General features: G+C 67.2%; 197 protein-coding genes, 2 tRNA genes, 1 other RNA gene, 2 pseudogenes and 1 riboswitch (1 of these 203 cut by a window edge). Of the genes and pseudogenes, 101 read left to right on the top strand and 101 right to left on the bottom strand.

The genetic code is table 11. From position 1 onward, the window contains the following. Positions 1-1023: 1023 nt before the first annotated feature. The 5 genes from NQV17_RS16390 to NQV17_RS16370 all read right to left on the bottom strand — a co-directional run bounded on the left by NQV17_RS16390 (position 1024) and on the right by NQV17_RS16370 (position 6294). On the bottom strand, positions 1024-2040 hold the full coding sequence (locus NQV17_RS16390) for a HoxN/HupN/NixA family nickel/cobalt transporter (protein WP_257773018.1): 1017 nt from the start codon (positions 2038-2040) through the stop codon (positions 1024-1026). A gap of 177 nt (positions 2041-2217) precedes the next feature. Beyond that, positions 2218-4329 (bottom strand): elongation factor G, encoded by a 2112-nt coding sequence (gene fusA, locus NQV17_RS16385; protein WP_044845578.1) that lies wholly within the window; start codon positions 4327-4329, stop codon positions 2218-2220. Positions 4330-4552: 223 nt separating this feature from the next. Further along, the gene (locus NQV17_RS16380) at positions 4553-5053 is read right to left on the bottom strand and encodes a DUF192 domain-containing protein (protein WP_257773017.1); all 501 of its coding nucleotides are present in this window, start codon (positions 5051-5053) and stop codon (positions 4553-4555) included. A 160-nt stretch (positions 5054-5213) separates the two neighbouring features. Continuing rightward, positions 5214-5426 carry a hypothetical protein gene (locus NQV17_RS16375; RefSeq protein ID WP_072465376.1) on the bottom strand — a complete coding sequence of 71 codons (213 nt, stop codon included), beginning with the start codon at positions 5424-5426 and terminating at the stop codon, positions 5214-5216. 289 nt (positions 5427-5715) lie between these two features. After that, the gene (locus NQV17_RS16370) at positions 5716-6294 is read right to left on the bottom strand and encodes a pseudouridine synthase (RefSeq protein WP_257773016.1); all 579 of its coding nucleotides are present in this window, start codon (positions 6292-6294) and stop codon (positions 5716-5718) included. A 275-nt stretch (positions 6295-6569) separates the two neighbouring features. Here NQV17_RS16370 and icd point away from each other — a divergent pair, with 275 nt between their 5' ends. Next, positions 6570-7826: an NADP-dependent isocitrate dehydrogenase gene (gene icd / locus NQV17_RS16365; RefSeq protein WP_044845581.1), complete on the top strand. Its 1257-nt coding sequence runs from the start codon at positions 6570-6572 to the stop codon at positions 7824-7826. A 279-nt stretch (positions 7827-8105) separates the two neighbouring features. Next, on the top strand, positions 8106-10334 hold the full coding sequence (locus tag NQV17_RS16360) for an NADP-dependent isocitrate dehydrogenase (RefSeq protein WP_257773015.1): 2229 nt from the start codon (positions 8106-8108) through the stop codon (positions 10332-10334). Between the two features lie 129 nt (positions 10335-10463). Here NQV17_RS16360 and NQV17_RS16355 read toward each other — a convergent pair whose 3' ends face one another. Beyond that, the gene (locus tag NQV17_RS16355; RefSeq protein WP_121859550.1) at positions 10464-10688 is read right to left on the bottom strand and encodes a hypothetical protein; all 225 of its coding nucleotides are present in this window, start codon (positions 10686-10688) and stop codon (positions 10464-10466) included. 523 nt (positions 10689-11211) lie between these two features. Between NQV17_RS16355 and NQV17_RS16350 the strand changes: the two genes are divergently transcribed. Continuing rightward, positions 11212-12810, top strand: coding sequence for a multicopper oxidase family protein (locus NQV17_RS16350; RefSeq protein WP_257773014.1), 1599 nt, complete (start codon positions 11212-11214; stop codon positions 12808-12810). Between the two features lie 177 nt (positions 12811-12987). On the opposite strand, the gene NQV17_RS16345 is transcribed toward NQV17_RS16350, so the two are convergent. Both NQV17_RS16345 and NQV17_RS16340 read right to left on the bottom strand, forming a co-directional pair. Beyond that, positions 12988-13191, bottom strand: coding sequence for a cold-shock protein (locus NQV17_RS16345; protein WP_004196460.1), 204 nt, complete (start codon positions 13189-13191; stop codon positions 12988-12990). 56 nt (positions 13192-13247) lie between these two features. After that, positions 13248-13448 (bottom strand): hypothetical protein, encoded by a 201-nt coding sequence (locus NQV17_RS16340; protein ID WP_185641051.1) that lies wholly within the window; start codon positions 13446-13448, stop codon positions 13248-13250. 289 nt (positions 13449-13737) lie between these two features. Between NQV17_RS16340 and clpS the strand changes: the two genes are divergently transcribed. The 4 genes from clpS to NQV17_RS16320 all read left to right on the top strand — a co-directional run bounded on the left by clpS (position 13738) and on the right by NQV17_RS16320 (position 18755). Further along, on the top strand, positions 13738-14052 hold the full coding sequence (gene clpS / locus NQV17_RS16335; RefSeq protein WP_006398529.1) for an ATP-dependent Clp protease adapter ClpS: 315 nt from the start codon (positions 13738-13740) through the stop codon (positions 14050-14052). Next, on the top strand, positions 14049-16349 hold the full coding sequence (gene clpA / locus NQV17_RS16330) for an ATP-dependent Clp protease ATP-binding subunit ClpA (RefSeq protein WP_044845584.1): 2301 nt from the start codon (positions 14049-14051) through the stop codon (positions 16347-16349). Before clpS ends, clpA begins: the two co-directional genes overlap by 4 nt. Before the next feature lie 103 nt (positions 16350-16452). After that, positions 16453-17832, top strand: coding sequence for an amino acid permease (locus NQV17_RS16325; protein WP_257773013.1), 1380 nt, complete (start codon positions 16453-16455; stop codon positions 17830-17832). A gap of 152 nt (positions 17833-17984) precedes the next feature. Continuing rightward, positions 17985-18755, top strand: coding sequence for a membrane protein (locus NQV17_RS16320; protein WP_044845586.1), 771 nt, complete (start codon positions 17985-17987; stop codon positions 18753-18755). A gap of 63 nt (positions 18756-18818) precedes the next feature. Here the strand turns inward: NQV17_RS16320 and dut are convergent, their stop codons facing one another. From dut to NQV17_RS16295, 5 genes are all read right to left on the bottom strand, one after another. Further along, complete coding sequence (gene dut, locus NQV17_RS16315) at positions 18819-19265, bottom strand: dUTP diphosphatase (RefSeq protein ID WP_257773012.1); 447 nt, start codon at positions 19263-19265, stop codon at positions 18819-18821. 55 nt (positions 19266-19320) lie between these two features. Beyond that, positions 19321-20532 carry a bifunctional phosphopantothenoylcysteine decarboxylase/phosphopantothenate--cysteine ligase CoaBC gene (gene coaBC / locus NQV17_RS16310; protein ID WP_257773011.1) on the bottom strand — a complete coding sequence of 404 codons (1212 nt, stop codon included), beginning with the start codon at positions 20530-20532 and terminating at the stop codon, positions 19321-19323. Between the two features lie 67 nt (positions 20533-20599). After that, the gene (gene lspA, locus NQV17_RS16305; protein ID WP_257773010.1) at positions 20600-21100 is read right to left on the bottom strand and encodes a signal peptidase II; all 501 of its coding nucleotides are present in this window, start codon (positions 21098-21100) and stop codon (positions 20600-20602) included. A gap of 2 nt (positions 21101-21102) precedes the next feature. Then, positions 21103-23940, bottom strand: a complete 2838-nt coding sequence (ileS, locus tag NQV17_RS16300; protein ID WP_257773008.1) for an isoleucine--tRNA ligase — start codon at positions 23938-23940, stop codon at positions 21103-21105. A gap of 102 nt (positions 23941-24042) precedes the next feature. Continuing rightward, positions 24043-25035, bottom strand: coding sequence for a bifunctional riboflavin kinase/FAD synthetase (locus NQV17_RS16295; protein ID WP_257773007.1), 993 nt, complete (start codon positions 25033-25035; stop codon positions 24043-24045). Between the two features lie 122 nt (positions 25036-25157). Here NQV17_RS16295 and purN point away from each other — a divergent pair, with 122 nt between their 5' ends. The 6 genes from purN (at position 25158) to nadC (ending at position 32283) form a co-directional block, all read left to right on the top strand. Next, entirely contained in the window at positions 25158-25820 is a 663-nt protein-coding gene (purN, locus tag NQV17_RS16290; protein WP_257773006.1) for a phosphoribosylglycinamide formyltransferase, read from the top strand. Beyond that, positions 25817-27082, top strand: a complete 1266-nt coding sequence (locus NQV17_RS16285; protein ID WP_044845593.1) for an RsmB/NOP family class I SAM-dependent RNA methyltransferase — start codon at positions 25817-25819, stop codon at positions 27080-27082. The genes purN and NQV17_RS16285 overlap by 4 nt, the downstream gene beginning before the upstream one ends. 18 nt (positions 27083-27100) lie before the next feature. Next, positions 27101-28483 (top strand): mechanosensitive ion channel family protein, encoded by a 1383-nt coding sequence (locus NQV17_RS16280; protein ID WP_374692718.1) that lies wholly within the window; start codon positions 27101-27103, stop codon positions 28481-28483. A 234-nt stretch (positions 28484-28717) separates the two neighbouring features. Further along, positions 28718-29914 (top strand): acyl-CoA desaturase, encoded by a 1197-nt coding sequence (locus NQV17_RS16275; RefSeq protein WP_257773005.1) that lies wholly within the window; start codon positions 28718-28720, stop codon positions 29912-29914. 354 nt (positions 29915-30268) lie between these two features. Next, positions 30269-31405: a quinolinate synthase NadA gene (gene nadA / locus NQV17_RS16270; protein WP_044845643.1), complete on the top strand. Its 1137-nt coding sequence runs from the start codon at positions 30269-30271 to the stop codon at positions 31403-31405. After that, positions 31402-32283 (top strand): carboxylating nicotinate-nucleotide diphosphorylase, encoded by an 882-nt coding sequence (gene nadC / locus NQV17_RS16265; protein WP_257773004.1) that lies wholly within the window; start codon positions 31402-31404, stop codon positions 32281-32283. The genes nadA and nadC overlap by 4 nt, the downstream gene beginning before the upstream one ends. Positions 32284-32375: 92 nt before the next feature. On the opposite strand, the gene nadB is transcribed toward nadC, so the two are convergent. From nadB to radC, 4 genes are all read right to left on the bottom strand, one after another. After that, complete coding sequence (gene nadB, locus NQV17_RS16260; RefSeq protein WP_257773003.1) at positions 32376-33962, bottom strand: L-aspartate oxidase; 1587 nt, start codon at positions 33960-33962, stop codon at positions 32376-32378. A gap of 177 nt (positions 33963-34139) precedes the next feature. Continuing rightward, positions 34140-34307: a 50S ribosomal protein L33 gene (gene rpmG / locus NQV17_RS16255; RefSeq protein ID WP_006478046.1), complete on the bottom strand. Its 168-nt coding sequence runs from the start codon at positions 34305-34307 to the stop codon at positions 34140-34142. Positions 34308-34324: 17 nt separating this feature from the next. Next, positions 34325-34558, bottom strand: coding sequence for a 50S ribosomal protein L28 (gene rpmB, locus NQV17_RS16250; protein WP_004186391.1), 234 nt, complete (start codon positions 34556-34558; stop codon positions 34325-34327). A 238-nt stretch (positions 34559-34796) separates the two neighbouring features. Further along, the gene (gene radC / locus NQV17_RS16245) at positions 34797-35570 is read right to left on the bottom strand and encodes a DNA repair protein RadC (RefSeq protein ID WP_257773002.1); all 774 of its coding nucleotides are present in this window, start codon (positions 35568-35570) and stop codon (positions 34797-34799) included. A 135-nt stretch (positions 35571-35705) separates the two neighbouring features. On the opposite strand from radC, the gene NQV17_RS16240 reads away from it, so the two are divergent. The 8 genes and pseudogenes from NQV17_RS16240 (at position 35706) to NQV17_RS16205 (ending at position 43071) form a co-directional block, all read left to right on the top strand. Further along, complete coding sequence (locus NQV17_RS16240; protein ID WP_121859565.1) at positions 35706-36161, top strand: peptidylprolyl isomerase; 456 nt, start codon at positions 35706-35708, stop codon at positions 36159-36161. Between the two features lie 2 nt (positions 36162-36163). Then, positions 36164-37144, top strand: a complete 981-nt coding sequence (gene ispH, locus NQV17_RS16235) for a 4-hydroxy-3-methylbut-2-enyl diphosphate reductase (protein WP_257773001.1) — start codon at positions 36164-36166, stop codon at positions 37142-37144. Between the two features lie 270 nt (positions 37145-37414). Continuing rightward, positions 37415-38247: pseudogene (locus NQV17_RS16230) on the top strand (branched-chain amino acid ABC transporter). A gap of 211 nt (positions 38248-38458) precedes the next feature. Beyond that, a complete protein-coding gene (locus tag NQV17_RS16225) occupies positions 38459-39409 on the top strand; it encodes a branched-chain amino acid ABC transporter permease (RefSeq protein WP_257773000.1) in 951 nt (316 codons plus the stop codon). Between the two features lie 19 nt (positions 39410-39428). Next, entirely contained in the window at positions 39429-40598 is a 1170-nt protein-coding gene (locus NQV17_RS16220; RefSeq protein ID WP_257772999.1) for an ABC transporter ATP-binding protein, read from the top strand. Between the two features lie 23 nt (positions 40599-40621). Next, a complete protein-coding gene (locus NQV17_RS16215; protein WP_044845603.1) occupies positions 40622-41398 on the top strand; it encodes an ABC transporter ATP-binding protein in 777 nt (258 codons plus the stop codon). Next, positions 41398-42114 (top strand): ABC transporter ATP-binding protein, encoded by a 717-nt coding sequence (locus tag NQV17_RS16210; RefSeq protein ID WP_006750046.1) that lies wholly within the window; start codon positions 41398-41400, stop codon positions 42112-42114. The genes NQV17_RS16215 and NQV17_RS16210 overlap by 1 nt, the downstream gene beginning before the upstream one ends. Positions 42115-42399: 285 nt before the next feature. Further along, positions 42400-43071, top strand: coding sequence for a DUF2278 family protein (locus tag NQV17_RS16205; protein WP_124521516.1), 672 nt, complete (start codon positions 42400-42402; stop codon positions 43069-43071). Positions 43072-43092: 21 nt separating this feature from the next. On the opposite strand, the gene NQV17_RS16200 is transcribed toward NQV17_RS16205, so the two are convergent. The 3 genes from NQV17_RS16200 to NQV17_RS16190 all read right to left on the bottom strand — a co-directional run bounded on the left by NQV17_RS16200 (position 43093) and on the right by NQV17_RS16190 (position 46074). Further along, the gene (locus NQV17_RS16200) at positions 43093-43548 is read right to left on the bottom strand and encodes a GNAT family acetyltransferase (protein WP_257772998.1); all 456 of its coding nucleotides are present in this window, start codon (positions 43546-43548) and stop codon (positions 43093-43095) included. Between the two features lie 13 nt (positions 43549-43561). Further along, a complete protein-coding gene (locus tag NQV17_RS16195) occupies positions 43562-44746 on the bottom strand; it encodes an acetylornithine transaminase (protein ID WP_257772997.1) in 1185 nt (394 codons plus the stop codon). 296 nt (positions 44747-45042) lie between these two features. Further along, positions 45043-46074: a CDP-6-deoxy-delta-3,4-glucoseen reductase gene (locus NQV17_RS16190; RefSeq protein WP_257772996.1), complete on the bottom strand. Its 1032-nt coding sequence runs from the start codon at positions 46072-46074 to the stop codon at positions 45043-45045. Between the two features lie 106 nt (positions 46075-46180). On the opposite strand from NQV17_RS16190, the gene NQV17_RS16185 reads away from it, so the two are divergent. Continuing rightward, a complete protein-coding gene (locus NQV17_RS16185) occupies positions 46181-47218 on the top strand; it encodes an NAD-dependent epimerase/dehydratase family protein (RefSeq protein ID WP_257772995.1) in 1038 nt (345 codons plus the stop codon). On the opposite strand, the gene NQV17_RS16180 is transcribed toward NQV17_RS16185, so the two are convergent. Continuing rightward, positions 47201-47389 (bottom strand): hypothetical protein, encoded by a 189-nt coding sequence (locus tag NQV17_RS16180; RefSeq protein ID WP_257772994.1) that lies wholly within the window; start codon positions 47387-47389, stop codon positions 47201-47203. The two genes, NQV17_RS16185 and NQV17_RS16180, sit on opposite strands and share 18 nt — an antisense overlap. Before the next feature lie 105 nt (positions 47390-47494). Next, positions 47495-48211 carry a pseudouridine synthase gene (locus NQV17_RS16175; RefSeq protein ID WP_257772993.1) on the bottom strand — a complete coding sequence of 239 codons (717 nt, stop codon included), beginning with the start codon at positions 48209-48211 and terminating at the stop codon, positions 47495-47497. A gap of 209 nt (positions 48212-48420) precedes the next feature. On the opposite strand from NQV17_RS16175, the gene NQV17_RS16170 reads away from it, so the two are divergent. The 3 genes from NQV17_RS16170 (at position 48421) to NQV17_RS16160 (ending at position 51006) form a co-directional block, all read left to right on the top strand. After that, positions 48421-48921 carry a DinB family protein gene (locus NQV17_RS16170; RefSeq protein WP_257772992.1) on the top strand — a complete coding sequence of 167 codons (501 nt, stop codon included), beginning with the start codon at positions 48421-48423 and terminating at the stop codon, positions 48919-48921. A 192-nt stretch (positions 48922-49113) separates the two neighbouring features. Continuing rightward, a complete protein-coding gene (locus NQV17_RS16165) occupies positions 49114-49887 on the top strand; it encodes an SDR family oxidoreductase (protein ID WP_257772991.1) in 774 nt (257 codons plus the stop codon). A 189-nt stretch (positions 49888-50076) separates the two neighbouring features. Then, positions 50077-51006 (top strand): LysR family transcriptional regulator, encoded by a 930-nt coding sequence (locus NQV17_RS16160; RefSeq protein WP_257772989.1) that lies wholly within the window; start codon positions 50077-50079, stop codon positions 51004-51006. A gap of 125 nt (positions 51007-51131) precedes the next feature. On the opposite strand, the gene NQV17_RS16155 is transcribed toward NQV17_RS16160, so the two are convergent. Further along, entirely contained in the window at positions 51132-52019 is an 888-nt protein-coding gene (locus NQV17_RS16155; protein WP_257772988.1) for a LysR family transcriptional regulator, read from the bottom strand. A gap of 105 nt (positions 52020-52124) precedes the next feature. Here NQV17_RS16155 and NQV17_RS16150 point away from each other — a divergent pair, with 105 nt between their 5' ends. Next, positions 52125-53015 carry an alpha/beta fold hydrolase gene (locus NQV17_RS16150; RefSeq protein ID WP_257772987.1) on the top strand — a complete coding sequence of 297 codons (891 nt, stop codon included), beginning with the start codon at positions 52125-52127 and terminating at the stop codon, positions 53013-53015. A gap of 51 nt (positions 53016-53066) precedes the next feature. Here NQV17_RS16150 and NQV17_RS16145 read toward each other — a convergent pair whose 3' ends face one another. Both NQV17_RS16145 and NQV17_RS16140 read right to left on the bottom strand, forming a co-directional pair. Further along, positions 53067-53966: an SDR family oxidoreductase gene (locus tag NQV17_RS16145; RefSeq protein WP_257772986.1), complete on the bottom strand. Its 900-nt coding sequence runs from the start codon at positions 53964-53966 to the stop codon at positions 53067-53069. Between the two features lie 43 nt (positions 53967-54009). Beyond that, the gene (locus NQV17_RS16140) at positions 54010-54747 is read right to left on the bottom strand and encodes an SDR family oxidoreductase (RefSeq protein WP_257772985.1); all 738 of its coding nucleotides are present in this window, start codon (positions 54745-54747) and stop codon (positions 54010-54012) included. A 119-nt stretch (positions 54748-54866) separates the two neighbouring features. Between NQV17_RS16140 and NQV17_RS16135 the strand changes: the two genes are divergently transcribed. Next, positions 54867-55769, top strand: coding sequence for a LysR family transcriptional regulator (locus NQV17_RS16135; protein ID WP_257772984.1), 903 nt, complete (start codon positions 54867-54869; stop codon positions 55767-55769). Positions 55770-55797: 28 nt separating this feature from the next. Here the strand turns inward: NQV17_RS16135 and NQV17_RS16130 are convergent, their stop codons facing one another. Further along, positions 55798-55968 (bottom strand): hypothetical protein, encoded by a 171-nt coding sequence (locus NQV17_RS16130; RefSeq protein ID WP_257772983.1) that lies wholly within the window; start codon positions 55966-55968, stop codon positions 55798-55800. A 345-nt stretch (positions 55969-56313) separates the two neighbouring features. On the opposite strand from NQV17_RS16130, the gene NQV17_RS16125 reads away from it, so the two are divergent. The 10 genes from NQV17_RS16125 (at position 56314) to NQV17_RS16080 (ending at position 66175) form a co-directional block, all read left to right on the top strand. Beyond that, positions 56314-57276 (top strand): DUF2806 domain-containing protein, encoded by a 963-nt coding sequence (locus NQV17_RS16125; RefSeq protein WP_257772982.1) that lies wholly within the window; start codon positions 56314-56316, stop codon positions 57274-57276. Between the two features lie 933 nt (positions 57277-58209). Then, entirely contained in the window at positions 58210-58794 is a 585-nt protein-coding gene (locus NQV17_RS16120; RefSeq protein WP_257772981.1) for a recombinase family protein, read from the top strand. A gap of 200 nt (positions 58795-58994) precedes the next feature. After that, a complete protein-coding gene (locus NQV17_RS16115; protein WP_257772980.1) occupies positions 58995-59219 on the top strand; it encodes a transcriptional regulator in 225 nt (74 codons plus the stop codon). 77 nt (positions 59220-59296) lie between these two features. Beyond that, a complete protein-coding gene (locus NQV17_RS16110) occupies positions 59297-59512 on the top strand; it encodes a hypothetical protein (RefSeq protein ID WP_257772979.1) in 216 nt (71 codons plus the stop codon). A gap of 559 nt (positions 59513-60071) precedes the next feature. Then, entirely contained in the window at positions 60072-60449 is a 378-nt protein-coding gene (locus NQV17_RS16105; RefSeq protein ID WP_257772978.1) for a hypothetical protein, read from the top strand. A gap of 46 nt (positions 60450-60495) precedes the next feature. Then, positions 60496-61023: a hypothetical protein gene (locus NQV17_RS16100; protein ID WP_257772977.1), complete on the top strand. Its 528-nt coding sequence runs from the start codon at positions 60496-60498 to the stop codon at positions 61021-61023. A gap of 18 nt (positions 61024-61041) precedes the next feature. Further along, a complete protein-coding gene (locus NQV17_RS16095) occupies positions 61042-64008 on the top strand; it encodes a hypothetical protein (RefSeq protein ID WP_257772976.1) in 2967 nt (988 codons plus the stop codon). A gap of 78 nt (positions 64009-64086) precedes the next feature. Continuing rightward, complete coding sequence (locus NQV17_RS16090) at positions 64087-64491, top strand: hypothetical protein (protein WP_257772975.1); 405 nt, start codon at positions 64087-64089, stop codon at positions 64489-64491. Next, positions 64488-65141 (top strand): hypothetical protein, encoded by a 654-nt coding sequence (locus tag NQV17_RS16085; RefSeq protein WP_257772974.1) that lies wholly within the window; start codon positions 64488-64490, stop codon positions 65139-65141. Before NQV17_RS16090 ends, NQV17_RS16085 begins: the two co-directional genes overlap by 4 nt. Positions 65142-65551: 410 nt before the next feature. Then, entirely contained in the window at positions 65552-66175 is a 624-nt protein-coding gene (locus NQV17_RS16080; protein WP_257772973.1) for a hypothetical protein, read from the top strand. Positions 66176-66255: 80 nt separating this feature from the next. Here the strand turns inward: NQV17_RS16080 and NQV17_RS16075 are convergent, their stop codons facing one another. From NQV17_RS16075 to NQV17_RS16055, 5 genes are all read right to left on the bottom strand, one after another. Further along, positions 66256-67287, bottom strand: coding sequence for a site-specific integrase (locus NQV17_RS16075; RefSeq protein WP_257772972.1), 1032 nt, complete (start codon positions 67285-67287; stop codon positions 66256-66258). A gap of 105 nt (positions 67288-67392) precedes the next feature. Continuing rightward, a complete protein-coding gene (locus NQV17_RS16070) occupies positions 67393-68793 on the bottom strand; it encodes a DUF6538 domain-containing protein (protein WP_257772971.1) in 1401 nt (466 codons plus the stop codon). An 84-nt stretch (positions 68794-68877) separates the two neighbouring features. Then, positions 68878-68962, bottom strand: a tRNA-Leu gene (locus tag NQV17_RS16065). Positions 68963-69067: 105 nt separating this feature from the next. Further along, positions 69068-70225, bottom strand: a complete 1158-nt coding sequence (locus NQV17_RS16060) for an ABC transporter substrate-binding protein (RefSeq protein ID WP_124666010.1) — start codon at positions 70223-70225, stop codon at positions 69068-69070. 64 nt (positions 70226-70289) lie between these two features. Next, the gene (locus NQV17_RS16055; RefSeq protein ID WP_009689198.1) at positions 70290-71231 is read right to left on the bottom strand and encodes a CysB family HTH-type transcriptional regulator; all 942 of its coding nucleotides are present in this window, start codon (positions 71229-71231) and stop codon (positions 70290-70292) included. 217 nt (positions 71232-71448) lie between these two features. Between NQV17_RS16055 and NQV17_RS16050 the strand changes: the two genes are divergently transcribed. The 6 genes from NQV17_RS16050 to cobA all read left to right on the top strand — a co-directional run bounded on the left by NQV17_RS16050 (position 71449) and on the right by cobA (position 77651). Beyond that, positions 71449-73128, top strand: a complete 1680-nt coding sequence (locus NQV17_RS16050; RefSeq protein WP_257772970.1) for a nitrite/sulfite reductase — start codon at positions 71449-71451, stop codon at positions 73126-73128. 25 nt (positions 73129-73153) lie between these two features. Further along, complete coding sequence (locus tag NQV17_RS16045) at positions 73154-73696, top strand: DUF934 domain-containing protein (RefSeq protein WP_044845618.1); 543 nt, start codon at positions 73154-73156, stop codon at positions 73694-73696. Continuing rightward, the gene (locus NQV17_RS16040; protein WP_124572198.1) at positions 73693-74436 is read left to right on the top strand and encodes a phosphoadenylyl-sulfate reductase; all 744 of its coding nucleotides are present in this window, start codon (positions 73693-73695) and stop codon (positions 74434-74436) included. Before NQV17_RS16045 ends, NQV17_RS16040 begins: the two co-directional genes overlap by 4 nt. A gap of 75 nt (positions 74437-74511) precedes the next feature. Then, positions 74512-75474 carry a sulfate adenylyltransferase subunit CysD gene (gene cysD, locus NQV17_RS16035; protein WP_044845620.1) on the top strand — a complete coding sequence of 321 codons (963 nt, stop codon included), beginning with the start codon at positions 74512-74514 and terminating at the stop codon, positions 75472-75474. A 22-nt stretch (positions 75475-75496) separates the two neighbouring features. Beyond that, positions 75497-76813 (top strand): sulfate adenylyltransferase subunit 1, encoded by a 1317-nt coding sequence (locus NQV17_RS16030; protein WP_257772969.1) that lies wholly within the window; start codon positions 75497-75499, stop codon positions 76811-76813. Between the two features lie 88 nt (positions 76814-76901). Then, a complete protein-coding gene (cobA, locus tag NQV17_RS16025; protein ID WP_257772968.1) occupies positions 76902-77651 on the top strand; it encodes a uroporphyrinogen-III C-methyltransferase in 750 nt (249 codons plus the stop codon). A 90-nt stretch (positions 77652-77741) separates the two neighbouring features. Here cobA and NQV17_RS16020 read toward each other — a convergent pair whose 3' ends face one another. From NQV17_RS16020 to lptF, 3 genes are read right to left on the bottom strand one after another with little or no spacing between them, the layout of a single operon-like run. Next, entirely contained in the window at positions 77742-78125 is a 384-nt protein-coding gene (locus tag NQV17_RS16020; protein ID WP_044845623.1) for a sirohydrochlorin chelatase, read from the bottom strand. A 25-nt stretch (positions 78126-78150) separates the two neighbouring features. Continuing rightward, positions 78151-79299 (bottom strand): LPS export ABC transporter permease LptG, encoded by a 1149-nt coding sequence (gene lptG / locus NQV17_RS16015; protein ID WP_044845624.1) that lies wholly within the window; start codon positions 79297-79299, stop codon positions 78151-78153. Between the two features lie 3 nt (positions 79300-79302). Next, positions 79303-80394 carry an LPS export ABC transporter permease LptF gene (gene lptF, locus NQV17_RS16010; protein ID WP_257772967.1) on the bottom strand — a complete coding sequence of 364 codons (1092 nt, stop codon included), beginning with the start codon at positions 80392-80394 and terminating at the stop codon, positions 79303-79305. Positions 80395-80516: 122 nt separating this feature from the next. On the opposite strand from lptF, the gene NQV17_RS16005 reads away from it, so the two are divergent. From NQV17_RS16005 to NQV17_RS15995, 3 genes are read left to right on the top strand one after another with little or no spacing between them, the layout of a single operon-like run. Then, entirely contained in the window at positions 80517-82028 is a 1512-nt protein-coding gene (locus tag NQV17_RS16005) for a leucyl aminopeptidase (RefSeq protein WP_124521534.1), read from the top strand. A gap of 34 nt (positions 82029-82062) precedes the next feature. Then, positions 82063-82479, top strand: a complete 417-nt coding sequence (locus tag NQV17_RS16000) for a DNA polymerase III subunit chi (protein WP_006757287.1) — start codon at positions 82063-82065, stop codon at positions 82477-82479. A 25-nt stretch (positions 82480-82504) separates the two neighbouring features. Further along, positions 82505-83254, top strand: coding sequence for a DUF2486 family protein (locus NQV17_RS15995; protein WP_257772966.1), 750 nt, complete (start codon positions 82505-82507; stop codon positions 83252-83254). 143 nt (positions 83255-83397) lie between these two features. Here the strand turns inward: NQV17_RS15995 and NQV17_RS15990 are convergent, their stop codons facing one another. Then, positions 83398-83727, bottom strand: coding sequence for a c-type cytochrome (locus NQV17_RS15990; protein WP_257772965.1), 330 nt, complete (start codon positions 83725-83727; stop codon positions 83398-83400). Positions 83728-83847: 120 nt separating this feature from the next. After that, positions 83848-85521 (bottom strand): dihydroxy-acid dehydratase, encoded by a 1674-nt coding sequence (gene ilvD, locus NQV17_RS15985; RefSeq protein WP_044845630.1) that lies wholly within the window; start codon positions 85519-85521, stop codon positions 83848-83850. Positions 85522-85656: 135 nt separating this feature from the next. Here ilvD and NQV17_RS15980 point away from each other — a divergent pair, with 135 nt between their 5' ends. Further along, positions 85657-86574 carry a LysR substrate-binding domain-containing protein gene (locus NQV17_RS15980; RefSeq protein WP_044845631.1) on the top strand — a complete coding sequence of 306 codons (918 nt, stop codon included), beginning with the start codon at positions 85657-85659 and terminating at the stop codon, positions 86572-86574. An 89-nt stretch (positions 86575-86663) separates the two neighbouring features. After that, on the top strand, positions 86664-87554 hold the full coding sequence (lgt, locus tag NQV17_RS15975; RefSeq protein WP_044845632.1) for a prolipoprotein diacylglyceryl transferase: 891 nt from the start codon (positions 86664-86666) through the stop codon (positions 87552-87554). Positions 87555-87735: 181 nt separating this feature from the next. On the opposite strand, the gene NQV17_RS15970 is transcribed toward lgt, so the two are convergent. The 5 genes from NQV17_RS15970 to NQV17_RS15950 form a co-directional block, all read right to left on the bottom strand. Continuing rightward, positions 87736-88476, bottom strand: a complete 741-nt coding sequence (locus NQV17_RS15970) for an SIMPL domain-containing protein (RefSeq protein WP_044845633.1) — start codon at positions 88474-88476, stop codon at positions 87736-87738. A gap of 205 nt (positions 88477-88681) precedes the next feature. Continuing rightward, complete coding sequence (locus NQV17_RS15965) at positions 88682-89143, bottom strand: EVE domain-containing protein (RefSeq protein WP_257772964.1); 462 nt, start codon at positions 89141-89143, stop codon at positions 88682-88684. Positions 89144-89212: 69 nt separating this feature from the next. After that, positions 89213-89394: non-coding RNA, 6S RNA (gene ssrS, locus NQV17_RS15960), on the bottom strand. 80 nt (positions 89395-89474) lie between these two features. Next, positions 89475-89789 carry a cell division protein ZapA gene (locus NQV17_RS15955; RefSeq protein WP_011885730.1) on the bottom strand — a complete coding sequence of 105 codons (315 nt, stop codon included), beginning with the start codon at positions 89787-89789 and terminating at the stop codon, positions 89475-89477. Beyond that, positions 89786-90136: an ATPase gene (locus tag NQV17_RS15950; RefSeq protein WP_257772963.1), complete on the bottom strand. Its 351-nt coding sequence runs from the start codon at positions 90134-90136 to the stop codon at positions 89786-89788. The genes NQV17_RS15955 and NQV17_RS15950 overlap by 4 nt, the downstream gene beginning before the upstream one ends. Before the next feature lie 165 nt (positions 90137-90301). Further along, positions 90302-90555, top strand: a riboswitch (cobalamin riboswitch). 688 nt (positions 90556-91243) lie between these two features. On the opposite strand from NQV17_RS15950, the gene NQV17_RS15945 reads away from it, so the two are divergent. From NQV17_RS15945 to cobC, 5 genes are read left to right on the top strand one after another with little or no spacing between them, the layout of a single operon-like run. After that, positions 91244-92242: an iron ABC transporter permease gene (locus NQV17_RS15945; RefSeq protein ID WP_257772962.1), complete on the top strand. Its 999-nt coding sequence runs from the start codon at positions 91244-91246 to the stop codon at positions 92240-92242. Continuing rightward, the gene (locus tag NQV17_RS15940) at positions 92239-93051 is read left to right on the top strand and encodes an ABC transporter ATP-binding protein (protein ID WP_257772961.1); all 813 of its coding nucleotides are present in this window, start codon (positions 92239-92241) and stop codon (positions 93049-93051) included. Before NQV17_RS15945 ends, NQV17_RS15940 begins: the two co-directional genes overlap by 4 nt. A 52-nt stretch (positions 93052-93103) precedes the next feature. After that, positions 93104-94159: a nicotinate-nucleotide--dimethylbenzimidazole phosphoribosyltransferase gene (cobT, locus tag NQV17_RS15935; protein ID WP_257772960.1), complete on the top strand. Its 1056-nt coding sequence runs from the start codon at positions 93104-93106 to the stop codon at positions 94157-94159. Further along, positions 94149-94925 (top strand): adenosylcobinamide-GDP ribazoletransferase, encoded by a 777-nt coding sequence (locus tag NQV17_RS15930; RefSeq protein ID WP_257772959.1) that lies wholly within the window; start codon positions 94149-94151, stop codon positions 94923-94925. The genes cobT and NQV17_RS15930 overlap by 11 nt, the downstream gene beginning before the upstream one ends. Further along, on the top strand, positions 94910-95494 hold the full coding sequence (gene cobC / locus NQV17_RS15925) for an alpha-ribazole phosphatase (protein WP_257772958.1): 585 nt from the start codon (positions 94910-94912) through the stop codon (positions 95492-95494). Before NQV17_RS15930 ends, cobC begins: the two co-directional genes overlap by 16 nt. A 47-nt stretch (positions 95495-95541) precedes the next feature. On the opposite strand, the gene NQV17_RS15920 is transcribed toward cobC, so the two are convergent. The 4 genes from NQV17_RS15920 to cobU are packed head-to-tail and all read right to left on the bottom strand — an operon-like array spanning position 95542 to position 98960. Further along, entirely contained in the window at positions 95542-96453 is a 912-nt protein-coding gene (locus NQV17_RS15920) for a cobalamin-binding protein (RefSeq protein ID WP_257772957.1), read from the bottom strand. Further along, positions 96450-97469: a threonine-phosphate decarboxylase CobD gene (gene cobD, locus NQV17_RS15915; protein WP_257772956.1), complete on the bottom strand. Its 1020-nt coding sequence runs from the start codon at positions 97467-97469 to the stop codon at positions 96450-96452. Before cobD ends, NQV17_RS15920 begins: the two co-directional genes overlap by 4 nt. Then, positions 97462-98406: an adenosylcobinamide-phosphate synthase CbiB gene (gene cbiB, locus NQV17_RS15910; protein ID WP_257772955.1), complete on the bottom strand. Its 945-nt coding sequence runs from the start codon at positions 98404-98406 to the stop codon at positions 97462-97464. The genes cobD and cbiB overlap by 8 nt, the downstream gene beginning before the upstream one ends. Then, positions 98400-98960 carry a bifunctional adenosylcobinamide kinase/adenosylcobinamide-phosphate guanylyltransferase gene (gene cobU, locus NQV17_RS15905; protein ID WP_257772954.1) on the bottom strand — a complete coding sequence of 187 codons (561 nt, stop codon included), beginning with the start codon at positions 98958-98960 and terminating at the stop codon, positions 98400-98402. The genes cbiB and cobU overlap by 7 nt, the downstream gene beginning before the upstream one ends. A gap of 74 nt (positions 98961-99034) precedes the next feature. Here cobU and NQV17_RS15900 point away from each other — a divergent pair, with 74 nt between their 5' ends. The 4 genes from NQV17_RS15900 (at position 99035) to NQV17_RS15885 (ending at position 102124) form a co-directional block, all read left to right on the top strand. Then, a complete protein-coding gene (locus tag NQV17_RS15900; protein ID WP_257772953.1) occupies positions 99035-100537 on the top strand; it encodes a cobyric acid synthase in 1503 nt (500 codons plus the stop codon). 81 nt (positions 100538-100618) lie between these two features. Then, positions 100619-100759 carry a hypothetical protein gene (locus NQV17_RS15895; RefSeq protein WP_185640879.1) on the top strand — a complete coding sequence of 47 codons (141 nt, stop codon included), beginning with the start codon at positions 100619-100621 and terminating at the stop codon, positions 100757-100759. A gap of 164 nt (positions 100760-100923) precedes the next feature. Then, positions 100924-101337: a DoxX family protein gene (locus NQV17_RS15890; RefSeq protein ID WP_257772952.1), complete on the top strand. Its 414-nt coding sequence runs from the start codon at positions 100924-100926 to the stop codon at positions 101335-101337. Positions 101338-101464: 127 nt separating this feature from the next. Then, a complete protein-coding gene (locus tag NQV17_RS15885; protein WP_044849222.1) occupies positions 101465-102124 on the top strand; it encodes a ParA family protein in 660 nt (219 codons plus the stop codon). Between the two features lie 186 nt (positions 102125-102310). On the opposite strand, the gene panD is transcribed toward NQV17_RS15885, so the two are convergent. From panD to NQV17_RS15865, 4 genes are all read right to left on the bottom strand, one after another. Continuing rightward, entirely contained in the window at positions 102311-102697 is a 387-nt protein-coding gene (gene panD, locus NQV17_RS15880; RefSeq protein ID WP_006484038.1) for an aspartate 1-decarboxylase, read from the bottom strand. A 41-nt stretch (positions 102698-102738) separates the two neighbouring features. Continuing rightward, complete coding sequence (gene panC / locus NQV17_RS15875) at positions 102739-103578, bottom strand: pantoate--beta-alanine ligase (protein ID WP_257772951.1); 840 nt, start codon at positions 103576-103578, stop codon at positions 102739-102741. Positions 103579-103857: 279 nt separating this feature from the next. Then, entirely contained in the window at positions 103858-104730 is an 873-nt protein-coding gene (locus tag NQV17_RS15870) for a ScpA family protein (protein ID WP_257772950.1), read from the bottom strand. Between the two features lie 4 nt (positions 104731-104734). Continuing rightward, on the bottom strand, positions 104735-104923 hold the full coding sequence (locus NQV17_RS15865; protein ID WP_044849219.1) for a DUF3460 family protein: 189 nt from the start codon (positions 104921-104923) through the stop codon (positions 104735-104737). A 254-nt stretch (positions 104924-105177) separates the two neighbouring features. Between NQV17_RS15865 and NQV17_RS15860 the strand changes: the two genes are divergently transcribed. Together NQV17_RS15860 and NQV17_RS15855 are read left to right on the top strand one after the other, a co-directional pair. Then, entirely contained in the window at positions 105178-107004 is a 1827-nt protein-coding gene (locus NQV17_RS15860) for an autotransporter assembly complex family protein (RefSeq protein WP_257773026.1), read from the top strand. A 28-nt stretch (positions 107005-107032) separates the two neighbouring features. Continuing rightward, positions 107033-111118, top strand: coding sequence for a translocation/assembly module TamB domain-containing protein (locus NQV17_RS15855; protein WP_257772949.1), 4086 nt, complete (start codon positions 107033-107035; stop codon positions 111116-111118). A 195-nt stretch (positions 111119-111313) separates the two neighbouring features. Here NQV17_RS15855 and metG read toward each other — a convergent pair whose 3' ends face one another. Both metG and NQV17_RS15845 read right to left on the bottom strand, forming a co-directional pair. Further along, positions 111314-113473, bottom strand: a complete 2160-nt coding sequence (gene metG / locus NQV17_RS15850) for a methionine--tRNA ligase (protein ID WP_257772948.1) — start codon at positions 113471-113473, stop codon at positions 111314-111316. 376 nt (positions 113474-113849) lie between these two features. Next, a complete protein-coding gene (locus NQV17_RS15845; protein ID WP_044847722.1) occupies positions 113850-114491 on the bottom strand; it encodes an OmpA family protein in 642 nt (213 codons plus the stop codon). 351 nt (positions 114492-114842) lie between these two features. Here NQV17_RS15845 and apbC point away from each other — a divergent pair, with 351 nt between their 5' ends. The 5 genes from apbC (at position 114843) to NQV17_RS15820 (ending at position 120570) form a co-directional block, all read left to right on the top strand. Then, positions 114843-115934, top strand: coding sequence for an iron-sulfur cluster carrier protein ApbC (gene apbC, locus NQV17_RS15840; RefSeq protein WP_257772947.1), 1092 nt, complete (start codon positions 114843-114845; stop codon positions 115932-115934). A gap of 133 nt (positions 115935-116067) precedes the next feature. Further along, entirely contained in the window at positions 116068-116604 is a 537-nt protein-coding gene (gene sodC / locus NQV17_RS15835; RefSeq protein WP_044847724.1) for a superoxide dismutase [Cu-Zn], read from the top strand. A gap of 193 nt (positions 116605-116797) precedes the next feature. Continuing rightward, entirely contained in the window at positions 116798-117367 is a 570-nt protein-coding gene (gene dcd, locus NQV17_RS15830) for a dCTP deaminase (RefSeq protein WP_006398615.1), read from the top strand. A gap of 81 nt (positions 117368-117448) precedes the next feature. Then, a complete protein-coding gene (locus tag NQV17_RS15825) occupies positions 117449-119728 on the top strand; it encodes an arginine/lysine/ornithine decarboxylase (RefSeq protein ID WP_044847725.1) in 2280 nt (759 codons plus the stop codon). Continuing rightward, positions 119728-120570: a lysozyme inhibitor LprI family protein gene (locus NQV17_RS15820; protein ID WP_257772946.1), complete on the top strand. Its 843-nt coding sequence runs from the start codon at positions 119728-119730 to the stop codon at positions 120568-120570. The genes NQV17_RS15825 and NQV17_RS15820 overlap by 1 nt, the downstream gene beginning before the upstream one ends. Positions 120571-120657: 87 nt before the next feature. Here the strand turns inward: NQV17_RS15820 and NQV17_RS15815 are convergent, their stop codons facing one another. The 3 genes from NQV17_RS15815 to NQV17_RS15805 all read right to left on the bottom strand — a co-directional run bounded on the left by NQV17_RS15815 (position 120658) and on the right by NQV17_RS15805 (position 123777). Further along, positions 120658-121341 (bottom strand): HAD family phosphatase, encoded by a 684-nt coding sequence (locus NQV17_RS15815; RefSeq protein WP_257772945.1) that lies wholly within the window; start codon positions 121339-121341, stop codon positions 120658-120660. A gap of 110 nt (positions 121342-121451) precedes the next feature. After that, the gene (argH, locus tag NQV17_RS15810) at positions 121452-122861 is read right to left on the bottom strand and encodes an argininosuccinate lyase (RefSeq protein WP_044847728.1); all 1410 of its coding nucleotides are present in this window, start codon (positions 122859-122861) and stop codon (positions 121452-121454) included. 106 nt (positions 122862-122967) lie between these two features. Beyond that, complete coding sequence (locus NQV17_RS15805) at positions 122968-123777, bottom strand: helix-turn-helix transcriptional regulator (protein WP_011657642.1); 810 nt, start codon at positions 123775-123777, stop codon at positions 122968-122970. A 200-nt stretch (positions 123778-123977) separates the two neighbouring features. Between NQV17_RS15805 and NQV17_RS15800 the strand changes: the two genes are divergently transcribed. Continuing rightward, positions 123978-124730: a class I SAM-dependent methyltransferase gene (locus NQV17_RS15800; protein WP_257772944.1), complete on the top strand. Its 753-nt coding sequence runs from the start codon at positions 123978-123980 to the stop codon at positions 124728-124730. 147 nt (positions 124731-124877) lie between these two features. On the opposite strand, the gene ppc is transcribed toward NQV17_RS15800, so the two are convergent. Beyond that, the gene (gene ppc, locus NQV17_RS15795) at positions 124878-127883 is read right to left on the bottom strand and encodes a phosphoenolpyruvate carboxylase (RefSeq protein ID WP_124488446.1); all 3006 of its coding nucleotides are present in this window, start codon (positions 127881-127883) and stop codon (positions 124878-124880) included. A gap of 217 nt (positions 127884-128100) precedes the next feature. Between ppc and hemC the strand changes: the two genes are divergently transcribed. From hemC to NQV17_RS15780, 3 genes are read left to right on the top strand one after another with little or no spacing between them, the layout of a single operon-like run. Then, entirely contained in the window at positions 128101-129087 is a 987-nt protein-coding gene (hemC, locus tag NQV17_RS15790; protein WP_044847732.1) for a hydroxymethylbilane synthase, read from the top strand. Further along, positions 129087-131057 carry a fused uroporphyrinogen-III synthase HemD/membrane protein HemX gene (gene hemDX, locus NQV17_RS15785; RefSeq protein ID WP_257772943.1) on the top strand — a complete coding sequence of 657 codons (1971 nt, stop codon included), beginning with the start codon at positions 129087-129089 and terminating at the stop codon, positions 131055-131057. Before hemC ends, hemDX begins: the two co-directional genes overlap by 1 nt. A 2-nt stretch (positions 131058-131059) precedes the next feature. Next, complete coding sequence (locus NQV17_RS15780; RefSeq protein ID WP_257772942.1) at positions 131060-132247, top strand: heme biosynthesis protein HemY; 1188 nt, start codon at positions 131060-131062, stop codon at positions 132245-132247. Between the two features lie 172 nt (positions 132248-132419). Here the strand turns inward: NQV17_RS15780 and NQV17_RS15775 are convergent, their stop codons facing one another. The 3 genes from NQV17_RS15775 to NQV17_RS15765 form a co-directional block, all read right to left on the bottom strand. Further along, on the bottom strand, positions 132420-133724 hold the full coding sequence (locus NQV17_RS15775) for an MFS transporter (protein WP_124521568.1): 1305 nt from the start codon (positions 133722-133724) through the stop codon (positions 132420-132422). A 134-nt stretch (positions 133725-133858) separates the two neighbouring features. Next, positions 133859-134617, bottom strand: coding sequence for an SDR family oxidoreductase (locus tag NQV17_RS15770; protein WP_044847736.1), 759 nt, complete (start codon positions 134615-134617; stop codon positions 133859-133861). 76 nt (positions 134618-134693) lie between these two features. Next, a complete protein-coding gene (locus tag NQV17_RS15765; protein ID WP_257772941.1) occupies positions 134694-136133 on the bottom strand; it encodes an aldehyde dehydrogenase family protein in 1440 nt (479 codons plus the stop codon). A 371-nt stretch (positions 136134-136504) separates the two neighbouring features. Between NQV17_RS15765 and ppa the strand changes: the two genes are divergently transcribed. Beyond that, positions 136505-137032, top strand: a complete 528-nt coding sequence (gene ppa / locus NQV17_RS15760; RefSeq protein ID WP_011885693.1) for an inorganic diphosphatase — start codon at positions 136505-136507, stop codon at positions 137030-137032. Between the two features lie 56 nt (positions 137033-137088). Here ppa and NQV17_RS15755 read toward each other — a convergent pair whose 3' ends face one another. Both NQV17_RS15755 and NQV17_RS15750 read right to left on the bottom strand, forming a co-directional pair. Next, entirely contained in the window at positions 137089-137997 is a 909-nt protein-coding gene (locus NQV17_RS15755) for a GIY-YIG nuclease family protein (RefSeq protein ID WP_257772940.1), read from the bottom strand. An 80-nt stretch (positions 137998-138077) separates the two neighbouring features. Beyond that, entirely contained in the window at positions 138078-139256 is a 1179-nt protein-coding gene (locus NQV17_RS15750; RefSeq protein ID WP_257772939.1) for a GNAT family N-acetyltransferase, read from the bottom strand. A gap of 109 nt (positions 139257-139365) precedes the next feature. Between NQV17_RS15750 and NQV17_RS15745 the strand changes: the two genes are divergently transcribed. After that, positions 139366-141087 carry an NAD+ synthase gene (locus NQV17_RS15745; RefSeq protein WP_257772938.1) on the top strand — a complete coding sequence of 574 codons (1722 nt, stop codon included), beginning with the start codon at positions 139366-139368 and terminating at the stop codon, positions 141085-141087. Between the two features lie 103 nt (positions 141088-141190). After that, positions 141191-141529 carry a P-II family nitrogen regulator gene (locus NQV17_RS15740; protein WP_006398637.1) on the top strand — a complete coding sequence of 113 codons (339 nt, stop codon included), beginning with the start codon at positions 141191-141193 and terminating at the stop codon, positions 141527-141529. A gap of 168 nt (positions 141530-141697) precedes the next feature. Here NQV17_RS15740 and NQV17_RS15735 read toward each other — a convergent pair whose 3' ends face one another. Next, positions 141698-142783: a porin gene (locus NQV17_RS15735; RefSeq protein ID WP_257772937.1), complete on the bottom strand. Its 1086-nt coding sequence runs from the start codon at positions 142781-142783 to the stop codon at positions 141698-141700. A 572-nt stretch (positions 142784-143355) separates the two neighbouring features. Continuing rightward, on the bottom strand, positions 143356-144282 hold the full coding sequence (locus NQV17_RS15730) for a LysR family transcriptional regulator (RefSeq protein WP_257772936.1): 927 nt from the start codon (positions 144280-144282) through the stop codon (positions 143356-143358). Positions 144283-144421: 139 nt separating this feature from the next. Here NQV17_RS15730 and NQV17_RS15725 point away from each other — a divergent pair, with 139 nt between their 5' ends. Beyond that, a complete protein-coding gene (locus NQV17_RS15725) occupies positions 144422-144919 on the top strand; it encodes a GNAT family N-acetyltransferase (RefSeq protein ID WP_044847740.1) in 498 nt (165 codons plus the stop codon). Between the two features lie 58 nt (positions 144920-144977). On the opposite strand, the gene NQV17_RS15720 is transcribed toward NQV17_RS15725, so the two are convergent. The 4 genes from NQV17_RS15720 to NQV17_RS15705 form a co-directional block, all read right to left on the bottom strand. After that, the gene (locus NQV17_RS15720) at positions 144978-145757 is read right to left on the bottom strand and encodes an ABC transporter ATP-binding protein (protein WP_044847741.1); all 780 of its coding nucleotides are present in this window, start codon (positions 145755-145757) and stop codon (positions 144978-144980) included. Positions 145758-145775: 18 nt separating this feature from the next. Then, complete coding sequence (locus tag NQV17_RS15715; RefSeq protein WP_044847742.1) at positions 145776-146489, bottom strand: ABC transporter permease; 714 nt, start codon at positions 146487-146489, stop codon at positions 145776-145778. Then, on the bottom strand, positions 146486-147175 hold the full coding sequence (locus tag NQV17_RS15710; protein ID WP_044847743.1) for an ABC transporter permease: 690 nt from the start codon (positions 147173-147175) through the stop codon (positions 146486-146488). Before NQV17_RS15710 ends, NQV17_RS15715 begins: the two co-directional genes overlap by 4 nt. Before the next feature lie 228 nt (positions 147176-147403). Next, positions 147404-148180 (bottom strand): ABC transporter substrate-binding protein, encoded by a 777-nt coding sequence (locus NQV17_RS15705; RefSeq protein WP_257772935.1) that lies wholly within the window; start codon positions 148178-148180, stop codon positions 147404-147406. 368 nt (positions 148181-148548) lie between these two features. On the opposite strand from NQV17_RS15705, the gene NQV17_RS15700 reads away from it, so the two are divergent. Then, positions 148549-149247: a pirin family protein gene (locus NQV17_RS15700; protein WP_257773025.1), complete on the top strand. Its 699-nt coding sequence runs from the start codon at positions 148549-148551 to the stop codon at positions 149245-149247. A 70-nt stretch (positions 149248-149317) separates the two neighbouring features. On the opposite strand, the gene NQV17_RS15695 is transcribed toward NQV17_RS15700, so the two are convergent. Beyond that, positions 149318-149869 (bottom strand): periplasmic heavy metal sensor, encoded by a 552-nt coding sequence (locus NQV17_RS15695; RefSeq protein ID WP_257772934.1) that lies wholly within the window; start codon positions 149867-149869, stop codon positions 149318-149320. A 223-nt stretch (positions 149870-150092) separates the two neighbouring features. Between NQV17_RS15695 and NQV17_RS15690 the strand changes: the two genes are divergently transcribed. Beyond that, positions 150093-150818 (top strand): response regulator, encoded by a 726-nt coding sequence (locus NQV17_RS15690; protein ID WP_006755678.1) that lies wholly within the window; start codon positions 150093-150095, stop codon positions 150816-150818. Next, positions 150802-152118 carry an ATP-binding protein gene (locus NQV17_RS15685; protein ID WP_124488435.1) on the top strand — a complete coding sequence of 439 codons (1317 nt, stop codon included), beginning with the start codon at positions 150802-150804 and terminating at the stop codon, positions 152116-152118. The genes NQV17_RS15690 and NQV17_RS15685 overlap by 17 nt, the downstream gene beginning before the upstream one ends. 40 nt (positions 152119-152158) lie before the next feature. On the opposite strand, the gene NQV17_RS15680 is transcribed toward NQV17_RS15685, so the two are convergent. After that, positions 152159-152425, bottom strand: coding sequence for a hypothetical protein (locus tag NQV17_RS15680; RefSeq protein ID WP_027786765.1), 267 nt, complete (start codon positions 152423-152425; stop codon positions 152159-152161). A gap of 495 nt (positions 152426-152920) precedes the next feature. Here NQV17_RS15680 and NQV17_RS15675 point away from each other — a divergent pair, with 495 nt between their 5' ends. Continuing rightward, on the top strand, positions 152921-154678 hold the full coding sequence (locus NQV17_RS15675; RefSeq protein WP_257772933.1) for an ABC transporter permease subunit: 1758 nt from the start codon (positions 152921-152923) through the stop codon (positions 154676-154678). A 22-nt stretch (positions 154679-154700) separates the two neighbouring features. Next, on the top strand, positions 154701-156038 hold the full coding sequence (locus NQV17_RS15670; RefSeq protein ID WP_044846385.1) for an AAA-associated domain-containing protein: 1338 nt from the start codon (positions 154701-154703) through the stop codon (positions 156036-156038). Between the two features lie 73 nt (positions 156039-156111). Here NQV17_RS15670 and NQV17_RS15665 read toward each other — a convergent pair whose 3' ends face one another. Next, positions 156112-156606, bottom strand: coding sequence for a hypothetical protein (locus NQV17_RS15665; protein ID WP_044846386.1), 495 nt, complete (start codon positions 156604-156606; stop codon positions 156112-156114). Then, complete coding sequence (locus NQV17_RS15660) at positions 156603-157154, bottom strand: hypothetical protein (RefSeq protein WP_257772932.1); 552 nt, start codon at positions 157152-157154, stop codon at positions 156603-156605. Before NQV17_RS15660 ends, NQV17_RS15665 begins: the two co-directional genes overlap by 4 nt. Before the next feature lie 288 nt (positions 157155-157442). On the opposite strand from NQV17_RS15660, the gene NQV17_RS15655 reads away from it, so the two are divergent. From NQV17_RS15655 to NQV17_RS15645, 3 genes are all read left to right on the top strand, one after another. Then, entirely contained in the window at positions 157443-157628 is a 186-nt protein-coding gene (locus NQV17_RS15655; protein WP_059527452.1) for a hypothetical protein, read from the top strand. Positions 157629-157778: 150 nt separating this feature from the next. Beyond that, positions 157779-159200, top strand: coding sequence for an alpha,alpha-trehalose-phosphate synthase (UDP-forming) (gene otsA, locus NQV17_RS15650; RefSeq protein WP_257772931.1), 1422 nt, complete (start codon positions 157779-157781; stop codon positions 159198-159200). Positions 159201-159216: 16 nt separating this feature from the next. After that, the gene (locus NQV17_RS15645) at positions 159217-159798 is read left to right on the top strand and encodes an AAA family ATPase (RefSeq protein WP_257773024.1); all 582 of its coding nucleotides are present in this window, start codon (positions 159217-159219) and stop codon (positions 159796-159798) included. Positions 159799-159849: 51 nt separating this feature from the next. Here NQV17_RS15645 and NQV17_RS15640 read toward each other — a convergent pair whose 3' ends face one another. Next, on the bottom strand, positions 159850-161217 hold the full coding sequence (locus NQV17_RS15640; protein ID WP_257772930.1) for an MFS transporter: 1368 nt from the start codon (positions 161215-161217) through the stop codon (positions 159850-159852). A 181-nt stretch (positions 161218-161398) separates the two neighbouring features. Beyond that, positions 161399-161779, bottom strand: coding sequence for a DUF5594 family protein (locus NQV17_RS15635; protein WP_257772929.1), 381 nt, complete (start codon positions 161777-161779; stop codon positions 161399-161401). A 117-nt stretch (positions 161780-161896) separates the two neighbouring features. On the opposite strand from NQV17_RS15635, the gene NQV17_RS15630 reads away from it, so the two are divergent. After that, on the top strand, positions 161897-162298 hold the full coding sequence (locus tag NQV17_RS15630) for a hypothetical protein (protein WP_044846393.1): 402 nt from the start codon (positions 161897-161899) through the stop codon (positions 162296-162298). Between the two features lie 183 nt (positions 162299-162481). Here NQV17_RS15630 and NQV17_RS15625 read toward each other — a convergent pair whose 3' ends face one another. Continuing rightward, positions 162482-162856, bottom strand: coding sequence for a hypothetical protein (locus tag NQV17_RS15625; protein ID WP_044846394.1), 375 nt, complete (start codon positions 162854-162856; stop codon positions 162482-162484). A gap of 143 nt (positions 162857-162999) precedes the next feature. Between NQV17_RS15625 and eco the strand changes: the two genes are divergently transcribed. Further along, positions 163000-163500 carry a serine protease inhibitor ecotin gene (gene eco, locus NQV17_RS15620; RefSeq protein ID WP_044846395.1) on the top strand — a complete coding sequence of 167 codons (501 nt, stop codon included), beginning with the start codon at positions 163000-163002 and terminating at the stop codon, positions 163498-163500. Positions 163501-163585: 85 nt separating this feature from the next. Here eco and NQV17_RS15615 read toward each other — a convergent pair. Further along, positions 163586-163852, bottom strand: a pseudogene (locus NQV17_RS15615) (TetR/AcrR family transcriptional regulator); the annotation flags it as partial. Between the two features lie 195 nt (positions 163853-164047). Then, positions 164048-164278 carry a hypothetical protein gene (locus NQV17_RS15610; protein ID WP_257773027.1) on the bottom strand — a complete coding sequence of 77 codons (231 nt, stop codon included), beginning with the start codon at positions 164276-164278 and terminating at the stop codon, positions 164048-164050. Here NQV17_RS15610 and NQV17_RS15605 point away from each other — a divergent pair. Beyond that, positions 164259-165416: a right-handed parallel beta-helix repeat-containing protein gene (locus tag NQV17_RS15605; RefSeq protein WP_257773023.1), complete on the top strand. Its 1158-nt coding sequence runs from the start codon at positions 164259-164261 to the stop codon at positions 165414-165416. The genes NQV17_RS15610 and NQV17_RS15605 overlap by 20 nt on opposite strands. A gap of 164 nt (positions 165417-165580) precedes the next feature. Here NQV17_RS15605 and NQV17_RS15600 read toward each other — a convergent pair. Both NQV17_RS15600 and NQV17_RS15595 read right to left on the bottom strand, forming a co-directional pair. After that, a tRNA-Arg gene (locus tag NQV17_RS15600) sits at positions 165581-165655 on the bottom strand. Positions 165656-165803: 148 nt separating this feature from the next. Continuing rightward, entirely contained in the window at positions 165804-165986 is a 183-nt protein-coding gene (locus NQV17_RS15595) for a rubredoxin (protein WP_006478164.1), read from the bottom strand. A 198-nt stretch (positions 165987-166184) separates the two neighbouring features. Here NQV17_RS15595 and NQV17_RS15590 point away from each other — a divergent pair, with 198 nt between their 5' ends. The 5 genes from NQV17_RS15590 (at position 166185) to NQV17_RS15570 (ending at position 174130) form a co-directional block, all read left to right on the top strand. After that, positions 166185-166592, top strand: coding sequence for a DUF4399 domain-containing protein (locus NQV17_RS15590; protein WP_257772928.1), 408 nt, complete (start codon positions 166185-166187; stop codon positions 166590-166592). A gap of 227 nt (positions 166593-166819) precedes the next feature. Next, positions 166820-168805, top strand: a complete 1986-nt coding sequence (locus NQV17_RS15585) for an ATP-binding cassette domain-containing protein (RefSeq protein WP_257772927.1) — start codon at positions 166820-166822, stop codon at positions 168803-168805. A gap of 252 nt (positions 168806-169057) precedes the next feature. Then, positions 169058-171040 carry a DNA topoisomerase IV subunit B gene (locus NQV17_RS15580; protein WP_124487170.1) on the top strand — a complete coding sequence of 661 codons (1983 nt, stop codon included), beginning with the start codon at positions 169058-169060 and terminating at the stop codon, positions 171038-171040. Positions 171041-171102: 62 nt separating this feature from the next. After that, on the top strand, positions 171103-173424 hold the full coding sequence (parC, locus tag NQV17_RS15575; protein ID WP_044846423.1) for a DNA topoisomerase IV subunit A: 2322 nt from the start codon (positions 171103-171105) through the stop codon (positions 173422-173424). Between the two features lie 247 nt (positions 173425-173671). Further along, positions 173672-174130, top strand: coding sequence for a CopD family protein (locus NQV17_RS15570; protein WP_006752878.1), 459 nt, complete (start codon positions 173672-173674; stop codon positions 174128-174130). Between the two features lie 67 nt (positions 174131-174197). Here NQV17_RS15570 and NQV17_RS15565 read toward each other — a convergent pair whose 3' ends face one another. Continuing rightward, the gene (locus NQV17_RS15565) at positions 174198-175082 is read right to left on the bottom strand and encodes a LysR family transcriptional regulator (protein WP_257772926.1); all 885 of its coding nucleotides are present in this window, start codon (positions 175080-175082) and stop codon (positions 174198-174200) included. Positions 175083-175195: 113 nt separating this feature from the next. Here NQV17_RS15565 and NQV17_RS15560 point away from each other — a divergent pair, with 113 nt between their 5' ends. Next, a complete protein-coding gene (locus NQV17_RS15560) occupies positions 175196-175642 on the top strand; it encodes a multidrug/biocide efflux PACE transporter (protein WP_257772925.1) in 447 nt (148 codons plus the stop codon). A 43-nt stretch (positions 175643-175685) separates the two neighbouring features. Here the strand turns inward: NQV17_RS15560 and NQV17_RS15555 are convergent, their stop codons facing one another. From NQV17_RS15555 to NQV17_RS15525, 7 genes are all read right to left on the bottom strand, one after another. Further along, positions 175686-176894 carry a chromate transporter gene (locus NQV17_RS15555; protein ID WP_257772924.1) on the bottom strand — a complete coding sequence of 403 codons (1209 nt, stop codon included), beginning with the start codon at positions 176892-176894 and terminating at the stop codon, positions 175686-175688. Between the two features lie 200 nt (positions 176895-177094). Then, positions 177095-179434, bottom strand: coding sequence for an EAL domain-containing protein (locus tag NQV17_RS15550; RefSeq protein ID WP_257772923.1), 2340 nt, complete (start codon positions 179432-179434; stop codon positions 177095-177097). Positions 179435-179653: 219 nt separating this feature from the next. Beyond that, positions 179654-180535: a PhzF family phenazine biosynthesis protein gene (locus NQV17_RS15545; RefSeq protein WP_257772922.1), complete on the bottom strand. Its 882-nt coding sequence runs from the start codon at positions 180533-180535 to the stop codon at positions 179654-179656. Positions 180536-180548: 13 nt separating this feature from the next. Beyond that, the gene (locus NQV17_RS15540; RefSeq protein ID WP_034190720.1) at positions 180549-181007 is read right to left on the bottom strand and encodes a RidA family protein; all 459 of its coding nucleotides are present in this window, start codon (positions 181005-181007) and stop codon (positions 180549-180551) included. A gap of 50 nt (positions 181008-181057) precedes the next feature. Next, positions 181058-182239 carry a PLP-dependent aminotransferase family protein gene (locus tag NQV17_RS15535; RefSeq protein ID WP_257772921.1) on the bottom strand — a complete coding sequence of 394 codons (1182 nt, stop codon included), beginning with the start codon at positions 182237-182239 and terminating at the stop codon, positions 181058-181060. Between the two features lie 152 nt (positions 182240-182391). Next, positions 182392-183300: a DMT family transporter gene (locus NQV17_RS15530; RefSeq protein ID WP_059703450.1), complete on the bottom strand. Its 909-nt coding sequence runs from the start codon at positions 183298-183300 to the stop codon at positions 182392-182394. Positions 183301-183355: 55 nt separating this feature from the next. Beyond that, complete coding sequence (locus tag NQV17_RS15525) at positions 183356-184048, bottom strand: VOC family protein (RefSeq protein ID WP_257772920.1); 693 nt, start codon at positions 184046-184048, stop codon at positions 183356-183358. Between the two features lie 228 nt (positions 184049-184276). Here NQV17_RS15525 and NQV17_RS15520 point away from each other — a divergent pair, with 228 nt between their 5' ends. The 4 genes from NQV17_RS15520 to NQV17_RS15505 all read left to right on the top strand — a co-directional run bounded on the left by NQV17_RS15520 (position 184277) and on the right by NQV17_RS15505 (position 188877). Then, positions 184277-185737: a PLP-dependent aminotransferase family protein gene (locus NQV17_RS15520; RefSeq protein ID WP_257772919.1), complete on the top strand. Its 1461-nt coding sequence runs from the start codon at positions 184277-184279 to the stop codon at positions 185735-185737. A 157-nt stretch (positions 185738-185894) separates the two neighbouring features. Further along, complete coding sequence (htpG, locus tag NQV17_RS15515; RefSeq protein ID WP_257772918.1) at positions 185895-187793, top strand: molecular chaperone HtpG; 1899 nt, start codon at positions 185895-185897, stop codon at positions 187791-187793. Between the two features lie 8 nt (positions 187794-187801). Further along, positions 187802-188401 carry a chorismate lyase gene (locus tag NQV17_RS15510; RefSeq protein ID WP_257772917.1) on the top strand — a complete coding sequence of 200 codons (600 nt, stop codon included), beginning with the start codon at positions 187802-187804 and terminating at the stop codon, positions 188399-188401. Beyond that, positions 188401-188877: a DNA-deoxyinosine glycosylase gene (locus tag NQV17_RS15505; RefSeq protein ID WP_257772916.1), complete on the top strand. Its 477-nt coding sequence runs from the start codon at positions 188401-188403 to the stop codon at positions 188875-188877. The genes NQV17_RS15510 and NQV17_RS15505 overlap by 1 nt, the downstream gene beginning before the upstream one ends. A 35-nt stretch (positions 188878-188912) precedes the next feature. Here the strand turns inward: NQV17_RS15505 and NQV17_RS15500 are convergent, their stop codons facing one another. The 5 genes from NQV17_RS15500 to NQV17_RS15480 all read right to left on the bottom strand — a co-directional run bounded on the left by NQV17_RS15500 (position 188913) and on the right by NQV17_RS15480 (position 193272). After that, positions 188913-189716 (bottom strand): hypothetical protein, encoded by an 804-nt coding sequence (locus tag NQV17_RS15500; protein WP_257772915.1) that lies wholly within the window; start codon positions 189714-189716, stop codon positions 188913-188915. A gap of 75 nt (positions 189717-189791) precedes the next feature. Then, the gene (locus NQV17_RS15495; RefSeq protein WP_039319584.1) at positions 189792-190487 is read right to left on the bottom strand and encodes a mobilization protein; all 696 of its coding nucleotides are present in this window, start codon (positions 190485-190487) and stop codon (positions 189792-189794) included. A 189-nt stretch (positions 190488-190676) separates the two neighbouring features. Beyond that, complete coding sequence (locus NQV17_RS15490) at positions 190677-192479, bottom strand: alkaline phosphatase (protein WP_257772914.1); 1803 nt, start codon at positions 192477-192479, stop codon at positions 190677-190679. Positions 192480-192589: 110 nt separating this feature from the next. Beyond that, a complete protein-coding gene (locus NQV17_RS15485) occupies positions 192590-192913 on the bottom strand; it encodes a helix-turn-helix domain-containing protein (protein WP_039319579.1) in 324 nt (107 codons plus the stop codon). Then, positions 192910-193272, bottom strand: coding sequence for a type II toxin-antitoxin system RelE/ParE family toxin (locus NQV17_RS15480; RefSeq protein WP_257772913.1), 363 nt, complete (start codon positions 193270-193272; stop codon positions 192910-192912). Before NQV17_RS15480 ends, NQV17_RS15485 begins: the two co-directional genes overlap by 4 nt. A gap of 478 nt (positions 193273-193750) precedes the next feature. Between NQV17_RS15480 and NQV17_RS15475 the strand changes: the two genes are divergently transcribed. From NQV17_RS15475 to mctP, 3 genes are all read left to right on the top strand, one after another. Continuing rightward, on the top strand, positions 193751-194668 hold the full coding sequence (locus tag NQV17_RS15475) for a spermidine synthase (protein ID WP_124487185.1): 918 nt from the start codon (positions 193751-193753) through the stop codon (positions 194666-194668). Positions 194669-194866: 198 nt separating this feature from the next. Beyond that, on the top strand, positions 194867-195109 hold the full coding sequence (locus tag NQV17_RS15470) for a DUF3311 domain-containing protein (RefSeq protein ID WP_011657556.1): 243 nt from the start codon (positions 194867-194869) through the stop codon (positions 195107-195109). Continuing rightward, entirely contained in the window at positions 195106-196656 is a 1551-nt protein-coding gene (mctP, locus tag NQV17_RS15465; RefSeq protein ID WP_257772912.1) for a monocarboxylate uptake permease MctP, read from the top strand. The genes NQV17_RS15470 and mctP overlap by 4 nt, the downstream gene beginning before the upstream one ends. A 90-nt stretch (positions 196657-196746) precedes the next feature. On the opposite strand, the gene NQV17_RS15460 is transcribed toward mctP, so the two are convergent. The 5 genes from NQV17_RS15460 to NQV17_RS15440 form a co-directional block, all read right to left on the bottom strand. Then, positions 196747-197199 carry a VOC family protein gene (locus NQV17_RS15460; RefSeq protein WP_257772911.1) on the bottom strand — a complete coding sequence of 151 codons (453 nt, stop codon included), beginning with the start codon at positions 197197-197199 and terminating at the stop codon, positions 196747-196749. A 251-nt stretch (positions 197200-197450) separates the two neighbouring features. Continuing rightward, complete coding sequence (tal, locus tag NQV17_RS15455) at positions 197451-198404, bottom strand: transaldolase (protein ID WP_257772910.1); 954 nt, start codon at positions 198402-198404, stop codon at positions 197451-197453. Positions 198405-198572: 168 nt separating this feature from the next. Next, positions 198573-199784 (bottom strand): benzoate/H(+) symporter BenE family transporter, encoded by a 1212-nt coding sequence (locus NQV17_RS15450; RefSeq protein ID WP_044846441.1) that lies wholly within the window; start codon positions 199782-199784, stop codon positions 198573-198575. 56 nt (positions 199785-199840) lie between these two features. After that, positions 199841-201016, bottom strand: a complete 1176-nt coding sequence (locus NQV17_RS15445; protein ID WP_257772909.1) for a VWA domain-containing protein — start codon at positions 201014-201016, stop codon at positions 199841-199843. A gap of 21 nt (positions 201017-201037) precedes the next feature. Continuing rightward, positions 201038-201880, bottom strand: coding sequence for a MoxR family ATPase (locus tag NQV17_RS15440; RefSeq protein ID WP_044846443.1), 843 nt, complete (start codon positions 201878-201880; stop codon positions 201038-201040). A 244-nt stretch (positions 201881-202124) separates the two neighbouring features. Between NQV17_RS15440 and NQV17_RS15435 the strand changes: the two genes are divergently transcribed. Together NQV17_RS15435 and NQV17_RS15430 are read left to right on the top strand one after the other, a co-directional pair. Continuing rightward, positions 202125-202484 (top strand): cytochrome c, encoded by a 360-nt coding sequence (locus NQV17_RS15435; RefSeq protein WP_257772908.1) that lies wholly within the window; start codon positions 202125-202127, stop codon positions 202482-202484. Positions 202485-202524: 40 nt separating this feature from the next. Then, on the top strand, positions 202525-202884 hold the full coding sequence (locus tag NQV17_RS15430; protein WP_011885615.1) for a cytochrome c: 360 nt from the start codon (positions 202525-202527) through the stop codon (positions 202882-202884). A gap of 71 nt (positions 202885-202955) precedes the next feature. Here NQV17_RS15430 and NQV17_RS15425 read toward each other — a convergent pair whose 3' ends face one another. Beyond that, positions 202956-203423 (bottom strand): DUF1841 family protein, encoded by a 468-nt coding sequence (locus tag NQV17_RS15425; RefSeq protein ID WP_374692714.1) that lies wholly within the window; start codon positions 203421-203423, stop codon positions 202956-202958. A gap of 241 nt (positions 203424-203664) precedes the next feature. On the opposite strand from NQV17_RS15425, the gene NQV17_RS15420 reads away from it, so the two are divergent. Further along, on the top strand, positions 203665-204594 hold the full coding sequence (locus NQV17_RS15420; protein ID WP_044846446.1) for a DMT family transporter: 930 nt from the start codon (positions 203665-203667) through the stop codon (positions 204592-204594). A 114-nt stretch (positions 204595-204708) separates the two neighbouring features. On the opposite strand, the gene nth is transcribed toward NQV17_RS15420, so the two are convergent. Both nth and rsxB read right to left on the bottom strand, forming a co-directional pair. Continuing rightward, positions 204709-205353 carry an endonuclease III gene (gene nth / locus NQV17_RS15415; RefSeq protein ID WP_257772907.1) on the bottom strand — a complete coding sequence of 215 codons (645 nt, stop codon included), beginning with the start codon at positions 205351-205353 and terminating at the stop codon, positions 204709-204711. After that, on the bottom strand, positions 205350-206345 hold the full coding sequence (gene rsxB, locus NQV17_RS15410) for an electron transport complex subunit RsxB (protein ID WP_257772906.1): 996 nt from the start codon (positions 206343-206345) through the stop codon (positions 205350-205352). Before rsxB ends, nth begins: the two co-directional genes overlap by 4 nt. A 162-nt stretch (positions 206346-206507) precedes the next feature. On the opposite strand from rsxB, the gene NQV17_RS15405 reads away from it, so the two are divergent. Then, positions 206508-207140: a TetR family transcriptional regulator gene (locus NQV17_RS15405; RefSeq protein ID WP_040144743.1), complete on the top strand. Its 633-nt coding sequence runs from the start codon at positions 206508-206510 to the stop codon at positions 207138-207140. 156 nt (positions 207141-207296) lie between these two features. Here NQV17_RS15405 and NQV17_RS15400 read toward each other — a convergent pair whose 3' ends face one another. Further along, positions 207297-208784 carry a polyhydroxyalkanoate depolymerase gene (locus tag NQV17_RS15400; RefSeq protein WP_257772905.1) on the bottom strand — a complete coding sequence of 496 codons (1488 nt, stop codon included), beginning with the start codon at positions 208782-208784 and terminating at the stop codon, positions 207297-207299. Positions 208785-208995: 211 nt separating this feature from the next. After that, entirely contained in the window at positions 208996-210825 is a 1830-nt protein-coding gene (locus tag NQV17_RS15395) for a glycoside hydrolase family 15 protein (RefSeq protein WP_257772904.1), read from the bottom strand. A 166-nt stretch (positions 210826-210991) separates the two neighbouring features. On the opposite strand from NQV17_RS15395, the gene NQV17_RS15390 reads away from it, so the two are divergent. Continuing rightward, the gene (locus tag NQV17_RS15390) at positions 210992-212239 is read left to right on the top strand and encodes a lactonase family protein (RefSeq protein ID WP_257772903.1); all 1248 of its coding nucleotides are present in this window, start codon (positions 210992-210994) and stop codon (positions 212237-212239) included. Positions 212240-212349: 110 nt separating this feature from the next. On the opposite strand, the gene NQV17_RS15385 is transcribed toward NQV17_RS15390, so the two are convergent. After that, positions 212350-214083 carry the end of a DNA translocase FtsK gene (locus NQV17_RS15385; protein WP_257772902.1) on the bottom strand. 3216 nt of this gene lie beyond the right edge of the window, so only the last 1734 of its 4950 coding nucleotides appear in the window; its start codon lies beyond the right edge, outside the window — the gene reads right to left on this strand; it ends in the stop codon at positions 212350-212352.

Raw genomic sequence — 214083 nt, 5'->3', positions numbered from 1 at the left:
CCCCACCCCCCCCCCCCCCCCCCCCCGCCCCCCCCCCCCCCCCCGCCCCCCCCCCCGCCCCCCCCCCCCCCACCGCCACCGCCACCACCATGGCCGCCACTGCCATGACCGCCACCAGAAGTACCGCCACCGGAAGTACCACCACCGGAAGTACCACCACCGGAAGTACCACCACCCGACGTGCCACCACCGGAAGTACCCCCACCAGACGTTCCACCGCCCGAAGTACCACCGCCCGAGCCCCCGCTGCCGGAAGCATTGCCGCTGCGGCCGGTGCCGCCCGAGCCAACCGAGCCGTTCGTCCCGCCCGTTGTCCCGCCGACGCCTGCGGGGCCGACAGCGCCACTGCCGTTGTTTCCGCCGCTACCCGGGCCGCCGCTCCCGCTTCCGGTCGTTCCGCCGCTGCCGATGCCGCTGTTGCCGCCATCGCCTCCGCCGGCATACACGCGCACCGCGCAAGCAGCCGGGTTGGCCGCACATGACGCCGCGTTTTCGGCCAACATCATCACGGTATCTGCGCCAGTGTCCGCGCTGGCCGTGGCGTCAGGCGCCGCGTTCTGCTCGATCTGGGCGGTTGGGGAAGTCGAAGTGCCGTCACCCGGCAGCACGGTCACGGGAACGACGGTTGTCGTGTCCTGCGCGACGGCATACGAGCAGCAGCACGCAATCGCGGCTGCGGCCAGCAGGGTCATGCGACAGCACCGTCCCGTCGCGCGGGACAGTTGTTTCGTTCTGCTCATCATTGGTCTCCCGATGCGCGCGATGCCTCGACACGCGCATTCATCAACGTGTGGAGCAGGGGACCAGCAACGATGCAGTGTCGTTTCGGCGGCCGATGAGTGTCCGGCCGGCGCCAGAGGCCAGCCGCGAACACGAATCGGCACGCGGGCCCGCCGTGCGGATCCCTAACTGCGAGATTCGTGCCACCGGCCGGTTATGCGCGCGGCGCAAGGCGCGTCCGTAGCGCACAACAACGTGCGATACGTCGTCGTGAGCTTTTTGTTTCCGAACTGAAACGTCTGACTACGTGTGGCGTGCCGTCGTGTCGGCAGCACGCGGCCAGCGATGGCAGAGGATCGACGCGATCCAGGCGACGAGAAAGAGTGCGACGATGCCGTAACCGATCGCGCCGAAGCGTTCCCCGAGTGCGTCGAGCGCATCGCGTACGGGGCCCGTCAACGACAGCTTGTCGGCGAGCAGCCCGGCGGCCTCGATCCCGCCGATGGCCAGCGCGACGGCCGCCGACAGCAGCGTGATGCTCGCGTTGTAGAGCAGCTTGCGCCGCGGGTCGTCCATCGCCCATCCGTACGCATGAATCATCAGGACATTGTCGGTCGAGTCGATCAGCGTCATGCCGGCGGCGAACAGCGCGGGAAACAGCATGACCGTATAGAGCGGCAGCGCGTGGCTCGCTTGTGCGGCCGCGATCGCGAGCAGCGCGATTTCGGTTGCAGTATCGAAACCCAGGCCGAACAGCACCCCGGCCGGATACATGTGCCAGCTCCTCGACACGAAGCGGAACAGCGGACGCAGCAGCCGACCGACGAGGCCGGCCGGAGGATGTGCATGCGCGGCGTCGTGCGCGTGATCGGGCGCGCCGCGATAGCGCCGCCACACGTCGCGCAGGATCACCAGGTTCATGGATGCGAGCACGAGCAGGAAGGTGGCCGACACGGCCGTGCCGATCGTGCCGCCGATCTCGCGCAATACGTCGAAGCGGTCGCGCAGCGCGAACGCGCTCAGCGCGATGCCGAGCGTCGCGGCGATCACGATCGTCGAGTGGCCGAGCGAGAAGAACAGGCCGACCGTCACCGGACGCTGGCCGTCCTGCATCAGCTTGCGCGTCGCGACGTCGATCGCGGCGATGTGATCGGCGTCGACCGCATGACGCAGGCCGAGCCCGTACGCGATCGCCGCGGTGCCGAGCAGCAGCGGATGGTCGCGCAGCACCGCGAGTGCCCACAGCCAGACGGCGACGTTCGCGGCGATCAGGCCGGCATACAGCATCAGCAGGCGGCGCAGGGCAGGTGTGCGTGGCATCGGCAGGGTTCCGTCGGACGAATCGCGATGCATTGTGGCATGCGAAAAAAATGCCTGGCGTGCCGATCGAAGACGTCGCCGGCCGGTCGCATCGCTGCGTTCGACGGACGAAAAAAAGCCCGTCCGGAACCGGACGGGCTCGTGCTTGCCGCGCAGCAGTGCGCAGGTGCGCCGCGCTTACTTCACTTTCGCGTTGATCACGGCTTCCGACACGTTCGCCGGCGTTTCCGCGTAGTGCTTGAACTCCATCGTGTACGTCGCACGGCCTTGCGTCGCCGAGCGCAGCGACGTCGAATAGCCGAACATTTCCGCGAGCGGCACCTCGGCGCGCACCAGCTTGCCGCCGCCGCCCGCGATGTCTTCCATCCCCTGCACGATGCCGCGCCGGCTCGACAGGTCGCCCATCACGTTGCCCATGAAGTCCTCGGGCGTCTCGACCTCGACGGCCATCATCGGCTCGAGCAGCACCGGCTTGGCCTTGCGCATCGCTTCCTTGAACGCCATCGAGCCGGCCATCCGGAACGCGTTTTCGTTCGAGTCGACGTCGTGGTACGAGCCGAACGTCAGGTGCACCTTCACGTCGACCACCGGGTAGCCCGCGAGCACGCCGCTCTTCAGCGTCTCGGTGATGCCCTTGTCGACGGCCGGGATGAATTCGCGCGGAATCACGCCGCCCTTGATCTCGTCGAGGAACTCGTAGCCCTTGCCGGGGTTCGGCTCCAGCGTGATCACCGCGTGCCCGTACTGGCCGCGCCCGCCCGACTGCTTGACGAACTTGCCCTCGACATCGGATGCCGTCGTGCGCACCGTTTCGCGATACGCGACCTGCGGCTTGCCGACCGTCGCCTCGACGCCGAACTCGCGCTTCATCCGGTCGACCAGGATTTCGAGGTGCAGCTCGCCCATCCCCGAAATGATCGTCTGGCCGGATTCCTCGTCGGTCTGCACGCGGAACGACGGATCTTCCTGCGCGAGACGGTTCAGCGCGAGGCCCATCTTCTCCTGGTCGGCCTTCGTCTTCGGCTCGACGGCCTGCGAGATCACCGGCTCCGGGAATTCCATCTTCTCGAGGATGATCGGCTTGGCCGGATCGCACAGCGTGTCGCCCGTCGTCGCTTCCTTCAGGCCCACGGCCGCCGCGATGTCGCCCGCGCGCACTTCCTTGATTTCCTTGCGCTCGTTCGCGTGCATCTGCAGGATCCGGCCGAGCCGCTCCTTCTTGTCCTTCGTCGCGTTCAGCACCGTGTCGCCCGATTCGACGACGCCCGAATACACGCGGAAGAAGATCAGCTGGCCGACGAACGGATCGGTCATGATCTTGAACGCGAGCGACGAGAACGGCTCGTCGTCGCTCGGGTGACGTTCGGCCGGCTTCTCCGGATCGTGGAAGTCGTGACCGAGGATGGCCGGCACGTCGACCGGCGACGGCAGGTAGTCGATCACCGCGTCGAGCATCGCCTGCACGCCCTTGTTCTTGAACGCGCTGCCGCACAGCATCGGCACGATCTCGTTGGCGATCGTGCGCTGGCGCAGCGCGGCCTTGATCTCGTCCTCGGTCAGCGATTCATGGTCGTGCAGGTACTTCTCGAGCAGTTCCTCGCTGGCTTCCGCGGCGGCCTCGACCATCTTCTCGCGCCATTCGTGCGCGAGCTCGACGAGATTCGCGGGGATGTCTTCGTACGTGAACTTCACGCCCTGGCTTTCGTCGTCCCAGACGATCGCCTTCATCTTCACGAGATCGACGACGCCCTGGAAATGATCTTCCGCGCCGATCGGAATCTGGATCGGCACGGCGACGCCCTTCAGGCGCTCGCCGATCTGGCGCTGCACGCGGAAGAAGTCCGCGCCGATGCGGTCCATCTTGTTGACGAACGCGATGCGCGGCACCTTGTACTTGTTCGCCTGGCGCCATACGGTTTCGGACTGCGGCTGCACGCCGCCGACCGAGTCGTAGACCATGCACGCGCCGTCGAGCACGCGCATCGAGCGCTCGACCTCGATCGTGAAGTCGACGTGCCCGGGGGTGTCGATGATGTTGATCCGGTGTTCGGGGTAGTTGCCGGCCATGCCTTTCCAGAAGGCCGTGGTCGCAGCCGACGTGATCGTGATGCCGCGTTCCTGCTCCTGCTCCATCCAGTCCATCGTGGCCGCGCCGTCGTGCACTTCACCGATCTTGTGGCTCACGCCGGTGTAAAACAGGATGCGCTCGGTCGTCGTGGTCTTGCCGGCATCGATGTGAGCGCTGATCCCGATATTGCGATAGCGCTCGATGGGGGTTTTGCGGGGCACGTGAACCTCCTGGTGGTTCGGATCGTAAGCGGGACGGCGGCGCCGGCCCGGGCTGAAACAAGCGAGATTTAAAGCATAGCGCTTGTCCGTGGCTTTTGCAGATGCGGGCAAGGTGCGCCGTATCAAGGCGGCCGCGGCCGCCGGCCGGCGAAAAAAAAGCCGGCGCCCAACAAGCAGGGCGGCCGGCTGCGGTCGATGCGCGGCGGCGCCGCGGCGATGGCGATTACTGGGCCTTGGGCAGCCCGTCGAGCTTCATGCCCGGCTTGATGCCTTTCGCCGCGAACCAGCCCTTGCTCATTTCGAGCGCATAGACACCGTTGTTGCGCGGGCAGTGGTTGTCGGTCGTCTCGGCCTTCATCTCGTCGATGTCGGTAATCGTGCCGTCCGCGCGAATAAACGCGATCGACAGCGGGATCAGCGTGTTCTTCATCCAGAAGCAGTGCACGGCGTTCTCGTTGAACACGAACAGCATGCCTTCGTTCGGCGCGAGCTGCGACCGGTACATCAGCCCCTGTTCGCGATCGGCGTCGTTCGCGGCGACGGCCGCGTCGATCACGTACATGCCGGCGCGCAGCTTCACGCGCGGGAACTCGCCCGGCTGCTTGGCGCCGGGCGGCATCTGGGCGTGGGCGGTCTGCATGCCGAGTGCGAGGACGGCGAGCGCGGCGGGAAACACGGCGGCGCGCGCAAGGCGGCCGAGCGACGAGCGCAGGGAGAATCGCACAGCAGGGCTCCTATCGGGAAAACGAGACCCGCATGGTACGCGATGCGCGCCGGCGGGCACAAAAAAGAAAAAGGCAGATCGCCTCGCGGTGATCTGCCTTTCAACGCCGTAAGAACGGCAAGACTGCGTGTTCTTGACTGCGTTATTACAAACAGCTTGCTTAGTTCGAAGCAGCTGCCGGTGCTTCGGCTTCGCTAGCTGCCTTCTTAGCTGCGTGGTGCTTCTTCTTTGCGTGGTGCTTCTTGGCAGCGTGCTTTGCCGGTGCCGAAGCAGCTGCCGGAGCAGCAGCCGAAGCAGCTTCCGGAGCCGAAGCTTGTGCGAATGCTGCCGTTGCGAAGAGGCCAGCGACCAGAGCGGCGATCAGTTTGTTCATGTTGTGTTCCTCAGCTTTAGTTAATTAACCAAATGACCCGGCAATAGGAGTCATGTCGTCTAACGGTGCCATCCACCTTTCGGTTGACAGACGCTTTGAGAAATTTCTCTTTGCGCTGCGGGCGCCGAATCGTATTCGAAGAAAACGTCGCTTTCGTGACGCAAACACGGAAATACCGGTTCGGCTGCCAATGCCGGATAGCTAAGGGTGGCATCTGCGTGGTTTAACGCACGATGTTCGCCGGCGGTTGACGAAAAAGATGACGAAAAATTCGCACGTCCCGAATTCGTCATTCGGCGCGTGCGAAACCGTCCCACGGGGCGCGCGGCGGCAGCACGATTGTTTCGCCCGGCGCAATGCCGAGCGCGAATATGTCGAGCGCGCCAACGCCGACCCGCACGAGACGCAAGGTCGGGAAGCCGATCGCGGCCGTCATCCGGCGCACCTGCCGGTTCTTGCCTTCGGTGATCGCGAGTTCGATCCACGTGGTCGGGATCGCGGCGCGATAGCGGATCGGCGGGTTGCGCGGCCACAGCGCGTCGGGCGGTTCGATGAATTCGGCGCGGCACGGGCGCGTCACGTAGTCGCCGAGATCGACGCCGCGCGCGAGTGCCTTCAGGTCGGCCGGCCCCGGCGCGCCGTCGACCTGCGCCCAGTAGCGCTTGACGAGCTTGTGGCGCGGCTCGGCGATGTGCGCCTGCAGCGCGCCGTCGTCGGTGAGCAGCAGCAGGCCCTCGCTGTCCGCGTCGAGCCGGCCGGCCGGGTAGACGCCGGGCGTGGTTACCCAGTCGCCGAGCGACGGCCGCGTCTCGTGCGCGGAAAACTGGCAAATCGTGCCGAACGGCTTGTTGAGGGCGATCAGGGTCATGGCGAGGCGCCCGCCCGGCGTGCCGCGGGGAAGCGGGACGGGCGGTCTATGGCAAATGGCGGAATCTTAATGCATAATACGGAACGGCAAGTCCTCTGTCTTATATAAGACATAAGGGAAGACTTGATACGCAGCGTCGCGCTTCGTGCCGCCGGCCCCGGTTGGGGCGCTAGAATAGCGGCTCGCTGTTGCCGTCACGAAGGTGGCAAGGCCACCTCGCCGCGCGCGCAGTTTCGACCAGCATCACCTGCTCAGCCACGTCACTGGAGTCGATCATGCCGTATCAGCACATCAAGGTTCCGGAAGGCGGTGACAAGATCACCGTCAACAAGGACTTCTCGCTCAACGTTTCCGATCAGCCGATCATTCCCTACATCGAAGGCGACGGTACGGGCTTCGATATCACGCCGGTCATGATCAAGGTCGTCGACGCGGCGGTCGCGCATGCCTACAAGGGCAAGCGCAAGATCCACTGGATGGAGATCTTCGCGGGCGAGAAGGCGACGAAGGTGTACGGTCCGGACGTGTGGCTGCCGGACGAGACGCTGCAGGTGCTGAAGGAATACGTGGTGTCGATCAAGGGGCCGCTCACGACCCCGGTCGGCGGCGGCATCCGTTCGCTGAACGTCGCGCTGCGCCAGGAACTCGACCTCTACGTCTGCCTGCGCCCGGTCCAGTATTTCAAGGGTGTGCCGTCGCCGGTGCGCGAGCCGCAAAAGATCGACATGGTGATCTTCCGCGAGAACTCGGAAGACATCTACGCGGGCATCGAATGGGCCGCGGGCTCCGAGCAGGCGAAGAAGGTCATCAAGTTCCTGCAGGAAGAGATGGGCGTGAAGAAGATCCGCTTCCCGGAAACCTCGGGGATCGGCGTCAAGCCCGTGTCGACCGAAGGCACCGAGCGTCTCGTGCGCAAGGCGATCCAGTACGCGATCGACAACGATCGCAAGTCGGTCACGCTGGTGCACAAGGGCAACATCATGAAGTTCACGGAAGGCCTGTTCCGTGACGCCGGCTATGCGCTCGCGCAGAAGGAGTTCGGCGGCGAGCTGATCGACGGCGGCCCGTGGATGCGCGTGAAGAACCCGAAGACGGGTAACGAGATCGTCATCAAGGATTCGATCGCCGACGCGTTCCTGCAGCAGATCCTGCTGCGTCCGGCCGAGTACGACGTGATCGCGACGCTGAACCTGAACGGCGACTACATCTCCGACGCACTGGCCGCGCAGGTCGGCGGCATCGGGATCGCGCCGGGCGCGAACCTGTCGGATTCGGTCGCGATGTTCGAGGCGACCCACGGCACGGCGCCGAAGTACGCGGGCAAGGATTACGTGAACCCCGGTTCCGAGATCCTGTCGGCGGAAATGATGCTGCGCCACCTCGGCTGGACGGAAGCGGCCGACACGATCATCGCCGCGATGGAGAAGTCGATCCTGCAGAAGCGCGTCACGTACGACTTCGCGCGCCTCATGGAAGGCGCGACGCAGGTGTCGTGCTCCGGCTTCGGCGAAGTGCTGATCGAGAACATGTAAGTCCCTTCCGGGGCAGGCCGGCGGACCGCCGGCCGCCCCGGCGCCCACTGCCGGCGCCGGGGCGTTTCATGAACGGCAGGTTTGTTGGCAGGGCGGTCCGGCATGCGGGCCGCGGCGCCGCGATGCGGCCCGGGTGCCCTGCAAGGTAGAACATGACGGCCCTCGCAACACCACCGCCCGGCTAGCCGGCACACCCCTTTCGCGATCGACCCGGTCGCTCCCCGCCGGTTACCGCCGGCGCTCCTCAGTCCCAAATTTTCACGTAGCAACGCATCGACCATGTCCACTTCGCCCAAGATCATCTACACCCTCACCGACGAAGCGCCCGCGCTCGCGACCTATTCGCTGCTGCCGATCGTCAAGGCCTTCACGCGCTCGTCGGGCGTCGCCGTCGAAACGCGCGACATCTCGCTCGCCGGCCGCATCATCGCGGCATTCGCCGACGTCCTGCCGCCGGAGCAGAAGGGTTCCGACGATCTGGCCGAACTGGGCCAGCTCACGCTGAAGCCGGAAGCGAACATCATCAAGCTGCCGAACATCAGCGCATCGGTGCCGCAGCTCAAGGCCGCGATCGCCGAACTGCAGGCGCAGGGCTACAGGCTGCCGGCCTACCCGGAAGAGCCGTCGAGCGACGAAGAGAAGGCCGTCAAGGCCCGCTACGACAAGATCAAGGGCAGCGCGGTGAACCCGGTGCTGCGCGAAGGCAACTCCGACCGTCGCGCGCCGCTGTCGGTCAAGAACTACGCACGCAAGCACCCGCACAAGATGGGCGCATGGAAGGCCACGTCGAAGGCGCACGTCGCGCACATGACCGAAGGCGACTTCTACGGCAGCGAGAAGTCGGCGCTGATCGCCGAGGCCGGCAGCGTGAAGATCGAACTCACGACGGCCGACGGCGTGAAGAAGGTGCTGAAGGAAAAGACGGCCGTGAAGGCCGGTGAAGTCATCGACGCGTCGGTGATGAGCCGCAAGGCGCTGCGCAGCTTCATCGAAGCGCAGATCGCCGACGCGAAGGCGCAGGACGTGCTGTTCTCGGTGCACCTGAAGGCGACCATGATGAAGGTCTCGGACCCGATCCTGTTCGGTCACTTCGTGTCGGTGTTCTACCGCGACGCGCTCGCGAAGCACGCGGACGTGCTGGCGCAGGCCGGCTTCAACCCGAACAACGGGATCGGCGACCTGTACGCGCGCCTGAAGGACCTGCCGGCCGACACGCGCGAAGCGATCGAAGCCGACGTCAAGGCCGAGTACGCGGTGCGTCCGCGCCTCGCGATGGTCAACTCGGACAAGGGCATCACGAACCTGCACGTGCCGAGCGACGTGATCGTCGACGCATCGATGCCGGCGATGATCCGCGAGTCGGGCTGCATGTGGGGCCCGGACGGTGAACTGTACGACGCGAAGGCCGTGATTCCGGACCGCTGCTACGCGGGCGTCTACCAGGCCGTGATCGAGGACTGCAAGCAGCACGGCGCATTCGACCCGGTCACGATGGGCAGCGTGCCGAACGTCGGCCTGATGGCGCAGGCGGCCGAGGAATACGGTTCGCACGACAAGACGTTCCTGATCCCGGCGGACGGCGTCGTGCGCGTCACCGACGAAGCCGGCAACGTGCTGCTCGAGCACGCGGTCGAGTCGGGCGACGTCTGGCGCATGTGCCAGACGAAGGACGCACCGGTGCAGGACTGGGTCAAGCTCGCGGTGAACCGCGCCCGCGCGACCGGCGCGCCGGCCGTGTTCTGGCTCGATCCGGCACGTGCGCACGACGCGCAGATCATCGCGAAGGTCGAACGCTACCTGAAGGATCACGATACGAACGGCCTCGACATCCGCATCATGACGCCGGTGGACGCGACGCGTTTCTCGCTCGAGCGCATCCGCGCGGGCAAGGACACGATCTCGGTCACGGGCAACGTGCTGCGCGACTACCTGACCGACCTGTTCCCGATCATGGAACTCGGCACCAGCGCGAAGATGCTGTCGATCGTGCCGCTGATGGCCGGCGGCGGGATGTTCGAGACGGGCGCGGGCGGCTCGGCACCGAAGCACGTGCAGCAGTTCGTCGAGGAAGGCTTCCTGCGCTGGGATTCGCTCGGCGAATTCCTCGCGCTGGCCGCGTCGCTCGAACACCTCGGCAACGCGTACCAGAACCCGAAGGCGCTCGTGCTCGCGAAGACGCTCGACCAGGCGACCGGCAAGTTCCTGGACGAGAACAAGTCGCCGGCGCGCAAGGTCGGCGGCCTCGACAACCGCGGCAGCCACTTCTACCTGTGCCTGTACTGGGCGCAGGCGCTGGCCGAGCAGACCGAGGACGCCGCGCTGAAGGCGCAGTTCGAAGGCGTCGCGAAGTCGCTGTCCGACAGCGAAGCGCGCATCCTGGAAGAACTGTCGGCCGCGCAGGGCAAGGCACAGGCGATCGGCGGCTACTACCGTCCGAGCGTCGAGCTGACGAGCCAGGCGATGCGCCCGAGCGCAACGCTGAACGGCATCGTCGACGCAGTCGCCTGACGCCGGCCGCGCCACCGCGCGCGCCACGTCAACGGCAGCAGCCGACATGGCGGGCCAGACGGCTCGCCGTTGCGCCGAACATGAAAACGCCCCGGTCGCCCGGGGCGTTTTTCGTTGCCGGCATGTCATTCAGACGTGAACGATTTCCCATTCTGCGATTTCGTCCGGCACTTCGAGCGTGGCCGTATCCAGTTCGGATGGCTGTTCGCAGTCGCCGCGGGAGATGCGGTCGGCTGCCACTTCCGGGCACGAGAACGCGCCGAGCGAGGCGTTGCCGAACGTCGCTTCCCAGCCGCCGTTTGCCGGCAGGATGTAGAACGACCCGAGCGCTGAACCAAAGCGAAATCCCTTCATTTCCGTTCTCCCTTTCTGATTACAAGCGATTCTGGTGTGCCGCCCGCCCGTGCGTCCGGCTGTGGCCCGACTGGCTGCTTGCGCCGGGTTCCGTATCGAACGTCGTGGCGAAGCGTCAGTGCATGGAACAAAGTCTACGTCCGCGAGCGCGCTCGATGGTGCGCGTAGAATGCATTCTCGAAACAAAAATTCTCCTTTTAAAACAATTGGATATTTCGCGTGTTTTGTATTGCGGAATGATTTTTGGCATCGCGAAACAACGAATTTGTGCCGTGCACCACGAATTTTTATAAAGCAGAGACTTGTTCCACATCGTGAAAAATTGAGGGGTTTCAGGCAAAGGGGGCCATGCGGCGTATCGACGCTCGCGCGATGTCGCGGCGTTTCGACCGAGTGCTGCAGTTATGATGACGCGGGCATCGGATTGCGCGTCGCACGGGCGCTTCCCCGTGCCGGCACGCGTGCAGGTCGCGACGGGCGCGCGACGGCCGCACGATGCCGCACGAATAACGAGGAACGATTGATGATACGGAGAACCTTCCTGTCGCACGCCATCGGTGTCGCGGCCGCATCGCTGTTTGCGCGCGCCGCATCGGCGCAGCATGCCGGTCACGCGGGCATGGCCGGCATGGATCGGATGGACGACATGCCGGGCATGTCGGGAATGGCGGACCACGCGCAGCACGCGAAGCCGGCGCCGGCCGCGCTCGCCGCGGCCGACGCGCTGCCGGCCGGCACGCCGCTCGCGTCGCTGCGCACCCTGGCAAACGAAAGCCGCGAACCCGGCAGGTTCCGCGCGACGCTGGTCGCGCAGCCGGTCGCGCGTCCGATGCTGCACGGTGCGCGTCCGACGACGTTCTGGCAGTTCGGTGCGGGCACGCAAGGGCCTGTCGTCGGCCCGCTGATCGACGTGCGCGAGGGCGACACGGTCGAGATCCGCTTCGTGAACAAGCTGCCGCAACCGTCGACGATCCACTGGCACGGGCTGCCGGTGCCGCCCGACCAGGACGGCAATCCGTCCGATCCGGTCGCGCCGGGCGCGTCGCATGTGTACCGCTTCACGCTGCCGAAGGGCAGCGCCGGCACCTACTGGTATCACCCCCATCCGCACATGATGACGGCCGAACAGGTATTCCGCGGGCTTGCGGGGCCCTTCATCGTGCGCGCCGCCGACGACCCGCTCGCCGGCTGGCCCGAGCGCAACCTGTTCGTATCCGACCTGAAGCTCGCGCGCGACGGCACGATTCCGCCGAACGACATGATGGACTGGATGAACGGCCGCGAAGGCCAGTTCGTGCTGGTCAACGGGGCGCGCCGGCCGCGGATCGACGTCGCGGGCGACGAGCGCTGGCGCGTGTGGAACGCATGCAGCGCGCGCTACCTGCGCGTCGCGTTCGACGACGGCCGCGCGTTCGAGCAGGTCGGCACCGACGGCGGGTTGTTCGACGCGCCGCGACGCGTGACGTCGCTGCTGCTCGCGCCGGGCGAGCGTGCGGAACTGCTGGTGCGCGCCGGCGACCGCGCGTCACGCGCGGTGCTGCAGGCGGCCGAATACGACCGCCGCAAGATGGCAATGTCGCACGACGGCGGCCACGGCAGCCTGCCGCCGGATCCGGCGCTGGCGCTCGCCGATGTCGCGTTCGCGCCTGCAGCGGCGCGCGCGCTGCCCGCGACGCTGCGCCAGGTGCCCGCGCTCGGCGAGCCGGTCGCGCAGAAGACGATCGAGTTCGGCGAAAAGATGGACATGGACGCGATGATGAAAGGGCCGGCACACGGCCGCCCGGCGGGCATGCGCTTCATGATCAACGGTGCGACCTACGCGCCGCATCGCGCGACGCTGACCAGCCGCCGCGGCGACGTCGAGCGCTGGACCCTGCGCAACGCCACCGACATGGATCATCCGTTCCACCTGCATGGCACGCAATTCCAGGTGATCGAGCGCGCGTCGGACGGCACGCGCACGAGCGAACCGTTCCGCGCATGGCGCGATACCGTGAACGTGCGCAGCGGCGAGACCGTGACGCTACTCGTCACACAAGACATGCCCGGCGAGCGCATGTTTCATTGCCACATTCTCGAACACGAGGATCTCGGCATGATGGGCACGCTGAAGGTCGTGTAACGGATATCGAATATGTTTCACGCGCATGACGGCATTCGATCTGCGCGTGCGACAAGACAATATGTGTTCGATTATCGGGATTGAACGAAAAGGCCGGCCAATCGAATTAACGAGTGGCCGGCCTGAAAAAAAGAAACCCGGCGCAATGCCGGGTTTCTTCGTCTGATATCCGGTGCCTTACGCGGCCTGGATGTTCGACGCTTGCTTGCCCTTCGGCCCTTGAACGACCTCGAAGCTTACCTTCTGGCCTTCCTTCAGGGTCTTGAAGCCCTGCATGTTGATGGCCGAGAAGTGCGCAAACAGATCTTCACCGCCCTCGTCGGGAGTGATGAAACCGAAGCCCTTCGCGTCGTTGAACCACTTAACGATACCAGTTGCCATTTCCTACTTCCCCTGTCACACAGTCGCTGCTACTTACCACGAGCACGCTCGAAAAGCTAAACGACCGGAAAATACAGCCGTTCCCCCCTCACAAGCTCACCTTCGGCCTCTTTCATTTCGCCAACCGGCGAGTTGAAAAAAGTGCCAGCTTGATTGTTGGCGCTCTTTATTTGAGTGTCAAGGGGAATTTTTAGACGTTTAGAGGGACGTTGTAAAGAACCCATTTTCAGGGTTTTTCCGGCTTTGCTTTGCAGCATCCCGTCGAGCGCGCGGACTTGAAAAGACGCATAATCGGCTCATATACCAGGCTCGAGTGACACGCGATCGAGTCGTCCCGGCTTGTGGGATACTGGACGCGGATGCGACGTCCGGTGCAGTTTCCCCCTGACGGTTCGTGTTCCGCGCCACGCGTGAAAGCCGGCACCGCAGCCGGCTTTCGTATGGTGCGAAGACGATCGCGGGTCGTCGGGAACCAGGGAGGGCACCGGCCGGTCGGTCGGGTAACGGCAGGATTGCGGGCCTGTCCGAGTTGTTTAGAATGGGTGTATGGCGATTATCCCGGACAAGCAGGACAGCACCGTCCTGGAACGCAAGCAGCAGAAGCTCAAGCCGCCTTCGATGTACAAGGTGGTGCTGCTGAACGACGACTTCACGCCGATGGAGTTCGTCGTGATGGTCGTACAGGAGTATTTCAAGAAGGATCGCGAGACGGCCACGCAGATCATGCTGAAGGTCCATCGCGAAGGGCGAGGGGTTTGTGGGGTCTATACGCGGGACATCGCGTCGACCAAGGTTGAGCAAGTCGTTACCCATGCGCGGCAGGCCGGGCATCCGCTGCAGTGCGTGATGGAGGAAGCATGATTGCCCAGGAATTGGAAGTCAGCCTGCACATGGCGTTCATGGAAGCACGCCAGGCGCGCCATGAGTTCATTACGGTCGAGCATCTGCTGCTGGCCCTGCTGGATAATCCGACGGCAGCCGAGGTGTTGCGCGCGTGTGCGGCCAACATCGAGGACTTGCGTCAGAACCTGCGCAATTTCATCCACGACAACACACCTACCGTCCCGGGCACCGACGATGTCGATACCCAGCCGACGCTCGGTTTCCAGCGCGTGATCCAGCGCGCGATCATGCACGTCCAGTCGACGTCGAACGGCAAGAAGGAAGTGACCGGCGCGAACGTGCTGGTCGCGATCTTCGGCGAGAAGGATTCGCACGCGGTCTACTACCTGCAGCAGCAGGGCGTCACGCGCCTGGACGTCGTGAACTTCATTTCGCACGGCATCGCGAAGACGAACGGCGGCGAAGCCGCGAAGTCGTCCGACGCGAACGCGGAAAGCGAAGACGCGAATGCGCAGAAGGAAACCCCGCTCGCGCAGTTCACGCAGAACCTGAACCAGATGGCGAAGGACGGCCGCATCGATCCGCTGATCGGCCGCGAGCCGGAAGTCGAGCGCGTCGTGCAGGTGCTGTGCCGCCGCCGCAAGAACAATCCGCTGCTCGTCGGCGAGGCCGGCGTCGGCAAGACCGCGATCGCGGAAGGGCTCGCCTATCGCATCACGCGCGGCGAAGTGCCGGACATCCTCGCGAACGCGCAGGTGTATTCGCTCGACATGGGCGCGCTGCTGGCGGGCACCAAGTATCGCGGCGACTTCGAGCAGCGTCTGAAGACGGTGCTGAAGGAACTGAAGGAACGGCCGCACGCGATCCTGTTCATCGACGAAATCCACACGCTGATCGGCGCGGGCGCCGCATCGGGCGGCACGCTCGACGCGTCGAACCTGCTGAAGCCGGCGCTGTCGTCGGGCACGCTCAAGTGCATCGGCGCGACCACGTTCACCGAGTATCGCGGCATCTTCGAGAAGGACGCGGCGCTGTCGCGGCGCTTCCAGAAGGTCGACGTGACGGAGCCGACCGTCGAGCAGACGGTCGCGATCCTGCGCGGGCTGAAGTCGCGCTTCGAGGAGCATCACGGCGTCAAGTATTCGTCGGGCGCGCTGTCGGCCGCGGCCGAACTGTCGGCGCGCTTCATCACCGACCGTCACCTGCCGGACAAGGCGATCGACGTGATCGACGAAGCGGGCGCCGCGCAGCGCATCCTGCCGAAGTCGAAGCAGAAGAAGACGATCGGCAAGAGCGAGATCGAGGAAATCATCTCGAAGATCGCGCGCGTGCCGGCGCAGAGCGTGTCGCAGGACGATCGCAGCAAGCTGCAGACGCTCGATCGCGACCTGAAGAGCGTTGTGTTCGGGCAGGATCCGGCGATCGACGCGCTCGCCGCGTCGATCAAGATGGCGCGCGCGGGCCTCGGCAAGATGGACAAGCCGATCGGCGCGTTCCTGTTCTCCGGCCCGACCGGCGTCGGCAAGACCGAAGTCGCGCGCCAGCTCGCGTTCACGCTCGGCATCGAGCTGATCCGCTTCGACATGTCGGAATACATGGAGCGTCACGCGGTGAGCCGGCTGATCGGCGCGCCGCCGGGCTACGTCGGGTTCGACCAGGGTGGCTTGCTGACCGAAGCCGTCACGAAGAAGCCGCATTGCGTGCTGCTGCTCGACGAGATCGAGAAGGCGCATCCGGACATCTTCAACGTGCTGCTGCAGGTGATGGACCACGGCACGCTGACGGACAACAACGGCCGCAAGGCGGATTTCCGCAACGTCATCATCATCATGACGACGAACGCGGGCGCCGAGTCGATGCAGAAGGCGACGATCGGCTTCACGACGCGCCGCGAAACGGGCGACGAGATGACCGACATCAAGCGCCTGTTCACGCCGGAGTTCCGCAACCGTCTGGACGCGATCATCAGCTTCCGCTCGCTCGATGAGGAAATCATCATGCGCGTGGTCGACAAGTTCCTGATCCAGCTCGAGGAGCAGCTGCACGAGAAGAAGGTCGACGCGCTCTTCACCGACGCGTTGCGCAAGCATCTCGCGAAGCACGGCTTCGACCCGCTGATGGGCGCGCGGCCGATGCAGCGGCTGATCCAGGACACGATCCGTCGCGCGCTGGCCGACGAACTGCTGTTCGGCAAGCTCGTCAATGGCGGCCACGTGACGGTCGACGTGGACGAAAACGACAAGGTGCAGTTGTCGTTCGACAAGCTGGCGAATCCGCCGCACAAGCCGAACGAAGAGGCGGTCGAAGTCGAGTAAGCGATAATTCGTGGTTCATGCGAGCGGCGCGGGAAGTTCTCCGCGCCGTTTCGTTTTATCTGGCGCCGGTGGCGCGATGGCGGTGCAGGGGAGTGGTAACGCAGTGACACAACAACAACGATCGTTCGACAACATCGTCGCGCGCGAACAAGGCTTGCGCCATGCGCTGACGTCCGGGCAGATGGCGATGATCGCGATCGGCGGCGCGATCGGCACGGGGCTGTTCCTCGGCAGCGGGTTCGCGATCGGGCTCGCCGGCCCGAGCGTGCTGGTTTCGTACGCGATCGGCGCGCTGATCGCGCTGCTGCTGATGGGCGCGCTCGCGGAAATGACGGTCGCGCATCCGACGGCCGGCTCGTTCGGCGCGTATGCCGAGCACTACGTCGGCCCGCTCGCGGGCTTTCTCGTGCGCTATGCGTACTGGTTCGCGGTGGTGTTCGCGATCGGCACCGAGATCAGCGCGATCGCCGTCTTCATGAAGTACTGGTTTCCGGCCGTGCCCGGCTGGTATTGGGTGATCGGCTTCTCCGCGCTGCTGATCGCGGTGAACCTGGCGAGCGTCACGCTGTACGGCTCGGTCGAATACGCATTCTCGCTGCTGAAGATCGCGGCGATCGTCGTGTTCATCGTGCTCGGCGCGTATCTCGTGTGGTCGGCGCCGGCGGCTTCCGGCATCGGCTTCGCGAACTACACCGCGCATGGCGGCTTCATGCCGAAAGGGCCGTGGGGCACCTGGGTCGCGGTGATCGTCGCGATCTTCAGCTACATGAGCATCGAGGCGGTCGCGATCGCGGCCGGCGAGGCGCGCGATCCGCAGCACGCGGTCACGCGCGCGTTCCGTTCGACGGTGTTCCGGCTCGTGCTGTTCTACCTGCTGACGCTGTCGCTGATGCTCGCGATCGTGCCGTGGACCCAGGCCGGCACCGACGAAAGCCCGTTCGTGAAGGTGATGGCCGCGACGCACGTGCCGTACGCGGCCGGCGTGATCAACTTCGTGCTGCTGATCGCGGCGCTGTCGGCGATGAACAGCCAGCTCTACGTGACGACGCGGATGATGTTCAGCCTGTCGCGCGCGCGGCTCGCGCCGGCGGTGTTCGGCCGGCTCGGCAGCAACGGCGTGCCGCGCGCGGCGCTGTGGATCTCGACCAGCGGCGTCGCGGTCGCGGCGGTACTGGTCGCCCTGTCGCCGGACACTGCGTTCACCGTGATGATGGCGATCGCGATGTTCGGCGCGCTGTTCACGTGGATGATGATCTTCGTCACGCATCTGCGCTTTCGCGCGCGGTACAGCGGCCCGGCGCTCGCGTTCCGGATGTGGGGGCACCCGTTCGGCAGCCTGCTCGGTGCCGGGCTCGTCGGCGCGATCCTGCTGACGACCGCGTTCACGCGCGAATTCCGGATGACGATGGTGGTCGGCGTCGTGTTCGTCGTGCTGCTGACGCTCGCGTACGCGCTGCACTATCGGCACCAGCACGCGCGCTGACGCGTGCGTTCCCGCCGCGGGGCTGCAGCCTGCGCGGCGTCGCAACGCCCGCCGCACTAAGGTTCCGTTAAGCCGGCGGCGAGTACATTCGAACCTGTCCGCGATCCGGGCCGGCGCACGCCCGCCCGTCGCCATCTGTAAAAGGGGTTCGAATGAACAAACTTCCCGAAATCACGCTCGCGTTCTGGATCATGAAGATCTGCGCGACGACGCTCGGCGAAACCGGCGGCGACCTGCTCTCGATGACGCTGAACGTCGGCTATGCGGTGAGCTCGATCCTGCTGTTCGGTTTCTTTCTCGTCACGCTCGGCGCGCAGCTCAGGACGACGCAATATCGCCCGGCGATCTACTGGGCCGTGATCGTCGCGACGAGCACGGCGGGCACGACGATGTCCGACTTCATGGACCGCACGCTCGGCCTCGGCTACGCGGCCGGCTCGTCGATCCTCGTCGCGATCCTGCTGGCGATCTTCACGGTGTGGCGCCTGAGCGGCGAATCGCTGTCGGTCGACCTGATCCGCACGCGCAAGGTCGAGCTGCTGTACTGGATCGCGATCCTGTTCTCGAACACGCTCGGCACCGCGCTCGGCGATTTCCTCGCGGACAGCTCGGGCCTCGGCTTCGGCGGCGGCGCGCTGCTGATCGGCGGGCTGCTCGCGGCGATCGTGCTCGCGCACTACTTCACGCGCATTTCCGGCGTGCTGCTGTTCTGGGCGGCGTTCGTGCTCACGCGTCCGTTCGGGGCGACGGTCGGCGACCTGCTGACGAAACCGGTCGCCAAGGGCGGACTCGCGCTCGGCACGGTCGGCTCGTCGGCGGTGCTGCTCGGCGTGCTGGTCGCGCTGGTGATCTACGCGAGCATCGCGCAGGCGCGGCGCCGCGAACTCGTACCCGCGCGGATCGCGCAGACGGCCGAGCGGTGAGCTTAGTCACACTGAATCGGAAAAAGAAAAGGGGCCGCGAGGCCCCTTTTTGCGTTGCGCCGTTCAGTGACGGCCGGTGCTGCCGAAGCCGCTTTCGCCGCGATCGCTTTGCGCGAAGTCGTCGACGATGTTGAACTGCGCCTGCACGACCGGCACGATCACGAGCTGCGCGAGCCGCTCGAACGGGTTCAGCACGAACTCGGTCTGGCCGCGGTTCCACGTCGACACCATCAGCTGGCCCTGGTAGTCGGAATCAATCAGGCCGACGAGGTTGCCGAGCACGATCCCGTGCTTGTGGCCGAGGCCCGAGCGCGGCAGGATCAGCGCTGCGTAGCCGGGGTCTTCGAGATGGATCGCGAGGCCCGTCGGCACCAGCGTCGTTTCGCCCGGCTGCAGCGTGACGGGCGCGTCGAGACACGCGCGCAGGTCGAGGCCCGCGCTGCCGGTGGTCGCGTAGGCGGGCAGGTAGTCGCGCATGCGCGCGTCGAGAATCTTCAGGTCGAGTTTCATGCGGTCGTCGAATCGGTCGGGAAGGGCGCGGCGGCGCGGGCCGCCGCGCGGGTAATCAGATCAGGCGGTTGTCCGGCAGGCGCTTCGCGATTTCCGCGACGAGCACGTGCGCGAGTTCGTCCTTCGGCGCGCGCGGCAGGCGCGTGAGGCCGGCTGCCTCGAACAGCACGACTTCGTTGTCGTCGCGGCCGAACGTCAGCGGGCCGAGGTTGCCGACCAGGAGCGGCACGTTCTTGCGCTTGCGCTTCTCGTCGCCGTGCACGTCGAGGTCGCCGCTTTCGGCCGCGAAGCCGACGCAATACGGCGGATCGGGCAGCGCCGCGACCGATGCGAGGATGTCGGGGTTCTCGACGAACGCGAGCGCCGGCATCTTGCGGTCGGCCGTCTTCTTCATCTTGTGCTCGGCCGGCTGATCGACGCGCCAGTCGGCGACCGCGGCCACCGCGATGAAGATGTCGGCGTCGGACACCGCCTGCATCACCGCGTCGTACATCTGCTGCGCGGTCTGCACGTCCTGGCGGTACACGCCCCACGGCGTGTCGAGCGCGACCGGCCCCGCGACGAGATGCACGTCGGCGCCGGCCTGCTGCGCGGCGCGCGCGAGCGCGAAGCCCATCTTGCCGCTCGAGCGGTTCGTGAGGCCGCGCACCGGATCGAGCGGCTCGAACGTCGGGCCGGCCGTGATCAGCACGCGGCGGTGCGCGAGCACCTTCGGCGCGAAGTGCGCGACGATTGCCTCGTAGATCGCCTCGGGCTCGAGCATGCGGCCGTCGCCGACTTCGCCGCACGCCTGCGCGCCCGAATCGGGGCCGAGCACCGACACGCCGTCGGCGCGCAGTTGCGCGGCATTGCGTTGCGTGGCCGGGTTCTGCCACATCTGGCGGTTCATCGCGGGCACGACGAGCAGCGGACAGTCGCGCGCGACGCATAGCGTCGACAGCAGGTCGTCCGCGAATCCGTGCGCGAGCTTCGCGAGGAAATCCGTCGACGCGGGCGCGATCACGATCGCGTCGGCTTCGCGCGACAGGTCGATGTGCGCCATGTTGTTGCCGATGCGCGCGTCCCACTGGCTCATGTAGACGGGCCGGCCGGACAGCGCCTGCATCGTGACGGGCGTGATGAACTGCGTGGCGGCTTCGGTCATCGCGACCTGTACGGTCGCGCCTGCCTTCGTCAGCAGCCGGGTGAGCTCGGCGATCTTGTAGCAGGCGATGCCGCCCGTCAGGCCGAGAACGAGGTGTTTTCCTGCGAGTTCTGCGTGTGCCAACTCAGGCCTCCAAGGGTCAAACGGAACGACCGGCACGAAGCCGGCCGTCGACACCGAGTATGCGCGCTCAGCGCGAGCCGCGCACGCGACGCAGTTCGTCGTAGATCAGCAGCACCGCGCCGATCGTGATCGCGGAATCGGCGAGGTTGAACGCCGGGAAGTGCCAGTCGCCGAGGTGGAAATCGAGAAAGTCGATCACGTGGCCGTAGATCAACCGGTCGATCACGTTGCCGAGCGCGCCGCCGAGGATCAGCGCGAGCGACACGCTGAACAGCCGCTGGTGGCCGTGGCGCTTCAGCAGGAAGCAGATCACGAGCGTTGCGCCGACGCCGAGCGCGGTGAACGCCCAGCGCTGCCAGCCGCTCGCGGTCGACAGGAAGCCGAACGCGGCGCCGCGGTTGTACACCAGCACGAGGTTGAAGAACGACGTCAGCACATGCTGCGCGCCGTACGCGAACGTTTTCAGGATCGCGATCTTCGACAGCTGGTCGAACAGGATCACGATCAGCGAAATGCCGAGCCAGGGCGCGAGCGCGCCGCTGGTCGGTTTCGACAGGGTTTTCGCCATATTTACGCAGCGCTCCGGATTTCGCCGTTTTCAAACAGGTTCGAGAAGCAGCGGCCGCACAGCGTCGGATGATCGGCGTGCGCGCCGACGTCCTCGCGGTAGTGCCAGCAGCGTTCGCACTTCTGGTACTTCGACGCGGCCACGTCGACGCTTTCCTGCGCTTCGTCCTCGACCTTGACGACCGTCGCGGCCGACGTGATCAGCACGAACTTGAGATCATCGCCGAGGCTCGTGAGCGCGTTGTAACGCGCGCCGCTCGCATGCACGGTGACTTCGGCCTGCAGCGACGAACCGATGCGGTTCGCGGTGCGCGCCTCCTCGAGCGCCTTCGTCACGTTGCCGCGCACATCGCGCAGCAGTGCCCACTTCTCGATCAGCGCGGTCGAGCCGGCGACTTCCGGATACGCATAGTAGGTTTCCGTGAAGATCGTGTCGCTGGCCGGCTGGAACACCTTCCACGCTTCTTCCGCCGTGAACGACAGGAACGGCGCGAGCACGCGCAGCAGGCCGTGCGTCAGGTGGTACAGCGCGGTCTGTGCGGAGCGGCGGGCGCGCGAATCGGCCGCGCTCGTGTACAGGCGGTCCTTCAGCACGTCGAGGTAGAAGCCGCCGAGATCTTCCGAGCAGTACGTCTGCAGCTTCGCGACGACCGGGTGGAATTCGTACTTCTCGTAGTGGCCGAGCAGTTCCGTCTGCAGCTGCTGCGAGAACGCGACCGCATAACGATCGATCTCGAGCCATTCCTCCACCGGCACTGCATGCTGCGCGAAGTCGAAGTCCGACAGGTTCGCGAGCAGGAAGCGCAGCGTGTTGCGGATGCGGCGATAGCCTTCGGTCACGCGCTTCAGGATTTCCTCGGAGATCGCCAGTTCGCCCGAATAGTCGGTCGACGCGATCCACAGGCGGATGATTTCCGCGCCGAGACGGTTCGCGACTTCATGCGGATCGACGCCGTTGCCGAGCGACTTGCTCATCTTGCGGCCTTCGCCGTCGACCGTGAAGCCGTGCGTGAGCAGGCCCTTGTACGGCGCGCGGCCGTCGATCATCGATGCGGTCAGCAGCGACGAATGGAACCAGCCGCGGTGCTGGTCCGAGCCTTCGAGGTACAGGTCGGCCGGGAACTGCAGCTGATCCTTGTGCGAGCCGCGCAGCACGTGCCAGTGCGTCGTGCCCGAGTCGAACCACACGTCGAGCGTGTCGCGGTTCTTTTCGTACAGGTTCGCGTCGTCGCCGATCAGCTCGCGCGGATCGAGCGTCTGCCACGCCTCGATGCCCGACTGCTCGACGCGTTTCGCGACTTCCTCGAGCAGCTCGAGCGTGCGCGGGTGCAGCTCGCCGGTTTCCTTGTGCACGAAGAACGCCATCGGCACGCCCCACTGGCGCTGGCGCGACAGCGTCCAGTCGGGCCGGTTCGCGATCATGCTGAACAGGCGCTGCTTGCCCCACGACGGGTAGAAGGCGGTCGCCTCGACGCCTTCGAGCGCGGTTTCGCGCAGCGTCTTGCCGTCGTCGTTCGGCGTCACGTCCATGCCGGCGAACCACTGCGACGTCGCGCGGTAGATGATCGGCGTCTTGTGGCGCCAGCAGTGCATGTAGCTGTGCGTGTACTTCTCGCTGCGCAGCAGCGAGCCGGCCGCGTTCAGCGCCTCGACGATCTTCGGGTTCGCGTCCCAGATCGACAGGCCGCCGAACAGCGGCAGCGATTCGATGTAGCGGCCGTCGCCCATCACCGGGTTGATGAAGTCCGAATCGGTCATCCCGTGTGCCTTGCACGACTGGAAGTCCTCGATGCCGTATGCGGGCGACGAGTGCACGACGCCGGTACCGGTGTCGGTCGTCACGTAGTCGCCGAGGTAGACGGGCGCGGTGCGCTTGTAGCCGGGGTGGGCCGATGCGAGCGGGTGGTGGAAGCGCAGGTTCGCGAGCTTCACGCCCGGCGTGGTCGCGACGACGCGGCCGGTCAGCTTGAAGTCGGCCATGCAGGCTTCGACGCGTTCTTCAGCGATGATCAGCAGCCCGCGCTCGGTGTCGACCAGCGCGTAGACGATTTCCGGATGGAGGTTCAGCGCCTGGTTGGCGGGAATCGTCCACGGCGTGGTGGTCCAGATCACGATGCCGCCCTCGGCGCGCGGCAGTGCCGGCAGGCCGAACGCCTGCGCGGTCTTTTCCGGTTCCGCGAACGCGAACATCACGTCGATCGTCGGGTCGGTGCGATCCTTGTACTCGACTTCCGCCTCGGCGAGTGCCGAGCCGCAGTCGAAGCACCAGTTCACCGGCTTCAGCCCGCGATACACGTAGCCCTTCTCGATGATCTTGCCGAGCGCGCGGATCTCTTCCGCTTCGTTGACGAAGTTCATCGTCTTGTACGGGTTCGCCCAGTCGCCGAGCACGCCGAGACGCTTGAAGCCGACCTTCTGCTTCTCGATCTGCTCGGTCGCGTACGCGCGCGCCTTGCTCATCACTTCGGCCGCCGGCAGCGACTTGCCGAACTGCTTCTCGATCTGGATCTCGATCGGCATCCCGTGGCAATCCCAGCCCGGCACGTACGGCGCGTCGAAGCCGGCCATGTTGCGCGACTTGACGACGATGTCCTTCAGGATCTTGTTGACCGCGTGACCGAGGTGGATGTCGCCGTTCGCATACGGCGGGCCGTCGTGCAGGATGAACTTCGGCCGGCCCTGGCTGGCCGCGCGGATCTTCTCGTAGATGCCGCGCTCTTCCCATTCCTTGACCCACTGCGGCTCGCGCTTGGGCAGGTCGCCGCGCATCGGGAACGGCGTGTCGAGCAGGTTGACCGGATACTTGGCCTGCGGTTTCGAATCGGCTTTCTTGTTGCTCATGATGGGATCGCTATCTAAATCGGGGGACGCTCGTGCGTCGTGAATCGGGGATGCGCGCGGGTCGGCGGCGCGAGGATGCGGCGCGGGGCGCCGCCGGCCGGATCAGCTAATTCGGTCGGTCGCCGAGGTCGAGAAGCCGGTCGCGCGGCTGCCCGGCGCACGGTCGCGCTCGACGAAGTACGCGCGCGCATTCGCGACGTCCAGCGCGATCGCGCGCGACAGCGCCTCGAGATCGTCGAACTTCGCCTCGTCGCGCAGCTTCTTCAGGAATTCGACGCGGATCAGCTTGCCGTACGCGTCGCCGTGCCAGTCGAGCAGGTGGACTTCGAGCAGCACGCGGCCGGAATCGTCGACGGTCGGGCGCAGCCCGAGGCTCGCGACGCCCGGCAGCGGGGCGGGGCCCAGGCCGTGCACCTGCACGACGAAGATGCCCGCGAGCGCCGGCCGCTTGTGCGCGATCGGCAGGTTCAGGGTCGGGAAGCCGAGGTCGCGGCCGAGCTTCAGCCCGTGCGCGACGTGGCCGCTGATCGCGTAGCCGTGGCCGAGCGCCTGCGCGGCCGCGTCGAGATCGCCCGCCGCGAGCGCGGTGCGCACGCCCGAGCTGGAGATGCGCGTGCCGTCGCTGCCGGCGACCGTGCCCATCTGCTCGACCTCGAAGCCGTACTGCTCGCCGGCCGCCTTCAGCGTGTCGAAGGTGCCCGCGCGCTTCGCGCCGTAGCAGAAATCGTCGCCGACCATCATCCAGCGCGTGTGCAGCCCGTTCACCAGCGTGCGCTCGACGAACGCCTGCGGCGACTGGCTTGCGAACGTATGGTTGAAGTGTTCGACGACGACACGGTCGACGCCGTGGTCGCGCAGCGCTTCCAGCTTGTCGCGCAGCATCGCGATGCGCGGCGGCGCGCCGGCCGGGTTGAAGAATTCCCGCGGGTGCGGCTCGAAGGTCATCACGCACACGGGCAGGCCGCGCGCGTCCGCTGCCGCGCGCACGCGCGCGAGCAGGGCCTGGTGGCCGCGATGGACACCGTCGAAGTTGCCGATCGTCAGCGCGCACGGCGCGCGGCTCTCGGCGTTGGGCAGGCCGCGGAAGACTTTCACGATAGCGGATGCAGCGTCGGGGAATGGGTGGTGGGATGCCGCAAAGCAGAAGATTATAAACGTTCGGGCGGCCCGGCGGCCGAGAAGGGGGGAAACGCGGGGGCGAATGGTAAAATTCGCGGATGAAAAAACTCGTGATCCTGATTTCCGGTCGCGGCAGCAACATGGAGGCCATCGTCCGCGCGTGCGCGCAGGAACGCTGGCCGGCCGAGGTCGCCGCCGTGATCGCCAACCGGCCCGACGCGGCCGGCCTGGCTTTTGCCGCGTCGCACGGGGTGGCGACCGCGGTGGTCGACCATCGTTCGTTCGACGGCCGCGACAGCTTCGACGCGGCGCTCGCCGCCGAGATCGACCGCTTCGCGCCCGATCTCGTCGTACTTGCCGGCTTCATGCGCATCCTCACGCCCGATTTCGTCAGACGATACGAAGGCCGGCTGCTGAACATCCACCCGTCGCTGCTGCCGAGCTTCAAGGGCATCCACACGCACCAGCAGGCGCTGGATGCCGGCGTCGCGCTGCATGGCGCGAGCGTGCATTTCGTGATTCCCGAACTCGACAGCGGTGCGATCGTCGCGCAGGGCGCGGTGCCCGTGCGCGCGGGCGACGACGCGGCCGCGCTCGCGCGGCGCGTGCTGGCGGTCGAGCACGTGCTGTATCCGCGTGCGGTCCGCTGGTTCGTCGAGGGGCGCCTGCGCCTCGAGAACGGCAGGGCAGTGGTCGCGCCGGAAGAGGCGCGCTGGATTTTCGCGGATCAACCGCATACCGAAACGAGCGAGGGCGTATGAAGCTGCACGGATTCCTGATTGGCCAGACCGAGACCTTGCTGGCCGAGGTGCTGAAGTTCACCGGCCCCGCCGACGCGACGACGAGCCGGTTCTTCCGCGCGCACCCGAAGCTCGGCCACGCCGAGCGCGGCGTGATCGCCGAGGCGGTGTTCGCGGTGCTGCGCCGGAAGATGGAGTTCTCGCACCTCGCCGAGAGCGGCACGGGCAGCCCCGCGCGGCGCCTGACGCTGCTCGGCCTGATGCAGACGCTCGGCCGCAATGCGCTGAAGCCGTTCGTGTCCGACACCGAGGCCGCGTGGCTCGAGCACGTGTCGAAGATCGATCCGGCGAGCCTGCCGGTGCGCGTGCGCACCAACCTGCCCGACTGGATCTACCAGGCGCTGTCCGCCCGTTTCGACGCAGAGGAACTCGCGCAGCTCGCCGCCGCGCTGAACTACCCGGCACCGCTCGACCTGCGCGCCAACGCGCAGAAGGCGACGCGCGACCAGGTGATCGACGCGCTGCGTGCGAACGGCATCGACGCGGGCGAGACGCCGTTCGCGCCGCAAGGCGTGCGCGTCGTCGGCAAGCCGGCGCTCACGCGTCTGAAGCTGTTCGAGGAAGGCCAGATCGAGGTGCAGGACGAAGGCAGCCAGCTGCTGTGCTCGCTGGTCGCGCCGCGCCGCGGCGAGATGGTCGTCGATTTCTGCGCGGGCGCCGGCGGCAAGACGCTCGCGCTCGGCGCGATGATGCGCTCGACCGGGCGCCTTTATGCGTTCGACGTGTCGGAAAAGCGCCTCACGAAGCTGAAGCCGCGCCTCGCGCGCAGCGGGCTGTCGAACGTGAACCCGGTGCTGATCGACAGCGAGCACGACGCGAAGATCAAGCGGCTCGCGGGCAAGATCGACCGCGTGCTGGTCGATGCGCCGTGCAGCGGCCTCGGCACGCTGCGCCGCAACCCCGACCTCAAGTGGCGCCAGACGCGCACGTCGATCGAGGAGCTCACGCCGAAGCAGGCGTCGATTCTCGCGAGCGCCGCGCGTCTCGTGAAGAAGGGCGGCCGGCTCGTGTACGCGACCTGCAGCGTGCTCGACGCGGAGAACGAGGCGATCGTCGAGCAGTTCCTCGCCGACCATCCGGACTTCGTGCTGGTGCCCGCACAGAAGGTGCTGGCCGACCAGCGCATCGAACTCGAGACCGGCGACTACCTGTCGCTGTGGCCGCACCGCCATGCGACCGACGGCTTCTTCGCCGCGGTGCTGGAACGGCGCGCCGCGCAGTAACGGCAGGGCGCACGGACGATGGAGAATCTGCAGAGCCGCCTGCTGTCGCACCGGCTGGCATCGGTGATCCGGGATTTCCACCAGCCGGTCATGATCTGGCAGGCGGCGATCCTCGTCGGCGCGCTGTGCTTCGCGTGGGTTGCAGCGCGCTTCGTCCATGGGCGCATCGATGCGCACCGCCGGGCGGCCGGGCGCGCGCCCGGCGCGGGTGCGCAAAGCCTGAAGCGCGCGTTGTTTCCGCTGTTCGGCGGCGTCTTCGTGGGGATCTCGCAGCTCGCGTTCGATCCGTTCATGTCGACGTCGCTGCTGTCGCTCGCGCTCGTGCCGCTGTTCGGCATCGGGCTGATCTACGTGCTGTTCTTCTTTGCGCGGCGCGTATTCGCGCGCGACGGGCGCACGCATGCGTGGCTATCGATCGTCGAGAAGATCGTGTCGACCGTCGTGTGGGCGGCGATGGTGCTGACCGTGCTCGGGATCCAGCGCGACGTGCTCGGCTGGCTCGACAGCGTGCAGTTCCGCGTCGCGAATGCGCACCTCACGCTGCTGTCGGTGATCTCCGGCGCGCTGTGGGTGTGCGTGACGCTGATGGTCGCGATGTGGCTGGGCTCGGTGCTCGAGGAGCGCCTCGCGCGCGCCACCACGCTCGACGCGAACCTGAAGGTCGTGATGTCGCGGGTCGGCCGCGCGCTGCTCGTGTTCGCGGCGATCCTGATCGGGCTGTCGCTCGTCGGCATCGACGTGACGGTGCTCGGCGTGTTCGGCGGCGCGGTCGGTGTCGGCCTCGGCTTCGGGCTGCAGAAGATCGCCAGCAACTACGTGTCGGGCTTCATCATCCTGCTCGACCGTTCGCTGCGGCTCGGCGACGCGATCAGCGTCGGCGGGCTCCAGGGCGTCGTCACGCAGATCCGTACGCGCTATACGGTCGTGCGCGGTCTCGACGGCAACGAGACGCTGATCCCGAACGAGAAACTGATCACCGACGTCGTGCAGAACCAGTCGTCGTACCTGACACGCGGCTACGCGAAGGTCGCCGTGCAGGTTGCTTATACCAGCGACGTCGAGCAGGCGCTCGCGGTGCTCGCGGAAGCCGCGAAGGACGTGCCGCGCGTGCTCGCGGACCCGGCGCCGACGCCGTATCTGGTCAGCTTCGGCGCGGACGGGATCGACCTGGAGCTCGGCTTCTGGATCGAGGACGCGGCGAAGGGCACGTCGGGCGTGCGTTCGTCCGTGAACCGCAACATCTGGCGGCTGTTCGGCGAGCACGGGATCTCGATTCCGTTCCCGCAGCGCGAAGTGCGCGTGGTCGGTTTGCCGGAGGGGTTCGCCGCGACGGGCGTGGTCGCCGAGGGCGTGCCCGTGGCCGATGGCCGGTCGATGGACGGGCGGGCGTCGGCCGCGTAGATGGGGCGCGCCGGCGCGAATCGGGCGCGAATCGAGCGGGGCCCGCGGCCAGAACCGGATCGCGTGGCTTTCCCGGTCCGCCGATGGACTGTTCGCGTTGCGTCAAGACAAGAGAATATTCATTTTTTACAAAGACTTGGAACGGTTGAAGTAAAATTCCGGTCTACACGCGGTATGCTTTCATTTTTCTGACGTCGGCCTGCGCCGGCATCGCTCTCACCACAGGTAACTGCCTTGTTGAATTCCCTGCTCGATTTTCTTTCCCACGGGCTCCTGCGCTTCTCGTGGTGGCAGGTCGCACTGTTCGCGCTTGCCGTCACGCACGTCACGATCATCGGCGTGACGGTCTACCTGCACCGCTGCCAGGCGCACCGCGCGCTGGAGCTGCACCCGATCGCGAGTCACTTCTTCCGCGTCTGGCTGTGGATGACGACCGGCATGCTGACGGGCCAGTGGGCCGCGATCCATCGCAAGCACCACGCGAAGTGCGAAACCGAGGAAGATCCGCACAGCCCGCAGACGCGCGGCATCTGGAAGGTGTTCCTCGAAGGCGCCGAGCTGTATCGCGCGGAAGCGAAGAACGAAGAAACGATGCGCAAGTTCAGCCACGGCACGCCGAATGACTGGATCGAGCGCAATGTGTACTCGAAGTACCCGATCCTCGGCGTGAGCCTGATGATGGTGATCGACGTCGCGCTGTTCGGCGTGCTCGGCCTGACCGTGTGGGCCGTGCAGATGGTCTGGATTCCGTTCTGGGCCGCGGGTGTCGTGAACGGCTTCGGCCACTTCTGGGGCTACCGCAACTTCAACTCGGCCGATGCGAGCACGAACCTGTTCCCGTGGGGCATCGTGATCGGCGGCGAAGAGCTGCACAACAACCACCACACGTTCGCGACGTCGGCGAAGCTGTCGAACAAGTGGTACGAGTTCGACATCGGCTGGATGTACATCCGCATCATGTCGGCATTCGGTCTCGCGAAGGTGAAGAAGGTTGCACCGACGCCGCGCCTGAACAAGCCGAAGACGGTGCTCGACCAGGAAACGCTGCAGGCCGTGCTGTCGAACCGCTACGAAGTGATGGCGCGCTACGGCAAGGCCGTGAAGCGTGCCTATCGCCAGGAGCTCGCGCACCTGAAGGAACTCGGTTCGAGCGAGAAGTACCAGCTGATGCGCGGTGCGCGCAAGTGGTTCCACAAGGACGCCGACGGCCTCGACGAGCCGCAGAAGAAGCTGCTGCCGGAGATCTTTGCGAACAGCCAGAAGCTGCACACGTACTTCCAGCTGCGCCAGGATCTGGCCGCGATCTGGGATCGCTCGACCGCGTCGCGCGAACAGCTGCTCGCGCAATTGCAGGATTGGTGCCATCGCGCGGAACAAAGCGGCATCAAGGCGCTGCAGGAATTCGCGACGCGCCTGCGTCGCTACGCCTGATTCGAAATCGATTAGAATCTCAGGACGTCACAAACCCCGCGTTGGCGGGGTTTTTTCATTTGGGCGGCCGGTTTTCGAAGGGCGACCGGAAGCGCCGGAATTCGTATGAGGCTCGGGGCAGCGCTGACGTGGCGCCCCGGGGCGAGCGTAGGGATGGGGCTGGAGCAAGCGCTAGGGCGCCAACTCTGGCCGACCGCGAAGCATGGGACCAGAGTAAGCGCTAAAGCGCCAACTCTGGCCAACCGCGAAGCATGGGGCTGGAGCAAGCGCTAAAGCGCTAACTCGGGCCGACCGCGAAGCATGGGGCCCGAGTAAGTGCTAAAGCGCTAACTCGGGCCGACAGGAGATATGGAGATGCAATCGACGATCAAACCCGTCGAGTACGACCGGCCGGTCTCGGCAGGAACCGTCTGTGGCGTCGGGCAAGCGTGGGCCAAAGTGCCCGAGGCGCCGTCCGCCGAAGAGCGCGCCGCGCTGAAGGCGCGCATCAAGGCGCTGCTCGCACGTGAAAAGGCCGTGCTCGTCGCTCACTACTACGTGGATGCCGAGCTGCAGGAACTGGCGGACGAAACCGGCGGCTGCGTCGCCGATTCGCTCGAAATGGCCCGTTTCGGCCGCGACCACGACGCGCAGACGCTCGTCGTCGCCGGCGTACGTTTCATGGGCGAAACCGCGAAGATCCTGAGCCCCGGCAAACGCGTACTGATGCCCGATCTCGACGCGACCTGCTCGCTCGATCTCGGTTGCCCGGTCGACGAATTCTCCGCGTTCTGCGATGCGCATCCCGACCGCACCGTCGTCGTCTACGCGAACACCAGCGCCGCCGTGAAGGCCCGCGCGGACTGGATGGTCACGTCGTCGATCGGCCTCGAAATCGTCGCGGACCTGCACGCGCGGGGCGAGAAGATCATCTGGGCACCCGATCGCCATCTTGGCAGCTACATCCAGAAGAAAACCGGCGCGGACATGCTGCTGTGGCAGGGTTCGTGCCTCGTCCACGACGAATTCAAGGGCATCGAGCTCGACCTGCTGCGTGCCGAATATCCGGACGCGAAGGTGCTCGTGCATCCGGAGTCGCCGGAAAACGTCGTCGCGCAGGCGGACGTCGTCGGCTCGACGACGCAGCTGATCGATGCCGCCGTGAAGCTCGACGCGACGCACTTCATCGTCGCGACCGACCTCGGCATCCTGCACAAGATGCAGCTCGCGGCGCCCGGCAAGACCTTCATCGCCGCGCCGACGGCCGGCAACAGCGCGACCTGTAAGAGCTGCGCGCATTGCCCGTGGATGGCGATGAACGGCCTCGCGAACCTCGCCGATGTACTCGAGCGCGGTCACAACGAGATCTTCGTCGATCCTGCGATCGGCGCGCGCGCGCGTCTCCCGATCGACCGGATGCTCGATTTCGCCGCGGCGCACAAGAAGCGCGTGCAAGCGAGCGGCGATCTGCAGCGCGATCAGCAACTGTTCGCGAACGTGGGGGCTGCATGACCGGCGCAGTCTCTCCGCTGTTCGAAGCGGTCCGCGCACAATACGGCGCGGCGTTCGACGAGGCGATCGCACGCAACGTCGCCGATGCGATCGCCGAAGACGTCGGCACTGGCGACCAGACCGGGCGGCTCGTGCCGGCCGGCGAGCGGCGCCGTGCACGCATCATCGTGCGCGAGGAAGCCGTGTTGTGCGGCGTGCCGTGGTTCGAGGCCGTCATCGCGCGAATCGATCCGTCGATCGTCGTGCAGTGGCACTATCGCGAAGGCGACCGGATGACGCCGGATTCGACCGTCTGCGAAATCGAAGGGCCGGCGCGCGCACTGTTGACGGCCGAGCGCAACGGACTGAACTTCCTGCAGCTGCTGTCGGGCGTCGCGAGCGCGACGCGTCGTTACGTCGATCGCGTCGAAGGCACGCGCGCGCAGATCCTCGATACGCGCAAGACGCTGCCGGGCCTGCGGCTCGCGCAGAAGTACGCGGTGCGGGTCGGCGGCGGCGAGAACCAGCGTCTTGCGCTGTACGACGGCATCCTGATCAAGGAAAACCACATCGCGGCTGCCGGCGGTGTCGGCGAAGCGCTCGATGCGGCGTTCGCGCTCGAATCAGGCGTGCCGGTGCAGGTCGAAGTCGAGACGCTCGCGCAGCTCGACACGGCGCTCGCGCATGGCGCGCAGTCGGTGCTGCTCGACAACTTCACGCTCGACATGATGCGCGAGGCAGTGCGTATCGCGTCCGGCAAGGCCGTGCTCGAAGTGTCGGGCGGCGTCAATTTCGATACGGTGCGCACGTTCGCGGAGACGGGCGTCGACCGCATCTCGATCGGCGCGCTGACGAAGGACGTGCGCGCGACCGACTACTCGATGCGGATCGTCGACTGACCGCACGACATACCGTCTGACGAAAAAAGCCGCTGGCGCGCATGACGCCAGCGGCTTTTTTTGTGCGGCTGCAGCCGGGAAGGGCGTACCGGTCAGCGGCGCGAGCGGGGCGTGAGCACGCTCGGCAGCGCCTTCGGCAGCGTGTGCGGCCAGTCGCGGCTGTAATGCAGCCCGCGGCTTTCGCGGCGCGAGTACGCGCTCTTCACGATCAGCGTCGCGACGTCGACGAGATTGCGCAGTTCGAGCAGGTCGCGCGTCACGCGGAAGTTCGCGTAGTACTCGTGGATCTCGTCGCGCAGCAGCGACAACCGGTGCTTCGCACGTTCGAGACGCTTGTCGGTGCGCACGATGCCGACATAGTTCCACATCAGCCGGCGCAGTTCGTCCCAGTTGTGCGCGACGACGACTTCCTCGTCCGCATCCGACACGCGGCTTTCGTCCCATGCGGGCAGCGTGGCCGGCGTGTCGGCGTCGAAGCCGGCCGCTTCGATCGCCTCGGCCGCCGCGCGGCCGATCACGAGGCATTCGAGCAGCGAATTGCTCGCGAGCCGGTTCGCGCCGTGCAGCCCCGTGTACGACGTCTCGCCGACCGCATACAGGCCCGCGAGATCGGTGCGCCCCGCGAGGTCGGTGACGACGCCGCCGCACGTGTAGTGCGCGGCCGGCACGACCGGAATCGGCTGCTTCGCGATGTCGATGCCGAATTCGAGGCAGCGCGCATGGATCGTCGGGAAGTGTTCGCGCAGGAACGCTTCCGGCTGGTGGCTGATGTCGAGATACACGCAGTCGATCCCGCGCTTCTTGATCTCGAAGTCGATCGCGCGCGCGACGATGTCTCGCGGCGCGAGTTCCGCGCGCGGATCGTGGGCGGGCATGAAGCGCGTGCCGTCCGGCAGCTTGAGCAGGCCGCCTTCGCCGCGCACGGCTTCCGAAATCAGGAACGACTTCGCATACGGATGGAACAGGCAGGTCGGGTGGAACTGGATGAATTCCATGTTCGACACGCGGCAGCCCGCGCGCCACGCCATCGCGATGCCGTCGCCGGTCGCGGTGTCGGGGTTCGTCGTGTACAGGTAGACCTTGCCGGCGCCGCCGGTCGCGAGCACCGTGTGCGGCGCCTCGATCGTGATCGTGCGGTCGTTGTCGACGTCGAGCGCATACAGCCCGTGACAGCGGCGGCCGGGCAGCCCAAGCCGGTCCGACGTGATCAGGTCGATCGCATGGTGGTTTTCGAAGAACGTGATGTTCGGATGCTGGCGTGCGCGGTCGGACAGCGTCGCGAGCACCGCATGGCCGGTCGCGTCGGCCGCGTGGATGATCCGGCGGTGGCTGTGGCCGCCTTCGCGCGTCAGGTGGAAACCGAGTTCGGCCGCATCGTCCTTCGTGAACGGCACGCCCTGCGAGATCAGCCATTCGATCGCTTCGCGGCCGTGCTCGACGATGTAGCGCGTCGCGCCTTCGTCGCACAGCCCGCCGCCGGCGACCAGCGTGTCGTCGACGTGGTTCTCGATGCTGTCCGCCGAATCGAGGACGGCCGCGATGCCGCCTTGCGCGTTATCGCTTGCCCCCTCCATCATCGAACGTTTCGCGATCAGCGCGACACGTCGCGTGCTGGCCAGGTTGAGTGCGACCGACAGCCCTGCCAGGCCGCTGCCGACGATCGCCACGTCGAATTTCATGCTGCATCTCCATCGTTACGCTTTAGAGCTTTAGATCTTTGCGTTCCGTCGGCCTTGGCCGCGGAAAGGGGAGAGCATACCGCGTCGGGCCCGAGCGTGCGCGCGAAACCGCGCAAAACAAAAAGCCCCGCATGTGCGGGGCTTTTCGGTCGCCGTCAGGCTGGCAGAAACCGGAGATTACTTGATCTTGGTTTCTTTGTATTCCACATGCTTGCGGACGACGGGATCGAACTTCTTGATCGCCATCTTTTCCGGCATGTTGCGCTTGTTCTTCGTGGTCGTGTAGAAATGACCCGTACCAGCGGTCGACTCAAGCTTGATCTTGTCGCGTGCGCCTTTTGCCATGATTGTGCTCCTTGGGCTTAGGCTTCGCCGCGTGCGCGCAGGTCAGCGAGCACGGAATCGATGCCGTTCTTGTCGATCAGGCGCAGGCCGGCGTTCGAGACGCGCAGGCGCACCCAGCGGTTTTCGCTCTCAACCCAGAACCGGCGGTTTTGCAGGTTCGGGAGGAAGCGGCGCTTCGTCTTGTTGTTGGCGTGGGAAACGTTGTTGCCGCTCATCGGCGCTTTCCCAGTTACTTGGCATACGCGTGCCATGAGAGCACTCCTAATACGCTAAATTCGGGGTTCGATCGCCGATGAAGGTTCCATCGTACCGCCACGTGATCCATGGCTGCACTCAGAACGCCGAAGCCTGTACAGACAAGGCCCTTCGATGGCTAGAACTGGTTGGAAAAAAGACAGACGATGATTCTAGCAGAAAAAGTTCAGAAAAATCAAACCCAATTTCGCATCGTCGTTGCGGCGGCCCCGGGGCGGGTCGCCGGGCCACAGTCTACAGCCAACCGGCGCGCGCGAACGAAAATGTATCGCTGGTGCCGACGACGACGTGATCGAGCAGCCGCACGTCGACGAGTTCGAGCGCGTCTTTCAGCACGCGCGTCAGGCGGCGGTCCTCCGCGCTCGGCTGGACCGCGCCCGACGGATGATTGTGCGCGACGATCAGCGCCGCGGCGTTCTGCTGCAGTGCGCGGCGCACGACCTCGCGCGGATAGACGGCCATGCGCGTCAGCGAGCCGCGCGTGATTTCCTCCATGTCGATCAGGCCGTTGCGGGCGTCGAGGTACACCGCAATGAATACTTCGTGCGGGCGCGAGCCGATCTTCAGCCGCAGGCAATCCTCGACGGCGCCGGGCGAATCGATCTGCAGGCGCGCTTGCGCCTTCTCCTCCAGCATGCGCCGCGCGATCTCGGTGACCGCGACGAGCCGTGCGGAGCGCGCGGGACCGATGCCGGGGTGCATCTCGAAGTCGCCGGTGGTCGCCTCGAGCAGACCGCGCAACGTGCCGAACTGCCTGACCAGCGCGCGGGCGGTGACGAACACATCGTGCCCGGGCTTGCCCGTGCCGAGCAGCAGCGCGATCAGCTCGTCGTCGGTCAGTGCGGCGGGCCCGCGCTCCAGCAGCCGTTCGCGCGGCCGCTCGGGGCGCCAGTCGGCCGGGCGGCGCTTGCGCAGGTGGATCGGGACGACGCGGCCCGGCGCAGCGGCCGGTGTGTCGGCGGTGTCGCGGCATTCGGCCGGCGCGACGGCGAGAGAGGATGACGGCATGATCGAAACTCCATTGGCGGCGGCCGTGTGCGCGACGTCGTCGCACTTTCAGCCTTGCGCGCTCAGGTGACTTACAATATTGGCTTTGCGCCGGGCCTTTCGGCCAGTTCGGGCGCCGACGAACACGAGTCATTCATGAGCATCATCGATCTATCCGAAGTGAAGCCCGGTTCCCACGTGACGCTGCATTACCGGCTGGCACTGGCCGACGGCGCCGACATCGTCAACACCTTCTCCGACAAGCCCGCCACGCTGCTGCTCGGCGCCGGGCAACTGGCGCCCTCGCTGGAACAGATTCTGCTCGGGCTCAGGGTCGGTGACCATTCGACTTTTCAGCTAACGCCCGAGCAGGCGTTCGGTCCCCGCAATCCCGACATGCTCCAGCGCGTGACGCTGTCGACGCTGCGCGAGAACGGGATGGTCGGCGACGATTTCACGCCGGGCGAACTGATCGAATTCAACGCGCCGGACGGCGGCCGCTATGCAGGGGTGCTGAAGGAAGTCAGCGAAACCTCGGCGCTGTTCGACTTCAATCATCCGCTCGCGGGCCAAGCGCTCACGTTCGAAGTGAAAATCATCGGAATCCTGTAATCATGAGCACCACCGATACGCTGTCCGGGCAGACCGTCGCCGCCGATGCCGAAATCCTGCTGGCCCAGCCGCGCGGCTTCTGCGCAGGGGTCGATCGCGCAATCGAGATCGTCGAGCGCGCGATCGCGATGCACGGTGCGCCGATCTACGTCCGTCACGAGATCGTCCACAACAAGTACGTGGTCGAGGATCTGAAGAAGAAGGGCGCGATCTTCGTCGAGGAGCTCGAGGAAGTGCCGGCCGGCAACACTGTGATCTTCAGCGCGCACGGCGTGTCGAAGGCCGTGCGCGACGAGGCGGACGTGCGCGGATTGCGCATTTACGACGCCACCTGTCCGCTCGTCACGAAGGTGCACGTTGAAGTGGCGAAGATGCGCCAGGATGGCGTCGACATCGTGATGATCGGCCACAAGGGTCACCCGGAAGTCGAAGGCACGATGGGGCAGGTCGAGCGCGGCATGCATCTCGTCGAAAGCGTCGAGGACGTGCAGAAGCTCGCACTCGCCGATCCCGAGCGCATCGCGCTCGTCACGCAGACGACGCTGTCCGTCGACGACGCGGCCGAGATCATCGGTGCGCTGAAGGCGAAGTATCCGATGATCCGCGAGCCGAAGAAGCAGGACATCTGCTACGCGACGCAGAACCGCCAGGATGCGGTGAAATTCATGGCGCCGCAGTGCGATGTCGTGATCGTCGTCGGCAGCCCGAACAGCTCGAATTCGAGCCGCCTGCGCGAAGTGGCGGAGAAGCGCGGCGTGGCCGCGTACATGGTCGATGCACCCGACCAGATCGATCCGGCCTGGGTCGCAGGCAAGCGCCGGATCGGCGTGACGGCTGGCGCATCGGCGCCGGAAGTGCTCGCCCAGGCGGTGATCGCGCGGCTGCGCGAACTCGGCGTGCGCAATGTGCGTGCGCTTGACGGCATCGAGGAAAACGTGTCGTTTCCGCTGCCGCGCGGGCTCAACCTGCCGCCCGCCGCCTGATTGCCGCATCGCACCCTGCGATACCCCGAAGCGCGCCTCCCGGCGCGCTTTTTTTTGCGTCGCGAAAACGCGACGCAACCATTGTTCGCATCAATGGTGCAACCCGGTTGCTATCGCTGCGCTTAGCCGCGTCTAAAAATTGGTTGCAATGCAGGAAAACCCCATCGAATCAGGATTATTGGCGGCCTATAAATGGAGTTACAATGCGCCCGTTTTCAGGCCGGAATGGCTTTGGAATCGGGTTTTGGCAAGGCGCGGGAGACCTACTCGATGCATGTGAAGTTGGCTGACGCCATGTCCGTCGCCGCACCGGTTGCAATGCTTGCCGGCTGTAGCAAAAAGAGCGACGACGAGGCGGGCAGGGAGACTGCGGGACCCGCAGTACCGGCGGCCAGCCACGTGCGCGCTGCCGGACCCGGTCGTGCGGCGCGGTCGGTGTGCCGCATTGCGCAATCGAACAGTGACAAGGACAACGGGGCACGTTTGGCGATCGAGGAATTCAACGCGCAGGGCCCGAAGATCGGCATGCATTCGGCACGGCGGGCAGCACGCGCCGGCGGCGCTGCCATCGACCGGGCGACGGGCAAGCTGATTGCCCGACAACGAGCCGCCGGCCGTGATGCGGCAGCAGCAGGGCGCGCCGCACGGCGGGCGCCCGGGTTTCGGGGCAACGCAGGCGACGTGCAGATGTCACTGATTCCCTTTCATTTCGATTCGACGAAGCAGCGTGTCGCCGCGACCCATCGCGTCGCGGCGGGCGGTCTGCTTCGTTTCACGGATTCCGACACAGTCCTGACGAAAGTCGGGCGCCACCTTCGCGATGCCGGTTCGGGCGCCGCGCGGGCGGCGGACGGCCGGCTTGCACTGCAGGCGACGGCGTCCGGCATCGGAGCGCAAACCCTTGGCGACATCGGCATGTGCGCCGTCAAGGTGGTCGAGCCCGCGGGCGACGCGGCGCGGAACCTGATCTGCCCGGACGCGGGGTTCGCCCCGGCCCGGACGGAAAAAAGCATGGCGTTCGGGCAACCGGACACCGTTGCGGCACGCTGCCCTACGACTTCAAGGAGGCCAAGTACACCGTCCTCGATGTCGTGACGATTTAGCGACGGGACTCATGATGGCACCGGAACAGTGCGGTGCCGTTTCTGTATCCGCTCCGGCGGCAGGTCCGGCTGTACAGGCCGGGCGGCGCGCGCCGGGACGATCCACCCTTACCGGTATCGACTAGTACCCGCAGTGTCGCCGAGAAGGCGCGATTCCTCGCTTACCCGCGGGGCGCAACGTCCTCCGGCAGCATGGGCCAAGGAGCTTTAAATGGATATTTTCGTCCAGCAGATCCTCAACGGGCTGGTGCTCGGCAGTGTGTACGCCATCATCGCGTTGGGTTACACGATGGTGTACGGCATTCTCGGCATCATCAACTTCGCGCACGGCGACGTGCTGATGATCGGCGCGATGGTCGCCCTGTCGGCGATCACCGTGCTGCAGAACCACTTTCCCGGACTCGGCAACGTCGCGACGCTGACGATCGGCCTTGGCATCGCCGCGATCGTCTGCGCGTGCGTGGGCTACACGATCGAGCGGGTCGCGTACCGGCCGCTGCGCCGCGCACCGCGTCTCGCGCCGCTGATCACCGCGATCGGCGTGTCGATCCTGCTGCAGACGGCCGCGATGATCATCTGGTCGCGCAACCCGCTGCCGTTCCCGCAATTGCTGCCGACCGATCCGATCAACGTGATCAAGGCGACCGACACGACGCCCGGCGCCGTGATCTCGGTCACCGAAATCGTGATCATCGCGGTGGCGTTCATCGTGATGGCGGGCCTCTTGCTGCTCGTGCACAAGACCAAGCTCGGCCGTGCGATGCGCGCGATCGCCGAAAGCCCGAACACCGCGAGCCTGATGGGCGTGAACCCGAACTTCGTGATCTCCGCGACGTTCATGATCGGCTCCGCGCTCGCCGCGCTGGCCGGCGTGATGATCGCGTCCGAATACGGCAACGTGCACTTCTACATGGGCTTCATCCCCGGCATGAAGGCGTTCACCGCGGCGGTGCTCGGCGGGATCGGCAACCTCGGCGGCGCGATGGTCGGCGGCGTGGTGCTCGGCCTGATCGAGCAGCTCGGCGCGGGCTACATCGGCAACCTCACGGGTGGCGTGTTCGGCAGTAACTACCAGGACGTGTTCGCATTCATCGTGCTGATCATCGTGCTGGTGTTCCGTCCGTCGGGCCTGCTGGGTGAACGTGTCGCGGACCGCGCGTAACGGAAGGGGAGCAAACAACATGACATCCATTCAACCGATCGAATCCTCGACGTCGCTCGTCGAAGAACGCAACACGACGAAGACCGTCGTCATCGGCATCCTGACCGCGGCCTTCGTGATCGCGGCGCCGATCATCATCGGCTCGGCAGGCGGCAACTACTGGGTCCGCGTGCTCGACTTCGCGATGCTGTACGTGATGCTCGCGCTGGGGCTGAACGTGGTGGTCGGCTTCGCCGGCCTGCTCGACCTCGGCTACATCGCGTTCTACGCGGTGGGCGCGTACACGGCGGCACTGCTGAGTTCGCCGCACCTGAGCTCGCAGTTCGAGTGGATCGCGGCGCTCGCGCCGAACGGCCTGCACATCCCGTTCCTGGTCATCGTGCCGATCGCGATGGCGCTGGCGGCGACCTTCGGGATCCTGCTCGGTGCGCCGACGCTGCGCCTGCGCGGCGACTACCTGGCGATCGTGACGCTCGGCTTCGGTGAAATCGTCCGGATCTTCATGAACAACCTCGACCGTCCGGTGAACATCACCAACGGCCCGAAGGGGATCACGGGCATCGATCCGGTGCACGTCGGCGGCTTCAACCTGTCGCAGACGCACTCGCTGTTCGGCTTCCAGCTGCCGTCGGTCTACATGTACTACTACCTGTTCGTGCTGTGCTCGCTGCTGGTGATCTGGACGTGTACGCGCCTGCAGCACTCGCGTATCGGCCGTGCCTGGGCCGCCATCCGCGAGGACGAAATCGCCGCGAAGGCGATGGGCATCAACACCCGTAACGTGAAGCTGCTCGCGTTCGCGATGGGCGCGTCGTTCGGCGGCCTGTCGGGCGCGATGTTCGGTTCGTTCCAGGGCTTCGTGTCGCCGGAATCGTTCACGTTCTGGGAATCGATCGTGGTGCTGGCGTGCGTGGTGCTCGGCGGCATGGGCCACATCCCGGGCGTGATCCTGGGTGCGGTGCTGCTCGCAATCTTCCCGGAATTCCTGCGCTCGACGATGAGCCCGCTGCAGCATGCGCTGTTCGGCCATGACATCGTCGATACGGAAGTGATCCGTCAGGCGCTGTACGGCCTCGCGATGGTGATCATCATGCTGTACCGCTCGGAAGGCCTGTGGCCCGCGCCGAAGCATGAGGACAAGATCGCGAAACTGGCGAAGCGCGCCGGCAAGAAGCCGGTGCGCGCTTAACCGACGGACAAGGGGATAAACACATGAGCGACAAGCAAATCCGACTGTCCGTCTCGGGCGTGAACAAACGCTTCGGCGGGCTGCAGGCACTGTCCGACGTCGGCCTGCAGATCAAGGAAGGCGAGATCTACGGCCTGATCGGCCCGAACGGCGCGGGCAAGACCACGTTCTTCAACGTGATCACGGGCCTGTACACGCCGGACTCCGGCGAGTTCAAGCTGGACGGCACGGAATACAAGCCGACCGCGGTGCACCAGGTCGCGAAGACGGGCATCGCGCGCACGTTCCAGAACATTCGCCTGTTCGGCGGGATGACGGCACTGGAGAACGTGATGGTGGGCCGCCACGTGCGGACCAAGCACGGCCTGTTGGGCGCGGTGTTCCAGACGCCGGCCGAGCGCCAGGAAGAGCGCGAGATCAAGGAACGCGCGATCGAGCTGCTCGAGTACGTCGGCGTGCTGCAGTATGCGGACTACACGTCGCGCAACCTGTCGTACGGCCACCAGCGCCGGCTGGAAATCGCACGCGCGTTGGCAACCGACCCGAAGCTGCTCGCGCTCGACGAACCGGCGGCCGGGATGAACGCGACCGAGAAGGTCGAACTCACGCGCCTGCTCGACAAGATCCGCTCGGACGGCCGCACGATCCTGTTGATCGAGCACGACGTGAAGCTCGTGATGGGATTGTGCAACCGGATGACGGTGCTCGATTACGGCAAGGTGATCGCCGAGGGTCTGCCGCAGGACGTGCAGAAGAATCCGAAGGTGATTGAGGCATATCTCGGCGCAGGGGTGCATTGATGGCAGCGGCAATGTTGAAAATCAAGGGCTTGCAGGTCAACTACGGCGGCATCCAGGCCGTCAAGGGCGTTGACATGGAAGTCCGCCAGGGCGAGCTGGTGACGCTGATCGGCGCGAACGGCGCGGGCAAGACCACGACGATGAAGGCGATCACGGGTCTGAAGCCGTATTCGGCGGGCGACATCGAGTACGACGGCAAGTCGATCAAGGGCGTGCCGTCGCACGAGCTGCTCAAGCGCGGCCTTGCGATGGTGCCGGAAGGCCGCGGGATCTTCGCGCGGATGTCGATCATCGAGAACATGCAGATGGGCGCGTACCTGCGCAACGACAACGAGCAGATCAAGAAGGACGTCGACCGGATGTTCGGCTTCTTCCCGCGGCTGAAGGAGCGTGCGACGCAGCTCGCGGGCACGCTGTCGGGCGGCGAGCAGCAGATGCTGGCGATGTCGCGCGCGATCCTGTCGAAGCCGAAGCTGCTGCTGCTCGACGAGCCGTCGATGGGCTTGTCGCCGATCATGGTCGAGAAGATCTTCGAAGTGGTGCGCGAGATCTCGAAGGAGGGCATCACGGTGCTGCTGGTCGAGCAGAACGCGCGCCTCGCGCTGCAGGCAGCCGACCGTGGCTACGTGATGGACTCGGGCACGGTCACGATGGAAGGCGACGCGAAGCAGATGCTCGACGATCCGAAGGTGCGGGCTGCGTATCTGGGTGAGTGAATGAGCGGGCCCGGTGCGGCGCGACGGCGGATGCCGGCGTGCCGCCCAAGGGCTTTCGAAAGGCTGTCACGGGATACCGTGACAGCTTTTTTTTTCGTGCGGCGCGCCCGGCGGCGAACCGCGCGCGCGGATGCGACTCCATTCATTCGACAGTGACGCCGACCATGCGGCGCGGGACACGGTAGCGCGAAGGCCGTCCGCTACCGGCCGTCCGCTACCGGCCGTCCACCAACCGTCACGCAGGCTGCGTAGCATGGTCGGTCCATCGGGACACGGAGAGCACCCATGAGTCTGGACTACGGTTTCGTGAAGGCGAAGGTGACGTCGGTGGCGCAGCTGAAGGGCTCGCCGCACGGCAGCGAGATCCAGTATCACATCCACCTGACGCTCGCGTTGCCGAGCGGCGACTGGGACGTCGCGATCAATGTCGGCACCAACGACGCGGACGACCTGCTGAACTACAAGCTCGTCTACGATTTCCATCATCCGGTCACGGCGACGCTCGCGGCCGCGGCCGAGGGCTATACCGATCTCACCGGGCAAACCGCGCTGCCGGCGCTCGACTATCTGCGCAGCGACATCCTGAACGAGACGGGCGCATGGCGCGCCAGCGCGGTGATGGACGGCACCGAGAACGCGGAGCCGATCCCGTCGCTGCTGCGGCTCGTCAATGCCGCGCAGTCGCAGGGGCTCGACGTCGTCGTGTTCGGCCGCACGTATAGGGAGGGCAACGGCATCCACGACACGCACATGAACCAGGGTTCGACAGGCGCGAACTACCTGCATCGCGCGGGCAACGACCACAACGATCACAACGACGTGTGGCAGGACGGCGCGTTGATCGTGCGCGTGAGCGAGTCGCAGTGGGCCGCGTATTTCGCGGCGTTCGAGCAGCAGGCCGTGCCGACCGACGCGCTCGGCAATCCGCTGCCGGACGCGGGGCCGATCACGCGCTGAACGTGGCGGCTGCCGACGGCGTCACGCGGCCGGCAGCGTCTTGCCGAACGAGATGCGTTCCTCGACGCGATAGCCGAGCGCCGCATAGAAGCGGCACGCATCGTCGTTGCCGGGCAGCACCTGCAGGTTGATCTTCAGGCAGCCGCGCGCGGCGAGCGCGCGTTCCGCATGCGCGATCAGCGCGCGGCCGATGCCGAGCCGCCGCGCGTCGTTCGACACGCCGAACGAGTAGAGCCAGCCGCGATGTCCGTCGAAACCCGCCATCAGCGTGCCGACGACCCGCGCGCCGCACGTCGCGACGAAGAACAGCTCCGGCTGCGTCGCGAGCTTCAGCTCGATCGATCGCAGCGGATCACGGTGCGGCGGCGCGCCGGCTTCGTCGTACTGCGGGAACGCGTCGTGCCATACCGCGAGCACGGCATCGGTGTCGGCGCGTTCGAACGGGCGGATCGCGACAGCATCGGCGGCGGCATCCATCGCGGCGGTTTCCTTAGAGCGTGTCGAGGATCGACCGCAGCATCGCCATCATCTGGTCGATTTCCTCGGTCGTGACGTTCAGCGCGGGCATGAAGCGCAGCAGGTTCGGGCGTGCCGCGTTCAGCAGCAGGCCGTCGGGCTGCATGTCGCGCGCCTTCTCGACGATCTGCGGGCCGATGTCCTTACCGAGCAGCAGCGCGCGCAGCAGGCCTTCGCCGCGTTCGCCCTCGAAGCCGCGCTCCTCCGACAGCTCGAGCAGCCTGCGCTTCAGGTATTCGCTGCGCGCACGCACGCCTTCGAGGAAGCCGGGCGCGACGAGCTGCGAGATGACCGAGTAGCCGACCGCCGTCATCAGCGGGTTGCCGTTGTACGTACCGCCCTGGTCGCCGGCCTCGAACACCGCGACCTCGGCCTTCGACAGCAGCGCGCCGAGCGGTGCGCCACCGCCGATGCCCTTCGCGAGCGTCATGACGTCCGGCTCGATGCCGGACAGTTCGTACGCGAACAGCGTGCCCGCGCGGCCGCAGCCGCTTTGCACCTCGTCGACGATCAGCAGCAGGTTGTGCTGCTTCGTCAGCGCGCGCAGCGCCTGCATGAATTCACGCGTTGCCGGAATCACGCCGCCTTCGCCCTGGATCGGCTCGAGCATCACCGCGACGGTCTTGTCGGTGATCAGCTTCTCGACGGAGTTGATGTCGTTCAGCTCGGCCTTCGGGAAGCCCGGCACCTGCGGTGCGTAGATCGTGTCCCAGCCCGGCTTGCCGCTGGCCGACATCGTCGCGAGCGTGCGGCCGTGGAAGCTGTGGTCGAACGTGATGATCTCGTACGCGCCGTTCTTGAACTTGCGGCCCCATTTGCGCGCGAGCTTGATCGCGCCTTCGTTCGCTTCCGCGCCGCTGTTCGTGAAGAACACCTTGTCGAACACGCTGTGCTGCGTGAGCAGGCCTGCGAGCTTCGCCATCGGTTCGTTGTAGAACGCGGGCGACGGATTCAGCAGCTTCTCGGCCTGCGTCTTCAGCGCTTCGACGATGCCGTCGTTGCAGTGGCCGAGGCTGTTGACGGCCCAGCCCTGAATGAAGTCCAGATAGCGCTTGCCCGTGTGATCGTAGAGCCACGAACCCTTGCCGTGCGTAAACACGATGTCGGGGCGGTTCGTGATGTACATCAGCGAGTCGATCGGGTAATCGTTCAGGGGCATGGCAGCAGACTCCAGCGGACGTTGAAAGGAAAACGGGCAATAAAAAAGCCACGGAAGGCCGTGGCTGGTGGGTCGAACAGCTTGTGCGTAACCGGTGAAGCGGAGGAGGGGGTTACGCGCGAGTCCGTGACGAGCCGGCGGCATCCGGGCGGAGCGGCGAGCGGCGACGTCGAAGTGCGGACAGGAAGCGGTTCATGTGCGCAAGCATAAGGCATCCCGCGCCCCACTGTAAACCGCCGCGATGCCACGGATGTGACACGGCGGCGCGCAGCGGGGCGCGCGGGCGCGCCCGGTGCTCAGACCGGATGCGCGAGATCGGCGGCGCTCGTGAACGAGTCCGCGTAGAACTCGTCGGCCGGCAGTGCGTGGTGCTGCGTGAAGTCGCGCTGGGCGGATTCGACCATCACCGGCGCGCCGCATGCGTACACCTGGTGGCCCGACAGATCGGGCAGGTCCTCGATCACCGCGCGATGGACGAAGCCGGTGCGGCCGGTCCACTGGTCGGCGTCGTCCGGCTCGGACAGCACCGGCACGTACTTGAAGTTCGGGATCTCGCGCGCCCATTGCTCGGCGAGCTCGCCGAGGTAGATGTCCTTCTTGCGGCGTGCGCCCCAGTAGAGCGTCATCGGGCGCGTGATGCCCGAATGCCGGACGTGCTCGACGATCGCCTTGATCGGCGCGAAGCCGGTGCCCGATGCGAGCAGCACGATCGGCTTGTCGGAGTCCTCGCGCAGGAAGAACGTGCCGAGCGGGCCTTCGAAGCGCAGGATGTCGCGCTCCTTCATCGCGCCGAACACGTGGTCGGTGAACTTGCCGCCCGGCATGTGGCGGATGTGCAGCTCGATCGGGCCTTCCTCGTGCGGCGCGTTCGCCATCGAGTAGCTGCGGCGCGAGCCGTCCTTCAGGATGAATTCGACGTACTGGCCCGCGAGGTATTGCAGGCGCTCGTTGGCCGGCAGCTGCAGCTTCACGACCATCACGTCGTCGGCGCGGCGCTCGAGCGCGGCGATCCGGCACGGCAGCTTCTTCACCTGCACGCCGTCGACGCCGGCGATTTCACGCACGTCGATCTCGAGGTCGCATTGCGCCTTCGAGCAGCACAGCAGCGCGAGGCCGCGCGTGCGTTCGTCGTTGGACAATGCCGATGCGGCGTGCGGGCCCTGTTCGATCTGGCCCGACACGATCTGGCCCTTGCAGGAGCCGCACGCGCCGTTCTTGCACCCGTACGGCAGGTGGACGTTCTGGCGCAGCGCCGCCGCCAGCACGGTTTCGTCCGACTCGACCTGGAACTGCCGGCCGCTTTGCTTGAGAGTAACGTTGAATGCCATAGAACCAAATAGAACAAAATGTGGGGACCGTGCATCTCGCGCACGGCAGCTACAATGCAAACCCGTTGCGCGCCGCGCAACGGTGGCTACTGATTTCGCAACCAACATGATCGCGACTCGAATCCTGCGCCGGCCGCGCGCCCTGATCGTCGGCTGCGGCGACGTCGGCTTGCGCTGCGTCGCGCAATGGCGCGACGCGCGCCCCGACCTGCGCATCGTCGCGCTGACGAGCCATCCGGGCCGCCGCGACGAACTGCGCACGGCAGGCGCGACGCCGCTCGTCGGCGACCTCGATCGCCGGGCGACGCTCGGACGTATCGCGGGCCTCGCCCGCACGATCCTGCATCTCGCGCCGCCGCAATCCGACGGCCGCGACGATCGCCGCACCCGCGCGCTGATCGCCGCATTGTCCGTGCCTGCACGGCGGCCGTCCGCACCGGCGGTGTCGTCGGTCGGCCGGCTCCGCACGCTGCGCGCCGCGACCCGACAGGCCGGCGTGCCGGCGCGGGCAGCGCGTATTGTACCCGACGCCCTTCGCGTGCCGACGCTCGTCTACGCCAGTACGACGGGCGTATACGGCGATTGCGGCGGGGCGCGAATCGACGAAACGCAGCCGCTGCGCCCCGCGAATCCGCGCGCGTTCCGGCGCGTCTCGGCCGAGCGTCAGCTGCGGGCGGCGACGGTGCGCGGCGTGCTGTCCGCGCGCATCGTGCGCATTCCCGGCATCTACGCGGCGAACCGGCTGCCGCTCGCGCGGCTCGAGCGCGGCACGCCGGCACTCGACGCGGCCGACGACGTCTACACGAACCACATCCACGCGGACGATCTCGCGGCGATCCTGCGTCGCGCGGCCGTGCGCGGCAAGCCGGCGCGCGCCGTGCACGCGTCGGACGACAGCGAACTGCGGATGGGAGAGTATTTCGACCGGGTCGCACAGGTGTTCGGCCTGCCGCCGCCGCCGCGGATCAGCCGCGCGGACGCCGAGCAGCAACTCGAGCCGGCGCTCCTGTCGTTCATGCGCGAGTCGCGGCGCCTGTCCAATGCGCGGCTCAAGGCCGAATTGTGCGTGACGTTGCGCTATCCGACCGTAGACGAATTCCTTCAAACGCTCGCGCCGCGCGGCGCGTCAGGTCAGCGCCGGTAACGCCTCGATCAGCAGGAAGCACAACAGCGCGCCGATCAGCGCGCCGATCAGGTTCGGATGGTATTTGTGCTTCATGTGCATCGCGGCCAGCAGCCCGCCGATCACGATGGCGCCCACGACCGCGAACGCGATCGTCACGTACGACAGTTCGAAAGAATGGTTGAAGTTCATGATGTCTCCCCTGCATCGCTGCTCGTACAGCTTGTGATTTCAGTATAGCGGGGGATCGTGCGGCCGCGACGCGGCCGGACATCGAACGATCGTGCGGATTTTCCCTTACAGGGTTTTGACGGGATTGCGCAGGGCTGAAAGGTCGTCTTCCTCGAGCCAGCGCCACGCGCCCGGCGCCAGGTCGTCCGGCAGCGTGAACCCGCCGATGCTTTCGCGGTGCAGCGCCTCGACGCGGTTGCTGGCCGCCGCGACCATGCGTTTCACCTGATGATATTTGCCTTCGAGGACGGTCAGCGCGAGCGCGTGCGTGTCGCGCGCGTCGGCGGCGACCGCCGCGATCGGCTTCGGCTCGCCGTGGAGCTGCACGCCGGCGCGCAGCGCGTCCAGCTGGGCGTCGTCGAGCGGGTGGCGCACGGTGGCGACGTAGGTCTTCGGCACCTTGCGCTTCGGCGACGTGTACGCGTGCACGAACTGGCCGTCGTCGGACAGCAGCAGCAGGCCCGTCGTGTCCTGGTCGAGGCGGCCGACGCATTGCACGCCGCGTGCGACGAGCGGCGCGGGCAGCAGGCTGAACACGCTCGCGTGGTGTTGCGGCTCGCGCGAACACTCGTAGCCGGCCGGCTTGTTGAGCGCGAGATATGCGCGGGCGTGGAACGGCCACGCGGTGTCGTCGACCGTGAACACGAGGCCGTCGGTGTCGAACGACGCGTCGGGGTCGGTCGCGCTCGCGCCCGCGACGGTGACGCGGCCCGTTTCGATCAGGCCGCGGCACTGGCGGCGCGAGCCGAAGCCCTGCGTGTAGAGAATGCTTTCGAGATCCATAGCGCGCGCATTCTATCAAGCCACGCGCCGGCGCCGGCACGAACCCGCCCGCGCTGGTAAGCTGCGGAGCGCCGCGCCGCACGTTCCCTCTTCACGGAAGGTGGACTTCGCATGCAAGGAGCGTACGGCTTCAGCGTGAAGTCGCGCCACGACGGCGGCAGGCCCGTACCCGGGCTATTGCCGTCTCCATCCGACACGGAGTTTGCCGCATGAATCCGACGACGCTCGATGCACTCGCCGATTTCCCCCGTCAGCTCGAAGCCCATTTCGCCGCCGTGCCGGACGGCTACGCGCGCTGGACCCCCGACGACTGGAGCGGGATCCCGAGCGAGCATTTCTCGCCGCTCGGGCAGCTCTGCCACGTGCGCGACATCGAAATCGACGGCTACCACGTGCGGCTGCGGCGGATGCTCGACGAAGATCACCCGCTGCTCGTGTCGGTCGACGGCGATGCGCTCGCGATCGAGCGCCGCTACGACGCCGCGTACGCGTCCGACGTGCTCGCGGCGATTCGCGACGCGCGGCGCGAGACGCTCGACCTCGTGTCGCGCCTCACGCCGGAGCAGTTCGCGCGCACCGGCGAGTTCGACGGCTACGGCGTGCTCACCGTGCGCGGCCTGCTCCATTACCTCTGCAGCCACGACCAGCAGCATCTGGCCGGCATGCAGTGGCTGCTCGGCAAGATCGACGCGGCGCTGTACACGCGCTGAACCGCACGGCCCGGCGGCCGTGCATCGTGTCGCGTCGAGCGGATTTCGTCGCGTTCGTCGGCGGGGCAGCCCACCATTCCGGATGCCTGATTGGATCGTTTTTCTAGATAATCCATCCAGCCGTGCCCGGCTGACCGGCACGTCGCGCGTGCCTACACTCCTAGCTTCATTCAACGCAAACAGGAGTCAACCGTGGCTACTCATACGCTCGCAGACAAGGTCGTCCTGATCGCAGGCGGCGCCAAGAATCTCGGCGGGCTGATCGCCCGGGACCTGGCCGGCCACGGTGCGAAGGCGGTGGCGATTCACTACAACAGCGCGGCATCGCAGGCGCAGGCCGAAGAGACGGCCGCCGCCGTGCGCGCGGCCGGCGCGGAAGCCGCGACGTTCCAGGCAGACCTGACGACGGCCGCCGCGGTCGAGAAGCTGTTCGGCGACGCGAAGCAGCGCTTCGGCAAGATCGACATCGCGATCAACACCGTCGGCAAGGTGCTGAAGAAGCCGTTCACCGAAATCACCGAGACCGAGTACGACGAGATGTTCGCGGTGAACAGCAAGTCGGCGTTCTTCTTCATCAAGGAAGCGGGGCGGCACCTCGAGGATCACGGCAAGCTCGTCACGCTCGTGACGTCGCTGCTCGGCGCGTTCACGCCGTTCTATGCGGCCTACGAAGGATCGAAGGCGCCGGTCGAGCACTTCACGCGCGCGGCGTCGAAGGAGTACGGCGCGCGCGGCATCTCGGTGACGGCGGTCGGGCCCGGCCCGATGGATACGCCGTTCTTCTACCCGGCCGAAGGCGCCGACGCGGTCGCGTATCACAAGACGGCCGCCGCGCTGTCGCCGTTCAGCAAGACGGGCCTCACCGACATCGAGGACGTCGTGCCGTTCATCCGTCATCTCGTGACCGACGGCTGGTGGATCACCGGGCAGACGATCCTGATCAACGGCGGCTATACGACCAAGTAATCGACCCGGTAACGGGCCGTGCCGGGGGGCGTCGTGTGCGCGGCGACCCGCAATGGACCGTTTGCATGGACAATGGACGGGCGCGCGGCCACAACGCCGCGCGCCCGTTTCATCTGTGCCGCCGGGATCGGCCGCGACGCGCGGCGCTTGCCGGCCACGGTCGCCCGAACCCACGTTCTCCGCCTGCCGATGGACAAGCTGGATCAGGTCAGAATCTTCCTTCAGGTTGCCGAGATGGGCAGCTTCATCAAGGCCGCGCACGCGCTCGACGTGCCGCGCGCGACCGTGTCGGCCGCCGTCCAGCAGCTCGAGACCGCGCTCGGCACGCGCCTGTTGCACCGTACGACGCGACAGGTCCAGCTGACTGCCGACGGCGCGCTGCTGCTGGAGCGTGGCCGGCGCCTGCTCGCGGAAGCCGACGATCTCGACCGGCTGTTCCGGCGTCGCGATCGCGACGTGATCGGGCGGCTCAACGTCGATGCGCCGAGCCGGATCGCGCGCCGCGTGATCGCCCCCGCGCTGCCGTCGCTGTTTCGCCGCTACCCGAAGCTGCAGCTGTCGCTCGGCTCGACCGACCGCTCGATCGATCTCGTGCAGGAGGGTGTCGACTGCGCGATCCGGGTCGGGCGGCTGGCGGACAGCAGCCTCGTCGTGCGGCCGCTCGGGCAGTTCGCGCTGATCAACTGCGCGAGCCCCGACTACCTGCGCGAATGCGGCGTGCCCGAGCATCCCGATGCGCTTGCGCACGGGCACTGGGCGATCGGCTATGCGTCGCCGACGACCGGCCGCGAGCTTGGCTGGGAATACTGCGCGGACGGCGGGCGGCACACGCTGACGCTGCCGAGCCGCGTGATCGTCAACAACGCTGAAACCTATATCGCGAGTTGCATCGCCGGCATGGGGCTGATCCAGATTCCGCGCTTCGACGTGGTGCATCTGCTCGACAGCGGGGCGCTCGTCGAGGTGATGCCCGGTCATCGGGCCGCGCCGATGGACGTGTCGGCCGTCTATCCGCATCGGCGGCATCGGTCGAGGCGGCTCAATGCGTTCGTCGAGTGGTTCGGCGAGCTGATGGCGGATGCATTGAACGACGCGGGCGCGGCCGGCAGCGGCGACTGAAAGCGGCGGCGTGGCCGCACCCGCGGGCCGTCGGCCATTCGCCGGCCGGTGACGCCGATCGATCGGCGTCGGTGCGGCGCGGCATGCGCGGTACGGCCGGCACGTGCGGCCATCGCGTCGCGCACTCAGGCGGCGAACTGCCGCGTGCGCCCGGTGGCCCGCACCGCGTCGATCAGCGCGGCGCAGGCGCCGTCGGGCTTCGACGCGAACGCGTAAAAGCGCGCGGCCGGCAACGCCGGCAGGCCGTCATTCGCCCCGCATGCGCGCAGGCCGTCGCGCAGCTGGCTGCGCGCGAGCGCCGTGACCGCGAAGCCGGCCAGCGCGGCCGATATGCAGCCGGCCATGCTGGCGCTTTCGAACAGCACGCGAAACGGCCGCAGCGCGGCGGCGAGCGAGGACACCGCGGCTTCCCGGTACACGCACGGCTCCGGAAACAGCGCGAGCGGCACTTCGCCTTCGGCGTCGATTGCCATATCCGACGCGAACGCCCATACCAGTGGTTCTTCCCACATCAGTTCGCCCGGCGCGTCGACCTGCCTGCATTGCTTGCCGAACACGACGTCGAGCCGGCCCAGCGTCTGCTCGCGCAGCAGTGCCGCAGTGATCCCGACCTTCAGTTCGATCGATGTGCGCGGACGACTGTCGCGAAACGTGCGCAGCACCTGCGGCAACCATGCGCCCGCGAAATCCTCCGACGCGCCGACCCGCAGCCGGCCATGCGCCGGCGCGCCGCGCAGCCTCGCGCGCACTTCGCGCTCCAGGTCGACGATGTTGCGCGCGTACGCGTACAGCGTGTCGCCGGCCGGCGTGAGCGCGATGCGGCGCGTCGTGCGCGCGAGCAGCACCGTGCCGGCCGCCTGCTCGAGCCGCTTGATGTGGCCGCTGACCGCGGACGGCGTCAGCGCGAGGCGCTCCGCGGCCGGCGCGAAGCCGCGGCTGTCGACGACTTCGAGGAAGGTGCGCAACAGCGCGATGTCGAGCGCGGTCGACGCGGGATCGGTCAGCGGTTCCATCGGTTGATTCACCACGATATTTGAAGAATGAGTCATGATACGCCGCGAATCGTGATGAGAGACGGGCCTACCATCGGGCATTCAGGCTGACCAACCGGAGTGCACATGACCGCTTACCGCTATGCGACGACCGCGTCGCTCGAACTCGCCTATCTCGAATGGAACCCGCGCGGCGAACGCGTGGCCGTGCTGCTGCACGGCTGGCCGGACAGCCCGGTCGGCTGGGAGGCCGTGGCTCGAACGCTGGCCGCGCGCGGCTACCGCGTGCTCGCGCCCGCGCTGCGCGGTTTCGCGCCGACCCGCTTTCGCGATTCCGCGACGCCGCGCAGCGGCCGGCTCGCGGCGCTTGGCCGCGACCTGCTCGAATTCATCGACGCGCTCGGCATCGAGCGGCCCGTGCTGGTCGGGCACGACTGGGGTGCGCGCGCGGTGGCGAACGCGTGCGGGTTGCGCGACGGCGCGGCCTCGCATCTGGTGATGCTGTCGGTGGGATACGGCACGAACGACCCGGCCCAGCCGTTGTCGCTGCCGCAGGCGCGCAACTACTGGTACCACTGGTTCCTGGCGACGCCGCGCGGCGAGCAGGCGCTGCGCGACGATCGCCGGGCGTTCGCGCGCCTGATGTGGGACACGTGGTCGCCGGCCGGCTGGTACGATGCACGCGACTTCGACACGGCGGCCACCGCGTTCGACGGGCCGGACTGGATCGACGTGGTGCTGCACTCGTACCGTTATCGCTGGGGGTTCGTCGACGGCGGTGCCGCATACGCGGAAGACGAGGCACAGCTGACGCCCGCGCCGGTGTTGTCGGTGCCGACGCTCGTGCTGCACGGCGGCGCGGACGCCTGCAACGGGCCCGAGACTTCGGCCGGGCGCGAGCGGTTCTTCACCGGCCGCTACGAGCGTACCGTGCTCGACGGCGTCGGGCATTTTCCGCAGCGCGAGGCGCCGGCGGTCGTCGCCGACGCGATTCTGCGGTTCTGCGAGTGCGGTTGACGCACCGGCTGGCGCGGCGCGCAAACGGCCCTCAACGTCGCTCGACCTTGCTCAACCGCCGACCCGGGGCGCGAGCAGATCGGCGAGCCCGATATTCCTGAACATTTCGCGGCGGATTCGATCGCCGATGCGGAACACTTCCTCCGCGCCGTCCTGCGACGGATCGACGAATACGCGGTAGGGGCGCTTGCCGGCCGGCGCCGCGACGAGCTCGGCAATCGCCGTCGCGACGGCGCCGGCGTCGGCGTCCGCCGGTTCGAGCGCGGCGAGGCCGCTCAACGCCTGATCGGCGACGCCCGCGTACGGCCCGCTGTCGTAGGCAGCCTGCACGGCGGTATCGGCCGGCTTGCCTGCATGGAGGAAGTGATTCGTGCCGCGGGTGAAAGCGCCCGGCACGACGATCGATGTTTCGATGCCCCAGCGGGCGAGTTCGGCGGCGTAGGACACCGCGAGCGAGTCCATCGCGGCTTTCGCGGCGAAGTAAGGGGCAAGGAACGGCGGGGTGCCGCCGCGCGCCGACGACGACGAAACCCACACGAGCAGACCGCGGCCCTGACGGCGCAGGTGCGGCAGCGCCGCGCGGTTGACGCGCTGGGTCGACACGACGTTGACGTCGTAGAGCTGCGTGAGCTGCTCGGGCGTGAATGCTTCGGCCGGCCCGAACGCCATGTGGCCGGCGTTGTGAATGACGACGTCCAGACGATCGTGGTCGGCGACCACGCGGTCGATTGCTGCGCCGACCGATGCGTCGTCGCTGACGTCGAGTTCGAGGCTGCGCAGGTCGACGCCGTGTTCCTGCGCATAGGCCGCGATGGCGGCGACGCGCGGCGCGTTGCGCCCGGCGCTCTCGCGCATTGATGCGTAGACCGTGTGACCGGCGCGGGCGAGCGCCTGGGCCGTCAGCAAGCCGAAGCCGCTGGACGCGCCGGTGACGAGGACAACTTGCTGCATGAGCGATCTCCTGGAGGAAAGTGAGGCGGCTGCGAGCGGTCCGTCAGCACATCCCGCCGTTGGCGCGGAGGATCTGGCCGTTGATCCACGCGCCGTCCGGGCCGGCGAGGAACGCGACGACGCGCGCGATGTCGTCGGGCTGGCCCAGCCGCTCGAGCGGGTTCAGCTTCGCGAGCCGATCGACCAGCTCGGGGCTCTTGCCCTGCAGGAACAGTTCGGTGGCGACCGGACCCGGCGCGACGGCGTTCACGCGGACACCGCGGCCGCGCATTTCCTGCGCGAGCACCTGCGTGAGGCTTTCGACCGCCGCCTTGCTTGCCACGTACACGCCGTAAGTCGGCATGCGCATGCCGATCACGCTGGTCGACAGGTTGATGATGCGTCCGCCGTCGCGCACGCGCCTTGCCGCTTCGCGGCATACGTTGAACACGCCTTTCACGTTGATGGCGATGGTTTCGTCGAAGAGCGCATCGTCGCAGTCGGCGATCGCCGCCAGCTTCATCACGCCCGCGGAATTGACCACCACATCCAGGCCGCCGAATGCATCGTGGGCGGCGTCGAACAGCGCGGCCACGGCCGCCGGGTCGGCGACGTTCGCCTGCACGGCGACGGCATGGCCGCCGTCGGCGACGATCGCATCGACGACTTCGCGGGCCGGGCCGGCGCTGCCGGCATAGTTGACGACGACCCGGAAGCCGTCCCGCGCGAGCTGGCGGGCGATTTCCGCACCGATGCCGCGCGAGGAGCCCGTGACGAGGGCGACCTGTTCCGATGTGCTCATTTCCTGCTCCTGACGAGGGTTGAATGCCGTTCGATCCGGCGACAGGACTAATGTAGGCTTCTTCGGTCGATAAAAATAATGAATAATGGTCAGTCAATGAATGACTGGAAGTATGTCTTATGGGATTCGACAGCAGGCTGCTCAGCGGTATCGGCGTGCTCTCCGCGGTGATCGAGGCCGGCACCTTCGCGCGGGCCGGCGAGGCGATGGGACTGACTCAGCCGGCGGTGAGCCGCGCCGTCGCGCGACTGGAACAACGCGTCGGCATCCGCATCTTCAACCGGACGGCGCGTGCGATCACGTTGACCGACGAAGGGCGACGCTTTTACGAGGCGGTCGCGCCGCTGCTGGCCGGTATCGAGGAGGCGGCGCTCGACGCCGGCCAGTCGAAGGCGCGCGTGAGGGGGCGGCTGCGCGTGAACGTGGACGGCACGTTCGGCCACTACGTGCTCGCGCCGCGGATGGCGGAATTCCTCGACCGCTTTCCCGACCTGTCGGTCGAGATCAGCGCGCGGGATCGAATGGGCGACCTCGTCGCCGATGGATTCGATGTGGCAGTGCGCTTCGGCGTCCCGGAGCCGTCGTCATATCGTGCGCGACTGCTGCTCGAGACGCGCGTGCTGACCTGCGCGTCGGCCGCGTACGTCGCGCGTCATGGCGAACCGCGACACCCGCGGGATCTCGTGGACGGTCACCGGTGCGTGCTGATTCGCGATCCGGTCACGGGGCGACCGTACGAATGGGAATTTCATCGCGGCAAGGAAGTCGTGCCGGTCGACGTCGCCGGCAGACTGACGGTGAATGACACCGGCGGGTTGCTCGGCGCGTGCGTTGGCGGCGTCGGCATTGCGCAGCTGCTGGAACTCTACGCCCGCGACGTGCTGGCCGAAGGGCGGTTGATCCAGCTGCTGCCGGAATGGGCGGATGAGACGTTCCCGCTTTATGCGTATCACCATGCGTCGAACCTCGTTGCCGCGAAAGTGCGGGTGTTTCTGGATTTCGTCCGCGAGTTGATGGCCTGAGTGCGTCGGGCGGCGGGGCGCCATCGGTTCACTCGGTGCGGTGCGGAATGTTGTCCGGGAACGGGTAGGGCGCGTGCGGCCCCGGCCAGTCGGGCACGGGCGGCTCGCGCAGCAGGTCGCATCCGCCCAGCATGATCGGCAACAGCGCGGCAAGCACGCAGCGGCGGATCGGGCTCGAAAAGAAGACGCGCGTGGACATGAGCGGCCTCCGTGCTTGCGTGTCCTGATGCTTGGACCGCCGGGGACATGCACGCGTTGCGGTGTGCGTTGCGTGTGCCATGCACGCGAGAAAAACAAAAAACCCGCGAAGCGGCAAGCTTGCGCGGGTTTCGAGAGACGCAGCGCATCGACGCTGCGAAATACTGGTGCCCAGGGCCGGACTCTAGGAATCGAACCGTGGGACTCAAAGCCTTATGCCCTAGGCGTGTTGCCGTGGTGGGTTTAAGGAGTTACCACGGAGATTACCACGCCCCCGCAACCCCTTCCGGGGCCGCGAGCTCTTCCGTTAATATGGTGACCGACTGAATTCGGGGAAGAGACCGCCATGTATTTGCCAGATGAGAATCTTGTAATAAAAATGTGGGATTCACTCATTGACAAGGGGATTGGTTCGCTTCTTAAACCGTGGCAGTCGCGCCGCGTTGCGCGCGCAGACCTCGCTAATAGGACGGAAGAGATACTGCTACTGGCTCAAGCTGAGCGTGATGCCACGGACATCCAAGCTGGGACAAAACGGGCCCATCTGGAGGGCGGCAGGGTTCTGTTGCTTGAACAGAATGTAGAGGTCGTGGATGGGCGCGCTGAGCCGCAGTTAAACATACCTCAACTAATTGCGGCTGCGGCTCAGGCACGGGGCGCGCAGGCTGTATTGGATGAAGTGAACGTTGCGAAATCGGTCCTGCACGCTGAGAGGATTCTGATAGGCGACAATACGCCTGTTATAGATAGGCCCCTTGATGGAGACTGGCTAAAGCGCTGGCGTGATAGCGCCGCAAGCATATCGTCCGATGAGCTACAGTCTTTGTGGGGAAAGGTCCTGGCCGAAGAGGTAAAGGCACCAGGAACCTATTCTTTGCGGACGTTGGACTTTCTAAAGAACTTGTCCAGAGATGAAGCGGAGAAAATCCAAGCCATCCGCCCGTACATTGTCAATGGGGTTTTTGTAGCTGGATATGGTCCCATGAGGCCGGCCGGCGGCAGCTACTCCCGTTTTATTGACCTATCCGCAAACCTAGGGCTAATCAGCGAATCCACGCGAATAGGCGTTGTGAAGGTTGTACTGGGGACTCAACGCAGCGACCGATTTCATGCAGAATTGAGAACGAATGGTCAGGTCTTAACCGTGCAAAGCCCCGACGCCGCGAAGGAGTTATGGATACACGCGTATCAACTATCAGCGATGGGTAAGGAGGTATTCACCTTATGCCCGGTATTGCCTGACGCGGAATACCTTGACGCACTGACTAGGCACATTCAAGAACTCGGGTTTGTCGTGTCTGCTGCGTGATGGTGGGATGCGGCCGAAATGTTGCCGACGAAAGCTTCAGCGCCCATCTGATTAGATCGGAAGGTGCAATTTCCCCCCGGTACCCCCTCCGTTTCCATGCGTAGGTCATTTTGGTTGAGGTACCCCGCCGTATTCGATGTTGCATCCCATACGGCGACTCGTAATTTAACGTCGGAGGTAGGGCGGTGAGTACAGGAATCGAGTTGGACAGATGCAAGGGGATGGTGATAACCGGAGCTAGGATTGAAGGCGCTGACTGCGGAATCAAACTTTCGCACTGCACTGAACCGAGCATCGAAGGCTCGGTATTTGTTGATGTAGGTACGGGAATTCAGGCTAATGGCGTCCGAAAGCTCACGGCCCGGAACAATAGCCAGGTGAGCACTACACCGACCATTAAGGCGGGAACGCCCCGAGGTTCTCTCGCATCGAATCTGATTCAGGCATATATAAGCAAGATGTCGCGTAAGGACGGGGCTTAATGGCGATGTTCGATATTAAGGACTCTGAGGGGGTGAACCTTGAGTCAAATTCGACTGACGGGGAGCAGCTGCTCAAGGCTAGGCGGGTTGGATCAGTCACGGCCAAAGGTAACAACGCCGGGAAGCATGTTTACACGGCTCCCCGTCTTTCGTTTCTGAAACGGGTTCATATGTGGGTTGTTGCCAATATCATCGCGATTGCCGTGGGGACTGTCGCAGGGTGTGCTGGAACGCTCTTAGCGCAGTTCCTTACTGCGAAATATGGCCTTCCACATTGAACCCGTGAGGTGCTGAGGAAACGAGACAAAAATGTCAGCTTTAGGTGTACCCCAGCCTGACTGTCAGGCGGTCAGCATAGAGCCGTCAGGATAGGGTAGTTTTCGTTATTTCTTGACATTCCGTCTCCGAGGTCATAGATTCCAACCTGACACATTGACCGCCGGGGAGAGTCATGAGCAAAGGCAAGCACATCGGTTACATCCGAGTCAGCACGGTAGACCAGAGCACGGAGCGCCAGCTTGAGGGCGTGGACCTGGACAAGGTATTCACGGACAAGGCGAGCGGGAAGGACACTGAGCGTCCCCAGCTCCAGGCAGCGCTGGATTACTTGCGCGATGGGGACACGCTGACGGTGCATAGCATGGATCGCCTAGCGCGCAACACTGAGGACCTGCTTAGGATGGTCCGTGAGCTCACCGAGCGGGGCGTTACGGTCCAGTTCGTGAAGGACTCGATGACCTTCTCAGCCGACAAGCGGAACCCTCAGCAAGAGCTCATGATGACCATGCTGGCCGCGTTTGCTCAGTTCGAGCGGTCATTGATCCGCGAGCGTCAGCGCGAGGGCATCGCCATTGCCAAGGCTAACGGGGTGTACAAGGGCCGTAAGCCGTCCCTCAGCCCTGAGCAGGTCTCTACGCTACGCCAGCGGGCAGCGAGCGGGGAGGCTAAGGCAGCCATCGCGAGGGACTTGGGGATTAGCCGTGAGACGCTGTATCAGTACCTCAGGCAGGAACAGCCGAGCGACGCGGCAGCGTAACGCCGGGGATTCAACGAGAGAGGCCGGGGAGCGATTCCCGGCCTTTTTGCTTGGCGGTTGAATAGGCTCCGGAATCGGGAGGGAAAAGGGGCCTCGCTTTCTGAGTACCCTACAGATGCTGATTCATAGCGGTATTCCGTGACACCGGTTTACCCCGGCGCGTAAACTTTCGGTTCCACATCACGAACCGGAAAAACGCCATGACAGACATTACGCAGCCCACCCCGGAGCAAATCTCCAACCTCATCAAGAAACACGGACTCAGCAGACAGGAGGCCGCTGACCTGCTGCACGTATCCAAATTCACCTGGAATGGCTGGGTCTCGCCGGCAGACAACAAGATGTCGCGGGCTATGCCGCTCGCTGCTTGGGAGCTGTTGCTAATCAAGCTGGGTGAACATGGGGTGTTCGGAAGGCTTCCGTGATGCATGCAATGCATGTATAGTTGTCTCCGTGAGCAACGCACCCTGCGGTTAGCCACTTCACCTGACAAGGTCTAAACATGTTCCATATCACCATCAGCCCCCGTCGTTTCTCCCTCAGCATCGACCAGCACGCCGCGTCCATCCGCATCGGCTCCCGTGAATTCCTGCTGCTCCGTGACTACGTTGAGCGCAGCCGTAAGCCCCGCCTGTTGGAAACCTCCCGCGACACTGAAGCCCGTAGCTGGGAGGCGCTGGTGATGCGTCGCTGGTTGGTCTCCAGTTCCCCGGCCTGAGCACCCTGAGCACGGCTGATAGGTCAGCCAGCAGTGCCCCTAGAAGCGCCTCCCGGAAACGGCTGGCGCTTTTTTGTTTCCACTTGGCTGAATCGTAAGCCGGGTAAGGGCTTCAGGGCGGCGCATCCGTCTATCCCCTGACTCTCGCTCTATGCGCCTCTCTAGCCCTTGCCTGATGGGGAAGTGCGGGGATTCGCAGGCTTAAACCCACCTCTAGAAGTTAGACGCGCCTAAACCACCACTCTCGCCTTACTGGCTGGAGGCGGTAGGGCATATCGCCCAGTTAAAAACTCACTCTCGCGAGTAGCCCATCTGATGGCTTCAGCGTGTGGCTGAGCACACCTGTTTTTTGAACTTCCATCCCCTTCGCTTCCATGCCCACCGGGCAGGGCTGGTCGCGTCCATCCTCCGCCCACCATAAGGACCATCTATGACTCCCTCCACGCCTCCATCCGGCTGGCCTCCGGTTTCCCCGTCCGGCCGCATCACGTACCGCCCAGCGACTCCCGAAGATGCCACCGAGCTGGCCCCTAAGCTACGCAAGTCGGACATCGCTGAGATGGCCCTGACCTGGGCCGGTTCGCCAGAGGCCCGCCTTGCGGAGTCCATCCGGGTATCGGCTGAGTCCTGGGCGCTGCTGATCGATGGCCAGATTGAGGCCCTGTTTGGTCTCGTTCGCTATCCGATGGCCAACGTGCCGTGGATGCGCTGTTCCGCTGCTGTTGCGGGTCACACCCGCGAGCTTCTGTCACATGCGCGCGCTTGGCTCGATAGCGTTCGTGCGGCTGATGTGCCGCTGGCCAACACCGTGGCTTCAAACAACGCGGAGGCAATGACGATGCTGGAACACCTGGGCTTTGTCATTGGCGATGTCGCACCTGACCAAGGGCCTCCGGGCAGCTTCCGTTTCTTCTATGAGGTGCCGCGCCGTGTGTGAGCCGACAAGCCTCAGCCTCACCACCATGACCATCGCGAGCATGGCCATGAGTGCCGCTACTGCGGCAGCCAGCTACGTGAGCCAGAGCCAAGCAGCGAAGCGCCAGAGCGACGCCGCTCAAGCCGCCTACGATGCTCAAGTTACTGAGACGAAGAATCAAATGACCCAGCAGAACCAGGCAGCAGCCGAGCAGATGTCAGAGCGGGCTCGCCAAGCGATGATCGAAACGGGTCATCTCCAAGCGCTGGCTGTTGACTCAGGGACCAACGGCGGGGGAAGTAACGACCGCGTAGGTAACGAAGCCAACTTCAACGCTGGCCAGGACATCGCAGCTATGCAGGCCAACTCGTCTTCGCAGCAGCGGCAGATGGTCTCAGCACTTCGCGGCGATTACGCGCAAGCAGCTTCGCGGGTCGCAAGCATCCAACAGCCGAGTCTCATTGGGACTGGTCTCCAGATTGCCGGTGGCGCACTCAACGCATACACCTCCCAAGAATCCATCAAGAACCGCGTTACGGGCGGAATCCCCGGCTCAAACGCATACGGTTTCAAGATGCCTGGGTCATCGACCTAACGACCTCCACACACCACCATGTCTCAATCTCCAAATTCCCCGCAGTCCATCACCAGCCGCCCTGAGGTTCCCGTTACGGGCCGTCAGGTGTTCTCCCAGCCTCAAGAGCGGCCTGTCGATACCTACGCAGCGCCGCAGCAGGATGCCACGCTCAATGGCCTTATCGACGGCCTCAGGGCGTTCAACCCGGCTCTGGATCACTACGTCAACCTGGAGAACCAGAAGGACGCCACGCAGGCCTTCAAACAGGGCACCGCTCAGGGTCAGCTCAGTGACGCTGGACTCATCGATGCGCAAACCGGGGGCATCAAGGTTCCGCCTCCGTCTGCGGACTCCCGCGTGGACCCTGCGTTCAACGATACGTTCGCTCAGGGCTATCGCAACGCGGTGGGCCTGAAGATTGGCAATCAGGTTCAGTCGGACATCCTGAGCGCCTACCAGGAGCATAAGAACCAGGACGGGTTCGACCCGGAGAAGTTCCTCCACGAGCAGGTAGCTCAGCATACGGCTGGCCTCACGGACCCGGCGATTGTCGACCAGGTATCCAAGAGCGTTGCTACGACGGCCGATAGTGTCCGAAAGGACTACGCTCAGGTGCAGTTCCAGCGCCTGAAGGAAACCGCATTCGGCAACTTCTCTGCGGTCGCTGATGGTGTCCTGGACCCGACCAAGAGCCTCCAGCAGATGTGGGATGGGGTTCAGCAGACGCTGGAGCCGATGCGCGGTCAGATGGGCATGATGACCCGCCCGGAGATGGCTGACATGCTCCTGGACAAGATCAACAATCTTTCCTCGCAAGCTGGCGGTCGGCCGGAGCTGTTCGACCTGTTCACGCAGTTCAAGGACCCGCACACGGGCCTGACGCTCCAGCAGATGAACCCGAAGATTCAATCGGAGGCCACCCGCCTCCAGCATCGGGCACTCGAAGAGCAGAACCAACGCATCGAGCAGGCGCAGCAAACGGACTTCTTCAAGAGGACCGTAGCGGATGAAGAGGCAGCGAGTCAGGGAAAACAACCTGACATCAATGACTTCGTGAACCGCATCGGGCCGCTCAATCAGTTCAAGAGCGCCGGGGCCGCTCTCGCGGAGTACAGGCGTATCCAGGGCATCGCAGATAGCGCGCTACAGACCCGACAGGCGATGTATTTGGTCAGTAGCGGGACGGCTTGGGCGCTCGGTAAGAAGGAGGCCCAGACTGCGCTGGATGCCATTCAAGAGCCCGCAGTACAGGCAATGATGGGCGCTGCCAGTGGCATGCAGTCCGGGGATTACTCCCGACACCCAACTGTGCAGCAGGCCTTAGCTGCGATTGTCCAGTCAACAGCTCAGTCTGGGCGCAGCGACCTGGCTAACACCAAGTTGAAGGGGCTGATTGATGGGGCTGTAAACGCTGCACCTGCGAAGGATGGCCAGCCATCCAGTCAGTTCCGTCTCGCAGCAATGCTGTTCAAGAACCTCCCTGATCAAATCCAGTCCCTCTACTTTGATGAGAAGGCCACTGACCTGTTCCGGACGTACACGAAGCAGGTAGACACTGGAATCTCTGATGGAATCGCATATGAGACGGCGTATCGGGCAATTTCGCCTGAGGCACAGAAGCTTGCACAAAAGCTAACCAGTGACCCGCAGTGGCAGGCGAAGGTGACCAAGGAGGTCTCCGGGCTCACCACGAGCTGGTATCAGCGAGTCCCTGTAGTTGGCCGGCTGTTTGGCGGCTCTCCGCAGAATGAAGATGCTGCCAGCACCTGGGCACAGCTTGAGCTACGTGACTATTACTTGCGCAATCCGAATGCTACCCCCGACCAAGCGAAGACCTGGATTCAGCAGCAGGTACAGTCCAATTTCGTGTATGACCCGGTGAACAAGATTGATGTACGGGTGCCCCCGAACAGAGCAAGTGAGCAAGCCCAGGAGGCAATCCAGAACTACTTGGAGAAGGCGCGCGCGAAGTATGGCGAAGAAGTTAGCCCCGGCCTTGTCTACAGCAAGAACGGTCAATACCAGCTAACCGCGTTCATCAATGGCAACCCTGTCCACGGCTTGGGCTATGTGACGTTCGATCAAATTATGCAGGAGACCGCAGACACGAAACTCCTGACAAAGGATGAACGCGCGGCGATGTTTGGCCTGCATCAGAAACTTGTGTCCAAAACGGCCACTACTCAGGACCTCATTGATAACGCGGAGGTGCTCGCCAAGGCGTACAACCTTAATCAGATCAACGACACCATGCGCGGCCAGATTGATAAGGTACGTGAAGGGGCGTTCGCTGGGGCACTGAGCAACGTTTTCAGCATGCCCAGCACGCCGGCCACATTTGCAGGCCTTTCGGGCTCCCGACTCACCGGCAGGGGCTCGAAGCTTCAGGTCAGCCAAGCTAAGAACTTCCTCACGAGCGCCAACCTCACTGAGCCTATCAGTTCCACCGGTTTGGCCGCGTCGCTCACGGCGATGGGCGAAGGTCTAGTGCTCAAGGCCACGCCCGACCCGAACCCGAAGGCTGGGAACAACATCGGCTACGGCTACAACCTGAACGCCAACGCCGGGACCATCGAAGAGGATTTCCGGCGCGCTGGCATTCCCTCCAAGTCCATCGATGGAATCAAGAGCGGCTCCGTGCAGATCACTCCTGAGCAAGCCGCTCGTCTCCTTGAGGTGTCGTTACCCCGTTACGAGGCGCGCGCAAAGCAGGCCGTGGAGGTGGCGAGTCCCGGATTGTGGCGGAGGATCAGCGCGGGTCAACGAGCAGTGTTCACGGACGTGGCTTACCAAGTGGGCGACGTTGGCCAGTTCCATAAAGCCATCGGCGCGCTCGCTCGGAAGGACATCGCGGGTTTCAACGATGCACTGAAGGTGACCTACCTGGACAAGGGCGGGAACCGTAGGGAGGACGTTCGCCGCAACAACCTCCGTTCTCTCATGATTAACGGTGTCTCAGCTTGGTCACAGGGACTCACGGAAGCGAACCGTACCGCGCAGTAGTCCCGCCCATCCGCTTCAACCCATGCCGCCCGCCAGTGATGGTGAGGGCGGCTTTTCTTTTTCTATCTCAGGAAACCTATGAACCAACGTAACGAAACCCTCATGGCTCTCGATGGAGCCCTTGCGCCGCTGCTGGCGGTAGTCGCTACGGCCACGGATGGGGCCGCAGTGTTCAACGATGACGGCACAACCATCAGAGCTCAGAGCCCCTTCGAGCTCGCATCGATCATCCGGAGTAATCCGCCCGTAGCCATCGCGAAACGTGAAGGGGCAGCGCGGTGGGCGTGGGGCTTCCCCGGCTGGGAGAAGCACCGGGATGAGCTTCAGGTGGCCGAGTTCGGGGAGCGCACGGGAATCTCTGACGAGTTCCTGGCGCTGGCTGGATTTGATCGGCAGGAACTGGCCAAGGAACTCGCGGTGTTGGAGGGCCTGGGCCATGTGGCGTTCATCGTGCGAAGCGGGCACGCGAAGGAGGGCGCGTGAGTAACGTGGAGCTGCTTCCCTGGGAAGGGGAGGATGAGCTGGCCGAGGTCAAGGCTCAGGCGTTGGCCGCTCAGCAGGCTTGCTTAGCGAACGGCGGCAGGCCTGTAGAGGCCGAGGCTCAGCCCGATGTCTCCGCGAATGAGTGCGCGCACGATCAGGGCCGCTCACACACCGATACCGCACCCCCGGATCTCCCGGAAATCGGCGCATTCGTTCGAAGCCTGGGTGGGCTCAACAGTGTGGCCATCTTTAAGGACCTTGTAGCGGCGGACCTGATGACCCACCGAGCTGGCCGCTATCAGCAGCGCTCCCGGCGTACCGGCGATGTGGAGTGGTTCCGCAGCGTCAAGGTGGGGCGGGGCCATGCGCTGTATGTCACACCGGCCGGTCAGGAGCTAATCAAACAACTCAAGAAGGACGGGAAGCTTACCAAGGCATTGACCAAACAGCCACTCACGCCGCAGCAGAAGAAGGCACGGGAGAAGGCCCGCAAGGCAGCGAAGGACAAGCGAGAGGCGGAGAGGGTGGCGCTGGCTGCAAATCAGCCGGCCGTCCTGGCCAAGCTCGAACAGACCATCGAAGAATGCATTCAGCGACGCGGGGCGCTTCGTGAACGGCTGTCGCTGCGTAGCCTGCCGGTAGCAGGCTAGTCAAGATTCGGCTGAAGTTCAATGAAAGATGCGCGCGCAACGAATGGCGTCCAGCCAATTGGAGCCTTCACGCCGAATGACCAGTCATGAGCAGCAACACAGAGAGGTACGCATTGAGTGATGCAGCAGGGGTAGGGCCGCACAAGTCAAAACAGTCAGGGAAATTGGGAGGGCCGCTAGGGCTGACCCACGCTCTCCTGACGGCTCCCCATCGGGTTCCGCACGGTAGCCTGAAGGTGGACGAAGGGCGGTTTCAGGTGCGGGACCACAACAGTAACAAGTATGTCCAGGGTATCCTCAAGAAGCAGGAATCAGCAGCGGTCAGCGCCTCATTGAAGGAGGTAGTGGAGCGGGGGGACCCACTAGACCCCGTGGTCTATTGGCAGGACCCAGCGGTATCGGATGGCCCCTTGTGGGTCATCGACGGTCACCATCGGATGGAGGCGTATGAGGCCGCTGAGGTGAGCCCTGAGGCCAGAGTGTGGGGGCAGCGGTTCACTGGAGCGACAGAGGCGGAGGCGCGTGCATTCGCCCTGCACATCAATTCCCGTGAGCACCTGAACATGACCCAGGCTGAGCGCCATCAAGCCTTTTGGTTGATGCTGCTGGCAGGAGAGGTATCCGGCAGCGCGCGGGACCTGGAGCAACGATTCAACGTCCCTAAGTCCACCGTAAGCCGAATGAGCCAACAGGTGCCCGCAGTCCGGGAGCGGTTGCGCCTCATGGCTGCTGCTGAAGGAGCGGAGTTGGACGTAGGGTATATCCGCGAGAGTGCGCCGCAGTGGCGCAAGCTGTCCGAGTGGCAAGCCAATGATACGGAGGTGGAGAAGATGGCCGCTGAGGCCCTGGAGCAAAGAGCAATTGATGGCGTGGTCCGTGGGATGGCCGTCAAGTTTGGGAAGGTGGTACAGGCTCAGCCGGACATCGTGCTGAAGGCATTCGAGCAGTTCTTTCAGGAGGCCACTGGGCAGGCCCTCGATGTTCGTCGGCTAAGCCCTGAAGAGGCCGCTGAGCGGGACTCGTGGGAGTTCTAGCAGAGCCCCGTGGGATGGGCTTCAGGTGTCCCATATAGAAGCATGGTTTGGGACAGCGGGAACTGTCCCAATGGGACACCCTAGCCAAGCCGCCCCAGCAGGCTCCTAGGGTCCAGGTGCGTGTAACGGTTGAGCATCTGAAGTGTCTTATGGCCGCTGATGGTTCTGGCCTCCACCATGTTGAATCCCTTCTCAAATAGACGAGAGACGGCCTCATGCCGGAAGTCATGGAATGTGAAGTCCTCCATGTCGCACGCAATGCGGGCCTTCTTAAAGCGCCTCGCAATGCTCCCCTTGAGGATGTCGAAAACGTACCGGTCGGGATTCATCGGGAGCGTTCGGAGGGCTGCAACTGCCGCGCTGGATAGGGGCACCGTGCGGGGCTCTCCATTCTTCGTATCGGGGAGATACGCGAGCCGGCCATCAAGGTCCAGGTTCTGCCACGTAAGCGAGGCTATCTCCCCGCGCCTCATCGCTGTTTCGACCGCGACGATTACAGCGACCTTTAGCCAGTGGTCTCCGGTCCGTTCGCACCAGTCGATGATTTTGTCGAATTCTCCCGAGCGAAGTCGGCGATCTCTAACGTTGCCCTGCTTCATTCGTCTCATGGCCTTCCTGGGGTTCACAACATCTTCATAGCCCCAGTCAGCGCGCGCCACTTCGTATAGGTGTGAGATAAACGCAATCTCAGTGCGTATCGTGGCGATTTTGATTCCCTGTGCTAGGCGCTGATTCATGTACGCGGTTAAGTCCGCCCCACGGAGGCTGTAAAGGGGGCGGTCTGCTAGGGGATGTTTGAGCCACCGTCTGATGACGCCCATCTCGGTGTGCGCGCTCTTCTTGTGGGGGGTTACTTCCTTGGCGTACCTCTCAATGGCCTCTCTTACCGTGAGGTCACGGCGTGGAGCTGGAGGCGGGACGAAATCGACATGCGCCCTTTGTTTTTGTCGTCGCTCGTCGCGCGCTGCATGTCCACTCATGCGCGGGAGGTGGAGTCGTAACCACTGCTCGGCCTCGTCATAGGTGTCGAAGGTCCGAGTTTTTACTTTGCCGTTCGGATAGTAAATGCCGGCCTGGAAGCGCCCGCTAGGGAGTTTGATGATGTGCTCCATTGCTGCCCCACATGTGTTGTCTGGGGCGCACGATAGCAACGGGCTGGGGGCTTGCGTAAGCCCCTCGGGTATAGTGGAAAACCGTCAGTTCTATTGAGCGTTCCACTAGGACACGTCATGTGAGAGTGGATTACCCGCGCCCGTCGGATGCAGTGCCTTACCTAACCATTCGTGCTTGATTGGAAGGCTGTACCCCTTGCCGTACCCCGCAGCTTCGCCCTTGGTCGCCCACCCGCCAATCGAGTGGCGAACCTCCGTAGGGCAGCCAACATCACGCAGACGGTCAGCCATCGTATGCCGGAACTCATGGGCCGTATGCTCCCACTTGTTCGCCCGTAGCCAGCCCGCAACGGTGGCCGATGCGCTGTCAGCGTTGCACCCCTTGGCGTCTGAGGTGTAGCGGGGGAAGGCGAACTTCTGCCCCGGCTTCGCGGATTCCTTCACTCGCCGGGCTGCCCATAGAGAATGACCAAGGAGGGGGACCTCCCGCTCACTCGGCCCACCAGCGCCACCCTTTACGGTTCTCCAAGGTTGTTCCTTGATGACGATGTGCGGCACCGGGCCATCCAGCACAATCTCCCCCAGCGTGAGGCCAGTGACCTCCGCGATTCGTGCGCCTGTGTCTGACAGCAGCGCGACCAACCAGCGGATGTCATCGTCCATCTCCACACACTTGGCTTGTACAGCAGAGAGCTCACCGGGAGTGAATGGGACCCTGCCTTTCGTGTCCTTGCCTTCACCAGCAATCTGAAGGGACTCAAAGGGGTTCGTCCGCATCAGTTCTTTTTCCCTGATGTAGGAGGCAAAGACCGCGCTGATAGTGCTGATGCGGCGGCGCACTGTCCCAGTCTTCAGGCCGGTGGCGAGCTGGCTGTCAACGTACTTGCGGGCGTCTTCCCGCGTGGCCTTGGCAAACGGTTTATCGCCAACAACATCGGTCAGGGTCTTGAACGCAGCCCGAGAGAACCCCGTGAACTTCTCGTCGTCACGCTTCTTGTGATGGCTGATGTACAACTCCAGGGCATCGCTGAGCGAATCCTCTAAGGTCCCGGCCACCATCTGCGCAGCCGTGGACTCCACCGCCGTGAGGTATTCCGCCCCACTGGCTTCCCGGTATACCTGTTCATCACCGTCAGCGTGGGCGGTGCGTTTCTTCTCAAGGTGGTCGTGGAAGAGCTGTACGGCCATCTCCGTGGTCTCGTCCCGCTCCGCGCTGGGAACGATGCCCCAGGATGCTAGAAACGCCTCAGCGTGCTTCCTGGTGGCTTTCAGGGACGATTCAGGATCAGCCCGCAGCATCCGCCACTCTTCCTCATACCGCTTGTTGAGGGCGTCAATCATGTGCGCCGCTTGGCCAACGTCAGAGGTCTTGAGATTGATCTTTACGGCCTTCTTGCCGTAGTGGTGCTGGAGGTCGCGGGGGATAGGGCGCTGGAAATAGTAGATGTCCCCGCGCAGATAGCTGTTCTTCAAGGTGAAGGTGAGCGCGCCTAGGCGTAGCTTCATAGGATGGTAACCACAGAAGTTACCACAGAAACACGCCGGGGATTACTGGAGAGCCTTACTGGATAAGGCTTTGAAGGAATTTGATGGTGCCCAGGGCCGGAATCGAACCGGCACGCCTTGCGGCGGGGGATTTTGAGTCCCCTGCGTCTACCAATTTCACCACCTGGGCTTTGATCCTGGCCGCGCATGCGATTCGTACGGATTGTGCGCGGCGAAACGCGGATTATGGCGGAAAACGGGGCACCGGGCAAGCTGTCCGGCGACCGCCCGTGCGTTACTGGCTCAGATAGACGAATCGGCCCTGCTTCACGATCCCCATCACGCTCGCGCGCTGATCGAGCCCCACGTGATCCTTGTCGCTGGTGTTGACGACGCCATTCGGCACGACGAGTTCGTGCGCGCGTTCGAGTTCGCGCCGCAGCGCCGCGCGGAAGCCTGGCGTGCCGGGCTGCGCGGCCTTGAGCGCGCGGCCGACCGCGTCGGCGAGGCGCGGGTACACGCCCGCCGCGTCGCCCGCGAACTGGGTGACCGTGCCGGCGCCGTATTTCGCTTCATACGCATCGACGAACGCGAGCGCGGCCTTGCGGGCCGGATGATCGGCAGGCAGCGTGCGCGCGACGACCACCGGCTGGGTCGGGAACAGCGTCCCGTCGACGTCCTTGCCGCCGAGCTTGATGAACTCCGGCGTGGCGATCCCGTGCGTCTGGTAGATCGCGCCCTTGTAGCCGCGCTCGATCAGCGTGCGTTGCGGCAGCACGGCCGGCGTGCCCGAGCCGGCGATCAGGATCGCGTCGGGCTTCGCGGCGATCAGCTTCAGTGCCTGGCCGGTGACGCTCGCGTCGGTGCGGTTGAAGCGTTCCGTCGCGATCACGCGGATCTTGCGGACTTCCGCGAAGCGCGTGAATTCGTTCAGCCAGCTGTCGCCATAGCTGTCCGCGAAGCCGATGAAGCCGACCGTCTTCACGCCGTGGTTGGCCATGTAGCGCGTCATCACGTCGGCCATCGCGCTGTCGCTCTGCGCCATCTTGAATGCCCAGGTCCGCGCGCCTTCCTGCGGCTCGACGATCGCGCCGGAGCCGACCAGCGTGATCATCGGCGTCTGGGCGGCGGCCACCGCGTCGAGCGCCGCGAGCGCGGCCGGCGTGATGTTCGGCCCGACCACGACGTCGACGCGATCCTCGTCGACCAGCTTGCGGATGTTGCGCACGGCCGCGCCCGGGTCGGAGGCGTCGTCGAGCACCGTCACCTGCACCGGCTGCCCGGCGATCGTCTTCGGCCACATCAGGATCGCGTTCTTGCTGGTGATGCCGATCGCGGCGGCCGGGCCGGTCGACGACAGGTCGACGCCGACCTTCAGGTCGGCATGCGCGGCCGCGCAGGCGAGCACGAGGGCGGCGCCGGCGGCGCGGCGCAACAGGGCGGGAAGCGTCATGCGGAAATCTCCGTCGGGCAATAAAAAGGGGCGCGATTTGCGCCCCTGTCGTTATACCTGACCGTCAAAGCTCGTACGATTCGGATTCGCCCTTGAGCGCCTGCTCGATCAGCTTGCGGTTCAGCGTCGGCGACAGCAGCTCGACGAGCGTATACACATAGCTGCGCAGATAGGCGCCCTGCTTGAGCGCGACACGCGTCACGTTGCTGCCGAACAGGTGGCCGACCGGAATCAGCCGCAGGTTGCGGTCGCGCTCCGGGTTGAATGCGATATCGGCCATGATCCCGACGCCGAGGCCGAGTTCGACATAGGTCTTGATCACATCGGCGTCGATCGCCTCGAGCACGATGTCAGGCGACAGCCCGCGCAGCGCGAACGCATGATTGATCTTCTTGCGGCCGGCGAACGCGTCGTCGTACGTGATCAGCGGGTACTGCGCGAGATCGTCCAGCGTGACCGGCTTGCGTTCGAGCAGCGGATGGTCGGCCGGTACCACGGCCGCGTGATGCCACTGGAAGCAGGGCAGCGACACGAGTTCCTTGTAGTCGGCGATCGCCTCGGTCGCGATCGCGAGATCGGCCTGGTCGTGGATCACCATCTCGGCGACCTGCGTCGGGCTGCCCTGCAGGATCGACAGGTGAACCTTCGGGAAGCGCTTCTTGAACTCGGCGATCGCGGCCGGCAGCGAGTAGCGGGCCTGCGTGTGGGTGGCGGCGATCGTCAGGTTGCCCTGATCCTGCGCCGCGTAATCTTTTCCGACCCTTTTAAGGCTTTCAACTTCCTGCAGGATCCGCTCGACCGATGCGAGGATGATCCTGCCCGGCTCGGTGAGCGAGCGCACGCGCTTGCCGTGGCGCGTGAAGATCTCCACGCCGAGCTCGTCCTCGAGCTCGATGATCGCCTTCGACACCCCCGGTTGCGACGTGTAGAGCGCCTTGGCGGCCTCGGTGAGGTTGAAATTCTGCCGGACGGCCTCGCGCACGAAGCGAAATTGGTGCAGGTTCATTTATAACCCTTCCGCATATCAACAGAATTTTTTAGTCGTTTGAAATATAAGGCGAGTTTATTACGATTCACCGGAGTTTTTCAAATATGGATATCTGTTTTCGTCATTAGCAATCCAGCCGGGCAGCGGAAGGCCGGCGATGGCGGCGGAACGGAGATTCGGGCGCGACGTGGCTAGGACGTCGCGCGGTCACCACGAAAACCCCTGGGGTCCCCGAATGTATCAGTACGACCAATACGACCAGACGATCGTCGACGAGCGTGTCGCGCAGTACCGCGATCAGGTGCGCCGCCGGCTGTCGGGCGAGTTGAGCGAAGAAGAATTCCGTCCGCTGCGCCTGCAGAACGGCCTGTACATGCAGCGCCACGCGTACATGCACCGCATCGCGATTCCGTACGGCAACCTGCGCAGCGACCAGTTGCGGATGCTGGCGCGCATCGCCCGCGAACACGACCGCGGCTACGGCCACTTCTCGACCCGCTCGAACATCCAGTTCAACTGGATCCAGCTCGAGGAAACCCCCGAGATCCTCGCGAAGCTCGCGTCGGTGCAGATGCACGGCATCCAGACCTCGGGCAACTGCATCCGCAACATCACGGCGGACCAGTTCGCGGGCGTCGCCCAGGACGAGGAAATCGATCCGCGTCCGTGGTCGGAAATCCTGCGCCAGTGGTCGACGTTCCATCCCGAATTCGCGTGGCTGCCGCGCAAGTTCAAGATCGCGGTGTCGGGCTCGGCACACGACCGCGCGGCCGTGCAGATCCACGATCTCGGCGTGTACCTGAAGAAGAACGCGCAGGGCGAGGTGGTCGCGAGCATCCTCGCGGGCGGCGGCCTCGGCCGTACGCCGATCATCGGCGCGGTGATCAAGGAAGACCTGCCCTGGCAGCACCTGCTCACCTATTGCGAAGCCGTGCTGCGCGTGTACAACCGCTACGGCCGCCGCGACAACCTGTACAAGGCGCGTATCAAGATCCTCGTGAAGGCGCTGTCGCCCGCGAAGTTCGCGCAGCAGGTCGAGGAAGAGTGGCAGCACCTGAAGGACGGCCCGTCGACGCTCACGCAGGCGGAAGTCGACCGCGTGTCGCAGTACTTCCAGCCGCCCGTCTACGAGAAGCTGGCCGACACCGACGCGTCGTTCGAACAGCACCTGCTCGAGAACAAGGCGTTCGCGCGCTGGGTCGAGCGCAACGTCGCGCCGCACAAGGTGCCGGGCTATGCCGCGGTCACGCTGTCGCTGAAGGACCACCGCGTGGCCCCGGGCGACGCGACCGACGCGCAGATGGACCTGGTGGCCGACTGGGCCGACGCGTACTCGCTTGGCGAACTGCGCGTGTCGCACGAGCAGAACCTGATCCTCGCGAACGTGAAGAAGCGCGACCTGTTCACGGTGTGGGAAAAGGCGAAGGCGGCCAGCTTCGCGACGCCGAACGTCGGCCTGCTGACCGACATCATCGCGTGCCCGGGCGGCGATTTCTGCTCGCTCGCGAACGCGAAGTCGATCCCGATCGCGCTGGCGATCCAGCAGCGTTTCGACGATCTGGACTACGTGTACGACCTCGGCGACCTGTCGCTGAACATTTCCGGTTGCATGAACTCGTGCGGTCATCATCACGTGGGCAACATCGGCATCCTCGGCGTCGACAAGGACGGTGCCGAGTGGTACCAGGTGTCGCTCGGCGGCGAGCAGGGCACGGGCCGCAACGGCGCGCGCCTCGGCCGCGTGATCGGGCCGTCGTTTTCCGCGGATGAAGTGCCGGGCGTGATCGCGAAGCTGATCGACACGTTCGTCGAGGCACGCATCGACGGCGAGCGCTTCATCGACACGTACGACCGCATCGGCATCGCTCCGTTCAAGGAGCGCGTGTATGCGGCGCGCCAGGCAGTCAACGCGTAACCAACCGGGTAGAAGGAATTTGCAGATGGCTTCGATTATCAAGAACCGCGCAGTGATCGACGACGCATGGCAGGTCGTGCGCGCGGCGGAAGACGGTGCGCTGCCCGCGGTCGACGCATTGCCGGCCGGCAAGGTGCTGGTGCCGTTCACCCTGTGGCAGGCCGAGCGCGCGGCGCTCGTCGCCGCGAAGACGAAGGACGAACTCGGCGTGTGGCTCGCGCCGGACAGCGAGCCGGCCGACCTCGTGGCCGACTTCGGTGCGATCTCGCTGATCGCCGTCGATTTCCCGCGCTTCGCGGACGGCCGCGGCTACAGCATCGCGCGCCTGCTGCGCGAGCGCCACGGCTGGACCGGCGAGCTGCGCGCGATCGGCGACGTGCTGCGCGACCAGCTGCTGTACATGTCGCGTTGCGGCTTCGACGCGTTCGCGGTGCGGGCCGACAAGGACATCCACGATGCGCTGAACGCGTTCGGCGAATTCACGCAGCGTTACCAGGGCGCATTCGACGAGCCGGCGCCGCTGTTCCGCCGCCGCGCGGCCGCGGCCGACGCGAAGGTGAGCGCATGAGCGCCGCGACCGCACTGACGCCCGAACTCGCCGCGAAGGTCGAGCGCCTCGACGCGCTGCTCGCGCAGATCGGCGCGAGCCACGAGAAGGTGAAGTTCGCGAGCAGCCTCGCCGCGGAAGACATGCTGCTCACGCACGCGATCCTGTCGAAGGGCGTGTCGATCGGCATCTTCTCGCTGAACACCGGCCGCCTGCATGCGGAAACGCTGGGCATGATCGACCGCGTGCGCGAGCGCTACGGCTACGAGATCGAGCAGTTTCATCCGCAGCAGGACGCGGTCGACCAGTACGTCGCCGAGCACGGCCTGAACGCGTTCTACGAAAGCGTCGAGCTGCGCAAATCGTGCTGCCACATCCGCAAGGTCGAGCCGCTGAACCGCGCGCTGGCCGACGTCGGCGCGTGGGTCACGGGCCAGCGTCGCGAGCAGTCGGTCACGCGTGCGGAGCTGCACGAGGAAGAACAGGACGAAGCGCGCGGGATCGCGAAGTACAACCCGCTCGCCGACTGGACGGAAGCCGACGTGTGGGCGTACCTGAAGGCGTTCGACGTGCCGGTCAACCCGCTGCACGCGCGCGGCTATCCGAGCATCGGCTGCGAGCCGTGTACGCGCGCGATCCGCCCCGGCGAGGACAGCCGGGCTGGCCGCTGGTGGTGGGAGTCGCGCGACACGAAGGAATGCGGGCTGCACATCACGATCACGCCGATTCCCGCGAACGCCGAAGCCGGCGCCGCGCACTGAAAGCCGACAAGAAACCGAATATTGCGCCGCCCGCGACAGCGGGCGGCACGAACCCAGAAGAGAAGGACTGAAATCATGAGCACGACGCTCGAGCAATCCGCCTTTGCCCCGCCCACCGGTGCCGACGACCGCATGGGCCACCTCGACTGGCTCGAAGCCGAGTCGATCCACATCCTGCGCGAACTCGTTGCCGAATGCAGCAAGCCGGCGCTGTTGTTCTCGGGCGGCAAGGACTCGGTCGTCGTGCTGCACCTCGCGCTGAAGGCGTTTGGCCTCGGCGCGAACCGCAAGACGACGCTGCCGTTCCCGCTCGTGCACATCGACACGGGCCACAACTACGAGGAAGTGATCGACTTCCGCGACCGCCGCGCGCAGGAGCTCGGCGCCGAGCTGGTGGTCGGCCACGTCGAGGATTCGATCAAGCGCGGCACGGTCGTGCTGCGCCGCGAAACCGATTCGCGCAACGCCGCGCAGGCCGTCACGCTGCTCGAGACGATCGAACAGCACGGCTACACGGCGCTGATCGGCGGCGCGCGCCGCGACGAAGAGAAGGCGCGCGCGAAGGAGCGGATCTTCTCGTTCCGCGACGAATTCGGCCAGTGGGATCCGAAGGCGCAGCGCCCGGAACTGTGGAGCCTGTACAACGCGCGCCTGCACAACGGCGAGCACCTGCGCGTGTTCCCGATCTCGAACTGGACGGAACTCGACGTGTGGCAGTACATCGCGCGCGAAAACCTCGAACTGCCGTCGATCTACTACGCGCACCAGCGCGAGATCGTGCGTCGCAACGGGCTGCTCGTGCCGGTCACGCCGCTCACGCCGATGCGTGACGGCGAGACGAGCGAACTCGCGCAGGTGCGCTTCCGTACCGTTGGCGACATCAGCTGCACGTGCCCGGTCGAGAGCGACGCGGACGACGTCGAGAAAATCATCGCCGAGACGGCGGTGACCGAGATCACCGAACGCGGCGCGACCCGGATGGACGACCAGGCATCCGAAGCCGCGATGGAACAGCGCAAGAAGCAAGGTTATTTCTGAAGCACACGAGGACATTCACATCATGAGCATCATCGAGAACACCGAAGACCTCGGCGTGTTGCGTTTCATCACCGCGGGCAGCGTCGACGACGGCAAGAGCACGCTGATCGGCCGCCTGCTGTACGACAGCAAGGCCGTGCTGTCCGACCAGCTGTCCGCGCTGTCGCGCGCGAAGAACAAGCGCACGGTCGGCGACGAGATCGACCTCGCGCTGCTGACGGACGGGCTCGAGGCCGAGCGCGAGCAGGGCATCACGATCGACGTCGCCTACCGCTATTTCGCGACCGCGAAGCGCAAGTTCATCATCGCGGACACGCCGGGCCACGAGCAGTACACGCGCAACATGGTGACGGGCGCATCGACCGCGCATGCGGCGATCATCCTGGTCGACGCGACGCGCGTGACGATCGAGAACGGCGTGGCGGAACTGCTGCCGCAAACGAAGCGCCACAGCGCGATCGTGAAGCTGCTCGCGCTGCAGCACGTGATCGTCGCGATCAACAAGATGGACCTGATCGACTACAGCGAAGCGCGCTTCAACGAGATCCGCGACGCGTACGTCGCGCTCGCGAAGCAGCTCGGCCTGAAGGACGTGCGTTTCGTGCCGGTGTCGGCGCTGAAGGGCGACAACATCGTCGGCGCGAGCGAGCGCATGCCGTGGTACGCGGGCGAGCCGCTGCTCGACCTGCTCGAATCGCTGCCGGTCGAGACGCAAGCGCACGACGCGCTGCGCTTCCCGGTGCAGTGGGTCGCACGCCAGGACGGCAGCTCGGCCGACGATTTCCGCGGCTACATGGGCCGGATCGAATCGGGCGAGGTGAAGGTCGGTGACGAAATCGTCGTGCTGCCGTCGAACCGCACCGCGACGGTCGCCGAGATCATCGCGCCGGTGCCGGGCGGCACGGCGGCGGTTGCGCACGCGTTCGCGGGCCAGACGGTGACGATTCGCCTCGAACAGGACGTCGACGTGTCGCGCGGCGACATGTTCGTCACGACCGCCGAGACGGTCGCGCCGGCGAAGAAGCTCGAGGCGGACCTGTGCTGGTTCGACGAGACGCCGCTGTCGCCGCAGCGCAAGTACCTGCTCAAGCAGACCACGAGCACGGTGTTCGCGAAGATCGGCGCGGTCAAGGAAGTGCTCGACGTGCATACGCTGTCGCACGCGACCGACCGCCAGGAACTGAAGATGAACGACATCGGCCGCGTCGCGCTGACGCTGCAGAAGCCGATCGTCTGCGACACCTACGATGCGCACCCGGGCACGGGCGCGTTCGTGCTGATCGACGAGGCGACGCACCACACGGTCGCCGCCGGCATGATTCGGGCGTTCTCGGCGTAACGGGCTTAACCGGCGGTCAGCGCCGCCCTCGCGGCGGCGCGGGCCGGCCGCCGTCCGCACGAGCGGGACCCCAAGCGAAGCGACAAACATGGGCAAGGTATATCTGATCGGAGCAGGGCCGGGCGCCGCGGACCTCATCACGGTGCGCGGCATGCGGCTGCTCGAGCAAGCCGACGTCGTGCTGCACGACGCGCTCGTCGAGCCGGCGATGCTCGACTACGCACCGAACGCGCGCAAGATCGCGGTCGGCAAGCGTTGCGGGCAGCGTTCGACCGCGCAGCATTTCATCAACAAGCAGATCGTCGACGCGGCGCGCGAGCACGCGTGCGTGGTGCGCCTGAAGGGCGGCGACCCGATGCTGTTCGGTCGCGCCGAAGAGGAAATGCGCGCGCTCGAAGCGGCGGGCATCGATTTCGAGGTCGTACCGGGCATCACCGCGGCGCTGGCCGGCGCGGCGACGCTGAAGCGCTCGCTGACGTTGCGCGGCGTGTCGCGCAGCGTCGCGTTCGCGACGCACAGCCGCGCACCGGGCAGCGACGAGATTCGCGAGGCCGCGCGCGCCGATTCGATCGTCTACTACATGGGCCGCGACAGTGCGCCGGGCATCGCGCAGGAACTGATCGACGCGGGCCGTGCGAGCGCGACGCCGGTGGCGATCGTCGAGGCTTGCAGCACCGCGCGCGAGCGCACGCTGACGCTGACGCTCGGGCAGATGGCGGCGGGCGGCGCGCAGGCGTGGCTCGACCCGGCGGAACCGAGCCTGCTGATGATCGGCGATGCGTTCGCCGAACGCGTGCGGCACGTGAAAGAGGGCGATACGTTGCAGGATGCGGCCTGAGTCGAACATGCGATCCGCAGGCAAAAAAAGCGCCGGCTTCCGAAGCCGGCGCTTTTTCGTTTGGGCTCGCCGTTTCGGCCAGCGATTTGCTTACGCGTCGCGGCCGAGCTGGTCGATGCAGTAGCGCGCGATCGCATCGAGCACGCCGTCGTCTTCCCCGACGGCCGTCGCGCAACGGATCTCGACGCCCGGATGCGTGGCCCGGCATGCGTCGACGAGCTGCGGCAGGTCGCGGCGCACATGCCCGCCCTGACCGAAGAACACGGGTACCACGGTGATGCGCGTGCAGCCGGCCGCGACTTGCGCGGCGACGGCCGTATCGAGCGACGGCGTCATCAGTTCGAGAAACGCGAGCGACACGTGCGGAGCAGGGGAGCCGGCCCCGCGCAGCCGCGCGGCGAGCCGCTCGAACGGCTCGGCCCAGCGCGGATCGCGTGCGCCGTGGCCGAACAGGACGATGCCGTGCGAACTCATGTCGAAGCCTCCGTCGTGACGGCGCTCAGTGCCGGTCGACCCACTTGAGCGCGAACAGGCCGAGCGCGAGATAGATGAGGCCCGGCGTCGCCGCGGTCAGCGGTGCGGGCCACGTGTTCAGCGTGCCGATGTGCGAGAACAGCGTGTTGAGCAGCTGGAAGCTCATGCCGAGCATGATGCCGCCGAACACCTTCACGCCGACCACGCCGGCACGCGTGTGCAGGTACGCGAACGGCAGCGACAGCACGAGCATCACGAACACCGCGAACGGGTAGAGCAGCTTGCGCCACAGCGCGATGTCGTAGCGCTGCGTGTCCTGCTGGTTTTCGCGCAAGTGCTGGATGTAGCGGAACAGGTTGATGAGCGACATCCGTTCCGGCGACACGAGCAGCACCGACAGGATCTGCGGCGTCAGGTCCGAGCGCAGCCGGTATTCGGGCAGCGTCACCTGCTGCGACCGGTACACGGGGTTCAGCGCGTCTGCCGGTGCGCCGCCGATCGGCTTGATCGGCGTCAGTTCGGTTTCCGTGACGCCCTTGAGCAGCCAGTGGCCGGGCGGCTCGTAGCGGCCCGTCTGCGCGATCCGCACGTTCTGCAGCTGGAACTTCGAGTCGAACTCGTAGATGCGCACGTTGCTGATCGTCGAGTCGGGCGACAGGCTGCCGACGTTCACGAAGCGCGTGACCTGCTCGCCGTTCTCGCGGGCCGCGAGCGTGTCCTTCACCCATACGCCCGACTGGAAGTTCGACGACACCGACGCGCCGAGCGCCTGCAGCCGCACGCGTTCGGACAGCTGGTCGGCGTACGGGCCGACGAATTCGCCGATCAGGTAGGTGATGATGACGAGCGGCACGCCGATCTTCAGCAGCGAGCGCAGCGCCTGGTTGGTCGCGAGGCCCGACACGCGGAAGATCGTGAATTCCGAGTTCGCGGCCATCTGCGCGAACACGTAGATCGCGCTGATGAGCGCGGCGACCGGGATGATCTCGTAGAAGCGCGACGGGGTCTGCAGCGCGACGCGCAGCACCGCGTAGCCGAACTTGTAGTTGCCGTGCCCGACCGAGTTCAGTTCGCTGATCAGGTCGAAGAAGAAGAACAGGCCCGAGAACGCGAACAGGATGAAGATGAACGTGACGTAGATCTGCCGCGCGAAGTATTTTTCATAGAGCCGCATCGATCATGCTCCCGAGCGGCCGAACAGCGCGCGTGTAAACAGCGGACGATTGCGCACGCGCAACCAGAAGATGAACGCGACGATCGCCGCGACGACCAGGTGCAGGCCGACGAGGCCGACGCCGAACGACATCTTGCCCTGCTCGATCTGTGCCTGCACGACGTTCAGCAGGTTCGAGTACGTCAGGTAGATCAGCACGGCCATCACGAGGTTGATCGTGCGGCTGCGGCGCGGGTTCTGGTACGACAGCGGAATGCCGAGCACCATCAGGTTGATCGCGATCAGCGGCAGGCCCGCGCGCCACGCGAATTCGGCGAGGTTGTCGCGCGTCGGGTTGCGCAGCAGGTCCGGTGTCGGCGTGCTGTTGGTGGTCGGCACGTTGGTGACCGGGGCGCTCGTGATCTTCACGCCGTAGCGCTGGAACTCCATGATCTTGAAGTTCGGCTGGCCGGGCGTGCCGTCGTAGCGGCGGCCGTCTTCCAGTACGACGAAGCGATCGCCGTCCTTCGTTTCCGTGTGGCCGGTGTGCGACACGACGACGTTGACCTTGCCGTTCTCGGTCGACGTGACGAACACGTTCTGCACCTTGCTCTGGTCCGGCGACATCTTCTCGATGAAGAACACGCGATGGTTCGACGCCGATTCGCGGAACTGGCCCGGCGCGAGCAGCGAGATCTCGTCGCGCTGCTGGAAGCGCGCCTTGATCAGCTTGCTCTGCTGGTTCGACCACGGCCAGCCGACGAACGCGAAGAACGCGATCAGCAGGACGATCGGCGTGGCGAACACGCCGATCGGCTTGATCAGGCGCGTGAGGCTCACGCCGGATGCAAGCCAGACCACCATTTCAGAGTCCCGGTACCACCGGGTCAGCACGAACAGGATCGACACGAACAGCGTGACGACGAGCATCACGGCGAGGTAGCCGATCACGGTCAGGCCGATCAGCACGAGCACGTCGCGCGGATCGATTTCGCCGGACGCGGCATAGCCGACGATGCGGATCATCATCGTCGTGAGCATGATCGTGAGCAGCACCATGAACACGGCGCCAGCCGTATACGCAAGCTCGCGCTGGAGGGAGCGTTCGAAGATCATTCTTGATGAGAAGAGGGCGGGAGGCTGCGCACGCGTGGTGGAGCGCTCGCGCCGCCACGGGAAAAATAGCGGATAATTGCGGCTTTCATCCTTAGCCCAGATTTTATCCGAGGACAAGCGCGATGGACTTTAGCATAAAAGGCTGTGATTGGAGCAAAGGCGAGGCCAAGGGGTTCCTGACCGGGAAGTCCGACTGCATCGTGCTCGGCATCTTCGAGGCGCAGACTCTCTCGGGCGCGGCGCTCGACATCGACACGGCCACCAAGGGGCTGATCTCGCGCGTGGTGAAGGCCGGCGACATGGACGGCAAGCGCGGCAAGACGCTGTTCCTGCACGAAGTGTCGGGCATCGGCGCATCGCGCGTGCTGCTCGTCGGCCTCGGCAAGCAGGATGCTTTCAATCAGAAAGCCTACAACGACGCAGTGACGGCCGCATGGCGCGCGCTGCTCGCGACCAAGGTCGGCCAGGTCACGTTCTCGCTCGCGCAGCTGCCGGTCGACGAGCGCGGCTCCGACTGGGGTGTGCGTGCGGCGATTCTCGCGCTGCGCAACGAGACCTACCGCTTCACGCAGATGAAGAGCAAGCCGGAACCGGCGTCGCACACGCTCAAGCGCGTCGTGTTCAGCGTCGATCCGGCCGATGAGAAGGCCGCGAAGCTGGCGGTCAAGCAGGCCGTCGCGCTGGCGAACGGGATGGACCTCACGCGCGACCTCGGCAACCTGCCGGGCAACGTGTGCACGCCGACCTATCTCGGCAACACTGCGAAGAAGATCGCGAAGGATTGGGGTCTGAAGGTCGAGGTGCTCGGCCTGAAGCAGATCCAGGCGCTCAAGATGGGCTCGTTCCTGTCGGTCGCGCGTGCGTCGGTCGAGCCGCCGCAATTCATCGTGCTGCACTACCAGGGCGCCGCCGCGAAGGCCGCGCCGGTCGTGCTGGTCGGCAAGGGCATCACGTTCGACACGGGCGGCATCTCGCTGAAGCCGGGCGAGGGCATGGACGAGATGAAGTACGACATGTGCGGCGCGGGTTCGGTGCTCGGCACGATGCGTGCGGTCGCCGAAATGGGCCTGAAGATCAACGTCGTCGCGATCGTGCCGACCTGCGAGAACATGCCGGGCGGCAACGCGACCAAGCCGGGCGACATCGTCACCAGCATGAAGGGGCTGACGATCGAGGTGCTCAACACCGACGCCGAGGGCCGCCTGATCCTGTGCGACGCGCTCACTTATGCGGAGCGCTTCAAGCCGGCCGCGGTGATCGACGTGGCGACGCTCACGGGCGCCTGCGTGATCGCGCTCGGTGCCCACAACAGCGGCCTGTTCTCGAAGGACGACGCACTCGCGGGCGAACTGCTCGACGCATCGCGCGAAGCGAACGATCCGGCATGGCGCATGCCGCTCGACGACGAGTACCAGGATCAGCTGAAGTCGAATTTCGCGGACATCGCGAACATCGGCGGGCGTCCGGCAGGTGCCGTGACGGCGGCGTGCTTCCTGTCGCGCTTCACCGACAGCTATCCGTGGGCGCACCTGGACATCGCCGGCACCGCGTGGAAGGGCGGCGCGGCGAAGGGCGCGACCGGCCGTCCGGTGCCGCTGCTCGCGCAGTTCCTGATCGACCGCGCCGGCCAGTGATGGCAGGTCTCACGACGATGCGGGTACGCGGGCAATGACGCGAATCGATTTCCATTCGAACGTCGGCGATTCGCTCGCATACGCCTGCCGGCTGCTGCGCAAGGCCTACCAGGCCGGGCAGCCGGTCGTCGTGCTCGCGGAGCCCGCGCGCCTGCGCGCGCTCGACGAGCGGCTCTGGACGTTCTCGCCGCTCGATTTCATTCCGCACTGCGGCGTCGACAGCGCGCACGCGGCCGGCACGCCGATCGTGCTGGCCGCCGATCTCGACCAGGCGCCGCATCATCATGTGCTGCTGAACCTCGGCGCGGCCGTACCTGCACAGTTCGCCCGCTTCGAGCGCCTGCTCGAAGTGGTCGGCAATGCGCCGGACGAGCTGGCCGCGGGCCGCGACCGCTACCGCTTCTATCGCGATCGCGGCTACGCGCTGAACAACTACAAGCAGGGCAGTTAGCCGAAACCGTCGACGGAGCGTTCCCGTGACACAAGCCGAATCCTCTTCGATCCCGACACTGACCGACGTGCTGGTGCCGGGCAAGCCGGTGCCGGCGCGTTCGTCCGCGGCCGATGCGCCGCCGCACGACGTTGGCGCAGTGCCGGTGCTGACTGACGTGCTGGTATCAGGCCATCCGGCTCGGGCGTCCGCCGCGCCGGAGCAGCCGGGCACGGACCCCGAATTCGTGGTGGTCGAGCCGGTGCCGACGCCGGCCGTCCCGACCGTCGAGTTGCCGGGCGACAGCGATGCGCCGGCGCAACCCGGTGCCGCGGGGCGCGTCGTCGCCGAAGAGTCGGCTGCGGCGCAGGCGCCGCTGCGCTCCGCACTGGCCGCCGAAGACGAAGATGCGCAGCAGGCCGGCGTTGCCGCGATGCCGCGCGATGCTGGCGAAGCGATGCTGCCCCACGCGATTGCACCGGCTGCCGGCGGGCTGGCTACCGCTCAACTCACCGGCGCGTCGCATCCGGACGCGCATGTAGCCGCCGCGCTGACGGCGGAGGACACGCAGCATATCGCCGAGCGTCTGCGCAATCGGCTGACGAATTATCTGACCGGGGAAGGGCGCGAGGCCATCGAGGCCCGCTGTCGCGACGCGTTGCACGACCATACGGCCTGGCTCGTCGGCCAGATCACGCGCGAAGTGGCGCTAGCGCTCGAAACCGAAGTGATGGAGTGGGTTCGCGACGCGGTCGATGCGGAGATCGCCCGCCGCCGGACCGGTCATTCAGGCTGAGCCCGCCGCACATTTCGTGCGCGGCAGCCGCGGGCGCGGCTCCAGTCATCGTCGCTGACGATTGCCGGCCGGTTGCAACGACAAGCGCGGAACGCTGCCGGGCGCAGGGCGCGGCACGCGATGCACGCACCTGGTCATCCGGTTCAGCGCAGCGACAGCACCCATTGCGAGAGCGTGTGCGCTTCTGCGCTCGTCAACTGCGTATTGGCGGGCATCGGCACGCCACCCCACACCCCGACGCTGCCTTTCACGATCGATTGCGCGAGGTAATCGACGGCGTCGGTGCGCGCCACGTACTTGCCGGCGATGTCGTGGAACGACGGGCCCATCAGCGGCTTGCCGACCGCATGGCAGGCCATGCAGTTCTTGCGCTGCGCGAGCGCGAACCCGTCGCCGGCCGGGTCGGCGTGTGCCGCCGCCGCGCTGCCGGTCAGCAGCGCCACGAGCAGCGCGCGCAATATCGTCTGTTTCATGCGGTTCTCCGCCGGCGGGGACGGCCGGCTTCAGGTCCGCGCATTATAAAAGCAAAGGGAAAGCGCGTTTTGCGCGTTTCCCCGGCGGTCGCAATGGGGTCGCATGCCCCGCGCGCCGCATCAGCCGGTGACGGCGCCCTGGTTCGCCGGACGCGCGAGCGCCGCGAACTTGGCGAGCACGCCGCGCGTGTAGCGCGGCGCCGGCTGCTTCCACGCGGCGCGCCGGCGCGCGAGCTCCGCGTCGTCGACATTCAGCTGCAGCACCAGCCGGTGCGCATCGATCGTGATCGAGTCGCCTTCCTGCACGAGCGCGATCGTGCCGCCGACGAACGCTTCGGGCGCGACGTGCCCGACCACCATCCCCCAGGTGCCGCCCGAGAAGCGGCCGTCGGTGATGAAGCCGACCGATTCGCCGAGCCCCTTGCCGATGATCGCTGACGTCGGCGCGAGCATTTCCGGCATGCCGGGGCCGCCCTGCGGGCCGAGATAGCGCAGCACCAGCACGTCGCCCGCGCGGATCCGGTCGCCGAGGATCGCGTCCATCGCGCTTTGCTCGTCGTCGAACACGCGCGCCGGGCCGGTGATCACCGGGTTCTTCAGGCCGGTGATCTTCGCCACCGCGCCGTCTTCCGCGAGGTTGCCCTTCAGGATCGCGAGATGGCCTTCCTGGTACAGTGCGCGATCGATCGGGAAGATCACCTTCTGGTCCGCGCGCGGCACGCCCGGCACGTCCTTCAGCTCCTCGGCGAGCGTGCGGCCGGTGATCGTCATGCAGCCGCCGTGCAGCAACCCCGCATCGAGCAGGATCCGCAGCACCTGCGGGATGCCGCCGGCCTGGTGCAGGTCGGTCGCGACGTACTGGCCCGACGGCTTCAGGTCGCAGATCACCGGCACGCGCTTGCGGATGCGCTCGAAGTCGTCGATCGTCCAGTCGACCTCGGCCGCGTGCGCGATCGCGAGATAGTGCAGCACCGCATTGGTCGAGCCGCCGGTCGCCATGATCAGCGATACCGCGTTCTCGATCGACTCCCTGGTGATGATGTCGCGCGGCTTCAGGTCGCGCTTCACGGCCTCGACCAGCACGCGCGCCGACTCGGCGGCCGAATCGACCTTTTCCTGATCGGGGTTCGCCATCGTCGACGAGTACATCAGCGACATGCCGAGCGCCTCGAACGACGAGCTCATCGTGTTCGCGGTGTACATCCCGCCGCACGAGCCCGACGTCGGGCACGCGTTCTTCTCGACCCCTTCGAAATCTTCCTGCGACATCCGGCCCGCGGTGAACTCGCCGACCGCCTCGAACGACGACACGATCGTCAGGTCGCGGCCCTTCCAGTGGCCGGGGCGGATCGTGCCGCCGTACACGTAGATGCCCGGCACGTTCAGGCGCGCGAGCGCGATCATCCCGCCCGGCATGTTCTTGTCGCAGCCGCCGACCACCACCACGCCGTCCATCCACTGGCCCTGTACGCAGGTCTCGATGCAGTCGGCGATCACCTCGCGCGACACCAGCGAGTACTTCATCCCCTCGGTGCCCATCGACATGCCGTCCGAGATCGTCGGCGTGCCGAAGATCTGCGGGTTGGCATCGGCCGCCTTCACCGCCGCGACGGCCGCATCCGACAGCCGCTGCAGGCCCGAGTTGCACGGCGTGATCGTCGAGTGGCCGTTTGCGATGCCGATCATCGGCTTGTCGAAATCGTCCTTCTGGTAGCCGAGGGCGTAATACATCGAGCGGTTCGGCGAACGGGCCACGCCTTGCGTGATGTGCTTCGAGCGACGGTTGTACGGCATGGGGGACTCCATCGTTGTATTGGCGACGCCCGCGATCGGCGCACCGGTTCGGATCAATCAAGCATGGAGTTTCCGGTTTGGGATGTCCAATATATTATTTGTCGCTTATTAAGTCGTTTTACAAATGAGTGAGAGATGGCCGAACCGACGCCGGACCTGCGCCAGTGGCGCTATTTCGTGACCGTGGCCGACGAGCGCCACTTCGGCCGCGCGGCCGAGCGCCTGTCGATGACGCAGCCGCCGCTGTCGCAGGCGATCCGGGCGCTGGAGGACACGCTCGGCGTCGCGCTGTTCGCGCGCACCAAGCGCTCGGTCGCGCTGACGGCGGTCGGTGCGGCGCTGTTGCCGGACGTGCGCCGGCTGCTCGCGTCGGCCGACGCGCTGCCGCCGCTCGCACGGCGCCTCGCGCGCGGCGAAGCCGGTTCGCTGTCGCTCGCGTTCGTGTCGACCGCCGATTACGGGCTGCTGCCGTCGCTGCTGCGCGCGTTCGGCGCGCGTTATCCGCAAGTGCGGCTGCAGCTCGCGGAGGCGACGAGCGACGTGCAGATCGACGAACTCGTCGCGGGCCGCATCGACGCGGGGCTCGTGATTCCGCCGGTGCCGCCGCGCCACGCGGCCGGGCTGTCGTACCTGCCGGTCGTGCGCGAGCCGCTGGTGGTCGCGATGCCGGCGGCCGCGGCGCACGGCGTGTCGGAAGACGAACCCGTGCATCTGGCCGACCTGGCCGCGCTGCCGCTCGTGATCTTCCCGCGTCGTTTGGCGCCCGGCTTTTATGACATCATTACGGGCTGCTACGGCGCGGCGGGGGAAACCCCGCGCATCGGCCAGGAGGCGATCCAGATGCAGACGATCGTCAGCCTCGTGTCGGCCGGCATGGGTGTCGCACTGGTGCCGCAGTCGCTGCGTAACCTGCGGCGCACCGGCGTGGTCTACCGGCCGCTCGCCGGCGACGCGCCGGTCGTCGAAACCGGCCTCGTGTGGCGCACGGGCGACGTCAGCCCGGTGCTCGCCGGCTTCATCGACGTCGTGCGCGCGCAGGGGCTCGCCACGTGACGCGAACGATGGCGCGCCGGCGCCGTCCAATGCGCGGTGCGGCGCCGGTGCGAGCGCCGTACCGCATTCGAAAACTTCATCGCTAACCCATGATCATTCACCCGAATTTCGACCCCGTAGCGATCCACCTCGGGCCGCTGGCCGTGCGCTGGTACGGCCTCATGTATCTCGTCGGCTTCATCGCGGCGATCGTCGTCGGCCGGATCCGCCTGAAGCTGCCGCACGTCGCGGCGCAGGGCTGGACCGCGAAGGACATCGACGACATGATGTTCTACGGCGTGCTCGGCACCGTGCTCGGCGGCCGGCTCGGCTACGTGCTGTTCTACAAGGCCGACTTCTACTTCTCGCATCCGCTCGACGTGTTCAAGGTGTGGGAAGGCGGGATGTCGTTCCACGGCGGCTTTCTCGGCGTGACGCTCGCGATGGCGCTGTTCGCGTGGCAGCGCAAGCGCCACTGGCTGCAGGTCACCGACTTCGTCGCGCCGATGGTGCCGACCGGGCTCGCGGCCGGGCGGCTCGGCAACTTCATCAACGGCGAGCTGTGGGGCCGCGTGACCGATCCGAACGCGCCGTGGGCGATGCTGTTCCCGGGCGCGATGCGCGACGATGCGGCATGGCTGCCGAAGCATCCGGCGCTCGTCGAGAAGTGGCATCTGGCCGACGTGTTCATGCAGTACCAGATGCTGCCGCGCCATCCTTCGCAGCTCTACGAAATCGCGCTCGAAGGCATTGCGCTGTTCTTCGTGCTGTTCTTCTTCTCGCGCAAGCCGCGGCCGATGGGTGCGATCTCCGCGCTGTTCCTGATCGGCTACGGGCTCGCGCGTTTCACGGTCGAATTCGCGCGCGAACCGGACGACTTCCTCGGCCTGCTCGCGCTCGGCCTGTCGATGGGGCAGTGGCTGTCGCTGCCGATGATCCTCGCGGGCGTCGCGTTGCTGGTGTGGGCGTATCGCCGTCGCGCGGCGAATGCGGTCGCGTGATGTCGCGGCGTGATGCGGTTGCGTCACGCGCGAGCGGTGTGACGCGTGGCACGTGATGCTTGATGCCTGATGCGATGCGGACGCGCACGATCGGCGTGCGCGTCGATCGCAGGATCGCAAACGAAAAACGCCGGCCCGAGGGCCGGCGTTTTCACATCTGCCGCGTGTTGCGCAATGCGCGTTACTTCATCTGCACCGAGCCGTTGACCGTGACCGACACGGTCGCCTTGCCGCCTTCGACCGAAATCGGCGCGCTCATCTTCGCGCTGTCCATCGGTGCGGCGGCCATCGCCATCATGCGCGGGTACGGCTGCACGTTGCGGCTGCCGCCGACGTTCACGTCGCGAATCGAGTAGCTGTTGTAGCCGAACGCCTTCGCGGCTTCGTCCGCGCGTGCGCGGAACGACTTGATCGCTTCGGTCGTGAGCTTCTGCTCGGCCGCGCGCTGCGCTTCGGGTGACAACGAGAACTCGACGTTCGCGATCTGCATCTGGTTCGACAACTGGCCCGCGAGCTTCGACGCCGCCGCGAAATCGCGCGATTCGAGCACGACTTCGGTGCGACCGCGCCATGCGGAGATCTTTCCGTCGCGATCGGTGCTCGGATAGACGGAGAACGCGCCGGTGTGCGCGGTGACGCCCGACACGCCCTTCGCCTGCGCGAGCGCCGCGTCGGCGCGCTGGTTCAGCGCCGACGTCAGGCTGCCCGGGTCTTTCGCCTGCTGTTCGTAGAACAGCGTGATGTGGATGATGTCCTGCGGCACGTCGGCGCTGGCCTGCGACGACAGCGACAGCACGCCTGCCGGCTCCGGGAAGTGCGGGTTCGCGGTCTGCGCGTGCGCGGCGGGCGACGCGAGCGTCAGCGCGACGGGCACGGCGGCGGCGAGGGCGAGCGACAGCGCGAGTGCGGATTTCTTGGTCATTGTTGGATTCCTTGAGCGAGGGCGCGCAGGCGGATCACGCGTGCGCGACGCGGGCGTACCGCGCGACGAAAAACGGCCGCCGCCCGATCGCGGCGACAGCGCTTGCTTAGGCTGCGCGAACGCGCCGCGAGTTCCGTGGCGGTGGCGTGTGTTGACCGGATTTGACCTTTGGCGTGTGCTTGCCGCGCGCGCTTGCTGCGCACGCCTACTTCATCAGCTTTTCGGTGATGAAGCGCCACTCGGCACGCGTGACGGGCGTGATCGACAGCCGGTTGCCGCGCGCGAGCACGCGCATGTCGGCGAGTTCGTCGTGTTCGCGCAGCGCGGCGAGCGGCACGAGCGGCGACTTCTTCACGAAGCGCACGTCGACGAGCAGCCAGCGCGGTGCTTCCTGCGTCGACTTCGGATCGTAATACGGGCTTGTCGGATCGAACTGGGTGGGGTCGGGGTAGGGCGTCGACGAGACTTCGGCGAGGCCCGCGATGCCCGGTTCCGGGCAGCTCGAATGATAGAACAGCACGCCGTCGCCGATCTTCATCGTGTCGCGCATGAAATTGCGCGCCTGATAGTTGCGCACGCCGGTCCACGGCAGCGAGTGCTGCGGCGCGTGCGCGAGATCGTCGATGCTTGCTTCGTCCGGTTCGGACTTCATCAGCCAGTATTGCATGGATCGTGATCGACGCAGAAAGGGCTGCTACAAAAGGAAACGGCATCGGGACGTCCCGATGCCGTTGAATAGGCCCCCGCCTTGGCCGCTAGGCCGGCATCCTGAACCTGGGGTTCAGAATTGGTCGCAGTTAGCAGCACTTCGGGTACATCAGACAGAGTGACGCGCGCGCCCGTGCTACAAATTTCCGCAACCGTGCACATGGCATTGGTTCAAGGAATATATGACCTTGGCGAACCAGGCAGGGAAGCTGACTGAACTGTGTTTCGTTGCGCCAATTTGACCACCGTTGATCGCCGAGATCAAGGGGAATCGACGCATCGATCAAACGTTACTGCGTCTCGTGCTGTGCGAGCACCGCGCCGAGCTGTTCGTTCATCTGGTGCATTGTACGACGGATTTCTTCCGCCGGAAATGCTTCACCGTGACGCACGCTCGTTTGCAGCCGCAGCAATTCGGACGCGAGCGACAGCGCGGCCATGACCGCGATGCGGTCGGTGCCGCGCACCGAGCTGTTCGCGCGAATCTTCGACATTTCGGCGTCGACGCGCGCGACGGCCTCGAGCAGCGCCGCTTCGGTCTCGGCCGAACAGGCGAGCCGATAGGGCTGACCGAGAATCGAGACTTCGATCTGCTTGGTGCTCATGCATGTTCTCCGTGGCTGGCCGCGTCGTCGCTATCCGTGCGCGCCTGCGCATCCAGCAGGTCGAGCTGGTTGTCGGTTTGCTCCGCGCTCTTCGTGCGCGGCAGCTTTTCGAGAATCGCATTCAGTTTGACCTGGGCGTCGTCGATCTTTGCCGACAGCGTGTCGCGCTCGGCCGCGAGCGCATTGCGTTCGTCGCGCAGCTGCGCGAGTTCCGCGCGGACCGTGTCCGCTTCCGCGCGCAATTGCGCGACCTGCTCCTCGAGCGCGAGCCGTTCCGAGTGATAGCGCTTGTTCAGCGAGATCAGACGGCCAATATTTTGAGATAAAGTTTCGAGTTCGTTGAGCATTTGCTGCGTCCTCTAAAGACCCAGCATTTTAGCGCGGAATAACGCGCATTCCGACATCTGTAACGTTTCCAGTCGTAACACCCCCGCTTCTTGCCGCGAATACACGGGTCCGGCACGTGTTCCGCATGCGTCCGGACGCTTCCTTGACGCTCGCGCGGCCCGCTCCTAAACTGGCGCCGCCTCGGTGCTCGCGCGTGCGTCGCGCGGTTAAACGGGAAGCAGGGCGCGTGCTCCGCCCGGAATTCGCCAACCTGCGCTGCCCCCGCAACGGTAAGCGGCCGCGTCGCATGACGCAGGCCGGCTCGGGCGCGTTTCGCGTGCAGGTCGCACGCTGGCGCGGGCCACTGCGCGTGATACGCGCGGGAAGGCGAGCCGGTACGCCGCCAGCCCGGATACCGGCCGAGGCGAGGAGCCTGCACGGCTTCATGACGCGCGGCCTGCGGGGAAGCGGGGCGCGCAGTGCTTCACGGGACTTGTCTTCGATGCTGACCCCAATCGTCCGCACGGCGTGCGGCGCACGCCGCGGAATATCGCCTGCCGCCATCGCGCGGAGCGCGGCGCACGCCGATTCGTCCGGATCGGCGACGACGCAGGTCGTCGCGGCACCGCGCCCGGTCGCGTGGCGCGATCCTGCCTCCTTGCTGCCGGACGCCGTGGTTGCCGCACCGAGCGTGCCTGACGGTGACGCAAGCGCGATGCCGATCGACCCGATGCGGCGGCTTCCACTATATTGCGCAGAACGTGGGCCGCGCCAGGATGCGGCTCGACGGATCGCGCGCGTTTCACGTCGGTGCGACCGGCACGCGGCCGGCCGCCGCATCGCGGGTCCCGGGCGACGAAATCCGGAATCCGGGTGCCGATCGTCGCGCGCGGTATGGGGCGTCGCCGGCCGTGAATCATGCGTCATGCCGCGCATGGCATCCTGGCCGTGCGTGCGATGACATCACCGGGGCACGGTTCGTCCGTGCACGCATCAACCACCTGTTCGACGAGGATGACGAGCTTGCGTATGCCTACGACACGCCGGAGCGCGACGCCGGTGCCGCGGCCGGCCGGCCATGACGGTCAGCGAAAGCGTCACGCGTCATGCGCGATGCCGTGCGGCGCATGAGCGCCGCGCGTGCCGCCGCGATCTGGGCCGCGCTCGCGGCCCTGGTCGCGTTGCTGTTCGTCGCGTCGCTGTCGATCGGCAGCGTGCCGATGTCGCCGTGGCAGGCGCTCGCGTCGCTCGTGCCGCACGGCGGCGACGCACTGTTCGCCGACATCGTGCGCACGTTGCGGCTGCCGCGTGCGCTCGCGGGCTTCGCGTGCGGCGCGCTGCTCGCGCTGGCCGGTGCGCTGCTGCAAGTGCTGTTGCGCAATCCGCTCGCGGAGCCGTACGTGCTCGGCGTGTCGGGCGGCGCGGCCGGCTTCGCGCTCGTCGCGATGATCGCGGGCGCCGCGTGGTGGCTCGTCGATGCGGCCGCGTTCGCCGGCGCGCTCGTGTCGGTCGCGCTCGTGCTCGGGCTTGCGCGCCGCGAACTGTGGCGCGGCGATGCGCGCGACGCGTCGCCGCGGCTGCTGCTCACGGGGGTCGTGATCGCGGCCGGGTGGGGCGCACTCGTCACGCTGCTGCTGTCGCTCGCGCCCGATGCGCGGCTGCGCGGCATCATCTTCTGGCTGACGGGCGATCTGAACGGCGTGACGGCGCCCTGGTTCGCATGGGGCGCGCTGCTGCTGGCCGCCTGCGTCGCGCTGCCGGCCGCGCCGCAGCTCAACGTGCTGCTGCGTGGCGACGCGACCGCGCTCGCGCTCGGCGTGCCGGTCGCGCGGCTGCGCATGCGGATCTACCTCGTCGCGTCGCTGGCCGCCGCGGCCGCGGTGACGACGGCCGGTACGATCGGTTTCGTCGGCCTCGTCGTGCCGCACGCGCTGCGGCTCGCATTCGGCAACGACCAGCGCATGCTGCTGCCCGCCGCGATGCTCGCGGGCGGCGGCGGCGTGATGGCGGCCGACCTGCTCGCGCGCACCGCCATCGCGCCCGCGCAATTGCCGGTCGGCGTGATGACCGCGTTGATCGGTGTGCCGGTGTTCCTGTGGATGTTGTTGAGGAGACCGATGCGATGACGCATGCCGCAACGCACACCGCCGGCGACATGACCTATGCGGCGGTCGACCTCACGCTGAGGGCCGGCGCACGGACCCTGCTCGACGGCTTCACGCAGGTGTTCCGGCCCGGCGAGATCTGGTGCGTCGCGGGGCCGAACGGCGCCGGCAAGACGACGCTGCTCGCGACGCTCGCGGGCCTGCAGCGGCCGGCCGGCGGGCAGGTCGAGATCGACGGCCGGCCGCTCGCCGCCTGGCCGCCCGAACAGCTCGCGCGGCGCCGCGCGCTGATGCCGCAGCAACTGCACGACGCTTTCAGCGCGACGGTATTCGACACGGTGCTGCTCAACCGCTTTCCGTATCTCGGCGGCTGGGGCTGGGAGCGCGAGGCAGACCGCGCGGCCGCGCGCGACGCGCTCGCGACGTTCGGGCTGAGCGCGCTCGCGTCGCGCGACGTGCTGTCGCTGTCGGGCGGCGAGCGGCAGCGTGTCGCGCTGGCCGCGACGCTGTGCCAGGACGCGCCGCTGATGCTGCTCGACGAACCGCTCGCCCATCTCGACCTGCATCACCAGATCGACGGCCTGACCGCGTTGGCCGCGTGGCTCGACGCGGGCCCGCGCACGGTGCTGTTCTCGTGTCACGACCTGAATCTTGCGCGGCGTTTCGCGACGCACGCGCTGTTGCTCGACGGCCGCGGCCATGCGTGGGCGGGCCCGGTGCTCGACGTGCTGACGCCGGCGCGCGCGAGCGACGCGTTCGGCTATCCGCTCGTGCTGATCCGCGAGAACGGCCGCGATGCGCTGCTGCCCGCGTGGCCCGAGCGACGATGAACTTCCTTCTTTCGATGCGCGGCATCGGCCGCACCAACGAGGCAACCTTCCGATGACGAACCCGACCGACTTCCCGCCCGCGATCGCGCCGCTCGACGACACGCTGCGCAAGCGTCTGCAGCATGTGATCGATCACAAGACCAAGCCGCCCGGCAGCCTCGGCCAGCTCGAGGCGATCGCGCTGCAGGTCGGCCTGATCCAGCGCACCGAGCGGCCGCACGTGCAGCGTCCCGTGACGATCGTGTTCGCCGGCGACCACGGGATCGCGGCCGAGGGCGTGAGCCCGTATCCGCAGGCGGTCACCGCGCAGATGGTCGCGAACTTCCTGGCCGGCGGCGCGGCGATCAATGCGTTCTCGGGCGTCGCGCAGAGCGTGCTCGAGATCGTCGATGCGGGCGTCGCGTCGCCGCTGCCGGTGTCCGACCGGCTCGTGTCGCTGCCGGTCGCGCGCGGCACGCGCAACTTCGCGGTCGAACCCGCGATGACGCACGACGAGGCGAAAACGGCGCTCGCCGCGGGTGCCGCGCGCGTGCGCGTGCACGCGTCGCTCGGCACGAATGTGATCGGCTTCGGCGAAATGGGGATCGCGAACACGTCGTCGGCCGCGTGCCTGATGAGCCGTCTGCTCGACGTGCCGATCGACGCGAGCGTCGGGCGCGGCACGGGTCTCGACGACCAGGGGCTCGCGCACAAGCGCGCGGTGCTCGGCCGCGCGCTCGTCCGGCATTCGCATGCGATCGCGCCGCTCGACGTGCTCGCGACGTTCGGCGGCTTCGAGATCGCGATGATGACGGGCGCGTATCTCGCGGCCGCGAGCGAGCGGATGACGATCCTTGTCGACGGCTTCATCGCGACGGCCGCGTTGCTCGTCGCCGAGCGCATCGCGCCCGGCGTGCGCGACTACTGCGTGTTCTCGCATGCGTCGCACGAGGCCGGGCACCGGCGCATGCTCGAGCATTTCGGCGCGAAGCCGCTGCTCGCGCTCGACCTGCGGCTCGGCGAAGGCACGGGCGCCGCGCTCGCGCTGCCGCTGGTGCGCGCGGCGGCCGCGTTCCTCACCGAGATGGCCAGCTTCGAATCCGCGGGCGTCGACAATCGTGACGCCTGAACGCGCGCAGGGCGTACGCGCCGAACTGCGCTACTTCTTCGTCGCGCTCGGCTATTTCACGCGCGTGCCGGTGCCGCGCGCGATCGGCTACGCGGCCGGCGATCTCGATCAGGCCGCACGCTACTTCCCGCTGGTCGGCGCGTGCGTCGGCGCATGGGGCGCGCTCGTCTATCTCGCGGCGCTGCGCGTGCTGCCGGCGTCGATCGCGGTCGGGCTGTCGATGGCCGCGACGCTGCTCGCGACCGGCGCATTCCACGAGGATGGCCTGGCCGACAGCTGCGATGCGTTCGGCGGCGGCTACGCGCGCGACGACGTGCTGCGCATCATGCACGATTCGCGCATCGGCACGTTCGGCGCGGCCGCGCTCGTGATCGCGCTCGGCCTGAAGTGGCAGGCGCTCGCGGCCATGCCGCCGCTGCGCGCCGCGTGGACGATGATCGCCGCGCATGCGGCGAGCCGCGCGGGGGCCGTGAGCCTGCTGATGTCGCTCGACTACGTCCGGCCGGAAGGCAAGGCGAAACCGGTCGCGCAGCGCATGGGCGCGCGCGCGGCCTGCGTCGTGGCCGCATTCGGGTTGCCGTGGCTGTTCTGGCCGGACTGGCGCGCGGGCGTCGCGGCCGTCGTCGCGCTCGTGCTCGTGCGCGCATGGGCGGCCCGCTATTTCGTGAAGCGGATCGGCGGTTATACGGGCGACTGCCTCGGTTTCGCGCAGCAGTTGAGCGAGCTGGCGATCTATCTCGTGGTGCTCGGATGGATCTCGTCCTGATTCGCCATCCGGCCGTCGCGGTCGAGCCGGGCGTGTGCTACGGACGCAGCGACGTGCCGCTCGCCGCACCGGCCGAGGCGGGGGCGCGGACCATGCGCGAGCATCTGGCGGCGCTCGGGGCGCCGTTGCCCGCGCAGGTCTGGACGAGTCCGCTCACGCGTTGCGCGTCGGTCGCCGAGCGGCTCGCGCACGCGTTCGACGTGCCGCTGCGGCGCGACGCGGGCTGGCAGGAAATGGACTTCGGCGCATGGGAGCTGCAGCGCTGGGACGACATCGACCGCGCGGCGCTCGATGCGTGGGCGGCCGACCTGATGCATGCGTGCGCGCATGGCGGCGAAAGCGTCGCGCGGTTCGTCGAGCGCGTGGCGCGCGTGGCCGGCGAGGTCGCGCAGGCCGACGCGCCGCAATGGGCGATCACGCATGCAGGCGTGATTCGCGCCTTCGCGTCGCATGCGCTGCGCGTGCCGCTCGATACGCTGCTGTCACGACCGGTGCCGACGGGCGGCGTCGTCTGGTTGCGCATGGAGGATGCCGCCCGCACGTGGGAAGTCGTCCACTGGGACGCGTAGGCAGTTGCGTGCTCGTCTGACGCGCGCAAGGGCATCGACGCCCGAAATCAGCGCGCCGGCCGCCGCGCCCGCGCGGCGTCGAGATCCTCGCACAGCGCGGCCGCGCCTCGCGCGATCCGCGGCGACGGCCGCGTCAGCAGATCGCCGTCGATCGCGAACAGGTTGTTGCGCGCCACGGCCGTCAGCGCGGGCCATGCACGCCAGCGCGCGAGGCTCGGCAGCGGCGCGTCCGAGCGTGTCGCGCCGGCGCTCGTCGTCACGATCGCTTCCGGATTCGCCGCAAGCACGGCCTCGTCGGTGACGGTCGGCGCGAGCGGCTTCAGCGCCGCGAACACGTTACGGCCGCCGCACAGCGTGACGACGTCGTTGAACAGATGCGCGCCGTTGAGCGTCGTCAGCGGCCGGTCCCATACCTGGAAGAACATCGCGACGGGCGGGCGTGCCGCGTAACGCGCGTGCAGCGCCGCGATGTCGCGCGAAAACGATGCCGCGGCCGCGTCGGCGACCGGTTCCGTGCCGAGCAGCGTGCCGAGACGGCGCAGCGACGTCGCGACGTCGTCGAGATGCTTCGGCTCGCTGAAGTACAGCGGAATGTGCAGCGCGCGCAGCGCGTCGGTCTGCCGCTCGGCATTGCCGTGCCGCCAGACGACGATCAGGTCGGGCTTCAGTTCGGCGATCCGCTCGAGGTCGAGCGCCTTGTTGTCGCCGACGCGCGGCACGGCCTGCGCGGCGGCCGGATAGTCGCTGTACGTGACCGTGCCGACCAGCTTCGCGCCGCCGCCGGCCGCGTAGACGAGTTCGGTCGCATGCGGCGCGAGGCTGATCACGCGTTGCGCCGGTGCGGGCAGCGTGACGGCATTGCCGGCATCGTCGCGGGTCGTGATGTCGGCGTGAGCGAAGGGCGCGAGCGCGACCAGCATCGCGAGCGCCGGCAGCCGGCGCAACGGGCGAGCGTTCATGCGGATGCCCGTTGCAGCGTCGGAACGCACTGCGCGAGCGCGTCGGCGACGCGCCGCCATTCGGCTTCGCTGCCCGGCAGGCCGACGCGCACGCTCGACGGTTGCGCGAAGTGCCGCGTCCAGATCCCGTGCGTGGCGAGTGCCGTATGCAGCGCGGCGGCGCGCGGGTCGTCGGTCCAGCTGAACAGCGGCGTCGCGCGCACCGCGAAGCCGTATGCGCGCAGCAGCGCGGCGAGGCGTGCGCCGTCGGCCGCGAGCCGCTCGCGCGCGGCGGCCTGCCATGCGCGGTCGGCGAACGCGGCGGCGACCGCGTGACGCGCGGGGCCGCTGACGGTCCACGCGCCGAGCATGTCGCGCAGCGCGGCGATCAGCTCGGGACGCGCGAGCACGAAGCCCGCGCGAATGCCGGCGAGCCCGAAGAACTTGCCGACCGAGCGCAGCACGACGAGGCCCGGACGATCGGTGCACTGCGGGAGCGATGGCGTGGTGCCCGTATCCGCGAAGGCCTCGTCGACGATTAGCGTGCCGCCGCGTGCCGACAGTTGCGCATGCCAGCCGAGCAGCCGTTCGGTCGGAACGAACTCGGCAGTCGGATTGTTCGGATTCCCGACGATGACGTGACGCAGCGTCGCAGGCAACGCGTCCGAGGCGATGTCGAGCGGGACGATACGATGGCCGTGACGCGCGAAGGCGGGCGCGTATTCGCCGTACGCGAGCGGCGCGACGCCGGCGTCGCCGGCCGGCAGCAGCGCGGGCAACGCGCGGATCGCGGCCTGGCTGCCGGCGACCGGCAGCACGTGCGCGGCATCGGGTGCGCCGTAGTAGCGGGCCGCGCATGCGGCGAGCGTGTCGCCGTCGTCGGGGAGCCGGCGCCATGCGTCGGCCGGGACGGGCGGCACCGGATAGCCGACCGGATTGATGCCGGTCGACAGGTCGAGCCAGGCGTCGTACGGAATGCCGTGGCGGCGCGCGGCTTCGTGCAGGTTGCCGCCGTGCGGGATGCGTGCGTCAGACATGATGGGTAGCGAGGATGAGTGCGCCGCTCGCGACGAGCAGCGCGAGCCACAGCGCGAGCGTGCGCGTGACGAGCGACAGCGCGGCGACGACGTGCGCGGCCGTCGCCGGTGCGCCGGTGCCGAGCGCGGGGCGGTCTTCGATTTCGCCGTGATAGACGGCCGGGCCGCCGAGCTGCACGTTCAGGCTGCCGGCGCCCGCGGCCATCACGGGGCCCGCGTTCGGGCTGTCCCAGTGGCGCGCCTGCGTGCGCCAGCAGCGCCACGCGGCGGCCGTGTCGCCGAGCAGCGCGTAGCTCGCGGCGGTGAGGCGTGCGGGAATCCAGTTGAGCGCGTCGTCGAGGCGCGCGGCGGCCCAGCCGAAGGTCAGGAAACGCGGCGTGCGATAGCCCCACATCGCGTCGAGCGTGTTCGCGAGCCGGAACAGCAGCGCGCCGGGGCCGCCCGCGACGACGAACCAGAAAAGCGCGCCGAAGATCGCGTCGTTGCCGTTCTCGAGGGCCGATTCGACGGCCGCGCGCGACAGCGCGCCTTCGTCGGCTGCGCTCGTGTCGCGCGACACGATCCGCGCGGTCAGCGCGCGCGCGGCGTCGAGGTCGTGCCGCAGCAGCGCGGCCGCGATCGGCGCGACATGGTCGGCGAGGCTCTTCGCGCCGAGCGCGAACCACAGCAGTGCGACGTGCAGCGCGGCCGCGAGCGGCCAGGGCAGCACGGCCGCGAGCCACGCGGCGACGGCCACCGGCGGCACGACGGCCGCGACCCATGCGGCGACGCCGACCGCGCGGCCGCGCCGGCCCGTGTTCAGCGCGCCTTCGATGCGCGCGGCAAGCCGGCCGAACGCGACGAGCGGATGCCAGCCGGTCGGTTCGCCGATCACACGATCGACGATCGCGGCCGCGACCGCGAGCATCGCGACGAGCGGCAGCGACAGCATCAGCATGACGACGCTCCGGCCTTGAGTTCGAGCGGCAGCCCGGCGACCAGCAGCGTCACGCGCGTCGCGAGCGCGGCGACGCGCTGGTTCAGGCGCCCGAGTTCGTCGACGTAGCGGCGCGTGACCGACCCGAGCGGCACGACGCCGAGCCCGATTTCGTTGCTGACGACGATCACCTTCGCACGCGCGCCGCGCAATGCGTGCTCGAGCCGCTCGACCTGCGCCGCGTACTGCGCATCGTCGAGCGGTTCGCCGTCGAGCGGGCACAGCAGGTTCGTGAGCCATAGCGTCAGGCAGTCGACGAGCAGGCACGCGTGCGGATCGTCGAGCCGCGCGAGCGTGCCGGCGAGGTCGACGGGCGCGTCGGCGAAACCCCAGTCGGCCGGCCGGCGCGCGCGGTGATGCGCGATGCGCCGTTCGAATTCGGCGTCGGCGGCCGTCGCGGCCGCGGTCGCGATGTAGGTGACGGGGCGGCCGCTGTCGGCGGCGAGCCGCTCGGCGTGCGCGCTCTTGCCCGAGCGCGCGCCGCCGAGGACGAAGGTGAGGTCGTGCGGAATCATCGCGTGATTGTAACGGCGCGGGCGACCGCACGCGGGCGATAATGCGCGTTTGCTTCGCCACGACTTTGCACACGATGAACGCACCCGAACCGCAGCCGCACGGCACGTTGATGATCCAGGGCACGACGTCCGACGCGGGCAAGAGCACGCTCGTCGCGGGCCTGTGCCGCCTCGCGCGCCGCGCGGGCGCGCGCGTCGCGCCGTTCAAGCCGCAGAACATGGCACTGAACAGCGCGGTGACGGCCGACGGCGGCGAGATCGGCCGCGCGCAGGCGCTGCAGGCGCTGGCCGCCGGCGTCGCGCCGCATACCGATTTCAATCCGGTGCTGCTGAAGCCGACGAGCGACCGCGGCGCGCAGGTGATCATTCACGGCAAGGCGCGCATGAACCTCGATGCGCGTGCTTACCACGACTACAAGCCGGTCGCGTTCGACGCGGTGCTCGAGTCCTACGCGCGGCTGCGCGCCGGCTACGACACGGTGCTCGTCGAAGGCGCGGGCAGCCCGGCCGAAATCAACCTGCGCGAAGGCGACATCGCGAACATGGGCTTCGCCGAGCGCGTGGACTGCCCGGTCGTGCTGGTGGCCGACATCGACCGCGGCGGCGTGTTCGCGCACCTGGTCGGCACGCTCGCGTGCCTGTCGGACAGCGAGCGCGCGCGCGTGCGCGGCTTCGTCATCAACCGCTTTCGCGGCGACATCAGGCTGCTCGAACCGGGCCTCGACTGGCTGCGCGCGCAGACGGGCAAGCCGGTATTCGGCGTGCTGCCGTACCTGCACGGGCTGATGCTCGATGCCGAGGACATGCTGCCGTCGCAGGCGCGCAGCGCCGCCGCGCGCGGCGATGCCGGCGTGCTGCGCGTGGTGGTGCCCGCCTTGCCGCGGATCAGCAACCATACCGATTTCGATCCGCTGCGTGCGCATCCGCAGGTCGAGTTCACGTACTGGAAGAGCGGCCCGGTGCCGGACGCCGACCTGCTGATCCTGCCCGGCTCGAAGAGCGTGCAGCGCGATCTCGCGTGGCTGCGCGACGCGGGCTGGGACGCGGTGATCCGCCGGCACCTGCGCTATGGCGGCAAGGTGATCGGCATCTGCGGCGGGATGCAGATGCTCGGCCGCACGCTGGACGATCCGCTCGGCCTCGAAGGCGCGCCCGGCAGCGTGGCGGGGCTCGGGTTGCTCGATTTCGACACGACGCTGCAGCCGGACAAGACGCTGAAGAACGTGACCGGGCATCTCGCGCTGCCGGGCGCGGCCTCGGTGCACGGCTACGAGATCCACATGGGCGACACGCGCGGGCCCGCGCTCGCGGCGCCCGCGCTGGAACTGGCGGCGGGCGACGCACCGGGCGGCGTGCGCCCGGACGGCGCACGCTCGGCCGACGGGCAGATCCTCGCGACCTACGTGCACGGTTTGTTCGACGCGCCCGACGCGTGCGCGGCTCTGCTCGCATGGGCGGGGCTCGACGGCGCGGAACGCATCGACTATCCGGCGCTGCGCGAGGCGTCGCTGGAGCGGCTGGCCGATTCGTTCGCCGAGCATCTCGACCTGCGCGCGCTGTACGCCGAGTTCCGCTGACGCACGGCGTGCCGGCCTGGCATTTTGCGGCGGATCGCGTACAACTCAGATGGGCGGAGGTCCGCCCGAAGGAGCGCGACGATGAAGGCTCGATGGTGGTTGAGTGTGCTGCTCGCGGTGCTGCTGGGCGCGTCGGCGCTTGCGCACGCGTGCGATTCGTACGCACCGGGCGGCGGGCCGGCCGGCTCGGGCGACGCCGCCCAGGGCAAGAGCGGCGGCTGAGGTTCGCGGCGGGGTGCTGGCATCGGGGCATGATCGGTCATGCCCTTTTTCATGATCCGATTCGTTCCATTCAGGAATCAGTTAAAGCCGGAATGCATGTTTATTGGCCGAATCGATTCGAATAGAGTGCGATCCATTCTCATCCACTCACGAAGGAATTCGCCATGAACCCCAATCGCCTGAACGATCTCGGCGCGACGCTGCTGCGTGTCGCACTCGGCGTGCTGTACCTCGCGCACGTCGCGCAGAAGGTGTTCGTCTTCACGCTGCCCGGCGCCGCGCAGTTCTTCGCGTCGATCGGCCTGCCGGGCTGGCTCGCGTATGTCACCACCGTCGTCGAACTGGCCGGCGGCCTCGCGCTGCTCGCGGGCTTCCGCGTGCGGATCGCCGCGCTCGTGCTGCTGCCGTTCATGCTCGGCGCGGTGTCCGCGCATCTGCCGAACGGCTGGAGCTTCGCGTCGCCGAACGGCGGCTGGGAATACCCGGCGTTCTGGGCCGTCACGCTGGCCGTGCAGGCGTTGCTGGGCGGCGGTGCGTTCGCGCTCGGCGCATCGCGCGCCGCGACGCGGACCGCATAAACGGGGCGGGCTTCGGCGCAACCCGTTCCGGTGACACCCCGTTTGCCGATATCATCGCTCCCTGTATCCGCAATCGAGCGGCGCCTGCCAGGGCGGCAGGCGCCGCACGGCTTTTTCGGGGGAATTCATGACGGTCATCGTGGTGGCGAATCCGAAGGGCGGCGTGGGGAAGAGCACGCTGTCCACCAATCTTGCCGGCTATTTCGCGGCGCAGGGCGCATGGGTCGCGCTCGCCGATCTGGACCGGCAGCAGTCCGCGCATGCGTGGCTCGACCTGCGGCCGGCCGGCCTGCCGCCGATCGAGGCGTGGGAGCTCGACCCGGATGCGCCGTCGAAGCCGCCGCGCGGCCTCGAATATGCGGTGATCGACACGCCGGCCGGGCTGCACGGCAACCGGCTCAACGTCGCGCTGCAGCTCGCCGACAAGGTGATCGTGCCGCTGCAGCCGTCGATGTTCGATATTCTCGCGACCCAGCAGTTTCTGGAGCGCCTCGCCGGCGAGAAGGCCGTGCGCAAGGGCAGCGTCGAGGTCGGGATCGTCGGGATGCGGGTCGACGCGCGCACGCGCTCGTCCGACCAGCTGCACCGTTTCGTCGAAGGGCTCGGGCTGCCGGTGCTCGGCTACGTGCGCGACACGCAGAACTACGTGCAGATCGCCGCGCACGGCCTGACGCTGTGGGACGTCGCGAAGAGCCGCGTCGAGAAGGACCTCGAGCAGTGGCGGCCGATCGTCGAATGGGCCGAGCGCCGTGCACCGAAAGCGGAGAAGGTCGCGAAGGCGTCCTGAGCGCGCGAGGCGGATGCGCGAGGCGAACCCGCGCGGCGCAGCCGGTCGAATTCGGTCGGTTCCCGCTCCAATGAAGAAGGGCCTGATGCGGCAGCGTGCCGGATCAGGCCCTTCGTACGTATGCGGCTGCGCGGCTTCGGCCGCCCCGGCGCCCGGCGCATCGCGACACGCCGGCGGCCGCGTGAATCAGGTCCAGTTCTGCGTCGGCACGTGGTCGCGGTGGCCCTTGATCTTGTTGCCTTCGTCGATGAACACGAGCTTCGGCTTCCAGCCGGCCTGCAGCTCGGCTTCGTCGACCATCGCGAACGCCGCGATGATCACGAGGTCGCCGAGTTGCGCGCGGCGCGCGGCCGAGCCGTTCAGCGAAATCATCCCGCTGCCGCGCTCGCCCTTGATCGCGTAGGTCGAGAAGCGCTCGCCGTTGTTGATGTTCCAGATGTCGATCCGTTCGTTTTCGATCAGGCCCGCCGCTTCGAGCAGGTCTTCGTCGATCGCGCACGAGCCTTCGTAATGCAGCTCGCAGTGCGTGACGGCCGCGCGGTGGATCTTCGATTTGAGCATGTGGCGCTGCATGGTATCTCCGTGATGCGTGTGAGGCGAGGGCGGGCGGCCCGTCAGATTTCCAGGTTGTCGATCAGGCGCGTCGCGCCGAGCTTCGCGGCCGCGAGCACGACGAGCGGCTCGCCGGCCTCGAGTTCGGCGGCGCTCGGCGCGATCAGGTTCGCGCGGCGGCGGATCGCGATGTAGTCGGGCGCCCAGCCGCGCTCGGCCAGGTGCGTGTGCGCGTGCTGCTCGAGCGTGCCGAGGTCGCGCTCGCCGCCGAGCACGCTGTCGCGCACGCGTTGCAGCGTCTTCGCGAGCTCGGGCGCTTCCTTGCGCTCGTCGGCCGTCAGGTAGCGGTTGCGCGACGACAGCGCGAGGCCGTCCTCGTCGCGCACGGTCTCGGCCGCGACGATCTCGACCGGCAGCGCGAGCTGCTGGCACATGCGGCGCACGATCATCAGCTGCTGGTAATCCTTCTTGCCGAACACGGCGACGCGCGGCTGTACGCAGGACATCAGCTTGGTGACGACCGTGCACACGCCGGCGAAGAAGCCGGGGCGGAACTCGCCCTCGAGAATCCCGCCGAGGTCGTCGGGCGGCAGCACGCGGTACTCCTGCGGCTCCGGATACATGTCGCGCTCGGTCGGCGCGAACAGCACGTAGACGTTTTCCTTCTGCAGCTTCTCGATGTCGTCCTGCAGCGTGCGCGGATATTTGTCGAAATCCTCGTTCGGGCCGAACTGCAGCCGGTTGACGAAGATGCTCGCCACGACCGGGTCGCCGTGCTGGCGCGCGAGGCGCATCAGCGACAGGTGACCTTCGTGCAGGTTGCCCATCGTCGGCACGAACGCCGTGCGGTTCTGTCCGCGCAACTGGTCGCGCAGTTCCTGGATCGAGCTGATGACTTTCATGATCGGGTAGCGGGTTCCTCGCGCAGGCGCGCGTTGGCGCCGCAACAGCGGCGTCGGGGTCGAAGCGGAGAACGCCGGCGCGCGGGCGGCGCATCGGGCGTCGGCGGATTGTAGAGGATTTGGCCGCCGGACGCATCGATAAAAGAACGATCGTTCACTTTTTAATCGGGCGCGCTGCGGGCGACCCGCGCGGGCGGGGCCGGCGCCGGGATGCGGGGTTGCGCTATGTATGCGGGAAGGAGGCGGAGGGCGCCGCGGCAGCGGCACCGTGGCGGCGCGCTACGCGGGCAGGTACGCGAGGCGCACGTAGATCGGCGCGAACGGTTCGGGCTGCGTGATCTCGACGAGCGATTCGCGCGCGAGTTCGAGCATCGCGATGAAGTTCACGACCACGACCGGCACGCCGCGCGACGTGTCGAACAGGTCGGCGAACTCCATGAAGCGTGCGTTCTGCAGCTTGCGCAGGATCAGGCTCATGTGTTCGCGCACCGACAGCTCCTCGCGGGAGATCTTGTGGTGCTGGACGAGCTTCGCGCGCTTGAGCACGTCGGCCCACGCGGCGCGCAGGTCGTCCGAGTTCACGTCGGGAAAGCGCGGCGTGATGCTCTGCTCGATGTAGACCTCGGCGCGCAGGAAGTCGCGGCCGAGTTGCGGCAACTGGTCGAGACGTTGCGCGGCGAGCTTCATCTGCTCGTATTCGAGCAGGCGGCGCACGAGTTCCGCGCGCGGATCCTCGGCTTCCTCGCCGGTGTCGGCCTTCTTGACCGGCAACAGCATCCGCGACTTGATCTCGATCAGCATCGCGGCCATCAGCAGGTATTCGGCGGCCAGCTCGAGGTTCGACGTGCGGATCTGGTCGACGTAACCCAGATATTGCGCGGTGACCTGCGCCATCGGGATGTCGAGCACGTTGAAGTTCTGCTTGCGGATCAGGTACAGCAGCAGGTCGAGCGGGCCTTCGAACGTCTCGAGGAACACCTCGAGCGCATCCGGCGGGATGTAGAGGTCCTGCGGCAGCTTGAAGAGCGGCTCGCCGTACAGGCGTGCGAACGCCGCGACACCGTCGACCGTGTCGGGCGTCGAATCGGCGCCCGCGGGCGCTGCGATCGCGTCGTCCTGCCGGGCGGCGCTGGCCTCGTCGGCGGTGCTCACGTCGTCAGAAGTTCTGGTAGTAGACGTAGGACGTTTGCTTCACGCGCGATTCCTGCTGCTCGGCACGCTCGTCGAGGTCGATCGGCTGCTTGTCCCACAGCAGGGAGCGGCCCTTGCGCTGCTCTTCTTCGAGCGTCGGCTTCTGTTGCTTGAGCTGGTTCAGGAATTGCGTGACGTCGGACTGGTACGGCATGGCTTGGCTTTCCGTTTCGGGCGGCGCACGATGCGCCGGATTCGCGATGGCGGGATTTTACCGCATCGCGGGGAACAGCCGGCGGCAATCGCGCGTCGAATCCGCTGGCCGGTGCCCGCGGCGCGACCGGCCGGGCCCGTGCGCGCGTCGTTGCGCGCAAGCGTCAAAGCGGGGCCCGCGCGGGCAGGGCCGCCGCCCTGTGGTCAAATACAGGGTTTTCCACGGAATCACGACAACCGAGGGTGAGGTCATATTTGGCGGGTCACGCGAACCAGCAAGCACACACGACGCATGAGGCGAGCCCGCGCGCGGCCCGACACCCCGGTCGTCGCGCACGGCGCGGCGCCGGTGCGGCGGCCCGGGCAGCCCTCGCGGGCTGTCTCGCCGCGTTCGTCGTCCTGCCGGCCTACGCGAAGTACGACGTCGACATCGACGCGCCGCGCTCGATCCGCAAGCTCCTCAAGGCCCATCTCGACATCGCGCGCTTCGCGAAGCGCGACGACATCAGCGACGACCAGTTCGACTTCCTCGTGACCGCGACACCGCAGCAGGTGCGCGACCTGACCGCGACGGCCGGCTATTTTTCGCCGGTCGTGCGCACCGACGTGCGCACGCGCGACGGCAAGCGTGACGTGCGCGTCGCCGTCGACCCGGGGCCGCAGACCGTCGTGTCGACGGTCGACCTGACGTTCAAGGGCCCGGTCGACACCGAGGATCCGAAGCAGGAGGCCGCGACCCGCTTTGCGTTTTCGCTGAAGCCGGGCGACCCGTTCACGCAATCGGACTGGGACGTCGCGAAGGGCGCGGCGCTCAGGCAATTGCAGGCACGCCGCTACCTGGGCGCGAAGATCGCGTCGTCGGAGGCGCGCATCGACCCGCGCACGCAGCGCGCGACGCTGGCCGTCACGTTCGACAGCGGCCCGACATTCACGATCGGCAAGGTCGATGTCGATGGCGTGCGCCGCTACCCGGAGAAGATCGTCACGAACGTCAATCCGCTGTCGGAAGGCGAGATCTACGACGTGCAGCGGATCACCGAGCTGCAGCGGCAACTGCAGAACACGCCGTACTACGCGAGCGTCGCGATCGACGTCGGCGACGATACGTCGAAGCCCGAGCGCACGCCCGTGCACGTGAAGGTCAGCGAGTTCCCGTACAACAACATTCGCGGCGGCGTCGGCTACGCGACCGATACGGGCCCGCACGTGCAGGGCTCCTACACGTATCTCGACACGTTCGGCGCCGCGTGGCCGTTCACCGTGTCGGGCCGGCTCGACCAGATCCAGCAGTACGGCCAGGTCCAGCTGTCGATGCCGCCCGGCGCGAAAGGGTGGACCAACAGCGTGCTCGCGTCGTACACGAACACCAACGTGTCGGATACGCGCATCTACAGCGCGCGGGTCGGCGTGCAGCGCACGCGCACCGGCCAGTTCATCGACTACGCGTACTCGCTGATGTTCTACCAGGACCGGCTCGACCAGAACGGCGCCGGCCCGACCACGAGCCGCGCGCTGGTGCCGCAGTGGGCCTGGACGCGCCGCAACGTCGACGATCCGCTGTTCCCGCGCTCGGGCAACCTGATCCACGCGGAGGCCGGCTTCGCGATCAAGGGCGTGTTGACCGACCAGACTTTCATCCGCGGTTACGCGCGCGGCCAGCAGTACGTGCCGGTCGGCAAGCGCGACCTGTTCGTGTTCCGCGCGGAGCTCGGCGGCGTATTCACGAGCGGCAGCTCGACCGGCGTGCCGGCGTCGCTGCTGTTCCGCGCGGGCGGCTCGAACTCGGTGCGCGGCTACGGTTACCAGAGCATCGGCAACAGCGTCGCCGGCTCGGTGCTGCCGACCAAGTACCTGATGACGGGCACCGCCGAATACCAGCACTGGTTCAACCGCGACTGGGGCGCCGCGACCTTCTTCGACATCGGCACCGCGACCGATGCGTGGGGCGAGCGCGTGTTCTACCCGGGCGTCGGCGTCGGCGCGCGCTGGCGCAGCCCCGTCGGCCCGATCAACGTCGACGTCGCGTACGGACTGCGCAACCACAGCGTGCGCCCGTACCTGACGCTCGGCATCGCCTTCTGACCTTGTTGCACGAGCCACGACGAACCGCATGACGAAGGACCCGAACGACACGCCGCCGCCGAACGATCCGGACTCGCCCGAGCGCGCGCTCGACGCGCCGCCGCGCGCGCCGCGGCGCGGGCATGCGGGCCGGATCGTCGCGTGGACGCTCGTGACGGCCGTGCTGCTCGTCGTGCTGGCGGCCGGGCTCGTGCTGGCCGCGGCGACGACCGAGCGCGGCACGCGGCTCGCGTGGCAGACGGCCGTGCGCGTACTCGGCGGCCGGCTGGCGGGCACGCTGGACGGCGGCGCGCTCGCGACCGGCGTGCGGCTGCGCGGCTTCGCGTGGACGAGCCCCGGCGGCACCAGCACCGAAGTGCGGATCGACCGGCTCGACGGCCGCTGGGCGCTGACCCGCGCGCCGTGGCGGCTGTCGGTCGCTTACCTGCGCGCGGGCACGGTCGACGTGCGGATCGTGCCGGGGCCGTCGAAGCCGGCCGCGACGCCGCAGGACCTGAGCCTGCCGCTGCAGTTGCGGATCGACGACCTGCGTGTCGACCACCTGGCGATCCACGAAGGCGCCTCGACGACGCAGCTCGACCATCTCGCGCTGAACGGCCGCAGCGACGGCCGTCACCATGAACTCGCACTCGACGGCGTCGACACGCCGTACGGCGCGCTGACCGCGCGTGCGAAGCTCGACGGCGTGAAGCCGTTCGCCCTGACGGGCAACGCGACCTACGTGGGCAAGCTCGCCAACGAAGCGGTCAACGCGAGCGCGAACGTATCGGGTTCGCTCGAAGCGCTCGTCGCCGACGTCACCGCGAGCGGGATGAAGCTGAACGGGCGCGCGCACGTCGAGGCCGCGCCGTTCGGCGCGGTGCCGCTCACGCGCGCGTCGCTCGTGTTCGATCACGTGAACCCGCAGGCGATCGCGCCGGGCGCGCCGGCCGCCGATCTCGCGGTGCGCGCGGAGCTGGCGCCCGTGACCGCACCGCCCGGCACTGCGCCGGCGAAGGGGTTCGCGGTGACCGGCCCCGTGTCGATCGTCAACGCGAAGCCCGGCACGCTCGGCGAGCACCTGCTGCCGGTCGTCGACGCGCATGCGACCGTCCATCTCGACGCGCACGCGCAGCGAATCGACGGCCTCGCGCTGAAACTGATCCGCGACGGCAGCGTGACCGGCAACGGCACGCTGACGGGCGGCAAGGGCCGCTTCGACCTGAAGGTTGCGAATCTCGACCTGAACGCCTTCGTTGCCGAGTTGCGGCCGATGCGCCTGGGCGGGCCGCTCGGCGTGACGCTCGCCGGCGACGTGACGACCGTCGATTTCGACCTGAACGATCCGAAGCTCGCACTCGGCGCGCGTGCGAAGGTCGCGCTGACGCCGCAGCAGACGGTGCTGACCGATGCGCGCGTGACGGCGGGCAAGGGCCGCATCGACCTGACCGGCGTGTTCCGTCACGATGCGCATTCGAGCTACGACGCGAAGGCGACGCTGACCGCGTTCGATCCGCTGCTGCTCGCGGCGATGGGCGCGCCGAAGGCCGGTAGCGGCAAGCCGGCGGCAAAAGTGGCCAAGACGGCGGACAGAACAGCGACGAAAACCGCCGCCGCGGCCAAGGCGCCGGCCAGGCGCGGCGAGACGCGCGTATCGGGCACGCTGACGGCATCCGGCGCGTTCGCGCCGCAGGTGTCGACGAAGGCGACCTTCAAGCTTGGCGACAGCCTGTACGACGGCGTGCCGCTGACCGGCGCGGGCGTCGTGCAGTTCGCCGGCTCGCGGATCCTGCCGAGCAATGCGACGCTGTCGATCGCGGGCAACCACGTCGACCTGCGCGGCAGTTTCGGCGCGCCGGGCGACCGGTTGCGCTTCGTCGTCGACGCGCCGGAACTCGACCGGCTCGGCTTCGGCGTGCAGGGGCTCGTGCAGGCGCAGGGCGAGCTGACCGGCAGCTTCGCGCATCCGAACGTGACGGCCACGTACAAGGCCCAGCACGTCGTGGTCGGCTCGAACCGGATCGGTGCCGCGCAGGGGCGCGCCGACATCCGCGACGGCGCGCACGGCGCGCTCGTATTCACGGCCGACGCGACCGACATCGCACTCGGCTCGCTGCAACTGAAATCGCTGCGCGCGAACCTCGACGGCACGCGCGCGAAGCACACGCTCGACGCGTCGGCGATGGGGACGGCCGGCGGCCGCGTGATCGACCTGACGCTCGCGGCGAACGGCGGCGTGGTCGAGAGCCGCGATGGCACGCGCTGGGACGGCACCGTCACGCGCCTCGCGAATCGCGGCACGCCGGCGGTGGCGCTGCAGGCGCCGCTTGCGGTGTCGGCCGGCGCCGGCCGCGTGACGCTCGGCGCGACGCGGCTCACGCTCGAAGGCGCGGCGATCGACCTGAAGTCGTTCGTGTTCGATCACGGCCAGATCCGCTCGGCAGGCGCCGTGCGCGATGCATCGGTCGCCCGTTTCCTCGAGATCCGCCAGGAACTGACGGGCCAGCGGCCGCCGGTGCGCACCGACGTCGTGCTCGATGCCGACTGGGATTTCTCGCTCGGCGCGAACGCGACGGGCTACGTGCAGGTGAAGCGGCGCGGCGGCGACGTGACGGTCGAGACCGGGCGCGGTATCGCATCGCTCGGGCTGACCGACCTGTCCGCGCGCGCGAGCTTTGCACCCGGCAACCGGCTCAACGTGGTGGCGCTCGCGAAGGCGAACCGGGTCGGCACGCTCGACGCGAACGTCACCGTGCCGTTCGCGCTGCGCGACGGCGTGTTCGGCGTCGTCGACGACGGCCCGCTGTCGGGCCGCATCGACGCCGACATTCCGTCGCTGAAGGCGACCGGCAACCTGTTCGGGCCGAGCTACCTGCTCGGCGGGCGCGCGGCGTTGAAGCTGACGGTCGCGGGCACGCCGGTGAAGCCGAACGTGTCGGGGATGCTGACGGGCGACGACCTGTCCGCGACGCTGGTCGATCAGGGCGTGCAGTTGAAGGACGGTATCGTGCGCGTGAAGCTCGCGGAGAACCTCGTCGAATTCCAGCAGGTCGAGTTCCATGGCGGCGACGGCACGCTGCGCGCGATCGGCCGCGTGCGTCTCGACGGCGAGGCGCCCGACCTGACCGCGAGCATCGTCGCGGACAAGCTCGAGCTGTTCGCGGCGCCGGATCGCAAGCTGTCGCTGTCGGGCAAGGCGACCGTCGCGAACGACGGGCCGCGCGGCGCACTGTCGATCGACGGCAAGTTCGTCGTCGAGCGCGCGCTGTTCGACCTGCCGGAGGAGTCGGCGCCGCACCTGTCCGACGACGTCGTGATCGTGCGCCCGGACGGCACGGTGCGCGGCGACGTGCAGACCGGTACGGCGGTCGCGAAGCCGCAGAAGGTCGAGGACAAGCCGGCGCCGTCGCTCGCGCCGCGCGCGAACATCGACATCGGCCTCGGCAACAACTTCCGCTTCAAGGGCCACGGCGCGGATCTCGGCCTGCGCGGCACGATCACCGTGATGAGCGCGCCGGGCGTGCCGTTGCGCGCGGTCGGCAACGTGCGCGTGACGGAAGGCTCGACGTATACGTCGTTCGGCCGCAAGCTCGCGGTCGAGAACGGCTTCTTCACGTTCAACGGTCCGGTGTCGAATCCGGGCGTGAACATCCTCGCGATGCGGCGCAACCAGGAGGTCGAGGCCGGCGTGCAGGTCACCGGCACGATCCAGTCGCCGACGGTCAAGCTCGTGTCCGAGCCGAACGTCACCGACAACGAAAAGCTGTCGTGGCTGCTGTTCGGGCACGGCACCGACCAGGGCAACAACGTCGGCCAGCAGAACGCGATGACCGCCGCGCTCGGGCTGCTTGGCAGCGCGACCGGCAAGCGCGTCGCGCAGAGCATCGGTCTCGACGAATTCTCGATCGGCCGCAGCGACGTCGGCCTGACCGATGCGCAGGTCGTGCAGATCTCGAAGGCGATCAACGAGCGCTTCGTGCTCGGTTACGAGCAAGGGCTGCAATCGGCGAGCAACGCGTTCAAGGCGACGATCAACCTGACGCGCTTCTGGTCGGTGTCCGCGTACGGCGGCACGTTCCAGGGCGTCGACCTGAACTACACGCGGCGTTTCGATCGCTGGTTCGGCCAGCGGTGACGAAGCGGGCGCCTGGCCGGTCGGCCGCGCGCGCCGGCGCCCCGGTTCGCGCGTGCGCACGCGCCGCATCCTGCCCACGCAGCGGCGAGCGTCACGTCGACCTGCAACCACCGGCCGCGGCGCCGCTCGCTGCCGCCCATGAAAAAGCCCCGCACATGGTGCGGGGCTTCTTGTGCAAGCAGCGGCGCGTGCGGCTTACTTCACGCGCATGCCGGGCTTCGCGCCGCTGTGCGGCTCGAGGATGTAGAGGCCCGGCTCGGCCTTCTCATCGGCGGCCGACGCGGCGAGCACCATCCCTTCGGACAGCCCGAACTTCATCTTGCGCGGCGCGAGGTTCGCGACCATCACCGTCAGCTTGCCGACGAGCTGTTCGGGCTGGTACGCGGACTTGATGCCCGAGAACACGTTGCGGGTCTTTTCCTCGCCGACGTCGAGCGTGAGCTGCAGCAGCTTGTCGGAGCCCTCGACGGCCTGGCACGCGACGATCTTCGCGATGCGCAGGTCGATCTTCGCGAAATCGTCGATCGAGATCGGACCGTCGTCGGCACCATTCGCGGCCACCTTCGCGTTCGCCTTGGCGTTTTTCGCGTCCTTCGCGGCGTTGGCGGCGGTTGCCCCCGCGGCAGCGGCGCCGGCGGCCTCGGCCTGCAGCGAATCGCGGTTCGCGGCGAGCAGCGCGTCGATCTGCTTCGGATCGACCCGCGTCATCAGGTGCTGGTACGCCTTGATCGGCTGCGCGGACGACAGCGGCTTCGCGGCGTCGGCCCAAGTGAGCGGCGCGATCCCGAAGAAGGCCTCGACGGCTTCGGCCACGCGCGGCATCACCGGCTTCAGCGCGAGCGACAGCAGGCGGAACGCCTCGAGGCTCACGCTGCAGGTTTCGTGCAGCGCGACCGCGTTGGCCGGATCCTTCGCGAGTTCCCACGGCTTCGCGCCGTCGACGTACGCGTTCACTTCGTCCGCGAGCTCCATCGTCTGGCGCAGCGCGCGGCTGTATTCGCGCGCTTCATAGTGCGCGGCGATCGCCGGAATCGCATCGCGCAGCGTCGCGACGAGCGGATGGTTCATCGCGCTGTCCTGCACGCGGCCGTCGAAACGCTTGAGCAGGAAGCCGGCCGCGCGGCTCGCGATGTTCACGTACTTGCCGACGAGGTCGCTGTTCACGCGCGCCTGGAAATCGTCGAGATTCAGGTCGATGTCTTCCATCGTCGCGTTCAGCTTCGCGGCGAAGTAGTAGCGCAGCCATTCCGGGTTCAGGCCCGTGTCGATGTAGCTCTGCGCGGTGATGAACGTGCCGCGCGACTTCGACATCTTCGCGCCGTCGACCGTCAGGAAGCCGTGCGCGAACACGTTGGTCGGCGTGCGATGACCCGAGAACTCGAGCATCGCGGGCCAGAACAGCGTGTGGAAATACAGGATGTCCTTGCCGATGAAGTGGTACTGCTCGGCCTTCGTGCCCGGGCGGATCCACGCATCGAAGTCGATGCCGTTGCGGTCGCACAGGTTCTTGAAGCTCGCGTAGTAGCCGACCGGCGCGTCGAGCCACACGTAGAAGTACTTGCCGGGCGCGCCCGGGATCTCGAAGCCGAAGTACGGCGCGTCGCGCGAGATGTCCCAGTCGGCGAGCCTGGCCTCGCCGGCGTCGCCGAGCCATTCGCGCATCTTGTTGGTGGCTTCGGGCTGCGCGAGGCCGCTGACCCATTCGCGCAGGAACGACTCGCAGCGCGGGTCCGACAGGCGGAAGAAGTAGTGCTTCGACGTCTTGCGCACCGGCGTCGCACCCGACACGACCGAGTACGGGTTCAGCAGTTCGGTCGGCAGGTAGGTCGAACCGCACACTTCGCAGTTGTCGCCGTACTGGTCCTTCGCGTGGCACTTCGGGCATTCGCCCTTGATGAAGCGGTCCGGCAGGAACATTTCCTTGACCGGGTCGTACGCCTGCTCGATCTCGCGCTCGGCGATCAGGTCGTTTTCCTTCAGCGCGAGGTAGATCTTCTCGCTCAGCACGCGGTTCTCGTCCGAGTCGGTCGAGTAGAAGTTGTCGAACGACACGCCGAAGCTGTCGAAGTCGCGCTTGTGCTCGGTCCACACGCGCTCGATCAGCTGCTTCGGCGTCAGGCCTTCCTTCTCCGCGCGCAGCATGACCGGCGTGCCGTGCGTGTCGTCGGCGCCGATGTAGTAGACCTCGTGACCGTGCATTCGCAGCGTCCGCACCCAGATGTCGGTCTGGATGTACTCGACCAGGTGGCCGATGTGGATCTGGCCGTTGGCATAGGGCAGTGCGGACGTAACGAGGATCTGGCGGCTGCCTTGCGGCGCCGCAGCCTGCACGGAAGTGAGGTCGGATGCGGACATAGGGTCTGTAGAAGAACGGCGGAAACGACGGAAACTGCGATTCTAGCAGGGGCGCGGGCAGGTCAGCCGGCGCGGGCGCCGTGGATCGGGCGCCGGAAGGGGCGGGGCCGCGGCGGCGGCGTGCCCGGCGGTGCGATGCTGCGATGCAGCAGGCGAATTCCGGGCAAAAAAAACCGGGGCGAATTCGGCCCCGGAGCAACAACGACAAGAGGAGAATGGTGACGCGCCGGCAGCGCCAGCCGCGTACCGTAAAGACAGACCGCGGGTCGCGACAGAAGTTCGAAATTTTTTTCGATTTGTTACGGAGCCCGCTGAAAGCCTTGTGCGGCGGGGGCGCGCGCCCGGCGCGCGACCCCGTTTCCTCTCGCGACGATGCTTACTGCTGGGCTGCGCGCAGGTAGATCTCGACGCGGCGGTTTTGTGCGCGGCCGGCTTCGGTCGCGTTGTCCGCGATCGGGTTCGACGGGCCCATGCCCTGTGCCGCCAGGCGGCCGCCGGCGACGCCACGCTGCACCAGCGCGTTGACGACGCTCTGCGCACGGTTCTGCGACAGCGTCTGGTTCAGCTGCTGCGAACCCGTGCTGTCCGTGTAGCCGACGACCGATGCCGTCACTTGCGGGTTCTGGTTCAGCGTCGTCGCCAGGTCGTTCAGCAGCGGCGTGAAGGCCGGCGTGATCGCGTACTGGTTGGTCGCGAACGTCACCGAGCTCGGCACGTTCAGCTTCAGCGAGCCGTCCGGCTGCTCGGTCACCTGCGTGCCCGTCTTGGCTGCCGACGGCGCGAGCTTGTTCTTGATCGCCTGCCAGTTGTAGCCCGTCACGCCGCCGACCAGTGCGCCGACGCCCGCGCCGATCGCCGCGCCCTTGCCGCCGCCGGCCAGCGCGCCGATGCCTGCGCCGAGGGCCGCGCCCGTACCGGTCCCGACGGCCGTGTTGTTGCCTTGCTGCGTGGCGCAGCCTGCCAGCAGTGCGCCGGCCAAGGCGAAGACGGACAGGCGAGTCGCGATTTTCATGTTCATCTTGAATTCCTCTCTTGGTTGAACGAGTCGACAACGACGACAAACAACAGTTACGGCTCCCGGCACGGACGCCCGAAAAAGGTGGGCAGGCCCGTGCCCGCGGCAGCCGCCGAGGCGGCTGCATGCCCTGTTCGCCAGCGTGGCTGTTCCGGACAGGTGATGCGTCAGCCTCTACAATATAGGCGGTTCGTGGCCGATTTGGCCCCATAGCATGCCGCACGCGAAGATTGCTCCGCCGCGCGCGTTCGCGCAATGGCGTGCAACAGATTCTTTCACTTTTCCCGATTTTCGCAGCGTTATTTGATATTTCTTGACGTTTGCGCGAGAGAAAAACGTTTTCACGGAGTTTCGATGAGCATTGACCGGGCACAAGTCGACGCCGCACTCGCGGCTGTCGTCGACCCCAATACGGGCCGTCCTTACGCGGCGAACAAGGGCGTGCGCAACGTCGCGATCGACGGCGACGCCGTGGCGGTCGACGTGGTGCTCGGCTATCCCGCGCGCAGCCAGCACGACGACGTGCGCGCACGCATCGCCGATGCGCTGAAGGCCGTGTCGGGCGTGCGCGACGCACGCGTCGCCGTGTCGCAGGAGATCGTCGCGCACACGGTGCAGCGCGGCGTGAAGCTGCTGCCCAACGTGAAGAACATCGTCGCGGTCGCGTCGGGCAAGGGCGGTGTCGGCAAGAGCACGACGGCCGTCAACCTCGCGCTCGCGCTCGCCGCGGAAGGCGCGTCGGTCGGCATTCTCGACGCCGACATCTACGGTCCGTCGCTGCCGACCATGCTCGGCATTCACGGCCAGCGGCCCGAGTCGCCCGACAACCAGTCGATGAACCCGCTGGTCGGCCACGGGCTGCAGGCGAACTCGATCGGCTTCCTGATCGAGGAAGACAACCCGATGGTGTGGCGCGGCCCGATGGCGACGTCGGCGCTCGAGCAGCTGCTGCGACAGACCAACTGGCGCGAGCTCGACTACCTGATCGTCGACATGCCGCCGGGCACGGGCGACATCCAGCTCACGCTCGCGCAGCGCGTGCCGGTGACCGGCGCCGTGATCGTCACGACCCCGCAGGACATCGCATTGCTCGACGCGAAGAAGGGCCTGAAGATGTTCGAGAAGGTCGGGATTCCGATCCTCGGTATCGTCGAGAACATGAGCATCCACGTGTGCTCGAACTGCGGCCACGAAGAGCACATCTTCGGCGCGGGCGGTGCCGAGCGGATGGCGCAGGACTACGGCGTGACCGTGCTCGGCAGCCTGCCGCTCGACATCGCGATCCGCGAGCGCGCCGACAGCGGCACGCCGACGGTCGCGGCCGAACCGGACGGCGCGCTGGCGCGGCGCTATCGCGACATCGCGCGCGGGGTCGCGCTGGCGATCGCCGAGCGCGCACGCGACATGACGTCGAAGTTCCCGTCGATCGTTGTTCAAAATACGTAAAACCCTTGCGGGGCGGGGCCTCACGCTGTTTACGGCGCCGCGAGGCGCGGTATCATGGCGACTTTTCCCGGGTCCCTTTACCCGCCCGGCATGGCCGCCGTGTCGAACGGCCGCCAGCCGGCATGAGGATCGAATGAACCAACGACATCACGGCGTGCGCGCCGGCCGCGCGCGGCGCGCGCTGCTGGCCGCCGCCGCGCTGGGCCTGCTGGCCGGCTGTACCTCTTTTTCCTCGTCGCACGAAAAGCGTGCCGATGCGCAGTTGCAGCCGACCGTCGGCTCGCAGGCGCGCGGCGCGGTGACGTTCGTCGAACGCCCGGACGGCGTCCAGGTCACGTACAACCTGGCCGGCCTGCCGCCGAACAGCGATCACGCGCTGCAGGTGCACGAGCGCGGCGACTGCAACGCGGGCGACGGCTCGAGCGCCGGCCAGGTGTTCGCGCCGGCCGCCGACCGGCTGCGCGCGGGCGCGCGCGTCGCCGGCGATCTCGGCAACATCCACGCGGATGCGAACGGCGTCGCGGCCGGTTTCATCGTCGCGCCCGATCTGGCCCTCGACGGCGTGCGCTCCGCGCTGAACCGCGCGGCGCTGGTGCACCGCGACCCGAGCGATCCGGCGTTTCCGCAGCATGGCGCGGGGCCCGCGCTCGCCTGCGGCGTGATCCGTTGACGGCCGCCGCGTACGCGAGCCGATGATCGCGTAAAATGTGCGCCTTTCCGGGTCGCCGCGTCGCGAGCGACCCTTCCTGACTGTCACGCAGCGTTTCCTGGCGCCCCGATATGAAACGACCCCAACGCTCACTTCGTTCGCTGTCCCCCGCGGGGACGGCCAGCCTTCTTGGGACGGCCCGGCGGAGGCTGGCATGAGCATCAAGTCCGACAAGTGGATTCGGCGCATGGCCGAAGAACACAAGATGATCGAGCCGTTCGTGCCCGATCAGGTCCGCGCGTCCGAGGACGGCCGCCGGATCGTCAGCTACGGCACGTCGAGCTACGGCTACGACATCCGCTGCGCGGACGAATTCAAGATCTTCACGAACATCAACTCGACGATCGTCGATCCGAAGAACTTCGACGAGGGTTCGTTTGTCGATTTCAAGGGCGACGTGTGCATCATCCCGCCGAACTCGTTCGCGCTGGCCCGCACCGTCGAATATTTCCGCATCCCGCGCACCGTGCTCACCGTCTGCCTCGGCAAGTCGACCTACGCGCGCTGCGGGATCATCGTCAACGTGACGCCGTTCGAACCCGAGTGGGAAGGCTACGTCACGCTGGAATTCTCGAATACCACGCCGCTGCCCGCGAAGATCTACGCGAACGAAGGTGTCGCGCAGGTGCTGTTCTTCGAAAGCGACGAAGTGTGCGACGTGTCGTACGCCGATCGCGGCGGCAAGTATCAGGGTCAGCGCGGTGTCACGCTGCCGAAAACCTGATCTGGTTGCATAACGTCTCACCAGTTTCCGGGTGACCGCTGCGCGTGACGCGCCGCGGTCGTTCTTTTTGGAGAATCGCCCATGAAGTTTCGTTTCCCCGTCGTCATCATCGACGAAGATTTCCGCTCCGAGAACATCTCGGGCTCCGGCATCCGGGCGTTGGCCGAAGCGATCGAGAAGGAGGGCGTCGAAGTCCTCGGCCTCACGAGCTACGGCGATCTGACGTCGTTCGCGCAGCAATCGAGCCGCGCGTCGTGCTTCATCCTGTCGATCGACGACGACGAACTCATGCTCGGCGAAACCGGCCCGGACGGCGAGCTGCCCGAGCTCGCGACCGCGATCATCGAGCTGCGCGCGTTCGTCACCGAAGTGCGCCGCCGCAACGCGGACATCCCGATCTTCCTGTACGGCGAGACGCGCACGTCGCGGCATCTGCCGAACGACATCCTGCGCGAGCTGCACGGCTTCATCCACATGTTCGAGGACACGCCGGAGTTCGTCGCGCGCCACATCATCCGCGAGGCGAAGGTCTATCTCGACTCGCTCGCGCCGCCGTTCTTCAAGGAACTGGTGAAGTACGCGGACGAAGGCTCGTACTCGTGGCACTGCCCGGGTCACTCGGGCGGCGTCGCGTTCCTGAAGAACCCGCTCGGCCAGATGTTCCACCAGTTCTTCGGCGAGAACATGCTGCGTGCCGACGTCTGCAACGCGGTCGACGAACTCGGCCAGCTGCTCGATCACACGGGCCCGGTCGCGGCGTCCGAGCGCAATGCGGCGCGCATCTTCAGCGCGGACCACCTGTTCTTCGTGACCAACGGCACGTCGACGTCGAACAAGATCGTCTGGCACGCGACGGTCGCACCCGGCGACATCGTGCTGGTCGACCGCAACTGCCACAAGTCGATCCTGCACGCGATCACGATGACGGGCGCGATTCCCGTGTTCCTCACGCCGACGCGCAACCACTTCGGCATCATCGGGCCGATCCCGCGCGACGAATTCAAGCCGGAGAACATCCGCCGGAAGATCGAGGCGAACCCGTTCGCGCGCGAGGCGATGCGCCAGAACCCGGACATGAAGCCGCGCATCCTGACGATCACGCAGAGCACGTACGACGGCGTCGTCTACAACGTCGAGATGATCAAGGACCTGCTCGGCGACCTGCTCGACACGCTGCACTTCGACGAAGCGTGGCTGCCGCACGCGACGTTCCACGACTTCTACCGCGACATGCACGCGATCGGCGACGGCCGCCCGCGCACGGGCGCGCTCGTGTTCGCGACGCACTCGACGCACAAGCTGCTCGCCGGCATCTCGCAGGCGTCGCAGATCGTCGTGCAGGATTCCGAGAATCGCACGTTCGACAAGCACCGCTTCAACGAGGCGTACCTGATGCACACGTCGACGAGCCCGCAGTACGCGATCATCGCATCGTGCGACGTCGCGGCCGCGATGATGGAGCCGCCGGGCGGCACCGCGCTCGTCGAGGAATCGATCGCCGAGGCGATCGACTTCCGCCGCGCGATGCGCAAGGTCGATGCCGAATACGGCGACGACTGGTTCTTCAGCGTGTGGGGCCCGGACGACCTGTCGGAAGAAGGCATCGGCTCGCGCGACGACTGGATGCTGAAGCCGAACGACCACTGGCACGGCTTCGGCCCGCTGGCGGAAGGCTTCAACATGCTCGACCCGATCAAGGCGACGATCATCACGCCGGGGCTCGACGTCGACGGCGAGTTCGGCGAGACGGGCATTCCGGCCGCGATCGTCACGAAGTACCTGGCCGAGCACGGCATCATCGTCGAGAAGACGGGCCTGTACTCGTTCTTCATCATGTTCACGATCGGCATCACGAAGGGCCGCTGGAACTCGATGGTGACCGAGCTGCAGCAGTTCAAGGACGACTACGACAACAACCAGCCGCTGTGGCGCGTGCTGCCGGAATTCGTCGCGCAGCATCCGCGCTACGAGCGCGTCGGCCTGCGCGACCTGTGCACGCAGATCCACGACGTGTACCGTGCGAACGACATCGCGCGCCTGACGACGGAGATGTACCTGTCGGACATGGAGCCGGCGATGAAGCCGTCGGACGCGTTCGCGAAGCTCGCGCACCGCAAGATCGACCGCGTGCCGCTCGACGAGCTCGAAGGCCGCGTGACGAGCATCCTGCTGACGCCGTACCCGCCGGGCATTCCGCTGCTGATCCCGGGCGAGCGCTTCAACAAGACGATCGTGAACTACCTGCGGTTCGCGCGCGACTTCAACGAGCGCTTCCCGGGCTTCCACACCGACATCCACGGCCTCGTCGCGGAAGAGGTGAACGGGCGCGTCGAGTACTTCGTCGACTGCGTGCGCGACTGATGGCGACGCAGGGACGAATCCGGACGATGCGCGCGGCGCTGGCCGCGCTCGTCGCCTGGGCGAGCTGGTCGGCAGGGCCGGCGGGGCTGAACGTCGCGCATGCGGAAGTGGCGGCGGCCGACCCGATCGACGTCGCGATGCGGCAGTGTCTCGCGCGGCGCGACCGGTCGTCGACGGCCGGCCAGATCCAGTGCATGGGCGAAGCGCAGCAGCAGTGGCAGACGGTGATGGACGGCGCGTACCAGCGCCTGTCGAACGACGCGCCGCCCGACGCGAAGCGCGGCTGGCAGGACAGCCAGCGCCGCTGGGTCACGTGGCGCAAGGATGAAATTCATCTGCTGACGGCCGTGTACGACACGACGCGCGGCACGTCGTACGCGATGTCGAGCGCCGACATGCAGCTGCAGCCGGTGCGCGATCGCGCGTTGGCGCTGCGCGCGGCGGCCGACCGTTATGCACCGCCGCCTGCCGCCGTGCCGGTGGCGGCCACGAGCGGTGCGCAGGGCGGCACCCGCGGCGGTGCGGTCGCGGCGCCAAGCGCCGCCCCGGCAGCCGGCGGCAAGCCGGCGAACGCGCCGCGCGATCCGGCGATCCGCCGCGTGCGGCCGTGCGTGCAGGATGCCGCATGCGAGCACGCGCTGTTCGACTTGAACCGCTATTACCAGAAGCTGCGTCGCAAGATGCCTGCGCATTCGGCCGCGACGCTCGTGCGCGCGCAACGCGCGTGGGAAGCGTTCCGCGATTCGACTGCGCCGCTCGTCGGCGAGGACGGCCGCGTCGACCTGATCGGCGCGCGCATCGCGACGATGAAGCGGCTGTCGGAGACGGCCGGCAACGACTGAGGATCGCCGCGATGCCGGTCATCCGGCGCGGCAACGCAAAACGGGCACCCGCGGGTGCCCGTTTGCATGTGGCGCGCCGCGTGGCGCTTACGCGGGCTGCTGCGTGTCCAGACGGCCGAACCACGACGGCACGAGCGCGACCGCATCGTCGAGCGACGCGAGCACGTGCAGGCTCAGCGCGACGATCTCGGGCGTCGGCGCCTTCAGGTCGGGCACGGTGACGACCGATGCGCCGGCGCCGGCGGCCGATTGCGCGCCGAAGTCGCTGTCCTCGAACGCGACGCACGCGTGCGCCGGCACGCCGAGGCGTTCGGCCGCGAGCTGGTACACGGCCGGGTCGGGCTTGCCGCGCGCGACTTCGTCGCCACCCGCGATCGCGCGGAAGAACGGCAGCACGCCGACCGCGTCGAGCCGCGCACGGATCACGTCGCGCGCGGACGACGACGCGACCGCGCACGGAATGCCGGCCTGCGCGAGCGTCTCGAGCAACGCCAGCGCGCCGGACTTCAGCGGAAACTTCGGATGGGGTTCGGGCGCGGCGAGTTGCTCGCGCACGCGGATGCGCACGGCGTCGAACGTGTCGGGATGGCCGATCAGCCGCGCGAGTATCACCTGGCCTTCGGCGAACGAGCGGCCGACGATCTGCAGGTAGTCGATCTCGGTCAGCACGACGCCGTGCGCGTTCGACACGTCGATCCACGTGTTCATGATGGTCCGCTCGGAATCGACGAGCAGGCCGTCCATGTCGAAGAGCGCGGCGGAGAAGGTCATCGGCGGTGTCCGGAAACGGGAAAAACGGAACAGCGGGGAAGGCGTCGGGCGGCGCGACGGCCGCCCGAATGAAGAACGGACGCCGAAGGCGTCCGTCCGCGACGGCAGGCTTACTTGCCGAGCGCGGCGCGCGCGGCCTTGACCGCCGCACGCACCTGATCGGGGGCCGTGCCGCCCGGGTGGTTGCGGCTGGCGACCGAGCCTTCGAGCGTCAGGTAGCCGAACACGTCGTCGCCGATCAGGTGCGCGACGTTCGGCAGTTCCTGCTTCATTTCGTCGAGCGTCAGGTCGGCGAGGTCGATCCCGCGGTCGTCGCAGATCTTCACCGCATGCGCGACGGCTTCGTGCGCATCGCGGAACGGCAGGCCGCGCTTCACCAGGTAGTCGGCGAGGTCGGTGGCGGTCGAGAAGCCCTGCAGCGCGGCCGCGCGCATCGCGTCCGGCTTCACGGTGATGCCCGCGACCATCTCGGCGAAGATCCGCAGCGTGTCGGCGACGGTGTCGACCGTGTCGAACAGCGGTTCCTTGTCTTCCTGGTTGTCCTTGTTGTACGCGAGCGGCTGGCCCTTCATCAGCGTGAGGAGCGCCATCAGGTGGCCGTTCACGCGGCCGGTCTTGCCGCGCGCGAGCTCGGGCACGTCCGGGTTCTTCTTCTGCGGCATGATCGAGCTGCCGGTGCAGAAGCGGTCGGCGATGTCGATGAAGCCGACGCGCGGGCTCATCCACAGCACGAGTTCCTCTGAGAAGCGCGACACGTGCGTCATCACGAGCGCCGATGCCGCCGTGAATTCGATCGCGAAGTCGCGATCCGACACCGCGTCGAGCGAGTTCGCGCAGATGCCGTCGAAGCCGAGCGTCTTCGCGACCGCGTGGCGGTCGATCGGATAGCTGGTGCCGGCGAGCGCGGCCGCGCCGAGCGGCAGGCGGTTCACGCGGGTGCGGCAGTCGCGCATGCGCTCGGCGTCGCGCGTGAACATCTCGACGTACGCGAGCAGGTGGTGGCCGAACGTGACCGGCTGCGCGACCTGCAGGTGCGTGAAGCCCGGCATGATCGTGTCCGCGTTCTGCTCCGCGAGGTCGATCAGCGCGCCGCGCAGGTCGTTCAGGAGGCCGCCGATGCGGTCGATCTCGCCACGCAGCCACAGACGGATGTCGGTCGCGACCTGGTCGTTGCGCGAGCGGCCCGTGTGCAGGCGCTTGCCGGCGTCGCCGATCAGCGCGGTGAGGCGCGCCTCGATGTTCAGGTGGACGTCCTCGAGATCCAGCTGCCACTCGAATTCGCCGCGCTCGATCTCGCCCTTGATCTGCGTCATCCCGCGTTCGATCGCGGCGAGGTCGTCGGCGCTGATGATCTTCTGCGCCGCGAGCATGCTCGCGTGCGCGAGCGAGCCGGCGATGTCGACGAGCGCGAGGCGCTTGTCGAAAAACACCGACGACGTGTAGCGCTTGACCAGCTCCGACATCGGTTCCGAGAAGCGGGCCGACCAGGCCTCGCCCTTTTTGTGCAGTTGGGACGTCATGGCGATTCTTCGAAGGGGAGTTGGGCGGCGTGCGCCGCCGAGGGAATCCCGCAATTCTAGCATTCGTGGGGCGGGCGGCCGGCCTTCGCGGGCGTGGGCCGGCCGTTCAATCGCGCACGAGCACGACCAGCTTCAGGTCCTCGCGGTGCGCGGGCTTCAGCGTGATCTGCTGGTACACGAGGCGGCCGTCGGCCGGATGGTCGAATTCGCGCAGGCCGCCTTCGCGCTCGAACACGTCCTGCGACGCCCAGTACTGCGCGAAGGCATCGCTGCCGGCCATCAGCGCGTCGATCAGCGCGCGGGTCGGCGCATCGGCGAGGTGGCGGATCGAGTCGGCGCGGAATTCGGCCGCGAGCCGGCGCGCGCGGGTTTCCCAATCGACGATCAGCGTGCGCGCGGCCGGCGCCATGAACGTGAAGCGCAGCAGGTTGCGGTCGTGCTCGCCGTCGAGCCAGCCCGTGAACAGCGCGGCAGCCGGCGCGTTCCATGCGAGCGCGTTCCATTGCCGGTCGAGCACGTACGCGGGCGTGGCGATCGCGGCGACGGTGGCGGCGAGCGTCGGCGGCAGGTCGCCGGCCGCGACGTCGGGCTCGGCCGGATCGCGCTGCGCGGCCAGTTCGAACAGGTACGCGCGTTCGGCCTTCGACAGCTGCAGCGCGACGGCGATCCGCGCGAGCGCGTCGGCCGACGCCGACACCGGGCGGCCCTGCTCGATCCACGTGTACCAGGTCGGGCTGACGCCGCACAGCTGCGCGACTTCCTCGCGCCGCAGCCCCGGCGTGCGGCGGCGCGGGCCGGGCGGCAGGCCGACGGCCTGCGGCGACAGCCGCTCGCGGTGTGCGCGGATGAATTCGCCGAGCGCGCGGGCGGGTGTCGCATCGAGGGGCGGGGTGGGGGCGGAGGACGGCTGGTTCATGCGGAAACGGCTGACGCGACTGAATTGACTGAATCGAGGAAAAAGGGGCGCCGGGGCGCGACGAAGATCGGGGCAGAGATCAGGCAGGTGTAACAAATACCAGAATAACTGCTTAACTTGTACTGGTACAAGCTCGGCCCTATTGTAGCGATTCGCGCGCTGACAGGCAGCGAGCACCCCACCCAAGGAAGGAGCGAACGATGAAACACCACGACCAGGTCGCCGACGCATTCGGCACGACGGCCGCCGCCTACCTGACGAGCACGGTCCACGCGACGGGTGCCGATCTGCAGGCGCTGGCCGACGCCGCGCGCGCGACGCCCGAAGCCGCGGTGCTCGATCTCGGCTGCGGCGCCGGCCATGCGAGCTTCGCGGTCGCTCCGCACGTGCGCGACGTGGTCGCGTACGATCTCGCCGCGCCGATGCTCGCGACCGTCGATGCCGCCGCGCGCGCGCGCGGGCTCGCGAACATCCGCACGCAGCAGGGCCCGGCCGAGCAGCTGCCGTTCGACGCGGGCACCTTCGACTGGGTGGTCAGCCGGATGAGCGCGCACCACTGGCACGACGTGCGCGCGGCGCTTGCCGAGATGCGCCGCGTGCTGAAGCCGGGCGGCCGCGTGCTGATGATCGACATAGCGGGCAACGACCATCCGCTGCTCGACACATATCTGCAGGCCGCGGAAGTGCTGCGCGATGCGTCGCACGTGCGCGACTACCGAGCCGACGAATGGCTCGCGATGTTCCGCGACGCCGGGTTCGACGCGCACGTGCAGAGCCGCTGGCGCCTGCCGATCGATTTCGCGACGTGGGTCGAGCGGATCCGCACGCCGGCCGACAGCGTCGCGGGCATTCGTGCGCTGTGGGCGCATGCGCCCGACGAGGTGCACGGCTACTACGCGGTGCAGCCGGACGGCTCGTTCGAGCACGACGCGTTGCTGATCGACGCGCAATGAGCGCGACGGACGGCACGGCGGCCGGTGCCGTCGCGCCGTTCGATGAAAAAAGCCGCGATACGCGTGGTCGCGTATCGCGGCTTTCGTTTTGCGGCTTTCGTTTCGCGATGACGGCGCGGCGCGGGGCAGGCCCGCACCGCGCGCGGATCAGCCCGTATTGCGCAGGCCGGCCGCGATCCCGTTGATGGTCAGGTGAATCCCGCGGCGCAGCCGCGCGTTCGAGTCGCCCGCGCGGTGACGCTTGATCAGTTCGACCTGCAGGTGGTTCAGCGGATCGAGATACGGGAAGCGGTTCTTGATCGAGCGCGCGAGCAGCGGGTTGGTCGCGAGGCGGCCTTCGTGCCCGGTGATTTCCGCGAGCGCCTGCGACGTGCGCTCCCATTCCGCGACGATCCGCTCGAACACGTGCTTGCGCAGCTTGCGGTCGGCGACCAGCTGCGCGTAGCGCGACGCGACCGCGAGATCGGTCTTCGCGAGCACCATGTCCATGTTCGACAGCAGGTTCGCGAAGAACGGCCAGGTCTTGTTCATCTTCCTGAGCAGCGCGACGCGCTTCGTGCGCTCGGCCGCGTCCTGCGCGCCGTCGAGATACGCGCTCACCGCGCTGCCGAAGCCGTACCAGCCCGTCAGCAGCAGCCGGCACTGGCCCCACGAGAAGCCCCACGGAATCGCGCGGAGATCCTCGATCCTGCGGTTCTTCGGATCCTGCAGCTTGCGCGAGGCCGGGCGGCTGCCGATGTTCAGCTCGGCGATCTCGGTGATCGGCGTCGACGAGAAGAAGTAGTCGGTGAAGCCGGGCGTTTCATAGACGAGCGCGCGATACGACGCCATCGCGGCGTCCGACAGCGTCTGCATCGCGGCTTCGAACGCGGGCAGTTGCGCGGGCGCGTTCGATTGCGGCAGCAGCGACGCCTCGAGCGTCGCGGCGACCACCGTCTCGAGGTTGCGCCGGCCGATCTCGGGGTTCGCGAACTTGCTCGCGATCACCTCGCCCTGTTCGGTCAGGCGAATCTGGCCGTTCACGGTGCCCGGCGGCTGCGACAGGATCGCCTGGTAGGTCGGGCCGCCCCCGCGGCCGACCGTGCCGCCGCGGCCGTGGAACAGGCGCAGCGTGATCTTGCGTTCGCGGAACAGGTCGACGAGCGCGAGTTCCGCGCGATACAGCTCCCAGTTCGACGTCAGGAAGCCGCCGTCCTTGTTGCTGTCCGAGTAGCCGAGCATCACTTCCTGCTCGGCGCCCTGGTGCGCGATCAGCGCGTCGATGCCCGGCAGTGCGAAGTATTCGCGCATGATGCGCGCGGCGTCGCGCAGGTCGGGAATCGTCTCGAACAGCGGAATCACCATCAGGCCGTTCTTCGCATGGTGGCCGAGCGTGCCTTCGAGCAGGCCCGTTTCCTTCTGCAGCAGCAGCACCTCGACGAGGTCGCTGACGGTTTCCGTGTGCGAGATGATGTAGTTGCGCACCGCACGCGCGCCGAATTGCGCGCGGACCTCGCGGGCTTTCTCGAACACGCCGAGCTCGCTCTGCGCGAGCGCCGAGTATTCGAGGTACTGCGAGCGCAGCGGGCGGGGATCGGCAAGCGCGGCCAGCAGCACGCGCAGCTTGTCTTCCTCGGCGAGCGCCGCGTAGTCGGCTTCGACGCCGGCGCGTGCGAACAGCTCGGCGACCACGGCTTCGTGGATGTCGGAGCTCTGGCGCAGGTCGATGCTCGCGAGATGGAAGCCGAACACTTCGGCCGCGCGCACGAGCGGCGCAAGGCGCGGTGCGGCGAGCGACGCGCCGTGATGTTCGTCGAGCGAGGCGGTCAGCACCTTCAGGTCGGCGACGAAGGCTTCGGAATCGGCGTACGGCACCGCGCGCACCGGCGGCGCGCCGCGGCCGGCGCTGCGTACCGGCACCGTGCCTTCGCCGAGCCGCACGCGCGCGCTTGCGGCGAGCCGCGTGTAGATGCCGATCAGCGCACGGCGATACGGCTCGTCGACGCGATGCGGCGACTGGTCGGGCGACGCGGCCGCGAGCGCCTTCACCGCGTCGTTCGCGCCGACCAGCAGGTTCGATACCGACAGCTCGGCGCCGAGCTTGTGCACCTGTTCCAGATAGTGTTCGAGGATCACCGCGGATTGGCGGTTGATCGCTTCTTCGAGGGTCGGGGCGGTCACGTTCGGGTTGCCGTCGCGATCGCCGCCGATCCAGCTGCCCATCTGGAAGAACGCCGGCACGCGCGCGGACAGGCCGTGCTCGGCGAGCGCGGCCTCGATGTCGCCGTACAGCGCGGGCAGTTCGTCGAGGAACGTCGCGCGGTAGTACGACAGCGCGTTCTCGATCTCGTCGCCGACCGTCAGGCGCGCGTCGCGCAGCATGCGGGTCTGCCACAGCGCGGTCACGCGCGCGCGCAGCATCGATTCGTTGTACTGGCGCTCGCGCGCGGTCAGCTCCTGGTCGCGCTCGGCGAGCAGGCGCGCGATGTCGTGCTGCGCGTCGAGGATGCTCTTGCGCTGCACTTCGGTCGGGTGCGCGGTCAGCACCGGCACGATCAGCGCATCGTCGAAGAAGCGCTGCAGCAGGCGCTTCGACGCGTTGCCGGTCGTCTTCAGCTGCTCGAGCGCGTATGCGACGGTGCCGGGCTGCGGCGCGGAGCCGGCCAGCGCGTGGATGCGGCGGCGGCGGTTGTGGTGGCGGTCTTCCGCGATGTTCGCGAGGTGCGAGAAATAGCTGAATGCGCGCACGACGCTCACCGTCTGCTCGGGCGTCAGCTTGCGCAGCTTCTTCTCCAGCGTTTGCGCGGCCTCGCTGTCGTCCTCGCGGCGAAACTTCACCGCCGTCTGGCGAATGGTCTCGACGACGTCGAACACGGTGTCGCCTTCCTGTTCACGCACCACGTCGCCGAGCAGGCGGCCGAGGTAGCGGATGTCCTCGAACAGCGGACCGTCCTTGTCCTCGCGCGTGCGGGCGCCGGGCTTCGCCGCGCCGGCCTTGCGGGCAGCCGGGGCGGCGGATTTGATCGCGCGTTTTGTCTGACGTATCGGGTCTTTCGGTTTCGTTGCCGTTTTCGCACGGCCGTTCGCGGCGGTGGCGATGGTGCCCGTCGGGGCATCGGAGGAGGGCAGGGCAGCATTGCGGCGCGCCGTACGCGCCGATCCGGAAGACTTCACGATGGGTTTCCTTGGGAAAGCTCGAGTCAAAAGGGACTGCGGGGACTGCGGAAACTACGGGAACTGCGGTCAAGCAACCAGCTACGTGCGGCACATCCGCGCATCGGTGTCGCCGCCTGCGCCGAAGCGCGGCGGGCGCAGGCTCCGGGCCCGGGCGGGCCGGGGCGTGCGTGCTACCATTGTTCGATCTTCAATCCCGTCCTTCGATGTTCCAGCAATGAATTCCGAGACTCTTGCGGCACAAGCTCCCGCGACGCTGACGATCGCTTCGCGCGAGAGCCGCCTCGCGATGTGGCAAGCCGAACATGTGCGTGATGCGCTGCGCAAATTATATCCAGCTTGTGACGTGAAAATCCTCGGGATGACGACCCGTGGCGATCAGATTCTCGATCGCACGCTGTCGAAGGTCGGCGGCAAGGGCCTGTTCGTGAAGGAGCTGGAGAATGCGCTCGCCGACGGCCGTGCCGACCTCGCCGTGCATTCGCTGAAGGACGTGCCGATGGCACTGCCCGACGGTTTCGCGCTGACCGCGATCATGGAGCGCGAGGATCCGCGCGACGCGTTCGTGTCGAACGACTACGCGTCGCTCGACGCGCTGCCGGCCGGCGCCGTCGTCGGCACGTCGAGCCTGCGCCGCGAGGCGATGCTGCGCGCGCGCTATCCGCACCTCGACGTGCTGCCGCTGCGCGGCAACCTCGACACGCGCCTGTCGAAGCTCGATCGCGGCGATTACGCGGCGATCATCCTCGCGGCCGCGGGCCTGAAGCGTCTCGGCCTCGAAGCGCGGATCCGCGCGCTGATCGACGTCGAGGACAGCCCGCCGGCCGCCGGCCAGGGCGCGCTCGGCATCGAAATCGCCGCGCACCGCACCGATGTCGCCGGATGGCTCGCGCCGCTGCACGACCCGCAGACCGCGCTCGCGGTCGAGGCCGAGCGGATGGTGTCGCGCGCGCTCGGCGGCAGCTGCGAGGTGCCGCTTGCCGCGCACGCGGTGTGGCGCGCGGGCGAGCTGTACCTGACGGGCCGCGTGTCGACGACCGACGGCCGGCGCGTGCTGACCGCCGAGGAGTGCGGCGCCGTGATGACCGTCGCCGATGCGCTCGCGCTCGGCCGCGCGGTGTCCGACGAACTCGAGGCGCAGGGCGCGCTCGACATCGTCAACGCACTGCTCGCCGGCTCGCAGGCCGGCAAGGGCGACGCCTGATGGCGGGCGGCGCGCGCGCGTTCACCGCCGTCCTGACGCGCCCCGACGGCCAGTCGGCCGCGCTCGCGGCCCAACTGGCGGAGGCCGGTTGCGACGTGCTCGAATTCCCGCTGATCGACATCGCGCCGGTCGACGATCCGGCGCCGCTCGACGCCGCGTTCGCGGCGCTCGCCGACTACGCGCTCGTGATCTTCGTATCGCCGAACGCGATCGACCGCGCACTCGCGCAGTACGGCGCGATCTGGCCGAATGCACTGCCGGTCGGCGTCGTCGGGCCCGGCAGCGTCGCGGCGCTCGAGCGCCACGGCATCGCGGCGCCCGCGCATCGCGTGATCGCGCCGCAGGCGCCCGCCGACGGCGGCGTCCCGCATTACGATTCGGAAAGCCTGTTCGCGAGCATCGAGGCCGCGTTCGGCGGCGCGCAGGCGCTGGCGGGCAAGCGCGTGCTGATCGTGCGCGGCGACGGCGGGCGCGAATGGCTCGCCGAGCGGCTGCGCGAAGCCGGCGCGGACGTCACGCTGGTGGCCGCGTACCGGCGCGTCGTGCCCGAGCCGCGCGTCGGCGCGTGGGAGCGCGTGCATGCGCTGCTCGCCGGCGCACCGCACGGGTGGCTCGTCACGAGCTCGGAGGGCGTGCGCAACCTGCACGAACTGGCGCGCACGCACCTGAACGACGCCGAGATCGAGGCGCTGAAGCACGCGCCGCTCGTGACGCCGCACCCGCGCATCGAGCAGAGCGCGCGCGCACTGGGTTTTGATAGGATTACGCTGACCGGCGCGGGCGATGAGCGCATCGTCCGCGCGTTTCGAACGATGGCCGACGAGGCCGTCCAACCGGCGACAGCCGCACCGGTGACTAAACGCATGACAGATACCAACGATTCCAAAAGCGTCGCTTCCCAGCCGGCCGCTGCTTCCGCACCGCCGTCCCGTCCCGCCTATATGGCGTCCGAACCGCCTGCGCGCCGCGGCGGCAGCGCGGTGTTGTGGTTCGTCGTCGTCGTGCTCGGCTGCGCGGCGGGCGCCGGCGGCTATGCGCTGAACCGCAAGGTCGACCGGCTCGACGATTCGTTCGTCGCACGCCAGAAGGCGCTCGATGCGCAGACGGCCGAGATCCGCATGAAGACCGAGCAGGCGCTCGCGGGCACGCACCAGGTCGACACGCAGCTCGCGCAGCTCGACGGCAAGCTCGCCGACGCGCAGAGCGCGCAGCAGGCGCTGCAGCAGCAATACCAGGACCTGTCGCGCAACCGCGACGCGTGGATGCTCGAGGAAGTCGACCAGATGCTGTCGAGCGCGAGCCAGCAGCTGCAGCTGACCGGCAACACGCAGCTCGCGCTGATCGCGCTGCAGAATGCCGACGCGCGCCTCGCGACGTCGCAGAGCGCGCAGGCCGTCACGGTGCGCAAGGCGCTCGCGCAGGACATCGAGAAGCTGAAGGCCGCGCCGTCGGCCGACCTCACGGGCCTCGCGATCAAGCTCGACGACGCGATCGCGAAGATCGACGCGCTGCCGCTGTCGGGCGAGGCGATGGTCCCGCACGCGTCGCCGAAGGCCGCGCCGGCCGAGGCCGCGTCGCCGGTGGCAGCCGACACGCCGCGCTGGAAGGTGTGGTGGCATGACTTCTCGGCCGGGCTTGGCGAGCAGCTGAAGGGCCTCGTGCAGGTGCGCCGGATCGACAATGCCGACGCGATGCTCGCGTCGCCCGATCAGGGCTACTTCGTGCGCGAGAACGTGAAGCTGCGCCTGCTCACCGCGCGGCTGTCGCTGCTCGCGCGCAACGATGGCGCGATGAAGGCCGACCTGCACGCCGCGCAGGCGTCGCTCGGCAAGTATTTCGACCAGGCATCGAAGGACACGCAGACCGTCGAGGATCTGCTCAAGCAGGTCGACGGTGCATCGCTGACGGTCGCGGTGCCGAACCTGAACACGAGCCTGAACGCCGTTCAGCAGTTCAAGAGCCGGGGGTAACGATGACGCTTCGAGGAATCGTCTGGCTCGCGATCCTGTTCGCGATCGCCGCGGCACTCGCCACCGTCGGCCATTTCGACGCGGGGCAGGTGCTGCTCGTCTATCCGCCGTACCGGGTCGACGTGTCGCTGAACCTGTTCGTGATCTCCATCGTCGTGCTGTTCATCGTCGTGTACGCGCTGCTGCGCATCGTGCGCAACATCTGGCGCATGCCGCAGCGGGTCGCCGCGTATCGTGCGCGTTCGCGCAACGAGAAGGCACAGGCGTCGCTGCGCGACGCGATCGCGAACCTGTACGCGGGTCGCTTCTCGCGCGCCGAAAAGGCCGCGCGCGACGCGCTCGCGGTCGATGCGAACCAGGGCGCCGCGAGTCTCGTCGGGGCCACCGCCGCGCACCGGATGCACGAGTACACGCGCCGCGACGACTGGCTGTCGAAGGTCGACGCGCCGGAATGGCAGGACGCACGGCTGCTCGCCGCGGCCGACATGCGCGCGGATGCGCGCGATGCCGACGGCGCGCTCGCCGCGCTGGCCGACCTGCAGGCGGGCGGCAAGCGCATCCATGCGCAGCAGGTCGCGCTGCGCGCGCAGCAGCAGTTGAAGAACTGGGCCGAGGTGCTGAAGCTCGCAAAGGCGCTCGAGAAACGCGAGGCGCTGCATCCGGCCGCGGCCGTGCGGCTGCGCCAGCAGGCGGCGGAGAATCTGCTGCGCGAACGCCGGCACGACCCGGACGCGCTGCTCGAGGTGTGGCAGTCGCTGTCGCCGCTCGAGCGCCAGTCGCCGCGCCTGGCCGATCTCGCGGCCGACCTGCTGGTGACGCTCGAGCGCCGCACCGAAGCGCGCCGCATCGTCGAGGACGCGCTCGCGCACAACTGGGATGCGCGCCTGCTGCGCCGCTATCCGGACACGGCCGGCGGCGATGCGCTGCCGCTGATCCAGAAGGCCGAAGGCTGGAAGAAGGATCACCCGGACGATGCCGACCTGCTGTTCGCGCTCGGCCGTCTCTGCCAGCAGCAGCAGCTGTGGGGCAAGGCGCAGTCGTTCCTCGAAGCCGCGCTGAAGCAGGCCGACAACGAGGCGCTGAAGGTGCGCGCGCACCGTGCGCTCGCACGCCTGTTCGAGCATCTCGGCGAAACCGACAAGGCGGCGAAGCACTACCGCGAAAGCGCGCTCGCGATCACCGTGGTCTGACGCGGCGGCGCTCGCCCGCCGCACGTAAAAAAGCCCCGAACGCCGGATGGCCTTCGGGGCTTTTCTTATGCGCTCTCGCCTCGCCGGATCGGACGCGCTACGCGCGGTGCCGGCGCGGCAAGTCGTCGTCGCTCGCGACGAACCGCATCGCGGCGCGCCGCGTCACGTCACGTCACTTGTCGACGAGCCGCTTCGGCACCGACAGCGCGAGCAGCCCGCCGAGCACGAGGAACCCGGCGAGCATGTACATGCCCGCGTCGTTGGCGCCCGTCGCCTGCTTGAGCCAGCCCATCATGTACGGGCTCAGGAAGCCCGCGAGGTTGCCGATCGAGTTGATCATCGCGATGCCCGCCGCAGCTGCCGCGCCGCCGAGGAACGCGGTCGGCAGGCTCCAGAACAGCGGCAGCGTCGTCAGGATGCCCATCGTCGCGAGCGTGAGGCCGAGCATCGCGAGCGCCGTCTGGTGCGCCCAGATCACCGACAGCACGAGCCCCAGCGCACCGAATGCGGCCGGAATCGCCAGGTGCCAGCGTCGTTCGCGGCGCTTGTCCGCGCTGCGCGCGATCAGGATCATCGCGACCACCGCCGCCGCATACGGAACCGCCGACAGCAGGCCGATCATGAACGTGTCGGTCACGCCGGTCGCCTTGATGATCGTCGGCAGCCAGAAGCCGACGCCGTACAGCCCCATCACGAACGAGAAGTAGATGAGCGCCATCAGCCACACGCGCGGGCTCGCCATCACCGCGCCGAGCGGCAGGTCTTCCTTGGTCGCTTCTTCCGCGTCGACGTTGCGCGCGAGCAGCGCCTTTTCGTCGTCGGTGAGCCATTTGGCCTTCGCGATCCGGTCGTCGAGCGCGAAGAACACCAGCACGCCGGCCAGCACCGACGGGATCCCTTCGAGCAGGAACAGCCATTGCCAGCCGTGCCAGCCGCTCACGCCGTTGAACGCCTTCAGGATGAAGCCGGAGATCGGCCCGCCGATCACCCCGGACAAGGCGACTGCCGTCATGAAGAACGTCGTCATCCGGCCGCGCCGGTGCGCGGGATACCAGTAGGTGAGGTACAGGATCACGCCGGGGAAGAAGCCGGCCTCGGCGACGCCGAGCAGGAAGCGCATCACGTAGAACATCGCGGGCGTCGTGACGAACATCGTCAGGATCGAGATCACGCCCCACGTCGCCATGATGCGCGCGATCCAGACGCGCGCGCCGACCTTGTGCAGGATGATGTTGCTCGGCACTTCGAACAGGAAGTAGCCGAAGAAGAAGATCCCGGCGCCGAGCCCATAAACCGTGTCGCTGAGATTCAGGTCGCTCGCCATCTGCAGCTTCGCGAAGCCGACGTTCACGCGGTCGAGATACGCGACCACGTAGCACAGCAGCAGGAGCGGCGTGAGCCGCCAGGACACCTTGCGGTAGGTTGCTTCCTCGAATGCGCCGGACGAGCCCGGCAGCGACTGCGTCGATGTTGCCATGTTGTCTCCTGTCCTTTCTTGTGGTGGCCGGAGCCGGCGCGGCGGCGCCCGATCCGGTGTCGTGCGAAGCAATGACGATGCGTGGAGGCGGCACCGGCCGGCGCTGCCGGCGCGGCGCCATCACGGCCGTGCGGCTAGATGCAGCGCCCGCCGTCGACTTCGAGACAGACGCCGGTGATGAACTCGGCTTCGTCGGATGCGAGGTACAGGGCCGCGTTCGCGATGTCCTGCGGCGTCGAGAAGCGGCCGAGCGGGATCGTCGCGAGGAACCGGCGGCGATTCTCGGGCGTGTCCTCGCAGCCCATGAACTCGGTCATCAGGCCCGTCTCGCCGAGCACCGGGTTGATGCAGTTCACGCGGATGCGATCGGCGCCGAGCTCGGCCGCGAGCGACTTGCTCGCGGTGATCATCGCGCCCTTCGTGCTGTTGTACCAGACGAGGCCCGGGCGCGGCCGCACGCCGGCCGTCGACGCGACGTTCACGAACACGCCGCCGCCCTGCGTGCGGAAATACGGAACGAAGGTCTGCACGCTCCAGAACAGGCTCTTCATGTTGACGGCGTACACGCGGTCGAACTCGGCCTCCGTCACGTCGAGCACCGGCTTGTTGCGATGGGTGGTGCCGGCGTTGTTCACGACGATCTGCACCGAGTGGAAGTCGTCGAGCGCGGCCTGCAGCAGCGCGCGCCAGTCGGCGTCCTTCGACACGTCGCCCGCGACCGCGATCGCCTTGCCGCCGGCCAGCGCGATCTCGCTCGCGACGCGCTCGGCCGCCGCACCGTTCAGGTCGTTGACGACGACGTTCGCGCCTTCGCGCGCATAGGTCTTCGCGATGCCTTCGCCGAAGCCCGAACCGCCGCCCGTGACGAGGGCCGTCTTGCCGCTCAACCGCATGGTGTGTCTCCTGTGCTGGATGCGTGCAGGGTGCCGCGGGACACGGCCGGTCCGTTGCCGGCCGCGTTCGTCTGGTTCAGCCGTGCCGGATCGCGATCGTCTTCAGCGTCGTGAAACCGTACAGCGCCTCGAAGCCTTTCTCGCGGCCGTGGCCCGAGTGGCCGACGCCGCCGAATGGCAACTCGACGCCGCCGCCCGCGCCGTAGTTGTTGATGAACACCTGGCCGGCGTGCAGGCGGCGCGCGAGACGCAGCTGGCGTGCACCGTCGCGGGTCCAGATGCCCGCGACGAGGCCGTACGGCGTGCCGTTCGCGAGTGCGACCGCTTCGTCTTCGTCGACGAAGCGCATCGCGGCGAGCACCGGGCCGAATACTTCCTCCTGCGCGAGCCGGTGCGACGCCGGCACGTCGCGCAGCAGCGCGGGCGCCTGGTAGAAGCCGCTTTCGGGCGCGTCGGCGACGACCTGGCCGTGCCCGGCCATCGGAATGCCGTCGTGCTGCGCGTCGGACAGGAAATCCCACACGCGCTGCTGCTGCTTCGCGTTGATCAGCGGGCCACAGTCGAGATCGGCGCGGCTCGGGCCGACCCGCAGCCCGTTGAACGCGGTGGCGAGCCGTTCGATGAGCGGCTCGTAGACCGCGCGCTCGATCAGCACGCGGCTGCCGGCCGAGCAGGTCTGCCCGCCGTTCTGTACGATCGCCGACACGAGCACGGGCAGCGCCGCTTCGAGATCGGCGTCGGCGAACACGATCTGCGGCGACTTGCCGCCGAGCTCGAGCGTGACGGGCACGTGGTTTTCGGCGGCCATCTGCGTGACCAGCTTGCCGGTCGCGGGCGAGCCGGTGAACGAGATGTGATCGATGCCGGGATGGCGCGCGAGTGCCGCGCCCGCTTCATGGCCGTAGCCGGTGACCACGTTCAGCGCACCGGCCGGCAGCCCGGCTTCGGCGGCGAGCTCAGCCACGCGCAGCACCGACAGGCACGCATCCTCGGCCGGTTTCACGACGCATGCGTTGCCGGCCGCGAGCGCCGCGCCGACGCTGCGCCCGAAGATCTGCATCGGGTAGTTCCACGGCACGATGTGGCCGGTGACGCCGTGCGGCTCGCGCACCGTCAGTACCGTGTAGCCGGCCTGATAGGGGAGGGTCTCGCCGTGCAGCTTGTCGGCGGCGCCCGCGTAGAACTCGAAGTAGCGCGCGAGCGCGGCGGCGTCGGCACGCGCCTGCTTCAGCGGCTTGCCGGTGTCGCGCGCCTCGATCGCGGCCAGTTCCTCGAGATGGTCGGCGACGCGCGCGGACAGCCGCATCAGCACGCGGCCGCGCTCGGCGGCGCTCGCCGCGCCCCACGGGCCCGCGAATGCGTCGCGGGCGGCGGCGACCGCGCGTTCGATGTCGGGCGCCGTGCCGCGCGCGATCGTCGCGAACGGCTGGCCGTCGGACGGGTCGACGACCGGAATCGTCTCCAGTTGCGCGGGCAACGTCCATTCGCCTGCGATGAAGTGCTTCGCTTCTTCCATGCGTGCTCCTGTCGACCCGAGTTGGCGCTTCAGCGCCTACTCGGGTCCCATGCTTCGCGGTCGACCCGAGTTGGCGCTTCAGCGCCTACTCGGGTCCCATGCTTCGCGGTCGACCCGGGTTGGCGCTTCAGCGCCTACTCGGGTCCCATGCTTCGCGGTCGACCCGGGTTGGCGTTTCAGCCCGTGCTCGGCTTCCATGCAACATCACCCGTGGTTCGATGGCCGGACATCCGGAACGATTATCGCGCCGATCGTCATCCGGACGCCACCGGTCGATTGGCTATAATGGCGCATTCCCTGCGGGGACGCCCGCGGCGGTGCAACGGCCGCGGCGCCCCTGTCCCGAATTCCATCGACCAACAGAGAGCGCTATGAGCTTCAATCATGTTCCGGCCGGCAAGGACCTGCCGCACGATTTCAACGTGATCATCGAGATCCCCGCGCAAAGCGATCCGGTGAAGTACGAGGCGGACAAGGAGCTGGGTCTCCTCGTCGTCGACCGCTTCATCGGTACCGGCATGCGCTATCCGGTGAACTACGGCTACATCCCGCAGACGCTGTCGGGCGACGGCGATCCGGTCGACGTGCTGGTGATCACGCCGTTCCCGCTGCTGGCCGGCTCGATCGTGCGTTCGCGCGTGCTCGGCATGCTGCAGATGACCGACGAGTCGGGCGTCGACGCGAAGCTCGTCGCCGTGCCGCACGACAAGGTCTGCCCGATGACGGCGAACCTGAAGTCGATCGACGACGTGCCCGAGTACCTGAAGGACCAGATCAAGCATTTCTTCGAGCAATACAAGGCGCTCGAGAAGGGCAAGTGGGTGAAGGTCGAAGGCTGGGCCGGCATCGACGCCGCGCACAAGGAAATCGCCGACGGCGCCGCGAACTACAAGAAGTAAGCCGGCTGGCCGGCCTCGCGGCCGGCTCGTTCGGAATGCAAACCGCGCGTGTCTCCTCAGGAGGCCGCGCGGTTTTGTTTTGTGCGCGGTTTGGCGCCCGTGGTGGTGTTCTTTCGTGTGCGGGCGGGCGTGGGCAGCGCGGCGGCGTTCGGCGAGGTTTTCGTACGCTTCGCTCGCGTTGAGCCGGTTGAGCGCGTCGCACTCGTTGCGCCGCGCTCGGTGGTGGCCGGAGCAGCGGCTTCGACGGCTTCGGTTCCGGCCTTTCCGGCCGACGCACCGCGGCGCGCCGGCGATGTCGAAGCGCTGCCGGCGCGTGCCTTCGCGACGGACTTGCCGCCGGCCGCCGGCGCTTTCCGTTTCGGCGTCGAGTTGACGGCAGGCTTGTCCTGCTTTGCCGCCGTGCTGCGCGACGCGGCCTTTTTTGCTTCGGCAGCGTCGCCGTTCGTCGCACGCTTGCTGGCTGGAGCTGCCTTCGTCTTCGCACGAGCCTGAGCGCTTTGCCCGGACTTCGAGGTCTTGCCGGACCGCGATGCTTTCCCGTCACTACCGGCCTTCGCGGCTTCCTTGACGGGTCGTTCCGTTTCGGCCGCCTGCATCGCGATTTCGGCGGGCTGCGGCGCCTTCTTCACTTTCTTCCGCCGCCGCGTGCCGGTCTTCAAACCGTCCGTATCGACTTCCCCGTCGACCGTCACCACAGCCGGCAGCACCGACTCCAGCGTCCGCAATCCTGCCGCCAGCTCGCGTTTCTGCGCGGCGGTCAGCCGCTTCACCCAGTACTCGGCGCGTGACGCGATCGACCGGTCGGGCAGCGGGAACGACGCGAGCACCGCGCGCGGCTTGCGCGAGCGCGTATAGCGCGCGCCCTTGCCAGCTGCGTGCTCGTCGAAGCGCGCAGCGACGTCGGTCGTGATGCCGGTGTAGACGCTGTCGTCGGCACACTCGATCAGATACAGAAACCAGGACATGGGCAGGCGGCGGGATGCGAAGCCGTCAGTGTCTCAGAATTGGCGCGTGCCGCCGCAAGCGACATGATTCGCGCCCGCCGTCACGGCCCCCGCCGGAACGGGTCGTGCTCGCGCAACTCGTCGACGTACGCGTGGATATGCTCGGTCTCGCGTTCGAGAAAGCGCGCGACCGCATCGGAGAACGCCGGGTGCGCGAGCCAGTGCGCGGAATGCGTGACGGTCGGCAGGAAGCCGCGCGCGAGCTTGTGCTCGCCCTGCGCACCGCCCTCGAACGTGTCGAGCCCGGCCTCGATGCAGAATTCGAGCAACTGGTAGTAGGCCGTTTCGAAATGCAGGCAGGGCACGTGTTCGAGCGCGCCCCAGTAGCGGCCGTACAGCGTGCCGCCGCGGCCGTTCGCGCCGCGCCGGTAGACGGCGAGCGAGCTCGCGATCGGTTTGCCGTCGGCTTCGGCGATCACGAGCAGCAGGTTCTCCGGCATCGTCGCGCCGATCGCGCGGAAGAAGTCGAGATTCAGGTACGGGCTCGAATAGTGCTCGCGATAGGTCTGCCGGTAGCAGCGCGAGAAGAAGCGCCAGTCGGCGTCGGTGATCTGCTCGCCGGCGAGCCGCCGGAACGTGACGCCGGCATCGCGCACCTTGCGACGTTCCGCGCGGATGTTCTTGCGCTTCTTCTGCTCGAGCGTGCCGAGGAAGTCGTCGAAGTCGCGGTAGCCGTCGTTGAGCCAGTGGAACTGCACGCCTTCGCGCAGCATCATCCCCATCGACTCGAGCAGCCGCGCCTCGTCGCCGGTCGGGAACAGCACGTGCAGCGACGACACGTCGCTCTGCTCGGCGAACGCGAGCAGCGTGGCCGCGAGCCGGCGGCGCGCGTCGGCGTCGGCCGCGAGCAGGCGCGTGCCCTGCACGGGCGTGAACGGCACCGCGCACAGCAGCTTCGGATAGTAGGACAGCCCGTTGCGCTGGTACGCGTCGGCCCACGCCCAGTCGAACACGTATTCGCCGTACGAATGCTGTTTCGCGTAGACGGGCGCGGCCGCCGCGAGCCGGCCGGTGCGCGCGTCGGTCAGCGTGACGAAGTGCGGCGACCAGCCGGTGTCGTCGACCGCGCAGCGCGCGACGTGCAGCGCGTCGAGGAATTCGTGGCGCAGGAACGGCGTCGGCTGCGCGTCGCGCTCGAGCAGCGCGTTCCATTCGTCGGCCGGCACCTCCGCGGGGGACGACAGGATGCCCGTGCGATAATCGATGCGTTCGTGTTTCAAGCGTGAATCCGTACTGTTGGATGCCGCCGGATGCGTGCCGCCGTGGCCCGCTTCCGAGGCGTTTTCGTCAGCCGTTCAGGGCGCGCCGCCGGGCTGCGCCGATCCCGTCATGAAGATCCGACTCGCTCTCGCCCAGATCAACGTCACCGTCGGCGATTTCGCCGGCAACGTCGCGCGGATCGTTGCCGCCGCCCGCGCCGCGCACAACGATGGTGCGCGCCTGATGATCGCGCCCGAACTCGCGCTGTCCGGCTATCCGCCGGAAGACCTGCTGCTGCGGCCCGCGTTCTACACGGCGGCGGCGGCCGCGCTCGACGCGCTCGCCGATGCGCTGCGCGCGTTCGACGGGCTCGCGGTGCTGGTCGGCCATCCGTTGCGCAGCGCGGGCGGCGCTCCGTCGGGCGGCGCTGCGCACGCGTCAGCCGTCGATGGTAATGCAAACCGCCCGATCGAGCGCGGCGTGCCGCCGGCCGACACCTACAACGCGGTGTCGCTGATCGTCGGCGGCGAGATCGTCGGCACCTACCGCAAGCAGGATCTGCCGAACGCCGACGTGTTCGACGAGAAGCGCTACTTCGCGACCGACACCGAGCCGCTCGTGTTCGAGCTCGACGGCGTCAGGTACGGCGTGATCATCTGCGAGGACGCATGGCATGCGTCGGCCGCGCAGATCGCGAAGGCCGCCGGCGCGCAGGTGCTGCTGATCCCGAACGGTTCGCCGTACCACATGAACAAGGAAGCGCTGCGCATCGACATCCTGCGCGCGCGGATCCGCGAAACCGGGCTGCCGATGGTGTACGTGAATCTCGTCGGCGGCCAGGACGAGCTCGTGTTCGACGGCGGCTCGTTCGTGCTCGACGGCGAGGGCGCGCTCGTCGCGAAGATGCCGCAGTTCGACGAAGGGCACGCGATCGTCGAGTTCGACGGCGCGCGCCCGCTGCCCGGCGCGATTGCGCCCGAGCTGCCGGTCGACGCGCAGGTCTATCGCGCGCTCGTGACCGGCGTGCGCGACTACATCGGCAAGAACGGTTTCCCCGGCGTGCTGATCGGGCTGTCGGGCGGCGTCGATTCGGCGCTGGTGCTCGCGGTCGCCTGCGACGCGCTCGGGCCCGAGCGCGTGCGCGCGGTGATGATGCCGTCGCGCTACACGGCCGACATCTCGACCACCGATGCGGCGGAGATGGCGCGGCGCGTCGGCGTGCGCTACGACGAGATCGCGATCGCGCCGATGTTCGACGCGTTCCGCACGGCGCTCACGGGCGAATTCGCGGGCCGCGCGGAGGACGCGACGGAAGAGAACATCCAGGCGCGCATCCGCGGCACGCTGCTGATGGCGCTGTCGAACAAGTTCGGCTCGATCGTGCTGACGACCGGCAACAAGAGCGAGATGGCGGTCGGCTACTGCACGCTGTACGGCGACATGGCCGGCGGCTTCGCGGTGATCAAGGACATCGCGAAGACGCTGGTCTACCGGCTGTGCCGCTATCGCAACGCCACGGCAGACTACGGGCTGCGCGACGTGATCCCCGAGCGGATCCTGACGCGCGCCCCGTCGGCCGAGCTGCGCGAGAACCAGACGGACCAGGACAGCCTGCCGCCGTACGACGTGCTCGACGCGATCATGCGGATGTACATGGAGGAGGACCGGCCGCTCGCGGAGATCGTCGCGGCCGGCTATGCGGAGGCCGACGTCGCGCGCGTGACGCGGCTCATCAAGATCAACGAATACAAGCGCCGCCAGGCGCCGATCGGCATTCGCGTCACGCATCGCGCGTTCGGGCGCGACTGGCGCTATCCGATCACGTCACGCTTTACCGAACGTCTCGACTGAGCCGAGCCGCGCCGTGCGCGGCCGGCCGGCTTACGGCTTACACTTACGGCTTAAAATCGGGATTGCGATTTTTCATCCAAACGAGCATTGAGGGACAACCATCATGAAACGCATCACCGCCATCATCAAGCCGTTCAAGCTGGACGAAGTCCGCGAAGCGCTCGCCGAAGTGGGCCTCACCGGCCTGACCGTGACGGAAGTGAAGGGCTTCGGCCGCCAGAAGGGGCACACCGAGCTGTATCGCGGCGCCGAATACGTGGTCGACTTCCTGCCGAAGATGAAGATCGAGGTGGTCGTCGCGGAAGCGCAGGTCGACCAGGTGATCGACGCGGTGATCGGCGCGGCGCGCACGGGCAAGATCGGCGACGGCAAGATCTTCGTGTCGGACGTCGAGCGCGTGATCCGCATCCGCACCGGCGAAGAGAACGAAGCGGCGGTCTGAGCGCCGCATCCGGCCCGTTCGGCAGAGCGGGCAGATCGGGCCGCGGATCGCACGATCCCGGCCCGCCAATAAAAAACGGTGCGGATACCCGGGTGGGTACCGCACCGATACGCGCCTCTCGCAGCAGCGTGGAAAGTGTTGTCGAATCGTTCTCTGGACGGCGCCTGATCAGAACAGGTGCTGGATGCCGGCGTAGACGCCGGTCTGGCTGCCGCCCGGATGCGGGTTGCCCGTCGACACGGCGGTGCCTGCACCGTTCGCGTTCAGGCCGAAGTTGGCCGTCTTGCTGTTGCGCACCGTCGCGACCTGCACGTCGAACAGCGTGCGCTTCGAGATGTTGTACGAACCGCCGACCGTGTAGATGTTCGCGTTGCCGCCGCCGTGGTTGGCGTTCACGTGGTACACGGCCGCGATCAGCGCTGCCGCCGGCGTGGCCTGCCACGTCACGCCGCCCCAGACCTGCTGGGTGCCAGTGATGCCGTTGTTGACGGCCGGGCCGCCGCTGCCGTCAGCATGCGACGACTGGTAAGCCGCCTGCAGCTTGAACTGGCCGAGGAACACGTTCAGGCCCGCGAAGTATTCACGCGAGTAGTTGAACACGTCCGAGAAGCGGCCGTTGCTGTCGCGCGTTTCGTCGTAGATGCCGCGCAACTGGAACAGCGAGTTCGTGTACGTGACCTGTGCGCCGGCTGCACGGCCCGGCTGGCCGGCCGTCGTGTTGCCGTTGAAGCTGGTCGAGTTCGAGAACGCGAACTGGCCGTAGAAGTCGAGGCCGTAGAACTGCGGCGACTGGTACGACACGTTGTTGCTGGTCTTGTTCCAGTTGCGGCCGCGCACGAGCGATGCCGACGACCAGCTCGACTGGCCCAGCGGATCGAAGTCCCACACGCCGTTCGCGATCGCGAGTTCGCGACCCAGCAGCAGCGTACCGTAGCGGTCGTTGGAGATGCCGACGGTCGCGAAACGATCCCAGATCGAGCCGCTCGTGCCGAGGCCGCCGTTCATCGTGTTGAACGCGCCTTCGAGGTGGAACAGGACCTTGTTGCCGCCGCCGATGTCCTCGCTGCCCTTCAAGCCCCACAGGCTCGTGCCCCAGTCGCCGCTTTCCGCGCGCACTTGGTGGCCGTTCTGCAGGCCGTTCAGGTACTCGAGGCCGGCATCCAGGCGACCGTACAGCGTGACGCTGCTCTGCGCGTGCGCCGTAACCACCCCAGCAGCCATCAGCGCGGCCGCGACCAAAGCTTTCTTCATCATCTCCTCCATACCCTGTCAAAAAGTCAACCCAGACTGCACGAGATGCCCGGAGCGGCGAGCGCCGGGCAAAAGCGAAAAGCGGGATAACCAGGGAGACCTCGTGCAGGGCCGGTAAGCGCGGCACGCGGGCAAGCGGACGGAAAACCGTTGAGCGGTCCCGCGCAGCCGGGTCGGCTTGCAGGGTCTCCTTGTTGTGTCGTGAAGCTAAACTACATTTCACGAACTTCGTTTTGCTACTTTGGTTACTAATTTAGCAAAAATACAATTTTGTGGCGATGGAAATCGTTGTTTGACTAACACGTGTCGCCAATTTGCCATGCAACACGGTGCGCAGCGGGTGCCCAAGGGGCCGTCGATTTCCGGAAAACCCTTGTGAGACAAGGGAGACACGGATTCGGCGCCGATGGGTCAAGGATTGCCACTATTGACGTTGCCGGGGCGCGAGCGTAAGCGCCGGACGCGCGGAATTGGTAAGTATTTCGTAATGAATTGGCGGCGGTCCACCGCCGCCCGGGCGTGCCGGAAACGCGGGTGCTGCGGGGCGTCCCGCGCGCCGCACCGGAGCGTCGAACTCAACCGCCGGCCGGCCGGACGTCGAGCAGTTGCGCGCGCAGCCACCGGTGCGCGTCGGTGCGCGCATGCTTCGCGTGCGAGTAGACCTTCACCGTGTAGCGCGGGATCTCGAACGGCGCGGGGAAGATGCGGATCGGCGCCGCGTGGCGCAGCGCCTGCGCGGCACGGTTCGGCACCGTCATCAGGAGTGCCGATTCCGCGATCACGAACGGTGCGGCCAGCACGCTCGGCAACTGCACGGCGACCTGCCGCGCGAGGCCGAGCCGGTCGAGCACGTAGTCGACGACGCCGCGCGGCTCGTTCCACGGCGTGACGACCACGTGGCGTGCCGCGAGGTACTGGTCGAGCGTCAGCCGGCGGCGGATGTCCGGATGCGTGGCGCTCGCGATCACCACGTAGTCGTCCGAGAACCAGTCGCAATCCTCGATGCCCGGCGCGTCGGCGGCCGACTCCTCGTGATAGCCGAGCGCGAAGTCGATGCGGCCGGCCGCGAGTTCGTCGATCGAGATCTTCCGGTCGGAGTGGACGACGCGGATCCGCAGCCGCGGCGCGACCTGCTCGATACGCGCGAGCAACGCCGGCAGCACCGCGAACGCCGTGTAGTCGCTCGCGGCGAACACGAACGTGCGGTCGCTTTGCGCGGGATCGAAGCGGCGTGCGCGGGCGAGCCCCTTCGACATCGTGTCGAGCGCAGCGCCGGCCCAGGTGGCGATGTCGTCGGCGCGCACGGTCGGCTGCATCTCGTTGCCGAGGCGCACGAACAACGCATCGCCGATCGCTTCGCGCAGCCGGGCGAGCGCGTGGCTGAGCGCGGACGGGCTCATCGCCAGCTCGTGCGCGGCTGCGGCGACCGAGCGGTGGCGGTACAGCGCGTCGAATGCGAGCAGCAGGTTCAGGTCGAGACGGCGCAGCTCTGGATGCATCATGTTCATGTCAGGATGAAAAAACTGCACTTCCTGCAGTTGTATCGTGAACGTAGCATGTCGATCCGGGCGGCGTCACGCGCGATTGCGCGCGCGCCGCCGCATTCCGTTTTCAGTCCGGGCCGAAGGAGGGCTCCCCACCGTGCAAATCGACATCCGTTCGGCCACCGTCGCCGACGTGCCGCAGATCCTGCGTTTCATCACCGAGCTGGCCATCTACGAGAAGGCGGAGCATGAAGTGGTCGCGACGCCTGCATCGCTCGAGCGCAGCCTGTTCGGCGAAGGTTCGCCCGCGCGTGCGCTGATCTGCGAGGTCGACGGCGAGCCGGCCGGCTTCGCCGTGTATTTCTTCTCGTATTCGACCTGGCTCGGCCGCCAGGGCCTGTATCTCGAGGATCTGTACGTGTCGCCGCGCTTTCGCGGCGCGGGCGCCGGGCTGCGGCTGCTGAAGGCGCTCGCGCGCGTCGCGGTGGATACCGGCTGCGGGCGTTTCGAATGGAGCGTGCTCGACTGGAACGAGCCGGCGATCCGCTTCTACGAAAGCGTCGGCGCCGCGCCGCAGAGTGAATGGGTGCGCTACCGGCTCGCGGGCGACGCGTTGCGCGCGTTCGCCGACGGCGCGCCGGTGGACGCCGCGTAAACGCAAGACGGGCGCCGCATGGCGCCCGTTCGTGCAGTGCGACGCGCGGGAGCGCGCGTTACTTGAGGCTGCCCGACAGGAACCCGCGCAGGCGTTCGCTCTTCGGGTTCGCGAACACCTCGGACGGCACGCCTTCTTCCTCGACGCGCCCCTGGTGCAGGAACATCACGTGGTTCGACACGTTGCGCGCGAAGCCCATCTCGTGCGTGACGACGATCATCGTGCGGCCTTCCTCGGCGAGCTTCTGCATCACCTTCAGCACTTCGCCGACCAGTTCCGGGTCGAGCGCCGACGTCGGCTCGTCGAACAGCATCACGTCCGGATGCATCGCCAGCGCCCGCGCGATCGCGACACGTTGCTGCTGGCCGCCCGACAGGTGCGACGGATACTGCTTCTCGACGCGCGGCGCGAGACCGACCTTCTCGAGATACTCGCGCGCGCGGTCTTCAGCTTCCTTCTTCGGGATGCCGAGCACGTTGACGGGCGCTTCCATCACGTTCTCGATCACGTTCATGTGCGACCAGAGATTGAAGTGCTGGAACACCATCGACAGCTTGGTGCGCACGCGCTGCAGCTGCTTCGAATCCGCGGCGCGCAGCGCGCCCGTCTTGTCGAGCGCGGTGCGCACTTCCTCGCCGTCGACGAAGATGCGGCCGGAGTTGGGCTGTTCGAGGAAGTTGATGCAGCGGAGCATCGTGCTCTTGCCGGAACCGGACGAGCCGATCACGCTGATCACGTCGCCCGAGTTCGCCTTCAGCGATACGCCCTTGAGCACCTCGTTGTCGCCGTACCGCTTGTGCAGATCGTCGACGAAAAGCTTCTGAGTCTGGGAATTCATGAATAGTCCTGCGGAAACTTACTTGCCTTGCGGGCGCAGATACGCGAGCCAGCGACGCTCGGCCTGGCGGAACAGCCACACGAGCGCGAACGAGATCACGAGATAGAGCAGGGCGGCGATGCCGAACGCGTGGAACGACATGTAGGTCGCCGAGTTTACGTCGCGCGCGATCTTCAGGATGTCCGGCACGGTCGCGGTGAACGCGACGGTGGTCGCGTGCAGCATCAGGATCACTTCGTTGCTGTAGAGCGGCAGCGCGCGGCGCAGCGCCGACGGCAGGATCACGCGGCGATACATCGTGAAGGTGGACATCCCGTACGCGCGCGCGGCCTCGATCTCGCCGTACGACGTCGCCTTGATCGCGCCCGCGAAGATCTCGGTGGTGTACGCGCAGGTGTTCAGCGTGAACGCGAGCAGCGTGCAGTGCATGCCGTCGCGGAAGAACGCGTCGAGCAGCGGCGTGCCGCGCACGACCTGCAGGCTGTAGAGGCCGGTGTAGCAGAGCAGCAGCTGCACGTAGAGCGGCGTGCCGCGGAACACGTACGTATAGAGCCACACGGCGCTCGACAGCCACTTCCTCTTCGACACGCGGGCCACCGCGAGCGGCACCGACAGGCAGAAGCCGAGGCCGATCGACACGACCAGCAGCCACAGCGTGATCGCGACGCCGGTGATCCGGAAGCCGTCGGTGTAGAGGTAGTTGCGCCAGTATTCTTGGATGAGTTCGATCATAGGTCAGCCTTGCGGACACCGGTCGAGTAGCGCTTTTCGAGCCACATCAGCACGAAGTTCGAGATCGTCGTGATGGCGAGGTAGACCGCACCGGCGATCAGCGTGAAGAAGAAGAACCGCAGCGTGCCCTTGCCGGCGTCCTGCGACGCCTTCACGACGTCCGCGAGGCCGATGATCGACACCAGCGCGGTGGACTTCACGAGCACCTGCCAGTTGTTGCCGATGCCGGGCAGCGCGAAGCGCATCATCTGCGGGAACATGATCCGCGTGAACACCTGCCAGTTGGTCATCCCGTACGCGCTGCCGGCCTCGAGCTGGCCGCGCGGCACCGACAGGAACGCGCCGCGGAACGTCTCGGTGAAGTACGCGCCGTAGATGAAGCCGAGCACGAGCACGCCGGCGAGGAACGGGTCGATGTCGATCTGGTCCCAGCCGAGTGCGTCGGTCGCCATGTTCAGCCAGATCTGCAGGCTGTAGAACAGCAGCAGCATCAGCACGAGGTCGGGCACGCCGCGGATCAGCGTCGTGTAGACGGTGCCGGCGCCGTTCGTGAAGCGGTTGCGCGACAGCTTCGCGCCCGCGCCGAGCAGGCCCAGCAGGAACGACAGCGCGAGCGAAAGCACCGCCAGCTTGACGGTTTGCCAGGTGCCGGCGAGGATCAGCGGGCCGTAGCCTTGTAGAAACATATGTGGTCCCTGGTGTGGTCCCGGACGGCGCACGCGGTGCGCCGCGAAAGACGCGCCCGCCAAGCTGCGCGGAACGCCCCGTATGTATCATGACCGTCCGCCCCGGCAACGGTGCCGGGCCAGCCCGTCGCGCGAGCGGCGGGCGAGGGGGCGGGCGGCGCGTGGTTGACTGCCTGTCGTGCCGGACGCGGGGCCGCCCCCGCATCCGCTTCCCGCTATTGTCGGCGCTCAGCGCGCCGAGTAGACGCTGAACGAGAAATACTTGTGCGACAGCCGGTCGTACGTGCCGTCCTTGTGCATGTCGGCCAGCGCCTTGTTGATCTTGAGCTTCAGGTCCGTGTCGTCCTTGCGCAGGCCGATCGCGGTGCCGTCGCCGATCGTCTTCGGATCCTTCACTTCCGGGCCGGCGAACGCGAAGCCCTTGCCGCGCGGCGTGCGCAGGAAGCCGTAGTCGGCCTGCAGTTCATCCTGCAGCGTCGCGTCGAGGCGGCCCGTGCCGAGATCGGCGTAGACCTGGTCCTGGTTCTGGTAAGGAACGATCGTCACGCCCTGCGGTTCCCAGTACGCCTTCGCGTAGGATTCCTGCGTCGAGCCCTGCTCGACGCCGACGTGCTTGCCCTTGAGCGACGCGACCGTCGGCAGCAGCGGCGAGCCGGCCTTCGCGATCATCCGCGCGGGCGCGTCGTACACCTTGTCGGAGAAGTCGATCTGCTCGCGACGCTTGTCCGTGACGGTCAGCGACGACACGATGACGTCGTACTTCTTCGCCTTCAGTGCGGGGATGATTCCGTCGAGATCCTGCGCGACCCACACGCACTTCACGTTGATCCGCTTGCAGATTTCCTTGGTGAGATCGACGTCGAAACCGACGATCTCGCCGCTCGGCGCGGTCGACTCGAACGGCGGGTAGCTGGCATCGACACCGATCCGCACGGTCTTCCACTCTTTCGCGAAGGCGCTGCCCGCCACGAGGGCGAGGGCGGCGCACAGGGCGGCCTTCTTCATTTCCATCCTTTTGTCGCTCACTTCCGGGGAGGCGCTCGCGGCCGGTCGGGCCGGGCGCCGCGGCGTATTCTAGACGGCCAAAATTCGTGTTTCGGCGCGCAGGCAACGGCGCTCGCCGGACGGGCGAACGCCAAAAGGGCGGTATTTTACCCGAACGCGAAACCCGGAAAACGGCAATCCGGCGCGACCGATCGATTCTTCGATTCGGGCGTTGCGGCAATCGTGGTATTCGCAACGAGCAGTGCGCCGATTGGGTTCGCGGGTGCAACGATGCGGTGCGCGGGCGGCGGATTGTGGCGCGCCCGGCGCGCCCCTACAGTGCAGGTAAACCCGAAGAAAGAATATCTGCCTGCCGGAGTGCCCGCCCCATGTTCCAGATCCGCCGCGCCGCCGAGCGCTGCCACACGCGCCAAGGCTGGCTCGAATCGAGCCACAGCTTTGCGCTTGCCGGCGCCGCCGGGGCCGCGCATCCGCCGTTCGGCGCGCTGCGCGCGCTGAGCGAGGACCGGATCGCGCCGACGCGCGGCTTCGGGATGCAGCCGCGCCGCGACCTCGAAATCGTCACCTGCGTGCTCGACGGCGCGCTCGCACATCGCGACAGCCTCGGCAACGGCGCCATCGTGCGGGCCGGCGGCGTCCAGCGGATGAGCGCCGGCACGGGGCTGATGCACAGCGAAACCAATGCGTCGCGCGACCGGGTGCTGCATCTGCTGCAGATCTGGCTGCAGCCGGCGGAGCGGGGCGGACGGCCCGGCTACACGGAGCGGCATTTCGCCGACGACGAGAAGCGCGGCCGCCTGCGGCTCGTCGCGTCGCCGGACGGCGACGACGGTGCGCTGTCGATCCGTGCGGATGCGCGGATCTTCGCGGGGCTGATCGATGGCGACGAGGCGGCGGCATTCGCCGTGCCGGCCGGGCGCAGCACCTATGTGCACGTGGTGCGCGGCGACGTGGAGGTCAACGGCCACGCGCTGGCCGCGGGCGACGGCGCGCGGATCGCCGGGGTAGACGCGGTCGCGTTCGCACGCGGCCGGGCGGCCGAGGTGCTGCTGTTCGACGTCGCCTGAAATGAAACGGGGGATGCGGGCCGGGTGCCCGCGTCCCCCGCGATGCCGCCTGGGGAGGCGGCCCGCCGGTTTACTGCGCCGGTGCCGACGCGCCCTTCGCCGCGCGGTGCTGCTCCCAGCGTTCCTTCATCTTCTCGTGACGCTGCTCCATCCGCGCGAACTGCTGCTTCAGCGCGGTGCTGACCGTCGTCTTCTGCTGGTCGTTCAGCCCGTTGTAGAACGCGAGCCAGGCGGCCGAGCTCTGCTCGCGCAGCTGCGCGTTCTGCTGCTCGGCCTGCTGGCGGGCGGCGTGCATCGCGTTCAGGTCGAGGATCGGCTGGTTCTGCTGCGCCTTGAACTGCTCGCGCATCTGCTCGTGGCTCTTGCGCATCGCTTCATGGTTCTGCTTCATCGTGTTGACGGCCGTCTGCCACTGCTGTTCCTGCGACGCGTTGAGCTTGAGCTGGTCGTGCAGCTTCATGATCACGCCGAACGGGCCGCCGTCATGGCCGCCGTGCATCTGGTGCATGCCGGGGCCGCCCGGCGGCGGCATGTCGTTGGGCTGCGCGGCATGCGCGGTGCCGAATGCGAGAGCGAGCACGGCGGCGGCCGCAATGGCCACGCGGGAAGTGTTCTTATACATTTCAGAAACTCCTTGTATCGAAAGGGTCCGGCGATGCGGCGCGGGGTGACCCGGGTGCCGCATCCGGTAAGACGCAGGTTAGCGGCGCGCGCTCCGGCGGGTGTTACGCGGGATGGCTGCCGGGTTACGGCGCATTACAGTTCCCTTGCGCCGTAACCCGCAGTAACCCTTTCGTCCCTTTGTTTCGTTCTTTGACTCCGCACTCGCGCGCTAAACTTCGAGCATGACTACCCAGATCCTCATCGTCGACGACGACCAAGAACTCCGAGACCTGCTGCGCGACTATCTCGTGCGCCAGGGGATGGAAGTGTCCGTGCTGCACGACGCGGCGACGCTCGAGAAGCGCCTCGAGCGCGAGCGCCCCGACCTGATCGTGCTGGACCTGATGATGCCGGGCGTGGACGGCCTCACCGCGCTGCGCCAGCTGCGCGCGGCCGGCGACGACATCCCCGTGATCATGCTGACCGCGCGCGCGGACGACGTCGATCGCATCGTCGGGCTCGAGCTCGGCGCGGACGACTACCTCGGCAAGCCGTTCAACCCGCGCGAGCTGCTCGCGCGCGTGCAGGCCGTGCTGCGCCGCCGCCGCGCGACGCCGTCGGCGGCGGCGCCCGAGCAGCGCGAGCCGTTCGCGTTCGGTCGCTTCGTGCTCGACTTCCAGGCGCGCACGCTGTCGGTCGACGGCAAGCCGGCGACGCTGTCGAGCAGCGAATTCGCGCTGCTGAAGATCTTCGTGAATCACGCGCTGCGCACGCTCACGCGCGAACGGCTGCTCGAGCTGCTGCACGGGCCCGAGTACGACGGCACCGACCGCGGCATCGACGTCCAGGTATGGCGCCTGCGCCGCATCCTGGAAACGGATCCGTCGACGCCGCGCTTCATCCAGACGGTGCGCGGGCGCGGCTACGTGTTCGTGCCCGACGGCGAGGCCCATGCGCAAGCCCATTGATTCGCTGTTCGGGCGGCTGGCGCTGCTGGTCGTCGGCGTGTTGCTCCTGTCGCACTTCGCGTGGTTCTTCGCGATGCGCCTCGAGCGCAACCAGATGCAGACGCGTTATGCCGTCGAGGAGGCCGCGTTCCTCGTCGACGCCGTGCGCCAGCACGTCGAGCGCACGCCCGACCAGCCGCTGCCGTCGCGGGTGCGGCTGGTGTCGCCGGACAGTCCCGATGTGCCGAAAGACGCCGATTCGAACCTGGCGGCGCCGCTCAAGCGTTTCCGCGACGACGTGAGCGAGCGGATGCCGCCCGGCACGCTGGTCGAGATCGGCGCGCCCGGCCATCCACCGGTGCTGTGGGTCAAGGAGCCGAGCGACCGCAACTGGATCGTGGTGCCGGTGCAGCCGCTGCGCCCGCCGCGCTCGCTCGACCGGATGCTGCTGTGGCTCGGCACGATTTTCTCGGCCGGCGTGATCGCCGCGCTGTTCGCGGCCTGGCAGCTGCAGCAGCCGCTGCGCTCGCTGGCGCGCGCGGTCGCGCGCTTCGGCCGCGGCCAGCCGGTGCCGCCGTTGCGCGAGCGCGGCCCGCGCGAGCTGCGCCAGCTCACGCACGGCTTCAACCAGATGGTGGAACAGGTGTCGCAGGCCGAGAGCGACCGCGCGGTGATGCTGGCCGGCGTCGCGCACGACCTGCGCACGCCGCTCGCCCGGATGCGCCTGCGCGCGGAAATGATGGACGACGCACGGCTGCGCGACGGCGTGGTGCGCGATGTCGACTCGATGTCGCACATCGTCGACCAGTTCCTCGTGTTCGCGCACGGCGGGGCGGACCGCAGCGAGCCCGTGCCGGTCGACCAGACCTGCGAGCGGATCGCTCGCAGCTATCGCGCGGTCGCACCGAACGCGCCGGCGGTCCAGACGCATCTGGCCGCCGACGAAGGCTTCCGCCTGCCGACCGCGACGCTCGACCGGATCCTGTCGAACCTGCTGGACAATGCGCATGCGTACGGCGCGCCGCCCGTGCTCATCGAGACGGCGCGTACGCCGGCGGGTTACGTGCTGTCGGTCAGCGACAGCGGCGGCGGGATTGCGCCGCGCGACCTGGCGGCCGCGACGCGGCCGTTCGTGCGGCTCGACCCCGCGCGCGGCGGGAACGGCCACAGCGGGCTCGGGCTGGCGATCGTCGAGCGGCTGGTGCTGCGGCTGGGCGGGGCGTGCGAGATCGGCAATCGTCCCGAGGGCGGCCTGCGCGTGGCGATGACGTTCCCCTTCGACGTGGTGCCGAAGGACGAACTTCACGCCCAGGCCGCGTAAGCGGCGCATGCGGCGCCTGCCGGGCAGGCGCCGCGCGGCATCATTCGCCGAACAGCGTGCCGAGCGTCTCGGCGGCGTTGCTGTCGATGGTGTTGTAGGTCACGCTCGTGGCCTCGAAGATATAGACGGTCGTATAGCGGCCGAGGCGCTCCAGGATCTCCTCCTGCAGCGATTCCGGCACGACGTTCATGTTCAGGTACCACGCCGTCGACGACAGCCGGGTCTGGAATGACCCGTACTCCTGCATCAGCTCGTAGAACGCATCGGCGTCCTGATCGCGGCAGACGATCACCAAGTTTCCTGCCATTCGCTTCCTCCCGCTGGTCGGTCGATCCCTGGCGGCTATGGGGCTAGCGACGCCAGGGGCTAGCCCCGATCATACCTGCTTCGCCGCAATCGTCCGCTGACATCCGCCATGGTTTGCGTCCGTGTGCGGCTGGCGGGTTCCCGGCCGGCCCGGATCACGGCATAATTCGGGGCCTGCATGCCGGCCGCACGACCGCGGCCGGGCTGCTCCGCACCGCACGCCTGCCGTTCGCCCGCGTGCCGGGCACGATCCGTGCGCCGCCCGCGCGCCGCGCCGGCCCCGCACGGTTGAACCTGAAATACAGGTTGGTGTAGTGTCGTGCCGTCGCGGCCCGACTCGCCGCGCCCGGGGGCGCAGCTTGCACGCACGGCGCCCCGCGCCGGCGTGAGATCGTGAATCAATCGAATTACCGCGTCGAATTACCGCGCCCGTGCGCTTTGCCATGAATCAACATCGTCTGCCGGCTTCGTTCGGCCTTACCGGGGAGGGCGCCTGATGGACGTCGGATTCTTCAATCCGAACCGGACCGCCAACGCGTCCGCGTGGCGCGTCCTGCCGAACCGGTGGGACTTCATCGCGTTTCCGCTGATCATCTGCCTGATCGCGATGGCGGTCGTCGGCTTTCATGAAACGATGGCGCCGATCGGGACCCTTCAGACCCAGAAGATCTCGCTCGACCCGTCGAACCTGCCCGAATACGCGTTGCGCACCACGCTGCGGATGCTCGCCGCGATGGTCGCGTCGCTGGTGTTTACGCTCGTCTACGGCACGCTCGCCGCGAAAAGCCGCCGCGCCGGCATGGTGCTGATCCCGATCCTCGACATCCTGCAGTCGGTGCCGGTGCTCGGCTTCATCTCGTTTACGGTCACGTTCTTCCTCGCGCTGTTCCCGAGCCGCGTGCTCGGCGCCGAGCTCGCGGCGATCTTCGCGATCTTCACGAGCCAGGCGTGGAACATGACGTTCAGCTTCTACCAGTCGCTGCGCACGGTGCCGCGCGACCTGGACGAAGTGTCGCGCGGCTTCCACCTGACGTCGTGGCAGCGCTTCTGGAAGCTCGAGGTGCCGTTCTCGATGCCGGGGCTGATCTGGAACATGATGATGTCGATGTCGGGCGGCTGGTTCTTCGTCGTCGCGTCGGAGGCGATCACCGTCGGCAACCAGACCATCACGCTGCCGGGCATCGGCGCGTATCTCGCGCAGGCGATCTCGGACAAGAACCTCGGCGCGATCGGCTGGGTGATCCTGACGATGACGGTCGTGATCCTCGCGTACGACCAGTTCCTGTTCCGCCCGCTGATCGCATGGGCCGACAAGTTCCGGATGGAGAACACCGCGTCGGGCGATGCGCCGCAATCCTGGCTGCTCGACCTCGTGCGCCGCACGCGCCTGATTCACCAGCTGCTCGTGCCGGCCGGCTGGTTCTTCGCGAAGGCGGCGCGGATTCCGCTGCGCCTGCCGCTGTCGGGCGCGATGCGCTTCTCGCTGCCGAAGGTCGAGAAGAAGGCGTCGCGCACGGTCGACATCGCATGGGCGGCGCTCGTGCTGCTCGGCACGGCCTATATCGTGTGGCGCGTCGTCAGCTTCGTGGCGACCGGCGTAACGATGGGCGAGGTCGGGCACGTCGTCGCGCTCGGGCTCATCACGCTGCTGCGTGTGGTCGTGCTGATCTCGATCGCGTCCGTGATCTGGGTGCCGATCGGCGTGTGGGTCGGGCTGCGCCCGAAGCTGGCCGAGAAGCTGCAGCCGCTCGCGCAGTTCCTCGCCGCGTTCCCGGCGAACCTGCTGTTCCCGGTGTTCGTGATCGTGATCGCGCGCTTCCACCTGAACCCCGACATCTGGCTGTCGCCGCTGATCGTGCTCGGCACGCAGTGGTATATCCTGTTCAACGTGATTGCCGGTGCGACGTCCTATCCGAACGACTATCGCGAAGCCGCGACGAACTTCCGCATTCGCGGCTGGCAGTGGTGGCGCCAGGCGATCCTGCCCGGCATCTTCCCGTACTACGTGACCGGCGCGATCACCGCATCCGGCGGCGCGTGGAACGCGAGCATCGTGTCGGAAGCGGTGCAGTGGGGCACGACCAAGATCGAGGCGCACGGCCTCGGCGCGTATATCGCGCAGACCACCGCCGCCGGCGACTTTCCGAAGATCATCCTGGGCATCGCCGTGATGTCCCTGTTCGTCACCCTGTTCAACCGCCTGCTGTGGCGCCCGCTGTATGCCTTCGCCGAAGCGAAGCTGCGGCTCGACTGAGACCGATTGAGAGCGAAACGCGATGCACAATCCGAATGCTGTAAACGCCCCCGTCCAGACGTCCCAGCCGCCGCGCCTCGGTGAGGAAATCCTGCGCGTCGATCACGTCTGCCGCGGCTTCAACAAGACGCAGGGCGAGTTGCTCGTGCTCGACGACGCGAACCTGTCGCTGCGCGAAGGCGAGATCGTCGGGCTGCTCGGCCGTTCGGGCTCGGGCAAGTCGACGCTGCTGCGGATCATCGCCGGGCTGATCGAGCCGACCGGCGGTGACGTGACCTATCTCGGCAAGCCGCTGCGCGGCCCGGCCGAAGGCGTCGCGATGGTGTTCCAGACCTTCGCGCTGTTTCCGTGGCTGACCGTGCTGCAGAACGTGGAAGCCGGGCTGGAAGCACTCGGCGTCGGCGCACGCGAGCGGCGCGAACGCGCGCTCGCCGCGATCGACCTGATCGGTCTCGACGGCTTCGAGAACGCGTATCCGCGCGAGCTGTCGGGCGGCATGCGCCAGCGCGTGGGCTTCGCGCGCGCGCTCGTGGTCGACCCGACGATCCTGCTGATGGACGAGCCGTTCTCGGCACTCGACGTGCTGACCGCCGAGACGCTGCGTACCGACCTGCTCGACCTGTGGACACAAGGCCGCATGCCGATCAAGTCGGTGCTGATCGTCACGCACAACATCGAGGAAGCGGTGTTCATGTGCGACCGGATTCTCGTGCTGTCGTCGAACCCGGGCCGCGTGATCGCCGAGATCAAGGTGCCGTTCAAGCATCCGCGCAACCGGCTCGACCCGGCGTTCCGCAAGCTGGTCGACGATATCTACGCGAAGATGACGGCGCGCCAGACCGGCGAGGCGACGAAGAAGGGGCTCGAGCTCGGCAGCTGGCTGCCGCAGGTGTCGACCAACCTGATGGCCGGCCTGATCGAGACGCTCGCGATGGCGCCGTATCACGGCCGTGCCGACATGCCGGAAATCGCGCGCACGCTGCATCTGGAGGTCGACGACCTGTTCCCGATCGCCGAAGTGCTGCAGTACCTCGGCTTCGCCGACGTGCGCGAAGGCGACGTGTTCCTGACGCCGCCCGGGCGTGTGTTCGCGGAATTCGGCACGCAGGAGCGCAAGCTGATGTTCGCGGATCACCTGCTGAAGCACGTGCCGCTCGCCGCGCGGATCAAGAAGGTGCTGAACGAGCGCCCGGGCCATCGTGCGCCGCGCGTGCGTTTCGAGCAGGAGCTGGAGGATTTCCTGTCGGACGGCGCGGCCGAGGAAACGCTCGACGCGGTGATCGACTGGGGTCGTTACGGCGAGATCTTCTCGTACAACGACCAGACCGAAATCTTCAGTCTCGAGGACGTCGAGTCCTGAGTCGCCGAGCCGGGCCGTTTGGCCCGGCATCCGCATGCGTGGCATTCGAAGTCAGGCCCCGCGCATCGCATCGTTACTGCAGGTTACCCCAGCGGTCGACTGCCGGTTCGGCCGACGCCCACTTCCAGTGCGTGCCTTGCTGGCACGCATTCGCGAAATACCAGTCGGCCTTGTCGCCGTCCTTCACCGAGAACGCGAATTCCTTGCACAGCGCAAGCGCCGTCGAGTACGCGCGCGTGACGCGCACCTCGCCTTCGCCGTTTTCGAGCGGCAGCGTGTTCTTCACGTTCCACGGCTTCACTTCGCCGACGGCCAGGCTGCCGGCCGCCTTCGCGATCGCGTCCTGCTGGTTCTGATGGAGCTGTTTCATCGTGCGGTTGACGGCCTCGTCGGTCGCCGCCTGCACGGCGATCCCGACACCGACGCCGACGGCCGGGTTCGCGGTGACGAGGCCCGTCGCCGCACCGGCGAGCGCGCCGCTCGCCGCGCCGACCGAGCCGCAGCCCGACAGCGCGGCGCTGGCCGCGCACAGTGCGCCGATCGCAGCGATTCGGATCGCGACGCTCATTGCAGCGCGCCCCAGCGTTCGGTCGCCGGTTCCGCCGACGCCCATTTCCACACGGGACCGTCGCGGCAGATCGTGGCGACGTAGAACGCCGACTGCGCGGCCTTGTCGGCCTTCGCCGGCGTGTCGACCGCGAACACGATTTCCTTGCAGTCTAGCGGGCCGATGCTGATCATCCGGCTGACCGTCACGCGGCCCTGTTCGTCATTCTCGATCGGAAACGAATGGTGCGTCGTCCACGGCGCGACGCCGCCGACGTCGAGCGGGCCGGCCGCCTTCGCGATCTGTTCCTGCGTGTAGCGGTGCGCGACGCGCTGCGTGTACTGGACGCCAGCACGCGCTCCGGCGACGGCGCCGAGCCCGATGCCCGTCGCGACGGCGGCGTTGTTGGTGACCTTGGAAGCGATCGCGGCGCCCGCGATACCGGCGCCGGCGGTCGCGCCTTCGCTGTACAGCGAGTTGCAGCCGGACAGCAGTGCGGCCGTGGCGATCACGGCCAGCACGATGCGCGCCGGCATGGCCCGGCGCGGCGGTTCGAAACCCATGTTCATCCCTGAGTGCAAGTCCTGTTTGGGTGAGCGGCGACGCATGCGCGCCCCCTTGCTGCGTCATTGTTTCGCAATGGTCATAGGAAAACTGCAAAGCTTTGACAAATGGCCGGGCGGCAGGTCGCGCGCGTACGCGCGGCGCTATTGTCGGACAGATGGCTGAGCCGGGGTCAAAACGTTACAAATTGAAGGTAATTGTTACCGTGGCATGCGAGGAAGCGACCTAGACTGTTTTGTTATGGAATGTTTCTACGACGGCTCCGAGCCGCGCGCCATATGAGACACCCAGCCATGCGCCGTTCGAAACGGTTTTCTCCCCGGCCGCCCGATGCGGGTGCCGAGCGCCCGCGTCCACAGACCGACGCGCCGGCCGGCGCGCCCGACGAGACGCCGTCCGACGGCGATCACAACCAGGGCGGCGCACGCCCGGAAGGGCTCGACTATCAACGCGACCTCGGCCAGGAGCAGGACGCTTGAGCCCGTCGCCGCTGTATTCCGCTGCCGCATTTCATTGCGCGCCTGGTTGCATCGCTCACATCTGAATCGCCGCGCGACTGCCTTCGGGCCGTCGCGTCCGCCTTGGCGCGCGCCGCGCGTCATTCAATCGAATCGAGGAGGGGAAGCCGCATGGGCAGATTGATCGTGGTATCGAACCGTGTCGCCGTCGGCGAGGACACGCGCCCGAGCGCAGGCGGTCTCGCGGTCGGCGTGATGGATGCGCTGAAGGAAACCGGCGGCGTCTGGTTCGGCTGGAACGGCGAGATCGTCGGTACGCCCGACACGCAACCGGCGATCCAGCGGGACGGCAACGTCACCTATGCGACGGTGGGGCTGACCCGGCGCGACTACGATCAGTACTACCGCGGCTTCTCGAACGCGACGCTCTGGCCGGTGTTTCACTACCGCAGCGATCTCGCGCGCTTCGACCGGCAGGAGTACGCCGGCTATCTGCGCGTGAACGCGATGCTCGCGAAGCAGCTCGCCGCGCTGCTGCGGCCCGACGACCTGATCTGGGTGCACGACTATCACCTGCTGCCGTTCGCGCATTGCCTGCGGGAGCTCGGCGTGAGGAATCCGATCGGCTTCTTCCTGCACATTCCGTTTCCGTCACCCGACATGCTGCGCGTCGTGCCGCCGCACGACGAGCTCGTGAAGTTCATGTGCGCGTACGACATCGCGGGTTTCCAGACCGATGCCGACAAGCAGGCGTTCACCGACTACATCGAGCGGCGCGGCATCGGCGCGGCGAGCGACGACGGGATGCTGCATGCGCACGGCCGTGTCGTGAAGGTCGCCGCCTATCCGATCGGCGTGCATCCGGATGCGATCGCCGAGGCGGCCGTCCAGTATGGCTCGCGCAAGCCGGTGAAGATGCTGCGCGACGCGCTCGGGGGCCGCAAGCTCGTGATGAGCGTCGACCGGCTCGACTATTCGAAGGGGCTCGTCGAGCGCTTCCAGTCGTTCGAGCGGATGCTCGCCAACCAGCCGGGCTGGCAGGGGCGCGTGTCGCTCGTGCAGATCGCGCCGCCGACGCGCTCCGACGTGCAGACCTACCAGCGCATTCGCGAGACGCTCGAAGGCGAGGCCGGCCGGATCAACGGCCGCTTCTCGCAGCTCGACTGGACGCCGATCCAGTACCTGAACCGCAAGTACGAGCGCAATCTGCTGATGGCGTTCTTCCGGATGTCGCAGGTCGGCTACGTGACGCCGTTGCGCGACGGGATGAATCTCGTCGCGAAGGAATACGTCGCGTCGCAGGACCCGGACGATCCGGGCGTGCTCGTGCTGTCGGAGTTCGCGGGCGCGGCGGCCGAGCTGAGCGGCGCGCTGCTCGTCAATCCGTACGACCTGTCGCAGATGGCCGATGCGCTCGAGCGCGCGCTGTCGATGCCGCTCGCCGAGCGGCGGGCGCGGCACGACGCGAACCTCGCGCGGCTGCGCGAGAACAACCTGTCGGTCTGGCGCGACACGTTCGTCGCCGACCTGCGCAGCGTCGCTGCGGCCGCGTCGGTCACGCGGCGCGCGGGCCGGCGGGCCGCGCATGTCTGAGCGGATGTCGGAGCGGATGTCCGGGCGCGTGGAGGAGGGTGGCGCGGCGGACGATGCGGCCGCCCGCTTCTTCATCGTCACGGGCGGCCCCGGCTCCGGCAAGAGCACGTTGCTCGATGCGCTCGAGCGTACCGGTTTCGCGCGCTCGCACGAGGCCGGGCGCGGGGTGATCCGCGACCAGATGGCGATCGACGGCCCGGCGCTGCCGTGGCGCGACCGGGCCGCGTTCGCCGAACTGATGCTGAACTGGGAGATGCGTTCGCACCATCTCGCGCGTGGCGCGCGCGGGCCCGTGTTCTTCGATCGCGGCGTGCCGGACGTGATCGGTTACCTGCGGCTGACGGGCCTTGCGGTGCCCGCACATGCGGAGGCCGCGGCACGGCGCTTCCGCTATCACCGGCGCGTGTTCATCGCGCCGCCGTGGCCCGAGATCTACACGCAGGACACCGAGCGCCGGCAGGATTTCGCGGAGGCCGTGCGCACCTACGACGCGATGGTCGACTGCTATACGGCGTATGGCTATCGGCTGATCGAGCTGCCGCGCGTGAGCGTGAAGGCGCGCGTGCGCTTCGTGATGGACGCGCTCGATGCCGCGTGAGCTGCGGGCGCGACGCGCGGCGGTGTCAGGCCGCAGCGTGAAGTCGCCGCATCAGGTCGCAGCGTCGGGGCGCGGCGACGCGATGCGCAGCATGCTGACCACCGCGGCGACCGCGGCGAACACCGTGGCGACATAAAGCGCGATCGTCGGACCGCGGTCGGGCGCCAGCCCGAAAATCAGTGCGACGAGCGCGGCACCGAGCGTCTGGCCCGTCAGGCGCGCCGTGCTCAGCATCCCGCCCGCGCCGCCGCTGCGCTCGCGCGGCGCCGACGACAGCATCGCGCGATTGTTCGGCGACTGGAACAGCCCGAAGCCCGCGCCGCACAGCGCCATCCGCCACACGATGTCCACGGTACCCGGGTGCGCGCCGATCGTCGCGAGCGACAGCAGCCCGGCCGCGAACAGCGCGAGCCCGATGCCGCCTAGGATGCCGGCCGAGTAGCGGTCCGACAGCACGCCGGCGAGCGGCGCGGCGAATACGATCACGAGCGGCCACGGTGTCATGTAGAGGCCGGTTTCGACCTGGGAGAAGCCGAGCGAATGCTGCAGCCAGAACGGCAGCGCGACGAACGCGAGCATCTGCGACGTGAACGACGCGACCGACGTGCAGATCGACAGCGCGAACATCGGGATGCGCATCAGGTCGACCGGCAGCAGCGGCGCCGGCTGCGACAGCTGGCGCTTCACGAAGAAGTAGCCGACGCCGAACGCGACGGCCAGCTCGGCGGCGACGTACGCGTGGCTTTCGCCGTGACCGAGCCCGTCGACGGCCATGATCAGCAGGCCGAACACGCACGCGTTCATCAGCGCGCTCGGGATATCGTACGGCGCGTCGTGCAGCGGGTTGGCCGGCAGCGCACGCAGGCTGCCGAACACCGCGGCGATGCCGATCGGCACGTTGACCGCGAACAGCCAGGGCCACGACGCGAACGACAGGATCGCCGATGCGACCGTCGGGCCGATCGCCGACGACAGCGCGACCACCATCGCGTTGATCGACAGCCCGCGCCCGAGCATCGACGACGGGTAGATCATGCGCACCAGCGCCGCGTTGACGCTCATGATGCCGGCCGCACCGAACCCCTGGATCACGCGCAGCACCGCGAGCGTCGGCAGCGAGCCGGCGAGCGCGCAGCCGAGCGACGCCGCGGTGAAGAGCGCAAGCCCCGCGATGTAGATGCGGCGATAGCCGACGCGTTCGCCGAGCGACGCGAGCGGTAGCAGCGTGATCGTGACCGCGAGCTGGTACGCGTTGACGATCCAGATCGATGCGGCATCGGACGCGTGCAGGTCGCGCGCGATCGTCGGCAGCGCGACGTTCGCGATAGCGCCGTCGAGCACGGCGAGCGTGATGCCCAGTGCGACGCAGACGATCGCCCAGTAGCGTTGCGGAAGCGGCAGGCCGGTATCGGCGTTCATGGCGGGAGCGAAAGCGTGGTTGTCCGCGTGCCCGGGTGCCGGTTGCGTGCGCAACCATGCTTGCGGGTGGAGGCGGCGGTGAACGGTCCGGCCGGCCTGGCGGCGCTGGCGCGGGACCGGTCGAGTGTATCACCGGGCCGAATCGCGCGACGCCGACACCGCTGCCGGCCAGCGCGCGCGTTCAGCCTTCGAAATCGAGGCCGCCGAGCCGCACGAGCGGGTCGGCCTGCGTGCGCGACGCGAGGTCGATGTCGCGCGCGCCCTCCCATGCGCTCAGCTTCCTCGGCAGCGCGCTCAGGTAGTGCTCGAAGCGCACGGGCCCGTCGGGCTCCATCAACCGTTCGATCTCGTCGGTGTCCCAGGTCAGTTCGAGGTTCAGCGGATGCACGAAGCCGCTCACGTGCTCGTGCGGCGCGCTGCGGATCTGCACGCGCGTCGGTTGCCCGTGCCCGCCGTACGGGACGACGTCGGTCAGCACGTGATCGGCGAAGAAGGCGGCGATCGCCTGCGCGATGCGCGGCGCGAATTCGGTATCGAAACGTCGGGCGGTTTCGGGCTGCATGAAGGCGTCTCCAGTGTGCCGAAAATCGTAGCACGGCGGCGCCGCGTTTCGGCGTGCGTGATACCCGTAATGGCGCGTTACCACTTGCTGCATCTATTACGGCCGGGCGCGACCACAATGCATCGCATCCAGTACCACTTCGCGTGGGAGTCCATCATGAAAAAGATTGCCGCTGTATGTGTCCTCGCCGGTTCGCTTGCCGTGGCGGGCCCGGCGTCCGCGCATGGCCGCGACGGGGGCGCCGTCATCGGCGCGCTGATCGGCGGCGCGGTGCTCGGCGCGATCGTGACGTCGGCGATGAATCCGCCTGTCGCGTATCAGGCGCCCGTGTATCAGGCACCGGCCTACCAGCCGCCGACGTACTACCAGGCACCGGCCTACCAGCAGCCGGCTTATCCGACCTACCAGCAGGCGCAGTATCAGGACGACGGCCCGAGCTATTGCTACGACCGTTATCAGCGCGCGTACGTGTGCGGTGCGCCCGTGTCGGGCGGCTATGCGCAGCCGGCCGGGTGGTAAGAAGCGGGCACGTGTAGGACGCGCGGGCAGGTTCGGCGTTGCGTGGCCGGCTGCCCGATTTCCGGTAGAGCGGACGACAAAAGGCCCTCGCGGTGATGCGAGGGCCTTGCTTTTTGACGGTCGTCTATCGGCTCGTATCGGCCTCGCGCGGGCCGTGCGTGGATACAAACGGTTGCAATTGCATCAGTGGCGATGGCCGCCGCCGTTGCCTTGGCCGCGCCCGCCGCCGTCGTCATTCCAGTCGGCGCGGCGTCCGTCGCCGCGGCCCCAGCCGCCGTGACGGGCGCGCTCGCCGCGGTCGCGGTCCCAGCCGCCGCGGTCACGATTCCAGCCGTCGCGTCCGCGATCCCAGTCGCGGCGTCCACGGTCCCAGTCGCGCCCGCCGCCACCGCCCCAGATGTTGACCGTCCCGTACACGGGCGATGCCCCGTAGGCCGGCCCGTACGCGTAGCCGGGATCGGAATAGTAGGGCTGTCCGTAGCCGTATCCGGCGTCCGGACCGACGACGCACCCGGCCAGCAGCGTGGCGACGCCGGCGGCAGCAATGAGCTTCAGCATGATGATCTCCGTTGGTTTCCGTATAAGTACCGCGCGCGGGGATCGCCGGCTGTATGCAATTGTGTCGTGAAATTACAGCGTCGTAAGGTCTTGGAGCGAAAGTGTTAGCATCCGGGGCCTATTTGTTTTTCAGGAGCACATCGATGAAATTCGCGATCCGGGCCGTCCTGGCCGCCCTTTGCGTGACGACCGCCGCCGCCTGCGCGGCCGGGCCCGCATCGGCGCCCGCCGTGCCGGCCGAGTCGATCAAGATGTTCCCGCAGCCGACGGCCGGCCAGCAGCGCGCGGTGATCGCGCTGCCCGCGCTTGAGAACGAAGGCGACGCGCGCGTCGAGCTGATGATCGGCAAGACGCTGCAGACCGACTGCAACCAGCAATGGTTCGGCGGGGAACTGACCGCCGAGGACGTGAAGGGCTGGGGCTATACGTACTATCGCCTGACCGACGTGAAGGGGCCGGCGTCGACGCTGATGGCCTGCCCGGGCCAGGCGCCGCAGCAGCGCTTCGTGCAAGTGCGCGGCGACGGCCAGCTGCTGCGCTACAACAGCCGCCTGCCGCTCGTCGTGTACGTGCCGGACGGTTTCGACGTGCGCTACCGCGTGTGGCATGCGTCGAAGGACGTGCAGCATGCCGTCACGCAGTAACGCATCGGCGCGGTCGTGCAGGGCGCTTGCCGCTGCACGGCCACGTGTGGTTTCGCTTGCGGGCTTCTTTCCGGGGCCCGCCGTTTTATCCGGTGCTCGCGTGTGCGAGCACCGGCCACGCCGCCAGGGCGGCTTGCGCGACCGCCTCCAGATCGCGACGGCTCGCACCGTCGCGCGCCTGAATCGACATCCCCTGTTGCGCCGTCACGTAGTAGCGCGCGATCGCGTCGAGGTTCGCATGTGCAGAGAGCTCGCCGGTCACCACGCTTTTGCCCGGCCGCGCGCGTAACGCGGCGATGGTCTGCTCGCGCATCGCGATCAGCATTTGCCGGACCGTGTCCGAGCGCTCGGCCGACGGCGGGGCGAATGCGTAAGGGGCGATGCGCGATGTGATGTGTGCCGCAAGTCACCGTGATGGCGCGATGATGAATGGAAGAGGATAACGAACGGTTTTGCAGGTGCGCGGCGGAATTCATTTACAAAGTAATCAAGCGTACTTACGATGACGCCAATCTGGGCTAGCGGAACTTCGTATGCGTACGGTCGATCACGCGATGCTTGCCGCGCTCTGCCTTTGGCTTGCTGCATGCGGCGGCGGTGACGGCAGCGCCGCTCCGGCATCGCAAACCGTTGCGGGCACATCGACATCACCCGCCGCTCCCACCGGCGCCGCATCCGGCGCATCGGCTGCATCGACGAATTCCGGCAGCCCGGCACCGACCGCTGCGCCGACCGGTGCCGCGTCCGGCACGACGCTTCTGCCGTCCAGTGGCGCCAAACCGGTTCTGGTCGCCGATGTGACGGTCTCCCCGGCTGCCGACGGCAGCGACCAGGCAGACGCGTTGCAGAAGGCATTCGACAGCCTGCGTGCCGGCCAGCGCCTGGTCATCGCGCCGGGCCGCTACGTCGTCGGGCATTCGCTTGCCGTGACGGTGCCGCAGGCGGTGATCTCGGGATACGGCGCGACGCTGGCCGCGACCAATCCCGCCGACCAGACGATCGTGATGAGCGGCGCCGGCTCGACGCTCGTCGGCGTGACGCTGGCCGGCACCGGCACCACGCGGCTCACGACGCCCGAGTCGACCAAGGTCGAGGTCACGGGCTCGGACGTTCAGGTGCTCGGGGTGACGATCCAGGGCGGCGCGAGCGCCGGGATTTTCGTGTTCGGCGGCAACGGTATCGCGATCGTGGGCAATACCGTGCGGGCGACGCTGGCCGACGGCATCCATACGACCTACGGGTCGACCAACGTGCTGGTGCAGAACAATACGGTGACCGGCACCGGCGACGATCTGATCGCCGTGGTCAGCTATCTCGGCGACGGCCGCCTGAGCAGCAACGTGCTGATCGACCATAACGCGGTGTCGGGCAATTCTTGGGGGCGCGGCATCACCGTTGTCGGCGGGCAGGCGGTGACGATCTCGAACAATACGGTCGACGGTGTCGAGAAGGCAGCGGGGATTCTGGTCGCGCAGGAGGACAGCTGGAAAACCTACGGGGCTTCGAACGTCGTCATCACGGGCAATACCGTGACCAACATCCAGAATGCGAACGTGAACAACGGATTGCAGCCGACGCAGCAGGGCGCGATCGAGCTGGATACGTGGTCGGGAGCCGTGTCGGATGTCACGGTGGCGAACAACCGCGTGTCGGGTTCCGGATATGCGGGGTTCCGGGCGTACGGAAACGTGTGTTCGTTCAGCGTGACGGGCAACACGTTCTCGTCGATCGCAGGGTTGCCGGTCTCGTTGCTGACGAACGGTTGCGCGTCGAACCGGATCGTCGTCGATGCGAACCGGCTCGCGGACGGCAGTGTGCTGGCGCTGCCGGCGGGGGCGTCGTCGACGGGGACGTTCGCCGTGACGGGCGCGAATGCGAGTCTGATGCCGCAGGTCAGGACGGGGTTGATGTGGTGACGGGGCGGTCAGGGCTCAGGCCTGGCGGCCATTGGCTGGCACAGCAAGGCATACGCGGCTTCGGCGGAACACGCGGCCAGGCGTGAGCGTGGACACCCGACGTTCGGACGCTGTGCGTGCCGACGGCGCGATTGTCAGACCGAGGCGGAATTTCGGGAAATTGTTGGTCCCCCCGACAGGAATCGAACCTGTATCTAGCGCTTAGGAGGCGCTTGTTCTATCCATTGAACTACGGGGAGAGCCATGTCCGCGATATCGCGTGCGGAAGACGCGACCGGGACGGCGATGTGGACAGCGCGCAGAGTATAGCAAACGCGGGGCGCATCGGCGGGCGGAATGCGTGCCGATACGCGCCGCGCGCCCCCGGTCGTGTCCGAAAAAGCCGAATCAGAAATCGACGACGACGAAATCTTCCTTGCCCACGTCGCACAGCGGGCAGCGCCAGTCGGCGGGAATGTCGGCGAAACGGGTGCCGGCGGGGATGCCCTCGTCGGGCAGGCCTTCCGCTTCGTTATAGACCCACCCGCAAATCAGGCAGACCCAGCTCTGGTATTCGGTTACTTCGCTCATGTGGCGCTCGGGATGATGAAAGTCGGTGACGCCGTCCGCGGCGCAGCCGGCGGACGAAAGGCGCAATGGTACCGGAATTTCGCCGAACGCCTCCGCAACGTCGTTTTAAACGTACGCATCGCGAACAACGGCCGTCATCGCGCGGGCCGGGCGCGCAGTGTATGCTTCGTGAGCCTTTCAATCTGAAGGAGAAAAACGATGCTCAACAAGAAGAAATGGATCGCGGGTGCGGTTTGTGTCGCGGCACTGGCCGCGTCGACGCTCGCGCGTGCCGAGGCGCGCGTGTACTTCGCCGAGCCGAAGGATGGCGCGACGGTGTCGAGCCCCGTGCACGTGAAGTTCGGCCTTGAAGGGATGGAACTCAAGCCGGCCGGCGACATGACGCCGGACACGGGCCACCATCACCTGCTGGTCGACGGCAAGCCGGTGCCGAAGGGCGACGTGATCCCCGCCACCGACCATTCGCTGCACTTCGGCAAGGGCCAGACCGAAACCGACCTGAAGCTGCCGCCCGGCCAGCACACGCTGACGCTGCAGCTCGGTGAAGGCGCGCATCGCTCGTACGGTCCCGAACTGAGCTCGACGATCACGGTCAACGTGAAGTAATCACGCGTTCCGCCTGCGGGCGCCCGGCCGGGAAGCTGCGGCCGGATGCCCGCCGCCGGCCCCGCATGACGCCAACGCGCGCGATGCCGGCCCGTCCGCCGAGCGCGCGCCATCATGCCGCCGCAACAAAAACGCAGCGCTAACGCAGCGCTTAAGCAGCACAAAATGATTCGCCCTCCGGCCTAGTCCATCCGGCCATCCCGGCGCAGGCGTCCGCCACCGGTACAATGGGCGCTTCCGATTTCTCTCTTCGCCGTCTCCCCATGTCGCTTTATTCCATTACCGGCGCGCAACTCGCGTTCGGTCACGTCGCGTTGCTCGATCACGCGGACTTCTCGCTGGAGGCCGGCGAGCGCGTCGGCCTGATCGGTCGCAACGGCGCGGGCAAGTCGTCGCTGCTGAAGATCGTCGCCGGGCTCGCGAAGCCCGATGACGGGCTGATTACGCGTCAGCAGGAGCTCGTGACCGTCTATGTGCCGCAGGAGCCCGAATTCGAACCCGGCGCGACCGTGTTCGACGCCGTGGCATCGGGGCTCACGCACACGCGCGAAGTGCTCGAAGAATACGATTCGATCGCGCATCGCCTCGCGGAAACACCGGAAGGCGCCGAACACGACGCGCTGCTCGCGCGGATGAACGCGCTGCAGTCGTCGCTCGATGCGCACGACGCATGGAACTGGCGCACGCGCGTATCGATGACGCTCGCGCAGATCGGCCTGACCGACGGCGACGCGCAGGTCGACGCATTGTCGGGCGGGATGCAGAAGCGCGTCGCGCTGGCGCGCGCGCTGGTGCTGCAGCCCGACGTGCTGCTGCTCGACGAACCGACCAACCACCTCGACTTCGACGGCATCCGCTGGCTGGAAGAACTGCTGGTCGCGCAGCGTGCGGGCCTGTTGTTCATCACGCACGATCGCGCGTTCCTCGACCGCGTCGCGACCCGCATCGTCGAGCTCGATCGCGGCCGGCTGCTGTCGTATCCGGGCAATTTCTCCGCGTACCAGACGCGCAAGGCGCAGCAGCTCGAAGTCGAGCGCGTGGAAAACGAGAAGTTCGACAAGCTGCTCGCGCAGGAAGAAGTGTGGATCCGCAAGGGCGTCGAGGCGCGCCGCACGCGCAGCGTCGGCCGCATCGCGCGGCTGGTGCAGATGCGCAACGAGCGCGCGGAGCGCCGCAATTCGCAGGGCAACGTGAAGCTCGACGTCGCGCAGGGCGAGAAGTCGGGCAAGATCGTCGCGGAACTGACGGACGTGACGAAGCGCTACGGCGAGCGCACGGTCGTCGACACCTTCTCGACGACGGTGATGCGCGGCGACAAGATCGGCTTCGTCGGCCCGAACGGCGCCGGCAAGACCACGCTGCTCAAGCTGATCCTCGGCGAGCTGAAGCCCGACACGGGCACGGTGCGCACCGGCACGAACCTGCAGGTCGCGTATTTCGACCAGATGCGCGCGCAGCTCGACCAGGAAAAGAGCCTGGCCGACACCATCAGCCCCGGTAGCGAATGGGTCGAGATCGGCGGCGTGCGCAAGCACGTGATGAGCTATCTCGGCGACTTCCTGTTCGCGCCGGAGCGCGCTCGCTCGCCGGTGAAGTCGCTGTCGGGCGGCGAGCGCAACCGGTTGCTGCTCGCGCGCCTGTTCGCGCGTCCGGCCAACGTGCTGGTGCTCGACGAACCGACCAACGATCTCGACATCCCGACGCTCGAACTGCTCGAAGAGCTGCTGGCCGACTACGACGGCACGGTGCTGCTCGTCAGCCACGATCGCGCGTTCCTCGACAACGTCGTGACATCGGTGATCGCGGCCGAAGGCGACGGCAAGTGGCGCGAATACGTCGGCGGCTTCACCGACTGGCAGATCCAGAGCGAGCGTTCGCAGCAGCTCGCGCAGCAGGAAGCGGCGAAGCGCGCGGTGAAGGAAGCGGCGCCGGTCAAGGAAGACGCGGCGAAAGGCGCGGCCGGCCGCAACGCGCAGCGCACGGTGAAGCTGTCGTTCAACGAGCAGCGCGAACTCGATGCGCTGCCCGAGAAGATCGCGGCGCTCGAGGAAGAACAGAAGACGATCAACGCGCAACTCGAGGACGGTTCGATCTTCGCGAAGGATCCGCAGGAAGGCACGCGCCTGACCGAGCGGTTCGCGGCGATCGACGACGAGCTCCTCGCCGCGCTCGAGCGGTGGGAGACGCTCGAGGCAAAGCGCAAGCCGGTCTGACGCACCGCGCGCGGCGCATGGCGGCCGGGCGGCCGGCAGCGCCGGGCGACGATCTTGCGACGGCGCGCCACGCGGAACCAGTAAAATACCGCGCGTCCCGGGTCGCTCGGCGCACGCCGCGCGCCCGCTTTCGGAGCAGTCCAAGCACACCGTTGTTTCGATTCGCTTTTTTACGGAACTCAACGTTTTGTCCACGACGTTATCCACACGAGGTGTGGACAACGTCCCGATGAATGACGAAATTCAGCGCCTATGTCAACGAAGAAGCCCAGCGCGGCCTATAGCGAAGCATCGATCAAGGTGCTCAAGGGCCTCGAGCCGGTCAAGCAGCGGCCCGGCATGTACACCCGTACCGAAAATCCGCTGCACATCATCCAGGAAGTCATCGACAACGCGTCCGACGAGGCGCTCGGCGGTTACGGCAAGCAGATCACGGTCACGCTGCACGCCGACCAGTCGGTGTCGGTCGAGGACGACGGACGCGGCATCCCGTTCGGGATGCATCCCGAAGAGGGCGTGCCGGTCGTCGAGATCGTGTTCACGCGCCTGCACGCAGGCGGCAAGTTCGACAAGGCCGCCGGCGGCGCGTACACGTTCTCGGGCGGCCTGCACGGTGTCGGCGTGTCGGTGACGAACGCGCTCGCGACGCGTCTCGACGTGACGGTCTGGCGCGACGGCAAGATCGCCGAACTCGGCTTCGCCGACGGCGACGTCGTGAAGCCGCTCGCGACGCAAGGCGCGGGCCGCGGCGAGAAGAAATCCGGCACGCGCGTGCAGGTGTGGCCGAATCCGAAGTACTTCGATTCGCCGAACCTGCCGCTCGGCGAGCTGCAGCGTTTGCTGCGCTCGAAGGCCGTGCTGCTGCCGGGCGTCGAGGTCGTGCTCGTCAACGAGAAGACCGGCGAGCGCCAGGCATGGAAATACGAGGACGGCCTGCGCGGCTACCTGCTCGACGAGATGAACGGCAGCGAGCTGCTGATCCCGCTGTTCGAAGGCGAGCGTTTCGCCGATGCGCGTTCGACCGACGACACCTTCGCCGAGGGCGAGGGCGCGTCGTGGGTCGTCGCATGGAGCGAGGAAGGTTCGCTCGTGCGGGAGTCGTACGTGAACCTGATCCCGACGCCAGCCGGCGGCACGCACGAGTCGGGCCTGCGCGACGGCCTCTACCAGGCGGTGAAGAGCTTCGTCGAACTGCACAACCTGCAGCCGAAGGGCGTGAAGCTGCTCGCGGAAGACGTGTTCGCGCGCGTGTCGTTCGTGCTGTCGGCGAAGGTGCTCGATCCGCAGTTCCAGGGGCAGATCAAGGAGCGCCTGAACAGCCGCGACGCGGTGAAGCTCGTGTCGTCGTTCTCGCGTCCGGCGCTCGAACTGTGGCTGAACCAGCACGTCGAGCACGGCAAGAAGCTCGCCGAACTCGTGATCAAGCAGGCCCAGGCGCGCACGCGCGCGGGCCAGAAGGTCGAGAAGCGCAAGAGCTCGGGCGTCGCGGTGCTGCCGGGCAAGCTGACCGATTGCGAGACGGAAGACATCGCGCGCAACGAACTGTTCCTCGTCGAGGGCGACTCGGCGGGCGGTTCGGCGAAGATGGGCCGTGACAAGGAATACCAGGCGATCCTGCCGCTGCGCGGCAAGGTGCTGAATACGTGGGAAACCGAGCGCGATCGCCTGTTCGCGAACAACGAGGTGCACGACATCTCGGTCGCGATCGGCGTCGATCCGCACAGCCCGGACGACACCGTCGACCTGTCGAACCTGCGCTACGGCAAGATCTGCATCCTGTCGGACGCGGACGTCGACGGCTCGCACATCCAGGTGCTGCTGCTCACGCTGTTCTTCAAGCATTTCCCGCAGCTGATCGAGCGCGGTCACGTGCACGTCGCGCGGCCGCCGCTGTTCCGCGTCGATGCGCCCGCGCGCGGCAAGAAGCCCGCGCAGAAGCTCTATGCGCTCGACGACGGCGAACTCGAGGCAACGCTCGACAAGCTGCGCAAGGACGGCGTGCGCGAAACGCAGTGGAGCATCAGCCGCTTCAAGGGTCTCGGCGAAATGAGCGCGGAGCAGCTGTGGGACACGACGATGAATCCCGACACGCGCCGCCTGATGCCGGTGAAGCTCGGCGAGCTCGACTACGAGGCGACGGTTGCGCGCATGACGATGCTGATGGGCAAGGGCGAGGCAGCCGCGCGACGCGGCTGGCTCGAGGAAAAGGGCAACGACGTCGAAGCGGACATCTAAACCCGCGCGGCCGGGCATGACGCCCGGCCCGGCCTCACGCCACTTACGAATACGGAATACAGATGGACGACAATACTTCCGATCTCTTCGCCGGGTCCGACGCACCGGAAGCCGATGCGCTGACGCTCGGCAACTACGCGGAGCAGGCGTATCTCAGCTACGCGGTCAGCGTCGTGAAGAGCCGCGCGCTGCCCGACGTGTGCGACGGCCAGAAGCCGGTGCAGCGCCGGATCCTGTTCGCGATGAACGAAATGGGCCTCGGCCCGGACGCGAAGCCGGTGAAGTCGGCGCGCGTGGTCGGCGACGTGCTCGGTAAATACCACCCGCACGGCGACCAGTCGGCGTACGACGCGCTCGTGCGTCTCGCGCAGGATTTCTCGCTGCGCTATCCGCTGATCGACGGGCAGGGCAACTTCGGCTCGCGCGACGGCGACGGCGCGGCGGCGATGCGCTACACCGAAGCGCGGCTCACGCCGATCTCGAAGCTGCTGCTCGACGAGATCGACCAGGGCACGGTCGACTTCATGCCGAACTACGATGGCTCGTTCGAGGAACCGAAGACGCTGCCGAGCCGCATGCCGTTCGTGCTGCTGAACGGCGCGTCGGGCATCGCGGTCGGCCTCGCCACCGAAATCCCGTCGCACAACCTGCGTGAAGTCGCGGCGGCGGCGGTCGCGTTGATCCGCAATCCGAAGCTTTCGCACGCGGAGCTGATGAACCTGATTCCCGGCCCGGATTTCCCGGGCGGCGGCCAGATCATCTCGAGCGACACCGAGATCGCGGCGGCCTATGAAACCGGCCGCGGCAGCCTCAAGGTGCGCGCGCGCTGGAAGATCGAGGATCTCGCGCGCGGCCAGTGGCAACTCGTCGTCACCGAGCTGCCGCCGAACACGTCGGGCCAGAAGGTGCTCGAGGAAATCGAGGAACTGACCAACCCGAAGCTCAAGCTCGGCAAGAAGACGCTCACGCCCGAGCAGCTCAACACCAAGAAGGCGATGCTCGACCTGCTCGACGCGGTGCGCGACGAGTCGGGCAAGGAAGCGGCGGTGCGGCTCGTGTTCGAGCCGAAGTCGCGCACGATCGACCAGACGGAATTCGTGAACACGCTGCTCGCGTACACGAGCCTCGAATCGAACGCGACGCTGAACCTCGTGATGATCGGCGCCGACGGCCGGCCGGGCCAGAAGGGGCTGCTGACGATCCTCGACGAGTGGGTGAAGTTCCGCCAGCTGACGATGACGCGCCGCTGCCGCCATCGTCTCGCGAAGGTCGACGACCGCATCCACATCCTCGAAGGGCGGATGATCGTCTTCCTGAACATCGACGAGGTGATCCGCATCATCCGCGAGTCGGACGAGCCGAAGGCCGCGCTGATGAGCGCGTTCGGCCTCTCCGACCGCCAGGCGGAAGACATCCTCGAAATCCGCCTGCGTCAGCTCGCGCGGCTGGAGAAGATCAAGATCGAGAAGGAGCTCGAGGCGCTGCGCGACGAGAAGGCGAAGCTCGAGGAACTGCTCGCGAACGAAAGCGCGATGAAGCGGCTGATGATCAAGGAGATCGAGGCCGACGCGAAGCAGTACGGCGACGATCGCCGCACGCTGATCCAGCAGGAAAAGCGCGCGACGTTCGAGGCGAAGGTGGTCGACGAGCCGGTGACGGTCGTCGTGTCGCAGAAGGGCTGGGTGCGTGCGCTGAAGGGCCACGGGCTCGACCCGGCCGGCTTCACGTTCAAGGCCGGCGATCACCTGTATGCGGCGTTCCAGTGCCGCACGCCCGATCGCCTGATCGCATGGGGCAGCAGCGGCCGCGTGTACTCGGTCGACGTATCGGTGCTGCCGGGCGGGCGCGGCGACGGCGTGCCGGTCACGTCGCTGATCGAGCTCGAATCGGGCTCGCACCTGATGCACTACTACGCGGCGCCGGCCGATCAGCAACTGCTGCTCGCGTCGAGCAACGGCTTCGGCTTCCTCGCGAAGGTCGGCGACATGGTGAGCCGCGTGAAGGCCGGCAAGTCGTTCATGACGATCGATGCAGGCGCGGTGCCGCTCGCGCCGATGCCGGTGCTGCCGAACGCGACGCAGGTCGCGTGTCTGTCGAGCGGCGGCCGGCTGCTGGTGTTCGGGATGGACGAGATGAAGACGCTGTCGGGCGGCGGCCGCGGCGTGATCCTGATGGCGCTCGACGACAAGGAAACGCTCGTGCAGGCGCTCGCGATCGACCCGGCCGGCGTCGTGCTGATCGGCACCGGGCGCGGCGGCAAGGCGCAGGACGAAACGCTGTCGTACGCGGGGCTCGCGCCGCACGTCGGCAAGCGCGCACGCAAGGGCCGCGCGCCGGAAACGAAGCTCAAGGTCGTCAACGAGCTGCGTCCGCTGCTCGGCTGACGCCGCGCCCGGTCGCCGGTTCGACCGGCATCGAAGGCCGCACCTCCGCTTCGGCGGGCGTGCGGCCTGTTTCTTTTTGGGGCGACGCATGCAGGAAAGCGAGCGTGGCGCCGTCACGCGGAACTTGCAAATATTGTGAAATACCGCCAGGGGTCTGAACCGACCGGCGGTCCGCCGGTCGAATGTCGCTCGAGACCGCGCGTGACGCGGCTGTTCGTTGCACTCAACTCATAACAGGATTGCCGCCATGTCCCACGCCGTTGCCGTCGCGCTGTTTCTTCATCTGCTGGCCGTCGCCGTGTGGGTGGGCGGGATGGTCTTCGCGAACTTCTGCCTGCGCCCGGCGCTGTCCGACCTGACGCCACAGCTGCGGCTGCCGCTGATCGAGGGCGTGTTCGGCCGCTTCTTCAACTGGGTGTCGGGCTCGGTGATCGTGATCCTGCTGTCCGGCGGTTTCCTGCTCATGGCATTCGGCGGCGCGCACGCGACGTGGACGCTGCATGCGATGGCGGGGCTCGGCGTCGTGATGATGCTGATCTTCGGCCATATCCGCTTCGCGCTGTTCCCGCGCATCCGCCGCGCGGTGCAGGCGCAGAACTGGCCGGACGGTGCGCGCGCGGTGAACACGGTGCGCCTGCTGGTCGTCGTCAACCTCGTGCTCGGCGTCGTGACGATCGGCGCGGCCGTGCTGTCGCGCGGCTTCTGATCGCCTCGCCGGCCGCTGATTTCGCGGCGCCGTTCGGCGCTCGCCGCCGGCGCGGTGCCGCGCGCCGCTACGCGGCCAGCATCGCGTCGAGCAGCCACGCGCCGGCCGGGCCGAGCGGCCGGTTGCGCGACCACACGGCATCGACCCGCACGCGGCGCGGCCAGCCGCGCGCGCGCAGCTCGCACAGCCGATCGCGCGCGAAGTGCTCGACCATCCAGCGCGGCAGCTCGGCCCAGCCGAACCCCAGCACCGCCATCTCCAGCAGCATCAGGTAGCTCGGCGCGAGCCAGCGCTGCGTGCCGACGACGATCCGGTTGGCGGCGCCGCGATCCTCCGGTTTCACATACGTATTGAGGCGCAGCTCGCGCGCGTCGCGCAGTGCCGCATGCGGCACGTCGGCGTCGCCATAGGCCGCCAGCGCGTGCGTGCGCCCGACGAACAGGCCGATCTCCGACTCTTCCGCCACCGTCGCCGCGCCGATATCCGGCGGATAGACCGCGCGCGCGGCCATCAGCCCGAGCTGTGCGCGACCCTGCTGGATCAGGTCGAGCACGTCCTCGTGCTCGGCAATCTGGCATTCGAGCTCGAGCGCCGGAAAGCGCCGCTCGAGCGCCATCAAGGTTTCCTCGTAACGCTTCGACTGGTACGTGTCGGACACGACGAGCGTCAGCCGCGCTTCCTCGCCCTGCGCGAGCCGCGCGGCGGTGCGGTCGATCGCCGCGCCGGCCTCCAGCGCGCGCTGCACCTGCGGGAGCAGCGCGCGGCCGGCATCGGTCAGCGTCGGCGCGCGCGTCGAGCGGTCGAACAGCTGCACGCCGAGATCGATCTCGAGGTTCGCGATCGCTTCGGACACCGTCGACTGGCGCTTGCCGAGCTTGCGGGCGGCGGCCGTGAACGAGCCGAGCAGCGCGGCTTCGGCAAAGGCGAGCAGGGCTTCGGGGGCGTGGCGCATGCGGCAAACCTCAGGGCGTTATATCGGTAAAACCGATGATATCAAACTGGAGTAGCGCGGTTTCGCCGATCAAAATGGCCGGCATCGATTGTACGAACGCATTGGAGGGAACCATGAAACAGATCAACAAAACGGTGACGGAACGTCTCGTTCATGCGCTGACGTTCGAGCTGGTCGCGATCGCGCTGTGCGCGCCGATCGGTGCGTGGCTGCTCGACATGCCGGTGTCGCACGTCGGCGTGCTGACGGTGATGGTGTCGCTGATCGCGATGGCCTGGAACATGACGTTCAACACGCTGTTCGACCGCTTCGAACGGCGGGCGGGCCTCACGCGCACGCTCGGCATGCGGGTCGCGCATGCGGTCATGTTCGAGCTCGGCCTCGTCGCGATGGTGGTGCCGGTCGCCGCGTGGTGGCTGAACGTGAGCCTCGTCGAGGCGCTGCTGCTCGACCTCGGCATCGTGCTGTTCTTCCTGCCTTACACGTTCTGCTTCAATCTCGCGTACGACGCGCTGCGCGCACGCTGGGTCGCACGCCGCGTCGCGGTACCGGCGGGCTGAGCGGCAAGCGTCGGGCGGTGGGGGCGGCGACCGGGGCCGGCCGTCAGTGCGCGACGGCCCACAGCCACACGCCGCATGCGATCGCGACCACACCGTAGACGGCATACACGGGCACCTTGAGGCGCGTGAAGCACAGCGTCGCGAAGGCGCCCGTGAGCCAATAGACGGGATCGGCCGGCTCGCGATGCAGGATCCTCACGACGGCGACGACGAGAAAGCCCGTCGTCGCCGCGCGCAGCAGGCGCATGCCGTGCTCGAAGCGCGAATGGCGCTTGAGCCGGAACAGATGGTTCTGTGCGAATACGACGAGACACCCCGACGGAATGAACAGCGCGGCGGTCGCGAGCAGCGCGCCGCTCCAGCCGTCGGTCAGGTAGCCGAGAAACGGCACGACGTTCAGCAGCGGGCCGGGCGCCACCGGCGACAGCGCGAACGCGAGCGTGAAGTCGCGATCGGAGATGCCGGTGGCCGGCGACACGAACAGCGTCTTGAGCACGGGCAGCGCGGAGAAGCCGCCGCCGAACAGCGTCATGCCGGCGCCCGCGAGCCGTGGCCACAGCAGCGTCTCCTGATAGTCGCCGGGCAGCGGCAGCGCGAATACCGCGACGAGTACGGCCAGCAGCACCAGCAGGTTGCGGTCGCGCTTCGACAGCGTGACGTCGACCGCGGCGTGTTGCGGCGGCCCGGTGAGCCAGCCTGCTGCAAACGACGCGAAAAGAATCCCGACGAAAGCGGCCGGACTATGCGCGAAAGCGAGCAGAATCGTCGACAGCGCGGCGATCGCCTGTTCGAGCCGCGTGCGCGCGAGCGCGCGCAACTGCTTGACCCACGTGACGCCGATCAGCGCGGCGAGCACCATCCCGAAGTGATTGATCAGCACCGGCGCGGCCAGCGAGCGCACGATCGGCGTGCGGTAGAAGATCGCGAACAGCGTCATCAGCACGGAGAACGGCAGGACGCTCGCGATGCCGGCGACCCAGGCGCCTGCGCGGCCGTGCAGCGTCTGGCCGACCTGCACGGCGACATTGCAGCCGACGGGGCCTGGCACGAGCCATGCGAGGGCGACGAGATCGGCGAATGCGTGCGGCTCGATGCGCTGCCACCGCTCGACGTAGTGGCGTTCGAGCTGCGCCATCATCGAAAGCCCGCCCCACGACAGCGCGGAAATGCCGGCGACGACCTTGAACAAGGCCCACAGGGAGGCCTGTGCCTGTTCGACACGTTCGGCCGCTTCGACTTCGACGGTGGTCATGATGGTGTTGCGGTTGGCGCCGGGCCTGGTCTCGCGCATAAGGACGTGCCGGCGGCCCGCCGACACGATGGCCCTCCCGATTGTCCACCGCGGGTCATGACACTGCCATGCGCGAAAACGCTAGTAAATGAACTAAACAACCGCATCGGAAGCCGAAATAATCGATGTGCCGCGCAACATGGGCCGTGCAGGTTGCGGGTTCAGGCGCCGGTGCTGCCGGTCGCGCGGTGCGCGAGGACGTTCGGCCGGTTGCCGCGCACGCCGAAGCGCGCGATCAGCGCGGGGATCGCGTCGGCCGGCACGGGGCGCGAGAACAGGAAGCCCTGCGCCTCGATCTCGCCGAGCGCGGACAGCCATGCGATCTGCTCCTCGGTTTCGGTGCCTTCGACGACGACCGTCAGGCCGAGCGAGCGCGCGAGATGCACGATCGACGACACCATCACGCATACGCTGCGATCGTTCGGGATGGCCTGCACGAACGAGCGGTCGACCTTCAACGTATCGACGGAGAAGCGGTGCAGGTACGACAGCGACGAGTAGCCGGTGCCGAAGTCGTCGAGCGCGATCCGGATGCCGAGCTTCTTCAACGCGACGATCTTCTCGGACACGAGCTCCGGATATTCCATCATCGCGGTCTCGGTGATCTCGAGCTCGAGCCGGTTCGCGTCGATGCCGGTGTCCTGCAGCGCCTGCGAAATGGTCTCGATCAGGTCGCCGCGCCAGAACTGCACCGGCGAGATGTTGACCGCGAGCGTCAGCGTGTCGTGGCCGTCGTCGCGCCAGCGCGCGATCTGTTCGCACGCGGTGCGGATCACGAAGTCGCCGATCGGCACGATCAGGCCCGTCGATTCGGCTATCGAAATGAATTCGTTCGCGGAGATGATCCCGTGCTCGGGGTGGTCCCAGCGCGCGAGCGCCTCGAAGCCGGTGATCGTGCGGTGCGTCAGGTCGATCTTCGGCTGGTACGCGAGGAACAGCTGCCCCTCGGCGAGCGCGACGCGCAGTTGCTGTTCCCAGCGCATCAGGTGATCCGCGCGATGCGACAGGTGCGGCGCGTAGAACTGGTAGCAGTTCTTGCCCGCATCCTTCGCGCTGTACATCGCGAGGTCGGCCTTCTTCAGCAGGTCGATTTCGCTTTCGTTCGCGACGGTGTGCAGCGCGATGCCGATGCTCGCATGCAGCACGAACGAACTGCCGCGCACGTCGAACGGCTCGCCGAACATCCGGATGATCGCTTCCGCGAGCCGCACCGCGCGCCGTTCGACGTCGTCGCCCTTCATCACGACGACGAACTCGTCGCCGCCGATCCGCGCGAGCGACCCTTCGTCGCCGACGGCTTCCGACAGGCGCGACGCGGTCATCTGCAGCACGATGTCGCCGGCGTTGTGGCCGAGCGTGTCGTTGACGGTCTTGAAGTTGTCGAGGTCGATGAACAGCAGGCCGAGCCGCGACAGGCTGGCCGGCATCGACACGTCGTTGCGCAGCCCGCGCAGCGTTGCATAGCGGTTCGCGAGGCCGGTGAGCAGGTCGTATTCGGCGAGCTGGGTCATCTCGCGCTCGCGGCCGAGCAGCTTGCCGATCAGCCCGGTCGCGACGCCGAAGAACGCGAGCATCGCGAGCGTGATGAAGCTCGTCATCAGCAGGTAGACGTTGCGCGTATGGTAGTAGTCCGCGTATTCCTCGGTCTGCGACAGCCCGACCATCACCGCGAGTGGGTAGCCGTCGAGGTGGCGGTACGACACGATGCGCGTGACGCCGTCGATCGGGTCGATGATCGTGCCCGTCACGCGCTCGGCGATCGGGTAGACGCCCGATGCGGAGAACGCCCCCGGTGCGTTGTTGACCGAGCCGGTGCGCCGCGCGAGCACGGCACCCGTATCCGACACGACGGAGATCACGCCTTCCTTGCCGATCGCCGCGTTATTGTAGAAGTCGTTCGTGAAGTAGCTCGGGTCTTCCGACACCACGACGATGCCGGCGAAGCTGCCGTCCGGGTTGTTCAGGCGCCGCGTCATCTGCAGCGTCCAGTGGCTCGACACGCGGCCGAGCACGGGCTTGCTGATGTACAGGCGATCGTCGTTGTGCGCGAGGTGGACCTTGAAGTGCTCGCGGTCGGACAAGTTGATCGGCTTCGGGTGGAGTTCGGCCGTGTTCGCGAACAGGATGCCCTTCGCGTTGACGAGCGAAACCTGGATCAGCGTGTCGCTCGGCACGACGCCTTTCTCGACCGTGCTCGCGAGGTTGAAGCGCGCGGGCGATTTCTCGAATTCGAACTTGACGAAGCGGGTGATCTGGTCGACCTGGTGGATCGCCTTGACCGTGTGCTGTTCGAGCGCGGACGACAGGATCGCCGCGGAAGCTGCCGCTTCCTTGTACGCGCTGTCCTTTTCGACCGACAGCCGCGCGATGATCACGGCCCACAGCAGCGCGAGCGCGAGCATCCCGAGCAGCGGGATCGCGAACAGCGCGCGCCGGCGCGACTTGCGTGGCGCGCGTAGCGGCCGGTTCGGCGGCGGGTGGTTTGACCGGGCGGAGCTCATCGAAGAGGGCGGCGTCCTGCTCGCGTGCGCCATCCCGCGCGGGATGGCCTGCTATGGTAGGGGTCGCACCGGCGTCTGTTCGTTCGCGGGATGCGCAACCATGGACAGACCCGCCGAAGCGACGGATTAGGCCCGATATTACTGGCTGGAACGTTTTTGCGATAGCCGGGGGAATCGTAGGGCGCCGGCCGGGCCGGCGCCATCGCACATCGCGAAATGTTACACGGGGGACCGGAAGGTGCCGTTGACGACCGTGACGACGTGGCCGCCGATCCACGTGGTGCCGTCTTCGGCATAGCTGACGAAGATGCGGCCGTCGCGGCCGATCGCCGTGCCCTGGCGGGCCGTATACGACTGGCCGGGGCGGCGTTCCTGCCGCGTCAGCAGCCCGGCCAGCGCGGCGTTTGCGCTGCCGGTGACCGGGTCCTCGCCGAAGCCGAAGTCGCCGCCGGTCATCAGGCAGCGGATTTCGAAGGTCGCGGGACCGCCTTCGGCATGCGGCGCGTAGACCGCGAGGCCGTCCGTGCCGTAGCGGCGCGTGAGCGCCTCCAGCGCGGCCGGATCGGGCGCCAGGCCGATGCACGCGTCGGCCGACTTCAGCCGCACGACCAGCCACGGCGCGCCGTTGTCGATCGCGCACGGCTCGGCTTCCAGGTCGATCGCGTCGCTGCGCAACGCGGCCGCCAGTGCCGGGTAGTCCGAACGGTCGAGCGGCGTGAACCGTGCCGGCGGCGCGGCGAATGCCCAGCTATCGGCCTGTTCGCGCAGTTCGACCAGGCCGACCCCGCATTGCTGGACCAGCCGGCCCGGCGTGCGCGGCCGCGCGCCGCTTTCCAGGAACGCATGCGCGGTGCCGAGCGTCGGGTGGCCGGCGAACGGCAGCTCGCCGGCCGTCGTGAAGATCCGCACGCGATAGTCGGCGTCCGGATCGGTCGGCGTGCAGACGAACGTGGTTTCCGACAGGTTCGTCCAGCGGGCGATCGCGAGCATCGCGTCGTCGCCGAGCGAGTCGGCGTCGAATACCACGGCGAGCGGGTTGCCCTTGAACAGCACCGACGTGAACACGTCGACCTGCTTGAAGCGGACGAGACGACCGGTCACCTCGATGCCCCCGTTACGCGACTTCGGCGATCAGTTCGATCTCGACGCACGCGCCGAGCGGAATCTGCGCGACGCCGAACGCCGAACGCGCGTGCTTGCCGGCGTCGCCGAACACCTCGGCGATCAGTTCCGACGCACCGTTCGTCACGACGTGCTGTTCGGTGAAGTCGAGCGTCGAGTTGACGAGGCTCATCAGCTTCACGATGCGCGTGACCTTGTTCAGGTCGCCCGTGTGCGCGTGCAGCGTCGCGAGCAGGTCGATCGCGATCGCGCGCGCAGCCGCCTTGCCGTCTTCCGTCTGCAGGTCGGCGCCGAGCTTGCCGGCCCAGACCTTGCCGTCCTTCTTCGCGATGTGGCCCGACAGGTAGACCGTGTTGCCGCTTTGCGCGCTCATCACGTAGGCGGCGGCCGGTGCGCCGGCGGTCGGGAGCTCGATGCCGAGCGACTTCAGCTTGTCGTAGACGTTAGCCATGGGTTCGATTCCTCGTGGATCGTAGAGAGTCGTGACAGGGAAAAAGCGGATCAGAGACGCTCGCGCAGCAGCTTGCCGAGGCGCGCGACACCTTCCTCGATCTTCTCCGGCGGCACCGTCACGAACGACAGGCGCAGCGTGTTCTGCTGCGGGTCGTTCGCGAAGAACGGCGCGCCCGGCACGAAGGCGACGTGGTTGGCGACCGCGGCTTCGAGCAGCTTCATGCTGTCGATCTGCGCGGGCAGGTTCACCCAGATGAACATGCCGCCGTCCGGGCGGTTCCACGTGACGCCTTCCGGCATGTGGCGCGCGAGCGACGCGAGCATCGCCTCGCATTGCGCGCCGTACAGCTGGCGGATCGTCGGGATGTGCTCGTCGAGGAAGCCGTCCTTGATCACTTCGTGCGCGATGCGCTGCGTGAGCGTCGGCGTGTGCAGGTCGGTGGCCTGCTTGGCCTGCACGAGCTTGAAGTGGAGTTCCTCGGGGGCAATGATGTAGCCGATCCGCAGGCCCGGTGCGAGCACCTTCGAGAACGTGCCGAGGTGCACGACGTGATCCGGCGCCATCGACAGCATCGTCGGCAGCGGCTCGCCCTGGTAGTTCAGTGCGCCGTACGGGTCGTCTTCCAGCACCGGGAACGGGCTCGACTGCGCGAACGCGGCGAGCGCGCGGCGGCGCTCGACGGGCAGGCGGCGGCCGGTCGGGTTCTGGAAGTTCGGCTGCGCGTACAGCAGGCGTGCGCCTTGCGTGAGTTCGGGCGTGAGGCCTTCGGGCAGCAGGCCCTGCTCGTCGGTCGGCACCTGCACGTAGCGCGGCTCGTACAGCGAGAACGACTGCAGCGCGCCGAGGTAGGTCGGGGTTTCGACGAGGATCGGGCTGTCCGGATCGATCAGCGCCTTGCCGAGCAGGTCGAGCGCCTGCTGCGAGCCGGTCGTGATCAGCACCTGCGACACGCGCACGCTGTAGCGCTCGGCGATCCATTCGCGCAGCGGCAGGTAGCCTTCGGTCGCGCTGTACTGGAGTGCGGCGGCGGGCGCATCGCGCAGCACGCGGTCGGCCGCGGCGCGCATGCGCTCGGCCGGGAACGTCGCGGGAGCGGGCAGGCCGCCTGCGAACGAGATGACCTCGGGGCGTTCCGTGACCTTCAGGATCTCGCGGATCGCAGAGCTCGTCAGCTTGCGGGCGCGTTCGGAAAGCTGCCAGTGCGGCGGATGCAGGTCGCTCGGATTCATAGTCTCCTCGTTCGGATATCGTGGTCAGTCAAGAAAGGTCGGTCAGGCAGATTGCGTCGACGCAGCCGGGTGGGCGTACGGGAGCGCGATCGGGCCGTCGCGGCCGGGTGGGCAAAACCGTTCAGGCAAAACGGACATTATGGCGCACCTCATCAACCGGCGCGAGCGGGACGCGGGGCCGTGGCCACCGCCGAGCGCCGGCCGAGCATCACGGTCGCGATCACGGCGGCCGCGAACAGCCAGGTCGACGGCGTCACCGTTTCGCCGAACAGCAGCGCGGAAAAGGCGATCGTGAAGAAGATCTGCAGCAGTTGCACCTGGCCGACGCGCGCGATGCCGCCCATGGCGAGCCCCGCGTACCACGCGAAAAAGCCGATGAATTGCGAAAAGAGGGTCACGTAGCCAAACGCGAGCCACGTGCGCAGCGCGAGCGGGGCAGGGTGCGCGACGTGCTGCGTCCACGCGAGCCAGCCGACCGGCAGCACGAGGAACGGCGCGGACACGACGAGCGCCCAGCAGATCACCTGCCAGCCGCCGATCTGGCGCGCGAGGCGCGCGCCTTCCGCATAGCCGAGCGCGCCGATGCCGACCGCGACGAGCATCAGCGCGTCGCCGGCCTGCACCGTCCCGCCGCCGTCGCGCAGCGCGAACGCGATCACCAGCGCGCTGCCGGCCAGCGCACTGGCCCAGAACGCCTTCGACGGCCGTTCATGCGACAGCCACGCCGCGTACAGCGCGACGAACAGCGGCTGCAGGCCGTTGACGACCGCGCCATGCGACGCCGGCACGGTCTTCATCGCCCACGCGGAGAACACCGGATACGCGATGATCACGCCGGCGGACACGACCGCGAGGCTTTTCAGCTGCGCGCGGGTCGGCAGCCGTTCGCGGCGCCACCACAGCAGCAGGCCGGCCGGCGCCGACGCGGCGAGCGCGCGGCCGAGCCCGTTCAGCAGCGGGTTGAGTTCGGAGACGACGATACGCGTCATCGGCAGCGTGAGGCTGAAGATCATCACGCCGATGAGGCCGAGCAGCATGCCCCGGGTTTCGCGCGAATTCATGGACTGGGTGTCTCCGTATTGCAGGGTTCGGGTAATCGAAAGGGCGCCAGGGCGGTCAGCGCAGCGTGCGTGCGCCCTGCGGCGTGTCGAATTCGGCGACGAGCGCCGGCGGGCCGTCGCCGGTGTCGAGGTCGAGCAGATGGCCGGCGCCGAGCCAGTCGAGCTGCTCGCGGACGGCATCCGCACGCGGGTGGACGCCCTTGAGCGCCTTCAGCGCGACGCCGTTGTCCGGCAGCGATTCCGCCGGATGGCGCGGGCTGTCCCACTGGATCAGCGACGGCACGAGGCCGTCGCCGGCGCCTTGCCATGCGGGGAATGCGCCGTCGTCGGGCACCGTGAGGCCCCAGCTCAGGTCGCCGCGCCGCATCGCGACGACCGGCGCGATGCGCGTCGGGTACTGGCTTTGCCACAGCGCGAGCCGGCGCGGGCGATCGACGCGCGCGACCCAGTGCGCGAGGAACGGGCCCTGCGCGAGCCGCGCGTGCATCGCCGGATCGTCGAGCGCGAAGAGCCGCGCGCGCGGCGGCGTGGCGTCGTCGCCTGTCGCGGGCGCGTCGGGATCGATCGCGATCACTTCGAGGTACAGCCCGCCCCACGCGCCGAACAGCGCGTTGTGGGTGCGCATCAGCGGATGGCGGCCGCCGCCGGCCGGTTCGATGCCGAGCGCGTCGGCGACGTGGCGTACGCCTTCGTCGAGCGTGCGCGCGGCGATCACGAGATGGTCGAGGGTCAGGGAGCGGGCTGGCATGAACGTCGGTCGGGAAGCGAAAGTGTCATGGTGGGGGCGACGCGCGGGACGGTCGGGCGGCCGGCCGGTGCCCGGCCGCGAATGCAGGCCGGACGGGGCTGCGCCGCATACGGCAGGGCCGGAACGGCGGCCGCACGATCGCCATTCCGGTCAACTGTAATCGTCGGCACCGGCACAGTAACGGTACAATCGGCGCGATAGCCTTCGGTACAGTTGGAGCCGCCGCCCATGTCCACCGTCCCACTCGCCCAGATTCCCGCGCCGCACGATACGGCCACGCTCACCCTCGTCGACCAGCTCGTCCAGTGGGCGCGGCGCCGCATCGACGAACGCGTGTTCCGGCCCGGCATGCGGATGCCGTCGATCCGCAAGCTCGCGCTCGACAAGAGCGTGTCGCGCTTCACCGTGGTGGAAGCGTACGAACGGCTCGTCGCGCAGGGCTACCTCGACTCGCGGCGCGGCTCGGGCTTTTACGTGCGCGAGCGCACGGCCACCGGCCCGCTGCCGGCCGACAACGTGGTGCGCGTGGCCGAGGCCGCGCCGGTGCACAACACGATCGACGTGGTCTGGCTGCTGCGCAACATGCTGCATACCGCGAGCCCGGAAAAAGGGCCGGGTCTCGGCTACCTGCCGGGCCGCTGGCTCGACGGCGAGTTGATCACCGGTGCGCTGCGCGCGCTCGGGCGCCAGTCCGGCGCGCAGATGCTCGGCTTCGGCACCGCGCAGGGTTTCCTGCCGCTGCGCCAGCAGCTGCAGACGCGGCTCGCGGAAGTCGAGATCGGCGCGAAGCCCGAGCAGCTCGTGATGGTGTCGGGCATCACGCAGGCGATCGACCTGATCTCGCGGATCTACGTGCGTCCCGGCGATGCGGTGATCGTCGGCGATCCCGCGTGGTTCCAGATGTTCGGCCGCTTCGCGTCGCAGGGCGCGCAACTGGTCGGGATGCCCTATACGCCCGACGGCCCCGATCTCGACGCGCTGGAAACGCTCGTGCAGATGTGGCGGCCGAAGATGCTCGTGATCAATTCGGTGCTGCAGAACCCGACCGGCACGTCGCTGTCGGCCGCGCAGGCGTTCCGGATCCTGAAGCTCGCGGAGGCGTACGATTTCCTCGTCGTCGAGGACGACGTGTACGGCGACCTGTGCCCGCCGAGCTATTCGGCCACGCGGCTCGCGAGCCTCGACCAGTTGAAGCGCGTGATCTACCTGGGCAGCTATTCGAAGACGCTCGCGGCGAATTTGCGGGTCGGCTATGTCGCCTGCGCGCCGGAGATCGCGAAGGCGGTCACCGACCAGAAGATGCTGGTCGGGATGACGACGCCGGAGCTCAACGAGCGCGTGTTGTACAAGATCCTGACCGAAGGGCACTACCGGCGCCACGTCGAGCGGCTGCGCGCGCGGCTCGACGGCGTGCGCGACAAGACCGCGCGGATGCTCGAGCGTACCGGGCTGCGGCTCTTCACGATGCCGGCGGCCGGGATGTTCCTGTGGGCCGACACGGGCGTCGATTCGGATGCGCTCGCGGCCGCCGCGCACGAGGCAGGCTTCCTGCTGACGCCGGGGAGCCTGTTCTCGCCGCAGCAGTCGTCGTCGACGTGGACGCGCTTCAATGTCGCGAACTGCGGCGATCCGGCGCTGCCGGGGTTTCTCGCGCGCTATATCGACTCGGCGGCGCGGCGCGCGTCGTGACGGAGGGCGGCACGCCGCCCTTGAAATCCGCTCGCCCGTCCCCAGATACCCGCGCAAACCGCCTGCGCCAGGCGGTCGTCCTTGACGGGCCCGCCGGCATCGCGCGCCGGGCGCCCGCGCTACACCACTCAAGTTCAAGTAAGAGGAAACAGCATCCATGGCACACGAAACGATGAGCTTTCAGGCAGAGGTCAAGCAACTCCTCCACCTGATGATTCATTCGCTCTACAGCAACAAGGAAATCTTCCTGCGCGAACTGGTGTCGAACGCGTCCGACGCGGCCGACAAGCTGCGTTTCGAAGGGCTCGCGGACAACGCGCTGTACGAGAACGATCCGAACCTGCGCATCCGCATCGGCTTCGACAAGGCGGCACGCACGGTCACGATCGAGGACAACGGCATCGGCATGAGCCGCGACGAGGCGATCGCGAACCTCGGCACGATCGCGCGTTCGGGCACCAAGGAATTCTTCACGAAGCTGTCCGGCGACCAGCAGAAGGATGCGGCGCTGATCGGCCAGTTCGGCGTCGGCTTCTACTCGGGCTTCATCGTCGCCGACAAGATCACCGTCGAGACGCGCCGTGCCGGCCTGCCGGCGAACGAAGCCGTGCGCTGGGAAAGCGCGGGCGAGGGTGATTTCACGATCGACGCGATCGAGCGCGCGCAGCGCGGCACGAAGATCACGCTGCACCTGCGCGAAGGCGAGGACGAGCTGCTGTCGTCGCACCGCCTGAAGTCGATCATCCAGAAGTATTCCGATCACATCGCGCTGCCGATCCTGATGCAGAAGGAAGAGTGGGATCAGGAAAAGGGCGAGATGGTCCTGAAGGACGAGGACGAGACGGTCAACCAGGCGAGCGCGCTGTGGACGCGTTCGAAGAGCGACGTCACCGACGAGCAGTACACGCAGTTCTACCAGCACATCGCGCACGACCACCAGGATCCGCTCACGTGGACCCACAACCGCGTCGAGGGCCGCAGCGAATACACGCAGCTGCTGTTCGTGCCGGCGCACGCGCCGTTCGACCTGTGGAACCGCGACTACCGCGGCGGCCTGAAGCTGTACGTGAAGCGCGTGTTCATCATGGACGACGCCGAGCAGCTGCTGCCGCAATACCTGCGCTTCGTGAAGGGCGTCATCGATTCGGCCGACCTGCCGCTGAACGTATCGCGTGAAATCCTGCAGGAAAGCCGCGACGTGAAGGCGATCCGCGAAGGCGTGACCAAGCGCGCGCTGTCGATGCTCGAGGAGCTCGCGAACGCGGAAGAGGATGCCGGCAAGGAGAAGTACAAGACGTTCTGGAGCGCGTTCGGCCAGGTGCTGAAGGAAGGCCTCGGCGAGGATCACGCGAACCGCGAGCGCATCGCGAAGCTGCTGCGCTTCGCATCGACGCACGGCGACACCGACGCGCAGGACGTGTCGCTCGCCGACTACGTGTCGCGCATGAAGCCCGAGCAGAGCAAGATCTACTACGTGACCGCCGATACGTGGCAGGCCGCGAAGAACAGCCCGCATCTGGAAGTGTTCCGCAAGAAGGGTGTCGAGGTGCTGCTGCTGACCGATCGCGTCGACGAATGGATGCTGTCGTTCCTGCACGAGTTCGACGGCAAGCCGCTCGCGAGCGTGGCGCGCGGCGATCTCGACCTCGGCGAGCTGAACGACGAGGAAAAGAAGGCGCAGGAGCAGGCGGGCGAGGCGATCAAGCCGGTCGTCGAGAAGATGAAGGAAGCGCTCGGCGACAAGGTGAAGGAAGTGCGCGTCACGTTCCGCCTGACCGATTCGCCGTCGTGCCTCGTCGCCGACGACAACGACATGAGCGGCTACCTGCAGCGGATGCTGAAGGCGGCCGGCCAGAACGCGCCGGCGATGCAGCCGATCCTCGAGATCAATCCGGAGCATGCGCTCGTGAAGCAGCTGGATGCCGATAGCGCCCATTTCGGCGACTGGTGCCATCTGCTGTTCGACCAGGCGTTGCTGGCCGAAGGCGGGATGCTCGACGATCCGGCGAGCTTCGTGAAGCGGACCAACGCGCTGCTGCTGTCGCGCAGCGCGTGAACGCGCGGATGCGATTCGACGGCGCACGGGCGGGCTGGCGCGACACGCCCCGGCCCGGCTGCACGCTCGACCAGCGCGACTGGCTGACGCGCGGCGGTTCGCTGACCGCGCATCTCGCGCGGCTCGGCAGCGTGAGCGTGCGCGTGACGCGCGAGGCCGTCGACTGTCCGTGGTTCGACGAGCCGGACGCGCTCGACAGTGCGCCGCGCGCGCCGATGTGGGTGCGCGAGGTGATCCTGTCGGTCGACGGCACGCCGTACGTCGCCGCGCACAGCATCGCGCCGCTCGCGGCCAGCAAGGGTGTGTGGCAGGCGATGCGGCGGCTGCGCACGCGGCCGCTCGCGGAGCTGCTGTACAGCGATCCGCAGGTCGAGCGCTCCGCGCTCGTCAGCCGGCGCGTGATCGCAGGTCATCCGCTGTATGCGCTCGCGAGCCATGCGCTCGGCGCGGGCGTGCGCGCGCCGCATGCATTCGCTGCGCGGCGCTCGGTGTTCCAGCGGCACGGCAAGCCGCTGATGGTCACCGAATGCATGTTGCCCGCGCTGTGGCGCCATCTCGATGCGCACGGCGACGGGCCGCGCTCCGTCGGACCGCGCGGAGCAGCGTGATGCTGCAAGGCTTTCCGCCGGTCGTCGGGCCGCATACGCATACGATGATTCTCGGCAGCTTTCCGGGCGAGGCGTCGCTCGATGCCGCGCAGTACTACGCGCATCCGCGCAACCAGTTCTGGCGGTTGCTCGGTGCGGTGCTCGGCGAACCCGGGCTGCACGAACTCGTGTATGACGCGCGGCTCGAACGCGTGCTTGCGCACGGCATCGGCATCTGGGACGTGCTCGATGCATGCCATCGCAAAGGCAGTCTCGATTCGGCGATCCGGAATGCGAAGCCGAACGACTTTGCTTCGTTGCGCGAGCATGCGCCGTTGCTGAAGAAAGTCTGCTTCAACGGCAAGACGGCAGGGCGGTTTGCCGATGTGATCGGCGCGGCCGGTTATGAAACGCTCGTGTTGCCTTCGTCGAGTCCGGCGAATGCGACGTTGTCGTTCGAACAGAAACTGGTGCTCTGGCGCGCAATTCGCACCTGAGGCGCGCCGGATTCCGAGGATTCGGTGAAGCGGTATCAGGTGGGCGGCGGCATGTGCCTGGCGCCCCTGGCCGCGGCAATGCGACCTTGTGCGGCGACGAGTTGGTCGTCGGTGGTCGCCACCAGCCACAGACGTGCGTGCTCCTCGATCCGGCGGTTGTGGTCCTTCAACGGACCCATCGCGGCAGCGGCCTTCCAGACCACCGGGCCGATTCGGCTACTCCTGCCCGACGGCGCGCCTACCAGCAGGCAGTAAGGTCCCAGCGGAAGCGATACGAACGGAAGTGCCGGACTGGCGCTCACGCGCCAGTCGATGAACGGTGTGTCGCTGATCAGCAGCGGCGTGGGCAAGCCGTAGAGCACACTGAAATCGTACAGCGCCAGCTGTTCTCGCATGGCGACGTACGTTCGCCGGATGTCGTCGACAACCGCCGCGCGGATCTCGTCGTCGAACATGGGTTCCTGCGCGTAGCGGGCAAATGCCTGTCGAGCCTCCCGTTGATACGCGCTGAACAGGCCGATCTCCACGCAGTCCTGCACCGCGCGCTGAACCTCCGCGACAGAACCGGCTTCCGCTGGCGTGCCCAGTTGCGCAGCCCGCAAAAAGCGGGCAAGTCCTTCCTCGTGGATCGCAGGACCCTCCGCGGATGCGTCGTCGTCAACGTTCTTGCCAAGGGGCACGTAGATATATTTCTCGGCAGCGAAATGCGATTTCTTGCCTGCGTCGAACTTGATTTCGCCATCGACGCAATCGAGATAGCGCGTCCCGATTCGGCCGTGCTCCCAGACCCAATTCTTCAGGAACGGACGGAGTGGATGCAGTCTGTCGTGATCGGCCATCGCAACCTCCAGGTTTCCGTGTATGAGCCATTCCGGCAACGCGACGCACCCTCCGCGCCGTCGCAGGGGCCCGCACTACAACGCGAGCGTGCCCAGCTCCTCATAAGTACGATGCAGCCAGACCTTGACGCGCTGCCGCTCCAGCAAGCCGAGCCCCGTGGCGGCGCGGTCGGGATGATTGACCGCCGCCCAGAAGCTCGCGCTTTGACGATCGATCTTCTGCATCGTCGTGTCGGGCAGGCGGCGCAGCGTAATCACGCTGGCGCCGAGGGCCTCGGCCCGCTCGCGTTCGCCGGACGCCTCCAGAATCTCGAAGCGATCGCCGCGGACTTCATTCAGTACCAGCACCAGCCTGATGCGTCCACCGAATTCGTCGAGCCAATGCCGCAGCAGATCGACCGAATCGCGTCCGGTGTCCATCACGTGCCACCACGTCAACGTGAGGCCGTGCTCTTCGGCAAAATCCAGCACGTCCGAATCGTCGAGCCATCTTGCGAGCGACTGCCGCGTCTGGGCTGCGAGGTCGACCAGTATGCGCCGCTGCGGATCTTCGAGCGCCGATTCCATGACCGGATCGAGGCTGTCATGCTGGTCGAGCACGGCAGGCGCGGCAAAATCGGCATAGAACCGCAGTAGCGCGCCGTGCGATCGGTCGGTATCGAAGCCCATGAAGGGCACGCTCCGATCGATGAAATACTGGGCCAGCACACGGGCGGCGAGCGATTTGCCGACGCCGCCTTTTTCCCCGCCGATGAAGTGGATGTGACTCATGATTACGAAATCCCGTGTGATGGAGCCGGTATGGCCGGAACGGATGTTGGCAGGCTTCGATGACGTTACGGCGTAACAGGTCACGTCGAAAGAAAATGCAGGTGCGACAGCAGCATGCTGTCTGATCGACGCCGATGTCAAACTGAACAAAATGGCAGCGCGAGCATGCGCCATCTCTGAAGCGTGAACCTAGAAGCGCTCGACGCGCACCTCGACCGAATCCTTGGGCACGGTCAATCGCGTGCGATCGAGCAGGGCATCTGCGGGCGCGGTGCCGTCCGGGTTCAGCGGCCTCACTTTGTTGAACACCACGCAAAAAAGCTCCGGCGTGACGGTGGCTGACGCATAGCCCTGTGCGTCGTGGTCGGCGTGGCGCAGATCGGGGTTGTTCGTCGTCAGGAAGGTGTCGAGTTTGGCCGGGGTGGCGGCCAGTGACGCAAACGGCGTGCCGCTCCATGCGGCTTTCAGGTAGGAATAGAAGGACGCGCTGCTGATGCCTGCGCAGACGAAGTCGACGGCCACGGGCGAACCTTTTGCAGGGTCGGGGTCCTCCCGCACGATGCCGCACTGAAACGCATGCAGGTCCCCGCTGATCGCGACGACGTTGCGGATTCCCTGCTCGTTCAGGTATGAGAGCAGCTCGCGTTTGTGCGCCGGATAGCCGTCCCATGCGTCGCAATCGATCACGAGGCGTGCCGCCGGTGTCTGCGGCGCGCCTGGCATCACGGCCCACAGTCGGTTCAACATCACCTCGTTGCCCCACACCTTCCAGGTCGCAGGCGAACCCTTCATCGTGGCCTTCCACCATTGCGTCTGCTCCGGGCCGAGCATCGTCGGCGCGCGACCAAGCTGCGCGGTAGCCTGCGCCTCCAGGCGCTGCAGCACACCCTGGTTGACGAAGTAGCGCGAGCCGGCTGCGTCGTCGCCATTGACCGGGTCGTGCCCGCGTGCACGCGCGACAGACGCCTCGCTGACGACATGGTCGTCGCGATACAGCCGCTCGTCCGTCATCACGAGATGCATCAGCGTGCCGAAGCGAAATTCGCGATAGATACGAATGTTGGTGTACGACGGATTGTCCGGTTCGAAGCGCACGTCGCTCCAGTCCACCGGCATGTACTCCGCCCACGCGCGACTGGCGTTGCGGCGGCGCTGCGTCTCCTGCCTTTCCTCGTTGGTGTAGACCTGATGATCCTGCCAGCAGTCGTCGGAAAATTCGTGGTCGTCCCATATCGCGATCATCGGCAGGCGCTGGTGCAGCGTCTGCAAGCGCGGGTCGGTACGATAGGTGCGATAGAGCGTCCGATAGTCTTCGAGCGTATCGGCATACACGCGGCCATCGGCGAGCGGCTTTCCGTCAGGCAGGCGCAGCGGAGGGTGCGCCGCCTCGACCGTGCCGGGTCTCGAGGCCCCAACCGTCTCATAGATGTAATCGCCCACATGCACGACGAAATCGAGATCGCTTTCGGCTGCCAGCAGGCTCATGGCTTGCCAGTGATTGATGCTCCAGTCCTGGCAGGTGAGCCATGCGAAGCGAACGCGGTGGTTGGCCTCGTCAACATCGGGAGCCGTGCGCGCGACGCCGGTGGCACTCACGTCGCCGCCGGCGACGAACCGGTAGTGGTACGTGAGATTCGGTGCGAGCGCCGTTACCTTCGCGCGCACGGTGAAGTCATAGATGGCGCGTGCTCCCAACGGAACGCTGGCGACGAGCGCCGAGAAATCCGGCCGCGTCGATACTTCGAGCCGTAACGGGATCGTGTGCGCGACGCCTTTCGCGCGGTGTCGCGCGTTCTCGGCGACGGGCACGCAGCGCGTCCAGAACACGACGGAGCGATCGCGCGGATCACCGCTGGCGACGCCTTGCGGGAACCGATACCGGCCTTTGCGCGCGGCGCTGGCAGATCGGGCCGACAGCGGCACGCCAAGCGTACCGGTGGCTGCCGCAACCGTGAAAAAGGTCGACGACTTGAGGAAATGGCGGCGATCCATCGATCCTCCCGATCGACATACCAAGGATGCCAGGAGAGGGGCGTCGCGATGCAGCAGTACGCGATTGCGTCGCTCGCCCTGCAATCCGGAACATCGGCACGACGTTGCCGTCAGGCGGCGAATACGACTTCGATGTGCCCTTCGACTTCGGACTGACGGTCAGGCCCGACGACGATCTGCACGTCGCGTCCGAGCTTCGCCAGACATTCGAGCATCTTCGTTTCGCTCACGCCGCGAAACTGCCCGCGCAGCATGTTCGACAGCTTCGGCTGCGTCATGCCGAGCAGCCGGGCCGCCTGCTGCTGCGTCCATTTGCGCGCCTTGATGATCTCCGCGATCTTGGCGGCGAGTTGAGCCTTCACGCGCATTTCGTCGGCATCGCGCATGCCCAGATCAGCGTAGACGTTCCCGCTGCCCGGTTCGATTTCGATCATCGTCTTGCTCCTTGTGCGTGTGCTTCGGCTGCTTTCAGGCGTGCGCGGACGAGATCGCTGCCCGGCTTCGGCGTCGCGATGCCGCACGATGATTTTTTCTGGAAGCAGTGCAGCACGTAGACGCTGCTCCCGAGCTTCACCGTGTAGACGGCGCGGTATGTGCCGTTGTCTTCCGATTCCACGATCTCGAGCACGCCGGCCGATCCGAATCCTCGCAACGGTTTCGCCTGCTCGTGCTTGCGTCCGGTCTGCGCCAGATACAGCGCATAACCGAACGTGTCCTGCACGGCTTCGGGCATCGCTTTGAGGTCCTTGCGCGCCGAGCCGAGCCAATACAGCGGTTTGATGTACGGATCCATCGATGAATTTATCCCTATTTGGGTATATTTTCAAGGTGCGCGCAGGAACCCGGTGCGACCGTTCGCATGCGGTGCGGGGGCGGGGCAGGCTGGAGGTGAACGCCGACGGGCGATGCCGGCGGCACCGCGGTGCGTGTTGACGAAGGCGAGCGCGCGCGTGATCTTCCGGCCGATGGCCGTTCCTTCACATCTTTGCGTCGCGGGGAGACCGGGGCAATTCAGCCGTTCGACAGAGGGCGATCGCTGTGGGGCGATGACGGCGGGAAGCGGGTTGTTCGTTGCCGAAGAGCGGCGATCGCACGTGCGTGCGTGTCGCACCTTCGAGGTCGTGCGTCCTCCTTCGATCAATGAACGCAGCGCAGCGCCAACGGCGCGGTGAAGTCGAAGTCGTGCATGACCAAGCGTGCGGTGCGGTTCCCGCTGCCACCAATGCTATCCTCTCGTCCGCTCATCCAGCGTCACCCAGCGAGATTCAATCATGACCCGACTGATCAAGCGCGCGTCCGCCGAGGCGCGCGCGTTCAAAAAACGCAAGCCGTCCGCCTACAACGGCTCCGAACAGCTCCAGCCGCCGCGCGTGAAGCGCCGCCCGGAGATCGACGAACACGACGACGTGCCCGTCCTCGACGCACCGCGCAAGCCGCGCTTCGCGCCCGTCACGTTCTCGGAAGAGCGCGGCGTGCGCTTCCTGCACTTCGGTACCGAATGGGTGCAGGGCGCGATGCGGATTTCGAAGCCGCTCGCCATCGAGCTCGAATACGCGCAGCAGATGATGGCGTGGCTGCTGTTCCTCGAAACGCCCGAGCGGATCGTCCAGCTCGGGCTCGGCACCGGCGCGCTGACGAAGTTCTCGCACCGCTTCCTGCCGCACGCGAAGGTCGAAGCCGTCGAACTGAACCCGGCCGTGATCGTCGCCGCACGCACGATGTTCGCGCTGCCGCCCGACGACGCACGCCTCGTCGTGCACGAAGCCGACGCGTGGGACTTCGTCAACGATCCGGCCAACCGCGGCACGACGGGCGCACTGCAGATCGACCTGTACGACGCGACCGCACGCGGCCCGGTGCTCGACAGCGTCGCGTTCTACCGCGCGGTGCGCGGCTGCCTCGCCGACGCCGGCATCGCGACGATCAACCTGTTCGGCGACCATCCGAGCTTCGTGCGCAACATGAAGCACCTGAACGCGGCGTTCGACCATCGCGTGATCGCGCTGCCGGAAGTGCACGACGGCAACCGGATCGCGATCGCGTTCTCGGGCCCTGCGCTCGACGTGTCGTTCGCGCAGCTGGAAGCCCGCGCGAAACTGATCGAGGACACGCTGAAGCTGCCCGCGCGCAAGTGGGTGAAAGCTTTGAAAGAAACGATCGGCGCACGCGAATCCTCGTTCGCGATCTGACGCTCATGCGCCGGCCGCATGCCGGTGCAACCGCGTGACTGGGGGCGGATCACCTCGGGTTCGCCCCCGCTTGACCGCGCGTTCGCGGCTCCTATACTGGCGCGAAGCCAGGGGAGCCGCAGCTTACCCGTTTTGCCGCTCCTCTCGCCGCCGTACCCGCTTGACAAGATCGATAACCGGGAAAGATGAGGAGACGTCATGGCTCACGATGCCGACGCCAATCGGGCCGCCAAGCGCTGGCTCTGGCTGCTGGTACTGCCGCTGATCGCGATGGTGTGGGTACCGTCGTACAGCAAGATCGAACCGCAATGGTTCGGATTTCCGTTCTTCTACTGGTACCAGCTCCTTTGGGTCTTCATTAGCGCGGTGATCACCGCGTTCGTCTATTTCAAGACCAAGAACGCGTGGAAGGCGAGCGGCCCGCAGGGAGGTGCGCGATGAATCTCGGCGCGACCTTCGTCTTCGTGCTCCTGTTCATCGGAGTCACGATCATCGGTTTCCTGGCCGCGAACTGGCGGCGCGGCGATCTCGCCCACCTCGACGAATGGGGCCTCGGCGGCCGCCGCTTCGGCACGATCGTCACGTGGTTCCTGCTCGGCGGCGACCTCTACACGGCCTATACGTTCGTCGCGGTGCCCGCGCTCGTGTTCGGCGCCGGCGCGATGGGCTTCTTCGCGCTGCCCTACACGATCCTGATCTACCCGTTCGCGTTCGTCGTGTTCCCGAAGCTGTGGAGCATCGCGAAGCGCCACGGCTACGTGACGGCCGCCGACTTCGTGAACGCACGCTACGGCAGCCGGATGCTCGCGCTCGCGATCGCGGTGACGGGCATCCTCGCGACGATGCCGTACATCGCGCTGCAGCTCGTCGGCATCGAAGTCGTGATCGGCGCGCTCGGCTTCGACACGACGGGCTTCGTCGGCGACCTGCCGCTGATCATCGCGTTCGCGATCCTCGCCGCGTACACGTACACGTCGGGGCTGCGCGCGCCCGCGATGATCGCGATCGTGAAGGACATCCTGATCTACATCACGATCGCCGCGGCGGTCATCGTGATCCCGGCGAAGCTCGGCGGCTTCGGCCACATCTTCGCGAGCGTGCCGCCCGCGAAGCTGCTGCTGAAGGCGCCGGACGCGGCGAGCCTGAACGGCTACAGCGCGTACGTGACGCTCGCGATCGGCTCGGCGCTCGCGCTGTTCCTGTATCCGCACTCGGTCACGGCGATCCTGTCGTCGTCGTCCGGCAACTCGATCCGCCGCAACATGGCGATGCTGCCCGCGTACTCGTTCGTGCTCGGCCTGCTCGCGCTGCTCGGCTACATGGCGCTTGCGGCGGGCGTGAAGGACATGCCGCAGTACGCGCCGTACTTCAAGGCGTTCGGCCCGAACTTCGCGGTGCCCGCGCTGTTCCTCGAGTATTTCCCGTCGTGGTTCGTCGGCGTCGCGTTCGCGGCGATCGGCATCGGCGCGCTGGTGCCGGCGGCGATCATGTCGATCGCGGCCGCGAACCTCTATACGCGCAACATCCACCGCGAGTTCATCAACCGCAACATGACGCACGACCAGGAGACGCACGTCGCGAAGCTCACTTCGCTGATCGTGAAGGTCGGCGCGGTCGCGTTCATCCTCGGGCTGCCGCTCACCTATGCGATCCAGCTGCAGCTGCTCGGCGGGATCTGGATCATCCAGACGCTGCCCGCGATCGTGCTCGGCCTGTACACGCGGCTGCTCGACCATCGCGGCCTGCTGGCCGGCTGGGCGGCCGGCATCGTGTGCGGCACGTGGATGGCGGTGTCGCTGAAGCTTGCGAGCTCGATCTTCACGATCCACCTGTTCGGCCTCGCGATTCCCGGCTACGCGGCCGTGTGGTCGCTGGTCGTGAACCTGGTGGTGGCGGTGGCGGTGAGCGTGCTCGTGCGCGCGATGGGCATGGCGCATGCGGAGGATCGCACGCGGCCGGAGGATTATCTCGACGTCGTCGAGGGTTGATGCGGGCGGCGCGGCCGCGTGTCGCGGGCCGCGCATCGCGCAGCGGCAACGACGCCCGTCACTGCGAAGTGGCGGGCGTTTTCGCTGGCGTCAGCCCTGCGCGCGTTTCACGAGATCCTCGCGTTGCGACAGGTCTTCGACGTTGACCATCCAGTGCACGCCGAAACGGTCCTTCGCCATCCCGAAGCCGAGCGCCCAGAACGTCTTGCCGAACGGCATCGTCACTTCGCCGCCGTCGGCGAGCGCATTGAACAGCTTCTGGCCTTCCTCGACCGTCGCCGGGTTCAGCGAAAGCGAATAGCCGGCGTGCGTGCCGCCCGGCTGGCTGCAGTCGCCGTCCGAGCACATGATCATCGAGTCGCCGATCATGAAGCTCGCATGCATCACCTTGTCGGCCATCTCGGGCGTGATCGCGTGTTCGGGATTCGGCGGCGCATCCTTGAAGTGCATCTTGAACATCGTCTTCGCGCCGAGCGCCTTTTCGTAGAACTGAAGGGCCTCTTCCGCGCGGCCGTAGAACGTCAGATACGGTTGGACTTGCATCGTTGTCTCCTGTTGACCGGGCCGGCGTGTCGGTGCCGGCGCGGGTACTTCCAAGATTGACCGGGAAGAGCACGCCGGGATGCGGCCGGCGCACTCGTGACGTGGATTGTAGTGCGCGTGCCTGACGATGGAATGAAAAATAAAAACGGCCGCGAACACGCGGTTCGCGGCCGTTCGTCACGCCTGCTGACGGCTGTTGTCAGGGTTGCTGACAGTTCAACTGACGGCCGTCACGTCACGTGCGGCGCGGTTCAGCGCAGCCCGTCGATCAGCTTTTCGAGCTTCACCGCGTCGGCGGCGAACACGCGGATGCCTTCGGACAGCTTTTCGGTCGCCATCGCTTCGTCGTTCAGCTGGAAGCGGAACGATGCCTCGTCGATCGCGACGCGCTCGGTCGGCTTGTCCAGCAGCGCGTCCGGCGACAGCTTGCGCGCCACCGTGTCGGTGCTGTCGTGCAGCTTCTGCAGCAAATCGGGGCTGATCGTCAGCAGGTCGCAGCCCGCGAGCTCGGTGATCTGGCTCGTCGTGCGGAAGCTCGCGCCCATCACTTCGGTGTTGTAGCCGAACGTCTTGTAGTAGGTGTAGATGCGGCGCACCGACTGCACGCCCGGATCGTTCGCACCGCCGTTCTTCGCTTCATCCCAGTCGGCGCCGGCCTGCTTCTTGTACCAGTCGTAGATGCGGCCGACGAACGGCGAGATCAGTTGCGCGCCGGCTTCCGCGCACGCGGCGGCCTGCACGAGCGAGAAAAGCAGGGTCATGTTGCACTTGATCCCTTCCTTCTGCAGCACCTCGGCCGCGCGAATGCCTTCCCACGTCGACGCGAGCTTGATCAGGATGCGCTCGCGGCCGACGCCGGCGGCTTCGTACAGTGCGATGAGTTCGCGACCCTTGTCGATCGAGCGCTGCGTGTCGAACGACAGGCGCGCATCGACCTCGGTCGACACGCGGCCCGGAATCAGCTTCAGGATCTCGGTGCCGAATGCGATCAGCAGGCGGTCGATGATGAAATCGGTGCTTTCGTTGCGATGATCGCGGACGGTTTTCTCGAGGATCGGCTTGTATGCGTCCTTCTGGACGGCCTTCAGGATCAGCGACGGGTTCGTGGTCGCATCCTGCGGCTTGTATTGCGCAAGCTGCTGGAAATCGCCCGTGTCGGCGACGACGGTCGTGTACTGCTTCAGCTGGTCGAGTGCGGTAGTCATGGCGATTCGGAAGAAGGGCGCGGTGCGCCGGGTTCTCACGGGCCGCGCGAGCGCGGCGGCGAAGCGAGGCGGCGCCGGGCGCCGCCTTCGATCCATCATTTTAGGCCCGATTCGTGTCGGGCACGTTTTGGCAGGTCCGGCGCCTGCCGTGGCGGGCGTCGCGCCGCATCACGCGGGGCGCCGCGCGTTCAGGATCACCTGCGTGACGATCCCCGCGACGAGGCCCCAGAACGCCGAGCCGATCGACAACAGCGTCAGACCCGACGCGGTGACCATGAACGTGACGAGCGCGGCTTCGCGCTGCTTCACGTCCTGCATCGCGTTCGCGAGCCCGCTCATGATCGAGCCGAACAGCGCGAGCGCGGCGACCGACACGACGAGCGCCTTCGGCAGTGCCGCGAACAGCGCGGCGATCGTCGCGCCGAAGATCCCGGCGATCAGGTAGAACGTGCCGCACCACACGGCGGCCGTGTAGCGCTTCGCGTGATCCTCGTGCGCTTCGGGGCCCGTGCAGATCGCCGCGGTGATCGCCGCAAGGTTCACGCCGTGCGAGCCGAACGGCGCGAGCAGCAGCGACGCGAGGCCGGTGGACGCGATCAGCGGCGACGACGGGGTCGAATAGCCGTCCGCGCGCAGCACCGCGATGCCCGGCACGTTCTGCGACGCCATCGCGACGACGAACAGCGGAATGCCGATGCTGACGATCGACGCGATCGAGAACGCGGGCATCGTGAACACGGGTTGCGCGAGCGCGATGTGGAAGCGGCTGAAGTCGAGCAGGCCGAGGCCGCCGGCCGCCACGGTGCCGACGAGCAGCGTCGTGACGATCGCGTAGCGCGGCGCGAGCCGCTTGACGATCAGGTAGGTGAAGAACATCGCGAGCACGAGCGCGGTCTGGAACTGCGCGGCGCGGAAGATCTCGATGCCGATCTCGAACAGGATGCCCGCGAGCAGGGCGGCAGCGATGCCGGCCGGAATGCGCCGCATCAGCGTGTCGAACAGCCCGCTCAGGCCGACCGCGGTCAGCAGCAGTGCGCACACGACGAACGCGCCGATGGCCTCGGGATACGGCACGCCGGGCAGCGACGCGATCAGCAGCGCGGCGCCGGGCGTCGACCAGGCGACCACGACGGGCGCGCGAAAGCGCAGCGACAGGCCGATCGTCGTCAGCGCCATGCCGATCGACAGCGCCCAGATCCACGACGAGATCTGCGCGTCGGTCAGGTGCGCGGCGCGGCCGGCCTGGAACATCAGCACGAGCGAGCTCGTGTAGCCCGTCATCATCGCGACGAAGCCGGCGACCAGCGCCGAGACGGACGTATCGGTGAAAAAGCGGCGGCCGCCGGCGCGGCCAGCGCTCGCGGTGGGCGAAGGGTTCATGCTATCTCCGGGGGAGGCCGCCTGGACGCGGCCTTCGTGTCTGCAGGGTGGGTTCGTTACTTGCTGAGTGCGCGCATCGCGGTTTCGAGGCCCGCGAGCGTGAGCGGGTACATGCGCTGACCGAGCACGTCGCGAATGATCGAGACCGATTGCCGGTATTCCCATAGCCGCTCGGGCTCCGGGTTCAGCCAGGCATGGTGGGGGAACTGGTCGGCGAGGCGGCGCAGCCAGACGGCGCCGGCTTCCGGATTGTTGTATTCGACCGAGCCGCCGGGCTGCAGCACCTCGTACGGGCTCATCGTCGCGTCGCCGACGAAGATCAGCTTGTAGTCGGGCGTGAACTTGTGCAGCACGTCCCACGTCGCGGTGCGCTCTGCGTGACGGCGGCGATTGTTCTTCCACAGGTGGTCGTACACGCAGTTGTGGAAGTAGTAGAACTCCAGGTGCTTGAACTCGGCCTTCGCGGCCGAGAACAGCTCCTCGGTGCGCTTGATGTGGTCGTCCATCGAGCCGCCGACGTCGAGCAGCATCAGCACCTTCACGTTGTTGTGGCGCTCGGGCACCATCCGCAGGTCGAGCCAGCCGGCGTTCGCGGCCGTGCTGCGGATCGTGCCGGGCAGGTCGAGCTCCTCGGCCGCGCCTTCGCGCGCGAAGCGGCGCAGGCGCCGCAGCGCGACCTTGATGTTGCGCGTGCCGATCTCGACCGAGTCGTCGTAGTCGCGGTACGCGCGCGCCTCCCACACCTTGACCGCGGTGCGGTTGCCGTTCGACGGGCCGCCGATGCGCATGCCTTCTGGGTTGTAGCCGCCGTGCCCGAACGGCGACGTGCCGCCGGTGCCGATCCACTTGTTGCCGCCTTCGTGGCGTTCCTTCTGCTCGTCGAGCAGTTCCTTCAGGCGCTCCATCAGCTTGTCGAGGCCGCCCATTGCTTCGATCTGCGCCTTTTCCTCCGGCGACAGCTCGCGCTGGAGGCGTTTCTCGAGCCAGTCGAGCGGAACGTCGAACGCCTCGGAAGGCAGCGCGGACACGCCGTGGAAATACGCGCCGAACGCCTGGTCGAACTTGTCGAAATACTGCTCGTCCTTGACGAGCGTCATCCGCGCGAGGAAGTAGAACGCGTCGATCGACGGCGAGATCAGTCCGGCCTTCAGCGATTCGAGCAGCGTCAGGTATTCCTTCACCGAGACGGGCAGCTTGGCTGCGCGCAGCGCGTAGAAGAAATTGAGCAGCATGGCCGGGCCTTCGCGGGTGGGTTACCGGTTGTGCCGGTTCATGTAGACGAGCCGCTCGAGCAGGCTCAGGTCCTGCTCGTTCTTCAGCAGCGCGCCCGCGAGCGGCGGCACGATCTGCTTCGCGTCGACGCCGCGCAGCGCGTCGGCCGGGATGTTCTCGGCGAGCAGCAGCTTCAGCCAGTCGAGCAGTTCGGACGTCGACGGCTTCTTCTTCAGCCCCGACACGGCGCGCAGCTCGAAGAAGCTCTCGAGCGCCGCGCGCAGCAGTTCCTCGCGGATGTCCGGGAAGTGGACCGCGACGATCTGCTGCATCGTCGACGGATCGGGAAACTGGATGTAGTGGAAGAAGCAGCGGCGCAGGAATGCGTCCGGCAGCTCCTTCTCGTTGTTCGACGTGATGATCACGAGCGGGCGGTGCTTCGCGCGCACGGTCTCGCGCGTCTCGTACACGTGGAATTCCATCCGGTCGAGCTCGCGCAGCAGGTCGTTCGGGAATTCGATGTCGGCCTTGTCGATCTCGTCGATCAGCAGCACGCTCGGGCGCTCGGCGTCGAACGCCTGCCACAGCACGCCCTTCACGATGTAGTTCGCGATGTCCTTCACGCGCGCGTCGCCGAGCTGCGAGTCGCGCAGCCGCGACACCGCGTCGTATTCGTACAGGCCCTGCTGCGCCTTCGTCGTCGACTTGATGTGCCACTGCAACAGCGGCATGTCGAGCGCGGCCGCCACTTCCTCGGCGAGCATGGTCTTGCCGGTGCCGGGCTCGCCCTTGATCAGCAGCGGGCGCTGCAGCGTCAGCGCGGCATTGACCGCGAGCTTCAGGTCGTCGGTGGCGACGTAGTGCGAGGATCCTTCGAAACGCATGGCGGCGCTCTTTCCTGGTCGCAAAAAAACCCAGTATAAGTCAGAAGGGCTGTCCGGTTGGGCCGGGGCCGCGTATCGTTGCGGGGCTGCGGCGGGGCGGGCCGGGGCGCCGTATGGACGCATTCCCCGCCGACGCGGTACAATCTGGCCGTTTTTTTTGGCCTGCGTGGCGACCGACAAGCAAAACGGCGCGGGCCGTTGCCGCTTCGGCGCCAGTTTCCCCTCAAGCTAGGTTACAAGAGCTATGAACAAATTCGTCGGCAAACACGTGGTTGTCGCAGCGCTCGTGGCGCTCGCTGGCAGCGCGCAGGCGGCCGGTGTGGTCGGCAACCCGAAGGACGGGGCGAGCAAGGCCGCCATGTGCATCGGTTGCCACGGCATCCAGGATTACCGCTCGGCGTATCCGGAGGTCTACCGGGTGCCCGTCCTCGGCGGCCAGAACCAGCAATACCTCGAGAACGCGCTGAAGGCCTACCGCAAGAAGGATCGTCACTTCCCGTCGATGAACGCGATCGCCGGTTCGCTGACGGATCAGGACATCGCGGATCTGGCGGCTTACTACGCCGTCCAGAAGGCCGACACGAAGGACAATCCCTACAAGTAAAGCGCGCGCCGCCGATCTGACCGGCGGGACAGGAGCATTCATGAACAACGCATTCAAGACGGCGGCGGTTGCACTGGCGGCCGGCCTCGCGATCGGTACCGCGCATGCGGCGGACACCACGAAGGGCAAGGAGCTGGTCGAGTCGCACAACTGCGCGGCCTGCCACGGCGCGCAGCTGAACAAGCCGATCAACGCAGAATATCCGCGCCTCGCGGGCCAGCACGCCGACTATCTCGTGTGGGCGATGCGCCAGTACCAGATGGGGCTGACGAACCCGCTGCTCGGTCGCAACAACGCGATCATGCAGGCGCAGGTGCAGAACCTGTCGGTCAGCGACATGAAGGACATCGCGGCCTACATCGAGTCGCTGAAAGAGACGGATCTCGTCTTCAAGAAGTAAGCGCGCCGGACCTTGCTGGTCCGTGCAGCCGGAATACCCCGCCGCGGCGGGGTATTTTTTTGTCCGCGGCCTCAGTCGCGCGACGCGCGGCGCAGGATGCGCTGCAGGTACGCGTCCGTATCGGGCGGCGTGCCGGTGCGCTGCGCTTCCCAGATCGTCTCGCCGAGGCATTCCATGATCATGTGCTGCGCCTCGTGGGTCGAGTCGAGCTTCGCGGCCAGCTTGTCGTGCGCGGCGCGGATGCCGGGCGGCTGGTCGATCGACAGCTGCTCGCTGATCGCGAGGTGCATCGACAGATGCAGGAACGGGTTCGTGCGGCCTTCCTCGGGCGTGTAGTTGCGCGCGGCGGCGCCGTCGGCGTCCGCGAGGTCGTCGTGGTATTCCGGATGCTCGACGATCCAGTCGGCTGCCATCGCTTCCAGCGGCGTCAGGATCTCGCCGGCGCGCTGCTTGCGCCAGGTCTCGGTGAAAAAGCGACGGACTTCGTCGCGACTCGGATTGAACATGGTGGGGAAACGTCGTGATTCGGGCGGCGTCATGCCGCGTCGCGCATTGTACGCCGGGTCGGCGCGCGGCGCTGGCGGCGGGTGGGGCCGGCGGGGCGCTTGCGGCGCGCAGCGGATGCAGCGGATGCAGCGGGCGCGGCGGGCGCATCGGGCGCATCGGGCGCCGTGCCGATAGGTGCGGGCCGGCGCGCAACGGGTAAGCGCGGGCTAGGCCGCCGGCAGCCGCGCCGCTACACTCCGACGATTGCCGTCGTCGCGCTCGCACCGCACCATCATGTCCGCCACCGTCCGCTCATCGTCCGCCGCGCTACAGGGCGCGCTCTATGTCGCGCTGTCCGCCGCCGCATTCGGCGCGATGGCAATCTTCGGCCGCTATGCGTATGCGGCCGGCGTCGACGTGCTCGGGCTGCTGATCGTGCGCTTCGCGATCGGCGGCGCGATCCTTGCCGCGATCGCGCGGCACCGCCGCGTCGCATGGCCGCGCGGCCGCACGCTCGCGCCGCTCGTCGCGATGGGAGCGCTCGGCTACGTCGGGCAGTCGTTCTGCTATTTCAGTGCGCTCCAGCATGCGCAGGCGAGCCTCGTCGCCTTGCTGCTGTACCTGTATCCGGCCTTCGTCACGCTGCTGGCCGCATGGTGGCTCGGCGAGCGCCTCACGCGCGCGAAGGCGGTCGCGCTCGTGCTCTGCGTCGCGGGCTCCGCGCTGATGGTCGGCGGCGGCCACGGCGAGCCGCTCGGCATCGCGCTCGCGCTGGCCGCCGCGGTGATCTATTCGCTGTACATCGTCGGCGGCACGAAGGCGACGCGCGGCGTCGATCCGCTCGCGACTACCGCGATCATCTGCCTGTCGGCGACCGCGACGCTCGTCGCGATCGCGATCGTGCGGACCGCAGCGTTCGGCGCGCCGCCGCGCTGGCCGGCGACGGCCGGCGGCTGGGCGTCGATGCTCGCGATCGCCTTGGTGTCGACGGTCGCCGCGATGCTCGCGTTCTTCGCCGGGCTCGAGCGGCTGGGGGCCGCGCGCACGTCGATGCTGTCGACGCTCGAGCCGGTCGTGACGGTCGCGCTCGCGGCGCTGCTGTTCGGCGAGGCGCTGTCGCCGTTGCAGTGGATCGGCGGCGTCGCGATCCTCGCGGCCGTGCTCGCGCTCGTGCGCGCGGGCGGCGCGGCGGCCGACGACGCGACGGCGACGTCCAACGCATAGCAGGGCAGGGACAAGGCGCGGGCGCCGCAAAGGCGTCCGCGGGTCGTGCCGCGCGCTGCCCTCGGCACGAGCAGTACCAGCGGCCGCGTGCAGTGCGTCAGCCGCGGCTGACGCTCACTCGTTGGGCGGCGGCGTCTTCGGTCGGAATTCGCACAGCGGCTCGATCGCGCAGTGCCAGCATTCGGGCTTGCGCGCCTTGCACACATAGCGCCCGTGCAGGATCAGCCAGTGATGCGCGTCCTGTAGGAATTCCTTCGGCGTGAACTTCTCGAGCGCGGCCTCGACGGCCCGCACGTCCTTGCCCGGCGCGAGCCCCGTGCGGTTCGCGACGCGGAAGATGTGCGTGTCGACCGCGATCGTCGGCTGGCCGAATGCGGTGTTCAGCACGACGTTCGCGGTCTTGCGGCCGACGCCCGGCAGGCTCTCGAGCGCTTCGCGATCGGCCGGCACCTCGCCGTCGTAGCGCTCGAGCAGGATGTTGCACGTCGCGATCACGTTCTTGGCCTTGGTGCGGTACAGGCCGATCGTCTTGATGTAGTCGGCGACGCCTTCTTCACCGAGCGCGACGATTTGTCGCGGGGTGTTCGCGACCGGAAACATCTTGCGCATCGCCTTGTTGACCGACACGTCGGTCGCCTGCGCGGACAGCATCACCGCGATCAGCAACTCGAACGGCGTCGTGTATTCGAGCTCGGTGGTCGGATGCGGATTGAGGCTTTGCAGCGTTTCGTAGATCGCGCGTCGTTTCGTGGCGTTCATGGACGGTTCTTGTCGGGCGGCGCGGACGGGCCGTTCCGGTCGTCGTGGTCCGGATCGCCGGGGGTGTCGCCGGCGGCCTCGGCATCGCGCTGCGCCTGCTGTTCGGCGAGCCGCTTGCGGCGGGCTTCGGCCGCGTCGATCTGCGCCTGCACGGCCGCGCTCACGCCTTCGGTGTTCTTCGGCCCGGCGCCTTGCCCGGACAGTTCTTCCTTCTTCTTGCGGGCGCGTTCGAGCGCGGCCGCGATGATCGCGCGTTTCTTCGCGTCGGCGTCGTCGGCTGGGGCCGCGCCCGCTGCACCCGGCTGTTCCGCGGCCGGCGCAGCCTTGGCCGCGCTGGCGCCCGCGCTGGCCGCGCGGCGGGCGGCGGCGCGCGCCTCGGCGGCCTCGCGTTCGCGACGCTGGCGGGCGAGCCGGCGGTCGTGGCGCTCGCGCGCGGCGTCCGCCTGTTCCTGCGACCACGCGTCCCAGCCGGTGCGCTCGTCGGTCACGGGGACCATCGCGATGCAGTCGACCGGGCAGGGCGGTACGCACAGGTCGCAGCCCGTGCACAGCGATTCGACGATCGTGTGCATCTGTTTCGGTGCGCCGACGATCGCGTCGACCGGGCACGCCTGCATGCACAGCGTGCAGCCGATGCACAGGCTTTCGTCGATGAACGCGACGGCGCGCGGATGCTCGGCGCCGTTGACGGGGTTCAGCGGGATCACGGGCTTGCCGAGCAGGCGCGCGAGGCGCGCGATGCCTTCGGCGCCGCCGGGCGGGCACTGGTTGTAGTTCGCGTCGCCGGCGGCGATCGCTTCGGCGTACGGACGGCAGCCGTTATAGCCGCACTTCGTGCATTGCGTCTGGGGAAGCAGATCTTCGATGCGATCCGCGAGGGTCTTGGAATCGGTCACGGTGACAACGGGCGCAGCAGCGCCGAATGGCTCTCGGCCGCGTCTGGCGCGGCCGGAAAGGTTTGCCAAACCTTGATTATCGCCGATTTCCCGCATTGCGCTGGACGCTGTCTGTGCGCATAATCGAACCGCTTTTTTGCAGGGGCTCAGCAGGAGGGCGGCCGCATGCGGCGCGCTCGTTCCAGGGCAGCCGGCGCCGAGGCGGTGGGGGTGCCGGTCCGGATCAGGATCACGCGGCTCACATAGCAAAACGCCACCATGAATCAGCCAAAAATCAAAAGAGATCCTGAAGGTACACGCCGCCGCATCCTGATGGCGGCAGCCGAAGAGTTCGCGGGTGGAGGGCTGTTCGGCGCACGCGTCGACCAGATCGCGCGCCGGGCCGAAACCAACGAGCGCATGCTCTATTACTACTTCGGCAGCAAGGAGCAGCTGTTTACGGCCGTGCTCGAACACGCGTTCTCCGCGCTGACCGAGGCCGAGCGCGTGCTCGATCTGGATGGCGTCGCGCCCGTCGAGGCCGTCACGCGGCTCGCGCATTTCGTGTGGGACTACTACCGCGATCATCCCGAGCTGCTGCGGCTCATCAACAACGAGAACCTGCACGAAGCGCGCTACCTGCACAAGTCGACGCGGATCCGCGAGATGATGTCGCCGATCGTCGCGAAGCTCGGCAACGTGCTGATGCGCGGCCAGAAGGCCGGGCTGTTCCGCAGCGACGTCGATCCGCTGCGCTTCTACGTGACGCTGTCGGGGCTCGGCTATTACATCGTGTCGAACCGCTTCACGCTCGCCGCGACGCTCGGCCGCGACTTCAGCGAAGCCGACGAGCGCGCGGAGATGGTCAGGATGAACACCGAGGTGCTGCTCGCGTATCTGCTGCGGCGCTGAGTTGACTAACCGTCGAACCGACGCGCCGACGAACCGACGCGTCGATGAGCCGATGAGCCGATGAGCCGATGAGTCGCCGCGATCGCGACCGCCGGATGAAAAAAAACGCCGCCGTGCGCAAGCAACGGCGGCGTTTTTGCGTCGGAACGCGGTGCGTCAGGCGGCCTTGCGTGCCCGCACGGGCTTGGCGCGCGTGCTGCCTGCGCGTTTCGCGGCCGGTGCGGCCTTCGCGACGGCCGTCCTGGCGGGTGCGACCGTCACGGCCGGCGCTTTCGGGCGCGTGCGTTTCGCGGCGGTGGCGCGCGCCGTCGTTTCAGGCTGCGGCGTGGCGGCCGGCACGGCGCCGATCGTGGTCGCGTCCTGTGCATCGGGCGGCAACTTCGTCGTGCCGTCCTTCGGTTCCGGCGCATGCTCGCGAATGAAGTCGCGCAACTGCGGATAGATGATCGTGCGCCAGCGGCGGCCCGAGAAGATCCCGTAGTGACCGCACTTCTCGGCGGTCAGGCTGCGGCGGTCGTCCTGCGGGATGCCCGTGCACAGCTCGTGCGCGACGTGCGTCTGGCCGCTGCCCGAGATGTCGTCGAGTTCACCCTCGATCGTCATCAGCGCGGTGTGCTTGATGTCCTGCGGACGCACGCGCTCGCCTTCGACATCCCACGTGCCTTCCGCGAGCCGGAATTCCTGGAACACGACGCGGATCGTCTCGAGGTAGTACTCGGCCGCCATGTCGAGCACCGCGTTGTACTCGTCGTAGAAGCGGCGGTGCGCCTCGGCGTCGTCCTCGTCGCCGCGCAGCAGGCTCTGGTAGAAGTCCCAGTGCGATTGCGCGTGACGTTCCGGGTTCATCGCGACGAAGCCCGTGTGCTGCAGGAAGCCCGGATACACGTGGCGGCCTTCGCCCGGATAGTTCGCGGGCACCGTATGGATCACGTTGTTCTCGAACCAGGCGGTCGAGTGCTGCGTCGCGAGCGAGTTCACCGACGTCGGGCTGCGGCGCGCGTCGATCGGGCCGCCCATCATCGTCATCGTGAGCGGCGTGTCCTCGCCGCGGCTCGCCATCAGCGAGATCGCCGCGAGCACCGGCACGGTCGGCTGGCACACGGAGATCACGTGCAGGTTGCGCGCGCCGATGTGGCGGATGAATTCCTGGATGTAAGCGATGTAGTCGTGCAGGTGGAACGGGCCGACCTCGACCGGCACCATCCGCGCATCGATCCAGTCGGTGATGTACACCTTGTGATCCTGCAGCAGCGTGCGCACGGTGTCGCGCAGCAGCGTCGAGTGGTGGCCCGACAGCGGCGCGCAGACCAGCACGATCGGCTCGTCCTTCAGCTGCGTGACGGCATCGGCGTCGTCCGAATAGCGCTTGAAACGCAGCAGCCGGCAGAACGGCTTCTCGATGATCGTCTGCTCGACGATCGGGATGTTGTGGCCGTCCTTGACGATCTGGTGAAGGTTGAATTCGGGCTTCTCGTAATCCTTGCCGAGGCGGTACATCAGTTCGTACGCGGCGGCCATCCGCGCTGCGCCGGGCATCAGCGAGAACGGGCTGGACGGATTGGCGAACGACTTGGAGGCGGCCTGGGCCCAGGCCGTGAGCGGGCTCAGCATCGCCCGCTGGAATTCGTGCAGTTGGTAAAGCATGCAGACTACTCCCGCTTGGGGGACGGTGCGCAGGGGCGGCGTGTGGCGTCGCGGCGTGCCGTGTGGGTCAGCGACCGGCCATGTTGCAGTGCGGCCGGACAATCGAATCGATCATATCGGACAACGATGAATGTTGCAACGCAACATTTCTCCGATTTTTCATCAAACGTTTGCGAATTGACGATCTCTGAAGAAGCCGCTCCACCCGCGCTCAGCGCCCCGTCGCCACGGCCGGCGCCGGCTGGCCGGCCGCGCGCGCCATCGCCTCTTCGTGGTGCATCAGGTTCATCGCGGTATGCACGAGCGCCACGTGCGAGAACGCCTGCGGGAAATTGCCGACGAGCCGGCCGTCGACCGGATCGTATTCCTCGGCGAGCAGCCCGAGGTCGTTCGACAGCGCGAGCAGCCGGCTGAACAGCCGGTGCGCGTCGTCGATCCGGCCGAGCAGCGCGTAATTGTCGACCAGCCAGAAGCTGCACGCGAGGAACGTGCCTTCGCCCGGCGGCAGTCCGTCGTCGTACTCGGTCGTGCGGTAGCGCATCACGAGGCCGTCGTGCAGCAATTCCCGCTCGATCGCGTCGACCGTGCCGACGATGCGCGGGTCTTCCGGCGGCAGGAAGCCGAGCAGCGGCAGCAGCAGCACGCTCGCGTCGAGCTCGTCGCTGCCGTAGCTCTGGGCAAACGCCTGTTTGCCTTCATGCCATGCGTTGTCGCACACGTCCGCGTGGATCCGGTCGCGCAGCGCGCGCCAGCGGTCGAGCGACGCGGGCAGCCGGAACATCTCCGCCGACTTGATCGCGCGGTCGAACGCGACCCACGCCATCACCTTCGAGAACGTGAAGTGGCGGCGGCCGCCGCGCGTCTCCCAGATGCCCTCGTCGGGCTCCCGCCAGATCTTCTCGAGATGGTCGAGCAGCGCGCACTGGACGGACCACACCGTGTCGTCGGCCTGCAGGCCGCCCACGCGCGCGAGGTGGAGCGCGGCCATCACTTCGCCGAACACGTCGAGCTGGAGCTGGTTCGCGGCGCCGTTGCCGACGCGCACCGGTTTCGAATCCTGGTAGCCGGGCAGCCAGTCGAGCTCCATTTCCGGCAGCCGGCGCTCGCCCGCGATCCCGTACATGATCTGGATCTGCTCGGGCGAGCCGGCCATCACGCGGCCGAGCCACGTGCGCCACGCGCGCGCCTCGTCGTAATAGCCGCCGCGCATCAGCGCGAGCAGCGTGATCGTCGCGTCGCGCAGCCAGCAGTAGCGGTAGTCCCAGTTGCGGTTGCCGCCGATCTTCTCGGGCAGCGACGTGGTCGGCGCCGCGACGATGCCGCCCGTCGGCTCGTACGCGAGCGCCTTCAGCGTGATCAGCGAACGGCGCACGGCGGCCGCGTAGCGGCCCTGCACCTGGCAGCGGCCCGACCATTCGAGCCAGTAGTTCTCGGTGCGCGCGAGCATCGACAGCGGATCGCGCGCGGGCGGCAGCCGCAGGTGCGACGCCGCATAGCTGAGCGAAAACGGCACACGTTCGTCGGCGCTCACCGTGAATTCCGCGAGCGTGTGGAGGTTCTTGCCGGTGAGCGGCACCGGCGTGCGCAGCACGACGGTATCGGGGCCGGCGATCGCCTTCATGCCGTCCTCGCGCGTCAGCTGCGTGACCCACGGGATCGAGAAACCGTAGTCGAAGCGCAACACCAGTTCCATGCGCATCTTCATCGTGCCGTGGCGGCCGACGACGATCCGCACCAGTTCGGACCAGCCGTTGCCGGGCGGCATGAAGTCGATCACGGTGACCGCGCCGTCGGCGCTTTCGTAGTCGGTTTCGAGGATCAGCGTGTCGCCGCGATAGCGGCGCGTCGTGTGCGTGATCGCGGCGTCGGCGGCCGGCGCGAGCAGCCAGCGGCCGTGCTCGGGCGTGCCGACCAGCGCCGCGAAACAGGCGCCCGAATCGAAGCGGGGCCAGCACAGCCAGTCGACGGAGCCGTCTTTCGAGATCAGCGCGGCGGTGTGGCCGTCGCCGACGAGGGCGTAGTCTTCGATCAGGGCGGGCATGGGCAAGCGGTCCTTGGATATTCGAGTTCACGATGCAGGGCTGCGGCGCCCGGGCTTCACGCGCCGGCGTCGCGCCCCGTATACTCGCCCGGGCGGCGGAGCGCATGAACGGCCGGCGTTTCGTCCTATCTCAACACTTGAAGCGACTCGATGCAAGGAGGATTCAATGCCCAACCGTTTACGCGAGCGTGACGCGCGCGCTTCGACACGAGGGTTCCCGCTTAGGTTCGCTCACTGGATGAAAGGTTTCGCGCTCGTGCTTTCCTTGTCCGCGACCCACGCCTTCGCGCAACAATCGCCGGCACCGGCCGGCGGCGTCTACAACCTGCTCGTCGGCACCTATACGGGGCACGGCAGCGACGGGATCTACGTGTACCGCTTCGATACGAAAACGGGCAGCGTCGCGCCCGTGTCGTCGGCGAAGACCGTGAATCCGTCCTACCTGTTGCCGAGCCGCGACGGTCGCACCGTCTACGCGGTCAACGAACTGCCCGGCGACAACGGGCCGGCCACGCAGCGCGGCGGCATCAGCACGTTCGGCTTCGATCCGAAGACGGGGGCGCTCACGTTCATCGACCGCGTGTCGGCGGAAGGGAACGATCCTTGCTATCTCGCGCTGTCACCGGACGGCAAGTACCTCGTCACGGCCAACTACTCGGTTGCGGCCGATCCGGGCGGCAGCTTCGCCGTGTTCCCGATCCGCGACGGCGGCGCGGCCGGCCCGGCCGTGCTGACGGTGCATCACGAGGGCACGGGGCCCGTGAAGGGGCGCCAGGACGGCGCGCACGTGCACTCGACGGTGTTCTCGCCCGACGGCCGCTACCTGTTCGTGCAGGACCTCGGCGCGGACAAGCTCTACGGCTACCGCTACACGGTGGACGGCAGCCGCGGGCTGATCAGCCCGACCGACACGCGCTACACGCCGGTGAAGGCCGGCTCCGGCCCGCGTCACATGGTATTCAGCGCCGACGGCCGGTTCGCGTACGTGACGAGCGAACTCAACGCGTCGGTCGAGGTGTTCGGCTACCGCGACGGCAAGCTGACGCCGGTCGAGACGCTGCCGATGACGGTGGCGGGCTTCAAGGGCAAGGTCGGCGGCGGCGCGCTCCACCTGTCGCCGGACGGCCGCTTCCTGTACGCGAGCAATCGCGGCGACGTGAACGAAATCGTGATCTACGCGGTGAACCAGGCCGACGGCCGGCTGAAGACCGTCGGGCGCCAGTCGAGCCTCGGCAAGACGCCGCGTGAATTCCTGATCGATCCGACGGGCAAGTGGCTGATCGTCGGCAACCAGGACAGCGACACGTTCTACGTGTTCAGCCGCGACGTCCAAACGGGGCAGCTCGGCGCGAATCCGGAGAAGGTCACGGTCGGCAGCCCGGTCGACTTCAAGCTGGTGCCGGTGGCGCTGTAAATCGCCGTCCATGAAAAAAGGGCGCTGCCGAGGCAGCGCCCTTGTTCGTTCGGGCGGCCGCTTGCGCGAGGCGCCCGGATCGATCGTCGGCGGCCATGCGGCCGCCATGCTCAGTCGGCCGCGGCCGGCACGAGCACCTCGCGGCTGCCGTTGATGCCCATCGGCGACACCAGTCCGGCCGCCTCCATCTGCTCGACGAGGCGCGCGGCGCGGTTGTAGCCGATGCGCAGCTGGCGCTGCACCGACGAGATCGACGCGCGCCGCGTGCGCACGACGAACGCGACCGCTTCGTCGTACAGCGGATCGGCTTCCGCATCCGGCGCTTCGCCGAACAGGTCCTGCGTCGCACCGTCGGCGGCCGGGCCGTCGAGAATCCCTTCCTCGTACTGCGGCTCGCCGAACTGCTTCAGGTATTCGACGATCCGGTGCACTTCCTCGTCCGCGACGAACGCGCCGTGCACGCGCTGCGGGTAGCCCGTGCCCGGCGGCAGGAACAGCATGTCGCCCTGGCCGAGCAGCGATTCGGCGCCCATCTGGTCGAGGATCGTGCGCGAGTCGATCTTCGACGACACCTGGAACGCGACGCGCGTCGGGATGTTCGCCTTGATCAGGCCGGTGATCACGTCGACGGACGGGCGCTGGGTCGCGAGGATCAGGTGGATGCCGGCCGCGCGCGCCTTTTGCGCGAGACGGGCGATCAGCTCCTCGATCTTCTTGCCGGCGACCATCATCAGGTCGGCCAGCTCGTCGATCACGACGACGATCAGCGGCAGCTTCGACAGCGGCTCGGGATCGTCGGGCGTCAGCGAGAACGGGTTGCCGATCTTCTTTTCCTTCGCCTCCGCGTCGCGGATCTTCTGGTTGAAGCCCGCGAGGTTGCGCACGCCGACGGCCGACATCAGCCGGTAGCGCTTCTCCATTTCGCCGACGCACCAGTTCAGTGCGTTCGCCGCGAGCTTCATGTCGGTGACGACCGGCGCGAGCAGGTGCGGGATGCCTTCGTAGACCGACAGCTCGAGCATCTTCGGGTCGATCATGATCAGCCGCACGTCCTCGGGCGTCGCCTTGTACAGCAGCGACAGGATCATTGCGTTGATCGCGACCGACTTGCCCGAACCCGTCGTGCCGGCGACCAGCATGTGCGGCGCCTTCGCGAGATCGGTGACGACCGGGTGGCCGGTGATGTCCTTGCCCATCGCGATCGTCAGCTGCGACGCCGAATGCTGGTACTGGCGCGACTCGAGGATTTCCGACAGGCGGATCATCTGGCGTTTCGCGTTCGGCAGCTCGAGGCCCATGCAGGTCTTGCCGGGAATCGTCTCGACGACGCGGATCGACGTGAGGCCGAGGCCGCGCGACAGGTCCTTCATCAGGCCGACGATCTGGCTGCCGCGCACGCCGAGCGCGGGTTCGATCTCGAAGCGCGTGATCACCGGGCCGGCCGACGCGCCGACCACCGTCACCGGCACCTTGAACTCCTGCAGGCGCTGCTCGATGACCTGGGCCGTCTGCGCGAGGTGTTCCTCGGTGATCGTTTCGACGTCGTCGGACGCGGGCTCGAGCAGGTCGAGCGTCGGCAACTCCACGTTGAACGACGCGGGTGCGTGGAATTCGAACGCGTTCGGGCGCGGCTGGCGCGCGGGTGCGGCCGATGCGTCGGCGGCCGGGGCGCTCGATTCCGCCGGTGCCGGCGCCGGCGGCACGGTGGCCGCGGGCGGCGTTGCGGCCGGAAGCGGCGCGGTCGTGGCGGCCGGGATCGTGATGCCGGTTGTCGCGGGCGTCGTGCCGATGTCGGACATGGACCAACTCGCCGGCGCAGCGGCGGGAGCCGGCGGGGTAGTAAA

This window comes from Burkholderia sp. SCN-KJ, from assembly GCF_024656005.1.
Classification (GTDB): domain Bacteria; phylum Pseudomonadota; class Gammaproteobacteria; order Burkholderiales; family Burkholderiaceae; genus Burkholderia.
Note: the sequence above shows the minus strand (reverse complement) of the source record. Positions and strands in the feature narration are given on the sequence as shown.

What these genes read in the sequence shown, in the direction of transcription:
- NQV17_RS16040 (WP_124572198.1), top strand. Translation starts at nt 73,693, where the DNA reads ATGAGCGCCGCGACCGCACTGACGCCCGAACTCGCCGCGAAGGTCGAG.
- NQV17_RS16200 (WP_257772998.1), bottom strand. Translation starts at nt 43,548, where the DNA reads ATGGATGCCGCCGCCGATGCTGTCGCGATCCGCCCGTTCGAACGCGCC.
- panC (WP_257772951.1), bottom strand. Translation starts at nt 103,578, where the DNA reads ATGAAAGTCATCAGCTCGATCCAGGAACTGCGCGACCAGTTGCGCGGA.
- htpG (WP_257772918.1), top strand. Translation starts at nt 185,895, where the DNA reads ATGGCACACGAAACGATGAGCTTTCAGGCAGAGGTCAAGCAACTCCTC.
- NQV17_RS15435 (WP_257772908.1), top strand. Translation starts at nt 202,125, where the DNA reads ATGAACAAATTCGTCGGCAAACACGTGGTTGTCGCAGCGCTCGTGGCG.
- NQV17_RS15520 (WP_257772919.1), top strand. Translation starts at nt 184,277, where the DNA reads ATGTCCACCGTCCCACTCGCCCAGATTCCCGCGCCGCACGATACGGCC.
- NQV17_RS15405 (WP_040144743.1), top strand. Translation starts at nt 206,508, where the DNA reads ATGAATCAGCCAAAAATCAAAAGAGATCCTGAAGGTACACGCCGCCGC.
- nadA (WP_044845643.1), top strand. Translation starts at nt 30,269, where the DNA reads ATGCAATCGACGATCAAACCCGTCGAGTACGACCGGCCGGTCTCGGCA.
- argH (WP_044847728.1), bottom strand. Translation starts at nt 122,861, where the DNA reads ATGACGTCCCAACTGCACAAAAAGGGCGAGGCCTGGTCGGCCCGCTTC.
- clpS (WP_006398529.1), top strand. Translation starts at nt 13,738, where the DNA reads ATGGCGATTATCCCGGACAAGCAGGACAGCACCGTCCTGGAACGCAAG.
- rpmG (WP_006478046.1), bottom strand. Translation starts at nt 34,307, where the DNA reads ATGGCAAAAGGCGCACGCGACAAGATCAAGCTTGAGTCGACCGCTGGT.
- NQV17_RS15800 (WP_257772944.1), top strand. Translation starts at nt 123,978, where the DNA reads ATGAAACACCACGACCAGGTCGCCGACGCATTCGGCACGACGGCCGCC.
- cobC (WP_257772958.1), top strand. Translation starts at nt 94,910, where the DNA reads ATGGATCTCGTCCTGATTCGCCATCCGGCCGTCGCGGTCGAGCCGGGC.
- NQV17_RS16180 (WP_257772994.1), bottom strand. Translation starts at nt 47,389, where the DNA reads ATGAACTTCAACCATTCTTTCGAACTGTCGTACGTGACGATCGCGTTC.
- NQV17_RS15480 (WP_257772913.1), bottom strand. Translation starts at nt 193,272, where the DNA reads ATGGATCCGTACATCAAACCGCTGTATTGGCTCGGCTCGGCGCGCAAG.
- NQV17_RS16170 (WP_257772992.1), top strand. Translation starts at nt 48,421, where the DNA reads ATGAATCCGACGACGCTCGATGCACTCGCCGATTTCCCCCGTCAGCTC.
- ppa (WP_011885693.1), top strand. Translation starts at nt 136,505, where the DNA reads ATGAGCTTCAATCATGTTCCGGCCGGCAAGGACCTGCCGCACGATTTC.
- NQV17_RS15745 (WP_257772938.1), top strand. Translation starts at nt 139,366, where the DNA reads ATGAAGATCCGACTCGCTCTCGCCCAGATCAACGTCACCGTCGGCGAT.
- NQV17_RS16360 (WP_257773015.1), top strand. Translation starts at nt 8,106, where the DNA reads ATGTCCACTTCGCCCAAGATCATCTACACCCTCACCGACGAAGCGCCC.
- NQV17_RS15755 (WP_257772940.1), bottom strand. Translation starts at nt 137,997, where the DNA reads ATGTCCTGGTTTCTGTATCTGATCGAGTGTGCCGACGACAGCGTCTAC.
- NQV17_RS15965 (WP_257772964.1), bottom strand. Translation starts at nt 89,143, where the DNA reads ATGCAATACTGGCTGATGAAGTCCGAACCGGACGAAGCAAGCATCGAC.
- NQV17_RS16345 (WP_004196460.1), bottom strand. Translation starts at nt 13,191, where the DNA reads ATGGCAACTGGTATCGTTAAGTGGTTCAACGACGCGAAGGGCTTCGGT.
- NQV17_RS16225 (WP_257773000.1), top strand. Translation starts at nt 38,459, where the DNA reads ATGGATATTTTCGTCCAGCAGATCCTCAACGGGCTGGTGCTCGGCAGT.
- NQV17_RS15955 (WP_011885730.1), bottom strand. Translation starts at nt 89,789, where the DNA reads ATGAGCACCAAGCAGATCGAAGTCTCGATTCTCGGTCAGCCCTATCGG.
- NQV17_RS16105 (WP_257772978.1), top strand. Translation starts at nt 60,072, where the DNA reads ATGGCCCTGACCTGGGCCGGTTCGCCAGAGGCCCGCCTTGCGGAGTCC.
- NQV17_RS15630 (WP_044846393.1), top strand. Translation starts at nt 161,897, where the DNA reads ATGCATCGCATCCAGTACCACTTCGCGTGGGAGTCCATCATGAAAAAG.
- NQV17_RS15735 (WP_257772937.1), bottom strand. Translation starts at nt 142,783, where the DNA reads ATGATGAAGAAAGCTTTGGTCGCGGCCGCGCTGATGGCTGCTGGGGTG.
- NQV17_RS15920 (WP_257772957.1), bottom strand. Translation starts at nt 96,453, where the DNA reads ATGAACGCTCGCCCGTTGCGCCGGCTGCCGGCGCTCGCGATGCTGGTC.
- NQV17_RS15560 (WP_257772925.1), top strand. Translation starts at nt 175,196, where the DNA reads ATGAAACAGATCAACAAAACGGTGACGGAACGTCTCGTTCATGCGCTG.
- NQV17_RS16160 (WP_257772989.1), top strand. Translation starts at nt 50,077, where the DNA reads ATGGACAAGCTGGATCAGGTCAGAATCTTCCTTCAGGTTGCCGAGATG.
- NQV17_RS16370 (WP_257773016.1), bottom strand. Translation starts at nt 6,294, where the DNA reads ATGACCCTGATCGCCCTCAACAAGCCGTTCGGCACGATTTGCCAGTTT.
- NQV17_RS15400 (WP_257772905.1), bottom strand. Translation starts at nt 208,784, where the DNA reads ATGCTTTACCAACTGCACGAATTCCAGCGGGCGATGCTGAGCCCGCTC.
- NQV17_RS15640 (WP_257772930.1), bottom strand. Translation starts at nt 161,217, where the DNA reads ATGAACGCCGATACCGGCCTGCCGCTTCCGCAACGCTACTGGGCGATC.
- NQV17_RS15845 (WP_044847722.1), bottom strand. Translation starts at nt 114,491, where the DNA reads ATGAACATGAAAATCGCGACTCGCCTGTCCGTCTTCGCCTTGGCCGGC.
- cobU (WP_257772954.1), bottom strand. Translation starts at nt 98,960, where the DNA reads ATGATTCCGCACGACCTCACCTTCGTCCTCGGCGGCGCGCGCTCGGGC.
- NQV17_RS15505 (WP_257772916.1), top strand. Translation starts at nt 188,401, where the DNA reads ATGCTGCAAGGCTTTCCGCCGGTCGTCGGGCCGCATACGCATACGATG.
- NQV17_RS16350 (WP_257773014.1), top strand. Translation starts at nt 11,212, where the DNA reads ATGATACGGAGAACCTTCCTGTCGCACGCCATCGGTGTCGCGGCCGCA.
- lgt (WP_044845632.1), top strand. Translation starts at nt 86,664, where the DNA reads ATGATCATTCACCCGAATTTCGACCCCGTAGCGATCCACCTCGGGCCG.
- NQV17_RS15490 (WP_257772914.1), bottom strand. Translation starts at nt 192,479, where the DNA reads ATGGATCGCCGCCATTTCCTCAAGTCGTCGACCTTTTTCACGGTTGCG.
- NQV17_RS15540 (WP_034190720.1), bottom strand. Translation starts at nt 181,007, where the DNA reads ATGGCTAACGTCTACGACAAGCTGAAGTCGCTCGGCATCGAGCTCCCG.
- NQV17_RS16145 (WP_257772986.1), bottom strand. Translation starts at nt 53,966, where the DNA reads ATGCAGCAAGTTGTCCTCGTCACCGGCGCGTCCAGCGGCTTCGGCTTG.
- NQV17_RS16050 (WP_257772970.1), top strand. Translation starts at nt 71,449, where the DNA reads ATGTATCAGTACGACCAATACGACCAGACGATCGTCGACGAGCGTGTC.
- tal (WP_257772910.1), bottom strand. Translation starts at nt 198,404, where the DNA reads ATGACTACCGCACTCGACCAGCTGAAGCAGTACACGACCGTCGTCGCC.
- NQV17_RS16195 (WP_257772997.1), bottom strand. Translation starts at nt 44,746, where the DNA reads ATGCCCCTGAACGATTACCCGATCGACTCGCTGATGTACATCACGAAC.
- lptG (WP_044845624.1), bottom strand. Translation starts at nt 79,299, where the DNA reads ATGCGGCTCTATGAAAAATACTTCGCGCGGCAGATCTACGTCACGTTC.
- NQV17_RS15425 (WP_374692714.1), bottom strand. Translation starts at nt 203,423, where the DNA reads ATGACGCCGCCCGAATCACGACGTTTCCCCACCATGTTCAATCCGAGT.
- NQV17_RS15395 (WP_257772904.1), bottom strand. Translation starts at nt 210,825, where the DNA reads ATGCCCGCCCTGATCGAAGACTACGCCCTCGTCGGCGACGGCCACACC.
- NQV17_RS15950 (WP_257772963.1), bottom strand. Translation starts at nt 90,136, where the DNA reads ATGCTCAACGAACTCGAAACTTTATCTCAAAATATTGGCCGTCTGATC.
- NQV17_RS15470 (WP_011657556.1), top strand. Translation starts at nt 194,867, where the DNA reads ATGGCTCACGATGCCGACGCCAATCGGGCCGCCAAGCGCTGGCTCTGG.
- nadB (WP_257773003.1), bottom strand. Translation starts at nt 33,962, where the DNA reads ATGAAATTCGACGTGGCGATCGTCGGCAGCGGCCTGGCAGGGCTGTCG.
- NQV17_RS16100 (WP_257772977.1), top strand. Translation starts at nt 60,496, where the DNA reads ATGAGTGCCGCTACTGCGGCAGCCAGCTACGTGAGCCAGAGCCAAGCA.
- rsxB (WP_257772906.1), bottom strand. Translation starts at nt 206,345, where the DNA reads ATGCGGGAAATCGGCGATAATCAAGGTTTGGCAAACCTTTCCGGCCGC.
- dut (WP_257773012.1), bottom strand. Translation starts at nt 19,265, where the DNA reads ATGAAACTCGACCTGAAGATTCTCGACGCGCGCATGCGCGACTACCTG.
- NQV17_RS16115 (WP_257772980.1), top strand. Translation starts at nt 58,995, where the DNA reads ATGACAGACATTACGCAGCCCACCCCGGAGCAAATCTCCAACCTCATC.
- NQV17_RS15865 (WP_044849219.1), bottom strand. Translation starts at nt 104,923, where the DNA reads ATGCCGTACCAGTCCGACGTCACGCAATTCCTGAACCAGCTCAAGCAA.
- NQV17_RS16150 (WP_257772987.1), top strand. Translation starts at nt 52,125, where the DNA reads ATGACCGCTTACCGCTATGCGACGACCGCGTCGCTCGAACTCGCCTAT.
- nadC (WP_257773004.1), top strand. Translation starts at nt 31,402, where the DNA reads ATGACCGGCGCAGTCTCTCCGCTGTTCGAAGCGGTCCGCGCACAATAC.
- NQV17_RS15805 (WP_011657642.1), bottom strand. Translation starts at nt 123,777, where the DNA reads ATGAACCAGCCGTCCTCCGCCCCCACCCCGCCCCTCGATGCGACACCC.
- NQV17_RS16320 (WP_044845586.1), top strand. Translation starts at nt 17,985, where the DNA reads ATGAACAAACTTCCCGAAATCACGCTCGCGTTCTGGATCATGAAGATC.
- NQV17_RS15690 (WP_006755678.1), top strand. Translation starts at nt 150,093, where the DNA reads ATGACTACCCAGATCCTCATCGTCGACGACGACCAAGAACTCCGAGAC.
- NQV17_RS15530 (WP_059703450.1), bottom strand. Translation starts at nt 183,300, where the DNA reads ATGAATTCGCGCGAAACCCGGGGCATGCTGCTCGGCCTCATCGGCGTG.
- metG (WP_257772948.1), bottom strand. Translation starts at nt 113,473, where the DNA reads ATGTCCGCATCCGACCTCACTTCCGTGCAGGCTGCGGCGCCGCAAGGC.
- NQV17_RS16120 (WP_257772981.1), top strand. Translation starts at nt 58,210, where the DNA reads ATGAGCAAAGGCAAGCACATCGGTTACATCCGAGTCAGCACGGTAGAC.
- NQV17_RS15970 (WP_044845633.1), bottom strand. Translation starts at nt 88,476, where the DNA reads ATGACCAAGAAATCCGCACTCGCGCTGTCGCTCGCCCTCGCCGCCGCC.
- NQV17_RS15450 (WP_044846441.1), bottom strand. Translation starts at nt 199,784, where the DNA reads ATGAACCCTTCGCCCACCGCGAGCGCTGGCCGCGCCGGCGGCCGCCGC.
- NQV17_RS15895 (WP_185640879.1), top strand. Translation starts at nt 100,619, where the DNA reads ATGAAGGCTCGATGGTGGTTGAGTGTGCTGCTCGCGGTGCTGCTGGGC.
- NQV17_RS16375 (WP_072465376.1), bottom strand. Translation starts at nt 5,426, where the DNA reads ATGAACAAACTGATCGCCGCTCTGGTCGCTGGCCTCTTCGCAACGGCA.
- NQV17_RS15705 (WP_257772935.1), bottom strand. Translation starts at nt 148,180, where the DNA reads ATGAAGAAGGCCGCCCTGTGCGCCGCCCTCGCCCTCGTGGCGGGCAGC.
- lspA (WP_257773010.1), bottom strand. Translation starts at nt 21,100, where the DNA reads ATGGCGAAAACCCTGTCGAAACCGACCAGCGGCGCGCTCGCGCCCTGG.
- hemDX (WP_257772943.1), top strand. Translation starts at nt 129,087, where the DNA reads ATGGCGGGCGGCGCGCGCGCGTTCACCGCCGTCCTGACGCGCCCCGAC.
- dcd (WP_006398615.1), top strand. Translation starts at nt 116,798, where the DNA reads ATGAGCATCAAGTCCGACAAGTGGATTCGGCGCATGGCCGAAGAACAC.
- NQV17_RS16045 (WP_044845618.1), top strand. Translation starts at nt 73,154, where the DNA reads ATGGCTTCGATTATCAAGAACCGCGCAGTGATCGACGACGCATGGCAG.
- NQV17_RS16340 (WP_185641051.1), bottom strand. Translation starts at nt 13,448, where the DNA reads ATGCTGCAAAGCAAAGCCGGAAAAACCCTGAAAATGGGTTCTTTACAA.
- NQV17_RS16130 (WP_257772983.1), bottom strand. Translation starts at nt 55,968, where the DNA reads ATGTCCACGCGCGTCTTCTTTTCGAGCCCGATCCGCCGCTGCGTGCTT.
- NQV17_RS15440 (WP_044846443.1), bottom strand. Translation starts at nt 201,880, where the DNA reads ATGCGTTTCGAAGGATCCTCGCACTACGTCGCCACCGACGACCTGAAG.
- NQV17_RS16175 (WP_257772993.1), bottom strand. Translation starts at nt 48,211, where the DNA reads ATGGATCTCGAAAGCATTCTCTACACGCAGGGCTTCGGCTCGCGCCGC.
- NQV17_RS15595 (WP_006478164.1), bottom strand. Translation starts at nt 165,986, where the DNA reads ATGAGCGAAGTAACCGAATACCAGAGCTGGGTCTGCCTGATTTGCGGG.
- hemC (WP_044847732.1), top strand. Translation starts at nt 128,101, where the DNA reads ATGAATTCCGAGACTCTTGCGGCACAAGCTCCCGCGACGCTGACGATC.
- panD (WP_006484038.1), bottom strand. Translation starts at nt 102,697, where the DNA reads ATGCAGCGCCACATGCTCAAATCGAAGATCCACCGCGCGGCCGTCACG.
- otsA (WP_257772931.1), top strand. Translation starts at nt 157,779, where the DNA reads ATGGGCAGATTGATCGTGGTATCGAACCGTGTCGCCGTCGGCGAGGAC.
- NQV17_RS16140 (WP_257772985.1), bottom strand. Translation starts at nt 54,747, where the DNA reads ATGAGCACATCGGAACAGGTCGCCCTCGTCACGGGCTCCTCGCGCGGC.
- NQV17_RS15550 (WP_257772923.1), bottom strand. Translation starts at nt 179,434, where the DNA reads ATGAGCTCCGCCCGGTCAAACCACCCGCCGCCGAACCGGCCGCTACGC.
- NQV17_RS15430 (WP_011885615.1), top strand. Translation starts at nt 202,525, where the DNA reads ATGAACAACGCATTCAAGACGGCGGCGGTTGCACTGGCGGCCGGCCTC.
- NQV17_RS15710 (WP_044847743.1), bottom strand. Translation starts at nt 147,175, where the DNA reads ATGTTTCTACAAGGCTACGGCCCGCTGATCCTCGCCGGCACCTGGCAA.
- NQV17_RS15820 (WP_257772946.1), top strand. Translation starts at nt 119,728, where the DNA reads ATGGCGACGCAGGGACGAATCCGGACGATGCGCGCGGCGCTGGCCGCG.
- NQV17_RS15770 (WP_044847736.1), bottom strand. Translation starts at nt 134,617, where the DNA reads ATGCGGTTGAGCGGCAAGACGGCCCTCGTCACGGGCGGCGGTTCGGGC.
- NQV17_RS15445 (WP_257772909.1), bottom strand. Translation starts at nt 201,016, where the DNA reads ATGCTGCTCAATTTCTTCTACGCGCTGCGCGCAGCCAAGCTGCCCGTC.
- NQV17_RS15740 (WP_006398637.1), top strand. Translation starts at nt 141,191, where the DNA reads ATGAAACGCATCACCGCCATCATCAAGCCGTTCAAGCTGGACGAAGTC.
- NQV17_RS15825 (WP_044847725.1), top strand. Translation starts at nt 117,449, where the DNA reads ATGAAGTTTCGTTTCCCCGTCGTCATCATCGACGAAGATTTCCGCTCC.
- NQV17_RS15890 (WP_257772952.1), top strand. Translation starts at nt 100,924, where the DNA reads ATGAACCCCAATCGCCTGAACGATCTCGGCGCGACGCTGCTGCGTGTC.
- NQV17_RS15945 (WP_257772962.1), top strand. Translation starts at nt 91,244, where the DNA reads ATGAGCGCCGCGCGTGCCGCCGCGATCTGGGCCGCGCTCGCGGCCCTG.
- NQV17_RS15580 (WP_124487170.1), top strand. Translation starts at nt 169,058, where the DNA reads ATGTCAACGAAGAAGCCCAGCGCGGCCTATAGCGAAGCATCGATCAAG.
- NQV17_RS16185 (WP_257772995.1), top strand. Translation starts at nt 46,181, where the DNA reads ATGATCGCGACTCGAATCCTGCGCCGGCCGCGCGCCCTGATCGTCGGC.
- NQV17_RS15555 (WP_257772924.1), bottom strand. Translation starts at nt 176,894, where the DNA reads ATGACCACCGTCGAAGTCGAAGCGGCCGAACGTGTCGAACAGGCACAG.
- NQV17_RS15665 (WP_044846386.1), bottom strand. Translation starts at nt 156,606, where the DNA reads ATGAGCGTCGCGATCCGAATCGCTGCGATCGGCGCACTGTGCGCGGCC.
- NQV17_RS15510 (WP_257772917.1), top strand. Translation starts at nt 187,802, where the DNA reads ATGCGATTCGACGGCGCACGGGCGGGCTGGCGCGACACGCCCCGGCCC.
- NQV17_RS16285 (WP_044845593.1), top strand. Translation starts at nt 25,817, where the DNA reads ATGAAGCTGCACGGATTCCTGATTGGCCAGACCGAGACCTTGCTGGCC.
- sodC (WP_044847724.1), top strand. Translation starts at nt 116,068, where the DNA reads ATGAACCAACGACATCACGGCGTGCGCGCCGGCCGCGCGCGGCGCGCG.
- NQV17_RS15535 (WP_257772921.1), bottom strand. Translation starts at nt 182,239, where the DNA reads ATGAATCCGAGCGACCTGCATCCGCCGCACTGGCAGCTTTCCGAACGC.
- cobA (WP_257772968.1), top strand. Translation starts at nt 76,902, where the DNA reads ATGGGCAAGGTATATCTGATCGGAGCAGGGCCGGGCGCCGCGGACCTC.
- NQV17_RS15695 (WP_257772934.1), bottom strand. Translation starts at nt 149,869, where the DNA reads ATGTATAAGAACACTTCCCGCGTGGCCATTGCGGCCGCCGCCGTGCTC.
- NQV17_RS15700 (WP_257773025.1), top strand. Translation starts at nt 148,549, where the DNA reads ATGTTCCAGATCCGCCGCGCCGCCGAGCGCTGCCACACGCGCCAAGGC.
- ispH (WP_257773001.1), top strand. Translation starts at nt 36,164, where the DNA reads ATGAGCACCACCGATACGCTGTCCGGGCAGACCGTCGCCGCCGATGCC.
- mctP (WP_257772912.1), top strand. Translation starts at nt 195,106, where the DNA reads ATGAATCTCGGCGCGACCTTCGTCTTCGTGCTCCTGTTCATCGGAGTC.
- lptF (WP_257772967.1), bottom strand. Translation starts at nt 80,394, where the DNA reads ATGATCTTCGAACGCTCCCTCCAGCGCGAGCTTGCGTATACGGCTGGC.
- NQV17_RS16135 (WP_257772984.1), top strand. Translation starts at nt 54,867, where the DNA reads ATGGGATTCGACAGCAGGCTGCTCAGCGGTATCGGCGTGCTCTCCGCG.
- nth (WP_257772907.1), bottom strand. Translation starts at nt 205,353, where the DNA reads ATGAACGCCACGAAACGACGCGCGATCTACGAAACGCTGCAAAGCCTC.
- NQV17_RS16020 (WP_044845623.1), bottom strand. Translation starts at nt 78,125, where the DNA reads ATGAGTTCGCACGGCATCGTCCTGTTCGGCCACGGCGCACGCGATCCG.
- radC (WP_257773002.1), bottom strand. Translation starts at nt 35,570, where the DNA reads ATGCCGTCATCCTCTCTCGCCGTCGCGCCGGCCGAATGCCGCGACACC.
- NQV17_RS15720 (WP_044847741.1), bottom strand. Translation starts at nt 145,757, where the DNA reads ATGAATTCCCAGACTCAGAAGCTTTTCGTCGACGATCTGCACAAGCGG.
- NQV17_RS16125 (WP_257772982.1), top strand. Translation starts at nt 56,314, where the DNA reads ATGTATTTGCCAGATGAGAATCTTGTAATAAAAATGTGGGATTCACTC.
- NQV17_RS15780 (WP_257772942.1), top strand. Translation starts at nt 131,060, where the DNA reads ATGACGCTTCGAGGAATCGTCTGGCTCGCGATCCTGTTCGCGATCGCC.
- NQV17_RS15680 (WP_027786765.1), bottom strand. Translation starts at nt 152,425, where the DNA reads ATGGCAGGAAACTTGGTGATCGTCTGCCGCGATCAGGACGCCGATGCG.
- NQV17_RS15570 (WP_006752878.1), top strand. Translation starts at nt 173,672, where the DNA reads ATGTCCCACGCCGTTGCCGTCGCGCTGTTTCTTCATCTGCTGGCCGTC.
- NQV17_RS16240 (WP_121859565.1), top strand. Translation starts at nt 35,706, where the DNA reads ATGAGCATCATCGATCTATCCGAAGTGAAGCCCGGTTCCCACGTGACG.
- NQV17_RS15645 (WP_257773024.1), top strand. Translation starts at nt 159,217, where the DNA reads ATGTCCGGGCGCGTGGAGGAGGGTGGCGCGGCGGACGATGCGGCCGCC.
- NQV17_RS16190 (WP_257772996.1), bottom strand. Translation starts at nt 46,074, where the DNA reads ATGGCATTCAACGTTACTCTCAAGCAAAGCGGCCGGCAGTTCCAGGTC.
- NQV17_RS16210 (WP_006750046.1), top strand. Translation starts at nt 41,398, where the DNA reads ATGGCAGCGGCAATGTTGAAAATCAAGGGCTTGCAGGTCAACTACGGC.
- NQV17_RS15940 (WP_257772961.1), top strand. Translation starts at nt 92,239, where the DNA reads ATGACGCATGCCGCAACGCACACCGCCGGCGACATGACCTATGCGGCG.
- NQV17_RS16110 (WP_257772979.1), top strand. Translation starts at nt 59,297, where the DNA reads ATGTTCCATATCACCATCAGCCCCCGTCGTTTCTCCCTCAGCATCGAC.
- NQV17_RS16090 (WP_257772975.1), top strand. Translation starts at nt 64,087, where the DNA reads ATGAACCAACGTAACGAAACCCTCATGGCTCTCGATGGAGCCCTTGCG.
- NQV17_RS15420 (WP_044846446.1), top strand. Translation starts at nt 203,665, where the DNA reads ATGTCCGCCACCGTCCGCTCATCGTCCGCCGCGCTACAGGGCGCGCTC.
- NQV17_RS16390 (WP_257773018.1), bottom strand. Translation starts at nt 2,040, where the DNA reads ATGCCACGCACACCTGCCCTGCGCCGCCTGCTGATGCTGTATGCCGGC.
- NQV17_RS15495 (WP_039319584.1), bottom strand. Translation starts at nt 190,487, where the DNA reads ATGAGTCACATCCACTTCATCGGCGGGGAAAAAGGCGGCGTCGGCAAA.
- cobD (WP_257772956.1), bottom strand. Translation starts at nt 97,469, where the DNA reads ATGTCTGACGCACGCATCCCGCACGGCGGCAACCTGCACGAAGCCGCG.
- NQV17_RS15980 (WP_044845631.1), top strand. Translation starts at nt 85,657, where the DNA reads ATGGCCGAACCGACGCCGGACCTGCGCCAGTGGCGCTATTTCGTGACC.
- NQV17_RS16095 (WP_257772976.1), top strand. Translation starts at nt 61,042, where the DNA reads ATGTCTCAATCTCCAAATTCCCCGCAGTCCATCACCAGCCGCCCTGAG.
- NQV17_RS15635 (WP_257772929.1), bottom strand. Translation starts at nt 161,779, where the DNA reads ATGCAGCCCGAAACCGCCCGACGTTTCGATACCGAATTCGCGCCGCGC.
- NQV17_RS16060 (WP_124666010.1), bottom strand. Translation starts at nt 70,225, where the DNA reads ATGACGCTTCCCGCCCTGTTGCGCCGCGCCGCCGGCGCCGCCCTCGTG.
- NQV17_RS15670 (WP_044846385.1), top strand. Translation starts at nt 154,701, where the DNA reads ATGCACAATCCGAATGCTGTAAACGCCCCCGTCCAGACGTCCCAGCCG.
- eco (WP_044846395.1), top strand. Translation starts at nt 163,000, where the DNA reads ATGAAATTCGCGATCCGGGCCGTCCTGGCCGCCCTTTGCGTGACGACC.
- rpmB (WP_004186391.1), bottom strand. Translation starts at nt 34,558, where the DNA reads ATGGCACGCGTATGCCAAGTAACTGGGAAAGCGCCGATGAGCGGCAAC.
- NQV17_RS15855 (WP_257772949.1), top strand. Translation starts at nt 107,033, where the DNA reads ATGACGAAGGACCCGAACGACACGCCGCCGCCGAACGATCCGGACTCG.
- NQV17_RS15565 (WP_257772926.1), bottom strand. Translation starts at nt 175,082, where the DNA reads ATGCGCCACGCCCCCGAAGCCCTGCTCGCCTTTGCCGAAGCCGCGCTG.
- NQV17_RS16005 (WP_124521534.1), top strand. Translation starts at nt 80,517, where the DNA reads ATGGACTTTAGCATAAAAGGCTGTGATTGGAGCAAAGGCGAGGCCAAG.
- NQV17_RS16280 (WP_374692718.1), top strand. Translation starts at nt 27,101, where the DNA reads ATGGAGAATCTGCAGAGCCGCCTGCTGTCGCACCGGCTGGCATCGGTG.
- cbiB (WP_257772955.1), bottom strand. Translation starts at nt 98,406, where the DNA reads ATGCTGATGCTGTCGCTGCCGCTCGTCGCGATGCTCGCGGTCGCGGCC.
- icd (WP_044845581.1), top strand. Translation starts at nt 6,570, where the DNA reads ATGCCGTATCAGCACATCAAGGTTCCGGAAGGCGGTGACAAGATCACC.
- NQV17_RS15500 (WP_257772915.1), bottom strand. Translation starts at nt 189,716, where the DNA reads ATGGCCGATCACGACAGACTGCATCCACTCCGTCCGTTCCTGAAGAAT.
- NQV17_RS15485 (WP_039319579.1), bottom strand. Translation starts at nt 192,913, where the DNA reads ATGATCGAAATCGAACCGGGCAGCGGGAACGTCTACGCTGATCTGGGC.
- NQV17_RS15730 (WP_257772936.1), bottom strand. Translation starts at nt 144,282, where the DNA reads ATGATGCATCCAGAGCTGCGCCGTCTCGACCTGAACCTGCTGCTCGCA.
- NQV17_RS15765 (WP_257772941.1), bottom strand. Translation starts at nt 136,133, where the DNA reads ATGGAAGAAGCGAAGCACTTCATCGCAGGCGAATGGACGTTGCCCGCG.
- NQV17_RS15475 (WP_124487185.1), top strand. Translation starts at nt 193,751, where the DNA reads ATGACCCGACTGATCAAGCGCGCGTCCGCCGAGGCGCGCGCGTTCAAA.
- purN (WP_257773006.1), top strand. Translation starts at nt 25,158, where the DNA reads ATGAAAAAACTCGTGATCCTGATTTCCGGTCGCGGCAGCAACATGGAG.
- NQV17_RS16070 (WP_257772971.1), bottom strand. Translation starts at nt 68,793, where the DNA reads ATGAAGCTACGCCTAGGCGCGCTCACCTTCACCTTGAAGAACAGCTAT.
- NQV17_RS15885 (WP_044849222.1), top strand. Translation starts at nt 101,465, where the DNA reads ATGACGGTCATCGTGGTGGCGAATCCGAAGGGCGGCGTGGGGAAGAGC.
- clpA (WP_044845584.1), top strand. Translation starts at nt 14,049, where the DNA reads ATGATTGCCCAGGAATTGGAAGTCAGCCTGCACATGGCGTTCATGGAA.
- NQV17_RS16030 (WP_257772969.1), top strand. Translation starts at nt 75,497, where the DNA reads ATGAGCATCATCGAGAACACCGAAGACCTCGGCGTGTTGCGTTTCATC.
- NQV17_RS15685 (WP_124488435.1), top strand. Translation starts at nt 150,802, where the DNA reads ATGCGCAAGCCCATTGATTCGCTGTTCGGGCGGCTGGCGCTGCTGGTC.
- NQV17_RS15460 (WP_257772911.1), bottom strand. Translation starts at nt 197,199, where the DNA reads ATGCAAGTCCAACCGTATCTGACGTTCTACGGCCGCGCGGAAGAGGCC.
- NQV17_RS15655 (WP_059527452.1), top strand. Translation starts at nt 157,443, where the DNA reads ATGCGCCGTTCGAAACGGTTTTCTCCCCGGCCGCCCGATGCGGGTGCC.
- NQV17_RS16000 (WP_006757287.1), top strand. Translation starts at nt 82,063, where the DNA reads ATGACGCGAATCGATTTCCATTCGAACGTCGGCGATTCGCTCGCATAC.
- NQV17_RS15390 (WP_257772903.1), top strand. Translation starts at nt 210,992, where the DNA reads ATGCCCAACCGTTTACGCGAGCGTGACGCGCGCGCTTCGACACGAGGG.
- NQV17_RS16220 (WP_257772999.1), top strand. Translation starts at nt 39,429, where the DNA reads ATGACATCCATTCAACCGATCGAATCCTCGACGTCGCTCGTCGAAGAA.
- NQV17_RS15660 (WP_257772932.1), bottom strand. Translation starts at nt 157,154, where the DNA reads ATGAACATGGGTTTCGAACCGCCGCGCCGGGCCATGCCGGCGCGCATC.
- NQV17_RS15585 (WP_257772927.1), top strand. Translation starts at nt 166,820, where the DNA reads ATGGGCGCTTCCGATTTCTCTCTTCGCCGTCTCCCCATGTCGCTTTAT.
- NQV17_RS16205 (WP_124521516.1), top strand. Translation starts at nt 42,400, where the DNA reads ATGAGTCTGGACTACGGTTTCGTGAAGGCGAAGGTGACGTCGGTGGCG.
- NQV17_RS15625 (WP_044846394.1), bottom strand. Translation starts at nt 162,856, where the DNA reads ATGCTGAAGCTCATTGCTGCCGCCGGCGTCGCCACGCTGCTGGCCGGG.
- ilvD (WP_044845630.1), bottom strand. Translation starts at nt 85,521, where the DNA reads ATGCCGTACAACCGTCGCTCGAAGCACATCACGCAAGGCGTGGCCCGT.
- NQV17_RS15990 (WP_257772965.1), bottom strand. Translation starts at nt 83,727, where the DNA reads ATGAAACAGACGATATTGCGCGCGCTGCTCGTGGCGCTGCTGACCGGC.
- apbC (WP_257772947.1), top strand. Translation starts at nt 114,843, where the DNA reads ATGAGCATTGACCGGGCACAAGTCGACGCCGCACTCGCGGCTGTCGTC.
- NQV17_RS15675 (WP_257772933.1), top strand. Translation starts at nt 152,921, where the DNA reads ATGGACGTCGGATTCTTCAATCCGAACCGGACCGCCAACGCGTCCGCG.
- NQV17_RS16355 (WP_121859550.1), bottom strand. Translation starts at nt 10,688, where the DNA reads ATGAAGGGATTTCGCTTTGGTTCAGCGCTCGGGTCGTTCTACATCCTG.
- parC (WP_044846423.1), top strand. Translation starts at nt 171,103, where the DNA reads ATGGACGACAATACTTCCGATCTCTTCGCCGGGTCCGACGCACCGGAA.
- NQV17_RS15525 (WP_257772920.1), bottom strand. Translation starts at nt 184,048, where the DNA reads ATGCCAGCCCGCTCCCTGACCCTCGACCATCTCGTGATCGCCGCGCGC.
- cysD (WP_044845620.1), top strand. Translation starts at nt 74,512, where the DNA reads ATGAGCACGACGCTCGAGCAATCCGCCTTTGCCCCGCCCACCGGTGCC.
- ileS (WP_257773008.1), bottom strand. Translation starts at nt 23,940, where the DNA reads ATGAGCAACAAGAAAGCCGATTCGAAACCGCAGGCCAAGTATCCGGTC.
- NQV17_RS16155 (WP_257772988.1), bottom strand. Translation starts at nt 52,019, where the DNA reads ATGGAACCGCTGACCGATCCCGCGTCGACCGCGCTCGACATCGCGCTG.
- NQV17_RS15715 (WP_044847742.1), bottom strand. Translation starts at nt 146,489, where the DNA reads ATGATCGAACTCATCCAAGAATACTGGCGCAACTACCTCTACACCGAC.
- NQV17_RS16055 (WP_009689198.1), bottom strand. Translation starts at nt 71,231, where the DNA reads ATGAACCTGCACCAATTTCGCTTCGTGCGCGAGGCCGTCCGGCAGAAT.
- cobT (WP_257772960.1), top strand. Translation starts at nt 93,104, where the DNA reads ATGACGAACCCGACCGACTTCCCGCCCGCGATCGCGCCGCTCGACGAC.
- NQV17_RS15815 (WP_257772945.1), bottom strand. Translation starts at nt 121,341, where the DNA reads ATGACCTTCTCCGCCGCGCTCTTCGACATGGACGGCCTGCTCGTCGAT.
- NQV17_RS15775 (WP_124521568.1), bottom strand. Translation starts at nt 133,724, where the DNA reads ATGGCAACATCGACGCAGTCGCTGCCGGGCTCGTCCGGCGCATTCGAG.
- NQV17_RS16215 (WP_044845603.1), top strand. Translation starts at nt 40,622, where the DNA reads ATGAGCGACAAGCAAATCCGACTGTCCGTCTCGGGCGTGAACAAACGC.
- NQV17_RS15590 (WP_257772928.1), top strand. Translation starts at nt 166,185, where the DNA reads ATGCTCAACAAGAAGAAATGGATCGCGGGTGCGGTTTGTGTCGCGGCA.
- NQV17_RS16075 (WP_257772972.1), bottom strand. Translation starts at nt 67,287, where the DNA reads ATGGAGCACATCATCAAACTCCCTAGCGGGCGCTTCCAGGCCGGCATT.
- NQV17_RS15900 (WP_257772953.1), top strand. Translation starts at nt 99,035, where the DNA reads ATGAACGCACCCGAACCGCAGCCGCACGGCACGTTGATGATCCAGGGC.